At 31.8% G+C, this 230,686-nt stretch carries 202 protein-coding genes, 1 other RNA gene, 1 pseudogene, 4 riboswitches and 2 other annotated features (1 of these 210 running past the window's edge); of the genes and pseudogenes, 34 read left to right on the top strand and 170 right to left on the bottom strand.

Translation table 11 applies throughout. The annotated features are described in order from the left end of the window. Nucleotides 1–147: 147 nt before the first annotated feature. The 6 genes from BN2665_RS10375 to BN2665_RS10350 all read right to left on the bottom strand — a co-directional run bounded on the left by BN2665_RS10375 (nucleotide 148) and on the right by BN2665_RS10350 (nucleotide 5,535). Entirely contained in the window at nucleotides 148–1,845 is a 1,698-nt protein-coding gene (locus tag BN2665_RS10375) for a methyl-accepting chemotaxis protein (RefSeq protein WP_055667029.1), read from the bottom strand. A gap of 90 nt (nucleotides 1,846–1,935) precedes the next feature. Then, a complete protein-coding gene (locus BN2665_RS10370; protein WP_055667028.1) occupies nucleotides 1,936–2,316 on the bottom strand; it encodes a Na-translocating system protein MpsC family protein in 381 nt (126 codons plus the stop codon). Between the two features lie 277 nt (nucleotides 2,317–2,593). Next, a complete protein-coding gene (locus BN2665_RS10365; RefSeq protein WP_055667027.1) occupies nucleotides 2,594–3,388 on the bottom strand; it encodes an ABC transporter permease subunit in 795 nt (264 codons plus the stop codon). Continuing rightward, complete coding sequence (locus BN2665_RS10360) at nucleotides 3,385–4,290, bottom strand: ABC transporter ATP-binding protein (RefSeq protein ID WP_055667026.1); 906 nt, start codon at nucleotides 4,288–4,290, stop codon at nucleotides 3,385–3,387. Before BN2665_RS10360 ends, BN2665_RS10365 begins: the two co-directional genes overlap by 4 nt. Before the next feature lie 152 nt (nucleotides 4,291–4,442). Continuing rightward, on the bottom strand, nucleotides 4,443–4,949 hold the full coding sequence (locus tag BN2665_RS10355) for a restriction endonuclease (RefSeq protein WP_055667025.1): 507 nt from the start codon (nucleotides 4,947–4,949) through the stop codon (nucleotides 4,443–4,445). Beyond that, nucleotides 4,942–5,535: a restriction endonuclease gene (locus tag BN2665_RS10350; protein ID WP_055667024.1), complete on the bottom strand. Its 594-nt coding sequence runs from the start codon at nucleotides 5,533–5,535 to the stop codon at nucleotides 4,942–4,944. Before BN2665_RS10350 ends, BN2665_RS10355 begins: the two co-directional genes overlap by 8 nt. A 142-nt stretch (nucleotides 5,536–5,677) precedes the next feature. Between BN2665_RS10350 and BN2665_RS10345 the strand changes: the two genes are divergently transcribed. After that, a complete protein-coding gene (locus tag BN2665_RS10345; RefSeq protein WP_055667023.1) occupies nucleotides 5,678–5,887 on the top strand; it encodes a YccF domain-containing protein in 210 nt (69 codons plus the stop codon). Nucleotides 5,888–5,922: 35 nt separating this feature from the next. Then, complete coding sequence (locus tag BN2665_RS10340) at nucleotides 5,923–6,831, top strand: TPM domain-containing protein (protein ID WP_055667022.1); 909 nt, start codon at nucleotides 5,923–5,925, stop codon at nucleotides 6,829–6,831. A 103-nt stretch (nucleotides 6,832–6,934) separates the two neighbouring features. On the opposite strand, the gene BN2665_RS10335 is transcribed toward BN2665_RS10340, so the two are convergent. The 18 genes and pseudogenes from BN2665_RS10335 to BN2665_RS10250 all read right to left on the bottom strand — a co-directional run bounded on the left by BN2665_RS10335 (nucleotide 6,935) and on the right by BN2665_RS10250 (nucleotide 26,791). Next, nucleotides 6,935–7,438, bottom strand: a complete 504-nt coding sequence (locus BN2665_RS10335) for a GyrI-like domain-containing protein (RefSeq protein ID WP_055667021.1) — start codon at nucleotides 7,436–7,438, stop codon at nucleotides 6,935–6,937. 24 nt (nucleotides 7,439–7,462) lie between these two features. Then, nucleotides 7,463–8,056, bottom strand: coding sequence for a signal peptidase I (lepB, locus tag BN2665_RS10330; protein ID WP_055667020.1), 594 nt, complete (start codon nucleotides 8,054–8,056; stop codon nucleotides 7,463–7,465). A gap of 648 nt (nucleotides 8,057–8,704) precedes the next feature. Then, nucleotides 8,705–9,826 carry a DUF4179 domain-containing protein gene (locus BN2665_RS10325; RefSeq protein WP_055667019.1) on the bottom strand — a complete coding sequence of 374 codons (1,122 nt, stop codon included), beginning with the start codon at nucleotides 9,824–9,826 and terminating at the stop codon, nucleotides 8,705–8,707. 1 nt (nucleotide 9,827) lies between these two features. After that, a complete protein-coding gene (locus BN2665_RS10320) occupies nucleotides 9,828–10,346 on the bottom strand; it encodes a sigma-70 family RNA polymerase sigma factor (protein WP_055667018.1) in 519 nt (172 codons plus the stop codon). Between the two features lie 289 nt (nucleotides 10,347–10,635). Beyond that, a complete protein-coding gene (locus BN2665_RS10315; RefSeq protein ID WP_055667017.1) occupies nucleotides 10,636–10,998 on the bottom strand; it encodes a hypothetical protein in 363 nt (120 codons plus the stop codon). Nucleotides 10,999–11,034: 36 nt separating this feature from the next. After that, entirely contained in the window at nucleotides 11,035–11,628 is a 594-nt protein-coding gene (locus BN2665_RS10310) for a hypothetical protein (RefSeq protein ID WP_055667016.1), read from the bottom strand. A 204-nt stretch (nucleotides 11,629–11,832) separates the two neighbouring features. Continuing rightward, entirely contained in the window at nucleotides 11,833–12,162 is a 330-nt protein-coding gene (locus BN2665_RS10305; protein WP_055667015.1) for a tRNA-binding protein, read from the bottom strand. A gap of 150 nt (nucleotides 12,163–12,312) precedes the next feature. After that, nucleotides 12,313–12,888, bottom strand: coding sequence for a TetR/AcrR family transcriptional regulator (locus tag BN2665_RS10300; RefSeq protein ID WP_055667014.1), 576 nt, complete (start codon nucleotides 12,886–12,888; stop codon nucleotides 12,313–12,315). 17 nt (nucleotides 12,889–12,905) lie between these two features. Next, nucleotides 12,906–13,496: pseudogene (locus tag BN2665_RS10295) on the bottom strand (MBL fold metallo-hydrolase); the annotation flags it as partial. Nucleotides 13,497–13,734: 238 nt separating this feature from the next. Beyond that, nucleotides 13,735–15,051, bottom strand: a complete 1,317-nt coding sequence (locus BN2665_RS10290) for a histidine--tRNA ligase (protein WP_242865930.1) — start codon at nucleotides 15,049–15,051, stop codon at nucleotides 13,735–13,737. Between the two features lie 483 nt (nucleotides 15,052–15,534). Further along, nucleotides 15,535–16,839 (bottom strand): ABC transporter substrate-binding protein, encoded by a 1,305-nt coding sequence (locus tag BN2665_RS10285; protein WP_055667013.1) that lies wholly within the window; start codon nucleotides 16,837–16,839, stop codon nucleotides 15,535–15,537. Nucleotides 16,840–17,116: 277 nt separating this feature from the next. Beyond that, nucleotides 17,117–18,943 carry a sensor histidine kinase gene (locus BN2665_RS10280; protein ID WP_055667012.1) on the bottom strand — a complete coding sequence of 609 codons (1,827 nt, stop codon included), beginning with the start codon at nucleotides 18,941–18,943 and terminating at the stop codon, nucleotides 17,117–17,119. Between the two features lie 41 nt (nucleotides 18,944–18,984). Next, nucleotides 18,985–20,571, bottom strand: coding sequence for a response regulator transcription factor (locus BN2665_RS10275; protein ID WP_055667011.1), 1,587 nt, complete (start codon nucleotides 20,569–20,571; stop codon nucleotides 18,985–18,987). A gap of 277 nt (nucleotides 20,572–20,848) precedes the next feature. Then, nucleotides 20,849–23,074, bottom strand: a complete 2,226-nt coding sequence (locus tag BN2665_RS10270) for a glycoside hydrolase family 65 protein (protein ID WP_055667010.1) — start codon at nucleotides 23,072–23,074, stop codon at nucleotides 20,849–20,851. Between the two features lie 17 nt (nucleotides 23,075–23,091). Beyond that, nucleotides 23,092–23,913, bottom strand: a complete 822-nt coding sequence (locus BN2665_RS10265) for a carbohydrate ABC transporter permease (protein WP_082435871.1) — start codon at nucleotides 23,911–23,913, stop codon at nucleotides 23,092–23,094. A 16-nt stretch (nucleotides 23,914–23,929) separates the two neighbouring features. Then, nucleotides 23,930–24,796: a carbohydrate ABC transporter permease gene (locus BN2665_RS10260; protein WP_055667009.1), complete on the bottom strand. Its 867-nt coding sequence runs from the start codon at nucleotides 24,794–24,796 to the stop codon at nucleotides 23,930–23,932. Between the two features lie 305 nt (nucleotides 24,797–25,101). Continuing rightward, nucleotides 25,102–25,890 (bottom strand): class I SAM-dependent methyltransferase, encoded by a 789-nt coding sequence (locus BN2665_RS10255; protein WP_055667008.1) that lies wholly within the window; start codon nucleotides 25,888–25,890, stop codon nucleotides 25,102–25,104. 586 nt (nucleotides 25,891–26,476) lie between these two features. Then, complete coding sequence (locus BN2665_RS10250; protein WP_055667007.1) at nucleotides 26,477–26,791, bottom strand: DUF3795 domain-containing protein; 315 nt, start codon at nucleotides 26,789–26,791, stop codon at nucleotides 26,477–26,479. A 249-nt stretch (nucleotides 26,792–27,040) separates the two neighbouring features. Here BN2665_RS10250 and BN2665_RS10245 point away from each other — a divergent pair, with 249 nt between their 5' ends. Next, the gene (locus tag BN2665_RS10245; protein WP_055667006.1) at nucleotides 27,041–27,316 is read left to right on the top strand and encodes a YmaF family protein; all 276 of its coding nucleotides are present in this window, start codon (nucleotides 27,041–27,043) and stop codon (nucleotides 27,314–27,316) included. A gap of 84 nt (nucleotides 27,317–27,400) precedes the next feature. Here the strand turns inward: BN2665_RS10245 and BN2665_RS10240 are convergent, their stop codons facing one another. The 5 genes from BN2665_RS10240 to BN2665_RS10220 form a co-directional block, all read right to left on the bottom strand. Then, a complete protein-coding gene (locus BN2665_RS10240) occupies nucleotides 27,401–28,330 on the bottom strand; it encodes a DUF2935 domain-containing protein (protein WP_055667005.1) in 930 nt (309 codons plus the stop codon). Nucleotides 28,331–28,418: 88 nt separating this feature from the next. Then, nucleotides 28,419–29,327: an aminoglycoside phosphotransferase family protein gene (locus BN2665_RS10235; protein WP_055667129.1), complete on the bottom strand. Its 909-nt coding sequence runs from the start codon at nucleotides 29,325–29,327 to the stop codon at nucleotides 28,419–28,421. A 300-nt stretch (nucleotides 29,328–29,627) separates the two neighbouring features. Next, complete coding sequence (gene def, locus BN2665_RS10230; protein ID WP_055667004.1) at nucleotides 29,628–30,080, bottom strand: peptide deformylase; 453 nt, start codon at nucleotides 30,078–30,080, stop codon at nucleotides 29,628–29,630. After that, nucleotides 30,081–30,317 (bottom strand): helix-turn-helix transcriptional regulator, encoded by a 237-nt coding sequence (locus BN2665_RS10225; RefSeq protein ID WP_055667003.1) that lies wholly within the window; start codon nucleotides 30,315–30,317, stop codon nucleotides 30,081–30,083. It lies immediately after the preceding gene. Between the two features lie 159 nt (nucleotides 30,318–30,476). Further along, on the bottom strand, nucleotides 30,477–31,544 hold the full coding sequence (locus tag BN2665_RS10220) for a mannose-1-phosphate guanylyltransferase (protein ID WP_055667002.1): 1,068 nt from the start codon (nucleotides 31,542–31,544) through the stop codon (nucleotides 30,477–30,479). A gap of 316 nt (nucleotides 31,545–31,860) precedes the next feature. On the opposite strand from BN2665_RS10220, the gene gltS reads away from it, so the two are divergent. Next, nucleotides 31,861–33,042, top strand: coding sequence for a sodium/glutamate symporter (gltS, locus tag BN2665_RS10215; protein WP_055667001.1), 1,182 nt, complete (start codon nucleotides 31,861–31,863; stop codon nucleotides 33,040–33,042). A gap of 74 nt (nucleotides 33,043–33,116) precedes the next feature. Next, nucleotides 33,117–33,680 (top strand): hypothetical protein, encoded by a 564-nt coding sequence (locus BN2665_RS10210; protein ID WP_055667000.1) that lies wholly within the window; start codon nucleotides 33,117–33,119, stop codon nucleotides 33,678–33,680. Between the two features lie 110 nt (nucleotides 33,681–33,790). Here BN2665_RS10210 and BN2665_RS10205 read toward each other — a convergent pair whose 3' ends face one another. The 3 genes from BN2665_RS10205 to thrS all read right to left on the bottom strand — a co-directional run bounded on the left by BN2665_RS10205 (nucleotide 33,791) and on the right by thrS (nucleotide 39,824). Further along, on the bottom strand, nucleotides 33,791–37,024 hold the full coding sequence (locus BN2665_RS10205; RefSeq protein WP_074042268.1) for a DEAD/DEAH box helicase: 3,234 nt from the start codon (nucleotides 37,022–37,024) through the stop codon (nucleotides 33,791–33,793). Nucleotides 37,025–37,151: 127 nt separating this feature from the next. Next, the gene (locus BN2665_RS10200; protein ID WP_055666999.1) at nucleotides 37,152–37,715 is read right to left on the bottom strand and encodes a DUF3867 domain-containing protein; all 564 of its coding nucleotides are present in this window, start codon (nucleotides 37,713–37,715) and stop codon (nucleotides 37,152–37,154) included. Nucleotides 37,716–37,886: 171 nt separating this feature from the next. Continuing rightward, nucleotides 37,887–39,824: a threonine--tRNA ligase gene (thrS, locus tag BN2665_RS10195; protein WP_055666998.1), complete on the bottom strand. Its 1,938-nt coding sequence runs from the start codon at nucleotides 39,822–39,824 to the stop codon at nucleotides 37,887–37,889. Between the two features lie 70 nt (nucleotides 39,825–39,894). Beyond that, nucleotides 39,895–40,107: a binding site (T-box leader), on the bottom strand. Nucleotides 40,108–40,232: 125 nt separating this feature from the next. On the opposite strand from thrS, the gene BN2665_RS10190 reads away from it, so the two are divergent. Further along, on the top strand, nucleotides 40,233–40,505 hold the full coding sequence (locus BN2665_RS10190; RefSeq protein WP_055666997.1) for an acylphosphatase: 273 nt from the start codon (nucleotides 40,233–40,235) through the stop codon (nucleotides 40,503–40,505). Nucleotides 40,506–40,574: 69 nt separating this feature from the next. Here the strand turns inward: BN2665_RS10190 and BN2665_RS10185 are convergent, their stop codons facing one another. Continuing rightward, nucleotides 40,575–41,138, bottom strand: a complete 564-nt coding sequence (locus tag BN2665_RS10185; protein ID WP_055666996.1) for a nitroreductase family protein — start codon at nucleotides 41,136–41,138, stop codon at nucleotides 40,575–40,577. Nucleotides 41,139–41,456: 318 nt separating this feature from the next. Here BN2665_RS10185 and BN2665_RS10180 point away from each other — a divergent pair, with 318 nt between their 5' ends. Further along, nucleotides 41,457–42,443: an HD-GYP domain-containing protein gene (locus tag BN2665_RS10180; protein ID WP_055666995.1), complete on the top strand. Its 987-nt coding sequence runs from the start codon at nucleotides 41,457–41,459 to the stop codon at nucleotides 42,441–42,443. Nucleotides 42,444–42,536: 93 nt separating this feature from the next. On the opposite strand, the gene BN2665_RS10175 is transcribed toward BN2665_RS10180, so the two are convergent. From BN2665_RS10175 to BN2665_RS10160, 4 genes are all read right to left on the bottom strand, one after another. After that, complete coding sequence (locus BN2665_RS10175; protein ID WP_055666994.1) at nucleotides 42,537–43,235, bottom strand: pirin family protein; 699 nt, start codon at nucleotides 43,233–43,235, stop codon at nucleotides 42,537–42,539. 64 nt (nucleotides 43,236–43,299) lie between these two features. After that, nucleotides 43,300–43,746, bottom strand: a complete 447-nt coding sequence (locus tag BN2665_RS10170) for a MarR family winged helix-turn-helix transcriptional regulator (RefSeq protein WP_055666993.1) — start codon at nucleotides 43,744–43,746, stop codon at nucleotides 43,300–43,302. 85 nt (nucleotides 43,747–43,831) lie between these two features. Continuing rightward, the gene (speD, locus tag BN2665_RS10165; protein ID WP_055666992.1) at nucleotides 43,832–44,674 is read right to left on the bottom strand and encodes an adenosylmethionine decarboxylase; all 843 of its coding nucleotides are present in this window, start codon (nucleotides 44,672–44,674) and stop codon (nucleotides 43,832–43,834) included. Between the two features lie 58 nt (nucleotides 44,675–44,732). Further along, nucleotides 44,733–45,599 carry a tRNA 2-thiocytidine biosynthesis TtcA family protein gene (locus BN2665_RS10160; protein WP_055666991.1) on the bottom strand — a complete coding sequence of 289 codons (867 nt, stop codon included), beginning with the start codon at nucleotides 45,597–45,599 and terminating at the stop codon, nucleotides 44,733–44,735. A gap of 148 nt (nucleotides 45,600–45,747) precedes the next feature. Continuing rightward, nucleotides 45,748–45,849: riboswitch (purine riboswitch) on the top strand. A 96-nt stretch (nucleotides 45,850–45,945) separates the two neighbouring features. Here BN2665_RS10160 and BN2665_RS10155 point away from each other — a divergent pair. Then, the gene (locus BN2665_RS10155; RefSeq protein WP_055666990.1) at nucleotides 45,946–47,361 is read left to right on the top strand and encodes an NCS2 family permease; all 1,416 of its coding nucleotides are present in this window, start codon (nucleotides 45,946–45,948) and stop codon (nucleotides 47,359–47,361) included. A gap of 40 nt (nucleotides 47,362–47,401) precedes the next feature. On the opposite strand, the gene BN2665_RS10150 is transcribed toward BN2665_RS10155, so the two are convergent. The 4 genes from BN2665_RS10150 to BN2665_RS10135 all read right to left on the bottom strand — a co-directional run bounded on the left by BN2665_RS10150 (nucleotide 47,402) and on the right by BN2665_RS10135 (nucleotide 55,089). Beyond that, nucleotides 47,402–51,655 carry an acyl-CoA dehydratase activase-related protein gene (locus tag BN2665_RS10150; protein WP_423229850.1) on the bottom strand — a complete coding sequence of 1,418 codons (4,254 nt, stop codon included), beginning with the start codon at nucleotides 51,653–51,655 and terminating at the stop codon, nucleotides 47,402–47,404. A gap of 128 nt (nucleotides 51,656–51,783) precedes the next feature. After that, nucleotides 51,784–53,229, bottom strand: coding sequence for an NAD(P)/FAD-dependent oxidoreductase (locus tag BN2665_RS10145; RefSeq protein WP_055666988.1), 1,446 nt, complete (start codon nucleotides 53,227–53,229; stop codon nucleotides 51,784–51,786). Between the two features lie 226 nt (nucleotides 53,230–53,455). Next, entirely contained in the window at nucleotides 53,456–54,739 is a 1,284-nt protein-coding gene (locus tag BN2665_RS10140) for a glycoside hydrolase family 18 protein (protein ID WP_055666987.1), read from the bottom strand. 122 nt (nucleotides 54,740–54,861) lie between these two features. After that, nucleotides 54,862–55,089, bottom strand: coding sequence for a DUF3892 domain-containing protein (locus BN2665_RS10135; RefSeq protein ID WP_055666986.1), 228 nt, complete (start codon nucleotides 55,087–55,089; stop codon nucleotides 54,862–54,864). A 194-nt stretch (nucleotides 55,090–55,283) separates the two neighbouring features. Here BN2665_RS10135 and BN2665_RS10130 point away from each other — a divergent pair, with 194 nt between their 5' ends. Together BN2665_RS10130 and BN2665_RS10125 are read left to right on the top strand one after the other, a co-directional pair. Further along, a complete protein-coding gene (locus BN2665_RS10130; RefSeq protein WP_055666985.1) occupies nucleotides 55,284–55,601 on the top strand; it encodes a hypothetical protein in 318 nt (105 codons plus the stop codon). Nucleotides 55,602–55,735: 134 nt separating this feature from the next. Next, nucleotides 55,736–56,827, top strand: a complete 1,092-nt coding sequence (locus BN2665_RS10125; protein WP_055666984.1) for a lactonase family protein — start codon at nucleotides 55,736–55,738, stop codon at nucleotides 56,825–56,827. Between the two features lie 162 nt (nucleotides 56,828–56,989). Here the strand turns inward: BN2665_RS10125 and BN2665_RS10120 are convergent, their stop codons facing one another. Both BN2665_RS10120 and BN2665_RS10115 read right to left on the bottom strand, forming a co-directional pair. Then, nucleotides 56,990–57,694, bottom strand: coding sequence for a L,D-transpeptidase family protein (locus BN2665_RS10120; RefSeq protein WP_055666983.1), 705 nt, complete (start codon nucleotides 57,692–57,694; stop codon nucleotides 56,990–56,992). 119 nt (nucleotides 57,695–57,813) lie between these two features. Beyond that, nucleotides 57,814–60,855 carry an endo-beta-N-acetylglucosaminidase gene (locus BN2665_RS10115; RefSeq protein ID WP_074042267.1) on the bottom strand — a complete coding sequence of 1,014 codons (3,042 nt, stop codon included), beginning with the start codon at nucleotides 60,853–60,855 and terminating at the stop codon, nucleotides 57,814–57,816. 367 nt (nucleotides 60,856–61,222) lie between these two features. Between BN2665_RS10115 and BN2665_RS10110 the strand changes: the two genes are divergently transcribed. Together BN2665_RS10110 and BN2665_RS10105 are read left to right on the top strand one after the other, a co-directional pair. Further along, complete coding sequence (locus BN2665_RS10110) at nucleotides 61,223–61,978, top strand: CsxC family protein (RefSeq protein WP_055666982.1); 756 nt, start codon at nucleotides 61,223–61,225, stop codon at nucleotides 61,976–61,978. A gap of 426 nt (nucleotides 61,979–62,404) precedes the next feature. Next, nucleotides 62,405–62,758 carry a YmaF family protein gene (locus tag BN2665_RS10105; protein WP_055666981.1) on the top strand — a complete coding sequence of 118 codons (354 nt, stop codon included), beginning with the start codon at nucleotides 62,405–62,407 and terminating at the stop codon, nucleotides 62,756–62,758. 98 nt (nucleotides 62,759–62,856) lie between these two features. Here the strand turns inward: BN2665_RS10105 and treR are convergent, their stop codons facing one another. The 26 genes from treR to BN2665_RS09975 form a co-directional block, all read right to left on the bottom strand. Then, complete coding sequence (gene treR, locus BN2665_RS10100) at nucleotides 62,857–63,570, bottom strand: trehalose operon repressor (protein WP_055666980.1); 714 nt, start codon at nucleotides 63,568–63,570, stop codon at nucleotides 62,857–62,859. 35 nt (nucleotides 63,571–63,605) lie between these two features. After that, complete coding sequence (treC, locus tag BN2665_RS10095; protein WP_055666979.1) at nucleotides 63,606–65,270, bottom strand: alpha,alpha-phosphotrehalase; 1,665 nt, start codon at nucleotides 65,268–65,270, stop codon at nucleotides 63,606–63,608. Between the two features lie 112 nt (nucleotides 65,271–65,382). Then, nucleotides 65,383–66,816: a PTS system trehalose-specific EIIBC component gene (gene treP / locus BN2665_RS10090; protein ID WP_055666978.1), complete on the bottom strand. Its 1,434-nt coding sequence runs from the start codon at nucleotides 66,814–66,816 to the stop codon at nucleotides 65,383–65,385. A gap of 370 nt (nucleotides 66,817–67,186) precedes the next feature. Then, on the bottom strand, nucleotides 67,187–68,302 hold the full coding sequence (locus BN2665_RS10085) for an amidase domain-containing protein (RefSeq protein WP_055666977.1): 1,116 nt from the start codon (nucleotides 68,300–68,302) through the stop codon (nucleotides 67,187–67,189). 29 nt (nucleotides 68,303–68,331) lie between these two features. After that, nucleotides 68,332–69,273 carry a M15 family metallopeptidase gene (locus BN2665_RS10080; RefSeq protein WP_055666976.1) on the bottom strand — a complete coding sequence of 314 codons (942 nt, stop codon included), beginning with the start codon at nucleotides 69,271–69,273 and terminating at the stop codon, nucleotides 68,332–68,334. 164 nt (nucleotides 69,274–69,437) lie between these two features. Further along, nucleotides 69,438–70,625: a CDP-glycerol glycerophosphotransferase family protein gene (locus tag BN2665_RS10075; RefSeq protein WP_055666975.1), complete on the bottom strand. Its 1,188-nt coding sequence runs from the start codon at nucleotides 70,623–70,625 to the stop codon at nucleotides 69,438–69,440. Between the two features lie 18 nt (nucleotides 70,626–70,643). Next, a complete protein-coding gene (locus tag BN2665_RS10070; RefSeq protein WP_055666974.1) occupies nucleotides 70,644–71,690 on the bottom strand; it encodes an alcohol dehydrogenase catalytic domain-containing protein in 1,047 nt (348 codons plus the stop codon). Next, nucleotides 71,690–72,400 (bottom strand): 2-C-methyl-D-erythritol 4-phosphate cytidylyltransferase, encoded by a 711-nt coding sequence (gene ispD, locus BN2665_RS10065; protein ID WP_055666973.1) that lies wholly within the window; start codon nucleotides 72,398–72,400, stop codon nucleotides 71,690–71,692. The genes BN2665_RS10070 and ispD overlap by 1 nt, the downstream gene beginning before the upstream one ends. Nucleotides 72,401–72,411: 11 nt before the next feature. Beyond that, complete coding sequence (locus BN2665_RS10060) at nucleotides 72,412–73,782, bottom strand: oligosaccharide flippase family protein (RefSeq protein WP_055666972.1); 1,371 nt, start codon at nucleotides 73,780–73,782, stop codon at nucleotides 72,412–72,414. Nucleotides 73,783–73,929: 147 nt separating this feature from the next. Beyond that, complete coding sequence (locus BN2665_RS10055; RefSeq protein WP_055666971.1) at nucleotides 73,930–74,832, bottom strand: ROK family protein; 903 nt, start codon at nucleotides 74,830–74,832, stop codon at nucleotides 73,930–73,932. Between the two features lie 35 nt (nucleotides 74,833–74,867). Further along, nucleotides 74,868–76,259, bottom strand: a complete 1,392-nt coding sequence (locus BN2665_RS10050) for a glycoside hydrolase family 1 protein (RefSeq protein WP_055666970.1) — start codon at nucleotides 76,257–76,259, stop codon at nucleotides 74,868–74,870. 130 nt (nucleotides 76,260–76,389) lie between these two features. Then, a complete protein-coding gene (gene chbG, locus BN2665_RS10045; RefSeq protein ID WP_055666969.1) occupies nucleotides 76,390–77,136 on the bottom strand; it encodes a chitin disaccharide deacetylase in 747 nt (248 codons plus the stop codon). A 3-nt stretch (nucleotides 77,137–77,139) separates the two neighbouring features. After that, the gene (locus tag BN2665_RS10040) at nucleotides 77,140–77,460 is read right to left on the bottom strand and encodes a hypothetical protein (RefSeq protein ID WP_055666968.1); all 321 of its coding nucleotides are present in this window, start codon (nucleotides 77,458–77,460) and stop codon (nucleotides 77,140–77,142) included. Next, on the bottom strand, nucleotides 77,457–77,777 hold the full coding sequence (locus BN2665_RS10035; protein ID WP_207643687.1) for a PTS lactose/cellobiose transporter subunit IIA: 321 nt from the start codon (nucleotides 77,775–77,777) through the stop codon (nucleotides 77,457–77,459). Before BN2665_RS10035 ends, BN2665_RS10040 begins: the two co-directional genes overlap by 4 nt. Before the next feature lie 96 nt (nucleotides 77,778–77,873). Continuing rightward, on the bottom strand, nucleotides 77,874–79,211 hold the full coding sequence (locus BN2665_RS10030; protein ID WP_055666967.1) for a 6-phospho-beta-glucosidase: 1,338 nt from the start codon (nucleotides 79,209–79,211) through the stop codon (nucleotides 77,874–77,876). A gap of 40 nt (nucleotides 79,212–79,251) precedes the next feature. Then, complete coding sequence (locus tag BN2665_RS10025; protein WP_055666966.1) at nucleotides 79,252–79,704, bottom strand: DUF3284 domain-containing protein; 453 nt, start codon at nucleotides 79,702–79,704, stop codon at nucleotides 79,252–79,254. A gap of 66 nt (nucleotides 79,705–79,770) precedes the next feature. After that, nucleotides 79,771–81,162 (bottom strand): PTS sugar transporter subunit IIC, encoded by a 1,392-nt coding sequence (locus BN2665_RS10020; protein WP_055666965.1) that lies wholly within the window; start codon nucleotides 81,160–81,162, stop codon nucleotides 79,771–79,773. A gap of 59 nt (nucleotides 81,163–81,221) precedes the next feature. Then, nucleotides 81,222–81,515, bottom strand: coding sequence for a PTS sugar transporter subunit IIB (locus tag BN2665_RS10015; RefSeq protein WP_055666964.1), 294 nt, complete (start codon nucleotides 81,513–81,515; stop codon nucleotides 81,222–81,224). Between the two features lie 192 nt (nucleotides 81,516–81,707). Then, a complete protein-coding gene (locus BN2665_RS10010; protein WP_055666963.1) occupies nucleotides 81,708–84,437 on the bottom strand; it encodes a sigma-54-dependent transcriptional regulator in 2,730 nt (909 codons plus the stop codon). 175 nt (nucleotides 84,438–84,612) lie between these two features. Next, complete coding sequence (locus tag BN2665_RS10005) at nucleotides 84,613–85,860, bottom strand: DUF438 domain-containing protein (protein ID WP_055666962.1); 1,248 nt, start codon at nucleotides 85,858–85,860, stop codon at nucleotides 84,613–84,615. 12 nt (nucleotides 85,861–85,872) lie between these two features. Next, entirely contained in the window at nucleotides 85,873–86,100 is a 228-nt protein-coding gene (locus tag BN2665_RS10000) for a DUF1858 domain-containing protein (RefSeq protein ID WP_055666961.1), read from the bottom strand. A 104-nt stretch (nucleotides 86,101–86,204) separates the two neighbouring features. Beyond that, a complete protein-coding gene (locus BN2665_RS09995) occupies nucleotides 86,205–87,296 on the bottom strand; it encodes a GerAB/ArcD/ProY family transporter (protein ID WP_055666960.1) in 1,092 nt (363 codons plus the stop codon). A gap of 12 nt (nucleotides 87,297–87,308) precedes the next feature. Next, complete coding sequence (locus tag BN2665_RS09990) at nucleotides 87,309–87,521, bottom strand: hypothetical protein (RefSeq protein WP_055666959.1); 213 nt, start codon at nucleotides 87,519–87,521, stop codon at nucleotides 87,309–87,311. Between the two features lies 1 nt (nucleotide 87,522). Continuing rightward, a complete protein-coding gene (locus BN2665_RS09985) occupies nucleotides 87,523–88,689 on the bottom strand; it encodes a Ger(x)C family spore germination protein (RefSeq protein WP_055666958.1) in 1,167 nt (388 codons plus the stop codon). A 6-nt stretch (nucleotides 88,690–88,695) separates the two neighbouring features. After that, a complete protein-coding gene (locus BN2665_RS09980) occupies nucleotides 88,696–90,204 on the bottom strand; it encodes a spore germination protein (RefSeq protein WP_055666957.1) in 1,509 nt (502 codons plus the stop codon). Between the two features lie 175 nt (nucleotides 90,205–90,379). Beyond that, nucleotides 90,380–90,889, bottom strand: a complete 510-nt coding sequence (locus tag BN2665_RS09975) for a GNAT family N-acetyltransferase (protein ID WP_055666956.1) — start codon at nucleotides 90,887–90,889, stop codon at nucleotides 90,380–90,382. Nucleotides 90,890–91,407: 518 nt separating this feature from the next. Here BN2665_RS09975 and BN2665_RS09970 point away from each other — a divergent pair. Then, nucleotides 91,408–91,998: a hypothetical protein gene (locus BN2665_RS09970; RefSeq protein WP_055666955.1), complete on the top strand. Its 591-nt coding sequence runs from the start codon at nucleotides 91,408–91,410 to the stop codon at nucleotides 91,996–91,998. 31 nt (nucleotides 91,999–92,029) lie between these two features. Here the strand turns inward: BN2665_RS09970 and BN2665_RS09965 are convergent, their stop codons facing one another. The 10 genes from BN2665_RS09965 to BN2665_RS09920 form a co-directional block, all read right to left on the bottom strand. Continuing rightward, complete coding sequence (locus tag BN2665_RS09965) at nucleotides 92,030–93,538, bottom strand: DUF1846 domain-containing protein (protein WP_055666954.1); 1,509 nt, start codon at nucleotides 93,536–93,538, stop codon at nucleotides 92,030–92,032. 207 nt (nucleotides 93,539–93,745) lie between these two features. Continuing rightward, nucleotides 93,746–94,072, bottom strand: a complete 327-nt coding sequence (locus tag BN2665_RS09960) for a DUF1904 domain-containing protein (protein ID WP_055666953.1) — start codon at nucleotides 94,070–94,072, stop codon at nucleotides 93,746–93,748. 53 nt (nucleotides 94,073–94,125) lie between these two features. Further along, nucleotides 94,126–97,254, bottom strand: a complete 3,129-nt coding sequence (locus tag BN2665_RS09955) for a DEAD/DEAH box helicase (protein ID WP_074042265.1) — start codon at nucleotides 97,252–97,254, stop codon at nucleotides 94,126–94,128. 37 nt (nucleotides 97,255–97,291) lie between these two features. Next, nucleotides 97,292–99,247 carry a GTP-binding protein gene (locus tag BN2665_RS09950; RefSeq protein WP_055666952.1) on the bottom strand — a complete coding sequence of 652 codons (1,956 nt, stop codon included), beginning with the start codon at nucleotides 99,245–99,247 and terminating at the stop codon, nucleotides 97,292–97,294. Nucleotides 99,248–99,457: 210 nt separating this feature from the next. Beyond that, on the bottom strand, nucleotides 99,458–100,552 hold the full coding sequence (locus BN2665_RS09945; protein WP_055666951.1) for an ABC transporter permease: 1,095 nt from the start codon (nucleotides 100,550–100,552) through the stop codon (nucleotides 99,458–99,460). Nucleotides 100,553–100,554: 2 nt separating this feature from the next. After that, on the bottom strand, nucleotides 100,555–101,709 hold the full coding sequence (locus BN2665_RS09940) for an ABC transporter permease (RefSeq protein WP_055666950.1): 1,155 nt from the start codon (nucleotides 101,707–101,709) through the stop codon (nucleotides 100,555–100,557). Between the two features lie 11 nt (nucleotides 101,710–101,720). Further along, nucleotides 101,721–102,659, bottom strand: coding sequence for an ABC transporter ATP-binding protein (locus BN2665_RS09935; protein ID WP_055666949.1), 939 nt, complete (start codon nucleotides 102,657–102,659; stop codon nucleotides 101,721–101,723). Between the two features lie 115 nt (nucleotides 102,660–102,774). Next, complete coding sequence (locus tag BN2665_RS09930) at nucleotides 102,775–103,431, bottom strand: response regulator transcription factor (RefSeq protein ID WP_055666948.1); 657 nt, start codon at nucleotides 103,429–103,431, stop codon at nucleotides 102,775–102,777. Beyond that, nucleotides 103,403–104,602, bottom strand: a complete 1,200-nt coding sequence (locus BN2665_RS09925; RefSeq protein WP_055666947.1) for a sensor histidine kinase — start codon at nucleotides 104,600–104,602, stop codon at nucleotides 103,403–103,405. Before BN2665_RS09925 ends, BN2665_RS09930 begins: the two co-directional genes overlap by 29 nt. A gap of 174 nt (nucleotides 104,603–104,776) precedes the next feature. Then, nucleotides 104,777–105,427: a BAR domain-containing protein gene (locus tag BN2665_RS09920; protein ID WP_055666946.1), complete on the bottom strand. Its 651-nt coding sequence runs from the start codon at nucleotides 105,425–105,427 to the stop codon at nucleotides 104,777–104,779. Nucleotides 105,428–105,783: 356 nt separating this feature from the next. Between BN2665_RS09920 and BN2665_RS09915 the strand changes: the two genes are divergently transcribed. The 6 genes from BN2665_RS09915 (at nucleotide 105,784) to BN2665_RS09890 (ending at nucleotide 111,105) form a co-directional block, all read left to right on the top strand. Next, nucleotides 105,784–106,011: a hypothetical protein gene (locus BN2665_RS09915; RefSeq protein ID WP_055666945.1), complete on the top strand. Its 228-nt coding sequence runs from the start codon at nucleotides 105,784–105,786 to the stop codon at nucleotides 106,009–106,011. 212 nt (nucleotides 106,012–106,223) lie between these two features. Next, nucleotides 106,224–106,988, top strand: a complete 765-nt coding sequence (locus BN2665_RS09910; RefSeq protein ID WP_055666944.1) for a glucose-1-phosphate cytidylyltransferase — start codon at nucleotides 106,224–106,226, stop codon at nucleotides 106,986–106,988. Then, a complete protein-coding gene (locus BN2665_RS09905; protein ID WP_207643686.1) occupies nucleotides 106,973–107,968 on the top strand; it encodes a GDP-mannose 4,6-dehydratase in 996 nt (331 codons plus the stop codon). The genes BN2665_RS09910 and BN2665_RS09905 overlap by 16 nt, the downstream gene beginning before the upstream one ends. Nucleotides 107,969–108,002: 34 nt before the next feature. After that, on the top strand, nucleotides 108,003–108,935 hold the full coding sequence (locus BN2665_RS09900) for a putative nucleotide-diphospho-sugar transferase (RefSeq protein ID WP_055666943.1): 933 nt from the start codon (nucleotides 108,003–108,005) through the stop codon (nucleotides 108,933–108,935). Between the two features lie 26 nt (nucleotides 108,936–108,961). After that, a complete protein-coding gene (locus BN2665_RS09895; protein WP_055666942.1) occupies nucleotides 108,962–110,140 on the top strand; it encodes a glycosyltransferase family 2 protein in 1,179 nt (392 codons plus the stop codon). 29 nt (nucleotides 110,141–110,169) lie between these two features. Next, entirely contained in the window at nucleotides 110,170–111,105 is a 936-nt protein-coding gene (locus tag BN2665_RS09890) for a putative nucleotide-diphospho-sugar transferase (protein WP_055666941.1), read from the top strand. A gap of 78 nt (nucleotides 111,106–111,183) precedes the next feature. On the opposite strand, the gene BN2665_RS09885 is transcribed toward BN2665_RS09890, so the two are convergent. After that, nucleotides 111,184–111,993 carry a DUF2935 domain-containing protein gene (locus BN2665_RS09885; protein ID WP_055666940.1) on the bottom strand — a complete coding sequence of 270 codons (810 nt, stop codon included), beginning with the start codon at nucleotides 111,991–111,993 and terminating at the stop codon, nucleotides 111,184–111,186. 156 nt (nucleotides 111,994–112,149) lie between these two features. Between BN2665_RS09885 and BN2665_RS09880 the strand changes: the two genes are divergently transcribed. Further along, a complete protein-coding gene (locus BN2665_RS09880; protein ID WP_055666939.1) occupies nucleotides 112,150–113,286 on the top strand; it encodes a zinc-dependent alcohol dehydrogenase in 1,137 nt (378 codons plus the stop codon). Nucleotides 113,287–113,354: 68 nt separating this feature from the next. Here BN2665_RS09880 and BN2665_RS09875 read toward each other — a convergent pair whose 3' ends face one another. Then, complete coding sequence (locus BN2665_RS09875) at nucleotides 113,355–113,903, bottom strand: spore coat protein (RefSeq protein WP_055666938.1); 549 nt, start codon at nucleotides 113,901–113,903, stop codon at nucleotides 113,355–113,357. A 268-nt stretch (nucleotides 113,904–114,171) separates the two neighbouring features. On the opposite strand from BN2665_RS09875, the gene BN2665_RS09870 reads away from it, so the two are divergent. Then, nucleotides 114,172–114,843, top strand: coding sequence for a cysteine hydrolase family protein (locus BN2665_RS09870; RefSeq protein ID WP_055666937.1), 672 nt, complete (start codon nucleotides 114,172–114,174; stop codon nucleotides 114,841–114,843). A gap of 65 nt (nucleotides 114,844–114,908) precedes the next feature. Here BN2665_RS09870 and BN2665_RS09865 read toward each other — a convergent pair whose 3' ends face one another. The 10 genes from BN2665_RS09865 to mvk form a co-directional block, all read right to left on the bottom strand. Beyond that, entirely contained in the window at nucleotides 114,909–116,072 is a 1,164-nt protein-coding gene (locus BN2665_RS09865; RefSeq protein WP_055666936.1) for a chloride channel protein, read from the bottom strand. 356 nt (nucleotides 116,073–116,428) lie between these two features. Beyond that, nucleotides 116,429–117,535, bottom strand: coding sequence for an alpha/beta hydrolase (locus tag BN2665_RS09860; protein ID WP_055666935.1), 1,107 nt, complete (start codon nucleotides 117,533–117,535; stop codon nucleotides 116,429–116,431). A gap of 32 nt (nucleotides 117,536–117,567) precedes the next feature. Continuing rightward, on the bottom strand, nucleotides 117,568–117,792 hold the full coding sequence (locus BN2665_RS26245; protein ID WP_341452627.1) for an ROK family protein: 225 nt from the start codon (nucleotides 117,790–117,792) through the stop codon (nucleotides 117,568–117,570). 193 nt (nucleotides 117,793–117,985) lie between these two features. Continuing rightward, complete coding sequence (locus tag BN2665_RS09855; RefSeq protein ID WP_055666934.1) at nucleotides 117,986–118,168, bottom strand: hypothetical protein; 183 nt, start codon at nucleotides 118,166–118,168, stop codon at nucleotides 117,986–117,988. A gap of 136 nt (nucleotides 118,169–118,304) precedes the next feature. Then, nucleotides 118,305–119,477, bottom strand: a complete 1,173-nt coding sequence (locus BN2665_RS26975) for an SEC-C metal-binding domain-containing protein (RefSeq protein WP_055666933.1) — start codon at nucleotides 119,475–119,477, stop codon at nucleotides 118,305–118,307. Nucleotides 119,478–119,750: 273 nt separating this feature from the next. Further along, nucleotides 119,751–120,902: a phosphomevalonate kinase gene (locus BN2665_RS09845; RefSeq protein ID WP_055666932.1), complete on the bottom strand. Its 1,152-nt coding sequence runs from the start codon at nucleotides 120,900–120,902 to the stop codon at nucleotides 119,751–119,753. Nucleotides 120,903–120,970: 68 nt separating this feature from the next. Further along, on the bottom strand, nucleotides 120,971–122,329 hold the full coding sequence (locus BN2665_RS09840) for a tripartite tricarboxylate transporter permease (protein WP_055666931.1): 1,359 nt from the start codon (nucleotides 122,327–122,329) through the stop codon (nucleotides 120,971–120,973). Between the two features lies 1 nt (nucleotide 122,330). Then, on the bottom strand, nucleotides 122,331–122,603 hold the full coding sequence (locus BN2665_RS09835; RefSeq protein WP_055666930.1) for a hypothetical protein: 273 nt from the start codon (nucleotides 122,601–122,603) through the stop codon (nucleotides 122,331–122,333). Nucleotides 122,604–122,661: 58 nt separating this feature from the next. After that, a complete protein-coding gene (gene mvaD, locus BN2665_RS09830) occupies nucleotides 122,662–123,639 on the bottom strand; it encodes a diphosphomevalonate decarboxylase (protein ID WP_055666929.1) in 978 nt (325 codons plus the stop codon). A 147-nt stretch (nucleotides 123,640–123,786) separates the two neighbouring features. Further along, nucleotides 123,787–124,752: a mevalonate kinase gene (mvk, locus tag BN2665_RS09825; RefSeq protein WP_055666928.1), complete on the bottom strand. Its 966-nt coding sequence runs from the start codon at nucleotides 124,750–124,752 to the stop codon at nucleotides 123,787–123,789. A gap of 384 nt (nucleotides 124,753–125,136) precedes the next feature. Between mvk and BN2665_RS09820 the strand changes: the two genes are divergently transcribed. From BN2665_RS09820 to BN2665_RS09810, 3 genes are all read left to right on the top strand, one after another. Beyond that, nucleotides 125,137–125,529: a hypothetical protein gene (locus tag BN2665_RS09820; RefSeq protein ID WP_242865929.1), complete on the top strand. Its 393-nt coding sequence runs from the start codon at nucleotides 125,137–125,139 to the stop codon at nucleotides 125,527–125,529. Nucleotides 125,530–125,796: 267 nt separating this feature from the next. Then, nucleotides 125,797–127,614 (top strand): ABC transporter ATP-binding protein, encoded by a 1,818-nt coding sequence (locus BN2665_RS09815; protein ID WP_055666927.1) that lies wholly within the window; start codon nucleotides 125,797–125,799, stop codon nucleotides 127,612–127,614. Nucleotides 127,615–127,617: 3 nt separating this feature from the next. Further along, nucleotides 127,618–129,414, top strand: coding sequence for an ABC transporter ATP-binding protein (locus tag BN2665_RS09810; protein ID WP_055666926.1), 1,797 nt, complete (start codon nucleotides 127,618–127,620; stop codon nucleotides 129,412–129,414). Between the two features lie 64 nt (nucleotides 129,415–129,478). Here the strand turns inward: BN2665_RS09810 and BN2665_RS09805 are convergent, their stop codons facing one another. From BN2665_RS09805 to BN2665_RS26235, 3 genes are all read right to left on the bottom strand, one after another. Continuing rightward, the gene (locus BN2665_RS09805; protein WP_055666925.1) at nucleotides 129,479–129,769 is read right to left on the bottom strand and encodes a hypothetical protein; all 291 of its coding nucleotides are present in this window, start codon (nucleotides 129,767–129,769) and stop codon (nucleotides 129,479–129,481) included. Nucleotides 129,770–130,028: 259 nt separating this feature from the next. Next, on the bottom strand, nucleotides 130,029–131,102 hold the full coding sequence (locus BN2665_RS09800) for a hypothetical protein (protein WP_055666924.1): 1,074 nt from the start codon (nucleotides 131,100–131,102) through the stop codon (nucleotides 130,029–130,031). A 112-nt stretch (nucleotides 131,103–131,214) separates the two neighbouring features. Continuing rightward, complete coding sequence (locus tag BN2665_RS26235; protein WP_242865928.1) at nucleotides 131,215–131,370, bottom strand: hypothetical protein; 156 nt, start codon at nucleotides 131,368–131,370, stop codon at nucleotides 131,215–131,217. A gap of 557 nt (nucleotides 131,371–131,927) precedes the next feature. On the opposite strand from BN2665_RS26235, the gene BN2665_RS09795 reads away from it, so the two are divergent. Further along, a complete protein-coding gene (locus BN2665_RS09795; RefSeq protein WP_055666923.1) occupies nucleotides 131,928–133,622 on the top strand; it encodes a flavin monoamine oxidase family protein in 1,695 nt (564 codons plus the stop codon). Nucleotides 133,623–134,018: 396 nt separating this feature from the next. Here the strand turns inward: BN2665_RS09795 and BN2665_RS09790 are convergent, their stop codons facing one another. From BN2665_RS09790 to BN2665_RS09700, 18 genes are all read right to left on the bottom strand, one after another. Next, on the bottom strand, nucleotides 134,019–135,821 hold the full coding sequence (locus BN2665_RS09790) for a GmrSD restriction endonuclease domain-containing protein (RefSeq protein ID WP_055666922.1): 1,803 nt from the start codon (nucleotides 135,819–135,821) through the stop codon (nucleotides 134,019–134,021). Nucleotides 135,822–135,827: 6 nt separating this feature from the next. Further along, entirely contained in the window at nucleotides 135,828–136,061 is a 234-nt protein-coding gene (locus BN2665_RS09785) for a hypothetical protein (RefSeq protein ID WP_055666921.1), read from the bottom strand. Nucleotides 136,062–136,063: 2 nt separating this feature from the next. Continuing rightward, the gene (locus BN2665_RS09780; RefSeq protein WP_055666920.1) at nucleotides 136,064–137,599 is read right to left on the bottom strand and encodes a DUF262 domain-containing protein; all 1,536 of its coding nucleotides are present in this window, start codon (nucleotides 137,597–137,599) and stop codon (nucleotides 136,064–136,066) included. 142 nt (nucleotides 137,600–137,741) lie between these two features. Then, nucleotides 137,742–138,782, bottom strand: coding sequence for a hypothetical protein (locus BN2665_RS09775; RefSeq protein ID WP_055666919.1), 1,041 nt, complete (start codon nucleotides 138,780–138,782; stop codon nucleotides 137,742–137,744). 12 nt (nucleotides 138,783–138,794) lie between these two features. Next, on the bottom strand, nucleotides 138,795–139,037 hold the full coding sequence (locus BN2665_RS09770) for a YkgJ family cysteine cluster protein (RefSeq protein WP_242865927.1): 243 nt from the start codon (nucleotides 139,035–139,037) through the stop codon (nucleotides 138,795–138,797). 5 nt (nucleotides 139,038–139,042) lie between these two features. Then, the gene (locus tag BN2665_RS09765) at nucleotides 139,043–140,632 is read right to left on the bottom strand and encodes a hypothetical protein (protein ID WP_055666917.1); all 1,590 of its coding nucleotides are present in this window, start codon (nucleotides 140,630–140,632) and stop codon (nucleotides 139,043–139,045) included. A 1-nt stretch (nucleotide 140,633) separates the two neighbouring features. Continuing rightward, nucleotides 140,634–141,584 (bottom strand): helix-turn-helix transcriptional regulator, encoded by a 951-nt coding sequence (locus BN2665_RS09760; RefSeq protein ID WP_082435866.1) that lies wholly within the window; start codon nucleotides 141,582–141,584, stop codon nucleotides 140,634–140,636. A 73-nt stretch (nucleotides 141,585–141,657) separates the two neighbouring features. Next, nucleotides 141,658–141,945: a helix-turn-helix transcriptional regulator gene (locus tag BN2665_RS09755; RefSeq protein ID WP_055666915.1), complete on the bottom strand. Its 288-nt coding sequence runs from the start codon at nucleotides 141,943–141,945 to the stop codon at nucleotides 141,658–141,660. Nucleotides 141,946–142,660: 715 nt separating this feature from the next. Further along, entirely contained in the window at nucleotides 142,661–145,777 is a 3,117-nt protein-coding gene (locus tag BN2665_RS09750) for a hypothetical protein (protein ID WP_055666914.1), read from the bottom strand. Then, nucleotides 145,771–146,805 (bottom strand): restriction endonuclease-related protein, encoded by a 1,035-nt coding sequence (locus BN2665_RS09745; RefSeq protein ID WP_055666913.1) that lies wholly within the window; start codon nucleotides 146,803–146,805, stop codon nucleotides 145,771–145,773. Before BN2665_RS09745 ends, BN2665_RS09750 begins: the two co-directional genes overlap by 7 nt. A gap of 12 nt (nucleotides 146,806–146,817) precedes the next feature. After that, nucleotides 146,818–149,205: a hypothetical protein gene (locus BN2665_RS09740; protein ID WP_055666912.1), complete on the bottom strand. Its 2,388-nt coding sequence runs from the start codon at nucleotides 149,203–149,205 to the stop codon at nucleotides 146,818–146,820. Between the two features lie 126 nt (nucleotides 149,206–149,331). After that, entirely contained in the window at nucleotides 149,332–150,123 is a 792-nt protein-coding gene (locus BN2665_RS09735) for an ImmA/IrrE family metallo-endopeptidase (protein WP_055666911.1), read from the bottom strand. Nucleotides 150,124–150,130: 7 nt separating this feature from the next. Further along, nucleotides 150,131–150,574 (bottom strand): helix-turn-helix domain-containing protein, encoded by a 444-nt coding sequence (locus BN2665_RS09730; RefSeq protein WP_055666910.1) that lies wholly within the window; start codon nucleotides 150,572–150,574, stop codon nucleotides 150,131–150,133. 2 nt (nucleotides 150,575–150,576) lie between these two features. Then, nucleotides 150,577–150,909, bottom strand: a complete 333-nt coding sequence (locus tag BN2665_RS09725; RefSeq protein ID WP_055666909.1) for a DUF4258 domain-containing protein — start codon at nucleotides 150,907–150,909, stop codon at nucleotides 150,577–150,579. A gap of 150 nt (nucleotides 150,910–151,059) precedes the next feature. Further along, the gene (locus tag BN2665_RS09720) at nucleotides 151,060–151,578 is read right to left on the bottom strand and encodes a hypothetical protein (protein WP_055666908.1); all 519 of its coding nucleotides are present in this window, start codon (nucleotides 151,576–151,578) and stop codon (nucleotides 151,060–151,062) included. Nucleotides 151,579–151,633: 55 nt separating this feature from the next. Then, on the bottom strand, nucleotides 151,634–152,332 hold the full coding sequence (locus BN2665_RS09715; RefSeq protein WP_055666907.1) for a 5-methylcytosine restriction system specificity protein McrC: 699 nt from the start codon (nucleotides 152,330–152,332) through the stop codon (nucleotides 151,634–151,636). 49 nt (nucleotides 152,333–152,381) lie between these two features. Next, nucleotides 152,382–153,556 (bottom strand): IS3 family transposase gene (locus BN2665_RS09710; RefSeq protein ID WP_154674922.1). Its coding sequence is split into 2 segments (ribosomal slippage): nucleotides 152,382–153,289 and nucleotides 153,289–153,556, totalling 1,176 coding nucleotides; the frame shifts between segments, so codons are not numbered across the junction. A gap of 55 nt (nucleotides 153,557–153,611) precedes the next feature. Continuing rightward, on the bottom strand, nucleotides 153,612–153,794 hold the full coding sequence (locus tag BN2665_RS09700; RefSeq protein ID WP_055666904.1) for a hypothetical protein: 183 nt from the start codon (nucleotides 153,792–153,794) through the stop codon (nucleotides 153,612–153,614). 402 nt (nucleotides 153,795–154,196) lie between these two features. Between BN2665_RS09700 and BN2665_RS09695 the strand changes: the two genes are divergently transcribed. Continuing rightward, nucleotides 154,197–154,784, top strand: coding sequence for a hypothetical protein (locus tag BN2665_RS09695; protein WP_055666903.1), 588 nt, complete (start codon nucleotides 154,197–154,199; stop codon nucleotides 154,782–154,784). Between the two features lie 702 nt (nucleotides 154,785–155,486). On the opposite strand, the gene BN2665_RS09690 is transcribed toward BN2665_RS09695, so the two are convergent. The 33 genes from BN2665_RS09690 to BN2665_RS09525 all read right to left on the bottom strand — a co-directional run bounded on the left by BN2665_RS09690 (nucleotide 155,487) and on the right by BN2665_RS09525 (nucleotide 196,145). Beyond that, nucleotides 155,487–156,455, bottom strand: coding sequence for a tyrosine-type recombinase/integrase (locus tag BN2665_RS09690; RefSeq protein ID WP_082435864.1), 969 nt, complete (start codon nucleotides 156,453–156,455; stop codon nucleotides 155,487–155,489). Nucleotides 156,456–156,570: 115 nt separating this feature from the next. After that, nucleotides 156,571–156,924, bottom strand: a transfer-messenger RNA (tmRNA) gene (ssrA, locus tag BN2665_RS26230). Between the two features lie 422 nt (nucleotides 156,925–157,346). Continuing rightward, complete coding sequence (locus BN2665_RS09685) at nucleotides 157,347–158,741, bottom strand: hypothetical protein (protein WP_055666901.1); 1,395 nt, start codon at nucleotides 158,739–158,741, stop codon at nucleotides 157,347–157,349. Nucleotides 158,742–159,114: 373 nt separating this feature from the next. After that, nucleotides 159,115–159,585, bottom strand: a complete 471-nt coding sequence (gene smpB, locus BN2665_RS09680; RefSeq protein WP_278335886.1) for an SsrA-binding protein SmpB — start codon at nucleotides 159,583–159,585, stop codon at nucleotides 159,115–159,117. A gap of 109 nt (nucleotides 159,586–159,694) precedes the next feature. Continuing rightward, nucleotides 159,695–161,908, bottom strand: a complete 2,214-nt coding sequence (rnr, locus tag BN2665_RS09675; protein WP_055666899.1) for a ribonuclease R — start codon at nucleotides 161,906–161,908, stop codon at nucleotides 159,695–159,697. A gap of 231 nt (nucleotides 161,909–162,139) precedes the next feature. Continuing rightward, the gene (locus BN2665_RS09670) at nucleotides 162,140–164,158 is read right to left on the bottom strand and encodes a sodium-translocating pyrophosphatase (protein WP_055666898.1); all 2,019 of its coding nucleotides are present in this window, start codon (nucleotides 164,156–164,158) and stop codon (nucleotides 162,140–162,142) included. 165 nt (nucleotides 164,159–164,323) lie between these two features. After that, entirely contained in the window at nucleotides 164,324–164,554 is a 231-nt protein-coding gene (gene secG, locus BN2665_RS09665; RefSeq protein ID WP_055666897.1) for a preprotein translocase subunit SecG, read from the bottom strand. Nucleotides 164,555–164,695: 141 nt separating this feature from the next. Further along, complete coding sequence (gene eno, locus BN2665_RS09660; protein ID WP_055666896.1) at nucleotides 164,696–165,994, bottom strand: phosphopyruvate hydratase; 1,299 nt, start codon at nucleotides 165,992–165,994, stop codon at nucleotides 164,696–164,698. A gap of 353 nt (nucleotides 165,995–166,347) precedes the next feature. Beyond that, on the bottom strand, nucleotides 166,348–167,880 hold the full coding sequence (gene gpmI / locus BN2665_RS09655; RefSeq protein ID WP_055666895.1) for a 2,3-bisphosphoglycerate-independent phosphoglycerate mutase: 1,533 nt from the start codon (nucleotides 167,878–167,880) through the stop codon (nucleotides 166,348–166,350). A gap of 321 nt (nucleotides 167,881–168,201) precedes the next feature. After that, nucleotides 168,202–168,948, bottom strand: a complete 747-nt coding sequence (gene tpiA, locus BN2665_RS09650; RefSeq protein WP_055666894.1) for a triose-phosphate isomerase — start codon at nucleotides 168,946–168,948, stop codon at nucleotides 168,202–168,204. A 30-nt stretch (nucleotides 168,949–168,978) separates the two neighbouring features. Then, entirely contained in the window at nucleotides 168,979–170,172 is a 1,194-nt protein-coding gene (locus BN2665_RS09645) for a phosphoglycerate kinase (RefSeq protein ID WP_055666893.1), read from the bottom strand. 184 nt (nucleotides 170,173–170,356) lie between these two features. Further along, nucleotides 170,357–171,370 carry a type I glyceraldehyde-3-phosphate dehydrogenase gene (gene gap / locus BN2665_RS09640; RefSeq protein WP_055666892.1) on the bottom strand — a complete coding sequence of 338 codons (1,014 nt, stop codon included), beginning with the start codon at nucleotides 171,368–171,370 and terminating at the stop codon, nucleotides 170,357–170,359. An 87-nt stretch (nucleotides 171,371–171,457) separates the two neighbouring features. Continuing rightward, on the bottom strand, nucleotides 171,458–172,492 hold the full coding sequence (locus BN2665_RS09635) for a sugar-binding transcriptional regulator (RefSeq protein WP_055666891.1): 1,035 nt from the start codon (nucleotides 172,490–172,492) through the stop codon (nucleotides 171,458–171,460). 202 nt (nucleotides 172,493–172,694) lie between these two features. Then, on the bottom strand, nucleotides 172,695–174,059 hold the full coding sequence (rpoN, locus tag BN2665_RS09630) for an RNA polymerase factor sigma-54 (RefSeq protein ID WP_195892688.1): 1,365 nt from the start codon (nucleotides 174,057–174,059) through the stop codon (nucleotides 172,695–172,697). Between the two features lie 366 nt (nucleotides 174,060–174,425). Further along, entirely contained in the window at nucleotides 174,426–175,355 is a 930-nt protein-coding gene (locus BN2665_RS09625) for an ABC transporter permease (RefSeq protein WP_055666889.1), read from the bottom strand. Further along, nucleotides 175,348–176,442 carry an ABC transporter permease gene (locus BN2665_RS09620; protein WP_055666888.1) on the bottom strand — a complete coding sequence of 365 codons (1,095 nt, stop codon included), beginning with the start codon at nucleotides 176,440–176,442 and terminating at the stop codon, nucleotides 175,348–175,350. Before BN2665_RS09620 ends, BN2665_RS09625 begins: the two co-directional genes overlap by 8 nt. Nucleotides 176,443–176,445: 3 nt before the next feature. After that, nucleotides 176,446–177,975: an ABC transporter ATP-binding protein gene (locus BN2665_RS09615; RefSeq protein ID WP_055666887.1), complete on the bottom strand. Its 1,530-nt coding sequence runs from the start codon at nucleotides 177,973–177,975 to the stop codon at nucleotides 176,446–176,448. A gap of 62 nt (nucleotides 177,976–178,037) precedes the next feature. After that, nucleotides 178,038–179,147: a BMP family lipoprotein gene (locus BN2665_RS09610; RefSeq protein ID WP_055666886.1), complete on the bottom strand. Its 1,110-nt coding sequence runs from the start codon at nucleotides 179,145–179,147 to the stop codon at nucleotides 178,038–178,040. Nucleotides 179,148–179,502: 355 nt separating this feature from the next. After that, nucleotides 179,503–180,663, bottom strand: coding sequence for a glycine/sarcosine/betaine reductase complex component C subunit alpha (grdD, locus tag BN2665_RS09605; RefSeq protein WP_055666885.1), 1,161 nt, complete (start codon nucleotides 180,661–180,663; stop codon nucleotides 179,503–179,505). Nucleotides 180,664–180,677: 14 nt separating this feature from the next. Beyond that, nucleotides 180,678–182,216, bottom strand: a complete 1,539-nt coding sequence (gene grdC / locus BN2665_RS09600) for a glycine/sarcosine/betaine reductase complex component C subunit beta (RefSeq protein WP_055666884.1) — start codon at nucleotides 182,214–182,216, stop codon at nucleotides 180,678–180,680. A gap of 173 nt (nucleotides 182,217–182,389) precedes the next feature. After that, nucleotides 182,390–183,694 (bottom strand): glycine reductase complex selenoprotein B, encoded by a 1,305-nt coding sequence (gene grdB / locus BN2665_RS09590; protein WP_082435863.1) that lies wholly within the window; start codon nucleotides 183,692–183,694, stop codon nucleotides 182,390–182,392. Between the two features lie 41 nt (nucleotides 183,695–183,735). After that, complete coding sequence (grdA, locus tag BN2665_RS09585; protein ID WP_082435862.1) at nucleotides 183,736–184,203, bottom strand: glycine/sarcosine/betaine reductase complex selenoprotein A; 468 nt, start codon at nucleotides 184,201–184,203, stop codon at nucleotides 183,736–183,738. A gap of 89 nt (nucleotides 184,204–184,292) precedes the next feature. Next, nucleotides 184,293–185,579, bottom strand: a complete 1,287-nt coding sequence (locus BN2665_RS09575) for a glycine/sarcosine/betaine reductase component B subunit (RefSeq protein ID WP_055666879.1) — start codon at nucleotides 185,577–185,579, stop codon at nucleotides 184,293–184,295. 68 nt (nucleotides 185,580–185,647) lie between these two features. Next, complete coding sequence (locus tag BN2665_RS09570; protein WP_055666878.1) at nucleotides 185,648–185,980, bottom strand: thioredoxin family protein; 333 nt, start codon at nucleotides 185,978–185,980, stop codon at nucleotides 185,648–185,650. A 49-nt stretch (nucleotides 185,981–186,029) separates the two neighbouring features. Next, nucleotides 186,030–186,953: a thioredoxin-disulfide reductase gene (trxB, locus tag BN2665_RS09565; protein ID WP_055666877.1), complete on the bottom strand. Its 924-nt coding sequence runs from the start codon at nucleotides 186,951–186,953 to the stop codon at nucleotides 186,030–186,032. A 57-nt stretch (nucleotides 186,954–187,010) separates the two neighbouring features. After that, nucleotides 187,011–187,388, bottom strand: coding sequence for a GrdX family protein (locus BN2665_RS09560; protein ID WP_055666876.1), 378 nt, complete (start codon nucleotides 187,386–187,388; stop codon nucleotides 187,011–187,013). 65 nt (nucleotides 187,389–187,453) lie between these two features. Continuing rightward, nucleotides 187,454–187,506: riboswitch (glycine riboswitch) on the bottom strand. A gap of 3 nt (nucleotides 187,507–187,509) precedes the next feature. Beyond that, nucleotides 187,510–187,611, bottom strand: a riboswitch (glycine riboswitch). A 202-nt stretch (nucleotides 187,612–187,813) separates the two neighbouring features. Continuing rightward, nucleotides 187,814–188,650, bottom strand: coding sequence for a DegV family protein (locus BN2665_RS09555; RefSeq protein WP_055666875.1), 837 nt, complete (start codon nucleotides 188,648–188,650; stop codon nucleotides 187,814–187,816). A 15-nt stretch (nucleotides 188,651–188,665) separates the two neighbouring features. Beyond that, on the bottom strand, nucleotides 188,666–189,133 hold the full coding sequence (gene trmL, locus BN2665_RS09550) for a tRNA (uridine(34)/cytosine(34)/5-carboxymethylaminomethyluridine(34)-2'-O)-methyltransferase TrmL (protein WP_154674910.1): 468 nt from the start codon (nucleotides 189,131–189,133) through the stop codon (nucleotides 188,666–188,668). A 113-nt stretch (nucleotides 189,134–189,246) separates the two neighbouring features. After that, nucleotides 189,247–190,077: a Cof-type HAD-IIB family hydrolase gene (locus BN2665_RS09545; RefSeq protein ID WP_055666874.1), complete on the bottom strand. Its 831-nt coding sequence runs from the start codon at nucleotides 190,075–190,077 to the stop codon at nucleotides 189,247–189,249. Nucleotides 190,078–190,202: 125 nt separating this feature from the next. Continuing rightward, nucleotides 190,203–192,395, bottom strand: coding sequence for a transglutaminase-like domain-containing protein (locus tag BN2665_RS09540; protein WP_055666873.1), 2,193 nt, complete (start codon nucleotides 192,393–192,395; stop codon nucleotides 190,203–190,205). Between the two features lie 32 nt (nucleotides 192,396–192,427). Further along, nucleotides 192,428–193,615, bottom strand: coding sequence for a DUF58 domain-containing protein (locus tag BN2665_RS09535; protein WP_055666872.1), 1,188 nt, complete (start codon nucleotides 193,613–193,615; stop codon nucleotides 192,428–192,430). After that, on the bottom strand, nucleotides 193,608–194,555 hold the full coding sequence (locus tag BN2665_RS09530) for an AAA family ATPase (RefSeq protein ID WP_055666871.1): 948 nt from the start codon (nucleotides 194,553–194,555) through the stop codon (nucleotides 193,608–193,610). The genes BN2665_RS09535 and BN2665_RS09530 overlap by 8 nt, the downstream gene beginning before the upstream one ends. 180 nt (nucleotides 194,556–194,735) lie before the next feature. Further along, nucleotides 194,736–196,145 carry a VanW family protein gene (locus BN2665_RS09525; RefSeq protein ID WP_055666870.1) on the bottom strand — a complete coding sequence of 470 codons (1,410 nt, stop codon included), beginning with the start codon at nucleotides 196,143–196,145 and terminating at the stop codon, nucleotides 194,736–194,738. Between the two features lie 249 nt (nucleotides 196,146–196,394). On the opposite strand from BN2665_RS09525, the gene BN2665_RS09520 reads away from it, so the two are divergent. Continuing rightward, nucleotides 196,395–197,444, top strand: coding sequence for a M42 family metallopeptidase (locus BN2665_RS09520; RefSeq protein WP_055666869.1), 1,050 nt, complete (start codon nucleotides 196,395–196,397; stop codon nucleotides 197,442–197,444). A 274-nt stretch (nucleotides 197,445–197,718) separates the two neighbouring features. On the opposite strand, the gene BN2665_RS09515 is transcribed toward BN2665_RS09520, so the two are convergent. The 6 genes from BN2665_RS09515 to nth form a co-directional block, all read right to left on the bottom strand. Further along, nucleotides 197,719–198,624 carry a D-alanine--D-alanine ligase gene (locus tag BN2665_RS09515; RefSeq protein ID WP_055666868.1) on the bottom strand — a complete coding sequence of 302 codons (906 nt, stop codon included), beginning with the start codon at nucleotides 198,622–198,624 and terminating at the stop codon, nucleotides 197,719–197,721. Nucleotides 198,625–198,842: 218 nt separating this feature from the next. Then, nucleotides 198,843–200,447, bottom strand: a complete 1,605-nt coding sequence (locus BN2665_RS09510) for a sensor histidine kinase (protein WP_055666867.1) — start codon at nucleotides 200,445–200,447, stop codon at nucleotides 198,843–198,845. Next, the gene (locus tag BN2665_RS09505) at nucleotides 200,437–201,144 is read right to left on the bottom strand and encodes a response regulator transcription factor (RefSeq protein ID WP_055666866.1); all 708 of its coding nucleotides are present in this window, start codon (nucleotides 201,142–201,144) and stop codon (nucleotides 200,437–200,439) included. Before BN2665_RS09505 ends, BN2665_RS09510 begins: the two co-directional genes overlap by 11 nt. Next, the gene (locus BN2665_RS09500) at nucleotides 201,090–201,773 is read right to left on the bottom strand and encodes a phosphatase PAP2 family protein (RefSeq protein ID WP_082435861.1); all 684 of its coding nucleotides are present in this window, start codon (nucleotides 201,771–201,773) and stop codon (nucleotides 201,090–201,092) included. Before BN2665_RS09500 ends, BN2665_RS09505 begins: the two co-directional genes overlap by 55 nt. A gap of 184 nt (nucleotides 201,774–201,957) precedes the next feature. Beyond that, nucleotides 201,958–204,351 (bottom strand): ATP-binding protein, encoded by a 2,394-nt coding sequence (locus BN2665_RS09495; protein WP_055666865.1) that lies wholly within the window; start codon nucleotides 204,349–204,351, stop codon nucleotides 201,958–201,960. Nucleotides 204,352–204,517: 166 nt separating this feature from the next. Beyond that, nucleotides 204,518–205,150 (bottom strand): endonuclease III, encoded by a 633-nt coding sequence (gene nth / locus BN2665_RS09490; RefSeq protein ID WP_055666864.1) that lies wholly within the window; start codon nucleotides 205,148–205,150, stop codon nucleotides 204,518–204,520. A 380-nt stretch (nucleotides 205,151–205,530) separates the two neighbouring features. On the opposite strand from nth, the gene BN2665_RS09485 reads away from it, so the two are divergent. Together BN2665_RS09485 and BN2665_RS27730 are read left to right on the top strand one after the other, a co-directional pair. Further along, on the top strand, nucleotides 205,531–206,658 hold the full coding sequence (locus BN2665_RS09485) for a sodium ion-translocating decarboxylase subunit beta (RefSeq protein WP_055666863.1): 1,128 nt from the start codon (nucleotides 205,531–205,533) through the stop codon (nucleotides 206,656–206,658). A 17-nt stretch (nucleotides 206,659–206,675) separates the two neighbouring features. Then, nucleotides 206,676–206,807 carry an OadG-related small transporter subunit gene (locus BN2665_RS27730; protein WP_278335871.1) on the top strand — a complete coding sequence of 44 codons (132 nt, stop codon included), beginning with the start codon at nucleotides 206,676–206,678 and terminating at the stop codon, nucleotides 206,805–206,807. 285 nt (nucleotides 206,808–207,092) lie between these two features. Here BN2665_RS27730 and BN2665_RS09480 read toward each other — a convergent pair whose 3' ends face one another. The 6 genes from BN2665_RS09480 to BN2665_RS09455 form a co-directional block, all read right to left on the bottom strand. Next, on the bottom strand, nucleotides 207,093–207,794 hold the full coding sequence (locus BN2665_RS09480) for a lysophospholipid acyltransferase family protein (RefSeq protein ID WP_055666862.1): 702 nt from the start codon (nucleotides 207,792–207,794) through the stop codon (nucleotides 207,093–207,095). 57 nt (nucleotides 207,795–207,851) lie between these two features. Then, nucleotides 207,852–208,868, bottom strand: a complete 1,017-nt coding sequence (queG, locus tag BN2665_RS09475; protein ID WP_055666861.1) for a tRNA epoxyqueuosine(34) reductase QueG — start codon at nucleotides 208,866–208,868, stop codon at nucleotides 207,852–207,854. 30 nt (nucleotides 208,869–208,898) lie between these two features. Beyond that, entirely contained in the window at nucleotides 208,899–209,486 is a 588-nt protein-coding gene (epsC, locus tag BN2665_RS09470; RefSeq protein ID WP_055666860.1) for a serine O-acetyltransferase EpsC, read from the bottom strand. A gap of 32 nt (nucleotides 209,487–209,518) precedes the next feature. Further along, on the bottom strand, nucleotides 209,519–210,430 hold the full coding sequence (cysK, locus tag BN2665_RS09465; RefSeq protein WP_055666859.1) for a cysteine synthase A: 912 nt from the start codon (nucleotides 210,428–210,430) through the stop codon (nucleotides 209,519–209,521). 110 nt (nucleotides 210,431–210,540) lie between these two features. Further along, nucleotides 210,541–210,780, bottom strand: a binding site (T-box leader). 105 nt (nucleotides 210,781–210,885) lie between these two features. After that, nucleotides 210,886–211,593, bottom strand: a complete 708-nt coding sequence (gene sleB / locus BN2665_RS09460) for a spore cortex-lytic enzyme (protein WP_055666858.1) — start codon at nucleotides 211,591–211,593, stop codon at nucleotides 210,886–210,888. A 280-nt stretch (nucleotides 211,594–211,873) separates the two neighbouring features. After that, a complete protein-coding gene (locus BN2665_RS09455; RefSeq protein ID WP_055666857.1) occupies nucleotides 211,874–213,139 on the bottom strand; it encodes a magnesium transporter in 1,266 nt (421 codons plus the stop codon). Between the two features lie 185 nt (nucleotides 213,140–213,324). Next, a riboswitch (M-box (ykoK) riboswitch) is annotated at nucleotides 213,325–213,489 on the bottom strand. A gap of 411 nt (nucleotides 213,490–213,900) precedes the next feature. Between BN2665_RS09455 and BN2665_RS09450 the strand changes: the two genes are divergently transcribed. Next, the gene (locus BN2665_RS09450; protein ID WP_154674921.1) at nucleotides 213,901–215,766 is read left to right on the top strand and encodes a YgiQ family radical SAM protein; all 1,866 of its coding nucleotides are present in this window, start codon (nucleotides 213,901–213,903) and stop codon (nucleotides 215,764–215,766) included. A 134-nt stretch (nucleotides 215,767–215,900) separates the two neighbouring features. Here the strand turns inward: BN2665_RS09450 and BN2665_RS09445 are convergent, their stop codons facing one another. The 5 genes from BN2665_RS09445 to BN2665_RS09425 form a co-directional block, all read right to left on the bottom strand. Next, on the bottom strand, nucleotides 215,901–217,046 hold the full coding sequence (locus BN2665_RS09445; RefSeq protein ID WP_055666855.1) for a toxic anion resistance protein: 1,146 nt from the start codon (nucleotides 217,044–217,046) through the stop codon (nucleotides 215,901–215,903). 22 nt (nucleotides 217,047–217,068) lie between these two features. Beyond that, complete coding sequence (locus BN2665_RS09440; RefSeq protein ID WP_055666854.1) at nucleotides 217,069–218,268, bottom strand: 5-bromo-4-chloroindolyl phosphate hydrolysis family protein; 1,200 nt, start codon at nucleotides 218,266–218,268, stop codon at nucleotides 217,069–217,071. 230 nt (nucleotides 218,269–218,498) lie between these two features. Further along, nucleotides 218,499–219,152, bottom strand: coding sequence for a hypothetical protein (locus tag BN2665_RS09435; protein WP_055666853.1), 654 nt, complete (start codon nucleotides 219,150–219,152; stop codon nucleotides 218,499–218,501). Nucleotides 219,153–219,200: 48 nt separating this feature from the next. Then, nucleotides 219,201–220,082: a YegS/Rv2252/BmrU family lipid kinase gene (locus tag BN2665_RS09430; RefSeq protein WP_055666852.1), complete on the bottom strand. Its 882-nt coding sequence runs from the start codon at nucleotides 220,080–220,082 to the stop codon at nucleotides 219,201–219,203. Nucleotides 220,083–220,356: 274 nt separating this feature from the next. Next, a complete protein-coding gene (locus BN2665_RS09425; protein WP_055666851.1) occupies nucleotides 220,357–220,785 on the bottom strand; it encodes a CBS domain-containing protein in 429 nt (142 codons plus the stop codon). A 191-nt stretch (nucleotides 220,786–220,976) separates the two neighbouring features. On the opposite strand from BN2665_RS09425, the gene pssA reads away from it, so the two are divergent. Continuing rightward, nucleotides 220,977–221,486, top strand: a complete 510-nt coding sequence (gene pssA / locus BN2665_RS09420; RefSeq protein WP_055666850.1) for a CDP-diacylglycerol--serine O-phosphatidyltransferase — start codon at nucleotides 220,977–220,979, stop codon at nucleotides 221,484–221,486. Nucleotides 221,487–221,495: 9 nt separating this feature from the next. Here pssA and BN2665_RS09415 read toward each other — a convergent pair whose 3' ends face one another. From BN2665_RS09415 to BN2665_RS09385, 7 genes are all read right to left on the bottom strand, one after another. Then, nucleotides 221,496–221,834, bottom strand: a complete 339-nt coding sequence (locus tag BN2665_RS09415; protein ID WP_055666849.1) for a hypothetical protein — start codon at nucleotides 221,832–221,834, stop codon at nucleotides 221,496–221,498. Nucleotides 221,835–221,962: 128 nt separating this feature from the next. Next, the gene (gene cax / locus BN2665_RS09410; RefSeq protein WP_055666848.1) at nucleotides 221,963–223,015 is read right to left on the bottom strand and encodes a calcium/proton exchanger; all 1,053 of its coding nucleotides are present in this window, start codon (nucleotides 223,013–223,015) and stop codon (nucleotides 221,963–221,965) included. A 6-nt stretch (nucleotides 223,016–223,021) separates the two neighbouring features. Next, on the bottom strand, nucleotides 223,022–223,225 hold the full coding sequence (locus tag BN2665_RS09405; protein ID WP_055666847.1) for a hypothetical protein: 204 nt from the start codon (nucleotides 223,223–223,225) through the stop codon (nucleotides 223,022–223,024). Between the two features lie 11 nt (nucleotides 223,226–223,236). Beyond that, nucleotides 223,237–223,776 carry a rubrerythrin family protein gene (locus BN2665_RS09400; RefSeq protein WP_055666846.1) on the bottom strand — a complete coding sequence of 180 codons (540 nt, stop codon included), beginning with the start codon at nucleotides 223,774–223,776 and terminating at the stop codon, nucleotides 223,237–223,239. A 134-nt stretch (nucleotides 223,777–223,910) separates the two neighbouring features. After that, on the bottom strand, nucleotides 223,911–224,786 hold the full coding sequence (gene sdaAA / locus BN2665_RS09395; RefSeq protein WP_055666845.1) for an L-serine ammonia-lyase, iron-sulfur-dependent, subunit alpha: 876 nt from the start codon (nucleotides 224,784–224,786) through the stop codon (nucleotides 223,911–223,913). 3 nt (nucleotides 224,787–224,789) lie between these two features. After that, nucleotides 224,790–225,470, bottom strand: coding sequence for an L-serine ammonia-lyase, iron-sulfur-dependent subunit beta (gene sdaAB, locus BN2665_RS09390; RefSeq protein ID WP_055666844.1), 681 nt, complete (start codon nucleotides 225,468–225,470; stop codon nucleotides 224,790–224,792). Nucleotides 225,471–225,560: 90 nt separating this feature from the next. After that, the gene (locus BN2665_RS09385; RefSeq protein ID WP_055666843.1) at nucleotides 225,561–227,216 is read right to left on the bottom strand and encodes a nucleoside kinase; all 1,656 of its coding nucleotides are present in this window, start codon (nucleotides 227,214–227,216) and stop codon (nucleotides 225,561–225,563) included. A gap of 219 nt (nucleotides 227,217–227,435) precedes the next feature. On the opposite strand from BN2665_RS09385, the gene BN2665_RS09380 reads away from it, so the two are divergent. The 3 genes from BN2665_RS09380 (at nucleotide 227,436) to fba (ending at nucleotide 229,673) form a co-directional block, all read left to right on the top strand. After that, nucleotides 227,436–228,122: a DUF421 domain-containing protein gene (locus BN2665_RS09380; protein ID WP_055666842.1), complete on the top strand. Its 687-nt coding sequence runs from the start codon at nucleotides 227,436–227,438 to the stop codon at nucleotides 228,120–228,122. Between the two features lie 28 nt (nucleotides 228,123–228,150). Beyond that, nucleotides 228,151–228,531 (top strand): DUF4363 family protein, encoded by a 381-nt coding sequence (locus tag BN2665_RS09375; RefSeq protein ID WP_074042261.1) that lies wholly within the window; start codon nucleotides 228,151–228,153, stop codon nucleotides 228,529–228,531. Between the two features lie 209 nt (nucleotides 228,532–228,740). Beyond that, nucleotides 228,741–229,673, top strand: coding sequence for a class II fructose-1,6-bisphosphate aldolase (fba, locus tag BN2665_RS09370; protein ID WP_055666841.1), 933 nt, complete (start codon nucleotides 228,741–228,743; stop codon nucleotides 229,671–229,673). A 39-nt stretch (nucleotides 229,674–229,712) separates the two neighbouring features. Here fba and BN2665_RS09365 read toward each other — a convergent pair whose 3' ends face one another. After that, nucleotides 229,713–230,686, bottom strand: partial view of a nucleoid-associated protein gene (locus BN2665_RS09365; RefSeq protein WP_055666840.1) — the 3' portion only. The gene runs 64 nt beyond the window's last position; only the last 974 of its 1,038 coding nucleotides appear in the window; the start codon falls outside the window, past its right edge; it ends in the stop codon at nucleotides 229,713–229,715.

The raw sequence follows: 230,686 nt of genomic DNA, 5'->3' as shown, positions 1-230,686 counted from the left end.
CTGCTAGCACTTGCTTTCCTGATATATTCACCTTAATACCATGACCTGAAACCTCTTCATAGCCTTCAATTATACTATTGTCAAGTTCATCATCATAAGCTTTTACTATAGAAGTATCTATAGGATGATATGTTTCACAATTTTTTATTATATCTTAAACTTATTAACAGATTTAATCATTTCCTCAGTTATTTCATGCATCTTCTGAGAAGCTGAGGATACTTCTTCACTAGCAGAGTTCATTTCTTCTGATGATGCAGATACCTCTTCTGTAGATGCTGCTATTTGTTGGTGAGAAGAGGATATATTGTTCATCTTCCACAGTATATCATTGTTTTCAGAATTAATTTTCTCTATAAATCTATTGACTCCCTCAATTTTAGGTATAATTTCATTTATAGAAATAATTATTTTTTCAAAATTACTTAAAGATCCATTTATAGTAGATAGTTGTGTATTCATACCTACACTAAGATTTTCAGTATCTTTTATCATATAATCACTTTCTTTAGATATTTCTATTATTAAGTCCCCTATATTCTTTGATGAAACCTTAGTTTCCTCTGCCAGTTTTCTTATTTCCTCAGCAACTACATTAAAGCCTCTTCCAACCTCTCCCGCTCTTGCAGCTTCAATTGATGCATTTAATGCTAAGAGATTAGTCTGATCAGCAATGCCATTTATTACAGCGCTTATTTCATTTACTTCTTTAATTTTATTGCTTAATCCAAATATCCTTCTATAGTATTGTTCAAAAGCTTCATTAATACCTTTTATATTATCAATTAGTTTTTTCATTTCCCTATTACTTTCTAGAGATACTGCACTGATATCCTTAGAGCTACTATGAACATTATTTATATCCTTAGTTATATTAGATAAATTTTCATTTAGTATATTTATCATATGAGCTATGTTACTAAGCTCACCTGATTGTGTTCCAGTATTTTGTGCTATATCATGCATAGCTATAGATACATTTTCTGAAGAAACGGACATCTCTTCGGAAATAGAAGAAAGATTCTGCGCTTGCTCCTCAATATTCCTAGAAAAATGCTTTATATCATTTAAGGATTCTTTTATAGAAATCTGCATATATTTTAAAGCTTTGTATAATACCCCCACCTCATCTCTTCTATGGTTATAGCTGTCTTTGATTTCTTTAGAAAAATCACCGTTAGACATATTCTCTAATTCATCCACAGCTTTTGTTAAAGGTGATGTAATGCCTTTAACTATTCTTATAGTTACTAATACTAGCACTAATGCTAATGCAGAAGCTATTAAAACTATATTTCTCATTAAGTCGTTTATCCTGGAAATCATGTCTGATTTATTTATTCCCATAACCACTATGCCAACAAATTTGTTTTTTTCATCCATTAGTGGTGAATATATTATTTGAAATTTTTCTCCATTTACATTAGTCTCCTCAATATGAGTGGAGTTTTCTTTTTTTACCATATCTAAAAAACTATCAGACACCTTTGCTCCTACAGCTCTTTTCCCATCAGTCATAACTGTAGTAGATATTCTTGTATCATTAAGCAGTATTGAAAATTCATTTCCTGTTTTATCTTTTATACTATCTACTATATCAATATTATCATTTATAAGCTTACTTCCTTTATAAAGCTTTCCGTCTTTTACATTCCACGCTCCACTATATTTAACCTCTATATATTCTTTAGCTAAGTTCATATTGGAAGTTAGTTGCATTAATAAATTGTTTTTAAACATAGAATTTATTTGAGCATAACTCAAAACTATCAATATTATTGTTAATAGTATTATGCTGCTTAAAGACATTAAAAGCATTTTAGTTCTTATCTTTAAATTTTTCATTTTTCTTACCCCTTTATTTCTAAATAAAATAGCAAAAAATAAAAACCTACATTAATTATGTTAATATAACATAAATTTAATGCAGGTTCGCTAAGAGTTGAAAGAGCTCTTTCCCTCTTCACTTAACCTATTTAGTATTCTAAATTGCACTTGCTTAGTATCTTTTGGTAAGTCTACATTTGATTTATCAAATTCTATTTTGTACCCCAATATTCTCTCTATATTATATATAATCTCATCCTTTACCATGTTATTAAATCTTGTCCAAACTTTATTTAAGTCCTCCTCATTTTCAGGATTTCTTAGCAAAATTTTTTCTGTAGGGGTTAAAAATCCTATAATAGTGACTTCTAAACAATCTTCTTTTACCTTTGCTTTTATTTGCCTCTCCCTTTTACCTAACCACTCCTTCAATTGTTTTGCCAAGTATCTTTCAATATCAATCTCTACTTGTCTAAAACTATTCCCCATGATATTCCCCCAATAAAACCATAAATTATAAAATTATCCAATATTACCGATATAAATTATATCATATAGATTTAACTAAATGAATATTTTTAATAAGATTTACAATACTTTTTTTCTTTGTACAAGTCATTTTACAAAATATTATTTACAATTAAATATTCGTATGAAATTCATAAAAATAGATATTATATGGTATCTATTAGATACCATAGGTCAAACAAAATGAAATAACTAATCGAATATACAAGTATACCGACTAGTTATTTTTCAAAATTCCTTAAATTAATTTTTCCGCTGTAAAATTTTTAGATACCCTTTTAATTAAGAAATAATCACTTAAAAATAATACAGCGCCTATAATAAATATTATAATATCATTAAGCAAAAATAACCCTGTCATTTGTCCTACCAATAGTAATATAACAGGTAAAACCAATACTCCGCTTAGTTGTTGAGCTTCTTGAAAAGTCTTAGATTTTGCTGAAATTAATATGGTAAAGGTTAGGGCAAATATGCATAATGCTGGTGAAAGCCAAAATATCAATATAAGCCACTTAACATTAGGAAATATCAAGCTATGAAAAATCCACAATCCTCCTAGATTCATTACTATACCGAAAAGTACGAAGGCTACTAAGGTTACCACATAGGAAGGTATAAATACTCCCAGTATTTTAGCTCTAGCAAGCTGTTCCATGGTTACAGGAGTATATAGCAAAGTTTCCATAGTTTTATGCTCTTTTTCTCCTACCACGGCGCTGGAGCCTAGTATACTGGACATCATTATAGGTATTATTAAGAAAAAGCCTGGAAACAAAAACTCCATAGCTGCGGTAATTATTAGCTGCTCTTCGCTTAAAGCCTTGTAGCTTTCTGGAAGTCTATCTAATATCATACTCAATCCATTAATAGCATTTATGCCTTTGGGAGCAAATTTAGCAATAATCAATAAAGTAGCAGGTATAATCACCATCATTAATAGGGGTACTATTATCATGGGTATCATTATTTGTTTTGAAGAGGTTATCTCCTTTATGTCTTTTTTCATCAATGCTTTTTGTATTCTATTCATTTTTTATCACCTCTCATATAAGCAAAGTAAAGTTCTTCTAAATCACAATTAATTTGAGCAGCCTCATATACCTTTCCCCCCCGATTTAACACGTTATAAATTATATCCGATACCTCATTATCAGTTTTTATAATCTTTTTAAATTCTCCTTGTCCAATTTTTTCAAAGCCTAAATCTAAAGGTATGCTTTCTCCTCTCAATTTTAGATAAGTTCCAATACCCTTTCCTTGAATTAACTCTTGAAAGGTTCCAAAGCCCAACATATTACCCTTATTTATAAAGCCATACAAGGTGCAAATATCTTCTGCATATTTTAGTTGATGAGTACATAAAAATACGGTTACTTCCTTTTCCTTAGCCAGCTTTTTAATAAGTCTAGTAACATTTACAGCATTCTCAGGGTCTAACCCTGAGGTAGGTTCATCTAAAAATAGTACTTTAGGATTATGGATTAAAGCTATAGCTAAAGATACTCTTTTTCTCATACCAGTGCTATAATTTCCAACCTTCTTATCCTTAGCCTCATATAACTCCAAGTCCTTTAATAAAGCTTCACATCTCTTTCTTAACTCTCTCGCTTCTATTTCATGCATACTTCCAAAAAACATTAAGTTCTCTTCTGCGGATAGTCCTTCATAACAAGCTGCGGTCTCTGTCATCACACCACATACCTTATGAATATCTACAATATTGTTTTTAACCTCTTTATCTAATATTTTTATGTTTCCTGAGGTGGGCGATAATATCCCATTTAAAACTCTTACAGTGGTGGTTTTTCCAGACCCATTAGGTCCAAGGAAACCAAATATTTCTCCCCTAGGTATACTAAAGCTAATATTGTTTAAAGCTTTTTCGCTGCTATTATAAGATTTTGTTAAATTAATAATATCTATTGCATTCATTTTGCATCCTCCCCTTTTTCATCAATGTAACGTAGCATATAATAAAAAGGTTCATAATAAAGCAAAGTTTATTTAAAAAAATATCCTTGAACTTAAGAAGAATTACAAACTTTAACCTTAAGCTACTTCTTCCCAGTTCTAGGACATTTTATTTATGCATACTCTATATTAAATTTTTCCCTTTCAAATATATCTATAGAATATTCCTTTGGTAAAGCTTTTATATAGCTATAGGCTTCTTTTGTTACATAACCAGTAGTTATTATTAAAGATTTTTTTAATGCTTTACTTTCCATTAAAGCTAACAACCTTTTTATATGTTCTATATCAACTCTTTCTTTCATATTTCTACTGGAGCTATATTTAATACAATTTATATAGATCTTTGAGTCATCTTTTATACATATAAAATCTCTATTTCCGTCCCCACTTTGGTGATATTCACTAAATTCATAATTATAATTTTTATATAAATAATTAATGCACCATCTTCTAAATTCTTCTCCCGTTAAATTGTGCAATTCATCTATGAGCATTATATTAGCGTTTCTTTCCTTTAGTAGTTGAAGCAGTTTAATCATGTTATCTACCAATTTAAAAATAGAAGGTACCATTATAATAAAGGTTATAAAAGCTATAAATCTAAGAAAATTATACATATTCTAGCACATCCTTATATTCCGTTTCTCTTATTTCTCTTACACCTTCTAGGAAGGTATAACCATCTATAGCCTCTATATAATATCTTTTACTGTTTGAATTTAAAATACTAATAAACTCCAAGGCTTCCTTTGAAAAATCACTATTAGTTATAACTATTCCTTTTTTAACTCCATCTTGTATCATTCTTCCCAAAAAATTTTCTAATTCTTCTCTATCAATTTCTTCCCAAGCATCATCGGAATAAATATCTTCTTTGCTTTCTTTTATATTTTTTAAAATACATCTTATATAAGTTAACCCTCCATACTCATTGCCTATAATGTCTACTCCACCTTTACTTTGTTCTGACAAAAGAGTAGTATTTTTAATTCCCTTAGAAACATTAATGTACTCCCTGCAAAGGTCTTCAAACTCATTAATATTACATTCCGCTATATCCTTTCTGGAAAGAATACCGTATTTTAACCTTTTATTTTTTATTTCTATCTTTACATTTTTTATTATGTATATAAGCATCCTATTTAAAAGCTTTATAAAAAATCCTATAACCATTAATAATAATAATAATTTTACTAATTCCATATAACTCACCTCATAAATAAATATTTCCATATTTACAGGAGATTATTCCTATAAATAAATTTCACTATATACTTAACCATATTTATACATATATAATATATATAATACTAGTGATTATGATAAACTTAAGGAGGTATATAGTATGTCCACTTTAGGTAATATTATTTGGATAATTTTTGGCGGCCTTGTAGGAAATATTTTATGGATTATATTTTTAGGTTGGGAGCTAGCCTTAGCTAATCTATTTTCAGCTTTAATATTCGCTATAACTATAGTGGGAATTCCTTTTGCTGTTCAAAGCTTAAAACTAGCTAAGCTGTCTTTAATGCCTTTTGGCAAAGAGATTATTTAAAGCTAAAAAACACATGATTCAAGGAAGTGATAATAATGAGATTGACTTATAAAAAAACTCAATGCTTTAAAGTCTTAACTCTAATGCTTTGCTTTATAGTCCTATTTCAAAGTTATGTTAAGGCCAAACCTAATAATTTATTACCAAAGCCTAGTGAAAATATATATGTACAAGATACTTCTCAAGTTATAGATGAGGATACAAAACTAAAATTAAAAGAACTAGCAAATAACGCCTATAGTGAAGGACTATGTCAGATAGTAACCGTAACCATTCCTAGCTTAAATAATGAAAACCTAGAGCAGTATTCTACCTCCTTATTTAATGAATGGGGTATAGGGGACAAAGAAAAGAATAATGGCATATTATTATTAATTGTTACTAAGGATAGAAAAATCAGATTAGAAATTGGTAAAGGAATAAATCACATAATCACTGATAAAAAGGCTGGAGAAATAATTGAGGGCGCCAAGAACTATCTAAAGAATGATTCATTTAATGAAGGAGCTCTCTATATATACAATCATAGTATCGAAACCTTACTTAATATTTCTAATAAAAATAATAATACTTCCTCAGCTAATCCTCCTATTATATATAATAAAACTACAGATCCAACTACCTCTAATGGCATTAAAATTTTTAGCTTCCTATTTATCATAATAGTAGTTTCTTTAGTATTAAGACATGCATTAAAATCTCAAAATAATAATAGCTATAATAAATCAAATAATAACTACTCTAAACCCTTTGATCAAGAATATGATGACTCTATAGAACGTAATGGCGATGAAACCTCTAAATATTATGCTTTAGGGCTATTGCACCAAAACCTTAATGAAGATGATAATAAATTCAATAATAGCATCAATGAAAGTTATAACGATTTTAATAGCTTTGGTGGAGGATCATCAGACGGCGGAGGTTCTTCTTCAGATTTTTAAATAAGCCGTCTATTGATTTGGATATTTTATTGCTAATAAAAAGGAGGTTAGCTAGACTATCCCCCTTTTTAACATTTATATGTATTTATACATTATAAATTTTTTAAACTACTGACATATAAAGATCTATAATTTTATAATCTTTATTAGCACAGAAACGTTCATCATACCATTCCATTTCTAAGCCCACATTCCAATCTGGCTTTAAATTTAACTTTTTTATTTCATTCTCTGTAAACTCATGAGCCATCATATAAATATCTGGCTCAGTGCCTTTTATAGTAGCCACTGCAACTTTACATTCAGGAATTTCATAGCTAACCATATCGGATGGTACATCAGCATTAATATCAGCTATAATACCAACTACATAGGAAAAAGTATTAGTTTTAAAGCAAAACTTTCCCATCCATCCTACAAGTGCATTTTTATATAACCTATCTTTATGCTCTTCTAGTGCTTTAATAGTTCCATCTTCATGGCATTTACCCCAAAGGGCAGGTATTGGGTTTCCCTCAGGATGTCCACATTTACAAAGCACCTCTTTACCTATAACCTTAACTCTTCCTAAGTTTATGGTTTTAAAATCCATTAACTCTGCTGACATATTGTTACACCATCCTTTTATAAATTATTTTAATATAGATATATTATTTAAGGGCCATACCCTTAACTTAGCCTTGCCTTCTACCTTCTTTAAGTCAACAAAACCAAAGGTTCTACTGTCTTCACTTACTTGTCTATTGTCACCTAATACAAAAAGCTTTCCTTCTGGCACCACCGCCGGTAGTGTAAACTCCCTTTTTGATGTATTACCTTTTACATAGACTTCCTTGAGCTTTTCATCATTTACATAAATATAGCCATCTTTTATATCTATTTTATCTCCTGGAATTCCTATTACTCTTTTTACAAGACGCTCATAGCTGTCATCTGCTCTAAGCAAATCCTTAAGATAAATATTTATCTCGTCTAAAAAGTTTTCCTTTAAATGACTTTTTAAGAATACTATAATATCTCCTCTTTTAGGAGTGCTAAAATTATAGCTTATTTTATCAATGACCATCTTTTGCCCTTCATGCAAAGTATTCTCCATTGAGGATTGATGTACTTGAACCATGGCAAATACCTTAGTGTTAATCAATAATACTAAAATAAAAGCTCCTGCTATGGGTGATATCCAACTCATTATTTCTTTTAAAATAGTTTTTTTCTTATCTACCATAATCTCCTCCAAATGTTAGCAATATTTTAATCACAATATAATTTTGATACTTTATATAATTATTGACTACATTTTACCATAACAAGTATTAAAAGCAAATCTCTTATGTTATTTTTAATTTTAATTTTTCATAAAACTACCAGTATATAATAAAATAATGGGGGTAATATAATAGCATAGGGTACGTAACGATTGAGCTAAGATGAATATATGCTTCGTTAGAGAGGTATATATTCATTGACCAAAGATTATATATAGGTTTAAATAAGCTTATATATAATCATGGGGAAGATTTTATATTGTAGGGAAAAGCTTTAATATAGTTGATTATATCTATTATATTAAGGTTCCAACTTATAATATAAAGTCGAGCTAAGATTATACGTTGTATTGAAGTGGTTATATATAGCCTACCGGTTATATATAGCTATGAAGATATTATGTATAGTTGAAGAAACCATTATTATAGGTAATGAACTGCTTGGTTATAGTCGTGAGATTATGGCTTGGTAATACATGTTATCTATAGTGGTGCAACTTAGGTCGTTACGTGCTCTTTTTATTTAAGTACTTATATTTATAATAAATAAAAATTAGTGACTGCAAATAGATTAATATAAAAATCTAATACAGTCACTATATTTTTTATTATTTCAGCTCTATTTCAATAGCTTGTTGTTTTAATTCCTTATTATAATTACTGTCCATGCTATATTTGCTAGCATAGGGTACAATTTTAAGTTTAACTATGCTATCCTCTAATTTTACAAATCTATGATAGCTTTCTCCCAATATCTTTTCATCAACAGACCTGTTTCTATGATGAATGCTTACGGGGTCAACTTTATTTCCTTTTTCATCATACAAAGCATAGTCTACCTCTATAATATTATTTCCCTTTCTTTCTTTATCAACGCACTCACTAGTTGAATTTATGCTAGTAGATATAGGTGTAATGGTAATATTCTTTATAGTAACTGAGCCATTATCGGGCAGGCTTAAGGTTTTATTAATGGCTATTCTTCTAGTACTGCTCATAAGCTTTTCTTTGCTTGCATTAAATATAAATTCCCACTTACCATTCCAAATCTCATCCTGCGGAGAATATCCGTGGCGCTTTTCAAATACAATTTTTATCTCTACATTATCATCCATATTTGCAGTGTCTACATCTTTGCTCTCAATATACCGCCTAGTATGTTTATCTACATCCATATGACTACCACCGCTTCCTATTCTTACTTCTTTACCATTTATATAAAGCCTGGTATAAGGGAAGCTTGTCTTTGAAAAATCTACTTTATCCTGGGTTACAGTATAAGCCATAAGCAACTGATTCTCATCTAATACCACTTCATTAAGGGATATAGTAATGCCATTATAGCTAACACTTTGTTCAATAACAGTTTTGTATGAATCTATATCTGAATTTTTATAATTAGTAAAATCCTTAATAGCATTGCTGCTATTACTTGTTATTTTTTCTACTGCTGCATTAATAAATTGCTTTATTGGATTATCCTTTGCATATATATTTACACTAAAGGCTGTAACCATAAGAGCAAGGGTTATTATAGCAACTCTAACTATTTTCCTAATGCCAGGCCATTTATTACTCCTTATTGTGCTGATATTTGATCCCTGGTAACTTTCCTGCTGCTCTAACTTAAAAAGGGTATCATCTATTCCCTGAGATATAGCACTTGGTACCTCTATATCCTCATTATTTAAGAGAAGTTTTTTTATTTCTATATCCAAATCCTTATTCAATTTACATAACCTCACTTTCTTTAACTGTTAAAAAAAGCTTTAATTTTTCTCTGGCTCTGGCCAACCTTGATTTCACAGTGCCTTCAGGAATATTCAGGCTTTCAGCTATATCTTTTATACTCATATCTTCAAAATAATAAAGTATTACCAACAGTTTCAAGGATTCCTCCAACTTATTTACAGCATCCTTTACTTCTATTACTTCTGTATTGTAACTATAGGAATCCTCACTTTGATATTCTGAAAATAATATTATCCTTTTCTTTTTATATAGCATCTCATTACATTTATTAATCAAAATCTTTATTAGCCAAGTTTTAAAATATTCCTCATGCAGAAGACTGCTCATACTTTTAAAAGCCTGTAAAATAGCCTCTTGAATGCAGTCGAGGGCATCATCATTATTTTTAGTCATGGCAATAGCTACTCTATAGAGATCTTTTTCATAACTCTTAATAAGCATTGAAAAAGCTTTCCTGTCCCCTTCCTTACACTTACTAACAAGTTCTACGTCCTCCATACTCTCTCTCCTAACCTATAAACAGCATGCTATTTATTTATTGAATTCATATATTAGATAGATTGACTTAAGGATTGGTTCTGATTAGATCAGAAAATTTACTTATATATAACTAAACCTATAAAGCTGAATTGCTTGTTTACCGTAAATCCTAACAATTTTAGGAGGCTTGACATATTCTATGCATGTATTTAAACTTTCATCCCTTATTACTAACCCCTTAGCCTTCATAGCATTAATTAAACTAGTTTTCCTACTATGGGGAAATACAATATAGACAATGCTTTCTTTATGCTGCTTTAATAATTCTTTTATGAATTTTTTGTGCATAGTGAGCTATGGAGGGAGTAACTAAACAAGCTGTATAACCTTTACACAATTGCGCTAACTTAACAGTAGTTTCAAAGGAAAAAAAATATTGCATATATTCTAGGTTTTGATCTAATTTTATATATGATTCCACATTATTATAAGAGAGTTCTACATATGGAAATCTCAGTTTATTTCTATGTGCGAAAAGTCTATCTATTCCATTGTCCCCCATTAAGGATAGTATATTTCTTTTCTGCTTGTCCACATTAATGGCCTTTCCCTTTTTGATAAATTTTAACCATACAATAACATTAGCATGTCTGTAAATCCCTGTATACACATTATAAGTCTCATATTCTAGTTGTAACCCAAGTTCTTATATTAAAGTCCAAGATTTTAACACCCAACCTGGTTTAGAAAGTATTAAGAGTATACCTTCCTTTTTCAATATATTACTAGCTTTTATTAATAACTTTTCAAATATCTCATATTCAATTCCAGTTTCAAGATAAAATCTACTTACTGGTTCTTTTATTTTTATTTCAGCTATATTAATAAATCCTGATATTACTATGTCAAAACATTCATTGTCATACTCTATATTTTCTACATTCACATTAAAAAATCTTGGTTTTGTGTGTACATATTTCTTTAAAAGTTCATCAATGCTTTTCCACCTTCTTTCCATAGCTAATACAATATTTCCTACAGTTTCGTCTGAATTTATTTTATTTGATATTAATTGCTGAGGTGTATAAACATAGGATATTGCCCATGTAATACTATCTACTTCTGAACACATAACAAAAACCTTATCCGTACTCTTAATACATCCTAAATTAACAAGTGTCACTGCATTATATATTCCAAAAGCCTCTGAAATTAATATATTGTTTTCTTCAGCTTCAGAAATTAATTCTGCAGCACTAATAATATCCTCTGTTGTAGCAAAAATCTCCTTACCCTCCATTAGTAATTCCTCCTTAAAAATAATTTTTAAGGCCTAATCCATTGATTTTTGGATATAGAACAAAAAAACTACAAGAAAGCATAACTTTCTTGTAGTCTAAAAATCGATAATTTACTTTTCACCTGTAAGTAAGCATAGTTATTATAGGTTTACTGTATCATCCATAAAAACACCTTAATAAGGTATAAAATTTTATTCTATATATTAACCTAGTTTATCGCCTTTTTTAACAGATTGTTCTGGCTGAATCAGTACTACTCCCTGATCAGCATAGATCCCTAATACCAATACTTCTGACATAAAATCAGCAATTTGTCTTGGTGCAAAGTTTACTACTCCTAATACTTGTTTTCCTACGAGTTCCTCCATTTTGTAGCATTCAGTAATTTGCGCGCTGGATTTCTTTACTCCAATCTCCTCTCCAAAATCAACCCATAGTTTATAGGCAGGTTTTTTTGCCTTTTCAAAAAACTCTACTTTTGTAATTTCTCCTACTCTGATATCCAATTTCATAAAATCTTCAAAAGTTGCCATATTGTATCCTCCTCTATAATTTCTCTTATTTCTTATCAGCCCCTTATAGATAAACAACTTCAACTATTAACTTATACATGCGCCATAATGGCTTGAAGATGCCATTTTGGAACATGTATAAGTTAAGTTTACGTAATGTTTATCTATATATCACTTTTCATTTTTCAAAGTATGAACTCCTGATATATATGCATTTATCATCAGTTCTAAGCTCTTATCATGGTCAAGAGGCATACCAAATCCACCTTTTTGCTCAAGGGAAGCAAACCCATGAAGTATGCTTCTAAGTCCTCTTGTAGCATGCAAAGCCTCTTCATCCTTCAAGTCATAAGCTCTAAGAACTCGTACGCAAAGTTCAACCACCTTCTCGCCAGCTTTTTGAAAATCTACATCTGAAGGATCTGGTATAAAAATTGTAGCTTCATAAAGACCTGGATGACTACGTGCAAATTCAACATAGGCTTTTGCTATGGCAGCCACAGCTTCATCTCCAGCTCTCCCCACTGCTGCATGCATTAAGTGCTCATAAAGACTTTCTATGCCATATATAGCAAGTTCTTTTCTTAAGTCATTAAGTCCATCTATATGATTATATAAGGAAGGTGTTCGAACAGCCAATCTTTTAGCAAGTACAGCCATGGTTAGGGCTTCGATGCCTTCCTTATCTGCAATCTCTGCTGCTACTTCTAATATGGTATTTAAGTTTAAATTATTTCTAGGTGACATATATATCTCCTTCTTATCTATTGATTTATTATTCTGTTTAAGACTTTTTCTGGTTCCTTCATCATATTACCATGCCCAGCGGCAATAAGCCAAGGCTTAAGTTCCTTAATTTTTAGGGCACTTTCAATAGCTAATTTCTTATTCCAAGTAGCCATAGCTGGAAATGGAAACAGAATACGAATCTGTCCTGCTACCGCTGCTCCCCCTCTTGTCTGCAAGGCATCTCCCACTATTAAGATATTACTTCTAGTATCTAGGTAACACATAGAGCCAGGAGTATGACCAGGACATGAAATTGCAAGTAGCGCTCCTACCTTGTCTCCATCTTTAAGAAGTACATCTGGTTTTGTCTTTATATTCTTAGGGACTCCACCTTTAATAGGCAAATTCTCCTCCTCCTTGTCTAGCGAGCAATCACCTTTTAATAATTTAGCATCTCTATGAGAAATATATACTGTTGCATTTGGAAGCATTTCCTTTAGCTTATCTAGAGCTCCTACATGATCATCATGAGCATGAGTCAACACAATCCTTGTAATAGGTTTGCCTATATCTTTTGAAGCTTGCAAAATCCCCTTCCAGCTGAATGGCACTGCAGCATCCACTAAAGTTAAAGAATCTTCTTACTCTACTAAATAGCAATTAACAGGAAAAAGTGCTGGCATAAAGGTTAGTTGGTAAACTGTTTTTTCTTTAATTATTCTCAATAATATCATCCCCTTTATAACAAAACTAATTATATTAATTTTAAATTTATTATCTATAGTTTTATTATAACTAATCATATTAGTTTTTGCAATATTAATATTATCTTTCCTCCTATAGTTTAAAACCATACTTTAGGCATCAAACTTTCTTTTTTAGTGCCAACTTTCCTTTTAACTGGCAGGCTATTTGATCTATCGTAACCTCAGTTTCCTTTCCCTCCTCCATATTTTTGATCTTAACTTTTCCAATTTTTATTTCATCTTCACCTATTATTATTACAAAAGGGATGCCTTGTTTTCCTGCACATTCAAGACTTTTTCTTAATTTTCTACTATTCATTTCTATATCCGCCGAAATTCCCTGTCTTCTTAACATTGTTAATATATTAAGTGCTTCTGCATGGGTACCAATTGGTATAATATACGCTTGCACTGGTGATTCTTGTATTTTCATTTCTTTATATAATAATGCTGCATAGATTACATCAAGACCAAAGGTTATACCAACTGCAGGATACTCAAGCCCATTATTCAAAAATGCTCCTATGATTTTATCATATCTACCACCTGCCCCTAAGCTTGAAGTTATACTTCCATCCCTTAGAAATACTTCAAAAACTGTACCTGTATATATTTCAAGACCTCTAGCAAGCCAAGGTGAAAATTTACAATTGTCTTTTATCCCTGCTGATTGAAGGTAATATACTAGTTCATCCAATTCATTTACCCCTTGCTCTATGAGCTCATTCTTAGGATTTATTCTCAGCATTGCAAGTAATTCTTCCTTATCCATATTTAAGAATGAAAATAATATATTTATTTCTTCATTGCTTATACCTTTTTCAATTAATTCTAATCTAACACCGGCTTCACCTATCTTTTCAAGCTTATCCAAACTCAATATAACAGTTCCTTCCAAATCTTCACTTAATCCTGTAGCTCTTATAATTCCGGAAAGAAGCTTTCTATTATTGAAAGAAATATAAACATCCAGTCCCAACATTTTATATATGTCATTTGCCATGATCATTAATTCCGCTTCCGCCATAATTGATTTTACTCCTACAATATCCACATCACATTGAATAAACTCACGGCTACGCCCAATTTTTACAGGTCCATTCCTGAATACTTTACCTATTTCATATCTTTTAAAAGGCAACTTTAAGTCAAGATTCATTCCAACCACACGAGCAAGAGGAACTGTTAAATCATATCTTAAACCTATATCTCTTTGCCCTTGGTCCTTAAACTTATAGATTTCCTTTAATATTTCATCTCCTCCAGCATACTTTGATGCCAGTACGTCATATTGACATATAATAGGGGTTTCAATTGGTTGATATCCATAAACTTCGAATACCCCTTGAAGTTTTCTAATAATCTCATTTCTTATCCTCTGCTCATTTTGTAAAAAATCTCTAGTCCCTTTTAGGTTTCTTAATTCCATTGACATTCTAAATTCCTCCTTAAATTAATAATTGTTATTTTAAACGACAAAAGAGCTCTACAAGCATTTAATAAAATACCTGTAGAGCTCTTTTAATCTATTGACCGCCACAGGTACAAGCACTAATAGCACTTGTACCTGTGATATAAAATCAAGGTTACAAGTGCGTCCTGTGATGGTGATGAAGTTTTTTAGTTATATTATAGATTTTAAACATTTCCTTCACCTCAAAGTTTTTGTTATATATTAGCATTATTATATATGTATGTCAATATATCGCTTTTACTATTTTGAAATTCTATTCTGCCTTCTTCTGAAAATTGAATTCCTTCTTTAACTGCAAATGATAAACTATTCATTAATATCATTCCTATCATGTAAAAATATAAAACAAAAAGACTGCGAATAAATGCGTGTTCATTCACAGCCTTTTCTCAAATTAATTAAATATGTCCAATAGTTACCAATTTACTTTTTAATTTAATGCTACTACTTACTCTTAGCCGCAGCTTCTGTCATTTTTGCAGCCATCTTCTCTGGTGTTATATTTCCAAAAGCAAGCTCTGGGAATAATTTTGCAAATACATCTATAACAGTAGGATTTGCAGTATTATTAAAATTTGAGTATCTATATTTAGCGTCAGCACTAAGTTTTATTAAATCTACTATAAGTGGATTATTCTTTTTATATTCATCGCTCATTTCTACATTAGCTGTAAGTGGTAAAGCTCCACCTTTTTCAAGCATAACCTTTTGAGCATAAGCTCCAGTTTTAAATTTTAAGAATTTCATAGCAGCATCCATCTTCGCTTTATCAGTGGTGCATACCATATATCCTATTTCATATTGTGAAATTACACCATCTCCTGGATAAAGGGCTACTCCTACTCTCTCTGCCAAGCCTGGTTTTGATTTGTCTTTATCTGAAAAGTCTGGAGTCATCCAAGGACCATTAGCTATAATAGCTGCTTTTTCTTGAGAGAAATTATTTGCTGCGTTTGAGTATATAGCTCCTATAGCATCCTTGGTAGTGTAGTCCTTAAGCATCTTTTGCATCATAGTAAGACCCTTAATTACAGCTGGATTATTATAATCGCTTGGTTTCATAGTATTCATAAACTTATTTCCAGCTTCTCCATCAGTACCAACTATGGATGCAAATATAAGATCTGATGTCCATGCATTTTCTCCAGTCATTAATGCTAGAGGTGTAAAGCCTTTGCTCTTAAGCTTTTCATTATTAGCCATAAATTCGTCCCAAGTTTTTGCTGGTGTAATTCCTGCTTTTTGGAACATATCTTTGTTGTAGAAATATCCTATAAGCTGACGAGCATTAGCTATGGAGTATAGCTTTCCATCTCTCATATTAGCTTTGATAGCCTCATCACCAATTTCAGCCTTGTATTTTGAGTCCTCATTAACATAAGAAAGTAAATCTACAGCTTGACCATTTTTAATAGCTAGGTCTATTATTCCATCCTTACCTTCTACTATATCTGGTAATTGTTTTGATGCTGCCAAGACCTTCATTTTTTCTACATAAGCCTGGTCACTTGGTAATTCTTCAACTACTAGTTCAATTTCATCACCATATTGCTTCTTAAATGCATCAATGATTTCTTTTTCCGCTGCAGCAGAAGCATGTGAACCAACTCTATAGGTTGGATAGGTTATTTTTACTTTTTCCTTCTTTCCTGAAGTTTGCTCCGCAGGCTTTGAGCACGCCGTTAATCCAGACATTATAACTCCAGTAAGTACTAAAGATAATATTTTTTTATATCCTTTTCCTTTCATTCGCTATTCCCCCTTAACGTTTTGTTATTCATCACAATCTTATTGTAAACCTTTTAATAAACACCTTGAATGTAAAATATATACCTGTTGTTGTATTAATTTTGCTTTTTTACATAAGAATATTATTATTCTAAGCTACTTTTATATATTTCTTTTAATATTTTTTCTTTTCTTGTGTTTTTTAGAGATATCTTAGTTTAGGTATCTCCAAAAATATAAATAAAAGAAATGTATGAAAGGTAGTTTTTATAAATCAGCCTTTCATACATCCATATTTTTATTCTTCCTCATCTAAAGGTATTATAACTTTAATATTGGTACCCTCATTTATATGGCTCTCAATAACTAATCCATAATTTAGGCCATAAATTAGTTTTAATCTTTGATCCGTATTTTTTAACCCAATCTTATCCCTTTTTATATTGCGCTTTGTAACATCATCATGGGTTTCATTTATGACCTTGTTAACATCAAAGCCAATACCATTATCAATTATCTCCACACAAAGTTCATTATTACTCTTATATACATTAACAGTAACAAGGAACTTGTCTATTTGATTTTCTAAACCATGAACAATAGCATTTTCAACTATAGGCTCTACAGTAAGCTTTGGTATATATAGATTAAGCATTTCCTCTTCTTCTATGTTAATCTTATACTCTAGTCGCTCCTCAAACCTTACCCTCTGAAGATATAAATAAAATTCCACATACTCTAATTCTTGCCTTAATTGTATTTTTGCCGTTGAATTAGTGTAAATTCCAGCTCTTAGTAGTGTGGTAAGGGCATTTACCATTTTATATATACTTTCATCCTGACACATTTTTGCCTTCATTTGAATAGTAAGCAGCACATTAAAAAGAAAATGAGGATTCATTTGATATTGCAAAAATTTTATATTCATTTCTTTTATTAAAAGCTGCTTCTCATAGGTTTCTTTTATAAGATAATTTAATTCATCCGTCATAGAGTTAACCGCAGTACTGAGCTCGTCTAAGGATACATCGTTATATATGGGCATTTTAGTATCATATTTTTTATTTTTAATATTATTAATACACACTAGTAAGTCCTTAATAAATTTTGTTGAATTCATCATAAGTATAACTACAATACTAGTTAATACAATCATTAGAAGTATGGAAAAGAGAATATAGTAATTCATGCTTTCAAAGATCTTTTTAACTATATTTTCTCTAGGCACTGTCATAACAAGAGTTAATCCGTTGCTTTCAATCACTTTATAACCTGCAATATAGTCCTTATCCTCTATACTAATCTCATTGATTTTTGTTAAATCCACGTTTTTGATTATCTTATCATTAATCTTTTTACCTAACATGGTTTTATCGTTACTAGATAAAATTATACCCTCTTTATCATAAATATATATATTAGCTTTGTTATACATCATGAGCTCTTCAAATTTATCTGCTATAAGCTGTTCATTAGTGGCCACAAGAAAGGTGATAGTTTCGTTGTAATTATAGGGACTACGCAAACGCCTCACATGATATATATTGTTATCATATATTGTAGGTGGTACATCAAATACATAGTCCTGAGCTCTTCCCTTAACATCATTAAACACCCTATCAGAATTAATTTTAAATTTTTCAATGGGCATTTCCTTAGTAAATATATAACTTATGCCTTTATCGTTTACATAGGTAGCTACTGTAGATATGAGCTTTAAATTCCAAGCATTGTTAAATAAAAGGCTTCTCCTAAGCTCATCATCAAATATGGTTTGTTTTGCATATACATTCTCATTGTCCTCATAGAAGTATTTTGGATCCGCAATCCACTCTTTTACAGTACTGCTAGAGGTTAGCCCTAAGGTTGTATACTTAATTACATTAAAAGAATCGTTCAAATTTTTAGAAGTATTGTTTATCATTAATGATATATTAGAGTAGGTACTTTCTAACATATTATTATACATTCTAGCATACATAAAAGTTCCAAAGATAGTTAATGACATAATGGTGCTAGCAAAGATATATATAATTATTTTATTTCTTACAGACATATCTTTTAAATGAGGTATTATATTCATCATCCTTCTAAATATATATTTATATTTATAGTCTTTCTTCACAGTAATCACATCCAAGATTATATTTTCAATAAACCTTATTCTTATTTTGACTTGTACTCCTTTGGACTACAGCCACAATATTTTGTAAAAACATGAGTAAAATAAGCTGGGTCCTCTATACCAACTTCACTGCCAACCTCGGACACCTTTGCTGAAGGCCGTTTTAATAGTTTTTTTGCCACTTCGATCCTATACCTGTTTAATGCATCAATTAGAGTATCTCCCGTTTCTTTTTTGTAAAGCCTGCTTAGATAGCTGCCATTAACATGTAAATAGCCTGCTATGGTATTTAAGCTTATATTCTTACTATAATTTTGCCTAATGTACTTATTTACTTCTCGTACTAATAAGCTTTTACTATTCTCGTTATTCTTCGCTATCTCTAAAATGTATTCTATTATAAAGGAGCTTACTTCAAATAGACTTTGTAAAGATTTGCTTTCATTAATTTTTTGATAAATTATAGTTTCTTGATCCTTTAAGTTATGCTGAATGATATTATAGTTTTCAAAGGCGCTCAAGCAAGATGAAAATAAAATTATCATCTTTGTTTTAGCTTGTTCTAAGGATAAACCACTATCCATAAAACTATCGAATATTATGATTAACTCTTTTGTTATTTCTTCTAGATCACCATTGTTAATCAGTTCTTTAATAGCTTCGAGATCTTCAACACTATTACCACTACTTATATCATGCTCTTTTGCCTCATCTGCATAAACATTGATCCTTCCATTATTTGAATAGACCTTAGAAAGAGCTTTTAAGGCTTGCTTATAGGCTTTTGAAAGATTCTGGATATCTTCATGCTTTTCACTTATAGCAAATTTAATGCTATAATTAGTGAATTGCTTAATCATATTATTAACCTCTTTACATAGACTAACAATGCTAGGTATTTGTATATCGATTGTATTACAATATAAAATTATTATCCCTAGATTTTTCTCCATTTTTATAATGCTATACTCATAATCTTTAAAAGCCATGTTTATAAAATTATATATAACCTTTACATCTTTATGCTCATTACTATTATTGCTATTAAAAAAGCTATGAAGAACATTGCTTTCATAAGCTATTACATAGTAAACCTTGTCATTGAGATCGTACTCTTTCAGCTTTTCTCCTATTTCTTCTTTATCAATTATGGTATCCTTAGCTAAATCCATTAAAAACTTATACCTGAGATTTTCCTGCTTTTCATTAATTATGATTTTTAGCGTTTCTATATTGTTTTCCTTCTGTCTTTGTTCTAAAATAATTTTCTTAACTTTTTCTATAGCTAAGGGTAATTCATCTATAAACTCTGTTTTAACCACATATTCAGATACATTATGTTTAATGGCCAGCTGAGCATTAGTAAAATCAGAATAAGCCGTAAGCAAAATAACCTTTGTCTTCTGCTTATTAAGCTTTACATATTCCGCCACCTCCAAGCCATTCATACCAGGCATCTTTATATCGCATATTACTATATCTACTTCATTACCTTTTAAATATTCCACGGCCTCTAATCCATTGGCACAGTCTTTTATTACCTCACAGTTCATACCATTCCAATCCATAAGAGATATTATACCATTTCTTATATGTCGTTCATCGTCCACAATTAATACTTTAAACAATTACAAGCCTCCTTTTAAATCTACTACAACGTTTACCATTTTAAGCTCTTTTAGCTTGTACATTTGCTTCGACTTATGTTATAAAGATTACTACTTTTATAGCAAAACCTCCTACAGCAAATATTATACTATAGGAGATTATTTTTTTATATCTATATTCTATTATAGGGAAACAACTTCAACTAATAACTTACACATACACCATAATGGCTTAAAGATGCCATTTTGTAACATGTATAAGTTAAGTCTACGTAGTGTTTCCCTATATTACAAGCTGCTAAAGCTCATAAATCTCGGTTTTATCTTTCATAACTTCAATCTTATAGGTTTTTCCTCTCCACATTAACTTAAGCTCTACTTTTGTCCATTCTTTAGGTAAGTTTGCTTTGGTACTTTTAACCTGAGCTTCATTCATAGCCGTATCTATTCCTGCTATACCAGTCATCATAAGCTGCCATAGGCATCCACAGTTTGCTATGTGTATTCCTTCTTCTGCTCCACCTAAATTTTCATTGAAATCAAGGTCAAAAGCATAGGAAGTAAATTTATCTAAATGCTCTTTATTTCCTATCCAAGAAGCTACTATAGCATGATTTACCGGGGATAATGAGGAATCATGAGTAGTTATAGGCTCATAGTGTTCATAGGTATTTGTAATCTGTTCAGTAGTAAATTCCTTTTTAAACAACATAGCTAAAGCTAAAGCATCTGCTTGCTTTAAGCATTTTGAACGATATAACTTTTCTTGAGTCGCAAAGAATCCAAAAGGTCTTGTTTTATCCTTCCATAAGCCTTTAATATCTATATCAGCATATTGTTCAAAGTCTTCACTTTGTAATATATAATTCTTTTCCTTATTCATTGGAATAGGTAATTTCTCTGCTATTTCTGAAAAAAGCTCCAACTCCTGCTTTGATATAGAAAGCTTATTCCAAAGCTTTTCATAAGCTGCACTATCTTTATTTTTCATAATTTCTAAGCTTTCAATAGCCTTTTCTAGGTTTAGCTTTACCATTCTGTTAGTAAAGGAATTGTTTCGAGTCATGGCAGAATACTCATCCGGTCCCATTACATTGATCAGGTCAAAGCCGTCTGCCTTGTTCTTATCCACTCTATCACACCAAAATCTTGCTGTTTCTATAAGAATTTCAGCTCCATAGTTAAGTAAAAAATCATAATCCTTTGTGGCAGAAAAATAATGCCATATTCCATAAGCTATATCTGCTGTGATATGCACTTCATTATCAGCGTACTCCCATAAAGAACACTGCTCATCTCCTCTTATAGCAGATTGCCAAGGATATCTAGCTCCTTTGCAATTATACCTTTCAGCATTCTCTTTAGCTCCCTCTAGAGTGTTATATCTATACAACAGCAAGCTTCTGGCTGCCTTAGGATTGGTATAGATATAAAATGGTAATAAAAATATTTCAGTATCCCAAAAGTATCTTCCGTAATAGGCCTCTCCTGCAAAGCCCTTGGCGCAGATTGCCATTCTTGAATCTTCTTCATTATTGCTCCTTAAAAGATGATATATAGAAAATCTCATAGAAAGCTGATCTCTATGATTTCCTTCTATTTTAACATCGCTTATATCCCATTTCTCATACCAGATATTCCTATGTTCTTCATAAAGCTCTTCAAAGGATAGATTTGAGGATTTTATTAGATTCAATCCTCTTCCTTTTAAATCTCCTGGTTCTAAGTCCCTATCAGTAAGTATCACTGAATGTTTTTCAAAAACATAGCTTTCACCGGCCTTGATAAGCTTCTCACCTTTATAGCTAATGTTTTTTTCATATTTAACTATATCAAAATCTATATCACTACATCTAAGAGTACATAACTCCATAACGCTGTTACCCATATCAGTTTTACAAGTTAAGGATATAATATCTGATATTGCACTAGTAGTCATTTCCGTAAAATGATTATAGCCATTAGTGGTGACATTTCCATCTATACCAGCTTCTACATATAGCCTAGCACTACCCTCTAGCACCTCTGCTTCTATGCGCTGAACAAATAGATGTTTTTGCTTCATGCTGGCAAATCTTTCATAGGTGAATTTTATTTTACAGCTGCCATCTTTAGGCATCCATATAAATTCTCTTATAATAGTTCCATCCTTTAAATTAAGCTTTCTTTTATAGTGAGCTATATTTGATAACTCCATATCAAGGTTCTCATCCCCAATACTAAAGGAAAAACCCATAAAGTAGGGTAGGTTTATAATTACCTCATTAAGCGCAGGATGACTTCCCATTATGGTAGGTACATAAGTGCCCCACTTTGATATAGGGTTCCTTTGTATTTCCGTTGTAACGCTTTTAAAGCTTCTTTCATAGATATCTCCCTGAGAAGCTCCCTTAAGGCCTTCCTCAAAGCTTGCCCTCACATCCAAGTATCCATTTCCTTGGCAAAAGGCTCCTTCGTAATATTTACTTTTATCAATATTAAAACTCTCTTCTGTTATTATCCAATTATTAAAATCCTTATTCATAGTTAATCCTCCTATGTTTACCCCTTTACTGAACCTGCTGCTAAACCAGATACAACCTGCTCCTGAAGAGCTACATATACTAATATACTCGGTATAGTTACTAGAACCACCGCAGCAAACATAGCACCATAATCACTAGCAAAGGCACTCTTAAAGTAATACAATGCTAGGGGCAAAGTTCTTTTGTCATTACCCGTGGTTAGTGTCAGAGCAAATTGGAATTCATTCCAAGATAGTAAAAATTGTAATACCCCAGCAGTGGCAAAGGCTGGCTTGGCTATAGGCAAAATAATGCCTGCAAAGGTCTTGAAAAATCCAGCACCATCTAAATAAGCTGACTCTTCAAGCTCCTTTGGTATAGTAAGAAAATAACTCATCATAATAAACAAAGTAGTAGGAAGTCCAAAACCAGCATATACGATGATAAGACCTAGCAAACTATCATATAACCCTGCTTTGTTTACTGTGATATAAAGAGGTTGAAGAAGAGCTGCACTTGGAATTAACAAGGCTAAAGAAAACATAATCTTAAAAAATTTCTTCCCTCTAAAGTTATGCCTAGCTATAACATAAGCTGCCATGCTAACAGCGATAAGATTTAAGGCTGTACTTCCTATAGCTACAATAATACTGTTAACATAAAATTTAGCAAGGGGAGCTATTTTAAAGGCTGTAGAATAATTAGAAAACTTAAAGCCATTGGCAAAGCCCCTAGTCGATGATAGTATATCTGCATTTCCCTTAAAAGAAGATAGCAGTACCCATATAAAAGGTCCAATAGATAAACCTATAATAGCAATTAAAAATATACCTATAAATGTTTTAGTTATATACTTCATTAATTTCACCACCCTGTTAATATGATTCTCCCGTTTTATAGATTTTGCTTATAAGTCCTACAGATATCAGTCCCAATATAATTAAATACACTCCTCCAGTATTAGCAAGACTAAAATTATTTTCCTTTAAAGCTGTTTGGTAGATAAACATTGGTAAATTCAAAGTCTTATTTCCTGGTCCCCCAGAGGTAGTCATCATTATAATATCTAGCTTTTGCAGCATACTAGTTGCAGAAAGTATAGTTGCAGTTCCGATAATATTTCTTAATAATGGCAGGGTTATTAATCTAATGATCTGAAACTCTGTGGCTCCATCTACCTTGGCTGCTTCATAGACATCTTCTGAAATAGCTGCCATTTCAGCTAACACAAGTATTGCTACCACCGCTGCAAAAGGTAACCAAGTTATAGTTACTGTAAAAAATGAAGTTTTAGGGTCCATAAACCAGTTTTGAGAAAAATCTGTAAAACCTAAGGCTCTTATAAGGTTATTCACTGCTCCAAATTGAGGATTAAATATGCATAGGAAAAGCAATCCTAGAGCAGCACTAGATATGATATTAGGTATCATAAACGCAGTTCTTGCAAATTTAAAGTACCATTTCTTTCTTGAAAGTATTATGGCAAATATCACTCCTATGCCCACATGAACAGTGGATTGTAATAGAATCCATATAATTGTATTTATAAGGCTTTTAATAAAATCTGCATTCTTGAAAAGTTCTATATAGTTCTTTAATCCTACAAAATTAATTTTTGATCCTATGCTCCAATCGGTAAAGGAAGTTACCACCAGTACTCCAATTGAAAAAGCATATACAAATATGAATATAAGGGTTGCAGGAATTAAAAATGCTGCTATCCATTTCTTATTGTTATTCATAAAGCCACTCCCTCTATAATAAATTCAAATTTATTGTAAACCTTTTAACCTTTACTTTGAATGTAAAATATGTACCTATTATTGTATTAATTTTGCTTATTTGATTAATGGCACTTTTCTTAAAAAATATATAATAAAATTCTTATAATATTTTTTCTTTTCTTGTAATATTTCTACTTTTTCTAAGATAAAGCTAAAACACCTAGGGTCATACGTAACCTCTAGGTGTTTTTAATATCCTTATTAAACCGTAATATTAAGAATGCGTATACTTATTTTTTACCTTACAATCTTGAATTTACATATTAAGCTTCGACTTTATTTCCTTTAGATGCTACTAAGGTAAACTCTCCTGGAATATTTTTATGAGAATCAAATCTTGGACCTTCAACCAGCTTTTCAACAATAAACCCTGCTGCTGCAAAAGAGCTTATAATTTCACCCATAGTCCAATACCTCAAAAGACACTTAGGGAATTCCTTCTGCTCATCATCCGTGAAAAATCTTTCATAAGCTACTCCCTCAGGCTTTAATTCATCCTCAAAATAATTCCCTGTTATCTCTAAGTCATTATCATCAAAAACATCTCTAGATTTAAATATTTTCCTAATAGGATGAAAATCATTTAAAACTAGTTTGCCCCCTGCTTTTAGAAGTGCATATGTTTTCTTTGAAAACTCATTTAAATCTAAAAAGTAATGCAGTATTCCGCCTTCTAGATAAGCAATATCAAAGCTATTATGAATTTCATCAATATTTAATTCTAAAAAATCTGATAGGATATAGGTTAAATTTACACCTGCTTCTTTAGCAACTTCCAGAGCATATTTCTTGTTTTCTTCAGAAATATCTACAATAGTCACATCAGCACCAAGTATGGCTAATGGAACTGCCTTCTTCCCACAGGAACCGAGTAGGTTAGCTATTTTCTTTTCCTTTACATCCCCGAGAAACTCCATATGTCTGCGTAAATATGTCTCAGGATGTTTTATCATATCTTTAGCAACTTTATTAGACACTCCTAGATTACTTGTCCAAAATTCATAGGCTCTATAAGACCAGGCTTCTTTATTTGCTATACTTTGTTCATTCATTACATTCGCACCTCTCCTTGAATATTTATTGGGCTTTTCTTAAGAAATCAGAAAATTATTAAAGAAATCAATATTTCTATCAGTGCCGTAATTACTGTACTGATATCTTGTCTCAGAATAAGAATAGAAGTAAAGGCATTGATGCAGCTATGAAACAAAATACAAATAAACACACTGTTTGTAATTCTTTTAATTATGGCTAAAGAAAAAGATGCCCCCAATACAGAAATAGCAAAATACCCAAAGTGAGCTGTGGATTGATAAGTACCTTGAATAAACCATAGAGGAAGGTGCCAAAATGCCTAAATCACAGCAGTTACAATATTTGCAGTGAGAAAATCTAATTTTTTTCTAATTCTGGCTGTAAAATCCCTCGCCACCCGATTTCTTCAAAGCCTCCACCAACCATCATTGGCACAATGTATAAGAACCCTATAAGGCAACTAATAGTCCCCTCCGTGGATTTCATAGCTATGAGCGCAATAAAATGCAACAAAAACAGAAGTATAATAAAACTCAAAGAATAGGGCTTTTTAATAGAAAAGGTAAATTTAAGAATAATTCAATTATAATAAATTAAATTGTATTATTCCTTATCTGATTTTAGTGTTCTTAGCCTTAGATAAGTTTCTTTATCACTTGCCCAATTCTTCAAATTAATTAATCTTTCTCCGTTATCACCATGTTCTCCATTATTAAAAGCCTCTTGTAATTTTCCACAGGGCAAGTTTGAACAATGTCCGCAGTGATTATATTCCTTATCAATAGAGCATTTCGCAATAGAGCATTCTCCCCAAAATGGTTTCCCTTGACAGGCTTGACAGCCTAGACAATTTGTTTTTTCTTTCCACTCACATGCTCCACAGTAAGTACCGCACCTTCCAATCATTTGTTTATCCATAATATACCTCGCCCTCTCAATTTTAAAAATATATAATTATTAAGTTCTCACTAATGCTCGTGCTTTAGAATATAATTAGTGAATCATATAGAAATTATAACATAATTGTATAATAACGGGATATATAAAATAACTTTTAGATAATATATAAGTATCACGTTTCTTGCTTCTCAGAACTATTTACATTCACAAAAATGCTAAAGTCTAACATATTATATTAAATAGAAGCAATATTACAAGGAGAATAAAATGTACCATACTCATAACTATTCAGGAAAAACCTCATTTAACCATGGTCACAGTCATGAATATGATGGTGAGACTTCTGCCGCTCCCTCTGGAATCCCTCATATTCACTATATAGTTGGATATACTGATTATGCATATGGACATAGTCACTATTATTCACTTCAGACAAGTCCTGACTACGAGGCACCGGGAGGCCATATTCATTATATCTCAGGCGTAACTTATATAACTGCAGACCATTACCATTTTATAAAAGATAAAACTAGTGTTGACTAAATTATTAAAAATACAGTAGTCTTCATAAGTCTAAATAATTATGGCTGTTCTTACATTATATTAAAAACAGCCATTCATTAACTACTATATATTTATTTTTTTAAAACCCTTTAATATTCTTATATAATGATTTGCTTCCCTAACTACATGATCTCCAAGAAGGGGGAAAGCGATAGATCTAATTGTACACTGTATAAGACCTTCCGTGCCTTGCTTTTTAAAATCTCTAATTCCAACAGTATTTATAAGGCTCTTATCTGTTACTGATGGTAATAGTCCCAAATTTTTAGATAAGTTTTTGGCTTCTTCCGTAAGCTCATCGAACTTTTTCCCAAAATCATTTGCAGTATCAAAGAGCTTCTCTTCAGTGGGATCTAACAGTCCTCTGATAAATTTTGAGTGTTCAGCCATAATCTTGTTCCAGAAGGTCTCTTGATAAACAACTTCTCTAGCTATGTCGAACTCCTCTTTTTTCTGCAGCTTTCTAAGCATTCTTAAATAGAATTTAGCTTCTCTTAAAATATGATCGATAAGTAATGGATAGTTTGTTGTAAACATTCTGCAGGACAATACATTCTGAAGTAAATTACTCTTAAAACTTGCAATTTGCTGTGCAGCCATAATGGCTCTATTATTTAGATCTTCAACCATTCTTACAGTACGCATAGTAATTGGTCTTGGGCTAGCCGTAGATAATCCTGCTTCCATTCTAGTTATATTAGAATCAATGCAAATACTAGTATAGAATTCAGTTTTTCTTTCTGAATCTAAGGTTAAATCAGTTACAAGTTCTCCTGAATTTGTAACTTCTGGACTGATTATACCCTCAGATATCCTAATGGTTTCTACTAACAGCTGGCTAAACATATTCTTTAGCATTTCTGCTTGCTCAATGAAGAGTTGATCTCTTTCAGTAAAGCCTGCCTCTAAAAATATAGAGTGCTCTTTTGCTATTCTCATAAAAAATAAGTTTAACTCTAAGGATTGTCTTACAAATTCACTGTTTGATATCATCTCAAACCCCACTATATTTAATTACCGTACCATAATATGCATAACAGGATTAATTTGCTACTATAAATAAAAAAATTAATTTATGATTCTATATTGTTTCTGCGAAAGCAACATTTTTTATAAGTATCGGATATTCCTCAGGGGGTGAGCCGTCTTCTACACTCCAGCATACACTCATCGCAGTTTCCACATAAAGGCATTGCTTTAATATGTAACTTGGAATATTAAGTCTTTTTTCTAAGAAGCATATTATATAGTTTATTTTCTTATATGATTCCTTAGTTATTTCTTCATCAAATTCATTTAATATAAAACGTGCAACATCAAATATCGGGTCACCTATTACACCTTTAGGATCTATAATTATATACTCTCCATCATTACCAAGTAAAATATTATCATGGTGAAAGTCGCCATGGAGCAGCATTTTTTGTGAATACAAAGTAGAAACCGATAAACATATATCTTTTGCTTTTCTCATATACAAATATAACTCTTCACAATCTTGTCTCTTCCTCATATATTCTGTTATCCTACAGACCCACCCTGTATAAGTTGGATATATATCTGCTTTAATGGGCGCTATATGCAAGCCTTTATATAGGGAACAAAATACGGACAGTCTCTTATCAAGAGAACTCTCATCCCTTAAAGGACTTCCCGGCTGAACACATTCTTCAAGCATGACGCCCTTTTCAATATCAGCATCAAAAACTCTACAAAATCCTCTACCTTTATATTCACACAAAGTATTAAATTCTGTAAATATCTCTTTAAACGAAGGATTGCCTATTTTGAGCACTACGCTTCCAAAGTTTTCTGAATAGCATTTAAAAATTAAGTTTGAAGAATATGAAGGAATGAATTGAAAAGAGGTTAAAGCCCATTTATCAGCATATACTTCAATATCTCTTAAAACCTTTTCATAAAATTCTTTACCAAAGCGATTAATTATACTTTCGATTTCATTTTTCCTGAAGGAATAATGCTTGTTCATATTTATCATTTACCTCCACATTATATAAAGTAATCTTTAGTTCACATTTAATTACAAAGACATATTAACTATATTTTGATATTATTCAAATATTCAATGTTTACAAAACATTACACAAAAATTATAACATAACTGTATAATAAAGGTACACGTAAAATTACTAATTTCAATTTAAAAACACCTATAGGCAATCAAATTTCCTCTAGGTGTTTTCTTATGGCTAATTATTAAAACTTTGACAATATAAATTATTTCCTATTAATTGGTAATGCAATGATATTATAAGAATACTAAATAATGTTACTTTATATATTCGGTAACTAAATCGGTAAAAAGTATACCTTCTAAATGATCTATTTCATGACAGAAGCACTTCGCTAAATCTCCTGTACCTATTAGCATAATTTCTTCTCCATTTTCATCTAATGCTTGAACTGTTACCTTTTCAGGTCTCATTAATTTTCCCCATGTATTAGGAATACTCAAACACCCTTCTATAACTTCCTGACTTCCCTCTTCTTTAATTATCTTTGGATTAACTAATTTTATAAGTCCTTGTCCCATGTCTATTACAACTAATCGTTTTAATATACCTATTTGTGGAGCTGCTAATCCTCCACCATTTTCTGTATTGTACATGGTATCTGCCATATCATTTAGTATTTGCCTTATTTTATCATCTACTTTTTCAACTGTTCTGCTCTTTTTTCTTAGTATTTCATCACCATAAATTCTAATTTGCCTTAAAGCCATCTAAATCCCTCCTCTACTCTGCTGTGCCCTGGATTTTCTTTCACTCTCTTCAAAGAGAAAAACCTCTTCTATAGAACGCTGAAATATTTTGCAAATATCATAAGCTAACCATATGGATGGTTCAAACTTTTCTGTTTCAATAGCATTAATTGCTTGTCTTGAAACACCCACCAGTTTTCCTAATTGTTCTTGTGTTAATCCAAGAGATTCACGAAATTCTTTTATCTTATTTTTCACTAGTATCCACCTCTGTAATGTTAACCTTACATCACAAATATAACAATATATTTACAACATGTCAAGTTAACCTTACTTAATTAGAAATGAATAAACACACCAATATATAAAGCACCTATAGGCAATTGACTTTACCTATAGGTGTTTTCTTAAAGCTCATTATAAAAACTTTAATAGCTTTGAATCTTCCTTTAATTCATTAAATAGATGTTTTACTTCTTGGTCTTTGGTTTTGTCCATTATCAATAAAACATCTCCTGCATCCACTATTATCAAATCCTTTATTCCAAATCCTATTATTAAGGAATCTTTACTAAATACAGAGCAATTTTCACTTTGCTCTAAGAATACATTATCAGACACACTATTTCCTCGGAAATTTTTTAAGAATCTTTTTAAGGCTGAAAAACTGCCTATATCATCCCAAAGAAATTCAGACTTTATTACATAAGCCTTTCTTGTTTTTTGCATAATGCCAAAATCCACAGAAATACCATCTATAATATTATATTGCTCTCTTATAACCTCAGACTCATTTTCATCCCCAAGACTCTGATATATCTGCATCAAGCTTTTATACATCTTGGGTAAATACTTTTCCATCTCCCTTAAGAATACGTCAGCTCTCCATACGAACATGCCGCTGTTCCATAAATAGGTGCCCTTAAGCAAAAAATCCTTTGCTACTTCAACATTAGGTTTTTCAGTAAATCTATCTACTCTAAAGGTTGCAATACCCATGTTGATTCTTTGTCCCATTTCAATATATCCATAGCCAGTTTCTGGCCAAATAGGATTAACACCTATGGTTACAAGACCTCTTCTTTTTTCTGCTATTTCTACAGCTTGCTCTAAGGTATCTAAAAATTCTTTTTCTCCTTCAATAAAATGATCTGAAGGTAAAACTATCATAACAGCATCCTTATCTTTTTTTAAAAGTTTAACTGCTGAAAGACCTATACAGGTGGCAGTTTCCTTATTAGCAGGCTCTGCAAATATATTTTCTTTATTGATTTCAGGTAACTCTTGTTGTATTTTATCCAAGTACTCTTCATTGGTAACGATATAGATGTTCTCTTTACTGATAATAGGTTTTACTCTATCCACAGTATTTCTCAAAAAACTTTTATTATTAACTACTTTAAGGAATTGCTTTGGATTATTTGATCTAGATAGCGGGTATAGTCTTGTTCCTTTCCCTCCTGCTAAGATGAGTGCATATAACACCAGTACTCACTCCATATATTGCTATGTTTTATAATATGACATAGATTTATTTATTGTGAAAAAGTTTATCAATATTCATTGTAAGTTTTTGTGAACTATCACCGAGAAAGAGAATAGAGATTTTATTCTTAACTTTTAAAGAATATGAAAGTTATAAAACGAATATTGCATTTTAAATCTCTTTTTTATTTTCTTATCCTCAAAAACACCTGTCTATAATATGTTTTTCTTTTCTTCCTTTTATATCCCTTTGATTTTTTGCAAGTTTTATCATATAATCTTGCTTATATTTTGAAAACTGAAAGGTGGATACCCTATGAATGTGAAATTGGATATGATTCAAACCGTAGCATTAGCAATTATAGTTTACTATTTAGGTCTATGGGTTAAAGGAAAAGTAGCATTATTAGAACAATTCTGTATACCTGCTCCTGTAGTTGGAGGATTAATTTTTGCAATCTTAAATTTATTTCTTAGGCAAAATAATATTCTAATACTAACCTTAGATACCACTCTTCAAAATCCTTTTATGCTAGTGTTTTTTACATCCATAGGCTTGGGAGCTAGTTTAAAATTAATAAGAAAGGGAGGACTTCAAGTTGTAACATTTTTTATAGCAGCTTTACTATTAGTGATTTTGCAGAATGCCTTAGGTATTATTATGTCAAAACTTCTTAATGTAAGTCCTCTTTTAGGTCTTATTGCAGGTTCTATAACCATGACTGGCGGTCATGGCACTGGTGCCACCTGGGGAGCTTTATTTGAAAAAAGCTTAGGATTTCACGGTGCTACCACTGCTGCCATGGCAGCAGCTACTTTTGGATTAGTATCAGGTAGTTTAATTGGCGGCCCTATAGGTAGGACTCTTATTAATAAATATAAATTAATTTCAAAATCTGGAGAATTTATTATACATTCTAAGGAAGATGAAAATATTATAAATTATAGCGAATTATTTAGAACCTTTTCTATAATAGTAATCTCTATAGCTTTGGGGTCTATGTTAGAAATATTGTTTAAAAAATTAGTTCTAACTCTTCCCTCTTATATAAACGCTATGATAATTGCAGCTATAATTTTAAATCTAGGAGAGAATACTGGGAAGTGGCATATAAATATTAAATGCGTAGATATTTTAGGTAACATAGGACTGAATATATTTTTATCCATGGCTCTAATCAACCTACAACTATGGCAATTAAAAGATATAGCTGGTCCCATGTTGATAATATTACTGGCTCAAACTATATTGATGATTCTTTTTGCTTATTTTATAACCTTTAAGCTTATGGGGAAGGATTATGATGCAGCAGTTATAGCTTCAGGACATTGCGGCTTTGGCATGGGGGCCACCCCCAATGGCATAGCTAATATGGAGGCAATCACAGAAAAATTTGGGTTAGCTCCTAAAGCTTTCTTTATTCTTCCTATTGTGGGAGCATTTTTAATCGATTTTGCTAATTCCATTGTAATAACCATAATAGTAAATCTTTTATAATCACATAAAAGTAACAAGATTTTAGAAATTGTATATACTATAATTGTGTATAAATATATGCGGAGGAATATCAATTGGAATTTGAACCTAATAGCTTAAATGCTAAGGAAGAATATGAAGACAAGTATGCGGATAGTGAAGAAATATTTGAAGATGATGAGGAGCTTTATGAGCCTTTTAGAGGGGATGAACCTTATTTTCCTTATATGTATTATATGAATCCTATGGATTATGAATATCCTATGGATTATGGCTATCCTGAGGATACTAGATATTTTTACAGACAAAATCCTCCTGTTAGCGGCGGCTGCCCAATAACTATCACACTAGAAAGGTGCAATCCTAACCAAAGAAGATGCACTGTAGTTATAAGGGTTTCTGGTGTAGTAGTTGTAAGAATGCCTGTAAGACTTGAAAATGGCTGCACCCCAGCAAGAGGAGAAGCAATTTTACCTGGTTCACCAAATATCAGAGTAGGAGTAGAAGGACAGATTTGCGTAGATACACGCAGAAGAGAAATATGCTTCAGAGGTACGGCATTTAGAAGAAGGAGAGTTTCGGTAGGCTGTCCTATGAACTGTAGATGGACATGGAGAAGACAAAATCTTTGTAGAGTAACAAGGTGTAGAAGATACTAGATATGTTAAAAAGTAACTAGTCAATACTCAATACTCTTTAAAAACACCCTATTATTCATAACCTCATGAATAATAGGGTGTTTTTTTATATTAAAGTTTATCTCAAATAACTATATTTCAAAAAGTTCTTTTACTTCTTCTATATTCATACTGGATATAAAGCTTTCTGCTAATGCCTCTTCTCCCATGACCTGATTTATTATCTCTTTTTTCTTCTGCTGAAGCTTAAATATTTTTTCTTCAATAGTTCCTTTAGCTATAAGCTTTATCACCTCTACGGTTTTGTTTTGCCCTATTCTATGTGCTCTATCCGTAGCTTGATCTTCCACTGCTGGATTCCACCAAGGGTCAAAATGTATAACCACATCCGCCCCTGTAAGATTTAACCCAGCCCCTCCAGCTTTTAAGGATATTAAAAACACTTTAGTATGATCTTCATTAAACTTTTTAACCAGGGCCAATCTTTCTTCTGCCTTTACAGCTCCATCTAGATACATATATTGAATGTTTCTTCCCATTAGTTCCCTAGCTATATTTTGTAGTACACTGGTAAATTGAGAAAAAAGAAGTATCTTATGATTTTCTTCTATGCAATTTTCTAATACTTCATATAGGGAATTTAATTTGCCACTTTCTCCATTATAATCTGTTATAAAGGTAGAAGGATCACAGCATATTTGCCTCAATCTAGTTAAAGCACTTAATATTTTAAACTTACTTTTATTTAAACCTTTCTGCTCTATTTCTAAGTCTATTTCATCTTTAAGAGAGTTAACATACGCCATATAGAGCTTCTTTTGTTCTTCAGTCATATCCACTACTATTTTATGTTCTATTTTTTCTGGAAGCTCTTTTATTACATCCTTCTTTAACCTTCTTAATATAAATGGCTTAACCTTTTTATTTAGCTCCTCCATGGCTACAGACTCCTTGTGCTTTAATATAGGTATTTCATATTTCGAGGAAAACTTGTTATGGCTTAGTAAGTACCCAGGCATTATAAAATCGAAGATGGACCATAACTCTGAAAGAGAATTTTCTATAGGGGTCCCCGTTAGGGCAAACTTGTTTTTTGCTTTTATGCTTTTAACACATTGAGCATTTTGTGAGCTGGCATTTTTTATCTGCTGAGCTTCATCCAAAATACAATATTTAAATTCTAGGCTTTCATAAGTTTCTATATCTCTCCTTAATAAAGGATAGGAGGTTATAACCACATCTACTTGCTCTATAGATTTTATAAGTTCTTCTCTCTCATCCTTACTTCCTGAAAGAACTAGTACCTTCATCTCGGGAGAGAATTTATCAAATTCTTCTTTCCAATTATACACCAAAGAAGTAGGACATACTACCAAGGAAGGCTTACCTCCTACCTCTGAGCTTAGAAAAGCTATGGTTTGAAGGGTTTTACCAAGTCCCATTTCATCTGCTAATATTCCTCCAAAGCCATAATAAGCTAGAGTCTTAAACCATTTATACCCAATAACTTGATAATTTCTAAGTATTCCCTCCAAATTATAAGGTATATTATAATCCGCCTCTTCCATTTCCTTAACCCCTGACACCAAGGACTTAAAAGCTTTATCCTTATTTATTATAAAAGCACTTCTATTACTCAATATCCTATCCACATATATAGAATTATATTTTGGTAACACTATTTTGTCTTTTTCTAACTCTTCTTCTTTTATATCTAAATACTCTAACAGGTTATTTACACTTTTAAGACTTTCTTCCTCTAATAGCACAAAACCAATATTCTTTAATTTATAGTATTTTTTCTTCTCTCTTAGAGCCTTGAATATATTCTTTAATTCCTCTTTTTCTACTCCTTCAATAGAAAAAGAAAATTCTAGCATATCCTGATCATTTAGTCTTACCTTAGATTTATAAGAAGATGAACTATATATCTTCATATTTTTAAAGTTCTCTGAATAAAGCACCTCTCCAAAGCCTTGTAGCTTTTCAATTCCTTCATATATAAAATCAATTATTTTTTCTTCATCCCTTAGGACTAAGGAATATCCACTCTCTTCAAAGCCCTGTGCTTTAAGTAAGCTTATACCTTGGTTCTCTAAGTCAATATTTCTTATTAATATGCCCTTCTCACTGTCCAGAGCTTCCTTTTTAAATGGATTTATGTCTAAATCTCCATAATTGAATATAATATCTACTCCTAGACCTTCTCCTACTTTATCTAAGTAAAATCTTATATTTAATTCTTCTTCATAAAAATCTTCCCCTAGAGACTCTTCTACCGCTATATTGCCTATGTATTTTAGCTTAGGAAGTATATAAGATGCAAAATTTATCTTATCCTTTTCTTCTATGGTTATATAGGATTTTTTATTACTCTGCATAATCTCTATGAGAGGCACATAAAACTCTTTATTTTTGGGATTCATCTTATATATATTGCCTTCATAAAAAAAGAAATTTCCTTCACCATTTATTGCATAGGGTACTTTATTTTCATTGAAGGCTAGCTTAATATTATCTGCTTCCTTTTGCAATACAAAATCCACATAGAGCTCCTCTTCCTTTATAGCTATCTTTGAATATTCACCTATGGGTAAGGATATGTCAATTCTTTTATTAGCTATTAATTTTATAAATCTTTCTAACTGCTTACTTACTATATATAACCTTTTTCCAGCTACTAACCTATTAGCTCCAGAGGCATATGCATAGCTTGGTAATAATGTTTCACTTATTTCTAAAAGCTCTACAAAAAAATCTGCTATATTTCTATCCTCTTCCGTGAATTCATAAAGATTAAAATCTAATATAAAATTTTTTCCAAATTGAAGACTTTTCTTATACACATAGCTATCAATAAACTCCTTCATACTCTTTACTGTATAGGTTTTATCTTCTCCAATTCTTAATTCCACATAATTTTCTATATACTCATGAGGATCATAAAAAAGCTTTAACTCTAAGTTCACTTTTTTCTTTTCGCTAGGACTAATACTATTTTGACTTTTATATACTTCTATTAAATTGTCTATGTCGCTAGGATTATAAATTTCTGTTTCATTAATGTATTTTAAATAGACTGCTATTATATGCTTACATATATTCTTTTTATTGTCTTGATAATCAGGACAAGTACAACTGCTTTCTAGCAGTTCATAATTTTTTAAAAACAATCTAACTAAATACTCATTATAACTGGAGGAATCAACTAAAGCTTCTACAAATTCCCCATCTTCATCGTCCGCATTTTTATATTTGCTCTTTTTTAAATCTAATACATATCCTCCTTTATAACATTCAAGTCCTTTTTTATAAATCAGATCATGGCAATTAGATTTTATATTTCCTTCCTTTATAAAACTCATTTACTTATACCTCATATAATCATTTAAAAAAAGATTCCAAAACAAATTGGAATCTTTTTAGGCACCGTAAAAATAAATAGTCAAAGCTGCCAATAGGCCGACTAGTTATTTTCTCAAGATACCTTAATTAGTACTCATATATTTTTTCGTTTTCACAAATAGATATCTTTAATTGTTTATCTTTAATCACCTTTTTATAGGAGCATAAAAACTCATTTAACTCATTATCTTGAAGATTTATTTTTCCTTTGCTTTTTAAAATTACATTTTCTTCATGTAGTATTATTTCTACATCATTGGCTGTATTTTTTATAGAATAGGCAGTAACCATCTTAGAGCCTATTCTATCTTTATACTTCTCTTGAAAGCTTAAAGATTTTCTAATTTCTTCATAATTAAGATTAGAATTTAATGCAGGCATATCTATACCCATGGCCTTCATTTGGTTTTCTATATCCTCCATATTAAAGCCATATCTCTTCATTATTTCCTTCTGTATGTTTAAAAATTTCTCTTGAGAAATATTATTCTCATCCATATACTCTTTTATTTTTGTTGTAAAATCCGCCATAGTTATTTGTCCTTGAGCTAGAGAATAATAAAGACTATACATATATTGTTCAAGCTTATCCACATCTTTTTCTCTTGCTTTGTTTTTTAGCTCATTAAAGTCCACAATTCTTTCATCCATTATTATACCTCCAATTATTATTAAATACTAACTCTCTAACCTTATATTTAAAATAAATATTGTATTTATACTATTAAATCTATTTTACCACAAAATAAATTTGTAAAATTAAAATATTTGTAAATAAAACTTCAAAAAAATTAAGGGAGCTTCATTTGCTCCCTTTTAGTTCTATCTTTCTTTTGCTTCTACTTCTTTTTTAATTCTTTCAATGAAGACCTCTAAAGCCATAGCTCCCTCTTCACCATTCTTTCTGCTTCTTACAGCCACTTCTTTATTTTCAGCCTCTTTTTCTCCTACTACTAGGATATAAGGTATTCTTTCCATTCTAGCTTCACGGATTTTGTAGCCTATCTTTTCAGCTCTGTAATCAGCCTCTACTCTTATACCATTAAGTCTAAACTTTCTTACTACCTCTTCGGTGTAGTCATGATATTTTTCTGAAATAGGTAGAACCTTAACTTGAACTGGCGCTAACCAAGTTGGAAGAGCTCCTGCGTATTTTTCAATAAGCATTGCTAAAGTTCTTTCATAGCAGCCTATAGAAGATCTATGGACTATATATGGATATTTCTTTTGTCCATCCTTATCTACATAAACCATACCAAATCTTTCAGCTAGGGCAAAGTCTATTTGAACTGTGATTATAGTATCTTCTTTTCCATGAACATTTTTAAATTGAATATCTAACTTAGGTCCATAGAAGGCAGCTTCTCCATCTGCTTCTTTATATTCTATATTTAAATGATCCAGCATTTTTCTCATCTTATCTTGAGTATCTTCCCAAGCCTTAGCATTGTCAATATATTTTTCCTTGTTGTTTGGATCCCATTTTGAGAATCTATAAGTTACGTCTTCTTCTATACCTAACACAGTCATTAAATATTTTATTAGGTCTACGGCTTCTCTAAACTCATCTTCTAATTGTTCAGGAGTGCAAACAATATGACCATCGGAAAGAGTAAATTGTCTTACACGGATTAATCCATGCATTTCCCCTGAAGATTCATTTCTAAATAATGAAGAAGTTTCGCCATATCTTATTGGAAGATCTCTATAGCTGTGTTGATCTGAATTATATATCATATATTGGAAAGGGCAAGTCATTGGCCTTAAAGCCATTACTTCCTCATCCTTCTCTGGGTCTCCTAGTATAAACATTCCATCTCTATAGTGATCCCAGTGACCAGAGATTTTATATAAATCACTCTTAGCCATGGATGGAGTCTTTGTTAATACATAGCCCCTTCTCTCTTCCTCATCTTCCACAAATCTTTGAAGTATTTGTAAAACCTTAGCTCCCTTTGGCATTATTAATGGAAGTCCTTGACCTACTGCTTCATTAGTTGTAAATAGACCTAATTCTCTTCCTAACTTATTATGATCTCTTTTCTTCGCTTCTTCTAATCTCTCTAAATGAGCATCTAAATCAGATTTCTTTGTAAAGGCAGTTCCGTAAACACGAGTTAGCATCTTATTCTTTTCGCTGCCTCTCCAATAAGCTCCTGTAGCTGACATAAGCTTAACTGCTTTTACTACCTTAGTAGATATTAAATGTGGTCCTGCACATAGGTCTACAAAGTCTCCTTGCTTATAGAAGGATACTGTTTCTCCTTCTGGTAAATCCTCAATTAGTTCTACCTTGTATAGCTCTTCTTTCTCCTTCATCAAGGCTAGAGCTTCTTCCCTTGGCAATTCAAATCTTTCAATAGCCAAGTCCTCTTTAGCTATCTTTCTCATCTCTTCTTCAATATGATCTAAATCCTCCTGTGAAAAAGGCTTTTCTACATCGAAATCATAGTAAAATCCATCCTCTATAGCTGGTCCTATGGCTAATTTTGTATTAGGGAATACTCTTTTAACAGCTTGAGCTAACATGTGAGCCGCTGTATGTCTAAAAGCTTTCTTTCCCTCTTCATCCTCAAAAGTTAATATGCTTAAGTTGCAGTCTTCTTTTACTACAAATCTTAAATCCTCTACCTCACCATTTATTAATCCTGCAGTAGCCACTCTTGCTAACCCTTCACTTATATCTTTAGCTATATCTATTATAGCCTTTGGTTCATTATACTCTTTTATTGATCCATCTTTTAAAGTAATCTTAAACATCTTTAAATCTCCTTTCTTGTATCCTAATAATTTCATATAAAAAATAAAAAACTCTCGTCTCTTTTCATTGAAAAGGGACGAGAGTATAATTCTCCCGCGGTTCCACCCAAATTTATCTACTAAAAAATAGTAAACCTCTTAATAAAAATTATAACGGAATTACCGGGCTTTATTAAAGCCACTCTGAGGTGGTGTTCAGCTGCTTTCCTTTAAGAATACTTTCAGCTATTGTACTCTCTCTCTGTAAAATTCCACAACCTACTCTTCTCATCATTGCATTACAAATATATTGTTTTTATATCATTATATCACTTAGTTTTATACTGTCAATATATTATAATATAAAGATAATAAAAATTATTTAATGTATAATGTGTACATTAAAAATAACTCTGGGAGGTTATAATGATGTTAAGATATTATATGAGAGTTTTCGGAAGGGTCCAAGGTGTAGGCTTTAGATATTTTGTTCAATACACCGCAAGCTTGCTTAATTTAACTGGTTGGGTAAGAAATCTTGATGACGACTCTGTAGATATGGAGGTTCAAGGTCAAGAAGAAGTACTTAATGCCTTTATTAATAAAATTAGAAAAGGCAATGGCTTTTCTAGCGTAGAAGATTTTTCTATACATAAGCTCCCTCTAGTAGATGAAGAAAAAAACTTTAAAATTAAATATTAGGGTAAATATGTAATGCACAGTTAAGAATAAGCGCTTCTCAATTGTGCATTACAAAATATATATTTTATATTACTTTATATAGCTAATAATATTTTCTTTTCTTACTGGCACTTCAACTATACTTTCATTCCTATATCCTAATGCAATGGCATGATAAGGTTTAAAACCCTTAGGTATACATAATAGTTCTTTATATTTTTCTATTTTATCAGAATTAAAAAGTAAGGCTATAAATCCAATCCAACAAGAACCAATACCTAAGGATTCTGCTGCGATTAACATATTTTCCGTAGCCGCTGCACAATCTATTTGAGATACTGCTATCTTCTCATCTCCAGATACTATTATAATGGTAGGGGCATTATAAAAGACATGAAAATTTTCACCATTTTTTAAGTATCCTTTTAAACTTTCGCTACATCCACTTTTAGCCAAGTCCATAAGTTCTTCATTTAGCATATCTATCATTTGTTTGTTTTGAATAACAGTAAAATGCCAAGGTTGTTGATTTTGTAAACTCGGCGCATACATACCTGCTTCGATTATAGAATTTAATTCTTCTTGTTTTATCTGTCTATCATAAAAAGACCTTATGCTTCTTCTACTTTTTATAATACCTATTGTTTGGTTCATTGGCTACCCCCTCAGCAAGGATTGTTAAATATTTATCATTTCCTTTAAATAAGATTATACCACTATAAGGCATCCGATTCAAACTTATATTTTGAATAAAAATATAGTTACTAAATCATAGTTATTTAATTTATTCTTTAATTATAATTACTTTATCAAAATAATTTCAAGACGATTTTTTTGCACTTCGCAATACTTTTTTGCAACTTAAGGTAAAAAAATATAATAATTTGTCTTAAAATATGTTATATTTAAAAGTATAGTCTAAATATATAATTCTTTTAAACTTTTTATTAAAATTCACAGAGGGGATGCTACATGAAACTAACAATTGTAAGTGATAATGTGATTGGAAGCCAACTTGCTGTTCCTATATACAACGGTGATGGAATATTGGCTATAAATAGTGGTATGAATATAACAGATAAAGTTGTAAATTATATAAAACGTCTTGGGATTAATACTATATACATCCATGATGGTTTTGATGAAATAACACTTCAAGATGTTATAGACTCTGGTATTAGATTAAGTTTGCTAAAAACCTTAAAAGCAGAGTTCAGTTCTATAAAAACAAAAAAATGGATTAATGAATCTGTTATTAGCCGAGTGGTTGAAAATATAATTAGCAATGTAAATCTCTCTGAAAATGCTTTTCTTTATAACAATATAGGACATACAGATGATGAAATAACACTAGTTAACCACAGTATAGATGTTGCAATATTATCTATAATAGTGGGCGCCAATAGCGGCTATGATCAAAAAAAGCTTTTTAGCCTTGGGGTAGGTGCTCTCTTACATGATATAGGTAAGTTATTCGCCTCTGGAGAAGATCATACATCAGTAGGTTATAAGTTAGCTAAATCCAATGTGTTTTTTACTCCTACCATGTGTGTTCCTATCTTGCAGCATCATGAAAATAAAGATGGTTCAGGCTTTCCTGAAAAAATTTATGAAGATAAGATTTATGAGTTCTCAAAGATCGTCAGTATATGCAATGAATACATAATGCAATCTAACAGCCATAAAGGTTTACTGCCTCATGAAATAATGGAACATATAACTACTGAAGCAACTAAGCGATTTGATTTTGAAATCTTCAAGAAATTTAATCATTCTATACACTGCTATCCTAATGGTCTCACCATAGAGTTAAATAATGGTTTGAAGGGAATTGTTATAATGCAAAATAAAAACTTTCCTTTAAGACCTATCATAATGATAAATAAAAATGATAATGAAAGAGCATATATTAACTTAATGGATATTCTTACTTTATTTATTAGCAAGGTAATAATATGAAAAATACCCTTCAGTCAGTGAAGTGTAAGGATTCTTACTCACCTCTGTTCTGAAGGGCATTTTATTTAACTATATTTTTAAGCAGAAGCCGCTTTATCCTCTCTTCATCTCCAATAAAAGTATATGACAATTACTCTTAGCTTTTATCATTAAATCCTCTTCTATTGCTTCCATAGCATCTTTGGCGTTTAAGGCTATACCATTTATTTCACTTTCTCCTTCAATGTTTACTAGATAAGCCTGCCTTCCCTTACCTATATTAAACTCAAGGTTTTTACCTTCTTCCAATTCAGTTACATAAATATTGACATCACTATTGATTTTAATAGCTGCACTACCTTCTTTACTTGAAACCATGTGGAGCCATTGGTTTTTCCTTGCCGCTTCTTCAAAATTAAAGTCACCATAGGTGGGCTCATAATTCTTCTTATCTGGCAATATCCATATCTGAAGAAGTCTCAATATATCCTCACCTGAGTTATATTCACTATGATATACTCCTGTACCTGCACTCATGTACTGTATGTTTCCTCTTGTTATTTTATTTGAGTATCCCATGCTATCTTTATGAGATAACTCTCCATTCACAACATAGGATATTATCTCCATGTTGTTATGAGGATGAGTAGGAAATCCTTCTCCTTGCAAAATTAAGTCATCATTTATTACTCTCAATACTCCAAAATGCATATTATCTGGATTAAAGTATTCTGCAAAAGAAAAATGAAAAGTACTTTTTAGCCACCCCAGATTTGATTTTCCCATTTTATTAGAATCTATTCTTTTTAACATTACTATCTCTCCTTTATCTCTAATTAGTGATATTAAATTTATAAATACTGCCTTATAAAGGCAGTTATCTTTTTTCTCCTATGCTCTTACCTAGTTTCTTAGATAATTCAATCATTTTAATCTTATCCTCATCTGTTAGTACATGGAACATTTCTTCCAAATTCTTTAAATGCATTGGAAAAATTTTTTCTATTAATTCCCTTCCTTTCATTGTAATATTAATAAGAGAAACCCTCTTATCCATTGGATCCTTTTGTTTTGTTATATATCCTTCCTTTACCAAATTCTCAATTACCACAGTTACATTTCCACTAGTGGACAATATCTTCTTTATTATATCATTTATACATAACTCTCCTTTATGATATAAAACCTCTAACACTGCAAACTGTCCAAGAGTTAGTCCATTCTGTGTGATAACAGAGGCTTGAGCTTTATTTATTTCCGTCATAGCTCTTGATAAGGTAATTAAAAGCTTTAAATTTAAATCATTTAAATATCCATAACTCATATTTTTAATATATCACTAATTAGTGATATTGTCAATAAAAAAAGGCACTGCTTTTAAATTGTTGTGGAGCAGCGTCTTTCTTATATTATATACTAGGCACATTAATGCCATAAAATATTTCAGTCATTTCTCTGTCCAACTTTTTTATTATATCTGTCTTTTCTTCTAAGGATAAATCCTCTTCTTGAATTTCAAATAAATAATTATTTAAATTTATATCTTTAACCTTCATTTTAGTATGAAAGATATTTGATTGATATATATTCATATCAATTAAATTATATCGATCTACGGTTTCTGTGGATATAAAGTTTTGTATGGAATTAATCTCATGATCTATAAAATGCTTATGTCCATCAATGTCTCTTGTAAAACCTCTCACTCTATAGTCAATGGTAATTATATCTGAGTCAAAGCTATCTATTAAATAATTAAGAGCTTTTAAGGGAGATATTTCTCCACAGGTGGACACATCTATATCTACTCTAAAGGTACTTATATTATTTTGGGGATGACTTTCTGGATAAGTATGCACAGTTACATGACTCTTATCTAGATGACCAACTATGTTTTCTCTAATTGGGGTTAGCATCCCACGATTGCATGAAGGATCTAATACATATAAAGGGACTTCCTCTTCTGAAATTAGCAAGGTTACACTAGCTCCTTGGGGATCATAGTCTTGCTTTGCAATATTCAAAACACTAGCTCCAATCATTTCAGTAACATTTTTTAAAATATTAGTTAACCTGTCAGAATTATATTGTTCATCAATATATTCTATATACTTTCTACGATCCTCTTCACTTTTAGTGTAGCAGATATCGTAAATATTAAAACTAAGAGATTTTGTTAAATTATTAAATCCATATAATTTTAATTTATCTTTTCCAACCTCTGCCAATTTAATTCCCCATTTCTTCAACATTATATTTCCTTTTAAATTATATAACTTAAGCGCTTATTGTCAAGATATTATTCTCGATTTATTCCTCATCATAAAAATCTAAATAAGAATAGCTCTTTCCATCCTTTTGCCATCCTAGTATAGATTCCATACCTACATTTTCTGCAGCTCTAAATATAGATTTATCCACATCATTAAAATTAACCTTTAGCTGCTTTATTAACTCTTTAATTTCGTATCTCTTATTACCTATTTTTTTAGCCGCTACCATGCATGCACAATTTAATGGCCATATGCCACTATTTTGAGTGAATTTTTGTATATATTGCTCTTCTACATAGTATAAAGGACGAATTAGTTCTATACCTTCAAAATTTGAAGCCTTAAGCTTAGGCAGCATAGTTTTAAAATTGCCAGCATAAAGAACATTTAAAAGAGTGGTTTCTATTACATCATTAAAATGATGTCCTAAGGCAAGTTTATTGCAGCCTAGTTCTCTAGCCTTAGAGTACAAGGCTCCTCTTCTCATTCTTGCACACATATAACAAGGATAGTCCTTTGCTATATTATCTACTACATTAAAAATTCCAGACTCGAAAATCTTTATAGGAATATTTAAATAGTTACAATTATCTATTAAAAGTTCTTTTACGCTTTGATGATATCCAGGGTCCATAACTATAAACTCTAGGTCAAATTGAAAGTGTCCATGTCTTTTAAGCTCTTGAAAAAGTTTAGCCATTACTAGACTGTCTTTCCCCCCCGAAATTGCTACTGCTACCTTATCTCCTTCTTCAACTAATTTATAATCCTTTATAGCTTTTATAAACTTAGACCATATATGTTTTCTATATTTTTTAATCAAACTTCTTTCTACTTCTTCAAGTGGTTTTCTTTCATTAAAAGGCACCAATATTTCACAACCATTTCCTGCAACTCCACTCATAATTAACACCTCGCTTTTCCTAAGATATTATAGCATGTTTAATTATTTTTGTCTTTAACTATGTTAATACGAATGTTTTGTAAAAAATCAATAAAAATGTTCACTTTTATTATTGACTTATTTGTACATTTAGTATAACATCAATTATGTAATAATTAATCTAATTACTCATATATGTTCGATAATATGGTTCGAATGTTTCTACGAGACTACCGCAAATTGTCTCTCTATGAGTGAAAACAACACCTAAAGATATTTAGGGGGTGTATGTTATCACTGATAAGGCGGTAACATACACCTTATTTTTTTATCTTAATTATTTTTATTTTAAGAGGGGGTTCACTCTATGTTGGACAAGTTTTTTAAATTAAAAGAAAGTAATACAAATGTAAGAACGGAAATTGTAGCTGGTATTACTACCTTTATAACCATGGCTTATATTATATTTGTTAATCCAAGTATGTTAAGCATGGCTGGAATGAATAGCAAAGGCTTATTTGGCGGAGAAGTGGCCAAAGCTGGTCTATCCGTTGGAAATGACCAAATTATTGGTGCCATTTTTGTTGCCACAGTTTTATCTGCCATCATAGCTACACTTATTATGGGATTGTTCGCTAATGCTCCTTTTGCTCAAGCTGCTGGTATGGGAATGAATGCTTTCTTTACCTTCTATGTAGTATTAACTTGTAAAATATCTTGGCAAGGTGCTTTAGCTGCAGTATTTATATGCGGTATCATAAATATTATAATTACTTTAACTAAAATAAGAATATCAATAATAAATGCTATACCAGATAGCTTAAAGAAGGCTACCGGCGCAGGAATAGGACTTTTCATAGCCTTAATAGGTATGAAGGAAGCAGGCTTTGTAGTTGGTTCTCAAGAAACTTTAGTGACTTTTGGTAATGTTAATAATCCTGCTACATTACTAGCTTTCATTGGTCTTGTAGTTACTGTAGTGTTAATGATCAGAAAGGTTAAAGGAGCTATTTTAATAGGAATAGTTACCACTACAGCGCTTGGAGTTATTGCTCAAACAGGTTTAGGCTATAAATTAAACATATTCTTGCCTGAAAGCTTTAACATCATCAGTGCACCACCAAGTCTAGCTCCAACTTTTATGAAGTTAAGCTTTAAGGACTTATTCTCAGCTAACGTAGGCTTTGTTTCAATAATAACTATAATAATATCCTTTAGCTTAGTAGATACCTTTGATACTATAGGAACCTTTATAGGTACTACTACTAAAACAAATATTTTTGACGATAAACCTATAGGAAAAGGAAGATTTCCAAGAAAGTTAGATAGAGCTTTATTTGCTGATGCTACTGCTACCTCCATAGGCGCTTTATTAGGAACAAGTAATGTTACTACTTACGTAGAAAGCCTTGCTGGTATAAGTGAAGGCGGAAGAACAGGCTTAACTTCAGTAGTTACTGCTATTTGTTTCTTCCTAACACTATTTATCGCTCCACTTATAGGTATAGTTCCAGCCTTTGCTACTGCTCCAGCTTTAATAATAGTTGGAATTTTGATGATGGGATCTATAATGGGTATTGACTTTGACAACTTTGAAGAAGCAGTCCCAGCCTTCTTTACACTGGCAATAATGCCATTTACTTATAGCATTGCTAATGGTATAGCTGTAGGCTTCATATTCTACACATTAATCAAGCTATTTAAGGGAAGAGGTAAAGAAGTTCATCCAATAATGTACATCTTCACAGCACTATTTATAATAAAGTTTGTAATGCAAGTATAGCTAATAATGTGGCAAGGTAAATGTCCCCTTGCCACAGTTTTTATTTTACAGCGTTTATTTCATTTTCAAATTTTTTAAAAGCTGAGGAAAGCATTAGTTTAATTCTATTAATCTGATTAACCTCGGATATGCCAGCATCATAGTCTAAAGCAAGTATATTTACTTCAGGGTTTTGCCTTTTTAATTCTTTTATTGCACCTCTGCCTGTTATATGATTGGGTAAACATGCAAAAGGCTGAATACATAATATATCCTTCACTCCATGATCTATTAAACTCATCATTTTAGCAGTTAATAACCAACCTTCTCCTGTTTGATTTCCCACAGAAACTACCTTCTCTGCTTTCTTAGCTAATTTTGCTATATGAGTAGGTGCCTCAAATCTTTCACTATAGGTTAGGAAACTCTTCAAGTGACTTCTATATACTTCTAAAATATCAGTAGCTACTTTGCTGGTTATCTTATCTTTAAAGCTAGCATCTAGTTTTTCATAGCTAAAATCATTATCGAAGGCACAGTATAAGAAAAAGTCTAAAAAATCGGGCAATACTACCTCTACTCCTTGATCTTCTAAAAATCTTACAAGATAATTATTAGAAACAGGATGATATTCTGAAAAAATTTCTCCAACTACTCCTATTCTAGGTTTTTTAATATCCAATATTTCTATGCTATCAAAATCATCAACTATAGCTTTTATTGTCTTTTTAAAATTATTAGGGCTAAGCATATCTAAGCTATTTTTACAGCTTTCCGCCCACTTTTCATATAATTTATTCGTAGCTCCCGAATTTTTCTCGTAAGGCCTTACTCTGTGAACCAAGCGCATTAAAAGATCGCCATAAATAATTCCCATCATAGCTCTATGTATTAGGCTTAAGGACATTTTAAAGCCCGGGTTTTTTTCAATACCGCTAAAATTAATAGAAATTACAGGAATGTTATCATAGCCTGCTTCAGCTAGGGCCTTCCTCAGTATAGCTACATAGTTGCTGGCTCTACAGCCTCCACAGGTTTGGAACATGAGCATTGATACATTATTAATATCATACTTACCGGATTTCAATGCATCTATAAGTTGCCCAACAATAATAACCGCAGGATAGCAAGCATCATTATTTACGTACTTTAATCCCTCTTCAATCATTGCTCTATTCATAGTAGGTAATACTTCTACATTATATCCACAAGAATTAAATGCTTTCTCCACAAATTGAAAATGTATTGGAGATAACTGTGGGGCTAGAATTGTATGACTTCTTTTCATGGTTTTAGTAAAGGCTATCCTATTATAGCTCTCTATTATATTTTCCATTTTTATAGACTTAAGATTCTTCTCCTCTTCATCTAAAGTACCTTTTAAAGAACGTAATCTTATCTTGGCTGCCCCTAAGTTGCTTATCTCGTCAATCTTTATTACAGTACAGTTTTTATTGCTGGCTTTTAAAATTTCTTCCACCTGTTCTATGGCAATAGGATCTAAGCCGCAGCCAAAAGAGTTTAACTCCACTATCTCTAAATTATTTTCTTTAGCTACAAAGCTAGCAGCCTTATATAATCTTGAATAGTAAACCCATTGATCTAAAACTCTTAAAGGCCGTCTTACCTTTCCTAAATGAGCTATGGAATCCTCAGTTAATACTGCCATGCCTAAGCTGGTAATAATATTAGGTATTCCGTGATTTATACCCGGATCTATATGATAGGGTCTCCCTCCTAAAACAATTCCTCTTTTATTATTTTCTCTTAAATACTCTAGTACCTCCTCCCCTTTTTTCTTTATAAGTTTCTTTACTTCCGCTTCGCGTTGCCAAGCTTTCTCCAAGGCTCCAATAATTTCTTTTTTGCTAATATTAAACCCTGAAAATTCTTCATACAATCTTTGTATTAATCGTCTTTTACTATTTAAAGGAAGAAAAGGATTCATGTATTTTATATTATTTAATTTTAATGCATCTATGTTATTTTTAATAACTTCAGCATAGGAGGTTACCATTGGACAATTATAATTATTATTCGCTTCACTATCCTCTTTAATCTCATAGGGAATACAGGGATAAAATATAAAATCCACTTTTCTATTTATAAGCCACATAATATGACCGTGGACCAATTTTGCAGGATAACATACAGACTCTGAAGGGATGGTCTCTAATCCTAGCTCATATAATTTTTTTGATGATATGGGTGATAGTTCTACCCTAAAGCCTAACTCCTTGAAAAAGGCTTCCCAAAAAGGAAAATTTTCGTATATATTTAGCACCCTTGGAATACCCACTACTCCTCTATAGGCTTCCTCTATTTTTAAAGGCTTATAATCAAATATGATTTTCAATTTATACTCATAAAGGTTTGGAAGGTGATTTTTATCAGCTTTTTCATCCCCTAAAGCCTTTTCGCAGCGATTTCCTGCTATAAATACCTTTTCAGACCCAAATTCATTTATGGTGAGTAAGCAATTGTTCTCACATTTTCCACACCTTTTAAAATTTGTTTTCAAATTTATTGAATTAAGCTCATCTAAGTCCACCATTTTAGATTTACTGCCTTTAATATAATTATCTCGTGCAATTATAGCAGCTCCAAAAGCTCCCATAAGTCCAGCTATATCAGGTCTTATAACCTTCTTTCCTGTAATAAGCTCAAAACATCTAAGCACAGCATCATTATAAAATGTACCACCTTGAACCACTATATTCTGTCCTATTTCTTCTAAGTTCTTAATTTTGATTACTTTGTATAATGCATTTTTTATAATAGAGTAAGATAAGCCTGCGGATATATCCGATACCTCCGCCCCTTCTTTTTGCGCTTGTTTAACTCTTGAATTCATAAATACAGTACAGCGAGTGCCTAAATCCACTGGGTTTCTAGAAGTTAAAGCCTCCCTTGAAAAATCTGCTATATCCATATTTAAGGATTTTGCAAGGCTTTCTATAAAGGAGCCACAACCTGAGGAACAAGCCTCATTGAGTATAATTGACTCTAAAAATCCATTTCTAAGCTTTAGGCATTTCATATCCTGTCCGCCAATATCTAATATGTAATCTACCTCGGGAAGAAAATGCTTAGCTCCCTTATAATGTGCTAAGGTTTCAACCTGACCTATATCTATATTTAAAGCAGACTTTATTAGAGCCTCTCCATAGCCTATAACACAGGAATTAGCTATATAAACCTTCTCAGGTAGTACTTTAAATAAGGCTTTTAAGCTTTCAAGTACCGAACTTAAGGTATTACCTTCATTATTCTTATAGTGTGAATATAATAACTCGCCTTTAGAGCTTATAACAGCTATTTTTGTGGTAGTAGAGCCTGCATCAATGCCTAAATAAGCACCACCCTCATAATCCTTAAGCTCTTTTCTTTCTACTTTATGAATTCCATGAGCTTCTTTAAAATTTTTTAATTCATCTTCGTTTTTAAATAGAGGGGAAAGCCTTTCTACCTCATGTTCTTCATTATATTTATCATGGTTTATTTTATTTATAATGTCACTAAAGTATACTTCTTCCTCTTTCCTGGATAGCATTGCAGCTCCTACGGCTACATAAAGCTGAGATTGTTCTGGAAATATAGCCTCTCCTTCCCCTAGTTTAAGAGTCTCAGTAAATCTCTTGCCCAGCTCAGATAAAAAGTATAGGGGACCTCCTAAAAACACCACCTTACCCTTTATGCTCTTTCCACAAGCTAAACCGCTGATAGTTTGATTAACAATAGCTTGTAAAATAGATACTGCTATGTCTTCCTTCCTGGCTCCTTCATTGATAAGAGGTTGTATATCAGTTTTTGCAAACACCCCACAGCGAGCTGCCACAGGATATATTATTTTATAATCTTTAGCCAAATTGTTTAACCCTTCAGCATCTGTTTGCAGCAGAGTTGCCATCTGGTCTATAAAAGCCCCAGTACCTCCAGCACAAGTTCCATTCATGCGCTGCTCCATACCTTCTTTAAAAAAGGTAATTTTTGCGTCTTCTCCACCTAATTCAATGGCTACATCTATCTCTGGTAAAAACTCCTCAATAGCAGCAGTACAAGCTATTACTTCCTGCTGAAATGGTAGGTTAAGCCATTTAGATACTAATAAGCCACCAGAACCAGTAGTGGTTATGGTTATTTTACTCTCTCCTAAAAAGTTATAGGCTTCTTCTATAGATTTTTTTATAGTACTTTTTATATCAGAAAAATGCCTTTTATAGCTACTATAAATAATCTTATTATCATCATCTAATATCACAACTTTTAGGGTGGTAGAGCCTACATCCAACCCCACATTATATTTTATGTTCAAAAAATTCATCTCCTTGAATACATTTTATTGGAATTCTATAGAATATTTTTGACATATTTAAAGGATTAAATACCTAATATTTAAAATAAATAAAACTAGGGTTGATATTTCCCTAGTTTTACTTATAATCATTTATTTAATTTTCTTATGGTATTAATATCTACTCTTATAGGAGGTGCTGAGGCATTCTTTCCCCTTACGCTAATGTCCTCTAGCGGTATGTTCATTTCTCTAGAAATTATTTTCTTTACCCTTTCCCTGCAAAAATTACCTTGACAGATACCCATCCCTGCCCTAGTTCTTCTTTTTATAGCATCCGTAGATTTTATTGGAATTCCTCTATGCAAAGCATCTATTATTTCACTCTCGGTGACTTTTTCACATCTGCATATGATATTTTTTGATGGATCTTCATGATCTACTTTTCCGTCAAAATCATTAGATTTCTTTACAATTATACCTTTCCTTTTCGGATTGAAGTTTTCTTTTTCAACTAGGTTTAATCCTGAATGCTTTAGTATCCCTATAACTCTTTCTGCTATAGCTGGTGAGGAAGTAAGACCTGGAGAGTCTATTCCCGCTGCATTTATAAATCTCTTTACGGCACTTTCTTCGATTATAAAGTCATCGCTATTGCTTATGGCTCTTATACCTGAAAAGGTAGTTATGGACTTTTTAATCTCAAAATCTGATATGGATTTTCTTGCAGTTTCTATGATATATTCAAGACTTTCTATGGTAGTAGCTACATCCGCTCTATCATCTATTTCTTCTGCATTAGGTCCTATCATAAAATTCCCATGATAGGTGGTGGTTACGAGAATTCCCTTTCCCTTTGCAGTGGGCACTTGGAAAACTACTGTATTTACAAGATGAGCCTGGTTCTTTCCTAAAAGCACGTATTGACCTCTTCTTGGTAGTATTTTAAAATTATCTGCTCCCACCATAGCAGCAACCTTGTCGCTATACAACCCCGCTGCATTAATTACATATTTGCTTTCTATGTTTTCGTTAGTGGTTTCTATTATAAAGTATTCATCTTTAGTTTTAATGGATAAAACCTCACTGTTAAGTCTTAGATTAAGCCCATTATCTACAGCATTTTCTACCAAAGCTATGGCATATTCATAGGGAGATGCTACTCCGACGCTTTTACTATATAGAGCTACTTTAACTTCTTTATTTATATGTGGTTCTATCTCTCTTATTCTATCTTCATATATTATTTCTAAGTCATCACAGCCTATGGTTAAACCATTATTATAGAGCTCTCTTATTTTCTTTTCATCTTCTTCATTAAAGCCTATGACCAAAGCTCCCGGCCTTCTATAGCCAAAATTAAGCTCTCTCTCTAAAGCTTCAAACATTTTGTTTCCTTTAGCACAGAGTTCACCTTTTAAAGTACCGTGTTTAGCGGCATAACCTCCATGTATTATTCCACTATTAGCTTTTGATGCACCAGTACCTACATCTTCTTCCTTTTCGATTAGGCAAATGCTTAGTTTATATCTGGATAATTCTCTAGCTATAGCTGCTCCTACTACTCCAGCTCCAATGATAGTAATATCATACATAAAACCACATCCTTATAAAATAATAATAATATTACTTAATTCTACCTCATGCCTACAATTCCTTTTATATACCGTAAAATATTTATTTTTTAACTACAAATATCCAGGCTATAGAATCTTATTATATATAGCTTAAAAGCAAAGTTTAAGGTTAAATATTTAACCTCACTTTGCTTTAAGGCTTCCTTTTATGAAGTACTTCCCCTTAGGAAATGCTTCTCATTTTTTATTTGTTTTTCTTAATGTAAAACATGTTATCTAATACTGGCCAATTCTGTGGGAAAGGTTGAGCTAGTACCCAATAGCTAACTCCTTTAAGTCCATACTCCTTTACTAATTTATACTTAGCTTCCACACTTCTTGCATCTTCAAACCATACTACGTGCTGATTCTTATTCTGATCTATATAATTATAATAAGGCGATTGAGCTTTCTCATCATACTTTATCTCAGCTCCATATTTGCCTGCTCTATTAATAGCCTCTTGGTTTCCTATGCTCTGAGCAAATTCTCCTCCAGGTGTGTAAGGTAATGTCCAGTCATAGCCGTAAAGAGGTACTCCCATCATAATCTTTTTAGGAGGAATAACGGACACTGCATAATTAATAACTTTTCTAACCTCATTAATTGGTGCCACAGCCATAGGCGGACCTCCAGACCAACCCCATTCGTAGGTCATGATTATAACAAAATCCACAATTTCCCCATGAGCCTTATAATCGTGAGCTCCATGCCAAGCTCCACTGGTGACATCATAGGTTTTTGGTGCTAAAGCAGTGGCTACTAAATATCTTGGATGGAGACGCTGTACTAATTTTCTTAAGAAATTATTGTATTTCTCCCTATCCTCAGGAGGTATCCTTTCAAAATCTACTATCACTCCATCATAGCCTTTACTTTGAATTAAATTATATATATTATTAATTAAAGTCTGCTGAAGATTTTCACTGTTTAAAATATTGCTTATAAGCTTTGTATCAAAGTTAGCTCCTGATATATTAGTTACAGATAGCATGGGGGATACACCATTAGCCTTTGCAGTTTGTATTATAAATTCGTCATTTAAGGGTGTTAGGTTTCCCTCTGGAGTAACATGATGGCTGAAGGGAGTTATATAGGTTAAATACTTAATAGCTTCATCTAATGATCTTTTTTCTTTTTCTTGAGTAGAGGGTTGAATAAAGGCATTAACTTCTATTTCTCCGTATAAATTTGCACTCTCAGGTATTCTTATTATCATCCCTGGATAAATGGCTTCTGGATTAGTAATTCCGTTTAATCTCAAAATACTATCAACGGAAACTCCAAACTTTCTTGCAATGGACCAAATACTATCTCCTGGCATAACTCTATAGGCGGTTTCTTGTGTAGGAATTATAAGAGTTTGCCCTACTACTAAATTAGGTGAATCCTCAATCTTATTAGCAGTAACTATACTCTGAGGAGTAACTCCAAAGCGCTTAGCTATAGACCAAACAGAATCTCCTGGTTTAACAATATAAATTCTCACTTCCAATCTCCTTTTATGAAATTCTTTCCACTATTTAATATATTCACTGAACTCTTTACTGTTCAACTTATACAAAAAAATTCACCCTTTATATCATATAAAGAGTGAATTCTAAACATAGCTTAGAAGCTTGGTAGGTTATCTAAATTATCCTCATCAGTTCCATTGGGATTGCTTCTTAAAAATTCTCTTCCATTTTTAGCTGTACCTACATTTACTCCAGATATTTGATCATTTTTCACCATAGCTATCGCTTCTTTTATGCGATGCACTTCTCCATTTTCAAGCTGCACATCAGTTATATCTCCATCCCCATTCTTTTTTACCTTTACAATCTTATGCTTATCCATTTATTACTCAGCTCCTTTCATAGTCTCTATGAAGATTTTCTATTGAGTAATATTAGTATGCGTAAACTCAAAAATTTTATTCAAAGCACTACTAAGATATTTAGAAAAGTTAATAAGGTTTAAAAGTATTACATATTAGAAATAATAATAATAATAATTAAATACAATTTTTATTTATGAAAGGATATTTTAAAATGAATGTAAACAAAGAAAATACTTTAGTATGCCATAATTGTAATAGTTCAGATTTTCAAATTAAGTGTCAAGCTACCTATGTATACACCTACGAAATTAAATATGTAGATGATAATAGTATTACTACTGAAAATGGCACTCTCCCCTATCTGTTTAATAATAGGGAAAAGATCAACGAAAAAGACTATGTTTTATGCAAAAAATGTGGATCAACTTATCCTTGTTCCTTAAACAAAGGTAAAGACGAAATTAATCTAACAATTCTGCAAAGAGCCCTTCGTTCTGATTATCAAGAAACACCAGAACTTTGGGGATAGTTTTAGTAAATTTATGCTAAATATTTATCTATAGTGGCAAGCTTTGACTTTAAACTAAAAACAATATTTATTCTTCCATAATATGCTATATGGTATAATTAATATAAAAGTTATAAGTGTTTATGGAGGTTTTTATGATTAATAACTCAAAGAATAAACATATTGCTTATGTAGGAACCTATACTGATAATGGCAGTAGAGGCATATATGGTTTTTCCATTGATAGTTCAAAGGGGACTGTTGAAGACTTAGGATTATTAGCAGAGCTTCAACACCCTACTTATTTAACTATAGCTAGTAACAACAAGCATCTCTATTCAGTTATAAAAAAACAGCATTCCCTTGGAGATTCCCTAGGTGGAGCAGCGGCCTTTTCCATCGATAGCCAAAGTGGTAAACTTAGCCTTTTGAACTATGAAGTGGCTTCGGGTAAACCACCTTGTCATATAAGAGCTGATAGGTGTAACAAATATTTATTTACTGCTAACTATCATGAGGGAAGAGTTATGGTTCATCCAATTAATCTAGATGGTAGCTTATGTCCCTCTTCTTCTGTCATAATCCATGAAGGATTTGGTAAGCATAAAGAAAGACAAGAAAAGCCTCATGTTCATTATGTCACATTGACAACTGATGAAAAACATCTTTGCGCTGTAGATTTAGGTATAGATAAAGTTATGCTCTATGATTTTAATTCAGAGGATGGTACATTATCTCCTTCAAATATTCCTTTTATACAGGTTAAACCTGGCTCGGGCCCAAGGCATATGACCTTTAGTCATGATGGTAAATTTGCTTATGTCATAAATGAACTCTCTTCAGATATTTTAGTGTTGGAGTATGATAATAAAGACCTATGCTTTAAGGAAATACAATATATTTCTGCATTACCTAAGGGATATGATGGAATTAGCTATGGAGCTGCTATTCATATAACTCCAAATGATGAGTATTTATATGCTTCAAATCGTGGACACGATAGCTTGGCAATATTTAAAATTAATAAAACTACCGGAGGGCTTCAATTTCTTTGTCATTGCTCTACTTTAGGTAATTTTCCTAGAGATTTTGTTATAGATCCTACTGGAAATTTTGTTTTTGTTGCCAATCAAAATTCTAACACAGTTATTCCTTTTGCCATAGTAAAGGAATCTAACAGGCTAGAACAAGTCAGTGAAGCTATAAAAATACCTAGCCCTGTTTGTATAAAAATATTAAGCTTATAATCAAAATAATGCTTTAGGCATCTAAAAAATAACTATGTAGTATGCTCGTATATTTCGCGTAATGCTATGTCTGCTGCTAATTATCTCACTACTAATAATAACTTTGTACTTGTCTTACACAAAATATACATCACATCTTTAAATAGTTATTTTTATGATGCCTTACTCAAAAGGCTTTATTTCTAGTGCATTATAAAATTCTTTATCAATATAGTGAGTTAAACTTAATTTATTATACTTTCTAAATTTTATTACTTCGGCTTTCATATCCTCGCCATATACCCCGTCCAATCTCCCTGAGTAAAATCCTCTATCTTGCATTCTTCTTTGAACTTCATAAACATCTGCGCCTCTGTCTCCTGGTATTAATGTCCTAAATATATTTGTATCTAAACCGTATGCTCCGCCGTATATTATTACTTTAGTTCCAACTCCCACAAATTTGTATAATTGCTCCACGTCCTCGTTTAACATTCTAATACATCCAAGAGAGATAGTGCCTCCAATAGATAAAGGCTTATTGGTGCCATGTATTCCATACTGTCCCCAAGGTACATTCATACCCATCCATCTTGTTCCGAAGCCTCCGCCCCACCCAGCTGCTTTATCAACAATAGTCCAAGTGCCTATAGGTGATGGAGTACTAGGTTTTCCACCAGCTATGGGATAGGTTTTATGAATTTTTTTAGTAAAATCGTTTATTAAGTATAGTTTATGCTCATTTAAATCTACCACAACAGTATAGGAATCCTTACCTTTTTTAGGTAGATTCTCTTCTATTTCCTTCATATCCTTTGCATAAGCTAGGGATGAAAAACTTATTAATATAAATAAAACAAGTATAAATACAAAATAAGGACGCTTCACATAAACATCTCCTATTCTTTTTTATATTTTCAAAATCCTATTTTATTATTCTTCTCCTATGATATTTTTATTCTTAAATTTTAAAAAGAAGCCCCCTTATGAAGGCTTCTTCTCTAAAATTATTTATTTTTTTTAAATATAGATACTAAAGATGTGTTAAATCTTAAAATTACCCCAACAGCCAATGTTATCAATCCCATTATAGTCAAAGTTGAAAAATTTATAATAGATCCAGTCTTAACCAAGCTATCTGGCAATATATTGTTTGCAGCATTGCCATTGCCATTACCATTTTCAGGTTTACTCCCATTATCTATATTCCCACTATTACCGCCATCTATAACTATTTTATCCGTTTCTAACCCTTTAATTTCAAAGCCATATATTCTTGTTGCAGTATCCCCACCTTGAGTGGCCTTATCTATCATCAACCTTATATATTGAGCCTTTGTAACTGGCACTGGATGTGTTGTTGTACCAGCAGTATTATCTTTTACAGTCACAGCATCTGTCCAATTTTCTCCATCCTCACTTACTTGAATTCTATAAGCTCTAGTATTCATTGGAGCCCCTTCTCCACCTGCTTCAGCATGCTTAATTGTAAATTCAGTTATAACATAAGTGGAGCTTAAATTTACTTTTAACCAATGAGGTCCATCTCCTACAGCACACCATTTAGTATTATCCTTATTGTCTAAGGCAAATTGAGGAGCTTCCTTTTCATTTACAAAACTGCTAGCTGTGATGATAGTCTTCTTTTCCTCCTCACTTTTTGCATTATTAAACTTATTAAAAGCTAATATATTGGCTAAATCTTTTATACCTTCCTCAGCTGATTTAGCTACTGTTATGAAGTTCTTTTTAATAACTTCATCTTCTCCAGAGGTATTTTTAGCTATTAATGTAACAGTATAAATACCTTGTTTTAGATATTTAACTACAGGATTCATTTCTGTACTTGTTTCTATATTAGCTCCTTCAAACTTCCATAAAACCTCTTCTGTTACTTCTGAGGAAATGTTTGTAACCCTAACTTCTTCACCAGGTGCTATAAAATTTGTAGAAGTTTTAAAATCAGCTTTTGGCTTAGGATAAGAAGGCCACTGAAAAGTAACTCTTGATGCTTCACCATGTTTATAATTCTTACTCAAAGGAATTATTTCTAAAGCAGTAGTATTTTCTTTGTCAATTCTTCTCATCTCTTGTACATAATAGGCATTATTAGCCGTAGCTCCTAACAATTCCTTACTTCCATCTGGTTTAATTCTATAGATTTCATATTGCTGCACATCTCCGTCTATTTTATCCCATGATAACCTTACATCAGTATAAATTCCATCTCTAAAATCAGTTTCTTGTACCTTTAAATTTGATACTAAACCTAATGCTTTATCATTACTATTATTTCTAACTGAAATTTGTCCTACATTTGCTTCATAATTTGCTATATTGTTCTTTTCCTTAAAGGAGAGAGATATTGAACTTAAGGTCTTTCCAGCAAAGTTCTTTAAAGATATAGCCTTAGTATTCCATTCAGTATTCATGGTATTTCCTAAATCTAAATACTCCGTAGTCTCTTGTTCCTTAAAGTTCAGCGCCACTTTTACGCTACTATTTAAAATATTAGTCTTATAAGTTAGAGATACTTCAGTATTATCACTAATTAGCAACTGAGTTTTATAAAGCTTTAACATAGTTTCTTCGTTAGCTTTTAAATCTCCTGTTATCTTTAAAGAGCTACCACCATAATAAGCTGTAGAATAGTCTATATCTGGCTTTAATGTATTTCCTCCGCTATTATTTATTACCCATCTCCAAGTAGGCATTATATCCTGTAAACTTCTATTATTCCACTCATTATTTTTTACAATTTTTCCATCTACAGCGTAGAACTTACCATTTCCCATATTAAAATTAGTGGTGAATGGCAGTGAGGTAATCGTTGCTTTCTCTACCACGTAGTTTGCTATACCTTTCCAATTATGTTCAGTATTAGTGTACCTTGGATCTCCGCTTTCTCCAACCCATAGCCTAGACTCCTTCTTTAAGTACTCCTCCGTAGTTTTAGCAGAAAAGAAAGTCCAGCTTGGACAATATAGTCCCAAGGAGGTATATGCATCATTTCCATTGTTATTAGGGAACAATACATCCCATTTCACACTAGTCTCATATCCCTTTTCCTGTACGTCTACTCCTGCATAAAGATCAAAACAGCTTCTTCCCATTTGTGTGGCAAGATCCCTTGATTTTTTAAGCTCTGTACCATCTGTATAATAAATAGTAGCTTTATCTCTCTTATACCACCCTTTATTGTTCCACCAAAAGTTTAAGAACATGCCATCAGATACCTTTTTATCCTTTTCTCCAAAGAAATTCTTATTTTCTTCATTAAGCATATTTTGCCAATCAACATAGCCTTCATCTATCATGGCATCATACCATATGATTTGCATTCCTGATGGCTTATGCTTCTGTAAATAAGCTAAAAATTCCTTCATTAAAGTAGCATCTTCTTTTGTTAGAGTCTTTTTATCGGTTATATATCGAGTACCTGTTTCTTGATTTATAAACCATCCATCAAAATTATAATATTTTGCTACTTCAATAAGTTTATCAGCTACCGGGAAATTGCCTTTTTCATCTTTAACCAAGAAGTCTCTTAACCATTCATCTTTTCCCCCATAAACATAAGGAGGAAAAAAAACTGTTCCTAATACTGGAACACCATTTTTATGGGCTGAATCTATAACATCCGCACTAGGTGGAACTATTAGACCTTCTCCAGAAGAACCTCCCCAATAAATTAAAGTGTCAACATATTGCCAATAGCTAAAAGTATGAACATCAAATTTATTTGAGCCCTGTGAAGGAACACCTGAAGTACTTGGATTCATTATTTGAAGAGCCATAACTTTAGGTTTATCACTAGCATTTGAATTCATTTTATCACTATTAAAACGATTGCTTAAGCCTATTGAAGCTCTATTAAAAATAGCATCCTTATCTTTAGTTGGTGTCCACTGTAGAATTTGCTTTGGAAACCAATAGGATGAATGGGGCTGAGCCGCTAAAGCTCTTATAGGGTTTAGTATACTCATACATACCATAAAGGCAGCTGAAAATATTAAAATCTTTCCCTTATGTTTAATTGTAATTTTCATATTTACCTCCATTAAAATTTAATAACTAATAAGGATATCCTTTGAAAACGTAAACATTTATTTGGTACAACTAACCATTTATGCTATGAGTATATTATACATAAGTATAGGAATATAAAAGCACATGAAAAATTATAGTTTTAATGGATTTTTTTCATACATCTATAGGCTTTATAACTCAACTGTTAACTTATACATGCACATAATGTCTTGAAGATTGCCATTTTAGAACATGCTCTGCATTCATTATCCAACATTTTTATGCAAACAAAGAAAAAAATGTTTTAAGATGTAACATATTGTCGGTTTATTGAATAGTATATATTAGGCTAGAGAATGAAAGCCATAAATCAAAGGAGGAATTAAAATGTTTGAAGATAAATCTGATTTCTGTGAAGATAGACCTAGGTTTTGTGGAGAAGTACACGCTGAAACACTTTCTATGTGCGAGGGTGAAAATGTAACTCCAATGGGAATAAGCGGACCTGTTGTATCTAAAATTCCTGTGGTTTTAGCCGAGAAAGAAATTCAAATAGATATAGAAGCTTCTATAGAGTTAAAAGAAAAGTTCTTTGAAATTAAGAGAATTAAAAAAGATATATTCTTAACTCAATGCAGATTACTTCCAACAGCTGGTCGTAGAGATCCTGTTACTGGAAGATTAATATCTGGAAAATTATTCATAGAAGGCTTTGTTCTAAAAAATATAGAATTCGCCACTGCTGATTGCTCACATGACCATGTGGTAAGCGGAGATATTAAGCATACTACAGCTAAAATACCATTCCGTTGCGTTACAGAAGTATTCTTTGTTACTCAACCACAAGTTACTCGTAGAATTAATTCTGTAGAGACTAACTTTTTCTGTGAAAGAGAGCACGACTGTAAACATTGTAAAGATGAAGAAATAGGAAGAGATCTTTGTGAAACCGATAGAGAAGAAACAGTTTTCTTCGACGAAAAACCATTCTGCGAATTAGTTTCAGCAAGATTTATTGAAGCGGATATTAATAGAGAGCCTGAGCACAAAGATGGAACAAGAGTTTTTGAAAAATTAGTTGAAAAATTAGTAGTATTCCTAACAGTTAAAGTTCTTCAAAAACAACAAGTTAGAGTTCGTTAATACCTTTAAAAAGAGCATAACCTGAGGTTGATGTTAGCCTCAGGAGAGCTCTTTTCTTTTTTATAATACATACTTGCATTAAAATTCTTCCATTATGTCTTGATGAGAATATATAGAACTTTTGCAATGTATATCAAAATTGTATAATTACTAAAATATAAAAAAAGGGCAACTTTCGCTGCCCCTAAAAAATATACTGAGAAGAAGAAAAGTGGATTCAATATAACTAAATCATGCGTGCTCTAGTTATATATTATATATTATGACAATACTTACTGTTTTGCTACATTTTTTTAAATTACTTTTTATTATAATAACTTTTGCAACAAATTTCCCTGTAATGCTCTGGAACCTTTTCGCCATTTTCTTCATATTATATACAAGAAAGTATAAATTACTTTCTATATTTTAAGGAGGTTAGTAAGTATGTATACTAATGAAGAATCAATCACTTCCAATTCGACGAGCATACCCCCTCATGTTCACGAGTTTGAACAAAGTACTAAATTAGCCGAATTAGGTGCGGACAGGCATAACCATAGAGTTGCTGGAGTTACAAGTGAATTTATTCCAGTAGGCGGTGGTAGACATGTCCATGTTATACTCTCTAATACAGACTCATTAGATCACCATCACGAAATAGGAGTAGTTACTGGACCAGATATTCCTATCCCTAACACTAATAAGCATGTTCACCTTGTGCAGGGAGGAACTACCTTTGATGATGGACATCTTCATGATTTTCTTTTTACTACGCAAATTAACAGCCCTTTAGTATAAGTAACTTTTAAATTCACCGAGAGAAGTTTTTATAACTTCTCTCTTAAATATATATTCTATAAAAAACAACCCTTGAATTTACAAAGGTTGTTAGATGTTTAATAGCTTCTTCGAGCGAAATCCACAAATCTAAATTTATCCGGTCTATGCCTAGACTCAGTATATTGAAATAAGCTTGTATCATTAAGATAGGTGTAGCTCTTTACTACCACAATCATATTATAATTTTCACAATCCAAGTACTTTTTATCTTCCTCTGTGCATTGCTGCACAGTTATCTCCTTTTTTGCAAAACTAATTCTAAGTCCTAACTCCTTTTCAATATACTCGTATATGGAATCCTTACATATTTCCTCTGTTAAGACCGGGACAAATTCCTTATTAAAAAAATCTTTATCTAATATGATTTTTTTTCCATCAATTTTCCTAACTCTTATGACCTTCCAAGCTTCAGCTTCATCATTTAAATTCAGTTGAGCTTTTAGAAATTTGTCAGGGTTAACACATTCAAGCTCTTGAACTATAGTTTCTGATTTTACTCCCATATTTTGAGTTAATTCTTTAAAGCTAGTTATGCCTGAAACCGGAAAATTAAATTTATTAATATCAAGTATAAGTGAACCTTTTCCTTTAATTTTATGAATATGCCCACTATCCTCTAATAGATTTAAAGACTTTCTTATAGTATCTCGAGACACATTGTATTGCTCCATTAATTCATTTTCTGAAGGCAGCTTTGTATTTGATGGATAAAAGCCATTTTCAATTTTGGTTAAAATTTCATTATAAATAGTTAAGTATTTACTGTTCATCACATATCACCGTAAATATATTAACATCTTAATAGTTATTTTTCAAGATAATAAACTACCGACTCATAGGATCTTAACTTTATTATATTAGATATCTCAGAAGAATCTTCATAATTAGAAATTAATATTTTACTATTATATTCACTAAGCTTTAAGCTCTTCGGCAGCTCAAAAACAGCTTCTTTTTCATAGAAATTATTAATAACTATCAGCTTCTCATTATTTAACTCTCTTTCATAGGCAAATACACTTTCATGGTCCTCCATCATTGGTTTAAAAATACCTTCTGAAATTATATTAAGCTCTTTTCTTAATTGTATTAACTTTTTATAATGATAAAATATAGAATCCTTATCCCCTAGTTGCTGCTTTGCATTAATATATTTATAATTTTTGCTTAAGGGTATCCAAGGTATCCCTTCTGTAAATCCGCCATTATTATCCTCACTCCATTGCATAGGCGTTCTAGAGTTATCTCTGGATTTTGATTGCAAAATTTTAATTATTTCTTCTTCTGCTTTTCCTTGCTCCTTTAAAATATTGTAGTAATTTATAGATTCAATATCTTTATATAAGCCTATATGCTCAAAATAAGGATTAGTCATGCCTAATTCCTCTCCTTGATAGATATAAGGGGTTCCTCTAAGCATGTGTACGGTAGTAGCTAGCATTTTAGCCGACTCCTTAATATATTTAGTGTCATTTCCAAATCGTGATACTATACGGGGTTGATCGTGATTGCACCAGAATACTGCACTCCATCCCTCCCCTTCTTGAATGCCTAACTGCCAAGAAGTGATTATTTCTTTTAACATTTTAAAATCGAAATCCATCAAGGTCCACTTATCCCCCTCTTTATAATCCACCTTTAAATGATGAAAATTAAACACCATAGATAACTCCTTTTCTTCTGGTTTTGAATACTTAACACAATGGTCTATGGTGGTAGAGGACATTTCTCCTACAGTGATAATATCATCATACTTTCCAAAAGTATCTCTATTAAGCTCCTTTAAATATTCATGTACATGGGGTCCGTCTGTATAGAAACGGCGTCCATCGCCTTCATTATCATTCTCATATTTCTCTGGTTTTGAAATTAAATTAACTACATCCAGTCTAAAACCTTTTACTCCCTTATTAATCCAAAATTCAACGATTTTAAAAATTTCTTTTCTAACCTCTTCATTTTCCCAATTCAAGTCTGCTTGAGTTACATCAAATAGATGTAAATAATATGCCTTTAATTCTTCCACATACTCCCAAGCTGGGCCTCCAAATTTTGAGCTCCAATTAGTAGGACTCTCTCTGTCTATATCTTCTTTAAATATATAGTATTTTTTATATTTTTCTTCATTTCTAATAGCTTTTTTAAACCAAGGGTGTTCTGTAGAGGTATGATTAAATACCATATCTAGCATAATATCTATTCCAAGCTTCCTAGCTTCAGAAACCATTTCCTCAAAGTCTTCCATTGTTCCAAAAACGGGATCTATATTACAATAATCGGCTACATCATAGCCGTTATCTCTTTGAGGAGAAATATAAAATGGCGTTAACCATATATAATCTACACCCAATAACTTTAAGTAGTCTAGTCTTTTAGTCACTCCTTTTAAATCACCAATACCATCTCCATTAGCATCATTAAACGACTTAGGATATATTTGATAGACTACACTTTTTCTAAAGTTCTTCATAACCAATCTGCTCCTTTTAATTAAAGCACAATTCACATTTTATTGTGAATTGTGCATTATGAACTATGAATTAAAATTCCATGAATTATTAATATAAAGTACTAATTTAATATTAAGCGTCTACAGTCTCTGATTTCTTAACTGCAATTTTTCTCTTAGAAAATACAATTGTTAATGTGAAAGGCACTACTATAGCAGTTATCATAGCTAAAGCAAAGGTTAACATATGCTGAGGCTTTATTGATAGTATACCTGGTAATCCTCCAACACCTATGGAGTTGGCCATAACCCCTGAACCTACTGATATTATTGCTGCAACAGAAGAACCTATCATGGCAGCTAGGAATGGATATATATACTTCAAATTAATACCAAACATAGCTGGCTCTGTAACTCCTAAATAGCAGGAAATAGCTGCTGGAATGGATACTTGTTTTTCTTCTTCATTCTTTCTGTTCAAATATATTATGGCTAAAACTGCAGAACCCTGAGCTATATTAGATAAAGCAATCATAGGCCATAAATTTGTTCCGCCTAGTTCACTCATAAGTTGTAAGTCTATAGCATTAGTCATATGATGTAACCCTGTAATTACTAGAGGAGCATAAGCAAAACCAAAAATTGCTGCAAATAGCCATCCTAAGGTTGATGTAAGTCCTGAGTATACAACATTTGATATCACTGAACCAATTTTCCATCCTAAAGGTCCTAAGATAGTGTGCGCTATGAGTACTGTTGGTATCAGAGCAAAGAATGGAACTATAATCATGGAAATATAAGAAGGAACTATATCTCTTAATTTTTTTTCTAAAATTGCTAACACAAAGCCTGCTAATATTGCTGGTATAACTTGCGCTTGATAACCTATCATCTTAATTTGAGCGAACCCAAAATTCCAAACTGGTATCTCCTTTGCTCCAGCTACAGCATAAGCATTTAATAATTGCGGTGAGACTAAAGTGAGGCCTAATACAATACCTAGTATTTGAGTAGTACCCATTTTTTTAGATATAGACCAAGTTATGCCCACTGGCAGGAAGAAGAATATGGCTTCTCCAATTAACCATAAAAAATGATGAACTCCTGACCAAAACTGAGAAACTTCCGTTAAAGCCTTTGTCCCATTTTCAAGCATCTTGATGTCTCCAATAATATTACGGAAGCCTAGTATTAAACCTCCAACCACTATAGCTGGAATAAGTGGAGTAAAAATATCTGCTAAATGAGAGATAAGTCTTTGCAATAAATTCATATTCTGTCTTGCGGTGACCTTTGCAGCGTCTTTGCTTACCCCTTCAACACCTGATTTTTCAACAAATTCATTATAAAAAGTCTGTACTTCATTACCTATTATGACCTGAAATTGTCCTGCTTGAGTAAAAGTGCCTTTTACAGCCTTTATGCTCTCTATTTTCTTAATATCTGCCTTAGCGTTATCATTTAGTACAAAGCGCATACGCGTAGCACAATGTGATACCGCAGCAATATTTTCCTTTCCTCCTATAAACTCTAGTAATTGCTGAGTTTCATTTGAAAATTTACCCATATTTAATATCCTCCCGTATCATTTTTTATAAAACCTTTTAAATATAATGATACCTGCTTCATTTAAACTTTAACTGTAATATAATAACTATTTTTCTTAAACAATTTTATAATTATAATGCCTATTCATATTCTAGTAAACATTTTCATTTTTACAACTTATACGTACAAGTTATCTATAAGTAAATCATAACTTGTACGTACAGGTTTGTCAATATGATTTTTATTATTTATATTAATTTATTTTATTGAATGCATTTTAATGTTAAAAATTTAATAAAATAAAGATTCTTTAACTAGTGAGAATTTTAATTGTTAGCTATAAGCCCTCCTCTCTAATTAAAGAATCTTTGATTTTTAAAAAATATTCTTTAATAATGTACACGCACTAACCAAAATCTTATATTTTTATCACTCCAGCCAAGATCCCAAGGGACTCTATTTCTATCGCTATTATGACAAGTAACTAGAGAGTATCCTCTTGAATCAGCTCCGCTTACTACAGAAATATGAGTTATATCTCCCTTCTTTTCATAAGCCACAAAATCCCCTGGCAAAAGCTTATAGGAAGCTTTATACACTTTTTCGTAGCTTCCGTAGGCGATTACCGATGCCCTACCGCTATAAATCATATATTCTTTAAAACCATCGGCATTTAACCAAGCTCTTGTAGCTCCGCTGCCATCATAATTCCAATCTGAATTTTTTTTAAACTTTCCTCCCTCAAATAGTATCTGGGAGGCGAAATTTGCACAATCTCCGCCTTGGGGATTATAATCTCTATAGTTCTTATTATACTTAAATCCATATTTTTCTTCACTGGCAGCTCCACAATATTGCTCAGCATATTCTATGGCCTTTATTCTTCTTTGATTCAGTTTTGAAAAATCTCTTTGCTTCTGTGATAAAATATACTCCTTCATAGAATCCACCTTTAAATTACTTAAATCCAAGGAATCTGCAAAGGGATCCTTATACCATTCCTTAGTAATGATCCATTCACCTTCTCTATTTACAATGTTTAATACATGATAGGTGCCCATTCTAGAGCTATTTATATTATCAGGTTCATCTTCATAAATATATTTATACTCTGTAGAGCATATTAAATTAACTGAAAACTTATCCTCCTTTCCTTTAATGCTTTTAATTACCACCTTAGGTATTATGTCTATGAACTTAATACCCTGCTTCTCTTCCCAATTACGAATATATTTTACTTTTCTTTGCTCATGTTCATAAGCCCATATCCCATAATTAGTATTTTTATCATAGATGGATTCAATAAGCTCTAAATCCTCACTTAAAATGGCTTTGTTTCTCTTTAAAAAAATCTCTTCAATTGCCTTTGTAACCTCTTCTTTAGAGCTCTCTGCAAAAGAAGAGGCTAATGAAAATTTGTTATCATATATTAATAGAAATATATTACTCAGTACTATAAGTTTTATTATGAATAATTTTAATTTCTTTCTTTGATGAAAATTCATACTATGAATACTCCTTTACCAACAAAATATTACTCAATTATAAGTTTATTATTCCCTATTAATAAAACTGTACTATCGATTTTTTCAATATTTCTCTTTACATTTTCATCCTCTATAGGTAATGTGTCATACCACTTTCCACTATTTTTTTCGCCGCTGCCAAAGTATCTAGACTTTAAAATAATTTCAGGTCTATATTCAAAATGTAATATATCAAAATGATTCCACTTCCCTCCCCAAACAAATCCATTCTTCTCAAATATTTCTACCAATTCTTTTGGATAAGATTCTAGTCTCTTTTGCCCTTGCTCTTTAGAAGCCCATTTCCAATAGTCTCTGCTGTCTCTCACTAAATCAATTGCTATACCGAAGGCATGAGGACTCAATCTATTAGTACCTGCTATATATCTATAGTTAAAAGTTCCGCTACAGGGAAACGCAAAGGAATTAATGCTAGGTTTCTTCTGAATTAGGGCCATGACTTCATTCATAGAGGCTTTGAGAGCCTCCGCAGCTCTATTCTCCCCATTAAACTGATAGTAGCCATATCCAACTTTTACTTGTTTTAACTTAGCTTCAACTTGTGATTTTGACTGTCCATAAATCTCGGTTAAAATACCATATATTCTAGCCCTGCCAGGATCAAAATTTGTATTCATTATTTTAGATATGGGTGAAAGAGGATAAATTTGCTCCATCATATCTTGTATATCAGGATTAGCTAACTTTTCTTCATGGCCTTTTGCTTTTTTATCATCATATAGTATCTTTCTACCAGATTTCATAATAATATATACTCTGCCATCCTCAGTACATTGTAAATCCTTAATATATTCTGGATAAGCCATCATTAAACAAAATAAATCCTGCTTCATAGTTATTTTATAAGTATTTATATCTGAAGCTTTAGCAATAGACCTTCCACTTATTAAAACTAAAACTACTATAAAAATAAGCTTAATTTTTCTCATAGTTTTTTCACCTCTTTACTAACCTGAGCTATTTTAAAAATATTTTTATTTGCTTTTCTTTTTATATGCTTACCAATATAACGATATTGTATGTATAGTAAAGCTTAGACACAAAAAACACTATCAAAATTTTTGATAGTGTTCTTATGATTCATATATTAAGCTTATAGAAGCTCTAAAACCAATTTTCCAACCCGTTCTGTTGAGTTCCCATCAGCATTATCATGATAAAAATATAATGACTTTTTTCTTATTTTTTCATATTTATCTACCCCTGAACCCAACTCTTCTAGATAATTAACTATTTGATCTAAGGAACTAACCTTTGGTCCTGGAGTATGCAAATCATTATAATAATCTATTACTAAACCTCTATGTTTCACGTAATCTTCAGTATCCATATCTAGATATATTATAGGCCTATTAGTTAAAAGGTAATCTACATAGATTGAACTAAAATCCGTGATAAGAATATCTGTAATGCACAGTATCTCTTGGGTGTCACTCCATATATCCGCTCCTACAAATTTAAAAGTATTAGGATATTCATTAGTTATATCCATGATCTTATCTCTGAAATTACTATCTCTTAAGCAATGATGGTGAGGTCTTAGAAGCAATACATAATTACCTTCTCTTAAATAAAGTTCAAATTTTTCCGTTTCCTTCTTATCAAAAAACCAATAATCATTAAAATCCGAACCCTCTGGTTTCTCTCTCCAGGTTGGTGCATAAAGTATCACCTTTTCATTCCTCTTTAGTCCAAAATTCTCTACTAATTTTTTTGTACAAATTTTCATTTTTGTACTATCTATAAGCATATCATTTCTCGGAAGCCCCAGTGGAAGATATTCAGGATATTTATCATCAATTTGAAGCTTTTCTTTTGGAAAGAAGTATTCATTGTCCCTTTTGCTTAAACATATAATATAATCAATGTTTCTTAGTTGCTTTTGAACTTGTTTTATCTGCCTACTATAAACATAGTCAGTAGGATTTTGCTTTGTTCCAAAGCCATGAAATACTTGAACGATGATTGGATTTATATACATGGTAGAAATAGGCGGAAGATTAGTTGTGATTATCATCTTTAACCTAGCACAAGTTAAGGCACATTTTAAACTAAGAGAATAAACTGCTCTAATGCCATTTTTATTAAGTTCCTTTACCAGCCTTTTGTCATTTAAAATCCATACTAAGGAATAGTCAGTTTTTCCCTTTATATATTCATATAAGTATTTAGCATTATCCCTATATAGATCACTATGAAATAGCACTATATCTTTTTTAGGCGTTAACTTATATAATATAGCTATAAAAACCCCAAATAACTTCTTTACTATATCTAACAAATCTAAACTCTCCTTTATTTATAAAATAAAGCTGATTACTCTCTTTCCCAGTTTTTTATTAGAAGCCTCAAACTCAAAGGCATCATAAAAATCATTAATGTTTTTTACTTCGTACTCTTCTAAAATCAAATTTGAAATCCTATTTTTAAAATTTTCATCCTTTAGGGTTAAAATTGAATTTTTAAAATCCTTAATATTACTTCTAGTTACTCCCATAATCTCTAAACCTTTTTCCAATACTATCCTTGTATTTATCTCGATATCGTCATCAGGCACCCCTGCAAGAACAATTTTCCCTCCTGGAAGAACATTATGCAGTATCTCTTCCACCGCTCCTTGAACTCCTTTTCCGCCTACACATTCAAAGGCTATATCTATTTTTACATTCTTCAGTTCTTCACTGCCTCTTAAAAAATACTGTTCCGCCGGAAATCTATATAATTTTTCTTCATTTTTTCCAATGCACACCACTTTGACCTTCTTGGTGGCTTTCAATGTACATGCTAATATATATCCTAGTATACCATCTCCCCAGATGCCTATGATGTCATCCTCTTCTATTTCTATTCTCCTAATCATAGCATGAGCTACGGAAATCAACTCAGAAAACACTGCAATATTTGAGGTTAATTCTTCAGGTACATAAACTAGATTGGATACAGGATAGCTTAAAAATTCTCTTGAAAAACCATTAAAATTACTTGATGCAAAGCGAGCATCAGGACAATAGTTTTCTCCAAGTTTTTTGTTTTGGCACACTTTATATTTACACTGGCTTTTTTCACAATTTAAAGTTAAGTTAGGTACTAAAACCACTCTATCCCCTGATTTAAAGGTTGATGTAGGATCATTTAACACTATTCCTACCGCCTCATGCAGCAGATTCATAGGATACTTTAATCCTAAGAGCCTTTTATCCCTTTGCCCAAGATAATATCTTATATCCGCTTTACAGATTGAAGCTTTCTCAATTTTAATTATTGCTTCATCCTCATTACACTCTACATCTTCTATAAATAAATCTAACCTTTTAGGTGCTACAATCTTAAAACTTCTTCCAAGCATTACACCATCTCCAGTTTACCTATTTTAATTACGGATTTTAACAGCAACAGATCTTCTGCTTTTGTTATTTTGAAATTTAGACTATCACCATTTACCATATGAACGGGATGACCTGTTTTTAACACCAATTGACAATCATCCGTAGCTTCCTTTATATCCTTCTGCTTTGAATATTCATGAGCTTCTTTAATAATAGAAAACCTAAAGCTTTGAGGGGTTTGCCCTAAATAAAGCTCATTTCTTTTTGGTACGCTATGAATAACTTTTGTATCTTCACTTTTGATTATAGTATCCGTAGCTGGTATTACTGTATCTGCCGCACCATACCTCTTAGCAACATCTATATTTTCACTAATTATCCTATGAGAAACCAGTGGTCTTGCTGAATCATGTATAACTATAATATCCTCACTCTCTATTTCTTTTTCAATTAATTTTAATCCATTGTATACTGACTCCTGTCTAGCTTCTCCTCCATCTACTATCCACTTTACCTTATTGATATCATATTTTCTAATCCAAATTTTCAAATCCTCCTGCCATTCTTTAAGACACGCTACTATAATATAATCAATTTCCCTATGCCTATCAAAGCATTCCAAGGTATGTATTATAAGTGGTTTACCGTATATATCAATAAACTGCTTAGGTTGATCTGTATTTCCCATTCTACTACCTTTTCCACCTGCTAAAATTAATGCAATATTCATTAACAGTCCTCCTACCAATTTAATTTTTTCATTAAATATAACTTTATTCCTTCCACTTCTTTCCTATAAAGCAATAATTCTGCTACAAGCAATGTAAATAGATATATGATAAATCCTATAAAATGCTTTATTCCTAAATATCTTAATAAGCTAAAAACACTAATGTAAAAAGCAATCATAAATATTTCTCTCTTATAAATCTCTATGCCTTTAAAGTCCTTAGCCCCATATAAGTACCATGCCGCAAAAGAAATTAAAGTGGCATAAGCAATCATGGTGGAATTCTTAATAACTAAAGTAAAGAAGCTATTTAGCATAAAAGCAATAATAAACATTTTAACTGCTACTACTAAATATTTTTTACCTTGCTTAGAAGCTTTGTATAAATTAGAGTACAATACATTAGTCAATGCTATAAAGGGCAGGCTTAATATCAATATCCCCATAACCTCCATAGAACCAGAATATTTGCTAAGAAATTTATCCGTTATAAGCTCTAATACAAAGTATCCTGAAGTACATAATATAGAAATTAATAGTAAACAATCTTTTGCTTTTCTTCTTATTTCAAAATTATTAATATTTCTTGATATATAGGGATAAAACAAGATTCCTATGGAAGTAATTAAAACAATAAATAAGTTTAACATGGATACAGCGTAGGAATAACTAGCAAATTCATAAGATGAAAAATAAGCTTTTATAAACCATCTGTCTAGAGAAAAGAATAAAGAGCATAGTGTATTTCCTAGCATCACCGTTATACCTATAGCACATATCTGTTTAATCTCCTTAAAAGATATAGCTTTTCCCTTTTTATATGATTTACAAAATATATAACTAAATATTATTGTCGCTGTAACATAGCTAAATATCTGCATAAAAATATATAGTTTAGGTGACCTATATATAAAAGCCACGATGAGCGTTGCCAACAAATTCATCACGTTTATAATGGCTTGTATAGAAGAATAATAATCGAATTCTCCTATAGCCCTATAATATAGCCTAATAAATAGAGTCACTTGAAAGGGTAAGATATAATAGGAAAAATATATAAAAGCTTTGTCCTTAATAATTAAGCTTGATATTAATATTAAAACTATTACCACAATCAATTGAGACTTTAAAATAAAGTTGTAATAGCCTTTTATTTTTTCTTTATCTACTTCCTCCCTACACTTTCCACCAAGGAGTATATATATGCCATCTGAAAAGCCAAAGTGGAATACCCCAGCATAGGTTGCATATAAAGAAAAGGTCTTTAAAAATGAATAGCCTTCTATATCTAAGGCCTTAGGTATCAAAAACCCACTCATTACTCCAACTAATATTCCAAATACATCTACAAATAAAACCTTTGATACTTTTTTCAAATTCATTTAGCTGCTCTCCTATAATCTTATGGGCATGATAAAAGCATATTTAATTTTAATGATGATAATATGGCAGGAAGGTTAATAAATTGTAAACAAATTTACAAAAGGGACTGCTTTCCAAGCAGTCCCTTTTGGTATTTAAATTATAGGCTAAAAGATGTTAGTAAAATTATACACAGCCCCCAATATATTGGCATCATTAGAAAAAGCACATTTTTCTACTTTAGGATAGATTTTAGCTATAGGTATATTGCTAATCATAGCATCTAATTTTTCATTTATTCTATCTACAAGGTCTTCTCTCTCACTTATAGCTCCACCTATTACAATCATCTCTGGGTCATAAATATATTGCAAGTTATATATACCCATGGCCAAATAGTGAAAGAATAAATCAATACCTTTTATACAAGCTTCATCTTTATTTTCTTCAGCTAGCTTAAAAACCATTTCTCCATTTAATTCCTCTGGAGAAATTCCTTTTAACCTGGCCACAGTCTTAACTAGAGCATGGGTAGATGCAGTTTCACTCCAATTTTTATATATACCCTTTTCAAAATCTTTTTCCATTATCATAAAACCAAACTCTCCTCCGAAAAGGTGTTTGCCCATATGAAGCTTCCTGTCTTTTATAACTGCACCACCTATACCCGTACCACAAACTACGAATAATACGTCCTTTGCCTCCTTAGCTACCCCTCTCCACACTTCTGCCAAAGCAGCACAATTCGCATCATTTTCCATAGAAACCCAATATCCAGTTATATTCTCTATTAATTTCCTTATATTAGGACCATGAATGTAAGGTATGGCAGAGGCCCCCTCTATTATTCCCCTAGCGTCATCTACTGCTCCTGGGCAACTCATTGCTATACCTTCTATATGATACATTTTTTCAAACTTCTTTGTTGCTTCCCCTATGATATCCAGTAATTCCTCTAGGCCGCTTTTAGGTGTAGGCCTTTTACCTTTTGCTATTATGACAGCTTCGCTATTCACTAGAGCATATTTTATGTTTGTCCCTCCTAAATCAAAAGCCATATAATATTTCATATAATATCCCACCCTTTTTTTTATTTACCCTTTATTTAAACTCCGTTATTTTTTGATACTTCCATCATCCAATATCCAGATTTTTTTATGGTCTTATTTTGGGTATCTAAATCTAAAGAAATATAACCATATCTATTCTTGTAAGCATTACACCAAGACCAGCAATCTATAGGAGTCCAAAGATGATATCCAAAGCAATTAGCACCTTCTTCTATAGCTTTATGAAGATATTCTAAATGTTCTTTTATGAAGTCTATTCTATAATCATCTTCTATAATTCCTTCAGAATTTCTAAATCTCTCTTCTCCTTCTACTCCCATTCCATTTTCAGAAATATACCAAGGAATATTATCATAATTATCTCTTAAATTAATAGCTATATCATAGATGCCCTTAGGATATATCTCCCAACCTCTATATATGTTCATTCGTCTACCAGGCATCTCATAATTATCAAAGTATTTATCTGGCATCCAAGGCTGTGAAGTATCTACAGTACTTTCCTTAGCTTTTATCCGTCTAGGTTGATAATAATTAACTCCCACAAAATCTACCCTATTGTTTTTAATTATATCTATCTCCTCTTGAGTACCCTGCCAAATTACCTGTTCTTCCTTTAATAGCTCTGTAAGCCCCTTAGGGAACTCTCCTCTAACTGCGGGATCCAAAAATAGCCTATTAAAAAACATATCTGCTATAAAGGAGGCCTTTTCATCCTCCTCAGAATTTGACCTAGCATAAGATGGTGTCAAATTCACTACAATACCAATCTTTCCACCCTTACTATAGCCCTTATCCTTAAATATCTTTATAGCTTTTGCAGAAGATAGATTAATATTAAAGGCTGCTTGCACTGCTTTTTTGCCATCAATAATTTTAGGATAATGGAACTGATAAAGATATTGACCTTCCACTATTACTATAGGCTCATTAAAAGTAATCCAGTGTTTAACCCTATCTGAAAATAGTTCAAAGCACTTTTCTGCAAAACCTGCATATAAATCCGTTACAAATTTTGACTCCCAGCCGCCATATTTGTCATAAAGCTCTATAGGTAAATCAAAATGATGCAAGCAAATTATAGGAATAATATTGTTTTTTAAACATTCATCAATAACCTTGTTATAGAACTCAGCTCCATCTTTGTTCACTTCCAAAGTCTCAAAATCTTTTATAAGTCTGGTCCACTGAATAGAGGTTCTAAAGGAGTTTAATCCTAGCTGTTTTATAAGCTTTATGTCTTCCTCATAGCTATTATAAAAATTAGATGTTATGCTGGGTCCTACTCCATTAAAAAATACTTCTGGCTCTATTTCAAACCAATAGTCAAATACATTTTTATTCTTCTTATTAAAGCTTCCCTCACATTGAGGACCAGAAGTAGCTGCTCCCCACCAAAAATTTTCCGGAAATTTTTTCTCCACCATTTTTTAATACCTCCAATAACCTTTTTGAAGCTCCTTTATGGCCTTATATAAAAAAAGCAGCTATGCTGCCTTTTTAATGTCCGTAGAATTACTTCCCTCTATAATTACCTGTGAATATTTAAAATAAACATTACAAATCCTTAAATCCTATTAATTGAACTTCACTTCTATTTATAAAATCTTTAATTTCACTTGAAGTTAAAATGTGGAACTCTTTTTCTCTAAAAGAATTATAAGATGAAATGCTTAATACCTCTTCATCTACATAAGCTGGGTGAGTCATTATTTCAAAAGAATCTACATCTCTGTATTTAGATATTAAATCCACCAAATAATCATAACTCACATTTGAAGCATAGAAATCAGAAGAAAAAGCCTCCGTGGTTTTTACTTCTCTAATACTATAGTACTTCTTATGCTCTGCGCTAGCACATCTTAGAGGCAATTCATACTCCTTTGCTATATCAATTACTATATCTAATATTTCCTTTTCAAAAGCGAAGAAATGATGATGCCCGTCTATATGAGTTGGGTTAAGTCCAGTAGATAAAAACTTTTCCATCTGAGCATTAAGCTCTCTTTTTACTTCTTCGTATTCATAGCTATGAGCTTTACCTAATCTAATAAAATTCCCCTTATCATCAACCAGTGATGACACTTGCTCTACTGGAAGAATAGGTTTTCCCCAAGTTAATGTCAAATGAACTCCGATATTATAGATTCCTCTATTTTTTGCTTCTCTTATGGCTTCCTCAAAGTATAATCCATTAGGCATAGCTGTGGTTTCTGTCACTATACCTTTTTCCATGGAATCTAATATGCCTAAGGAAATTCCTTTAGTTAGACCAAAATCGTCTGCATTTATTATAAGCTTCAATTATTACACTTCCTTCTTTATAAAAGGTTCTAATATACGCATTAAATTCTCCATCCTTTTAAGTCCGAAATCTACGGGCTTCATTGAAAAATTCTCAATGCCTCTCTTACTAAGCTCCTCTTTTATCTTTTTTTCAACTAAAATAACCTCTGGAGAAATTAATACAAGAGCTATGTTTTCCTTTTCTAATACATCTAAATAAGCTTTTTCATCGGCAAAGAACCATTGTACTGGAATATTATTGCTCTCCGTATGGTCTAAGAGCACTCTCTTAAATGCAGCTGCTTGTCCAGTTTCCCTGCAAACAACTAAAAACTTTTTCATTTTTCGCTCATCCTTTCATATAAATGAATAAACTCCTTAGCTAAATCTTTCATCAAAAATGAATCCATAAAGTGATCCTGTGAGTGAATTAAAAGTACTGATATGTCGTTCTTTTCCCCCTGAGCTTCCTTTTGTATTAATCCAAATTGAACTTTATGAACATTCTCTAGTTCCGTTTCTGCTTCTTCTAGCTTTTTATATGCCTCTTCAAATTCCCCTGCTTTTGCATGATTTATGGCTTGAAAGGACAAAGCTTTTGCATTTCCCGCAGATAAAATTAATTTAAATGCGGTTTCTTGGTAATCTATTTCACTCATTTTAATCCTCCTATATAACATCACATTAAACTTAAATTAAATTATATGAATTAGCTACTAAATTAAGCTTATACTAATCTTAAAATATTACAACTACTATTTATAAAAATTTGGTAAATATTCTTTGTGCGCTTCTAGCATTTCATCCAAAAGTCTATGCCCTTCAAAATCATTTGCTATTAAAGGATTTGTTACCATAGCTAATAAAGCTTTTTCATAACTGCCTTCTACCGCAGCCTCTGCTCCAAGTATTTCAAACTGCTTTATTTGACTTATCAAACCTTTAATTTGTATCGGAAACTCATTAATAAATTTATAAGGTATTGGACCATCCTTAGTAATTTTTGCAGTTACTTCAATTATATACTCATCGGGAAAATCTTTTACAGTTCCATTATTAAAGGTATTTACTACCTGTAAATCTCCCTTGTCATTATAAATTGAGGATATCAAATTACAAGCTGCATCAGAGTAATAAGCTCCTCCTCTTTTTTCTAATTGTTTAGGCTTCTCTTTTAAGTTTGTATCTTTATATAACTCAAATAATTCCTTCTCAGTTTCAATTACTTCTTCAGCCCTTGTTTTTCCTTTTGCAAACTTCTCAAGCTCATCCTTTAGCATATCCTTAGTTTTATAGTAATATTTATGATAAGGACATGGCATTAATTTAAAGGATTTTATAAACTCAGCATCCCACTCCATAGCAGTGATATTTTTCATATTGATGCTTTGTGAGTTTTCAATATATTTATTCATAACCTCTTGGGTTTTGTTTTCACCATCAATCCATATATTAAATCCATAAACCATATGATTTAATCCAGCAAAGTCAATTCTTACTCTACTTTTATCTATGCTTAAAATAGATGCTACTCCATTTTCCATTCCTATAGGTACATTACATAGACCTAAAAATTTTCTATGTTTAGAATACCTTGCTAAAGCTTCTGTAACCATTCCTGCTGGGTTTGTAAAATTAATTAACCATGCATTTGGGCAGAGCTCCTGCATTTCATTAGCAATGTCTAATATTACAGGTATAGTTCTTAACCCTTTAAAAAGGCCACCTGCACCATTAGTCTCCTGTCCCATAAAGCCATGAGATAGAGGAATCCTTTCATCCTTGGCCCTAGCAGCCAAAAGCCCTACTCTTAATTGAGTAGTGACGAAATCCGCATTTCTTAAAGCTTCTCTTCTATTTAGAGTAAGATGAATATCTATGGGAACTCCGGCTTTTTCTACCATTCTCTTAGCCAAGTTTCCTACTATTTCTAGCTTTTCCTTACCTGCCTCAACATCCACTAACCATAATTCCCTTACAGGCAGTTCCTTATATCTTTTTATTATACCTTCTACAAACTCTGGGGTATAAGATGAACCACCGCCTATTGTTGCTATCTTTAATCCCTTTTTTAAATCTTGATTTTCTAACATCCTATCAACTCCTTATTAAATCATCCTATCTTCCAGACTATTAATTTACTCTTTGAACCTTATTTAAGTCGCCCTCTATTTGGTTCTTTAAAGTATTTATCAAATGATTAAACCTTTTTTTAACCCTTCCTCTAAAAAAGATACTAGCAACTACTACATTTATGATATTAGCAATACCTGTGGAATACTGTGATTCGGTTAGTACAAGCTTTGTCTTGTTGCCTTCTAAAGCAAAAAATTCGTACCTAGATTTATATGTGGTGCTATTATGGGAACTAGTTATTTCATAAACCTCGTTATTTTTGTAGTCCGTTATCTCTATTAACATTGTTGCAGTCTTTAAGGAATAGGCTCCAACTTTTCTCTCTACGGAAACTCCTATAGGTTTATTTTCATTAAATTTTGGGAAATCTCTCTTAGCTGTTAATTTAAATACTTTAAAAATTTCTTTTGCAGGATAATCCAGTACAGTTTGATTTTTATAAGTAGCCATATAAACACCTCAAATTATTTACTATTTATAAAACAGGGGGATAGATTCCCCCCATTAAATTTTACATTATCTGCTAACGTTCTGTCCAGCTTCCTCTATGGTTACATCTTTATTAGATACTATAACAAAAGGAGCATAAATCACTATAGAAAGAAGTAATGTAGCTGCTGCTAAAATTGTAGCCGTTATGCTTCCTCCTGTTGCTAAGAAAGCAGAAATTACTGGAGGAGTTGTCCATGGCACAGCTAAGTATATTCTTCCTGCAAAAGGAATTGGTCCTGTAAATAACCAAGCAATAAATATAGTTAGCGGTGGAACTATAACAAAAGGTACGAACATAATTGGATTTAAAACTATTGGTAAGCCATATATAACTGGTTCATTTATCTGGAATATACCAGGTGCTGTGGCAAGCTTTGCAAGTTCCTTATGTTCTTGCCTCTTGGAGAATAGATATATGGCTATAATTAAGCCTAATGTAGCCCCCGAACCACCATGCATACCATATACATCTAAGAAGTTTCTTGTGATAACATTTGGTAAAGCAGTATGATGTATTGTAGCCGCCTCAAAGTTTGCTGTAGCCGCTGGTCCATACATAGTATTAAGAATTGGATCTACAATATTTAGACCATGTAGTCCGAAGAACCATAACACTTGTGATATAATAATTAATAATATTAATGTAAATGGTGACTGTCCTAAGTTAACAAGCGGCGCTTGTATAGCTTTTTCTATAGCATCTTTTAATGGAATATTTACAAAGTTCAAGAAAATTACAGAGATAATACCGAATACTAACATAACTATAGCACCTGGGATTACTGCTGAGAAGGCTTTAGAAACTGCTGGCGGCACTTGCTCAGGCATTTTTATTATCCAACCTTTTTTAATTACAAGTCTATATATTTCTGTGGCAAGCATAGCTGCTATAAGTCCAGTAAATACCGCTGAAGAGTTAAAAGATGTCCAAGATAATAATCCCCAACCTTCTACGAACTCTACGCCAGCCTTTTGTGCAAGTTCTGGAGCTAAGGTGATTTTTGCTGTTTGAGGTAATAAAGTCAAATAAGACACTGTAGCAATTACCCCTGCTGATAATCCATCAACTCCGTAGTTCTTTGCAAGATTGTAAGATATAGTAAACACGGAGAATATAACTCCTAAGGCTAGAGTTCCCCACCATATTTGTCCCATAACTGGGATTATATATTTATCTAATACTGGTTGTATGGAGTCTTTATACCAACCCATTTTTATTAACTCTTTACCTATTAAAGAGTCTGGCCTAAATAAAACATTATTGAATAAGGTTACTATGGCCCCCATCATAGTCATAGGTAAAATTGCTATAAAACCATCTCTCATAGCGGCTAAGTGTTTTTGTCTACCAATAACTGAAGCTATAGGTAAGAAATGCTTTTCAAGCCAAGCCGCAAACTTATCTAAAAGTCCCATTTAAAAATCCCTCCTATAAATTTATAATAATGAAGTTATTATTTCCGCCCCATTAACCATTAAAGTTCTAGTGCTTGTTTTAAAACCCCTGCTCCGTCTACCTTACCGTAAGCCTTCATGTCTATTACCGCTACTGGCTTATCCTTTACTAAACTGCTAACCTCATCCTTCATAAATCTTACCTGAGGTCCTAAAAGAATTACATCTGGCTTTTCAAGCTCATTTTTAAAGCCTGCGGTACCTACTGCCCAAATCTCTACTTCGATACCCTGTTCTGCTGCAGCCTTTTCCATTTTAGTTACTAATAAAGAAGTAGACATACCCGCAGAACATATAAGCATTATTTTTTTCATATTTGTACACCCCCTTTGTAATTTATATAAAGCAACTCTCGTGCCAAAAATATAAAAGCAGAGAAAATCAATTCTCTGCTTAATCAGTATCTTTTAATATATACACATTTAAAGATTATTAGCGTAAAAAACTGAATATTTTAGCTATCTGTAATAAATCACCTATACACATTTTCGCAATACATATACACATTAGTTTCTAATCTCTAATACATTTCTTAAAATAAAGCACACTTCATCGATATTTATTTCTACATTAATTTTTTTAGTTAGAATATTCATATATTCTTTTAGCTTTATTACATCCTCTTCATAATCTCTAAGAATCTTATCTCTTACTTCACATATGGGACTTTCTGATCCATTACTTAACCTTTTCATAGTGCATATTAAATGTAGTACTAGTCCCGTACCTATTTCTTCATGAATATAATATCCCAAATCATTTTGAATAAAATCTATAGTAGATAAACATATTTCCTTATATAAATCTAAGTCTATGGTTTTATCCAGTTCCTGTATATAATTCTCTATGACCTCAACATAATTATTTCTATGATCATCTCTTATATAGTTTTGTATAACTCTTATTCCTTTTCCTGAAAATAATTGCGATACAGAAACAAAAGGTATTCCATAGATATCGGGATTAAAGGTTCCTACAATAGCTATAATCTTTTTATCTTTTGCTAGCTTATTAACCGTAGAATAGAACTCTTTTATATCATTAACATTTAAAGGCACTACCTGTATATTATTATCCTGTAAAGAAATTTTATTCTCTAACATTTGCTTTATGGCAATGGCACTGCCTTCCCCTGTAGTGCAGACAGTTATTATAACTTTATCTTTCTTAACCAAGAAATTTTCAGATAAACTTTGCAGTGAAGAATTAAAGAAATTAGAATGGCTTTCATTAACCGCATACCATATTTCATCAATATCCTTTTCAATAAGAGATTTTCTAGCGCATTCGATGACTGTAATAGTAGAAGCCATCTCAATAACCTTTATTCTTATGGAGGTTTCCTCTTCAATAAGCTTTCCAAACATTTTTAAAGAACCCATATCAACTAGAAGAAGCACTCCAGCTCCTCTATGGTTTTTTACTATAAGCTCCTTTAATTCCTGATAGGCATCTTTTGCATTTTTATCCAAATTCATATCGTAAGCATATATATTATATGCCCCTACTAGTTTCTGTGCTACTTCCATCATGGAAGATGCCGTATGTCTTCCATGCATAGCCACCACCACTATAGGATGAGTAATTTCTTCTAAATCTGAATCCTTACCTAAAGTTAGAAACATAGATATGAATCCCACCTCATCTACTGGAAGCTTTATAATAAATTGTTTCTCTAATTTAGTAGCAAAGTTTAGTGACAACACATATTCTTCTTTATATTCTTCAATTATCTTTTTTAAATTATGGTTTATAATTTTTTTCCCAGTCCTTATTCTTTCAATACTTGAGCTTATATGGAGACATAAACCATAAAAAGTTTTATTAGGAAATACTCTTCCAAGCTTTGCCCCTGCATAGGTTAAAAATTCCTCTACTAAATCTATTATAGATTTGTCTACTATCTTAGATAGCTCTTCCTTATTTACTCCTCTCTCTGGACTCCCTATCAATTCCTTAAAATAGTTTTCTATTTCTAAGGACATCAATACATTTATATCCTCTTCATCTACGCCTCTCTCTTGCAATTCTTGAATTCTATCCTCTATATCTTCATAAAAATTATCGGGCAGCTTAGCTTTTCCGCCTTCCAATATTTCTTCAACACCACTAGCACTAAAGGATAGGCGCTTACTTCCATTAACTATTTTATCTATATACTCATTATAGTTTTTATAAAGGATCAACCCTTGCTTTACGTGGGAAGCAAAATCAGTACTATGAAGACGTATATTTCTTTCTTTTTTTGATATACACTTTAAAAATGCATTGGCGCATCCTAATTGAATATCACTTTTAAGCTGACCCACATTGCCGGAGCAATTATATAAAAGCAAGCACCTTAAACTATTAGGTGAAACTATTATCTCTCTTCCAATTCTTGCAGATTCTATTTTTAAGAATTCGCACACTAATTCATATCGTTCTTCAAAGGTTCTATCTCTTAAAGGAGGTATGGTTATATTTATGGGTATTCTCCTGGTAAAGGTGGCAAGAAGACTTGTATCTACGTCTTCTGTGGTAGCACAGATTATTAGTACGTTGCTTTTCTTTACATTATCTACATCTCCTAAAGAAGTAAATTCTCCCTTATCCATTAAATAAAACAGCATTTCTTGTCCTTCTGGAGGAAGCCTGTGCACCTCATCTAAAAATAGTATTCCATTATTAGCTTTTTCTACTACCCCAATTCTATCCTTGTCTGCACCAGTAAAAGCACCCTTTTTAGAACCAAATAAATGAGCCAATAAAAGTTGAGGATTATTGGCATAATCTGCACAGTTAAAAGAAATGAAAGGGGCGCTAGAAGATAAAACTCCATTTTCAATAGCAAATCTATGCATCAGCTCCGCAAACATAGTTTTTCCAACTCCAGTTTCACCAAGAAGAAGAGTATATAACCCACGAGGAGGATATAATATGGAGGCTTTTGCCTGTTGAATAGATTTTTTCAAGCTCTTATCTGCTCCAATTATATTATCAAAGTTTACACTAAATTTAGACTCCTTCTTATTGAAATTTATGCTATATAGTACTGGCTTCCCCTTTATCTTAATAAGCATGCCTTCTAAATAAAGTTCATTGAGGATCTTGCTCACATTGGCTCTTTTAATATCAAGCTTATTAGCTATTTCATTGGTGTCACAGCCAATGGCTTTATCATTATCCTTCAGCTGCTTTTCGCATTGCTCTTCAATATACTTAAGTACCTCTTCTTTATTAGTACTCCTTTTCATGATTTCACCTCAACTCCAATTTAATATGATATTAATAAATATTATACAGAAATTTGGATATGATAAAAAGGGTGTATCATGTAATTTATGATTCACCCTTTTTTATTCAATATAGCTTTTTCATGTAAATTTAAATTTCTATGAAAGGCTATTTTCAAATGAACATACAAAGTCGTTAATCTGATAGTAATCTCTTTTCTCCTGTTATTTCTTGTATAGGCTTAATATTTTGAGTTACTTCTAAGGTTCCTAAATATTCATCTTGTTCATCTCTTACAGCAAAGTATCTTATATATACATACATGCCTTTTATATTAATCCAAAAATCTTCACTACTTTTCTTCCCGGTTTTAAAGTCCTCAAGCATTTTATTTACTACATGAACACTGGCTGGTGGATGACAATTTTGCACAGTACGACCTATTACTGATTTAGTTCTTGGAAATATTCTTTCTTCTGATTGTGAAAAATATTTAACTACATCCTCTTTATCAATAAAGGTAATATCAAAAGGAAGAGTATTTAGTATATTACTTAACTCCTGAATTTTTAAAACACCAGTATCAAATTTTACATATCCATCTTTAATATTTTTTGTTTCAATTTTTGCTTTTTCCTCTACTGCTACTCTGGATGGCTTCCATTTTTCATCAGGGCTCACTATACAATAGCCTATTTCTTCGCTGTCCTCGGCTATTTTTACCCACTCATCCTCTGTCAACAAATCTATAAGCATTGGAAGCATTATATTCTCTTCTTTAAAAATCATTTCAAGGATCTTAGTTGTAACTTCTTCCGACTTAGTCTCTAGCTCATCATAGTTTATATCCTTATTCTGTAGTAAGGACTTAAAAACTTTTATCTCTTGACGAATTTCATCATCCACGCCCCACATAACCTTTGGTGGAGCATCTATTCCATACTTCTCCATGTAGGGAAAGAGTATATTTTCCTTCCTGCTGTAGTGTTTTTCTATATCTGATAATAAATTCAAGTCCTCTATTAAGCTATATTTTATGGCTTCAACTCTATGATCAATATAGGCTTTAGTCTTAGGAATAATATTATTTTTTATTAAATCCTCAATAGCAAAATTTTCTTCTTTAATCACTCTTATAGGATGTCCTATTTTTTCTTCTTCCTTTAGCTCTTTATGAATTTCTTCTATGGACCCTTTAAATACTTCAGCATGTACATCACATAATCTTTGAATTTCTTCAACAGGCATTCCATCTTTGATTAAAGAGGCTTCCATTTGAGAAATTTCATTAGCCGATACTCCGCTTATAAGCTTTTCAAATTGCTCTTTTACCTCCTTAGCTGATTTTCCATTATGCAGCTGCATTATAATGTCCTTTAGTATGCCTTGTCTTTTTTCATTATTTTCATTATTTAACTCTCTGTTATTTATTAATTCACTCATAGCGCTTCCTCCTTATTCTACTATTTCAAATCCATTTTCTTTAAACATTTCTTTAATTTTATCTATATTAATATTTTTCATGATAGCTGCTTTGGGTATAGTCATTACTCTTCCTGCAGTGTTTAACATCACAGAATTTGATATGCTTTCGAAGCCTAAACTCTTTAAAATATCTTTTATTTCAGGAAAACTTGTGCATAATTCATATACACTATTTTTAAATGAAATTTTCTTTATCATATTGCTCCCTCCTAGCTTTATTACTATATCTAAATATAATAAAAAACCTTTATATATTAACTATAAAGGTTTTCTAAAATTAAATATGTGATTGAAATCAAATTTCAATTGCTTTTATAAATTAAATGGTTTTTTCTAATATTTGCTACTATATAAATCAAAAGAGGAATTACGATTTCAAAGGGAAGAGCATAATATTTGTAAAATTGAGCAGTCCATGACATCATCTCCATGACATTTTTATATATTATATTAGAAAAATTAAACATTATAAGCATAACAGGCAGTGCTATGCTGGTATAATCCTCTACCTTAAATACCTTTGAAACACCAATAGATGCTGCATACAAGCATATGGTGATTTTAATAAGTCCAAATATATTAAAATTTAATCCCCCTATTATCTCAAGCCTCTGAATAAAATCTCCTATTCTTATTCTGCTTAAGGCTGCATAGGAAGGAAAATACAAGGATAAATATAAATTTTCCCCTAGTACACATATTTCATAAAAGTTAGTAATCAACATAAAGAATCCACCTAGAATTAGTCCATTGAAATAAACACTTTTTATATGTTTAGAATTATTAATGGTAGATAGTATACAAAGAAATATAACGCATTCTCCGAAGGGAAAGGCAAGTGCAGACCATGCTCCCACCATAACTGGATATACTCCTTTCCCCATTATGGGCAATATATTGTTAATATCTAGCTTTGGCGTTAATAATGCAGCTAAAATAAGTATAGTAATTAAAGTAAATATAGACGCAAATAAAGAAAATCGCCCTATAACCTCCACGCCTTTTTTCACCATGTAAGCAGCTATAAGAGCTGGTACAATCATTATTATACTTTTAGGAGTTTCGGGCATAGTAAGCACATTCATAAACTCACCAAAATCTCTTAAAGTTAAGGAACCTAAATGTATAAAATAAAAAATATATATTAAATTTATACAATTACCCAATTTTACTCCTAACACTTTTTGATTTATTTCAAAAAAGGTTTTTTCAGGATATAGCTTATTTATGCTTGCATAAAGACTAAATAGTATAAATGAAAGCAATATAGCTATTATAATAGAAATCCATAAATTCCTTCCTCCTTCTGGAGCTATAGGTAGTACTATTCCCCCATCTAGTATAAAGGCGGCAATGAGAAAAATTCCTTGCTTTTTAGATATTACTTCTTTCATAGCTTAATACACTTATTCTCCTATCATAAATAATATTAGTCTTTTTATCCACTGTGCTGGACTTGGAATATTTACTTTTAATGAAAATAGTATATTTAAGAAAAAGGCTAAAAAAAATAAAACGCAATACAATAAAGGTTTTCCTTTTTTATACTTTCTAAGAATAGGATATCCATCAAGTGTAAATAAAATCATATAAAGAAAAACTATAGCTACTATCTCCACATTATTTCCCTCTTTCTAAGGTACTTGGGGACTTGCCTGTACTATCTATGTTTACTTTTACATTTACCTTTATAGGTAGAGCACTAAACTCTTCTGACCAGTTCTCTTTTATATTATCCCAAAATTTTGGTGCCTTTATTTCTACTGCTTTTCCAAAACCAAATATATCAGCTTTATACTCTTGTTGAACCTTTTTAACAACCTTTAAAATTCTATCTGCTATTTCTCTCTGGCTAAAGTCTATTATGGTATTTATTTCTTTTTCAGTTAAAAAGTTCATTTTAGTATTTACTTCTCCAATAGCAGCATCGATTTTTACATCTATACTTATTTTAATTTTTCCTTCATCTATATCTGCTTTTATCTTAGATTTAGATTTGTTAATCTCTAAAGTTATAGTTGGTGGAATTGTCTGTTCTTTTTTTAAACAAATTGGAAGAGCTATAACCGGATTTTCTACTTTATTTCTTATTAATAATGAATATAGAGTTTCATTAGCATTAAGATTTCCTATGTATTTTCCCTTAAGAAAAACAGCAGAACCTTGAATTTTAATATCTACTTCATCGTCATCATAAATTCTCAGTATTGGTAGCATAGGTTCAATAGTTTCTTTTATATCATCGCTAGTGAATTCAATTAATTGCAGCTCTGGAAATAGACCATTATATTTCTGTGTTTTTATAGAGTCACTTAATCTAAAGTCTCTTAGGTTTTGAAGTTTAGCTTCTAACCGTACCATTTCCTCCGCTGAAATACCTTCTGCTATATAAACATTGCAATCCTGCCTAACTTCAGCATCTCTATTAAAGAAGTCTAGAGCATGTAATATATTTTCTGAAGCTACTTTTTCACTTACAATTACTGATTTTAAATGACTCCAATATGTCTTTTTACCAAATAATACTGCAGATTTTCTTATAGCTTCGAATATGCTTTTGCACTCTACGGTAACAACCTCTGGTATTATGTTAACTCCCTTCTCAGACGGTTTAGCATTGCTTACCTTTATAGTAATCTTATATTTTTCATTACTAGAATCATAATCAATTCCTACGGTGGTAACTAATACTCTTTCATTTACTTCATTATAGCTCCAGCAGCCAATACAATTTAACATGAATAGGCATATTAATAAAGTTGAAACATACTTTTTAAGCTTTGTCACATAGTGTCACCTCTTAAATACACTTCTCTTATGATTTCTTTGTCTTATGAAATTTTTTGCAGCTATAATTCTTGGTCTATACTTCATATGCCACCAAGGAACAGTTATTATCGTATCCTGTATATCATACCTGTTAAAGGTGGATAATCCCAAAGTATAAGGTACTCCAAAGGAACGTAAGGAGAGAATGTATATAGTTAAAATTGAAATAGAAAATATGAAGCCATATAGTCCTAAAAAAGATGCAAAAACTAAATTAATGACCCTAATAAAGATTATTGGACCTCCAATAGAAGGGAGCAAAAAGCTAGCGGTTCCAGTTATTGCAGTTATAATAATAATTGGTGCGCTAATAAACCTAGCAGATACTGCGGCTTCACCAAGTACTAGGGCTCCTACAATACTAACGGTCTGGCTAGTATTAGATGGAAGTCTTCTACTAGCTTCTATGATGAGTTCAAATATAAAAAGCATAAGTATAAGCTCTACTATAGTGGGAAGAGGTACCGAGTCTCTTGATGCAATTATACTTACTAATAGAGAATAGGGAATCAATTCTTGATGATAGGTTACCATGGATAAATATATGGCCGGTGTACAAGTAGTAAATATAAAGGCCAAATATCTTAAAATTCTATAAAAACTAGCTGAAGAAAACTCTTTATAATAATCTTCATTGGATTGAAAGTTTTCTAGGAACAGAAAGGGTAAAGTTAGTACATCAGGGCTGCCATCACTGATCAAGGCAATTCTACCTTCTAACAGCTTGGCGCTTACTATATCAGGTCTATCTGTATATCCAGTGGTATTAAAAATTGAAAGTGGAGCATCTGTAATAAGCTCCTCTATATAATGTGAATCTAGGATACCATCAATATCTATGGAGCCTATTCTGTGCTCTAATTCTATTAATATTTTTTCAGAAGCTAAGTTTTCCATATAGATTATACATATCTTTGTTTTAGTTTGAACTCCTAAAGTTCTATACTTAATCTTTAGATTGGAACTATGAATTCTTTGTTGGATTAAAGCAATATTTGTTTCCATAGACTCCGTAAAGCCTTCTTTAGGACCTCTTGTAACTTTGTTTGACTCTGGCTCACTAATAGTTCTTTCTCTTATAAGCTCAGAAGATATGGATATTGCTTCAATACATCCTTCTAAAAGCAGTACTGCGTGGCCATTTAATATATCATTGGTGCATACATCGCTATCCCTAAATTTATTATTATCGCAAGTAAAAACTATTTTATCTAATATATAGTCAATCCTAGTTTCAGGAGGAATTTCGTTACCTAATTTAGCTAACATAATAGGCTTTAGTATGTTTTCTAATATGCTTTTGATATCACATAAATTTTTTGAGAAAATTACGCAAAATTTAATACTATTCTCCGCAGCACTTTGAAAATTTTTGTAAATAATAGATTCATTATCATTAAAAATAGATTTTATTATATCTATATTTTCATTAATATCACTTGTTAATTTTATATTGTTAGTTTTGTTACTCATATATATCATCTCTTCGCATTAATATGTAAAATATATTGGTTAATCTTCTTTTATTGTATTCTATTAACTGAATTTTATTCATTTTCGCACTATACAAGTATTCCTAAAATCTTTTAATCACATAAATAATAAAGAGTCACATCCTTCTGAGGTGACTCCTTTTTACTACATATAATTAAGCAGCTAGCTTTAAAAATTCTTTCATAGAAAGAGAATATTGAGTTTCTTTTACTAATTCCTTATCTTCTTGAAAACCTAATTTTTTAAAAGCTCTAATAGAACGCTGATTTTTAAAATTAATCTTTGCAATTACTTCATCTACTCTCCATTCAAAAAACGCTTGTTTTAGCCCTTGAAAAATTGCACTAGAGCCAAATCCCTTCCCCCACTTTTCTTTATCTCCAATTACTACTACCATTTCTGCTCCCTTTCCCTTGGGAACAAGCCTTAAAAATCCAATGGGTTCCTTCTCATCTGTAGTTAACATATAAAAGCTTCCATCTTGATTAAATAAGTGTGTAAGAATAGGCATATTAACTCTGTATATTACTTGCTTAATGCTATTACCAACATTCTGTCTTTCATTTAAGTATTCTGTTACTTCATTATCCTCTAGCCAGTCAATAATTTTCCAAGCATCAGATTTGAAAACTTCTTGCCGTAATTGCACGTTGTTAGACTTCATTAGTACAATCCTCCCTAAAAATAATAAAGGCCTATTATGGACATATAATTCGCCCAACAATAGGTCTTTCCAATCTCATGGAAATAATACCATGATAACTCATTTAAGTCAAAGGATGTAAATGAGGTTTAAATGGCTTTACTGAAGTTTAACTGACAAAACTGACCGAAAGGGAAGGATTACTTCATAAATCTCCATATTCGGATTTTGCTTTAACTATAAATCAAGTTTACGTAATGTTTATCTATAAGATAAACAACTTCAACTAAATTTATACATGCCTCAAAATGCCGTGAAAATTGGCATTTGGGAACAAGTATAAATTAAGTTTACGTAATGTTTATCTATAAGTCAAACATGGAAAGCAAGTATAAATAGCTTTAGGGGAGTTTAAATCCTATTCCTTATTAAAAGTAAAGTATTCCTTTAAAAATCTTACACTTTGTGATATTATGAATAATAATGTATGATAGATAATTTCTTGAAAATATAAATTCAAAGTCATTTGGGGGAATAGTATGAAAAAGTTTAAATTAAAGTTTAATATTGAAAAGATGCTGGTTATCAGCTTTTTAATTTCTTTTATCATATGTCTATTTTTAGCTTATAATGTAAAGAGCAATACTACTCTAATGGTGGAAAACGCCGTACTAAGAAAAAGTTACTATAGCTATAATTTAGCTTATAATACTGTAATAGAATTACCGGAAGGAAAGAAAAAAAACTCCTATTTAAAAAAATTGAATGCCATAAAAGGTGATGTATTTACCCGTGAGGTTAAAGAAGCAAACTCTCTTATTGAGGACATGGTTAAAACAAATAGCGGTAAGATTTATGATTATGCTATGAGAAAATTCAGCGAAATTAATCTAAAGCCTGATGATAGAAGCTATTTTTATTCAGAATTATCTAGATTAGCAAAAACACATATATGGACTCCTGATTATTTAGAAGCTGTAAATGCAGTATCAGATGCCTGGGTTGATATGACTGAAACAAATGTTAAAAAAGCAGAAGAGAAGGTTTTAAAAGTTGAGCTGCAAGTTAATAAAGATTATTTAACTGAAGAAATTGCAAAGATTAAAAAGAAGATTAAAGAAAAGCAATAGTATAAGAAAAAAGCGACGAAGGTCGCTTTTTTTATATATTATAATAAAGGCTTTCTGTTGGATATTCTGGATCACAGGTTATATCTATACCAAGCTTTCTGAAGGTTTGCTCATCACTTCTGCTTAAAATCGTAGTTGAGTGAGCTTGGCATCCTTTTAGCATTACTAGTTTTTCTAAAGCAACTTGAGCAGTAGGATTTGTAGCAGCGCATATACTTAGCGCAATCAATATTTCTTCACAATCTAAAGCCGTACTTTTACTACCTAAGGTTTTTAACTTCAGATTTATGATGGGCTCAAGAATAACTGGAGAAATAAGATGAATTTCATCAGATATATTAGCAAAATACTTAATGGCATTTAAAACTACAGCAGCAGTAGCATTCATTACATTTGAACTCTTACCAGTAAGTATTGTGCCATCATGAAGCTCTAGGGCTACAGCTGGACAAGCCTCATTTTTATTACTCAATTGCTTTAATTTAGCAGAATGCTCTCTTGCAGGTGTAACCACGCTTCTATCTTGTTGCTTTAAGTTAAGTTCCTCCATAATAAGCTTAATTCTTTGGAAAGTATCATTGTCGACATAACCTTTTTTATATTCACAGCTAGTCTTAAAATACCTTCTTATTATTTCTTGTTTAGATGCCTCTTTTATAACTTCATCATCTATAATACCAAATCCTACTCTATTAACGCCCATATCTGTAGGAGATTTATAAATGGATTCTGTTCCTGTTATTTTTTCAATAATCCTTTTAAGCACAGGGAACATTTCGATATCACGGTTATAGTTTACGGACATCTTATTATAAGCATCCAGATGGAAGGAATCAATCATATTCACATCCTTAAGGTCAACAGTAGCCGCTTCATAAGCTATGTTTAAAGGGTGCTTTAATGGAACATTCCATACAGGGAAGGTTTCAAATTTTGAATATCCTGCCACTTTTCCTCTTCTATACTCATGATAAAGCTGACTAAGGCAAGTAGCTAGCTTACCACTTCCTGGTCCTGGTGCTGTAACCACTACAATAGGTTTTGTAGTTTCAATATAAGGGTTAGCTCCATAGCCTTCGTCGCTTACTATTGTATCTACATCTGTAGGATATCCTTTGGTAGCTTTATGAGTATATACTTTTATACCTCTATTTTGAAGCTTATTTATAAAAACAGTGGTAGCTGGTTGTCCTTCATATCTAGTAATAACCACACTGTTTACTTCAAGCTCATAAGCTCTTAAATCATCAATAAGCCTTAAGACATCCATATCATAAGTAATGCCAAAATCACCTCTTATCTTATTTCTTTCTATATCTCCTGAATAAACACAAATAACTATTTCAACTTTTTCTTTAAGTTTATGCAGTAGTTTGATTTTTGCATTTTCATCAAAGCCGGGTAAAACTCTTTTGGCATGAAGGTCAAATAACAGCTTACCACCAAACTCTAGATACAGCTTGTCATAGTTGTTAACCCTTTCTAAAATGTATTTTGACTGCTCTTCTAAATACTTTTCATGATCAAATCCTATCTTCATATCTACGCCTCACTATGTTAAATTATTTTGTATGTTTACAAATAACATCATAAAACTTCTTTTTACAACTTTCTATTATTGCACACTTTTAAGTTAAAGTAAATAATATAAAAAAGTGCCCTTCAGTTAAATTTAAGGCTTAAAGGTTTCTTAACTTTAAGCTCTCTACTTTAGCTGAAGGGCATACTAATATGTATTAAGGCATCTCTAAAAGTGCTCCCCATTTTCGTAATATTTATTTTTTTCCAAATTCATAAATATTACATCTACTTCTTTATAACCCATGGCATTAACATGCTTTGTTATAACTTTTGCTGCCTCATCCTGAGTTTCTTGACCCCTATCAAACCAAGCTACTTCAACCACAGGGCTTCCTTTTACCAATTCACCATCCCTTACAAATATTGACTGGATTACTTCTAAGGTAAAATAGCTTCTTGGGCATTGTAATAACTGCTCTAATTCATCTATTAACTCTTTACTTGCAAAACGAAGCTTCTCTACTTCTATTCCTTTAAATTTTAATGCAGGCATCTTCTTGTCCTCCTAATAAATTACTTACATATATCTTATCATAAAATTTATCATTATCTATAAAAAAGTTCTAATAGTTCTTCTCTTGTTAATCTATTTAAAGTATTACTATATTTTAGTTCCCCAGTAATAATACTATCAATCAGTTCTTTTTTGTTTTCCTGTAAGGATACAATCTTCTCTTCTATAGTTCCTCTCGCAATAAGCTTTATTACCTCCACCACATTCCTTTGTCCAATTCTATGTGCTCTATCTGTAGCCTGATTTTCTACGGCCGGATTCCACCAAGGATCAAAATGAACTACTAAATTAGCAGAGGTTAGATTAAGTCCAGTACCCCCAGCCTTCAATGAAATTAAAAATACCTTTACCTTATTTCCACTATTAAATTCATTAACTAATCTAATTCTTTCTTTTGAATCTGTAGCCCCATCTAAATAGAAATATTCTATATTCTTTTGCTCTAAAGCCTTACCTATCTTTTTTAATGCAGAAGTAAATTGTGAAAATAGCAGTACCTTTCCATTAACTTCTATTTGATTTTCAACAAGTTCCAGAGCAACTTTAAGCTTTCCACTTCCACCGCTATACTCTTCATATATCAAAGAGGGATCTAAACATATCTGTCTAAGCTTTGTAAGATAAGAAAAAACCTCTATTTTGCCCTTAAGCTTATTTTTTATTTGATCTCTTACAGCCTTCATATAAGCCGCATATAAGGCTTTTTGAGCTGTAGTCATTTCAACAAAGATCTTTTTTTCTATTTTATCGGGTAGGTCTTCTATAACCTCTTTTTTTGTTCTTCTTAAAATAAAAGGCTTTATTAATAATTTAAGGTTCTCTAAATCTCTACCTCCATTATAAACAAACTTATTAAAAAATATCTCCTTGGAATATAAGTATCCAGGCATTATAAAATCAAATATAGACCACAGCTCTGTTAAATTATTTTCCATGGGAGTTCCCGTCAACGCAAATTTAATCTTTGCCTTAATCTCTTTAACTAACCTTGTAATTTGAGCCATGGAATTTTTTATATTCTGAGCTTCATCTATAATACAATAATCAAACTCAATGTGCTTATATTCCTCTACATTATTTTTCAAGGTACCATAAGTAGTTAAGAGTATATCATATTCTTTTAAATTGTTTATTATTAACTTTTGCTTTGATTTATCACCATGTAGAATTCCTACCTTTAATTCAGGAGCAAACTTTGCTATTTCCTCTTGCCAGTTATAAATTAAGGAAGTAGGAGTAATTATTAAAGATTTTGATTCTTTCTCCGATGCAATAAAAGCTATGGTTTCAACGGTTTTCCCAAGACCCATTTCATCAGCTAGTATCCCACCAAAGCCTAAAGCACTTAAATTCTTAAACCACTTAAATGCCCTAACTTGATATTCTCTAAGGGTTACCTTTAAACCTTTAGGTAACATTATTTCTTCGTTATTTATATCTTTTAGCTTTTGTTCAATGCCCTCTAATAAATCATCAATGCTTTTATTAAGTCCTGAATTTTTTAAAGTTTCCACCATGAATAAAGCTTTATTTTTTTCTATATTTATATGAGTGTCTTCTATACCTTCTTTAATATTCATCATTTCTATTAAATTAAACAGGTTTTTTATCCCCTGATCCTCTAAATCAATAAAGCTATTATCCTTAGTCTTGTAAAATTTCTCCTTAGACCTAAAGCTTTCAAAGGCGCTATTTAGTTCCCTAAGATCTAGGTCACCAATGCTATAATTCATTTTAAAATATCCCATTTCTTCATATATATCTATCTCTATGGAATGGGAATTATATATTTTTATATCTTTAATACCCTTACCTAATATAACCTTTCCCAAAGACCTTATCCCACCTGAACTGCTATTTAGAACATTGAATAGATCCTCGTCCTCTCCGATAAATATAAACTTATCACTTTTTCTAATAAATCTATAAGTTTCTAGCTTCATAATAAGCTTTTCTTCCCTATTATAGTCTCTCTCTGGTAATTGGCTAGTGATAGAATGTTCTAATATATTAATTTTTTTATTATTGTAAATAACATATACATCACCATAAATCTTAGAATTTTCTTTAAAAATTAAAATTTCCATGGTTAATGAAGGGCATATGAAACTTTTCAATTCATCAGAAATAGTAATGTTATTTGAAATAGTAGTTATCATAGAAAGAATTTTTTTGTAAACTTCTGGAGTTCTAGGGTATAGCACTTCATTGTTATATTTAAACTTTTCATATAGCTTTCCGTAGTTTTCTACTTGCTTATCACTGGGTAAGTAAATTATATTGTTAAAAAAGTATACACTCTTACAATCATTCAAAGGCTGAGGCAATTTTTTATAGGTTATTAATGCAATTTCATCATTTTTATCTTTTAAAGTAAAGCTAAGAGCCAAATCCTTTATATGAATAGATGTTTTATACTCTATATCATTATACTTAAAATTAACTTTTCTCTCTCCCATACACTCTAAAAGCCCTCTTAAATCCTTTGAAGGAATAACTAGACTCCTAGTTACATTATAAATATCTTTTTCATTTTTAATATATTCTTTAATATAATCAATTACTCTCATATCCTCAGCTTTAATAAAGTTCTCTTTAGGATTATAACTAAATTGTTCATTAAAAAATACAGTTTCCTTTTTTTCTATACTATTTATAAAACTTTTCAAATCTTTAATCAAATGCTTATGTTCTTTTCCTAACCTAAACTCAAACTCATAATTAATAAAATCTTTCCAAGACCTGCTGATAATCTTTATATCCAGTTCTAATTGTACTTTTTCTTTTCTTTCCCTAAGCTTTTTATTTGTATCCTCATTAGAATTCCTAATTCTTTCTTCATACAAATTTAAAAAATTATATGCCGTAGCTGTTATATGCTCACAAAGAAATAGATTCTTATGTATAGAAAGTTCATTAAAGTTGTCACAATTACAGCTTACCGCTGCTAATTTTTTATTTACCATATCAACGGTTAGATGGGTTCTAAATTCTGATTCCCCTATAGGCATTTTAACTCTTCCATAAATGTGATAAGTATTATCTACTTTTTTACCACTTACATTAAAAACTAATCCTCTCTTTAATATTTTTTCTCCTTCTTTCCTCATAAACATAGAAGAAGGTTTGAAAATTATCTGTTCTAATTCCTTTAAATTCATCTTTTCACCTCCACTCCTTATAACTCTCACACACTGCTTACTTCAAACAATGCATATGCAGCTCCGCTTCTTCTCCCTTTACTAAAAAGGATTGACCCTTTGAGCAGAAGATGGAAGTAGAAGTGTAACTTATATCCGCATTCTTATCGTAGCCTATTCTTTTAATAACTTCCTCCTCATTATGACATGCATCATAACCATCAAAGATAAAATTAATTTTTCCTCTTCCTTTTGTAGTTGAAACAAATTCCATACTATAATCCATAAAATTAGCTACAGGTCCTCTTCCTGTTATAATAACTTTATTCTCAAAGGTCTCTGGAGCATTAAAAGCTCCTTTTAGCCTTTGTATGTCTGATATGATTTTGCCCATATACTCTAGTTCTGCTTCTATTTTAAAACTATAATAAGGCTCCAAAAGTATATTTTTAGCCTTTTCCAGCCCTTGTCTTAAAGCTCTGAAGGTGGCCTCTCTAAAATCTCCTCCACTGGTATGCTTATTATGTGCTCTTCCATTTAATAGAGTAATCTTTAAGTCGGTAATGCTAGAGCCTGTTAGAATGCCATGATGCTCTTTTTCAAAAATATGAGTGCGAACCAAATTTTGACTTCCTAAGGTCAAATGATCCGTATGGCATAAGCTCTCAAAAGTGATGCCGCTATTTCTTTCTCCTGGCTCTAATTTAAGATGCACCTCTGCATAATGTCCTAGAGGCTCAAAATGTCCATAACCCTCTACCGAATCTATAATAGTTTCTTTATAAAGAATTTCACAAGGACCAAACTCCACCTGTAAATTAAATCTCTCTGCTACCAATTGCTTGAGAATTTCTAACTGAATGATTCCCATGATATGAACTTGTATTTCTTGAAGAGATTCATGCCAAATTATGTTCAGTGCTGGGTCTTCTGCTTCTAAAATCTTAAAATATTTCAGAACATCTTTTACATTTATACTATTTTCAAATATGACTTTTGATTTTAGCGTCGGAACCATTTCGTAGTTAGCCTTTTCCTTTAAGATTCCCACTCCCTGCCCTATTGTAACATTACTCAATCCTGTAACAGCAAAAATCTCACCGGCAGAAACCTTATCTACAGTTTTGAATTTATCTCCATTATATATTCTAATCTGGCTGACCTTTTCATAGATTCTATTTTCATTATTTCCTATTTCTATCTCTTCCCTGACTCTTAGAGTACCACTAAGAGCCTTTATATAAGTGATTCTGTTTCCTGAAGCATCATGACGTATTTTATATACTCTCCCTCTAAACTCTTTTTTATCACTATATTCTGTATAGGTTAATAGTTCTAATATTTCTAAAAACTCCTCTATACCAATATCTTGTAAAGCTGAACCACTAAGACAAGGAAATATTTTATTTTCTTTAATCAACTCTGTCATAGCCTTCAACCATAAATCTTTTTCATAGCCCTGTTCTAAGTATTTTTCAAAGAGAACCTCATCTTGCTCTGCAACAAATTCTATAAGTTCCTCTTTCATTTCCTCTCTACTAAAAGAATCCTTAATAAAACAAGCCTCTTTAGTTAAATTCAATTTAATTTCTTTAAAGACCCTTTCTTCATCAGCACCAATTCTATCAATTTTATTTATAAAGAAAAAGGTTGGAATATGATATTTTCTAAGAAGATTCCATAGGGTTTCTGTGTGACCTTGGACTCCTTCTACTGCGCTTATTATGAGAATAGCATAGTCCATGACTTGAATGGCTCTCTCCATCTCCGTAGAAAAATCTACGTGTCCTGGAGTATCTACTAAATAATAAGTAGAAGTATTATAATCAAAAATAGCTTGTTCTGAAAATACCGTTATTCCTCTTTCTTTCTCTATATTGTGATTATCTAAAAAAGAGTTTTTGTGATCTACTCTTCCTCTATTTTTAATACTTCTTGTATGATAAAGTACTTGCTCAGAAAATGTGGTCTTCCCTGCATCCACATGAGCTAATATCCCAATAGTTTTATTCATTTTGCACCTCATAAATATATACGTATATAGCTTATTATAATTTAAGAAGCAGTTTAACTCTAGTATTTTTATAGAGTTAGACATCGTAAAAAATAACTAATCAAAGATGCAAAATAGACGAGCAGACTGACTAGTTATTTTTTGAGATGCCTTAACATAAGACATCATAAAAAGACCAGCAAAATTGCGGGTCTTTTATTCTAAAAAGTTTTATAGTTTTTTAGCAAAGCTTGAGTATCTAATGCTACCAGCACTAAAGAAAACCAATGCTATGAGTATTAATACAAGCACATTAGGAAATAAGATGGAATTTTCTATACTGCCCATAGCCCAATAAAAGGGTGTAAATTTACTTAAGGTGACTATTATTCCTGGTACTTTACTGGAGGTTTCTCCTGCCATGCCTCCTACATATAAGAAAAACATAATCATAGATATTAAGGTTATAACTATAGTAGCCACTCCCTGATCTTTGAACATTCTGCTGATCATAACTCCTAAGCTTATAGATACCATGCTCATTAATGAAATATTTAAAACCAATATACCAAAATTCTCAAATTGAAACTTAAAAAATATTTTCATGACTAGGAATGAAGCTGTATACATAACTACTTGTACAAGGAGCATGGAAAGATAAATACTTCCCATTATCTCATAGCCTTTATTATTTGTAGATAGAAATCTCTCTAGTATTTTTTCTTTTCTTAATTTTAATAAATCTACGGTAATATTTGAAGAAAAGCTAACTAAGAAAAACATTATTAATATTATAGGCGTAAAGCCCTCTGAAGTCATTAATCCCTGTTTTAAGTTATATTGAAGCTTAATAATATTCTTATCTATTTCTTTCTCATCCTTTATTATACTATTGCTTTTTAAAAGATTAACCTTTAAGAGTTCATTTAACTTTTGCTCTATTTGTGCTTCAAATATTTGCGTACTGTTTCCTTCTTCAAGCTTATATGCATTAATTCTGGGCTTTACATTTTTATTTATCTCCTCAGTAAAACTCTCAGGAATTTCATATAGAGCTATTATGCTATAGTTTTTCACCTCTTCTAGAGCCTTCTCTTTATTATAATAAACACTATTTACCTCTAAATCCTCTATTAATCCTGCTCCTAAATTACCTTTGTCTAAATTTACCACAGCCACCTTTATATTTAATCCTTTTTTAATATCTCCGGTAACAAAATTTGCCATAGCTACACAGACTATAGGAAGGATAAACATAATCGCAATATTCTTATAATCCTTAAAATATTTTTTGCAATTTATCAATATCATTCTAATAAACTTCATACTTATTCCTCCCATTTAATCTTTACTTTTAAAATACTTATAGCATAGGCACCTATAGAGATTAAAATCATAATAGACAAATATTTGATTATACTTTGAAAGGAGTTAAAAAGTATACAGTTCTTATAAGCCTGAGTAAGCACATTACCTGGAGCAAATCTTGTTAAAAGGGCAAAAACTTTATTAGTTATATCCTTTATAGGAATAAATGCCCCACCAAATATAATTTCAAAGTACATAGATAATATGATTATAATATTAGAATTTTGTTTTCCTAAGAAGGCAATCATCAAGCCAGCCAAAGAGGTCACTAAAAGGCTTTGAGCTGCTAATATAGCTATTATATTCATAGGGTTTGTACCTTTAAAGGCTAACCCTGCTATCCTAAAGGTTGCCACATATATAAGTCCATATATAAAGCTTGAAAGAAAGAATATTAATAAATCTAAATTAAAGAAAGTTTCCTTAGTAATAGGAGTAGACATTAATCTTTTAAAGCTCCCATTTTCCTTATCTAAATGATATCCCCCAACACAACCCATGATCATCATGAAAAGCATATAGCTCATCATGGATGCAGCCTGATTTTCAAAAGAAGATAAGGTTCGTTCCCCTTGTATTATATTAGTTTTTAAAGCACTCTTAGCCCCTAAGCTATTTATGCTATTAGTTACTTCATTAAATAATTTTTCCTTATCCTTTAGAGTCATTTCATTTATTTTATTTGAAATTATCAAAGATTCTGTTAAGCTTTCACCATATTGATTTATAATTATTCTTACTATAGCTTCATTAGTCCTAGACACTCGCTTCTTTTCATCTACCTTTATGTCCATATCCTTAAGGTTAATTAAATTATCTTCATATCCTTTGGGTATGGTAATTACATAATCTCCTTTTTCAGATATATTAAATAAGTCTTTTATACCTTCAGCCTGAAATAATTCCTTAAAACCTTGGGAGCTTTTGCTCTTATCTTCATCTACAATAGTAAGATTAATCTTGTCTAAGCTTACTTCTGGTCTAAAAGTATCCTTTTGGAAATATCCCATAACTAAGGATAATAGCAATGGAAATATAGCATATACTAGCAATAACTGCTTCCACTGAGCTCTCATTGCTTTAAAGGTAACTTTTATAGTTGCTTTTATTCTCATTGTTATCCCTCCTAATCTCTAAGCTTCTTCCCTGTAAGCGAAAGGAAAACTTCCTCTAAGGAGGCTTCTTCTACAGCAAAACTCTTTATTTTCTTCTTTTTATCAATGGATAGGAGCATCAGCTTTTCTAAATTAAACTTCTCTTCATCTATAAATATAGAAACTATCCCCTCTTTTATAAAACAATCCTTAACCCCTGGCAATTCTTTTATTCTAAGGATGAATTCTTCATTAACATCTTCTAAACTAAGCTTAATTGTGCCATGAATGCTAGCCATAGCTTTAATTGTTGATTTAGAACCTGAGGCAATCTCCTTACCTAAATCTAATATGAATATGCTGTTGCATAGCTGTTCAACTTCTTCCATATAATGTGAAGTATATATAATGGTAGTATTATTTTCTTTGTTGATCTTCTTTATAAACTCAAAAATATAGTTTCTCGATTGTGGATCAACTCCTACAGTAGGCTCATCAAGTATAAGCACCTTAGGTCTATGCATTATAGCTACGGCTAAGTTTAATCTTCTCTTCATTCCTCCAGAGAATTTTTTTATCTTTTCCTTTTTTCTATCACTTAACCCTGTAACCTGAAGAGCTTCTTCAATTCTTTCCTTTAATAGCTTCCCACCGAGGCCATAGAAAGCTCCAAAGTATTCAAGATTGTCATAAGCAGATAGTTCCTCCATAAGTGCCAATTCCTGTGGCACTAATCCCAGTAATCCTTTGGCTTTCAATGGCTCTTTTGAGATGGAGTATCCTCCAATAGAAGCCTCTCCACTATTGGCTTTAAGCAATCCTGTGATTATATTTATTAGAGTTGACTTACCTGCCCCATTGGGTCCTATGAGTCCAAAGATATCCCCTTTCTTTATTTCAAAAGATATATTATCTAAAACCAATTTATCATCAAATCTCTTAGTAACATTTTTTACAATTACACTAGCCATAAAAAATACCCCCTAAATTCTTCTAATTACATTGTAGAAAAATTCTGGGGGTATTGCTAGTCCTAAGAGTAACTACCAAAGTTACTTAAGTCACTAGTTATTTTTTGAATATACATTAATCTGCTATATTGTTTTTAAAGGCGAATATAGTAAGCTGAGTTCTATCTCTAAGAGAAAGCTTACTTAATATATTGCTTATGTTATTTTTTATAGTTCCCTCTGATAGATAAAGCTTTTCTCCTATTTCCTTGTTGGATAAACCATTAGCTATCTCTTTAATTATGCTTATCTCTTTATCATTTAAACTATAATTACTTTTTACTTCCTCTAGATTATTCTTATTATTATATTTTATATTTTCACTGATTATCTTAGAAGCTACTTCAGGATTAACTACCACATTTCCTTTAAAGGAGCTCTTTATTCCCTCATAGATGAGCTCACAGTCACTATCCTTTAGGAGATACCCTGAAGCTCCGCATTTTAAAGCTTCATGAATATATTCCACATCATTAAAGGTGGTTAATATTAAAACCTTAATTTTACTAAACTCCTCCTTAATAAGCTTTGTTCCAAGTACCCCATCGCACTTAGGCATTCTTATATCCATGAGTATCACATCTGGTTCATTTTTTCTGCAGGCTCTTAAAGCCTCTTCTCCGTTAGCTGCTACATCTATAATTTCAATGTCCTCAAAGGTTTCAAGCATGATTTTAAGACCTGTTCTTACTAATTTGTCATCATCAACTAATATGATCTTTATTTTCTCCATTATTATCCCCCTGCGAATGAATCTTAAGCTTTTCTTTTTTATCTAGCTCTAGCTTTACTAAAAAACCCTGTTCCAATTTAGTGTTGTACTCAAAAATACCACCTATTTCAGTGACCCTTTCTCTCATACTCTTAAGCCCCATGCCCTCTACTAAACCTTTTGCTCCTACCCCATTATCCTTTAAGGTAACTACTAATTTGTATTCAGTGAAGGCCATAAATATTTGAATGGAAGTAGCTTTACCATGTCTTAAGCTATTAGCTAAAAACTCTTGAATTATTCTATATATTACAAAGGCCTGATCAGAATTTAAAGGCCACTTTTCCTTGGTAAAGGCTAATCTTACATCCATCCCTGTTAGTTTCTTAAAGCTATTTATAAGCTCCTCAATTATCAGTATTCCTTCAAATTCTTCAAATTCCTTAGGTTTTATTTCTCTAACAGCACTCCTGATATCCTTAAGACTGTTCTGTGCAAATTTTTTTAGCTCCCTAGTCAATTCTTTTGTGACTTCAGGACTTTTTCCTAAGGTTCTTTCAATAGCCCCTAGCTGGATTACTATGGCGGAAAGAGCATGTCCAACACTATCATGTATTTCTCTTGATATTCTATTTCTTTCCCTTAACAATGTAAGTTCTTCTATGGAGCTAGCATAAACCTCCAAATCCCTGTTTGCCTTTACTAACTTTTCCTCTGAAATCCTAAGTTTATCATAGAGCTCTTGAGCTTGAAGTTTTTTGTCATTCTCATCCTTTATAAAATATAATATAGCTATAATAACTCCTAAGATCCCTAAGGTAACAAATTTAAACTCTAAACTTTCATTATAAGAAAGATACACTCCTATAAAAGCTATCACTATATTAAAAAAGCTCTGCATAAACCTATCAAATAATATATTGCTATCTATAGCTGATAAAATTAGATAGATGATGAGGTACCCACCAATCCACTTATAGCTTATAGTAATAAATATTAATTCTATGCCAAAAGATATGATCTTTTGGTAGTTCTTTTCCAAAGAAAAAAATCTAAGCTGATTGTTTATGATAAAAATAAATATGAATATTATCATGACACTATTTATATTTTCATTTTTTAATATGATACCTGCAATAATTAGAAGAAGGGTATAATACCTAAGAAAAGTAAGCAACTTTTTATTCCACATAATTCCTCCAAAGTATATAAGATAATATTATTATATCAGTACAAGATAACTTTACCATAACTAGCTGCATCTTACTTTATAAAAAAATAAACTCACCACCTTAAGTGATGAGTTTATTTTTTAAGAAAACCCGGGTGAATTTAATATTTCTTCTTTTATATTATCTAATTTAAACTATAATCCTATAGCTATAGCAGCAATTCCTGCACCAAATTCTTTCATATCTTCTGCCAGCCAAATCTTTTCCTGTACTTTAAATTTGAAGGTTTTTTCTTTAGTGCCTTCTGCTGGTTTTACATTTTTATATGCTTCTACTAGATTCTTAATATATTGCTCTGTTAGTTTATTTAAAGCATCTTTTTCATCTTTAAGTTGCAATTTTTCAACCTGTTTAACTGCGTCGTCAGCAGCCTTTTCATCTAGAGCAACTTCATCAATATATTTTGATTTTAATTTTACCTCTGCAGTAGTATCAGTTTTAGAAACAACCTCTGCAGTAGCAGATAATCCTTTTAAAGCTTCAGAACGAACTTTATATAATTCTTCAACTTGATCATCCTTAATTGTTAATCCTCCAGCTTTAAATTGATCTTTTATCTTTTTAATAGTAGCATCCTTTTGAATCTTTTTTGTTTCATCGGCCATATCTTTATTTATAGAAATTTTTGATAAGCCACTTTGATCTCCCTTTATATAAAAATCAAATAAAATTTGTGCAGTCTCATCAGGACCTATTTTGGGCTTAGAGCTGCATCCAATTAATACTGTTGGAATCAATAATAAACTCATTAATATTAATAATAAACTTCTTTTTACTTTTTTCATATTTAACCCCCGCACTCTAAAAAATCTTTCACCCAAGGATAAATATAGTTTTATATTTATATTTTGTCAATACTACACAAATTTTGTATTTATATCGCTATTTTTAAAATTATTAAAAAATCAATTATATTTATCAATATTGTTAATTTTTATACAAAATGATACGAAATTATCTAATTTCTTTTAATAATTTTTACATATTAAAATATTTATTGTAATTATCATATATAAACAAAACCCCTTTTCTCTTTTCAATAAACCTATAACATAATACATTGTTTTGTCATATAATATGTTAGCAATGTCTTAAAATAAGATTCTTATAAAATATGTTAACGTTATTATAGAAGGTGAAGGTGAGTACATTGAAAATTAAAATATTCAACGGAAATGATATAAGTGAAATAGAAAGTGCAGTTAATGAATTCATAATAGACAAGTTTGTAATTAGCATACAACAATGTACCTTCATAGATAAACGAACTACTTTAATAATTACAGTGCTGTATGATGATACTTTCAACTGCGGTTATGTAAAATCAAAACTAGATAAAGAAATTCTGAATAAAATAAACTCGGTATAACAGTGATGGCTGTGAGCTATTGAAGCTCTTTTTTTTATTTACTCACACTTAATTTAGGAAAAGGACAATAAAAAATTAAATTATGTTATTTTCAATAGCTTTCCTTTTAACAATATATCTCAGATTATGTAGCAAAAGCACTTTCTTCGACATATATTATATTATATGTGTGTTTTATAACTAATAGATTAATTTAAGTTGGAGGAATTAATATGAAGGTTGTTATTCTATGTGGTGGAAAAAGTACGAGAATGAACGAATTAACAAAAGATATTCCCAAGCCACTGGTAGAAGTAGGAGAAAAACCCATGCTATGGCATATAATGAAATTGTATAAACATTATGGTTTTGATGACTTCATTCTACTATTGGGCTACAAGGGTGAAAAGATAAAAGAATATTTTCTGAACTATGAATGGAAAAACCATAGTTTTAAAATAGATGATCATTCAAATGGTATTGAGCTATTAGAAAAGTCTGAAAAATGGAAAATAACCTTTCTCGATACAGGTATAGATACAATGACTGGCGGAAGATTAAAATTAGCTCAGCCCTATATTGGTGACGAAACTTTTATGTTGACCTATGGAGATGGACTATCAGATATAAATTTATCAAAGCTTTTAGATTTTCATAAAAGTAAAGGTACTATTGCTACAGTAACAGGCATCTATAAAAAAAGTCAATATGGTACCCTTACAGTTAATGACGGTATTGCTAAATCCTTTGAAGAGAAAAAGCAAACTAAGGAACTTATAAACGGTGGTTTCTTCATAATGAATCCTGGTGTGTTTAATTATTTAACTGATGATACAAGCTGTGTATTAGAACAGCAGCCATTAATTAATTTGGCAAAGGATCAGGAGCTAGCTGTATATATACATGAAGGATTTTGGACTGCAATGGATACCGCAAAGGATATCTTAGAAGTAAATGAAATGTGGAAACAAGGAAACTATTTATGGAAGGTATGGTGAGATACATGACGTCATTTTGGAAGGAAAGAAATGTTTTTATTACTGGTTGTACTGGTTTTTTAGGAAGTTATATGTCAAAAAAATTAGTTGAGCTTGGGGCAAATGTAACTGGATTAGTCAGAGACACTATACCAAAATCAAACCTTTATGTTGGAGATCATTATAAAAAAATGAATATTGTGCAGGGTTCTCTAGAGGATTATGATCTTATAGAAAGAGCACTAGGTGAATATGAAATTGATACTGTATTTCACTTGGCAGCACAGGCTATTGTAGGTGTAGCAAACAGGAATCCTATGTCAACCTTTAAAGCTAATATATTAGGCACCTGTAATATACTAGAATGTTGCAGAAAAAGTCCATTAGTTAAGAGAGTTGTCATTGCCTCAAGTGATAAAGCTTATGGTGATCAAATAACTCTTCCCTATGATGAAGATATGCCCCTTAAAGGAACTCACCCCTATGATGTTTCAAAAAGCTGTACTGATTTAATAGCACAGTCATATTTTCATACTTATAAGCTTCCCGTGTGTATAACAAGATGCGGAAACTTATATGGTGGAGGAGATTTAAATTTTAATAGAATCATTCCACAGACTATTAGAAGTGTTATTAATAATAAGAGACCTATAATTCGCAGTGACGGAACTTTTATACGTGACTATTTTTATGTAGAGGATGCATCTAATGCTTATTTACTTTTAGCAGAAAAACTAGAAGCTATGAATCTAGCTGGGGAGGCCTTTAACTTCAGTAATGAAATACAGTTAACAGTTTTAGACCTAGTAGAAAAAATATTAATAGCTATGGATAGCAGTTTAGAACCTTTAGTGCTAAATGAAGGAAGTAACGAAATAAAGCATCAATATCTATCTGCAAAAAAAGCAAGGGAGATTTTAGGTTGGAAGCCTTGCTACACCATTGATGAAGGACTAAGAAAAACTATAGATTGGTATAAAGAGTTTTTAAAGAATTCTTGAAAAATACTTTAAATAAAAAGTGAGGTTGATATAGATGATTAGCGGGTTTTGTACAATTTTATCAAAGGGACGATTATACCAAGCTATAGCTCTATTCATATCTTTATATGAAGTTATGGATGATGATCATCCAATGTTTGTACTTTGTATGGATGAAGAGACTTACAACCTTTTGTATAGAATGAATTTAAAGAACATCATAATAACTCATATAAAAGATTTGCAAGATGAAGGTTTACAATCCTTAAGGCAAAGGCGTAAATTAAACGAATTCTGCTGGACTTTAAAGCCTATCTTTATAGAGAGCTTATTGACCAAATACCCTTCATTAGAAAGAATAACTTATGTGGATTCGGATTTATTTTTTTTCAGTGACCCTAGTATAATATTTAAAAATCAACCTCACTGTTCAATTTTACTATCTAACGCCGAGGTTTTTGTACCAGCCTTTACCCCTGAATTCACTAGTTTTATTCAGGATTTAACTGGGAAATATAACTCTGGGTTTATAAGCTTTAAAAATGACACCATGGGCTTGCAATGTTTAAAATGGTGGAAGGACAAATGTATTGAAAAATGTAGTGACAATGCACAAATCGGAAGTTTTGGAGACCAAAAATACTTGGATTTCATGTCCTCATTATTTCACAATGTTTGCGATATCATAACTCCAGGAGTAAATATAGGTCACTGGAATTATGCTAAACACAGATTTTATCTATTAAACGAAAAGTGGTTTATTGATGAGTCAGAGCTTATATGCTATCATTTTAGCGGTTTTAGAATAATAAGTAAGAATGAAATAATACAAATATATGAACCTGAAGGAATAGACCTTCCCTTAATATATCTAATTTATAGGTATATTATTATAAATATTATTTCTTCAATAGAAACAATAGAACCAACCTTCAACGGCTTTGCCACGGAAGAAGATATGACTAAAGGCAATGTAAAACTTGAATAATACTGCAGATGGAGAGTGAATTAAATATGAAAGCAAGCATTATTATACCTTCCTATAATTCAAGTGAAAGATTATACTTGAATTTAGTATCCCTTAAATACCAAGACTATCCCCATGAAGATTTTGAGGTAATTGTAATCGATAATGGTTCTTCTGATGATACAGAAACAATGCTGTCAAACTTTGAAGCGGATTTTGCACTTAAAAGGATACACATAAATGAAAACAGGGGCATTGCTCGAGGTAGAAACAAGGGAATACTAGAAGCTTCAGGAGATATACTGATTTTTCATGACAGTGATATGATTGCTGCAAAAGATTTTGTAAGAAGGCACATTGAAGCACATCATAAAGAAAACATTGTAGTCTGCGGATTACCCTGGCTAAGAATTTACAGTTATTTCTATAAAGTTTTTGCCTCTTATGAAATGTATAACTTTTCGAGACATATATATAAATACAACTTAGAAACAGACTACTGGCTAAAGGATAAATACAAGCTCATCACTGAGCAGCAGATTAAGGATGGAAGCTTCTTAAATCTAGCTTTTGATCTAGATATGGACTTTATTACTTCTTTAAAAGAAACCATGGCAATATTCGGTGAAGACTTAAAGGGCTACAATTTACCTTGGAGATTTTTTATTACAAATAATGCTTCCGTAGATAGAAAGCAAGTTATAGAGGTAGGCTCCTTTGATGAAAACATTGTAAGATACGGCTTTGAAGATTACGACCTAGGTATAAGACTTTATAAGACAGGGGGTGAATTTAAGCTTTCACATGATATTATCAGTGTACACCAGGAACATCCCAAAAATGCAACTCCTAATGATGTTAAAGAAAATGTAAATTACATGTGCGAAAAATACAATAATATTTATTATATTGATATGATTCTTTTATGCTTAAGTTATTCTGTACCTGTAGATTATCAAAGTATAAATAGTGTTATGTCAGATATTAACCGTATGCACATCCTAGGCAACTATAATGATATATTGAGTATCTTCCTTGAAATACTGCAAACAGCTATAAAAATTTCTTTCAAACATGATATAGACGCTAAATCAACTATGCTTCCATATATATGTAAAAACTATTATATAATTAAAAAGCAACTAAAGGAATTACAGGAAGAATACCAAATGTTCCATTTTACAAATATGTTTTCTGGTTTAATGAAGAGCATTTTTAATATGTAAAAATAAACAGATGAATAAGAGGTGATATTATGGCTAGATATCATTTTACTTCAGTAGTTTCAAAGGATCATTTATTTAGAATGATTGCAATGTATAGCTCACTAAAAATCCATTGCAGCAATTTTCAACTTTTTATTTTATGTATGGACAAAGAGATATATGAGATTTTATCAAAAATTAATTTTGAATATATAAAGGTTTTTAATCTGAACCAGGTGGAAGACGATGAATTATTGAAAGCAAAATCAAACAGGAGTTTCCACGAATACTGCTGGACATCAAAAGCCTCATTCCTCCACTATGTTTTGAAAAATTATCCTTCTGCCACTTATTACGCTCATCTTGATGCGGACCTATTTTTCTATTCAAATCCTTCACTGATATTTGAAGAAAATCCTAACGCATCACTTTATCTTACTCATCACCGCAATTCAAAAGCCTTTGAATTTACTTATGATTTGACAGGTACCTACAATACAGGCTTTGTTGGTTGCAGAAATGATAGCACTGCATTAGCTGCCATAAGTCATTGGAAGGAAAGGTGTCTTCAGCGTTGCTCCATGGCTATTGATGTAGAAAATAAAACCTTTGGCGATCAGCGTTACGTAGAGGATTGGCCTGATAATTTTAAAAATGTCCATATCGTTAATTCCTTAGGAGCAAATGCTGCATTATGGAATATTCAAGATTATAGAGTTAGCTTACAGGGAGGTAAGATTTATGTAAATCATAATCCTCTAGTATTTTTCCATTTTTCAGGCTTAAGCATAATAAGTCCAAGAGAATTCAATCTGTGCTGGTACTATGCTATAGAGGACCCAATTACTTTAAACTTCATTTATATCCCCTATGTATCTGTACTAGGTGAAGCAATTAAAGAAATGTTAAAAAACTTTCCTTGGTTTAATTATGGATTTGTAAGAAGAGAGAATACGTCTAATGCTCATTACTTTATTCTAAGGTAATAAAGAATAGACTTTATATAAAAAAGTAAGGTAAGCAAAAAACTGCTTACCCTTTTCTATTTTATTGATTTCTTTTGATTATGTTTCAACTCTAGGTTTTGTTGGATCACAGCCAGGATTTTTGGTATTAGAAACCATTGAAAGCTTTGTTAGGTAATAGCATTCTTCTCTAAACATATGATCCAATATTAAAGGATAGAGTGTACCAAGAGCTTTCTTTTCTATAATAGCCTCCTCTAGCTCCTTTAAGAACTTTTTAAAGCCATCCATTGTTTCATCGGCATCTGTATTAAATTTTCTTAGTGCAGGAAAATCACAAAGTCCCGTTCTTGTAAATCCATTATACTCTATAACACTTAGGTACAAGTCGTTGAACATTTTTGCATATTCCCTGCTCTTCTTAATTAATTTCTTCTGCGTTGAATCTAAGCTATTAGCTATGGTAGAGGCATGTCCTGCTCCATCAGGTAGCCAAAGCAAATGAAGGTGAATATCTCTAGCAACAGGTATATTCCCCATTATCAAAGCATTTAAAATAAAGATATATTCATCTAGTTCGTTAAGCATATGATTTATGAAGGTTGGCGGTAGTGAAATGTTGATTTTTTCCTCAAGCTGCTTAGTGAGAATGGATAACTTAAACTCTCTAATTTTCATTGCAGCATTATAAGCCTCACAATTTAAATCCGCAAGCTCTTCTGTAGAAATTGGTCTACGAGTCTTCTCTAGTAAAGTATCAAAGAGTTTAATGAATTCATTAGCTTCATGAATGAAAGGCTTTTCCTTGGGTGAAAGTGCATTTAAGATAAATCTAGAGTGGTCTCCTAAAATCTGTAGCCAAAAACTGTTCTCAAAAAGTGCTATTTCTTTAATAGTATTAGTCTTCAATGGAATCCTCCAAAACAATTCTCACTTTAGTATTCTATGCTGATGGTATAAATATTGACACCTGCATCTAAATAGATTTTCATGAATTCATTTATATTGAAGCCAACTTATGGTCATAATAAATACGTATCATATAACTAAAGTAGGTGATAGGCATTGAAAGCGATAGTTTACGAAGGTATAAGAAATGTTAAAGTTAGAAATGTAGAAGATCCAAAAATTCAAAAGAATGACGATATAATCGTTAAAGTAACCTCTACCGCCATCTGTGGCTCTGATCTTCATTTAATTCATGGCTTTGTTCCTAACCTACCTAGGGGTTTTATACTAGGCCATGAAACTATGGGAATAGTAGAAGAAGTAGGTAAAGAAGTTACCAAAGTGAAGAAGGGTGATAGAGTTGTTGTCCCCTTTCCTGTTTCTTGCGGTCACTGTTGGTATTGTGAACATGACCTATGGAGTCAATGCGACAATTCTAATGCTAATGGTGAAACCGGAGGGCTACTTGGCTACAGTGACACCTTTGGTGGATACGATGGCGGCCAAGCACAATTTTTAAGAGTTCCTTATGGCAATGTAGGCCCTAAAGTTGTACCCGAGGGATTATCTGATGAACAAGTACTGTTTTTAACTGATATTTTACCTACCTCTCTTTGGGGAGTAGATATGGCTGAAGTAAAGCCTGGAGACACTGTGGTAGTTTTAGGTTGCGGCCCTGTAGGATTGCTAGCTCAAAAATGGGCTATATATAAAGGAGCAAAGAGGGTAATTGCTGTAGATTGTATAGATTATAGATTAGAGCATGCAAAGAAATATAACCAAGTAGAAACAGTGAATTTTCAACAATATGATAATACTGGAGAATATCTAAAGGAAATAACCAGCGGAGGAGCGGATTCCGTAATAGATTGCGTTGGTATGGATGGAAAAATGTCTACTATAGAGAAAATAGAAAGTGTATTAAAGCTTCAGGGAGGTTCGAAATCCGCTATTGAAATCTCAACACAGGCAGTAAGAAAATGCGGTACTGTGGTGTTAGTAGGAGTTTATGGCGCTAGATATAACGGGTTTCCTTTGGGAGATTTTTTCTCTAGAAATATTACCTTAAAAATGGGCCAATGTCCAGCCAATTCTTATATTGATCCTATTTTAAAGTTAATTAGTACTGGTAAATTTGATGCAACAGATATAATAACTCATAAGCTCTCCATAGATAAAGGGGAGCATGCATACAGAATTTTTGATAGCAAGGATGATAATTGCATAAAAGTGATATTAAAGCCCCAAACCTAAATATAAAATTCTTATTAAAATCAATAAAGACACTATCCATATTACTTTATGATAGTGTCTTTTCAATATTATTTTACTTCATTATATATAGAAGCTATAACATTTGTTTCATTTTCAGGTGCAGGTGATAAAGGATAATAACCCTTCTTTACCATCCATTGCCACACATCATAAGCATGATTACAGCTCATTGTAAAAGCATCCTTTAAAAATTGTCTTATCTCTGGGTTACTAGCTTCCATTGCACTCCATGCATATTCTCTTCCTGCTCTTTTTAAAGTTAGTAAATAAGCAGTAGCTATTTCTCTATCATTCAATTTTTGTAAACTTGTACCTGGAGTAATTGGTGGAAATTCATTAACTGGTGACTTAGTAAAATCTTTAAGAGCCACGTTTAAATTAGGAATGTTAAGCTTTTGATTTGCTCCTGTAGCATTCTTTACATATTGAACCTTCATATTATAATCCTGAACATGTGCTGGAAAATGCATGTCTATCATTGTTTTTAGCTCTTGATCTTGTGCCATGTTTTTAAACAAAGCCATATTAGTGATAGAATTCACACAGCTTACTATCAATTCATGTAAATCATGTAATTCATGGGTCGCAAGTTGCATAATAATCTCCTCCAAAACATATTTTATATTAATGTAACACTATAATTAATGTTCCTCTAAAATGCAACTTCTATTCTAAAATGCTATTTTTTAATTTGTTAATTATATCTTTTATTAAGGTTAATCATACTATACCCTTATATAAAAATTCTACACTATTTATATATACTTCACATGATAGCGCTGAATACAATATTAAATTTACGATCACCTTCTCTTGCCCATTACATAATATATAATCATATAAAGACATATTAGGAGGATTAATGTGATATATTTTTGTCCTATTCATGGTCAATGGTTTGAATGCTTCAGTACCGGAAATCCTAAATATAATGGACACTTGTCCTTTAGCCATACGAGGGCTGAGACAACAGATCAAACCATTATCGATAAATGGAATACAGTACCTATCCCTCCTGCCCCTGAATTGAAATCAGTAGCAGTTGACCCAAAAACTAGCGCTCTATTAATATTAGATATGGAGAACTCTATCTGCAAAAGCCCTCGCTGTATAGGCTCTATTCCTAATATTTATAATTTATTGACTAAAGCACGAAAAAATCAAATGTTAGTTGTCTATAGCCTTATACCTAGCGGAAATCCTGAGGATATCTTCAAACAGTTAGCTCCTTTACCCAAAGATCCTATCGTAAAATCAAATGTAGATAAATTCTATAAAACCAATTTAGAAGAAATATTGCAGGCAAAGGGCATTAAAACTGTTATAATTACTGGCTATGCCGCCAATGGTGCAGTGCTTCATACGGCGACTAGTGCGGCCTTCCGTGGCTTCAATGTTATTGTTCCTGTTGACTCCATGTCCGCCAATAATCTTTACCCTGAACAATACACTGCATGGCATATGCTTAATAGTCCTGGAACTAGAAATCGGGCAGTAATAACGAAAGTTAATTTAATCAGATTCTCACCATCATAAAAAAATATTAGAAGAAGCTAAAAACCCCCGACATTTTTTAGGTCGAGGGTTTTAATTATATAGTTCTATAAGTTTAGAGATGTTTTATATATAAATTTATTAATTATAAAATTTATTGAGAAAGATGATACTATGGCAAAAATCCAATATGTCATAGGTAAGAATAAAAATATTAAAACTATAGCTATAATAGGTTTTCTAAGCACTACTGTAATTACTCCAGTTGCAGTAATAGCTACAACATAAGTTGGATCAACCTTCAATATACCACTAAGAGCAAATGCTATACAAAAGGAAGTAAATATTATAGGAAATATTTGTCCCCCTACCCATCGAAAATTAATAGATATTTTAGTAGCTAACATTTTCAAAAAAGCAATAAGCAATAAGTATGGAATTCCAAGTTCACCAACATTATTAATAACTTCCCTTAAAGCATGCTCTCCTGAAAAAAGTGTAAGAGGAAAATAAGCTCCTAAAAATGCTAAAATAAATCCGCCAATTATGGCAGCCATAAATGGATTTAAATTTATTTTAGTTTTTTTGCAAATACATTCTATTATATGTCCCATATAATTAAAAGATAGACCTATTATTATCGACAGAATTAAAATAGGTATAAAAAGCAACAAATCCTTATTAGAAATATGATTTGAGGCCAATTTAAAAATAAAACTCTCTTTATGTATTAAATTATTTAAAAATTTTATAATAAAATAAGCAGATAAGACTGTACAGCTATATGTAAAATAATTTAATATTTTTTTAAAAATAGGCTGTACCTTATAAATTGAATTTTTGTCATAAGAAAATAAACTAAAAATAGGCACCTGAAAAATAGCAGTAAGCACAGCACTGGTAGATGCTTCTATAAATTCCTCTTTTAATTCAGGATTTGAATTTTTAATTTTTACACTTAAAAAAGTTGAAAGCATAGCTACCATTCCAAAGAGGCCAGCTTCAGGACCTATACTTCCTCCAAAAATTAGCGGTAGAAAAGCGCATATAATATATTTAGGTAGAGGTTTATAATCAATAGTTTTTGTAACCTTGTATTCGTGAAGTATTTCTTCCATTTCTTTTGGATAAAGCCCTAAAAACTTTTGACAAAAACCTATTATTAGTCCTCCTACTATACATAGAATTATAGTCATTATAAAATCGCTTACTTTTATAATATAAGGCAGCTCCTGCCACAAAAAATTACTTGATAGATTTATAAGAGACATAAATGACCAACAAAAAATACCAACAACAGTACCCATAATGAAACCGAAAAATACAATATTTTTTACAATAGATTTAATAATAGACACCACCTTTATGAAACATTACATTGATTATAATAGTATAACTTATTTTAAATATCAATATAACTGTGTAAATATTTGTTGATTTATGGCGAATATTGATTTTTCAAACTTGCTTCACCTGTAATTATTTTAAAGTAAGTTTTTTTGCTCAACAACATAAGCCATTCTTTTCTTCCTAACCTAGTTGGCAAGTGCTTACATTGTTTAAGAAAAGGCAAAATCTACTATATTTCTATGGTGGATGCAAATCATACCTTTTAAAGTCCACCATTTTATCTACTGTACCTTAAAATGAAATTTCCCATTTCAATTGCACAATCTTCACTTTGTGGATAAACTCCTACATTGTCTCCGTAAGCATGCCCTAATCCTTTATACAATACTGTTTTTGTTTCAACACCTGCCTTAGTAAGCTTTGCTGCATATGCTAAACATTCTACTTTTAGAAAATCATGTTCTCCAACTGTAATAAATGTTGGAGGAAGTCCTTTTGGCTCTCGAATATATGGGCTTAGATATTCATTTTTAATATCGGTAGTACCTAAAATCTCTCCTAAACCTCCTGATAATCCTTCGAACATTCCTAGAATCATTTCTATACCTGCTTTATATTTTGGAGCAATTTCATATTCATCTCTACTCCATTTAAAGAACTCATCTTCAACCTTTGCCATATTTAGAGTAGGATAAAGCAATAATTGACCTTTTACCATACCTAATCCCTGCTCCATATCTTTTGTAGTACAGTACTGAGTTAAATTTCCACCAGCACTATCTCCTGCTACAAAGATATTATTTTTATTACCACCAAGACTTTCCGTATTATCATAAATCCATTTTAATACTGAATAACAGTCTTCATGCCCTGTTGGATATGGATTTTCAGGACATAAACGATAGTCAACTGATATCGCTAAAATATCTGTCTTTTCAACAATTAATTTTACTAATTCTTCAACAACATCAGGTGAACCACCAAAGAATCCACCTCCATGAATATAATAAAGAATTGGTGCATTTTCCTTTACAGTTTCAGATTTGTAAATACGTACTGGTATTTTATATCCATCTGTAGCTTTTACAGTTCCATGAATGATATCAATCTTCTTTTCAACCATTGGATTACTCTTAATTTCACAAAACATCTTTCTTAATTTACCAATTGATTTTGGAGAAATATCCATTTTCAATAAACTTTTAGGCATAAATTTCATCAAAATTATTTGCTTTTTCATATCCTTGTAAAGACGTGGATCCATTGCCCCTCTCTCATCACTATCAGGTAGCTTCTTTACTAAAACTTCCGCGCCTTTAATGTTAACTATTCCTTGTCTCTCTATGATTTTATCTAATAATTCTTGTGAATATTTTCTGCTCATTCTTTTATTTCTCCCTTTTAATATTTCATGTTTTATTCTTCTGGAAATTGTAGATAATAATTATATAAAGCTCCAATCAGATTAGAATCATTAAAATATTTACATGTATCTACTATGGCATGTGGAATATCAAATAGGATTGTTGCATATATTTTTTGTAAATTTTCTCTAATTTTTTTCACTAAAATTGCTTGTTTAGAAATACCTCCACCAATTAAAATTTTCTCAGGATCTAAGATGCATTGTAAATTGTATATTTACATTGTATAATAATGCACCTGGAGCATAAATACGTCCAGTTGATGAATCAATATTACCCCTCCCTTCTTAATTCTATACATAAATCGTTTTTATAATATTGTAAAATTAAACGCGCACTTTGTTTTTAACTAAATATGCGCGTTCCCTTTCCTTATTTAAAGGTTATCATTTTTTATTTAATTATTGTTGTTATTTTTTGTCCATTTTAATGTTATTTTTTAATTTTTTAACAAATGTCATTTCTATACTTCTATGCCAATGAGGTGGTATATAGAACTGTTTTTTCATATCGAAATTCTCTTCACCAAAGTATCCCACCAAGGCAGGTAGATTTTGATTTAAATTTACTTTTTCATATATAACATTATTCATAGCAACCTCCACTTTACTACTAACATAGTATCCAATGCCTCTGCATCCCCTTATTATTATCCATTGGCTAAAGCTATCAAAATGGCATGTTAGTTGTGTATAGTCCTATTAAGCATAATAATATACTGCATATTAACTACTTTTCGGATGTTCCACAACACTTCTTGTACTTTTTTCCACTTCCGCATGGGCAAGTTTCATTTCTTCCTATCTTATTTTGATTAGCTATAGGTAGCGTTGACTTAAAAATATTATTTGTTCTACTCTTTTCTTTTTCCAAATCTTTTAGCCAGCTGCTCATTTCTTCAAACTCCACATTATTAGCTATAGCGTTATATATTAAATCTTCTCTTAAATCTCTATTATCCTCATCGTATCCTTCTTTTAATATCATCTCCTTAATTGGTTCAATAGCTTGCTTTGAGAACAGCTTGCATAAATTAGCAGCCAATTCTGTTTTTATAGAAAGGTCTTCTTCCTGCATAAATAATTCTTCATTAATTTTTTCGCTGTATTCTGTCTTTATTATTGTAAGTACTCCTGAAGCAAATAATTTATATTCCCACGTATTATTTTTAAAATTTTGATATATTTCCTCTACTACTTTATCACTTCCTATTTTACCTAAGCCTTTCATCGCTTCTTCATTAATTAAATCTCCCTCACTACCTAATTTAGGAATAAGCAGCGATATCGCCTTTTCTTCTTTTAATTCACCAAACAAATAGGCTAAATATCCTTCATAGTATCCATCATATTCATCTTCTACCCCATTTTGTTTAAAGTCTTTTAATAGCTTATCTATCGGTATATCTTTCCTCATGCTTAGTTCATATGCTATGTTTTTACCATATTTAAAATCAAACTCATTAATATACTTATTATTATTTTTTTCAGAAAACTTCTTAAGTTCTTCTAACAATTCATTAGTAGTTTTATTATGTACTATAATCCTTTGCTTAAATGAATTTTTCATTAATTTTATTGCTGTATTTAATTGTTTTTCATACTTTTCTAATAAACTTATTTCTGCATTAATAAGTATTTTCTCATAAAGATCATAATTAGAATTTTTTCTTGAAAGTTTATTTAATATGGTTATAAAATTTTCTTCATTAATATATAAGTTGGAAAGATATATTAATACCTTTCTTTCATCAAAAGAATTTAGTTTTTCTATAACCTCTAAAGCTAAACCTAAAACTTCTTCATCTTTACTAAAGCTCTCACTGAAATATTCTAATGCATATTTACATAGGTCAAAATTTGAATGGTGTATTAAACTTTTTATTTTATCTTGTGATAACATATTAATTCTCCTCCTAATTTATCTCTTCAGAAATAACACTATCTTATATTTCATATTTCTTGATTATACTCATCATAGATTTCTTTACTTGATGACTTTTTCCTCTTTTTCATTTTCATTGCCCTTTAAACACATGTTTCAATTTTTTCCTTTAATTATATCATATTTTAGCTCTATTAATTATTTAAGACCACATTGAACTTTACTCCAACGTGGTCTTTACAATCAATATAATATCTATGTTTTTATTAATCTTATGACATTTAATATCTTTTAACCTTTGTTTGTATTCCTGACATTGCCTTCATAATTCACAGCTATCTTCTCTATAGAAACTCCTGTATTAGATACAGTTAAATTTAAAGGAGTAATATCAGCCTCTTTCCATGCATTATGTAGCTCTTCCATTGAAGCACTATCCTTTAAAAAAGCAATACCACAATCTCCGCCTCCTGCTCCCGATGATTTACCGCTTCCAAAGGTTTCAGCAATAGAACATAGAGTTTTTAACTTATCAGTCTCAATGGTGATACCAGCCTCTTCACCTAGTTTCAATAGAGCTTTGCGGTTTTGTGCAACACTATTAATAGACTCCGTATAGTCTCTTGCTTCAAAGCTTTGTATCAATGCTTCTACTGCAATAGAGCTTTCACTTAAAAATTCCTTGTAAGCTTCTATATTTTGATGACGAAAATGTTGAAAACTCCTAATCATCGGTGCTGTTGCTGCTGTTTTTTTTGTCCATCCCACCGCTAACTGAAGCAAGGGTGGAGGGGTTAATGGTCTAATAGAGAGGTTTGGCCAAGGTTTCTCTATGACAGATCTAAGTTTCATCCCTTGCTCTAATTGATTTAATAGCCATTTCCCATCAAAGGCAGAATACTCAATCCATCCTCCATAAACAGCAGCAGCCACATCGGCTCCGGAACCATTTTCTTGAGTTTTTAAATGAGCAATGGCTGATAGTTTAAAAATTTCTTCAAGAGCAGGAGGTTCTTTTACTTCTCTACTTAGCTGCAGCATAGCTGAAATAACTGCCACCACCACGGCAGCACTTGAACCAAGTCCATATTTTTTACCCGTTAAGGGATCATCAAGATCACTTCTAATCTCTAACTGAAAGGGATGCAATATCACTGACTTCTCTTGTAAAAACTGCTTCACCACAGAGATGGAATTTTTAATAAAGCCTAATGACGAATCATCTACACTAAATTGCACCTTTCCATCCCTTATTTCCCATGTGATATCCTCTGATCCCCTTTGCGAAAGGGAAGGCTTATTTTGCTTGCAAGGCTTTATATGAACTGTTACATAACGATTTATCCCAATGACCACAGCCTTTTGCTTTGGCTCGAGCACAGCATACTCTCCTGCAATCATGAGTTTTCCTGGTGTTTTTACCTTATAGCTTGAGTAAGTCATATTTATTCCTCCCTTCAAATTATTAGGCTATTTTAAAAGTAATGCTCAAAACTTATAACATATTTTCTCTACTGACCTGCTAGTATTTTAGTAATCCATGGCGCAGAATACAAAATCATAAATTGTACACCATAATTAACTCCTAAGCGATGTAATACACCGGCTACAATACCAATTAGTAATACTCCAGCAACATTAACTAATCCCGCATCCATAAAAGCAAGTAACAATACCAAGCTAAAGAACAAGCCTAGCATTGCTTCATGTGGTATTTTTTTGAATACAAAGGTACATATTTGCTGTGAGTACTTTACCGTAACATAGTATGTAAAAGCCGCAGCAACAGCTGCCCCGATTACAGTTGCTATAACAAAATCTGAGCTAGTTAATATATGGTGTATATTATGCTGTAGCGTAAATACCGGAGGAGCATTAAATAATGGATTTGCCGGTCCAAGTGCCATTGGAGATAATGGTATTCCAAGAGCAATAAGAGGAATTAATGTTCCTGAAAAATAAGTTGCCTGTGCTAATGCTTCCATGCAGGATACAGCAAGAGAAGCTTTTTCCACAGGGTCTTTTGTGCCACTAGCAAACAACTCCCCTAAGAAGGTAGTAAGCCCAACAGGACTTAAAATAAAGGTAACTGTTCCAATAAGCGAAGCCAGTGCACTATACCCAACCTCCTTTTTGGTTAAGATTTTAAATGGATTGGGAAATTTTTTAATTTCTTCTGTACTTCTTAAATGAATTATATTCTTGTCAAATCTTTTAAGGCTGTCTCTCTTCTCTTTATTTAATAGTTCAAATAGAGTTAATATAACAGGCCCTATTGTAATTGCTAAAAAGAATGATGTAAATACATTAGTTCCTTTTGGCACAGCTCCAATACCCCAATAAAGATATCTAAGACCTTGAATAAGTATAGCAAAAGGTAGTATTACAGCAAGAGAAATCCACTTATTTTTACTCATTAAAGCTAGCAATATGGCTCCAATGAAAAATACTGGATCTCCATATTGCTTAATAACATTTGCAAAAGGTACTAAAGCCTTAGCTAAAAATAAACTAACAGGTATTGAAATCATAGTACCAACAATTGCACCTGAGGCAATCTTTCTAATACTAGTATCTGTTAATCCATTCTTTTTTAGTACCATTGCATGTTCTACCATAGGAGTAGACATAACACCGGCAGGAATTCCTGCTATTGATATAGGCACAGCATCTATCAATTTACTTGCAACAATAGCTGATATAAAGAAGGACAGGATTACAACAGGCTGTAATCCTGATAAAACCAACACTAATGTAATAGGTGCAATAGTTGCAGTTTCATCAGCTCCTGGAGCAGCTCCAATCACTGTATACATTACCGCTGCAATAGCAGAAGCAAGAATCATCTGTAAAATCAAAGTAATACTCATGTTAATCCTCCTGATTAGTTTCTATAAATATTCTTTTAGGTTTAATAATAATACTACATATTACAAATCCTATTATTGCTCCTAATAAACCAAATAATAGAGGCTTTGGAGGCTTATTTGGTGCTACAATATATCCACCAAATGCAGTAGCACTACATATAACAAGTGCTATAACCAAATCCTTAATACGTACTACATCCTCCCAGACCTCTATATTCTTTTTACAATCCTTTCCTTTAGGTGATTCATTTAATTTTGCATTTTCACTATTCATTAATCTAACTCCTATTGTTGAAATTGTTTTATTATATATTTAATAGATTTTATTTATTTCAAGATAAATACGTAACTCCTGAACCCGGATGACATGTAATAACGCTTTGAACAGCAGGCAAAGTTAATAGAGACTCGTACACGGATTGTTCATCTGAAGGTAAACAAAGCACTTTCACATTTGCACCTGCATCTATGGTAAAATAAGCGAGAATACCTGATAACCTAAGTTTTTGTATGTGGTGCATTATCTCCATGGTTCCGCTTTGCCAATACAAAATGGGCGGTTCAGCTCCAAGCATGGTAGCATGCATCTTTAGAGAATTGGCTTCCACTACCTTTCCTAGCTTTTCAAAATCTTTGGACTTTATAGCCTCTTTTGCAGTTTCAAAATCCTTTTGAACAGTATGAAGCCACCCATCATAAAAGGGTGATGTGTCCACAGTTCGCTTCATACCTTCTCTGCTGGATACCTTTTTTTCTTCTGAAGCTACTAAAACCGAAAGTATACTAATATTCCAATCCTCTTCAGGCAAAAGCTGATTTGCAAAGGAATCACTTCCATCTGACTCTATGCCCTTTTGCCATTCTACATACCCACCATAAATAGAACGGCAGGCAGATCCTGAGCCTTGACGAGCAAGTATGGATAGTTCCTTTTTGCTTAACTCCAAATTTGCCGCCTTTGCTGCCGCAGCTGCTAATGCAGCAAAGCCTGAGGCTGAAGAAGCAAATCCCGCTGCTGTAGGTACTTTATTTTCAGAGGTAACCACTGCTGGTAAGTGAATACCAGCTAAGTTCCTTATATGATTAAGAAATTGCGATACCTTATTGAACTCCCTTTCACTTGCTGGACGGTTATTTAAGAAAAAAGCATCTTTAGCAAGCTCCTTACAAAATTCAACAGTGGTTATGGTGTAAAATCCATCAAGGGTAATAGACAGACTGCTATTCATAGGCAAAAACAAGGTATCATCCCGCTTTCCCCAATATTTAATCAATGCAATATTGGTATTTGCTTTTGCTGTAGCTTGCATTTAGTTATCCTCCTTTTATTTCTAAGAAACATAGAAAATATTATTAGTATTTTGCTTTTTATTTTTGCTATTTATGCTTTTCAGCTAATTTATAAATCCATCAGTTAAATCTTTCTATTCACCAACATTGCTGATTACACTATTATTTTACAAGATGGAGCTTTCATTAAAATCACCCTCTGTTGAAAAATACCAGGCTTTAAAAGCACCTGATTTTAATAATTCCTCTGCTATTACCTTGGCATGCTCCCTACTATTAGCAAGAGCTATCATACAACCTCCAAGACCGCTTCCAGTCAATTTAGCCCCTAATGCCCCTTTATTCCTTGCAGCTTCAACCAATACATTGAGAACATCATCACTGACACCTAGAGTCATAAGCTCTTCCTGATTACGATCAAGTAACTTTCCAAGGGTAAGCATATCTTCATGCAAAAGAGCCTCCTTGGCCTCCTCTGCAATCCTCCCTATTTCATCCAATGATTTCTGTACTTTTTCCGGATTTAAACCATATCTATTTCTCACATTCTCAACGGCGGTACGGGTATCACCTTTTCGACCAGTATCCCCAACCACCATGTATAAAGGCTTACCTACCTCAAGAGGAATTGCCTCTTTCCCCTTTTCAAACCATATAGGACATTCACTGGCTTCGGCAGCCATATCAATTCCGCTGGGGCTTCCATGAGCATAGGTTTCAGCAATTTGAACAAAATAAAACAATTCCTTTTGCGAAAGCTTTTGTTCGTAGAAGGCAAACAAGCTTCTTACAATGGCCATAGCCACTGCAGAACTAGAGCCTAATCCCCTTCCTAATGGGATAGATGAATGGATTTCAATGGATAAACCCTCAAAAGGTTCACTTAAATAATGTAATGTTTTTTTAATACACTCTGAGATTCCTTTCATTTCAACTGGCATGTTGTTAATGGAACCCTTATAAATATCAGATTCAAACATAATAGTTCCATAGGACTTTTGAATCCTAGAACTTACCTTTAAGGAGAACGGCATAGCAATGGCAGGTTTCCCGTAAACAACTGCATGTTCACCAACTAAAATCAACTTGCTATGCGCATCACCAACAGCTATTTTATTAGAAATTGTATTCATATATATCTATCCTTCTGTTCTTTCATAAACTATTTTTAATTTAAACCAATATCTATCAATAATAATAATCGATTAATAATTCATTGTCAAATGATGTTTATTCTCATCATAACTATAATTTTCTTCACTAATTATTCTATATCTCTCATAATTTAAATGTTCCTAAGATATAATCCTCCGCATATATTGACATTGAGATTGTTTTAGAAACAGGTGATTAACATTAGGCTAAATATAGATATAAATATAAAAGATTTAGAATTTATAGGCAAAGGTACCCAAGGTAAGGTATATCGAATAGACTTCCAAAAGTGCATAAAAGTTTTTAAAAGAAAAAAAGAGTGCAAGGAGGAACTAAAAACTTTATTAATGGCTTAAGGAGATATGAATTTTCCTATACTTTATGAATACGGTGCAAACTACATCGTAAGGGAATATATTAATGGTATTGAATTAAACGAATACTTATCAAAGCAAAAATTGACTCCTCAACTCTCAAAGAAACTCATAGAACTATATGAGGCTATGATTAAGGTTGGCTATTTGAGGCAAGATGCAGCAATATTTCATATCTTCGTAATGCCTTCTGGTGAGCTTAAGCTTATAGATACTGCTAAGGCTATGAAAAAAAAATCAACAATTCCCAATTTACTTATTAGCGGTTTAGAGGATATTGGATACAAAGAAGATTTTTTTAATTTTTTAAAAAGTAATAGACCAGATCTCTACATTCAATGGATAAATTACTCGAAGAAAAAGTATAAAAAGGTATATTGAAAGCTTGATTACTGAAATACCTGCTCCTTTATTTTCAATGCTTCCTTTTGTTCATTAATAAGCATAGTAGCTTTATTGATATTTGACACAGTTAGGCTGTTTTCTCTATGGCACTATTTATTATACCTGTTATTTCCTTATATAGGTGTAATATTCGTAAGCGGAAAAAGTAGTTTTACCTCTCCGCTTTATTCTTGTAATTATAAGGTAATATATGATAAACTAGGATAACTGAGATAATATTTACAATACAGGGTGGGGAGAATAATGAAGGATACAAAGAAGAAATCTACACTTACAATTTTGGACAACCTTAGTTTTACTCTTAAATATATTTGGAAATGGGACAAATCAGTTATTTTAGTTTGTGCTTTAAATTCTATTGTAATCGCTATAGCACCTTTTATTTGGATTGTTACACCTAAACTGCTTATTGATGAGCTTTTAAATGGTAAGCGCGTAAATAATATTGCAATAATACTTGGTGTTACCTTTATTATTGCTGCTGTGGTTAACTATTTTAAAGCATATTTTGTTGGTGCATATAGAATGAAAATGAGTAATATAAGATTTAATTTCATTGATCTTGTCCATGAAAAGGCAATGGGCATGGATTTTAAGCATACGGAGGATCCAAAGGTATTAAATGATATTCACCAAGCCTGGAAGACTGTTAGAAATCCCTATGAAGGCATAGGCGGAATTTTACAAAAATTATTTACTATATTGGGTTACCTTCTCAGCTTTATTGGATATATGAGTATAGTTGTAACCTTAAATCCATTAATACTCCTATATCTACTTGTTAATGTTATTATTGTTTACTATGTGAATGTTAAAATTAATAACTACGAAAAAAGCCAAGAGCCTTTACGGTCAGATTTCGGACGAAAAAGTAATTACGCGAACTCAACAATGTCGGATTTTAAATACGGTAAGGATATTCGAATTTATAATATGAAAAATCTTTTAGCTGAAAAAAAGAAAGCTTTTGATAGACAAAGGCTTGAGGTAAGCAAAAGCATTGAAAAAAATCGCTTTAAACTTTCTCTAATAGATTCATTATTTTTCTTAGTTCGGGAAGGAATTGTTTATACTTATTTAGTTTCCCAGATTTTAATGAGTAAATTGACCATAGGAAACTTTTCTATGTATTCAATAACTATTGCAGGTTTTTCTAGTTGCATGGAAAATTTAATGAAAGACTTTGCTCATATAAAATATTGTTGCTTATATGTTAGCGATTTAAGAGATTTTTTAGATATTAAAGATGATGAAGATGCGAAAAAAGAAGAAGAAATACCCTTAGAAAAACCCTATGAAATTAGGTTTGAAAATGTGTCTTTTAAATATCCTAATTCGGATCGTTTCATATATAAAAATTTGTCTTTTAAAATAAATGCGGGAAAAAAGCTTGCTATTGTGGGTGTAAATGGGGCTGGAAAAACTACCTTAGTGAAACTCATCTCAAGATTGTATAAACCAACGGAGGGGGAGATTTTGCTAAACGGTATTAACATTTGGAAGTTTGATGCAAGAGAGTATTATAGAATTCTTTCTGTTGTTTTTCAAAACATAAATGTATTTGCCTTTACTGTAGCTGAAAATATTGCTCTTTCCTGCGAAAAATTAGATGAGAACTATATTTATGAAGTTGCCAAAAAGGCAGGTATTAAGGATAAAATTGATTCTTTAGAAAATGGCCTTAATACGAATATGTTAAAAATTATTGATGACAATGGCATTGAGTTTTCAGGCGGAGAATATCAAAAGCTTGCTATAGCAAGAGCCCTTTATAAGAATGGAGATATTGTAATTTTGGACGAACCTACAGCGGCTTTAGATCCAATTTCTGAAGAAAATATATATAAAGGCTTTAATGAATTAATTGGAAATAGGACAGCTATCTATATATCTCATAGACTATCCAGCACACGTTTTTGTGATGAAATTGCATTTTTTGAAGATGGCCAAATTGAGGAATATGGCAGTCATGAAGAGCTTTTGGCTAAAGGCGGAAAATATGCTAATATGTTTAGTATTCAAGCACAATATTATAAAGAAGAAGTAGCTGTGGGGGTGTAAAGGATGATAAAATTAAACACTGAGGGAGTAAAAAAGGATATAGATGTATTATTTTATTTTTTAAAGTTGAGTAATAAGATATCTAAGAGCTATATTCCTATTTTAATACTTTCATCATTATTTAAATCAATAGCACCCTTTTTAACCATTATTATACCCAAGTATATAATTGATGAACTTTTAAATAAGCAGCGTATAGAAGTATTTATAATGCTCATATCCATATTAGTTATAGGTAATTTTATAATGAGTATTGTAAATAAATTTTTTGAGTCTTTAGTGAAAATTAAAAATGAAGAGATAATGTATGAGTTTGATAGTGTTATAGCTGAAAAAATAGTTGATATGGATTTTGAAAACACTGAAAATCCAGAAGTCTTAGATTTAAAAGAAAGAGCGTTGTTTGTTATTTATAATTATGGTTCCATATATTTCCTCATAGATAACTTTACAAAATTAATAACTCAAATAATAAGCTTGATAGGCTTTGTAGCTATTATATCTATGTTAAATCCTCTTATTATTTTGCTGATTTTGGCTATAATTGCTCTAAACTCAAAGATATATGATAAAGCTCAAAAACTAGAGTTTAAATCTAACCAGGCTTCTATACCAAATAATCGTGCCTTTGGCTATTTCGGAACGCTGACAGCGGATTTTTCCTTAGGCAAGGACATCAGACTTTATAATATGGCCCCCTTAATATTATCAAAATCCAAAAAATTTACAACAAGGATCTTAGAACTCGGTTCCAAATTATATCCCACACAAGGTAAGTATTCTGGAGTTACAAATATAAATTTGCAACTTCAAGTTGTTATAGTTTACGGATATTTGTGCTATAAAGTAATTTTTAGTGACTTAAGCATTGGTAATTTCACTCTGTATGCTAGTGCAGCTAGCGGGTTTACTGCAGCTTTATCCTCAATTATTAACGCATTTATTGAAATTAGACAGTATTGCGGACACCTACAATTGTATAGAGATTTCGAAAATATTGTTTCGCAAAATACAAAGGGAGATAAAAGTATAGAAGATATAGAAAGCCATGAGATAGAATTTAAAAATGTTTCTTTTAGATATCCTCGCAGTAAGGATTATGCATTAAAAAACGTATCTATTAAAATACATTCAGGAGAAAGACTCTCTGTGGTAGGTCGTAATGGTGCAGGTAAAACAACCTTTATAAAATTGCTTACAAGGCTTTACGAACCTAGCGAAGGAGAAGTGCTTCTTGATGGCAAAAATATCAATGAATATGATTATAAGGAATATATTAAATTACTCTCCGTTGTATTTCAAGACTTTAAGCTTTTAGCTTTCTCAATAAAAGAGAATATTGCATTAAATAGCAGTGGTGATAATAGTGAGAAAGAGATTATTAACATTTTAAACCAAGCTGGATTAGAGGAAGACTTTAAGAAATTACCTAAGGGAATATTTACCTCTATTTATAAAAATTTCGATAAAGAAGGCATAGAGTTTTCAGGAGGACAGTCTCAAAAACTTGCCATTGCACGGGCAATTTATAAGAATGCGCCTATAATTGTTCTAGATGAACCTACAGCAGCCTTAGATCCTATTTCTGAATATGAAATTTATAAGAAATTTGATGAATTAGTAGAAAAGAAAACAGCAGTTTATATATCCCATAGGCTTTCAAGCTGTAAGTTCTGTGATAAAATTGCTGTATTCCATGATGGAGGAATAGTTCAGTATGGTAGCCATGATGAATTAATTCAAGAGGAGGAGCAGCATTATGCTAAAATGTATAATGCCCAGGCAAAGTATTATGTATAATAAAGACTTATAAAAATATAACCGCATTGCTTTGCTGGTAACAAAGCAATGCAAACTTTATTTTTTAAATTTTATTTCCCTTTACCTTGAACCCACCGTGTTTAGTACTTACAGTTCCTTTTAAAACACCATTTTCAATAACACAATCTGCTGTATAAGCAAAGGTCATAAAAGCTATCTTTAACTTTCCACTGAATGTAAGTTTGCTACCTTTTATTTGTCCACCTGTAAAAGGATTTTTCTTATTTTTTGCGATAATAGTGCCACTTGCATTATCGCCATTAACCTTAAGTTCTAGTATACCCTTCTCTTCTCCCATAGGTGTTTCTAGAGTTATGCTATATTTTCCTTCCAAATTAAAGCTCCTTTTAATTAATTCACTATATATTATATTTCTCTCTTTGCAAAATGATTATTCTTATCACGAAATTATTAAAGTCTAAAGTTCATTTAAACCTTAGACTTCATATATCACTTTACAAGCTCTATCTATATACTTCTTTTACGTATTCTTCATTATATAATAGCATATGTTTCATGACACAATTTAATTATTAGTAAAGTAAAATCCAAATTCTAAAGCTACTTCAAATATATTAGTAGATATTAATAGTCTACTCTATATATTCTATTAGCTCTTCAAAGACTGCCCTTGTACCCTTACCCCAGTTTTTATCCTCAGCATATTTTCTTCCTACCCACAAAAAAGGATCTTCATCTTTTGGCCTATTTTGAGATAAATTAATTACAGTTCTAGAGGCTATCCTAGCGGCATCATTTATATCCGTGTTATACTCCATCCAGCTATGAAATACATTAAAGGGATTATTGGCTATTTTATTAGCATTCTTATGACTTTTAGGCACAAAACTTTGCTCCTGGCCAGTTATAGAAAAAAGTACAATAGGATTTAAATTGAACTCTTCTGATACAGAAACTATAGTAGAGAAATATGGTTCTTCAGCTAAAAGAGATTCTCGCTTATTTAAAAATTCTTTTAGCTTTTCTTTATTTATTTCTTTATATCTCATATATTCTGGAAGGTGTAAATTGGGATGTTTAATTGAAGTGTTTTCTTTTTTATCTGACTCAATAACATAATTCTCTACTTTACTTTGCTTCTGCCATTTAAAATATCCCCCTCTGCCTACATAATATAAAGGTATAATAAAAATAGCCATAAGGGTTATGCATAAAGCTTTTTTAAAGTTTTTCCTATAAGATAAAGGGGCTTTTATGCTGACTTCATTTTCAAAATTCAACTCTTCTTCTACAATAACATTTGAATCTATTTCTTTAAATCCTAAGGTTTCCAAATGCATGCTGATATCTTCACTTGTGATTTGGAGCTTTGCATTTAAATATATTAAGTCTGTTAGCTCATTTATAAAGTCCTTAATTATCTTTTCCTCTACTATGCAAGCTTCATAAATATCGCAAAGGGTAATTGAAATTTTATCCTTATCAAAGGTATTTTTTATTACATTATCTTTTACAGATCCCTTCAAATCTTCCGGTAATCCTTCCAATTTGTTATAGATAATTTTATCAATAGCATCTAAAAGTATTATTTCATTTTCTGCTTCATGATTTTCAGGATATTTTTTATGAATATAATTCTTAATGTTTGCAATGTCACTTTTATTTAAAACTTTTATTTTATCTAATTCACTTAAAACACTTTTCATAAAATTCACTTCAATAACTATATTTTCAATCTTGATTATTTATCGTCTACATTGTAAAAAACTTTATAATACTGAGAAAAATCCATGCAATAACTGCATAGGCTTTATAAGCTTACTCAATGTTAAAGCAATATTCTGGAATATCACAAACACATCCCAGCCTTTCCATCTCTCTTCCCATAGGTGGTACAATATCAAATAAAGAATTATAATCTGGAATTACTGTTCTCATCGAAGCAACAATTACTTCTGGCAATTCTCGATGCACTTCGCCCAGCTACCAAGACGGTTGAATTTAGAAGGAACTATATGGTTATTAATTTTAATTCAAATGAAGGTCAAGTAAAGTCAATTGTTTTAGCTCCAGAAACCGATAGCGATAATAATTTTATTAACTAGCAGTTGGAGCATTTAACGCAATTTAGTTTTAATTCTATCAATATCACTTTTCTTAGCGAGAAATCTTCTATTATGATCACTAAGGTCACCAAATGTTTTTATTTTTGGTATACTTTGAGCAGCATTTCTACTTATGTCCGTGCGACTTCTGTTCTACTATTATTGGTTGTATAGTAAACCTACAAACAAATGGATTTTCATCCATTATAATAACTTCGCAAATTTTAAAATCAAGCCATGGAAATATACTATAAAATTTAAATCTTGCACCAAATATTTCAATCTCTTCTTTGAAATACTAATTCAAATTCTCCATCATTAGAATAATTTAATTTTTTAATTAAAGTAGTTACCTAAAGTGTAATATTATGATGGTTTAGCAATTATAATTATTATAGAACTACTTAATGAGGAGTATGTTTTTTTATGACAATGCATGAATTTCCCGTTAACCCATCTAATCCTACTGATTCACAAAGACATGAAATGCTTAAAAATGCTTTAATTGAAGCTGAAAGAATAGAGGACTATGAAAACATAATTAAACTGTTAAGCCCTCCACCGGACATTATACATTACTCATCGCCTGGGGAATTTAAAGGTGTAAAGATAGGTATAATTGGTGGCGGTCTTGCTGGGCTTTCAGCTGCATTTGAGCTTAGAAAGCTTGGAGCCAATATAACTATTTTTGAAGCTTCAGAAGATAGAATTGGAGGAAGAGTGTATACCTATTATTTTGATAAGGAACGAAAATTCTATGGCGAAATGGGACCTTTAAGAATCCCCATATCCCATGAAACAACATGGTTTTATATTAATAAATTTAAACTTAACACTAATCCTTTCGTGCAAGTAAATCCCAATGCCTTTGTTTATGTTCATGATACAAGAGTAAGAAACGACCTGGAAGGTAGGAATATTAAAGAAAAGATTTATCCAAAATACAATTTAACCCCACAAGAGAGAAATACACTCTGGCCAAAATTGTATGACTATGCTATTAATTATCCTTTAAAAAGGCTACCACCTCATATAAGAACTGAGATTTTAAGAATACTTCCCGCATATTCACCTGGATATGCCCAACTGATTAACATGAACTTTCGTCAAGTTTTTGAAATCTTAGGTTTAAGCCAAGATGCAATAAACTTAATTTCAAGTATTGATCCTCTAACTGGATCAATGCTATATATGGGCTATGCAGAACTATTACAGGACACGTACCCGCTTGATTTTTCTGCTTTATATCAGATTGATGGTGGAATGTCTAACCTACCACTCTCATTTTATAAATCATTGGTATCAAAACACCCTGCAGAATACAATAATATACCGGATTCCTTACTTGGAGAAATAATATTTAAATCAGGGCATTTCATAAATGGTATTTATCAATCTCATAATAGTAATGAAGTGATATTGAGATATATAAACAATCAGACTTCTCAAAATTTAACTGAAGCCTTTGATTATGTAGTCTGTACTATCCCATTCTCCACTTTAAGAGAGGTAGATATTAAGCCTTTTTTTAGTAATAGAAAAATGCAAGCAATAAGAGAGCTAAATTATATTGATGCACAGAGAACCCTTCTGTTATGTAATAAACGCTTCTGGGAAGAAGATACTGAATATGGAGGAATAATTGGTGGAATTTCCTATACTGATTTGCCAATTCAATCTACTATTTATCCTTCTGATCATGCTTTATACAAAGGCCCTGCAAATAAACCTGGTGTGCTCGTGGCGTCATACAATTTCGGTCTTGATTCTACAAGGCTTGGAGCTATAAATGACAAGAGACGTATAGAAATAATTAAACAGAATGTTGAAGATGTACATGGACTTCCAAAAGGATATTTGAAATCAGTAGTTTCAGAATATAAAACTGTTCATTGGAATTCACAAGAATGGGCTAGAGGAGCTATTGCAATGACTTTACCTGAGCAGAAAAATATTTTTTTGTACAATATTTTAAAACCAGAATACAATAATAAAATATTCTTTGCGGGTGAGCATGCTTCAGTTACTCATGGTTGGATGCAAGGAGCACTTTTTAGTGGAAAATTAGCTGCTAATATGCTTGCATATAATATTAAAAACACAGAAACTTTAACAACATGATGTAAGTGACATAAACTTGCTATATAATTGGTGGAGCTACCCTCACTTTTCAAAAAACACAACCGCCTGTAAGTGACTATTTAAGTCACCTACAGGCGGTTGTGGATATGTATGGTGGAGGCGAACCGTATCGTATGAAATGTACAAAATCTATTGAGGATTACAGACATAATTAACTTTGTGGGAGTTTAATTGCTCCCACTCTACTTTGAATATTTTCCTTTCCATATGCTAATATGGCTTAGATAGATGTCACAACCTATTTTGAGTGGATGAGTAATGTATTTTATACATATTCTACATTGCTCAGTTCTTGGGATAGCTCTATAAAGCTTTTTTAGTTTTTTGTTTCTCGGAAATATATCCAAATAGTTAAGTATTTTTACAATCAAACAATTAATTAGTAGCAGATATGCCTTCTATATATTTTACTACCTCACCAATTGGATAATCCGTTTTTGTTTCAAACATAATAGTGCCCTTTTCATCTTTAATAATAAACTTCTTATTTTTGAAACGTATATAAGATCCCTTGGCACATAAGTAACGATCTTCCCAAGTACCTAAATAACCCTCAAATGTTGATTCTAATCCTTTATGCTTTAACAACTGATGCAATGCATCCAAAAACACATCATAATTATAACCATTTGAAGATTTATTAGGTATCATAATCAAATCACCATCAACTTCACGCAATCGTAAATGAGAAGTGCTCATCCTCTTGAATGAATTATAAAATTTGATAAAACAATATCTCCAGTCATTTTCGAAGACATTTGCATTCTTAACAATATTTTTCAATTGTGATCTGATATCATCAGTTAGATTTATTGAATCAAGTAGTTTCTTAACAATTTCACCATGGTTAGAAAATAACTTTTTCAAACTTGGTGTGCTAGCACCTTCATTGGGATCATCAACGCACAATGTTTTGTATGCTCCTACTGGTAGAGTATAGTCCCCATACGTAAGCAATGCTTGTCGTAGCAAATGCCCGTGTTTAGGTTTTGCTTCATCAAATAATGCAGATATCTTATCCCAGTATTGGACAAAAGTTTTCATATCATATTTCCCTTGGCTATTCTTCGCATAATACAACGCAGAGCGTATTTGTCCACTAAAATATGGATGTTGTTCTGCTTTATAAATCTCCTCCGCAAATTCATTGCTATCATTAATTATACGTGCCTTAAGTTGTTCTTCTGTTATTTGATCTTGCGAGAAACCTGTAATTGCCCCATCTTTTGAAAAATAACTTAGTAAATCATCCCATTTCTCTGCAAGTTTATTTACCCCATTAATAGCATTTCTGTATAGAATTGAGCTATCAATCGTGGAATTCAGGGTTAAATTTTTGATAATTCTCACCCATTGTGCTAATGAACCGTTATCAATACCTTTTGCCATATACAAATATGTAGTCACAGCATGGAACAGAACCCTGTCTTGATAAGTACGTTTTTCTGCCAAAGCATTGAAAACAAGGCGTTGCATTGATTTACACTCATGATTATTACTAAGGAAATTAAGCGTATAAAACGCAGTTTTATATATTTCCTCATCAATCTTTTCATAATCAAGCGTGTTAGACCAGTTGGTGTCAGTTGAGCAAATTTCCTTATTCATAAGAAGTACTCCAAAAAACATCAAGAAAGTCTGGTCAAAGTTTTCTTTGCAATTTGACCAAAATAAATCAGTCCATTTACTATCAAAAGATTGCTCAAATTTATCAGTAAAATTAAGTTGAAGCTTCTGAAGTCTGCCAATTAATCGTGCTTTGAAGTTTTCAAACGATGTAAGAGGCTTTCCTCGTGCATTGAGTTTAATGTATAAACTATCCTCCATGCCTAAATCTTTCATTTCTAAAAAATTAAAAACAACTGGTTTATATTCATAATTAGTGAGCCTTTGATCAAGGTTTTCTACATCACAAAAAACATTCTTTATGTCATCAAGCATTATAAGTATAGATTGTATTGTTGGATCATACTTCCATACTGAAACAAACCACTCTGATTCTTCGATTTCTTTGGAAGGCGGTAGATCAGACGTAAAAACAACTAAGCGGTTTTCGGTCAGTTTTTCTAAAAAATCTCGTGAACTCTTGCGAGTTTCATAAGTTAACTTGTGCAGAAGTTTTGTTTTATTTTCATCTTTGCAAAAAGCATAAAGATGCAAAAGAAAAAGTGTTGTCAATCGCTGCTATCCATCTAAAGGTATAAATTTATCATCTTCTGCCTTGCCATATACAAAATTCAGATCAAGAGGTGGTGTTTCGCCCATAATTGCTGATTTCATATCTTTTAAAAGATTAAAGCGAACCAAATTGGCATGGTCATCTGTTCTTCCTTGTGCATAATCACGTTGTACAACTGGTACTTCCACTTTATATTCTTCAAGTAATTCGAACAATGTGTCAATAGTTTTTTTACTCATTTTCAAAACCTCCCCTTAAAAAAGGATTCAAGTGTATCATTCATTGCATCAATATAGTCCTTCTTGTCTTCAGTCTCCCAAATATCCATATTACTTAGATTTTTTGAATACACCTTTAGAAAAATGTTTTTTGTACATAAAGGCACAAAAAGTCCTTTTGACTCACGCTCGATTATAACTTTTCGTTTTTCTATGAAAGGTGCATTTTGATAACTACGATTTGTTTGTGCATCAAGTAACGTTAAGTTTCCTATATTGTCATCTGCTTCAGCTGTTTCATCTGCTGTAGCATGAATATGCTCAATGTCCCACTTTATTTTGTCAGCTGTTTCTCCTTTATATATGTCAAAAGGAAAGCGGTACTGCTTTTCGCTTTTACAAACCAATGTTGCAATGTTGAATAGAAGAAGTAGCTTGCGAATTTTCCGACGGTCATTTGAGTTATCATAAGAAATATCAGTCAGATTATACTTGCCCGTTACCTCTTTCGTCTTTTCAAGAAGACCTTTCATAACAGCACTTTTGCGCTTCCCCCGTGTAAGTTCAAATATCTCAGAAATCTTTACACCTGATGATATAAGGTAGCCTATTATATGGTACTTATTCAAATCAGAATACAAATCACGAAATTCAGAGTACAACTTTTCTACTTCTCCCCATAACACCTTCACAAATTCCTCTTTGTTAGAATCAGAATTTAACATTTCCAAAAAAACTAAAAAAGAAAAGTAATTTTGATCAGTAGATATAGGTTTAGATAACTTTGCATTTTTTTCCTTTGCCAATAACTCAAATAACATATCAATTCTTGTACCACTTTGTTCTTTTTCATTAAGGAAATACCAGAACGAATCGTCTCGCAATCCCTGCTCTATTCTATCCCATGCAACTGAAATTTCGGTTTGTCTCTTGTTTATATCCATGCTAAAGTTGTCCTTATTCAGTAACAAAGCTTTTATTAGTTCCGCATTCGTAAGCGGTATTTTCCCTAAGTTTACCTTTGTAAACAAAGTTATCGGATCGCTTTCAGAAGGTATCTCATACCAAATAAAAAATACATTCTTTCTTATTTTTGTATTTAACTCTTGAATAGCAACAGACTTGTCTGGCTGATTATCAAACCAATTATCTATTTTTTCATAAGCAGATGCTATATGATAAAAATCAATATTTCCATCTTTGTCCAAATGACTATCATCAGATAAAGATTTTAAGAAATTTGCACTATCGCTCCTTGTAGCGTATTCCAACTCAAACGGCGGAACTGCTGAACGAATTTCCTGAGAAGCAATTTTCATAAATATATACATAGTCGTAAGGCGTTGTTGCCCATCAACTACTTCAAATGAACCATCATCACGACGCTTAACAATCAGTGGCTGAATACAGTAACATTTTCCTCCTTCAGTAGAAAATTCATTGATGTCATCAAGCAGTGCAGTTACCTCATGTTCTGTCCAGCGGTATCCACGCTGATATGATGGGACGAAAAAACGATGATCTTTAAGCTCCCCGATTGTTTTAGTTACAATTGCCATACACAATCCCCCTCGTAAAAGTAATTTATTATATCTATGTTATATTGCTTATTTTTATCTGAACACCGTTTGATAAAATAAGAGCTTGCTAACCAAGTTATCGTTAGTTACGAGTTATATAATATTAGTTTTAAGAAAGTTTTTAGAACTCTCCTGCCAACCCTCTTTTGCTAAGAAATATTTCTGAATCTGATATTGATTTATTAACTACCTCAGTATTTACTCTATTTGGCTCAATTTCATTTCCAGATACTAAAACAAGCTGAACTTTACCCATATTGAAAAGCAAATTTACAAGCAAAGCAGTGTTTTCCGTAATAAGCCTTTCTTCATCTGAGAAAGTATTCCAATCTGTTTTTCTCTTTACCTCAACAATATCGGTAAGTTTATTCAGATGACTTATATAAACTCTGTTAACTGTTGAAATTGCCTTGTCGAATTTTATTGCTGTACTGCTCAACTCTTTCATGTATGAGCATATTTTATCTATTTCTCTTTCTGCTTTTTTCATTTGTGACCATGCTTCATCTGCTTTATCAGAAAGTGAAGATCCGGTTATGTTAAAAATAACTCCTCCAACCAGAAGACCAACTCCTAATGTAGCGGCACCAAGTATTGTTGTTCCAAGTGCTATTCCTCCACCGCCTGCAGCAATTGCGCCTCCACCTATTGCTGCTAGAGCTGCATTCGTTGCTGCTGCACCACTTAGAGATGCAATTGCTGTACTTGTTGAAGCTGTACCAAGAGCCATAACTGCAGCTGTTGTTGCTCCTGCTGCTGCAAAACCTCCCGCTGTACCAACTGCTGCTCCTCCAATACCTCCGAGCAGTATCCCTGCACCAACCGAAACTTTTTTAAGTTCTTCTGCATTGTATTCAGGAATATTCACCCCGTCTTTATTGTATGTTTTAAACTGTGGTTTACCTTGAATTTTCTCAAAAACCTTAGCAAATTTTTCAAAACTATTAAGTATCTCAAGTTCCTTCTTACCTAAATTATCCATATCAGTACTTGTGATTTTACTTTGTTGTTCAAAATGAGCTATGTTTTTTTTGTGTCGAGAATCTGCAGACTTCATGGTATCATTTGCTTCTTTCATCTTTGCAGCACCTTGGACACCGCTTGCAACACCTGCAACACCTGCAATTGCAGCACATATTCCCAAAATTAATGGTAATGGCATAATATCATCTCCCTATAGTTGATTTTTTAATTTGATACAAAATTCATAATTAAGTTTATAGTACCCTTCAAGAGTCATAGTATTTTTAAAAAAAGCATCGTAACTCTCATCTACCCGACACAAAAGTGGCCGATTTTCATAAATGCTACACAGATTCCCATCTAAATGCTTACAAACACCGTTTCCACTGTGAAGTTCTGCATAAATGGGTGACTTATCCAAATTTCTGCAACATTCTCCACATTTATCACACATAAACATTATTCAAATACCAATACAGCATTTTTGTTGCTCATAAAGCTGTCAAAATCACCTTCCCACGGAATTTTAACACCAATTGCATCTAGTGCACTTTTAAGCATTATATTAAGTTCTTTTTCACTTTTCGCATTTTCAATTTTGAGAGCAAGAGAGTAGTACATTGCTGTTTCTTCACTAAATTTTTTAATATCAATTTTCATAAGCTCTGCTGCATATTTTTCAAAATAGGCAGCTTGCTGATAAAAATAATTCACTTCTGTACTTACAGTGTGTAGATTATTGAGTACATGAACTAATTTATTCATAACCTCACTCCTATCAAAGAAGTAAAGCATTGTGCAACTCATAATACCAGTGACAAGAGTTCCACAAAATGTCTGAACTATATCTCCTATAACAGGAATTACTCCGATAGCAGTCTTTCCAACAGCTTCACTGACAATACTACCAACAACAACACTTGCACCTGTAGCAAGAATTTTTACTACAGCACGCATTCTTTCACCAAAAGGTAGATTATCTGGGTTAATAAACAGTATCTTTGCTGCCTGAACAATAGAAGCATAAGTTTGTCGTATTATCTTTATAGCATTTTTTGATGTTGTGAAAAAAATATTACAAAGCGTTGTTGTAAGACTTGAAAGTGCTCCTGCAACTGCACCTTCTTGAAACTTAGCGAGCACTTCTTTATATTTTTCTTTAGCGTTTGCAAAACCTCGTTTAATGCCATTGCCGATTGCAGAAAGCAACTCTCCAAAATCAAATTGGTCTTTTACATTCATAAACTCATCTTTAACAGCAAACCACACTTCCATGAATACAAAGCCAAGTGCCTGCCGAAGACCCATCTTTACACTTACATTACCCGCTGCAAATGCTACATCTTTGGCAAACTTTGGACTTGTGTAATATGCTTTTGCCAATTTAGCTTCATACATCGACTTTGATTTATTATAATGTTTCATCATCTTTGCTTTAACTTCTGGGGAAAGTTCTGGATGCTTTTCAATGTAATCCGGAATTTCCATATCTTGCATTGAAGCGTTTAAACTTTTATTTGTAAATTGTAAATTTTCACGTGAGTTAGCTAAATCCTTACCATCAAGTCCTGAAAGTACACGTCCTCTATCTTCATGAACACTCTTTGCAGATATGACATGATCTAATTCTGCATTTATCTTTGGATTAGCGCCTTTACTTTTCCCTAAAAAATGCAAGTCTTCACCAGTATAAGCATCCTCAACACGCTTATTAAATTGGTGGTAGTTATCCCTCGCTTCTTTTTTTATTGTTTGATAATTAGTGCCTTTATGATAGTCAGCGCTATTATACTCCCCCCTGTTGTCATAAGCTTTTTGATTCACTTGATTCTTGTAAGTCATTTGCTCGTCTTTGCCAATTTGACGGACATTGTGTATAGTGTCCACATCTCCACCATGGCGATCTTTCACAAGAAAATCTAGTCCGAAAGAAGTTATTATACTTTCAATAATAACGCTTTCATACTGCTTAAAAATACTAGTCATAATATTATCATCTGGTTCCGGAGAAAAATCCGAACCAGTAGCAAGAAAGTAACAGTTATTCATTTTAACACTCCTTTGCTTCAAAATCATTAGTTAATATTTCTACTTTGTCACCTTGGCTTCTGAGCCACATATCGATGCCATCGCCGTATACCTCAACCTTTATAGTGTATTTCCCATGCCTCTCAGATAAAACCTCTGCTGTAGGAAGCTTGTCTAACACGGATTCAACAGATAGACCTCTGTACTCAAAGGTCACTCTCCGTAGTTCACCCGAATACATAAATTGAACCCTTTTCCTAAATTCACCATCATTAAACTTATCTTTATATGGAATATTAAAATACTGCTTTGTACCATTTAAATCTGTTATTCTATCAATTCGGAATACTGTAGGAAAGTCCTTACTTCCATCTGCCATGTAAGCTATAAGATAAAAATAATATTCAGAAAACATTATTGCTACCGGTTTAACTAAACGCTCATTCACACCACCATCTTGTCTTGTATATGTAAACCTTGTTAACTCACTATTTGTTATAAGCTGTGACAGTTCCCATAGTATAGAAAACAAATGCTTCCCATGTTGTAACGGCACATAATGATGTTGCTCATTTCTTATCATATCTTCAATTTTTTTACGGTCATTAGGTACTACTTGAGTTAATAACTTACTGATAAGACTATTTAATTCTTCTTTACAGAAAGCTCGACTCTCCAAAAGAATCTTACATAAAGCTATTACTTCTTCATTAGTCAACCACTCCCGTTCAAAACGAACAAGATAGTAGCCCTTTTTTACTTTATCATATTTTATTGCAACCTCACTCTCTGCAAAGTGAACTTCAGCAATATATGCACGAAGATCGTCAATATCTCTTTGAATAGTTTTTGGAGTAACTCCAAAATATTCAGCCAGTTGTGCCTTTTCTATAATTTCCCCTTTGTTAAGACGTTCATATATACTCAGCAATCTAAAACCCTTATTTCCATTATAATCTATACCTAAATTCAATCTGTCACCTCCTAGGCATCTTAATATCATTATATATATGAAGATGGACACATAATGGGGTTTTAAAAAATTCTTATTTTAATTTCAATTCACAATTTAATTCATCTGTATATATCTCTAATATATTAAGAAGTTTGTCCGTTTCAGGATTTTTAATAAAGATCAATAGCAAGCTTAAAAAAGTATTCCAAGATAACTTAGTTTTCTTGTTTTCTACCTGCATAATAGTGTGTCTTGAAACACCAATTAAATTAGCTAATTGTACTTGTGTTAAGCCTAACTTTGTTCGAAGCATTGCTAAATTATCTGCCATATTTGCTATAACTTTTTCTCTCACTAACTCTGCATTATTGTTTTCCAAAATAACGTCACCTCTTTTATGGAAACTCTACCATATAAATGTATCACAAAATTTTACATTTTACTATTACTACAGACAAAATGTTGAAAATAATGACTTAAAATATAAAAAAAGCACCAACCAGAGAATATTTTCTCCAAAGTTGGTACTTATAATAATTCTTTATTCTTTGCAGCTACACCTAAGTCTCTACCCTTTTGATAACACATCACAAAATAATAGATTTCTTACCGCGGTTGTTCCAATGAACTCTACAATATATATCTCCACACTCCCATCAAAAAATCAATCAGTGAGAATGGATTTCTACATCTAAAGTTTCTTTTTTCCTTCTATTATGAGCTGTATTTCTTATGTTTAGTTCTTCCTTAACCTGCAAGATCCTTTTGAAAATTATAGCCTCATAGCTATTTTCAACATAGTGCTATACCCTGTGTCAAATTTGACACACCCCTTACCTATTACTATTCTCATATATTAGTTAAAGCGCTATCTCAATAACGTAAGGATTTTATGGTTTGATCAAGAATAACATGTTCATTATCATAATAAAACGCCCAGCTTCTTTTATAAATTTAAAAGGTTATAGAGCTTAATTTATCTCAAAGCTTGGGTTTTCATTTAAGTATTACAGGCGCTTATACATAAGAGTATAACATAATAATCTTATTATATATTCACCTTATTTCAATTTCTCATTTCTATCTATGCAATATTAACTCGTAGTTATTAAACCATCCTTCAAATCATTATACAAATGATTTGCTAATTCATCACCTCTATTAAGCATTTCTTGCCATGCTATGAATAGGGAAGTATTTTTATCATCTATTATTTTTGTTATATCTTCTTTAATACTTTGTTCTGCTGTCAATGGATAAAATGAAGCATCTACAATGTGAACAGTAACGTTAGTCCCGCCTCTTTGGCCTCTTCCTGATAATTGCTTCAGCTGAACTAATGTATTTCCCGCTATAGAGTCTTTTATATATTGAGGAGCTCTTCTAAAACCCTTAAAATGTCTTAACTCCTTGTGCAGCTTATACATGTTTCTTTTAATCTCTCTATATGATGATCCAATGGATGATTTATTTAACTCCTTATGAAAATAACTTGTTGATTCTAAAATATCATTTGGTGAAGGCAAGGCCCTGTTCATAATTATAATGTCTCTGAAATATGATTCGCCTTTGTCATTTACTACATTAAATCCACGCTCTATTATTATATTTACTGCAATAAATATGTCAGCTTCACAGGCCCTCTTTTCTATATCCAACTTTGTTATATGAATATTAGGATCGTAGTCACCCATGAGCTCATGATAAAGTATCTTTGCATTATGTCCTACTTTTATCAACTCTTCTCCAATAGCTTTTGCATTAGCGTAGGAAGAAGTGGATATCAGTATACCAGTATTTATATCTTTAGATCTTTTTGCAATTAAGTTTTTATTAATCTCTTGAGTTAGATTTTTCAAAGCATTGATCTGATTATCTATTTCAACTCCTGATACAGAGATTGGTGTATCACCTTTATAAAATATATGACACTTGACATTTACTTTTCTATAATCACTTCCCTCTCTTTTTAAGAGATGAGTTACTGGATATTTTAAGTTATACTTAGATGATTCTGTTCCAGCTGAAGTAGCTGATGTTAATATTGTAAATGGTTGTTGAAAATTATATATTCTAGCTACCGCCCTAGGATTCTCAAATAAAATCTCCCTGCCTATCCCGCTATAACTATTTTTAATTAACTTAGTACCATTTTTATCAATATTTATTCTAAAACCATCAGCATCTCTTATTAAAGCTTTAGGCGCCAACAGATGGTTCTGTGCATTTGTTGAAATACTTATATAATTATGATCGTTTGCCAAACTATCTAAAACTGGTTTTATTAGATCATATATCCTATTTAGGTAGTTGTCTATCGAGCTTAATAATAATATAAATGTAAGCATTTCATTTCTTTTGGCCGTTCCTACTTTTCTCTTTTTCTTAAAATTAACCTTTATTTTACCGGTATCTATATCATTACCATCAATTAAATTGTTTAATTCTTCTTCTGATAGCTCCAAATTACTTACTTCTTTTCTATACCTATCAAAAATCTCATTAAAAGTACTATCTATTTCAATATCACTATCTTCATATATGGTTAATAAATAATTTATATATTTTGAACGTATACTCTCGATTCTATAAGTAAGCAAAGCATAAAATCTATTATTATACTGCGCTATATCTAATTCTTTGCTACCATTATCAGCTACAATAGAGGAAATATATTCTTCACTCCAATCGTCAATTAACTGTCTAATAGTGAAATTTTTACCTCCATATTCTTTTCGTACTAATCCGCTTCCCTCATCAGCCAAAAATAACATATGTAATAAATCTATCTCTCTATCATAGTTATTTACAATAGTCTTAAATCTTCTTACATAATCATCAGTTACAATATTCTTTCTAGTTATTGCATTATAAAGAATTTTTAAAAATCCTTCTAAGTGTTGCTTATTGCTTCTTTCTATAGTATCTAATGAATATACTTCTGTTGAAGAAATCAATCTGTCATCACCTATTGTCTGTAGCTTATCAGCTTCATCAAATAATATTACATCAGCCCAAATACTTAAAATTTCATACATGCTTCTTCGATATTTATCTACTTTTGCAGCCGCTATTGAATCAATCAGATTAAATGGAGTGGTTATAACTACTTGTGTCTTTGGCAATCTCTTGTACATATTATAAAAGCCACATTGTTCTTTCTTATCACAATTCTTACATTCCAAATATTCAATGTTATAACAGGTGTAATCTATATTTGAAAATAAGTCTGGATATTTCATTATCAGTTCAGGTATAGACTTTCCTTCCTGTGTACTAATGAATTTATTAATGTGCTTGCTTCTTTCTTTTCCCATTATAATTGTAGTATCTAGCCCCAAATCATCCAACTTTAGTTTAGTATTTATACTATTGGGAGCATGCGTGTCTGTTACATATAGAATCTTCAATCCTTGTGAAACCAATTTCTTAATATAAATATCAAATAGAACAGATTTACCATCACCTGTTTTGCCTGCTATATGCAATAAATGTGGTAATGGCTTATTCACTTCTTTTAACCCTATTAATTTGTAATTATCGGGGTAGTGCTTACCCATAGAATTAACAAAGTCATTGTTTATTGATTTCAAGCTTTCTTTAACTTTCTCATAAACATCATAAGATTTCTTTTCTTTTATTCTGCATTCTAAGTACTCTGTTAAAATATGCTCCTCATTATCTCCTTCCATAGGGATAAGTCTTATATATTGTGGATCAGTAAGAACAGCATTATATTTTTCTAATCTATCTTTAAAACCAGAAAAACTATCATTAAAATAAATTTTAGCTTCCTTGTTCTTTAATAAATCTTGATCTGCTTTAAACATTTGTATTATCTTTGTATTATGATTCTTCTGAATAAAATAGAAATGTGTTAGCAGTGCTCGCTTATTCCATTCATCTTCATGGCTAGCTAAAAAAGTATGTGCTTGTATTATAAATCTATCTTTTTTAATATCTATATCTATAAAATTGCAATGAACTCCTGAAAATAATACTAACATCTCATCTATAGTAAAATGCCTTTCGTATACCTTGTATGCTGTAAACATTAATAATTCAGAATATAAAAACAGCTTTATCTTAGTATCTTGTTGCCTGTTTTTTCCACTTAGCTTCATAGGATGTTTTACTATATCTCCAAATGCATTTTCATACTCATCTTCATACTTTTTACTACATAGTCGAGTAAAGTTCATTCTTAACATAAATTCTTACCTTCCCCTGCAACTCTTTTTAATTTATTTAATAAATCTTTAATATTATATAATCTACTACCACCAGCTCTTAACAAATGCCCTATGAACTCCATCTGTTCCTTATAATACAAATCAGGAACTACAATCCATCTATTACGATATTTATCTTTTAAAGTCTTATTATTAGTCAATTCACTATATAAATTTTCAGCATAATTATAGGCTTTCATATCTAAATATATTTGTTTGACATATATATTAACTAATATATCTCCATCTTTTTCTATTTCGGGAAATATAGTAGCGTCAAATCCTGATTTCAAAAGAGCATTGAAAACCTCGTATTCAAATCTTCCTGGATTGATTATTGAGTAGAAAATCTCAGGCTTTACTATTAAAGTACCTCTATTAAATATGTTATCTTCGTATTTAGGATTGCACAGTCTATGTATTACCATATCAGAATCTATATTCTTTACATAACCACAACAGCTGCACACTTTAAACTCTTTCTTAATCTTTAATATATCGTAACAATCTCTTACATATTCGATGGCAAGGTTTCTATATAAAACCGGTATTGATTTCTTTGAATTAATAAAAATATATTTTATTTCATCGGCGCTTTCAATAATTGGATTTTCAATAATATACGTACGCGTTATCCTGTAAAGTTCTTCAGCCGCCTGCTTGTCTATATTCCACAACTCAAAACACTTCTGCCTAAATTTTTCAAACCTTATATCATCCTGACGTCCTTGGCTTGTAAGTCTTATGTGCCATTCATCCCAATAGGAATTTAAAGTTCCATCTGAATCTAGTAATGAAATATCTTTATCAATCTTATCAACATATTCACAAACGGGAATGTTTATTAGATTGTTTATAAAATCAACTATATTTTTACTCGGCAAATATTTGTACATTAATTTATAGTAATAATTTAAATCCTTGTACTCATCAATTCCTGTTTTATCGTTTTTAATATGGTTTATTATTTTTAAAAGATCTTCATGCCTAATCTTTTTTAAATCCACTTAATTCACCACCTATACAATAGTATCTTCTGGATTAGTATACGGATTATCTTTAATATTTTTCTCTAATCCTAATATATAATCTGTTGTAATACATCTATTTAGATGGGAGTGTCTTGTTAATGATAGTCTTAACTTGTGTACTAAGTTGCACAAATTCTGATTTTCCTTGTCATTATGCGTTATTATCTTGTAAGCAATTCTATCTTGATATTGAATTTTTGCTCCAATAGAAACCTTATTATGGGAGTTGGTCCATCTTCTTATTTTTGATGCCTCTACTGTAACCTGGCATTGCCCTTTATCTCCAATAGAAATATAAGTTCCTTCCTTTACTTTATAAACGCCTGTCCCTAAAGTAATTTTTCCTTCATTAGTTTGCACTATTTCTTGATGTCCTAATAAATCTGTTGTTATTAGATCCCTACAATTCTGCTTTATTTCTTCAATTATATTTTGATTCAAATAATGTAATACAGAGTTATATTGTGTTTCTCCACCCTCTAATATTACTAAAACTTCTCGTGATTCATCTTTTATATCTTTAAGTAAGCAATTAACTGCAATATCATCAACTTGTCCCACTTCTTGTAATCTAGAATTTAAATTGGGTAGATATTTATAAATATCAGTAATATGCATATATTCATTAGTTATTGCTGGTATTTTCACTTCTATGTTATTGTTGTCTAATCTACAAATAAAATTTATTTTATCAGCTTTGTGAAGTGTATATATTACTTCATTTTCCAATATAGTTTGATTAGCATTTCCAAATCCAATATCATTAAACAAGTCTCTTAAAGAACTGCATATCTTATTATCATTGATTCCTTCATTTCCATTAATAAATTGATTTATGATTCCTCTACTGTCTAGTGCATTTCTTATAATTTTTTTAGCATCTACTTTACCCATATTTTCTAAATCAATAAATGCTAACGTAAGTTTTGTTTCATCAAGGTCACCTATATCCTCTAATAGCTTTTCTGACCTTATATCTGCAGTTTCATTATCACTTTTTATTTCAATTCCCTTTGTTGATACCACTTTTCTTATTTGTAGGTTAACAATTTTACCATCTGACAACTCTAGAGAATATGATCCATTTGCATTAATAGTCATTCCAGCATTATCCTGTATTAACTTTCCACTCTCTACAACATCCTTAGTATATTCATATAACATTGATTCAGAAGGTTGTATTATCAATAAGTCTATATCCGTCTTTGGGCTTCTATAAATTGTATTTGAAAGTATAATTTTATCACTATTATTTAATGCTCCAGCTCCTTGTCTCCCTACTTTTAGTTCATCAACTACTGGAAGCGGTTCTAATCCTTCAATATTTTCAAGTATATAGTTGTAAATATCCAATTTATCTGATCCAGGTACCCCAGGATTTAATTTACTTTTTCCTCCCATTTTAGTACTGTAAATTAAATATATGTCTTCTTTATCCTCAGACTCTATATGTGTTTTTACATCATCAAATGAAATACCCTTATATTTTTTAATATACTCATATAGCTTCCAATCCTCTGATATTAGTTGTACTTCTTTGTTTGATGTGCCTTTCTTTTCACCGTACTTTACTCTAGGAGAATAATATATACTTCCATCAAAAATCAGTGTAGAATAGGATTTAGCTGTCCCATCCTTTAGTGCATTAACTTTATTATAAGTTACTACTCTTTTTACACCTATCATAGGATATATGTATATATCACCATCTTCAATTTCTATATTAGGAATAATGTAAAAAGTCATTTTCTCATTTTTACCATTCAAATCAATGTCTATAATTTCGGATATAAGCAAATGTCCAATTTGTCTACTATAGGATGGAAATAACTGTATCTTACTGCCATCTTTTAAATATTTTTCATCTTCACTTGTACCTATATAAATAGACTTTCTATCTAAAGCTTTTATAAACAGCATCTTTACCAAAGACAAATTTTCTAATAGAAATTCATAATCAACAGTACCTGCATACTTTGGTTCAACTCTTATATCCTTGATGTTAATTTCACTATTATAATTTAAAAGATCTGCTTTATACTTTTCTAAAAACTCTTCAATATTGTTAGCCAATAAATATATCGTTTTATTTACATTTTCTTCCTCTAGTGATTCATGGCAATAGAATTCGATAACATCTTTATCATAATCAGTTTCCTTTAAAGCCATATATGCTGGATTAATAGCATTTAAAATATATGGTAATTTTAGTACATTATTTGCACGCCATTCTTCTTTCAATACTTCCTTAGAGAACGATTTAATTAAGCTTATTAATGGAACTAATTCTTCATTGCATATAAATTTTTTAAAACTATTCTTTTCTAAAAATTGACTAGTTACTTTAAATCCTAGTCTATTTAATTGTTTACCCATTATTTCCTCCCACTTTACCCATAATATGTATAGAAAATTTATATATAAAAACCACGTCATTGATTATTTTCTAACGTGGTCAAATTATATAATTGAATAACTATTATTAAGTTTATTTGAAAGTAATCACATATCAAAAAATGCATCCATATAATCAGCATGATTAGCAACTCTTAGCAGTGTAAATACCCTACTAAAATTAGGTTGATATAATGATTCCTCTACTATTTCAAAATCATGGCTATTCTCCTGTAGCCATACATCACAACTTAAAATTCTTTTTACTGTTTCATTACTATATCTGTTATGAAGAAGTTCTTTTGCTGCTGAACCTCTTATAATACCTGGCTTTAAATTCAAATCAAAACTTGATGACTTTGCTTGAACTATCTTTCTTCCATTACTGTAATATATCAAAGCTATAATCTTGTCATCGCTATTTGATATTACCTTTCTTGTCATAGCTCCTAATGACACATTAAATTCCTGAGCTAACTCCTTTATTAATTCCATTGAAATTGCTTTTCCAGAAATTCTAGATAGTAATTTATCTGTTGGTATCAATAGTTCTGATGCAAAAACATCTGCTTGATTTTCTTCTAAGTTATCAGAACTAAAATCTCCAATATTAGTGCAAGTACACATATTCCTACTATGCCAAGGAATAAAAAAATGACCTACTTCATGAGCTATAGAAAATCTCTGTCTTGGTATATATAAAATCTTTCTATCATTTATTATTATGTTCTTTTTTCCTTGAGATACAATCAAAAGAGCTTCGGCAGAACTTATATTTTCATAATTGACCTTTAAATCATAGGCTTCACATACTTTAAAAATATCTACAGGAGGAGTTAAATTTAATGATGAAAGAATATCCTGAGCATAAAGCTCAGGACTATTTTCATATAAATACATTCTTAAGCTATAGATATTTAGATATTATCTCAGCATCTTTTTCATTTAACTCCCCTGTTTTACCTCTTGCTGCAATGCCGTATGCTTCTTCTCCACCCATAAATGATTCTATATCTTTTCTCAGAAATCTCCATTCTCTTCCGAATTTATGGGCTTTTAGTCTGCCATCTCTTATCATATTGTATATTGTTTGGTTGCTAACTCTTAGTAAGTCTGCTACTTCAGTTAAATTTAAGATATCAGGTTTTTGCTCTTCATCCACATCAACTAAGCTTTTACTTAACTTTTGCAGCATAATAGCATCTTTACCTTCGATTGTAACCTCACCACATTGTGGACATACATATGCGTTAACACCATCTACAGTTAACTTATAAGATCCCCATCCAGTATTTATCGATGTGGTCTTTTTCTCCATGTCACTGTTACAGATATAACATTTCTTACTCATAATTAATATTTCCCCCTTCTCTTCAGGACATTATCAATACACTCCCAAGCCTCATCTTTTGTCCTGCATACAGTAATAATTAAAGGAGTCTCTAAGGCTGCAACAACAGTATATACTTCTGGACTTTTATCCGTTGCCTCCTGAAATAAAACTTTAATATCATTTGTTCTCTTATCAGTTTGAAACTCTATAGTCTTTCCTTTTATAATGCATTCCAACACTTTGTCAATATCGATTTCACGTTCTGACATTCTTTCAAAAGCATGATCAGTAACATCAAAATCTCCCTCACTGACTCTTTTGCGGATCATCTTTTCAGCTAATTGTTCTAACATGAATTATTACCTCTTCTTATATATAATATACACCTTAACGCGTTTTTTTACAATAAAATATTATAAATTACTATAAATTATTATAAAATATTATAAAATACATATAATAACTCAACTATAACTATTATTCTTCAGCGCCAACATCAACTCTTATTTTCCTTCAACCCACTTAATCATAAAACTCCAATCACTTACCTGTCCGTTATCATTAAGGATTTCAAGATATACTCCATCGCCTTTTCCTACTTGCCATATAGCTTGTGCAGAATTACCATTTTCAGAAATACCCGCATTTTTAACGTATTTAAAAAATTCTTCCTTACCAGCTCCGAAAGTTTCTGCTACATATGCAACTAAATATATATCAATCACACTTGCACCAAAATCAGACGGTCTTCTTGACAAAATATGCTCTCTTATAATACCCTTCCATGCATAATGCGGAGAAGTCATTATCCTATTTTTTATCTCTTCAATCCGGTATGCTTTATAACTTCTTTTCTCCCACTGTTTGAGCTGAGCAAAATCCCCACTGATTTGTAAAAGCTTTTGAAGCATATTCTCTAAATTACATACTGTTGGTATTACCTTTGCATGAATACTCCTACCTCTTAAATTACCTGGTAATTTGTATCCATTAGGTTTTGTCGAAATCATTCCACATTCCATTCTTTTGCTATACCATCCTCTCAACAATATTATTAAAAATATCCTGAATAAAACTTTATATTACTTCTGCTATTTCTTTCAATCGTCTATAAATATCTTCCCATTTTGTGTTAAGATTCAATGTCTTCACGTATATTTTTTGTCCCTGAATACTATAAACAAAGTCAAGTTCAGTGTCTACAACCGGATAAATAAGCATTCCAGCTTTTTCTCCGGTAAAAGTACTGTTATTAATATAGGTATAAATTTGATATAGATTTCCTGATATGAGCTTTTTCGTATCCCCTACATTGCTGATTTGTAGTGCATTGATATAATACTTTGCATCAATAATCAATTGTCTTTCTTTATTTTGTAGTACAATATCAGTTCTCATTATAGGCAGAAAACCTTCACCAACATGCTCAAAGTCCTCATCCTTTTGCCATTGAAAGATCGGAGAATAGACTAATATTGATGATAGTTCCTTTTTATAAAAATTAAGTATAAACTTCTCATATAGAGCAGCCATCCTATTATCTCTAATAAAATCTTTAAATATCGTTTCTCCCTTTTGGGACGTAACAATTACTTCATCAAAAATAAGCTCACAAATATCTACAATCAACTTATAAAAACGATTATTCCTATGATAGGCGATACGTGAAAAATGTGATTTCTGAAGTCTTATAACATCTATTTCCTGAAAATATCTATTAACATGGATAAGCTGATTTTTTATCTGTTTGCCCTTTCCCCAATAAAATAGACACACTAAACTCGTTATATCTCATTTTCTCGTAGAATAACTAGTTATTTCATTTTTAAGCTGCAGTTACTTTTTTATTTGCTCTATTATAAAACTCATCTGGAGTTAAATAGCCATTAGAAGCATGGATTCTCTGTCTGTTATAAAATATCTGAACATATTCAAAAACAGCTGCTCTAGCTTCATCACGGGTTTTAAAGTGCTTTCCATAGAGCCATTCGCACTTAAGTTTACCCCAAAAGGACTCCATAGGAGCGTTGTCCCAGCAGTTACCTTTGCGTGACATGCTACATATAAATCCATACTTTTTTATAAGATTTTGATAGTCATAAGAACAGTACTGAGACCCTCTATCAGAGTGTAAAATGACGCCGTTAGGCTTTCCAGCGCGTTGATAAGCATCATTTAAGGCATTAATTACTAGTTCTTTAGTCATTCTTTCACTCATTGATAATCCAACAATCTTCTGTCCACATAAATCCATAACCCCAGCTATGTATAGCCAGCCCTCATCTGTCCACAGGTAGGTTATATCGCTAACCATTTTTACATTAGGTTTGTCTACAGAGAAACCGCGATTAAGGATATTTTCTGCAACTGGAAGCTTATGATTAGATTTAGTGGTTGCCCTAAATTTCTTAGAAACCCTTGATCTTATACCATTCTCACTCATTAGTCGTTCTACTCTTTTATGGTTAATAGGCTTAGGTTCTTCTTTATTTATAATTTGAGTAATCTTAATAGACCCAAAAACCTTGCCGCTTTTATTGTGGATAGTTTGGATTTTTCTTAATAGACTTCTATTTTCTATTTCTCTTTTACTTTGAGGTCTTTTATCCCATGCATAGTAACTGCTTCTAGAAACACAGAGGACTTCACACAGCTTCGCTATACGATATTTATTGCAGTTAGCTTTGATAAATTCAAACCTTTTTACTTTAGGTTCTTGGCGAAGAAAGCTGCCGCTTTTTTTAGTATCTCAATTTCCTCTTTAAGCTCTCGATTCTCTCTTTCTAGCTTTCTGAGTTTTTCATCTTCAGGACTTAAATTACCACTACCAGGGAAAGGAGCATTAGTAGATTGTTTATATTTTTTTACCCACCCTTGAAGTGTTGTAGGTTTTATCCCTAGATCTGCTGCTACCTTTGAAACGGGTTCCTTAGTTCTCTCTATTCTCTTTACTGCTTCTAATTTAAATTCTGCACTATAATGGTTATTCATTAAAATCATTCCCTTCACTTTTAGTATAACACGAGTTCCTCGTGTCTACCAAAGTGGGTAAGGGTCAAACATCGTCATTAGAATCACATTTAATTGTTGAGTACATAGTTTCTCCATACAACGGATGCCCTTCTTTTATTTCACGCTTTGCTTCTTCTATAAAATATTTATTTGTATTGGATATGATAGACCAATTAAAGTCTTCACCATATTTTCTCGCTAATTCATCAAACAAATCTTCAAACATTATAAAACAACCTCTTAAAAAATTTTGGTTAATTAAATAGTGGTTTAATTTGAATTTTATTCTCTAAAAATCTGCAATTATAACCTAATCCCATTATATAGTATATGGTTAATTTGAGAAACAAGTAATATTCATTTCAACAATATTCTTATGTATTGTTTATTAAGTCTTATTCGTTAGTGATTATCAAAACTCCTAGCTTAATAATCAACATACATAATTTTGATATCCACCATTAAAAGATATTTTCCGTGTCCCTTAATACTCACTCAAATCGATAAAGTAATATAGCACATTAAAAATACATCTGAATGAATGATATCCCAATGTGGTGATTTATCTTGTTATGTTATTAGGAAGGTTTTTAAACCCTTCACTAATCAAAAGAGGGATTTGATTAAAATGGAATTAATAAAAGAAAATCAATGCAATAGGTATTTACAATTAGTTAGATTAAAAACCGAAAGAGAATTATCAAAAGGAAGTAAGTTTGATGAACAAGATGCAGAAAGCTTCATTATCAGTTACGGAATTTGCGATATTATGAGATTTAACTATGGTAACAAAGGTGACAACTTCGATAGGTATATGAACGAGAGTATCAAAATGGATTTCTTAGATTTCATCCGTAAGGAATATAAAGTAGCCAAAAGAATTGAATTTAGTTTAGATGAAGAGGTTGAAGGTGATAAGGCTTTGAAGTATGAGGATATTTATAACGTAGGGGAAAGTGGTAACATTATAGATTTAGTGGATAATATCCTGATGTCCATAGAGGATTCCGTTTCATTGGGAGAGTTTAATTTAATAACTCAAATAGTGGAAGGTTTAGCCTACACAAAAGATTCTGTTAAAGTTAACGGGACTATTAACATTAGAAAATTATCCAAGGAAATTAGTATTAGTGAGAAAGTAATTAAAAGCAAATTAGCAAAGTTAAAAGTACTATTAGAAAAAGATAAAAAGCTTTTTTATAATTTTGTAAAATAGGTGGAAAAGGTAACTTTTTTCATTTTAAGTTCCGATTATATCTATGAGAGGACAATTTAATAATACAAGTTGGTTTTAATAATAAATAGGAAAAGATAATAAATAATAACCTCGAGTGAAATGAGAGGTAAGCTTAATACAAACTTGGTATTGAAATACAAACCTAGTATTTAGCTAGGCTTTAAATAAACTCTAAGCCACTCGTTAGAACTCGTATCTTAAATATATTTTAGGATTTATTTATCTTTCTAAAAGAATAGCCATCCTTAACAGATTAAGGAGTAACGGAGAATTGAAAAAGAATACAAATAAGAGTTTACAATAAGATTTGTTAGACTATCAGAAATAAAATAAATTTTAAATAGTAAGCTTACACGCAATGTTAAATCCAAAGCAATATGAGAAAAAGAAAGAGATTGACATCTATGGAACTGTTTATTAAAAAGGGTGGGGGATGTTTAAATTCTTCCCTTTAGTGCCGTTGGTATCAGTGTATGGAAAATTTACGGATTTGTATTTAAGAAATGTCCTATTTTTACCTCTTCAAAATTAACCTAGTCCCCCTCTGGAACGAGTATTTGCAATGGTTTTATAAGTGTCACTATAAGTCGCAAAAACTCCATTTCATATAGTAACAGCAATAGTAAAAAAGTGGTGAGGAAATAAAATCCTTAACCACTCTTTTTTATGTCTTTTATTGTATTATAAATCAGATAAAGTATCTTTTTGTATAGCCTTGTGTAAATCATTTATGCTGTTATGGTAGTATGCCATGGTTATTTCTAAAGAAGAATGTCCTGCTATTCTACAGACATCTAACGGATTACTGCCATTCTTTATCATGTTGGTTAATGCTGTATGCCTCAACTTATGGGGAGAGGTACTTTTATCCAAGCCTGCCTTCTTTCCGTACTCTATTAGTTGACTCTTAATATGGGATAAAGCTACCTTACTGTGTGATACACTCGATAAAAACAAATACTCACTGTTAACACTATCAGCAATTTCCACTAGCTTTTTTACATATGGTTGTAGCTTGTTATTCAGTGGTACAATCCTTTGTGTTCTATTCTTTGCAGTTTCTCCGTTTATGATGATATACTTATCCTTTAGATTCACATCTTTAACCTTTATATTTACAGTTTCATTTACCCTTGTACCTACGGATAACATGAGAAGTATAATAACATAATCCCTTAATCCTGCGTATGAAGTCATGTTAATTGCCTTAAGTAACTTCTTTATATCGGTTTGGGTTAAAGGTTGTTTCTCATTCTTAACTTCCCTAACCTTTTTTATTCTCTCATTAATTCTATCTTTAACAAATCCTTCATCTTCTAAAAACGCTAGATATACCTTTAAATAGCGTATTCTGATATTGGTAGTGTTAGGACTTACCTTCTCCAACATAAACGAAATATACCCTCTTATCAGCGTTATATCGTATCGAATTGTGGTGTCCGAGTAGTACTCATTGATGTAATTATTCATGTAAAGAAAAGCCCTGTCATAATCGTATAAAGTCCTTGCAGAGAGGTTTTGCGACCTCTTATAGATGATAAAATCTTTCTGTTTTTCAATAAAGTCCTGTACGGAGAAATATTCTGCTGTTACCTCCTTATCAAACCCAATCGGAGTAACATTTTTTGTTAATTGTAGTCTTTTAGCCATTTTAACACCTCAAATAAAAAAGATTACAGGTATCGGACACAGAAGAATTTCTTCCGAATCGAACTTGTAATCTTAATCGTTAAAATGCTGTAAACCATTGGTAATACTATGTAGGTGGTGGAGGCGAGGGGTGTCGAACCCCTGTCCGAAAGCCAATATGCTTAAGCATCTCCGAGTGCAGTCCTTAGTTTTACATTCCCTCTCTCTGACGCTTAAGGACAAGCTTCAGATTTCAGTAGCTTCATAAATTCCGTTTCTAGGTCAAAGCTTTCCTAGACTCGGTTCACCGCTGTCGACGCCCTATCCTAAGCCGCGGTACTCAAAGGTAGAACGTAGCAGACTAAGCTGCTAATGCAAAATTATCTTCTGCGTTTACATTTAATCCCATAGTTTTTTAAGGCGGGCCCACAGGTTCCCTCCACTCGCTTCCTAAACACACCGTACCCCCGTCGAAACCAAGTACGCCCCCCTGTTATATTAAACAGAAGATGTATGTTTGTGTTCGTTAATTTTATCAAAGAACTTCAATTCTGTCAATGATTTATTAACTCACCTGACAATCCTTATGATACACCATGCGGAACTAATTTTCAATAGGATTTTTCCCTCTCAATAATCAAGTTTTATAAAATTATATACTTACTTCCTCTAATATATCATTAAACCATATATGGGTTTGGGTAATGCACAATTCACAGTGCACAATTAAGGATAGTTTTCTCAGTGAAACTGAGAGAACTTAAATAATCTAAAATTATTTCGATTTTTTTCGTTCAGAGAAAAAAATCTTCCTAAATCGTGCATTGTGCTCTGTACATTGTGAATTGATAAAGTGCATTGTTAAAGTTAATTATTGAGTTTAATTTATAGAACTTTATTTACAAAGCTCTTTTAGATAAGGAACATAGCCACAATAGTAGTAACAATCAAACCTATAACCACTGGCTTCAGATTCTTTCTTGCTAATTCAAAGGGGTCCACTCCACATATAGCTGCGGCAGGAATTACAGCCCAAGGAACTATGGTTCCGCCGCCAACCCAAATACCAGCTATTTGTCCTAAAGCGGTTAAGGTTGCTACTCCTCCACCTAGAGCTGTGGAGAACAATTTTGCTATGGAGCCTACTAAGGATATACCTGAGAAGCCTGAACCATCTAAGCCTGTTATGGCACCTACCACTGTCAAAGCACCAGAAGCTACTACGGAATTTACCGGTACTATGTGAGCTAAGGCTACTCCTAAGTCATTTACTATACCATGAGATCCCTGTGGCAATATTTTTCCGAATATATCTATTAAAGCCGAGTCTCCTAAATAAAAGAAAGCTGCTATAGGAATAACCACTCCAAAAATTCTGAAGCCAAATTGTAAGCCCTCAACCATATGAGAGGTTACTTTGTCTAAGGCTTCTATTTTATATGCTAATAAAGCTACTATTAATAGTATAATTGTCGCCGTACCTCCAATTAGAGCCGTAGCATCTCCCCCTTGAAGCTTAAATAAATACATTAATACAATATCTGCTACAAACATGATTAGTATTAATAGGGCTAATAGCTTTCTTACTTTACTGGTAAAGGGATATGCCTTCTTAACTTCTTCACCCTTTGCTATTTCAGCCTTTAATCCCTTTTTATAAACTCCAGCTTTTATTTCTTTTCTTAAAAAGTAAAAAGCTGTAATTATAGTAACAAGCCCCATAACTATAGTCAATGGAATACTAGCTGAAATAACCTGTGACACCTCTAGTCCTGCTGCATCTGCTGTTAATTTAGGTGCTGCTTGAATGATATAATCGCTTGATAAGGCTATTCCATGCCCAAATAAATTCATAGCTATAGCAACACCTATGGCAGGAAGGCCCACCTTTACGGCAATAGGTAAAAACAAGGCTCCCATTAAAGCTGTAGCTGGTGATGGCCAGAAAAACCAAGAAACTAGCATCATAACTATACCTATAGTCCAGTAAGCCATACTATAGGACTTTATAACCTTTTTAAAAGGAGAAACTATTTCTTCATTGATGCCAGTGTTCATTAACACACTGCTCATGGCAGTTATCACTGATATTATGAAAATAGTGGGCATCAGTTCCTTTGTAGCATATACAAAGCTATTAAATATACCCATTAGAGATTTATATATAGAGGAAGTACCTAATAGTCCCAAAATAAATACACCTACTATACAAATAAGAGCGGTATCCTTTTTCATAATCATAGCTGCTATAATTATGAGTATGAATAATAAATAAACATAGTGCAATGAGGTTAATACTATTTCCATGTTATCCCTCCTGTATTCCTATTCCGCACATAACAATTATCAATTGTTATGCTCCACGTTAATTTTTGTAATATAAATTATGCTTACACTGATAACATGGTGAATGAAACTAAGCTATGGTGAAAAATTAACTAGTTACCTATTTAAAGCAGTTATTAATTATTTTTGGACATAATAAAATTCCTTATTGATATAAAAATCACATCAATAAGGAATTTATATAGGAGGCTGTGAAAAAAGGTGTTCTATAGGTTTCCCTACACCGCGCGTGGAGCCCCACGAGCGGCCCGTGAAAAAGAAACACCTATGTTTTTCACATCCTCCTATAGATTCACAATTCTGTATTGTTCATGGTAAATTGTGCATTAATAAACTATCTGTATTTTTCTTTCATCTGTCTTTCTATATCTCTCATATGAGCTTTTTCAAGCATAGCGTCTCTCTTATCGTAGTTCTTCTTACCCTTTGCTACTCCTATGCTCACTTTAACCCTTCCTTGCTTTAAGTATAGAGATAATGGTACTAAGGTATACCCTTCTTGAGCGGTCTTTCCTGCTAATTTATCTATTTCCAATCTGTGTAGCAAGAGTTTTCTATCTCTCAAAGGATCCACATTGAATACATTTCCTTTTTCATAAGGGCTAATATGCATATTTCTAACAAATATTTCTCCATTTTTTATTTCTGCGTAACTATCCTTTAAGTTTGCTTTTCCAGATCTTATAGATTTTACTTCAGTTCCAACTAAGACTATGCCTGCTTCATAAGCCTCTTCTATGAAATAATCATGTCTTGCTTTTCTATTTTCTGCCAGGACTTTATTTGATGTGGATTTCGCCATAATAACACCTACTTCTAACTATAATTGATATAATTATATCACAAAACTCACGCATCTCAAAAAAATAACTAGTCAATGTACTCTTATATTCGACTAGTTATTTTTAAGATGCCTAATGTATTGGCGTAAATTCCTCTTTTAATCCTTCAACTTCTTCACTTTCCGTAGTAATCATAGAAGCATCCATGGGCTCTTCTTTTTCTTCCTCATTCAATTCCTCTACTATATCAAAATAAATATCATGGGTATCTATTTCTACTCTAGCTACTTTAATTTTGATAGTTTCTCCTAGTCTATATATCTTCTTTGTTCTTTCTCCCATCAAGGTTAAGTGTCTTTCATCATAAACATAATAGTCATCATCTAAATTGCTTATATGAACTAGACCCTCAATTGTATTGGGTAATTCTACAAAGAAGCCAAAATTAGTAACAGAGGATATAATTCCTTCGAATTCTTCTCCTATTCTTTCTTTCATGTATTCAGCTTTCTTTAGATCATCTACTTCTCTTTCTGCATCCTCTGCTAATCTTTCCATTTCAGAGGATTGCTTTGAAGCATATTCCACAGCCTTTACTAATTTTTTATTTCTTTCATCATCAATTTGACCATTTATAAATTCTTTAATAATTCTATGAATCATTAAGTCTGGATATCTTCTTATGGGTGAAGTGAAATGGCAATAGTATCTGGCGGCTAATCCAAAGTGGCCTACACATTCAGGAGAATATTTTGCTTGCATCATAGATCTTAGTAGCAAAGTACTTACTACGGTTTCCTCTTTTTTACCTTCTACCTTTTCTAATATCTCTTGAAGCATTCTCGGATGAACGTCATTAGCCCATTTTAATGTATAGCCTAGGTTATATATAAATTCACTAAAGTGAGCTAATTTTTCTTCATCAGGATTTTCGTGAATTCTATATACAAAAGGCATGTTTGCCCAATACATATATTCTGCTACGGTTTCATTACAAACTAGCATAAACTCTTCTATAATTCTATTAGCTATAGCTCTTTCATAAGGCTTTATATCAATAGGCTTACCCATCTTATCTAATATTATTTTGCATTCTTCAAAGTTAAAGTCTATAGCTCCTCTGCCCATCCTTTTCTTATGAAGTATATTGCAAAGCTCTTCCATAGCTTTAAAGTCTTCATATAGATATTCATACCTCTTTATAAGCTCTTCATCCTTATCCCTCAGTATTTTAGTCACATCGGTATAAGTCATTCTTTCACTGGTTTTGATTATGCTCTCTAGTAATTCATGCTCTAGCACCTTACCAGACTTATCTATAACCATGAAACAGGTTAGAGCTAATCTATCTACCTTAGGATTTAAGGAGCATATGCCATTAGATAGCTTCTTAGGAAGCATAGGTATTACTCTGTCTATTAAATATACAGAAGTTCCTCTATTTAAGGCTTCTTTATCTAAAGGATTTCTCTCCTTTACATAATGGGACACGTCCGCTATATGTACTCCTAATTTATAATTACCATTAGGCAGCTTTTCAATGGATACAGCATCATCTAAATCCTTTGCATCTTCACCATCTATGGTTACCATTCTCACATTTCTTAAATCTTTTCTTCTTACATATTCATTATTTGTTATTTCTTCTGGTATGTTTTCAGCAAAAGATTCTACCTTTTCTGGGAACTCTTCTGGAAGACCATGCTTCTTTATTATGGTGAGAATATCGATTCCCTTATCCCCTTTTTTGCCTAGGACTTCAATTATCCTACCTTCTGGGTTTCTTCTTGCCTCTGGCCATTCTGTTATTTCAACAATAACCACATCATCAGTTTTTGCTCCATTTTTTTCTGTTTTAGAAACAAATATATCATATTGAATCCTTTTGTCCTCAGGTACTACAAAGCCAAAGTTTTTACTGTTTTCATAAACTCCAATGATGGTCTTATTGGCTCTCTCTAATATTCTAATGATTTCTCCTTCTCTTTTCTTGCCATTTACATCTTCTTTTACAACCTTGGCTATAACCTTATCTCCATTCATGGCACCGTTTATAAAGGAGCTGGGTATGAATATGTCTTTACTTTCATCCTCTGGTATAACAAATCCAAAGCCCTTTTGATGCACCTGAAGCTTTCCTGTAATCAGACCCATCTTCTCTGGCAATCCAAATTTATCAGCCTTGGTTCTTAAAATAATACCTTCCTTTTCCATAGCTTTTAAGGTCTTTTTGAAGTCCTTATACTCTTCTTTATTTATATCAAAAACTTGAGCCAGCTCTTGAATGTCCATAGGTTTATATGCTTGCTCTCTCATAAAGCTTAATAAAGCTTGTTTAATGTTCATAAAATCACTCCTATCTATTTTGAACATAGGGATAATTTAACTATACCATGTACATTTTATTTTTAATATATTTTTCCCTTGTTTCAATTAAAAAATTACTTAATTTCTAAATAATTTATATCAAAAAATAATTACTTCTTTATTGGATTAGTTATTTATTTTTAGATTTAAAATAAGTTTTCAAAAACAAACCTGAAGGCATGGAATCCTTCAGGTCTTAACCTTACAAAATTATTTTATTAAATTCAGCAATATACCGCCAAATTTAAGTATAATAGGTGCAAATACTAGAGAAACAATGGTCATAAGTTTAATCAATATATTCATAGATGGTCCTGAAGTATCCTTAAAAGGGTCCCCTACGGTATCCCCTACTACAGCTGCCTTATGAGAATAGCTTCCCTTTCCTCCGTGTTCTCCGCTTTCAATATATTTCTTTGCATTATCCCAAGCTCCTCCAGAATTAGCCATAAGAATAGCCACTAAAACTCCAGTAGCTACAGATCCTCCTATTAGTCCTCCTAGCGCTTCTGCTCCAAGTAATATGCCTACCGCCAAGGGAATCACTATGGCAAGCACTCCTGGCAATATCATTTCTTTAAGGGCTGAGGCTGTAGAAATCTCAACACATCTTGCATAATCGGGATTATTTTTACCTTCCATCAATCCAGGAATCTCTTTAAATTGCCTTCTAACCTCTTCCACCATCTCATTGGCGGCCTTACCTACGGACTCCATAGTTAAAGCTCCAAACAAAAATGGAAGCATAGCTCCAATTAGTATGCCCACTAAGGTAGCCGGATTCAATAAATCTATGGTGGTTAGTTTTACTGCTTGCGCATAGGATGCAAATAAGGCTAGAGCTGTTAAGGCTGCAGAACCTATAGCAAAGCCCTTACCAATGGCTGCAGTGGTGTTTCCCACAGAGTCTAATTTATCAGTTATCTCCCTAACAGTATGAGGAAGATGAGACATTTCAGCAATACCACCTGCATTGTCTGCAATAGGACCATAAGCATCTACAGCTACAGTAAGCCCAGTTATGGATAACATTCCTACCGCAGATAAAGCTATACCATATAGACCCATATTAGCATTCTTAGCACCACCCATAGCATAATAAGATACTAGTATACCTACTACAATAAGAACTATAGGCCATACCGTAGATTTCATCCCCACAGCTAATCCTGATATTATGGTAGTAGCTGGGCCTGTCTTAGATTGCTTTGATACTGTTTTTACGGATTCATAATCCGCTGAAGTATATATTTCAGTTATTTTTCCAATTAAAATTCCAACCACTAGACCAATGGCTATGGCAATAAAGGTCTTAAAATCACCAAAAATAATATAACTGAGCATTGCCGCAGATATTATTACTATTATTCCTCCAATATAAGTTCCTGAATTTAGCGCTCTTTGAGGACTGGAATCTTTGCTGCTCCTTGCCACTAAAGCTCCTATAATAGAAGCAATGATTCCCACACCAGATAGAAGCATAGGATAGACTACACCTCTGCCATCGCTATACACTAATACTCCTAAAGTAATAGCAGATATTATGGAACCTACATAGGATTCAAATAAATCCGCCCCCATACCAGCTACATCTCCTACATTATCTCCCACATTGTCAGCTATGACAGCTGGATTTCTTGGATCATCTTCAGGAATTCCTGCCTCTACCTTTCCTACTAAATCAGCTCCTACATCAGCAGCTTTTGTATATATGCCGCCGCCTACTCTAGCGAATAGTGCTATAGAGCTAGCCCCTAGACCAAAACCTGTTAGATAGATGGTATTACCATTAAAGACTATAAATAGAACGCTTAACCCTAGAAGTCCTAGACCTACTACGCACATTCCCATAACCGCTCCGCCAGAAAAGGCTATTTTTAGAGCTTGGCTCTGTCCATGTCTTGCCCCTTCCGCCGTTTTTACATTGGCTTTTGTCGCAACTCTCATGCCAAAGTACCCTGCCAAAATAGAGAATACCGCCCCACATATAAAGCATATAGCGCTTTGATAATTTATAAAAATACTTATAATTGCGGCTACGATGATAATAAAAATAGTCAAATATTTGTACTCTCGATTTAAAAAAGCCATAGCCCCTTGATGAATGTACCCTGAAATTTCCTTCATCCTTTCGTTCCCATCACTTTGCTTAGAAATTCCATTAGCTAAATAATAAGCAAAGATAAGTGCCATCACTCCACTTAAAGCTGAATAAATATACGTCTGCATACACATAACCTCCCTTTTATATTTTAAAATTATTGCCCTAAGACATAATTTTATACCCCCAAAATATAAAAAAAGCTGCCTTTATCATAGTTCGCTATATTTATGGCAACTCACAAAATAGCATGAAAGGCAAGCATGTAGAAGTTTCTATTACGTATTCTATTACTATTTAACTATGTTTAATGCTATAGTAGTTATAGCAAATAATATAGCAGAAACCACTGTAACTCTTGCTAGCATGGCTTCTTTTGTTCTAGATTTATTCTTGCTAAAAAATGTTTCAGAATTTCCTGTGATAAAGCCTTTAATACCATCGGCTTTACTTGGTTGTAGCAAAACCACTACAATAATAACAGCAGCTAATATAAATTCAAATCCCAATAAAACATTGCGCATTTCCCGTACCTCCTGATATAGCACATATATTGTACAATTTATTATTTTATCACATTATATCAAACTTTACAACTTTTGTGAACAGATTTTAAAAATATAAGACTGCCTTCAAAAGGCAGCCTTACATTATATACACTAAAATTATTTATTTTTTATATTGTAGAAAGCCTCTAAGCCTCTATACTCAGCCATATCAACAAGCTCTTCTTCTATTCTTAATAATTGATTGTATTTAGCTACTCTTTCGCTTCTTGCAGGTGCTCCAGTTTTTATTTGTCCTGCATTTACAGCTACCACTAGATCTGCTATAGTTGTATCTTCAGTCTCTCCTGATCTATGAGAAACTACTGCAGTGTAACCGGCTCTTTGAGCTGTTTCTATAGCATTTAAAGTCTCTGTTAGAGTTCCTATTTGGTTTAACTTTATAAGGATTGAATTTGCAACGCCTCTTTCAATACCCATCTTTAATCTCTTAGTATTTGTAACGAATAAATCATCACCTACTAACTGAATCTTATGACCTAACTTTTCAGTGATATACTTCCAACCTTCCCAATCTTCTTCAGCCATACCATCTTCTATGGATATAATTGGGTATCTATTTACTAAGTCCACATAGAAATTAGCCATTTCTTCAGGAGATAATATCTTGCCTTCTCCCTTTAAATTATATTTTCCATTTTCATATAGTTCTGAAGATGCCGGGTCTAGAGCTATATACATATCTTCACCAGGAGCATATCCTGCTTTTTCTATAGCTTCAATGATTACTTGAATAGCTTCTTCATTAGATTTTAGGTTTGGTGCAAATCCACCTTCATCGCCAACTCCAGTTTCATAGCCCTTTGATTTTAAAATGCTCTTTAGTGCATGATATACTTCAGCACACATTCTTAAAGCTTCAGTAAAGTTTGGTGCTCCCACAGGCATTATCATGAACTCTTGAAGATCCACATTATTATCTGCGTGCTTTCCTCCGTTGATTATATTCATCATTGGAACTGGAAGAACCTTAGCATTAACTCCACCTATGTATTGATATAGCGGAAGTCCTAAATAATTAGAAGCAGCCTTAGCGCAAGCAAGAGAAACTCCAAGCATTGCGTTAGCTCCTAACTTACCTTTATTTTCTGTACCATCTAATTCTATCATTGTTTTATCGATTAAAACTTGATCGAATATGTTAATTCCTATTAATTCTGGAGCTATAACATCATTTACATTGTCTACAGCTTTTAAAACGCCTTTTCCATTGTACTTATCTTTATCTCCATCTCTTAATTCCACAGCTTCGAATATACCAGTGGAAGCTCCTGAAGGTACTGAGGCTCTTCCTACAGTTCCATCTTCCAAGGTTACTTCAACCTCTACTGTAGGGAAACATCTTGAATCTAGTACCTGTCTTGCATACACGTCTACAATTTCAACATAATTTTTCATAAAATTACCTCCTTATGTTGGTTATACCTTTTATTATAAACCATAATTTTAATAAATAATCTAATACCTATAACAATATTATTATTTGTTTAAATATATCATATAATACATAATTTTTAATTAAGTACATGTTATATTTATATGAAGTATATTCCTATCAAAGTCAAACTTAGATTCATTACCAAGTTTATGATAAAATCTTCATCTTTATTATACAACCATTTGATATATAATTTCAAGAGGTAACAATAATCAATAAATATATTTAAATTTTTAGAATTTTACTACAATATAATGAGCTGATATATTTTACATATCAGCTCATTAATAAGACTTTTTTATAGTCCTAATTTCTATTTAACTATTAAGGTTTTTCCTGTCATCTCAGCTGGTATATCTAAGCCCATGACTTCTAACATTGTTGGAGCTATATCTGATAATCTTCCGCCAGCTCTCAGTGATTTAGCATTGTTAGCTACATATAAGAATGGTACTGGATCTGAAGTATGAGCAGTCATAGGATCTCCTGTGGAATAGTCAATCATTTGCTCTGCATTGCCATGGTCTGCTGTTATAAATACTGCTCCATCCTTTTCTAAAATCTTATCTACTACCTTGCCCATGCATTCATCTACTGCTTCTATAGCCTTCTTAGCTGCTTCAAATACACCGGTATGTCCAACCATATCAGGATTTGCGTAGTTTACTATAATCATATCATACTGGTCGCTATCAATTCTATTTAACAATTCTTCTGTTAGCTCATAAGCACTCATTTCAGGTTTTAAATCATAGGTGGCTACCTTTGGAGAAGGTATTAATGCTCTATCTTCCCCTTCATTCGGAGCTTCAACTCCGCCATTAAAGAAGAAGGTTACATGAGCATATTTTTCTGTTTCAGCTATTCTTAACTGTTTCTTACCTAAGTTGCTAACATATTCTCCTAGAGTGTTGCTGTAGCTTTCTGGAGTATAGGCTACATATACATTTTCTATGGTTTTATCATATTGAGTCATGCAAACATAAGTTAAATTCAATGTCTCTCTTTGGAAACCATCAAAGACTTTGTCATTTATAGCTCTAGTAATTTCTCTTGCTCTATCTGGTCTAAAATTAAAGAATACTACTGAATCATTATTTTTTATAGTTCCTACTGGTCTTCCATCCTCTGATATTACGGTTGGAAGCACAAATTCATCAGTTTTGTTGTCATGATAGGACTTCTCCATACACTCAACTCCACTGTTTGCTGTTTCACCTTGGCCTAATACCATAGCATTATAAGCTAATTGAACTCTTTCCCAACGCTTATCTCTATCCATTGCATAGTATCTTCCACATACTGTAGCTAGTCTCCCGCAACCTAGTTCTTTCATGTAGTTTTCAATGTCTCCTACAAAGTCTTTTCCTGAACTAGGAGGAACGTCTCTACCATCAGTGAAGGCATGCACATAAACCTTTGTTAATCCTTTATTTTTAGCCATTTGTAATAAAGCCTTTAAATGATCAATGTGTGAGTGAACTCCACCATCAGATAATAGTCCTAAAAAATGTATTGAAGAATTGTTTTCTAGAGCCTTATCCATAGCAATATTTAAAGCTTTATTGTTAAAGAAATTACCTTCCTCTACTTCTTTTGTTATTCTTGTCAGTTCTTGATATATAATTCTTCCTGCGCCTATATTAAGATGTCCAACTTCTGAATTACCCATTTGCCCTCTTGGAAGACCTACATCTAATCCACTGGCATTTAACTCTGTATGTGGGTAATTATTAAAATATCTATCATAATTTGGTTTTTTTGCTGCTAATACAGCATTTCCATCTACTTTATCAGTTAACCCAAATCCGTCTAATATCATTAACATTATAGGTTTTTTCACCATAATTCTCCTCCATATTGTTAAAAATCATATCTAAAGTACATACATTATATTTAAACTTATAAATATAGCATATTTATAAAATTACAATGTATATATTAATCTTTAGTATTTCATTATACTATTTTTAGAAATACATTACAATAATAATAGATAGATATTATTATTTAATACATCCTATCTAAACGTTGTAATATAGTTTAAGCTATTGTAATCTTCTTTTATATGTATTAGAAACAAGTTCAACTATTAACTTATAAATGCATAAAGAAAATTACCTTATTAAAGTATTTTCTTTATGCATAATAATATCCTATATAACTTCTAGTAGTTTACTATAGCAGCAAAATCTGAAGCTATTAAGCTTGCTCCACCAACTAAAGCTCCGTCAATATCAGACATAGCCATTTGCTCTTTTATTGTGGATGGCTTTACAGATCCGCCATATTGTATTCTAACCTTATCAGCTACTGTTTTTCCGTATAATGCTTCTACTACGCTTCTTATAGCTGCAATAGTTTCATTTGCTTGTTCAGAAGTAGCAGTTTTTCCTGTTCCTATAGCCCAAATTGGCTCATAAGCTATAACTAATTTTTCTACTTGCTCTGCAGTTAATCCCATAAGGTCTAGCTTAACTTGCATTCCTATAACTTCATTAGTTATGTTGGCTTCTCTTTCTTCTAAGGATTCTCCTACACATAATATTGGAACTATATTATGTGCAAAAGCTGCCTTTAACTTTTTGTTTACTGTAGCATCTGTTTCATTAAAGTATTGTCTTCTTTCACTATGTCCTATGATTACATAATCAACTCCCATAGCTTCTAGCATGCCAGGAGCTACTTCCCCTGTAAAAGCACCTTTTTCTTCAAAGTACATGTTTTGTGCTCCAACCTTTACATTAGTTCCTTTTGCAGCTTTTACCACTGCATCTAATGCTATAAATGGAACGCAAACTACTACGTCGCAAGTTGCATCTTTTACTAATGATTTTAATTCTTCTATAGTTTTAACTGCTTCATCTACAGTGTAATGCATTTTCCAGTTTCCTGCTATTATAGCCTTTCTCATCTAAAACACCCCTCTTTTTATAAAAAACTATTATTTATTGTTAAGTGCTGATATCCCTGGTAAGTCTTTTCCTTCTAAAAATTCTAAGGAAGCTCCACCACCAGTAGAAATATGAGTCATCTTATCTCCAAAGCCTAAAATATTAACAGCGGCAGCAGAATCTCCTCCACCTATTACTGTAGTTGCATCTGATTCAGCCATAGCTTTAGCAACTTCTATAGTTCCCTTTGCAAAGTTTTCGAATTCAAAAACTCCCATTGGTCCATTCCAAATAACTGTTTTAGCTTCTCTTACAGCATCTGCATATAATTTTGCAGTCTTTGGTCCGATATCTAGTCCCATGTGTCCTTCTGGTATGTTTTGATCTTCTGTTACTACTGGAGTAGCTTCAGCAGAGAATTTATCTCCTACTATATTATCTACCGGTAATAATAGTTTTACTCCCTTAGCTGCTGCTTTTTCCATCATTTCCTTAGCATAATCAACCTTATCAGCCTCTAATAAAGATGTTCCTATTTCAAAACCTTGAGCTTTTAGGAAAGTATAAGCCATACCTCCACCAATTATTAAAGTATCTACTTTTTCAAGTAAGTTGTTTATAACATTGATCTTATCAGATACCTTAGCTCCTCCAAGTATTGCTACGAAAGGTCTAACTGGAGTTTCAACCACATCTCCTAAGAATTTTAATTCTTTTTGAATTAGATAACCACATACAGCTGTATCAACAAAACTAGTTACTCCTACTGTGGAGCAGTGTGCTCTATGTGCTGTACCAAAAGCATCATTTACATATACATCTGCTATAGATGCTAAATCCTTTGAGAAGCTTTCTTCATTTTTGCCTTCTTCTGGTCTAAATCTAGTATTTTCAAGAAGAACTACATCTCCTTCTTTCATTTCAGCTACTGCCTTTTTAGCATTTTCTCCAACTACATTATCATCAGCTGCAAATACTACTTCTTTACCTAGCATCTCGCTTAATCTCTTTGCTACAGGTGCTAAAGTTTTTGATGGATCTGGACCTTTAGCTTTTCCTAAGTGAGAGCAAAGAATAACTTTAGCTCCATTTTCCATTAAGTATTTTATAGTTGGCATTGCTCCAACTAATCTGTTTTCATCTGTTATAACACCATCTTTTAGTGGAACATTAAAGTCACATCTAACTAAAACTCTTTTACCTTTTACTTGTATATCTTCTATAGTTTTTTTATTAAATTTCATTATATACACCTCTATGCTAAAAATTTTTTAATCACAATTATATATACATCGCAAAAATTCTAATACCTTCTGATGAACATATAATGTAATAGCTTTTATGCAATATATATTAGCAAAAAAGGTCTGGCCTTATAGCCCAAACTACAAAACCAGACCCTATAACATTCTTAATTATTCAGCTAAATTATTTAGCATCAACTTCTGCCATATAGCATACTAAATCTATTAATTTATTTGAATAACCCCATTCATTATCATACCAAGAAACTAATTTAACGAAGTTTTGGTTTAATGATATACCAGCATCTGCATCAAATATAGAAGTTCTCTTGTCATGGATGAAGTCAGTTGATACTACTGCATCTTCAGTGTATCCTAATATCCCTTTTAATTCATTTTCTGAAGCTTCTTTAACTGCAGCTTTGATTTCTTCATAAGTAGCTCCTTTTTCTAATCTGCAAGTTAAGTCTACAACAGATACATCTATAGTTGGTACTCTAAATGACATACCAGTTAATTTTCCGTTTAATTCTGGAATAACCTTACCTACTGCCTTAGCAGCTCCAGTTGAAGAAGGTATTATATTGGCAGCAGCTGCTCTTCCACCTCTCCAGTCTTTGTTTGAAGGACCATCAACAGTTTTTTGAGTAGCTGTTGTGGAGTGAACTGTAGTCATTAAACCTTCAACTATTCCAAATTTCTCATGAATAACTTTTGCTAAAGGTGCTAAACAGTTAGTTGTGCAAGATGCATTTGAAACTACTGTCATATCTTTAGTGTATTTGCTGTTGTTAACTCCCATAACAAACATTGGAGCATCAGCAGATGGAGCTGATATAGCAACCTTCTTAGCGCCACCTTTAAAGTGAGCTGAAGCTTTATCTATAGTTGTGAAAACTCCTGTACATTCGCAAACATATTCTGCTCCGCAAGAAGCCCAGTTGATGTTTGCAGGATCTTTTTCTGCAAATATTTTTATATTTTGTCCATTAACTACTAATTCATTAGTTTCTTTGTTTATAGAAACTTCTCCTTGGAACTTTCCATGCACTGAATCGTAGGTTAACATATATACCATATAATCTAAATCGATAAATGGATCGTTAATTCCTTTTACCTCTACTGCTGGATTTTCAAGAGCTGCTCTAAAAGCTAAACGTCCTATTCTACCAAAACCGTTAATTCCAATTTTAACCATTTGAAATTACCTCCTAAATAATTATTTATATAAAATATTTAAAAAATATTTTTACACAGTATTTATTTTCCTAGTGCAAAGCTAGTTTTATTCATCTTTTTTTATTATCTCTAATATTTTTCTAGCAGCACCCTCATCAGTTATGAGTATTCCCTTTGAATTGTTTAATTCTGTAGCAACTATAGCTTCTGCTTTGCTTTTGCCTCCCGCTACCGCTATTTGAATATCTATCCTTCTAGCATCATCTGCATTTATCAATACAGAAGATGAAGAGTATACTACTTCACCATCTTTGGCAAAATAGCATCCAAAAGCCTCTCCTAGAGCTCCCTTAGCTATAAGTTTTGAAACCTTTTCTTCGTTCATGCCTCTTTTAATAGACATTTCGTCAGCTCTTCCTATACCGTATATGAGTATATGAGCTTTCTTTATACTTTCAACCACTTCTTTTATATCTTTTTCATTTAATACGGTTTCTAGAGCTATATCGCTAAGATTGTCTGGTAAATGAAGCATTTTATAATATCCATTTACTTTTTTAGAAAGATTAGCAGCTAAGGTATTGGCCTGAGTCTCAACATTTCTTCCCATGCCGCCTCTAGCTGGCACCACTAAAATATTTTGCAAACTGCTCAGCCTAGGTAAACTATCTATGGCCTCTTTAATAGTACTTCCTCCAGTTAAAGCTATTATGTCACTGTCCTTTATTATATTTTTCATATAATTTGCTGCGGCTCGTCCTAGCTCCTTAATAACTGTTTTATCTTCTTCTATATCACCGGGAACTACTATTACATTTTTAAGACGGAGAGTTTTCTTAATAGACTTTTCTATCTCTGATAAGCCTTTTATATCATGAATAAAATTTTTCAGCTTATCTATTATTAATTCTCCTTCACTAGTAACTGTCATTCCTGGAGTGTTAATGCTTATTAAATTTTGTGCTTTTAAGAAATTGATTTCTGTTCTGACTACTCTTTCCCCCATATCCAGTTGGTTAGCAAGTATTCTTCGTCCTATGGGTTGATTATAGTATATGGTTCTTAATATATTATATCTCTTTTCTAAAAGTTCAATTAATTCTGGAACAATCTTTTGTTGTAATTTTAGTATTTCTTCCAAGAATAACACTCCTTTGGTCGCTCAGTGTCCCAGCTGAAATTTTTGTGTCCCACAATTATTATTATAAAGTATTTCTTAAAATTTTTAAATAGGGTTTTATAAAAAAATATTAATAAAATGTTAAATTATATCTATAAATTATCATTAACTGGAATATTTTTATAAAACCTGTTGAAGTTCAACAGGTTTTGCTTGCATGATTTTAAAATCTTTTTCTTTTACTGGAGCTTTTTATTCCTAGTTCCTCTCTATATTTTGCTACAGTTCTTCTAGAAATATTCATGTTCATATTATTAAGTTCATCACATATAGCTTGATCTGATAAAGGCTTTGTTTTATCTTCTTCTTCAATCAATTTTTTTATTTGATTTTTTATATTTCTTACAGATATATCTTCGCCTTGCTCATTATTGTATCCTACTGTAAATAAATCCTTAATCTTAATGGTTCCCCTGCTGGTATAGATATATTTATCTCTTATAGCTCTACTTATAGTAGACTCATGCATCCCTAAGTTATCTGCTATTTCCTTTAGAGTCATAGGCTTTAGATATTCTTCTCCATATTCAAAATAATCCTTTTGAAGCTCTAAAATCTTTTCTAAGACTTTATAAATTGTACTTTTTCTATGCTCTACGCTTTTTATTAAAAACATGGCACTATTTATTCTGTCTTTAACATATTCTACTGCAAATTTATCTTTTTCATTGTTAATTATATCTTTATATACGGAGTTTATAGAAAGTTTTGGTAACAAACTATCATTCATTATTATATGATATACTCCATCTATCTTTCTAATATAAGCATCAGGCACTATATATTTTACTTCATCCCCAGTAAAAAAACCTCTTGATGGTTTAGGCTCTAGGGATTTTATTATGTCTCCATAATGCTGAACATCCTTTAAAGATATATTTAAGTCTTTAGCTATCACATTATACTTATTATCTGCCAGATTCTCTATATGCTCTTCAATGATTTTATATATGACCTCATCTTCTACACCTTTTTTTCTAAGCTGTATCTTTAAACATTCTTTAATATCTCTAGCTCCTATTCCATCTGGTTCTAGACTCTGAACTATGATCAAAGCTTTTTCTCCTAGCTCCTTATTACACTTTATTTCTTTACATATTTCCTCTAGAGTAGTATCTAAGTAACCTCTATTATCTATATTTTCAATAATATAATCACATATGGATTTTAAGTAATCATTTTCATTGAGCTCGCCTATTTGCTCGTGTAAACATTCCTTAAGGGATTTACTATTTGAAATAAAATTGAAAGGAGAAACCTCATCTTCATCATAGTTTCCATAGCTTTGAGAGCCATAATTATCAAATTCAAAATATTTTATAAGCTCTTTATAATCTATTCTATCTTTAAACTTATCTGTTTCACTATTTTCCTCATACTTAGCTTCTAAAACAGGATTCTCTTGAAATTCTTTCTCCATATATTCTTGCAATTCGAAGCTGGACATCTGCAATAGCTTTACAGATAACTGCATTTGCTGTGTCATTATTAACTTCTGCTCTTGGGTTAGATTAAGTGTAAAATCCATCTTCATAGTTTCTCTTCTCCTATCCTGTTTGAATAGTTTTATCTTTAAGGCATCTATAGATATCCAAGTTCATCACTAAACATGATGCCTCATATGTTATTATATCGTGAATAGTTTTAACTCACAAGTATCTTGGCCTATATGTGAATCTCTACTGACTTAGTATGCCCTAAATTTTTAAGCAATACAAAAGCGAAGGGTTTGTCAATTCACAATGCACAATGCACAATGCACAATTGAGGATACTTTTTCTTAGCAATGCTAAGAAAAAGTTATAATTTAAATTATTTTTTCTTTTAGAAAAAATAATCACCTTAATTGTGAATTGTGAACTGTGAATTGTGCATTAATCAAGCCTTCGCTTTTTTATCTTTCGCCTTTTCTATATGGTACACCATCTGCTGCTGGTGCTTGAGTTTTTCCAACAAAACCTGCAAGTACAAGCATTGTTAAAAGATAAGGGAATGCTTCATAGAACTCTCCTGGTATTCTCCAGCCAAAGCCCTTTGCATATAGCTGTAAGGATTCTGCAAATCCAAATAGCATACATGCAAGCATTGCATTTTTAGGCTTCCAGTTACCGAAGATCATAGCTGCTAGGGCTATAAAACCTCTACCACTTACCATGTTTTCTCTATAAAGATTCATTATACCTATGGATAGAGTAGCTCCACCTAGTCCACCTAAAACTCCTGATATTATTACAGATAAATATCTTATACCATATACGCTTATTCCTAAGGTATCTGCTGCCTTTGGATGTTCTCCTACAGCTCTTATTCTTAAGCCTAATGGTGTTTTATATAGTACATAGTGAGATACAAATACCAATATTAGGGCTATCCATACAAACCAGTTTAACTCTGCTAAGAATTTTCCTATTACCGGTATCTTGCTAAAGAATTCTACTGGATAAGGTAATGCTGTTACTGTATTTGTTTGTGAAGGTGTTCCAAAAACCTTGAATACTAGGTAGCTTATAAAAGCTGCTGAGAATACATTGATAGCTACCCCTGATACTACTTGATCCGCTTGTAGGTGTATACTCAAGTATGCGTGAAGGGCTGCGAAAGCTGCTCCTCCAGCCATAGCAAATATCACACCCATCCATGGGTTTCCAGTTACATGAGATCCTAATACTGCAAAGAAAGCTCCTGCAATCATTATACCTTCTAAGGCTATGTTAACAACTCCAGATTTTTCAGAGAAAACTCCACCTAAGGATGCAAATATAAGAGGAGTTGCTAGTCTTAATGTAGCTGTGACTAATCCTAAAATCAATACTGAACTACTCATTTACTGTAGCCTCCTTTTTTCTTTTTTCTCCAATTAGCTTAAATATATATCCTGCTGCTATAAATAGTATTACTATACCTTGAATGATGTAGGATATAGTTTTTGGTATTCCGAAAAGCATCAAGGTTCCTGAGCTTAGGTTTAATGCTCCAAATAATATAGCTGAGAATATTACTCCAATTGGATTGCTCTTTGCCACTAAGGCTACAGATATTCCATCCATTCCGTAGTTAGGGAATCCAAATAACTGCATGTTTTGATGTTGAACTCCTGCTATATGAATAGCTCCACCAAGACCTGCTATAGCTCCTGATATAGCCATGGCTAAAATTATGTTTTTCTTTATGTCTATTCCGCCATATTCTGCTGCACTTGGGTTTATACCTACTGCACGAATCTCATATCCTATAGTGGTTTTCCAAAGTAATATATAAACTAATATTATTACTATTATTCCTCCAATATAAGTTCCTGAATTTAGTCTATTGGTCTCTCCTAAAAATCTTGTAAGCATTGCGCTTTCTTGTATTGGATAAGTACTAGCTGAACTTGGTTTGTGGAAGGGTCCCATAGTAAAGTAGTTTGATAAACTCATAGCAATAAAGTTCATCATTATGGTGTTAACAACTTCGTTAGTACCTAGTTTAGCTTTTAAATATCCTGGTATTGCTGCCCATAAGGCTCCTCCAAGGGTTCCACCTGCCATTATTATAATTATATGCAATGGTTTTGGTATTCCTGGTATAAGTCCTAATAAAGCAGCGGAAAGCATTCCTATTATAAACTGTCCTTCTACCCCTATATTAAACAATCCTGTTTTAAAGGCTACGGCATGAGCTAATCCTGTAAATATAAGAGGAGTTGCAAATACAAAGGTTTCTATTAATTGTCTGCTGCTGCCAAAACTTCCTTGCCATATGGAAGAGAAAAGTGTTTCAGCAGAAGAGATAAATCCACTATCTAATGCCCACATAACAAAGAATATGGATATAAAAAGTGCTACTACAATTGATAATATGGACATAGAAAATTCTTTAATTACATTATTAAAGGATTTGCTAGCTATTTTAACATTATTTTTTTTCATGATTTACTCCTCCCCTCCTTGTTTTTTCAGCTTTCCTCCAGCCATTAGTATTCCAAGCTTTTGCTCTGTAGCATCTTTAGCGTCTAATACATCAACTATTTGTCCATCATATATTACAGCTATTCTATCTGCTAAGGATAAAACTTCATCTAGCTCTAGAGAAACTAGAAGCACTGCTCTATTATTATCTCTTTCTTCTACTAATCTTCTATGGATATACTCTATAGCTCCAACGTCAAGTCCTCTTGTAGGTTGAGCTGCTATAATAAGCTCTGGATTCTTTTCTATTTCTCTTGCTACTATCATCTTTTGTTGATTCCCTCCAGATAATGCGGATGCAGCTACATCTTCATTAGGTGTTCTTACGTCATAGCTTTTTATTAATCTTTTAGCATATTCCTTAACTTCACCATAGTTCATCATTATTCCTTTAGCAAAAGGCTCTTTATAGTGATAGCCAAGGATTGCATTTTCTGCTAAGGAGTACTTTAATACTAGTCCTCTCTTATGCCTATCTTCTGGAATATGTCCTAGTCCTGACTCTATGGCTTCTCTAGGAGTTCTTCCTGTTATATCATGACCATTAAGTTCTATCTTTCCACCTATTGGTTTTCTAAGACCTGCTATAGCCTCTACCAGCTCTGTTTGACCATTACCATCTACTCCCGCTATAGCTAATATCTCTCCAGCCTTCACCTCTAAACTTACTCCCTTTACCGCTGGCAGCTTGCGGTGATCTAATACCTGTAAATTATTCAAACTCAAAATCGCTTTCCCAATTTTAGCCTGATTTTTTTCTACTTTAAGATTAACTTTTCTACCTACCATCATCTCTGCTAATTCATCTATATTGGTTTCTTTGGTTCTAACTATATCTATAACCTTACCTCTTCTTATAATGGTTACTCTATCACTCATTTTCATAACTTCTTTTAATTTATGAGTTATTAGAATTATAGATTTTCCTTCTTTAACTAAATTTCTTAGGATTACTCCTAGTTCATCTATCTCTTGAGGAGTTAATACTGCAGTAGGCTCATCCAATATTAATATATCTGCTCCTCTATATAGAGCTTTTAATATCTCAACCTTTTGCTGTTGTCCTACTGTCATGTCTTCTATTATAGCTTTAGGGTCTATATTAAAACCGTACTTTTTTGAAAGCTCTTCTGTATCCTTTATAGCTTTACCTATGTCAAGATTCATACCTTTTTTAGGTTCTTGTCCAAGAATCATATTTTGTGCTACTGAAAAATTATGAACAAGCATAAAGTGCTGATGCACCATTCCTATTCCTAATTTTATTGCTTCTTTTGGGTTTTTTATCATGGCCTTTTGTCCATGAACGAAAATATCTCCAGCCTCTTGCTGATACAATCCGTATAAAATATTCATTAATGTGGTTTTTCCTGCTCCGTTCTCACCTAGCAGTACATGTATCTCACCTTGCTCCAGCTCAAAATTCACGTCATCATTAGCTATAACCCCAGGGAAAATCTTTTTTATTCCCTTCATCTCCACAACCTTTACCATATTTCCTCCTCCTAACTTTTAAAAAAGACTAGATGCTTAGGACATCTAGCCTGATTATATAATTATTTTAATTCAGGAGCTTTAAATTTTAATAACTCATCACGAGTTCCTGGAACTACTATCTTGCCATCCTTTATGTCTGTTTCAGCTTTTTTGCTTAAGTCTACAAATGCTTTATCTACAGATTTGTGGATAGTTGGTGCTATACCAACAGCGCCTTCTTTAATTCCAAGATTTTTAGTTGTTCCACCGTCAAATTTTCCATCTTTTAAGTTCTTTATAACATCATAAACAGCAACCCCAACCTTCTTTTCCATAGAGAAAAGGATTTGGTCTTTGTAAGCCTTTCCATTTTCAGTAGCTGCTTGGTCTGAGTCAACACCTATAGCGAATTTGTTCATGTCTTTTGCAGCCTTGAATACTCCAAGTCCTGCTCCGCCAGCTGCGTGGTATATTATATCAACTCCACCATTATATAAAGCTTTTGCTGCTTCATAACCTTTTCCTGAGTCATCAAAAGAGTCTACATATTTAGCATTTACTCCTGGTGTTTTAGCATCCTTTGGCATTAAAAGCTTTCCTGCTTCTGGATTAACAGACATAACTCCAGCTACGAAACCAGACTCAAATCTGTTTATAACTTCTCCTTCTTTTCCGCCTACGAAACCTATTTTGTTAGTTTTAGTCATCTTACCAGCAATAACTCCTGCTAAGAAAGAACCTTCATGCTCTTTAAATAATACAGATATTGTATTTTTATTAGGAACAACACCATCAACTATTAAGAATTTCTTGTCTGTAGTTTGAGCGGAAACATTCTTCATGCTTGTCTCCATCATAAATCCACAACCTACAACTAAGTCCGCTGTAGTAGCCATAGTCTTTAAGTTTGGCTCATAAACGTCTTGAGTCTTTGACTCTATGGAGTTTATTTGTTGAATTCCTAAATCTGTAACGGCTTTCTTAATTCCTTCATTAGCTGATTGGTTAAAGGAAGCATCGTTAACTCCGCCTTGGTCAGTAACTAAACCAACTTTTACTTTTGCTGTTGCAGCTGGTTTGTCTCCTCCTGTTGCTGGAGTCTTTGGCTCCTCTTTCTTAGTACAACCTGTGAAAATTGTAGCTACTAGTGCTACTGAAGCTATGGTAGCTATTAATCTCTTCTTATTCATTTTTTCCCCTCCTAATATTTTAGGTTATAATATATATGCACTATAAATTCTATAAATGCTTCTTCATTTCCTTCTTTTTTGTAAAAGTTTTTTTAACTTTTTATAAACTTTACCCTTTTTAATTCACATTTTAATCTATCTATGTATTTTTAAAAAATTAGACAAATTAAAATGTGGAAACGTTTTTATAGAATGAATATTGCTTAATTATTATAGCATCTTAATATAAAAAATGGAATACTTTATGAAATAAATTTTGTAAAAGCATACAAAAACCTGGTACCAAAATTGTAAATGATACCAGGTTTCATTATTAGGCAGCTTTACTACACTAATTAATTTTTCTTAAGTTGTCTTATGCCTTAAATCCAGCTTTTATTAAAGCTTCATTAGCCTTCTCGCCCTCTTCTTCATTAACAAGAACTATAGGTCCTGTACAGCCCATACCACTTTCTGAGTATATACCTTCTTTCCATAATGCTTTACAAGCATCTTCTAGCTCAAGAATATCTATACCAGCTATAGCATAGGTAACCACTTTCTTAGGTGGCATTTTTACTTCTTCCTTTGAGGTATTAGCTTTTTCTTTAGTATTTTTAGAAATTATCTCTTTTAATCCAGCTTTATTAGCCTGTTTAAATTCTTCTCTAGCTAAGTCTAAAAGTTTATTTTTTGCACATACCGCACAATATTTTAGAGCTTCACATATAAGTGGTGCCCCAGAGGCTCTAGAAACTATGTTTATTAGCTTATCATAATTTTCCCCTACTCCTGGTCCATAACCTGCTCCTATAGTTTCATAGTTTCCTCCTGTAGAGAAGGATGAAAATATTTTTATTAATAGGTTTCCTGTTAATGAATCACATACCATTACATCTGGAGTTCCTGCAAGAAGATCATTACCTCTCATTACTGAGCCTCCATCTGCTCTTAAAGATTCACAAAACTCAAAATTATATCCACTAGATTTAAGTTCATTCAAAATTCGTTCTACTTGTCTAGCTCCATCAATATTTAGAATTCCTACCTTAGGATTTTTTATTCCTAGGGCTTTAGCTACAGAAATTCCGGATATAGCATTTATAACCATACCTTCTACTCTATTAGTGGAAGTAGTTCCTGTGGTAGTAGAAATTATTAAATCTCTGCCTTTTGCAGGGGTAATTACCCTTCCTATTGTAGATACACCTATAGGGAAATCAAAATGTTGAGTTACACATCCATCTATTTTTCCTTGCTCTAGAAGCTCTACCATCTTTTTATGTCCTTCTTCTGCAGTATTAGCTTCTACTATAGTGAAATCACCTTCTACCTTTGGTCCTATTAAAACCACTTCAAAATCTTCATACTTATTTTTAGCAAGCTCAGCAGCTTTAACCATTTCTTCCACGCCATGCTCACTACCAAGGATAGTTAATCCAATTCTCACTTTCTTTTTGAAGCTTCCACTTTTTACTCCTTCAGCTATGTCATTAAAAACCTCAGCTATCATTGATTTTACATCATTTTCAATCATATCACTCACGCTCCTTAATTATTCATTAAGTAAGCTGCAAAATCTTTCATTGCATCTGCTACCATTGCTTTTACTTCTTCTTTAGATATACCACCATTATTTTCTGCTTTGCTTCCACTATTTTTCTCAACAACTATAGAAACTCCATCAAATAGATTTGTCATTCTTCCTAGAAATAGGCTACCTTTTCCAACTACCATGAAATTATTCATTTTTCCATTTAACATATGCTCTCTAGCATGACCAACTATTGGCACTCCTGATGGAATGTGACCTTGAGTTGGCGCATATCCTGGATATCCATGTTTAGTTACAAAAGCAGGTAAATCTTTTCTATCTAACTGACCTTTCTTAACTGCTAAAGCTCCTATCATCTTATAGTTTTGAGTTGGAACGTCTCCTGCTCCTGCTGGCTCAGTAATATCTGGAGTTTGCATTTCTGGAGCATATTTATCTATATCAGTAATTTTTAATCCTGCTTTATCAAGAGGTTCTAAAACTAAAGCTTCTAAAACTGCTTGTGGTGAAGCTCCATGTCCTATAGTATGTCTTCCAACAATATCTGTTCTTAATACTGGATTTACTCCATCATTTTCTGTTAATAATATAGCAAAACCGCCTAAGCAATCCTCTAATACTGGAAGTCCCTTCTTTATATGGTCTCTTCCATTCATACCTAGCTTAGCTGTAGCTCCTCCGCCAACTATAGCCACTTTCTTATAAACTCCTGACTTAATTAGTGCTGCAGCAGTTATTAATGCATGAGTTGGTCCAGCGCAGAACCCTCTCATATCTGATCCTGTAGCTCCAGTAAAGCCAGCTACTTCTCCTATAGATTTAGCTATATTTCCTCCACCTCTTTGGTTCATATCTCCTATAGCTTCTTCTGAACATTCTATAATATATTCAATTTCATCAGCCTTTACTTCTCCATTATTAACTAAGTGCATTAAAGCTAATACTCCTGAAGCCTTTACTGCTAAATTTTCTAATATTACATGAGAAGATAAATTTTTATCGAACTCATGAGCTCTCTTAACACAGCCTACTAAAGTTTCTCCTTCATATAAGCCTTCAGCTATTCCATTTTGTACAAGTTTTTCTATATCAGCTATGTCAAAGCCCTCTTTTATAGCTTCAACCTTACTATTTAAAACTGGATGAGCAGAGAATTTTTCTTTCACTCTAGCTGTCAATTCTTTTTCGAGTAGAACTAAATCAAAAACGTCTGAAATTTTCATTAATCCATAAAATTCATCCTGCGGCATTATTTCTCCAAATTTTCCAAATCTATTTGCATTTTCTATAGGCTCACCATGCCAAGGTCTTTTTCTTTCTGCTAATTCTTCTGGAGTCATATTTCCTATATAAGTTTGGTTAGGAGCATAAGCTACTACATCCTCAAAGCTTCTTAAATTATTTCTTATAACCTTTAAATACTCTGAATCAGGATTTGTTTCCCTTTCTAATGTTTGAGTAGTTCCATTATGTATTATCATATCTGGGGTATTAACTAAAACATAAGAAGCTCTTTTTATTACTGGAAAATCCATTTTAAAACCTCCTTGAAATTATCTTAAAAATATTTAATTAACAATTAAAGATTAAAGCAATCATAGTTTTACTATTTAATCCTTAGTTCTTAATTATTTAATAAAGGAGAATGACCAAAAGATCATTCTCCTAATGGATCTTTTATTGATATTAAAGGGAATTTTTCAATTTTCTATGCTTCAAAAACCTTTTGTCCTTCTACAGGAGTTTCAAGTGCTCTTAAAGCTCTTTCTACTAATTTGTATCTTAATTCATATTCATCCTTATGATCCAATGTAGGATTTCCTAATGGATAAGGAATAGCTACTGTTGGAACTATTCTGTTAGCTCCTACTGTTAAGGATATAGGTACTACTGTACACATATGAACTACTGGTAGCCCAGCTCTTTCTATTTCCTTTACTAACGTTGCTCCGCAACGTGTACAGGTTCCTCAAGTAGAGGTAAGTATAACTGCAGTTACACCGTCTGCTATTAACTTTTTAGCTATTTCTTCTCCAAATTTCTTAGAAGAAGCAACAGCTGTTCCGTTTCCTACTGTAGTATAGAAATATCTATGAAGAGAACCAATCTTCCCTTCCTTCTCCATTTGTCTTAAAGCGTCTACTGGTAATACTCTATCTGAGTCAGTATTAGCATAAGTTGGATCATAACCACCATGAGCTGTTTCATAAGTTTCAGAGGTTAAGTCCATAACACCTTCTATATCGTACTCACCGTATTTTGACGCACTGGAGGATTCTATATGATCTGGGTTTCCCTTGGGAACTATACCACCTGAGGTAACTAAAGCAATTTTTGCTTTTGATATGTCCTCTACTGCTGGGTTTGGCTCTACTCTATCAAAAACTGGCATTTTGAATTCTGTAACAAACTCTTCGCCTTTTAATTTTTTTACTAGCATATCTACTGCTCTTTTTGAACCTCTTTCGCTAGCAAAATAATTTTTTCTTATACCTCTTTCAATGTATTCCTCTTCACTAGGTCCTAATATCTCTTCCTTCTTAGCTAATTTTAAAGCTAATTTTGCTATCTTAGGAAGAGCATCCTTCATACCTACTGCACTATTCTTAGTTTCTACTATGTACAAGTGCTTTTTAAACATATCTGCACCAGGATTTTCTATATACATAGCAGTTAATACTGGTATATTAAGCTTTTCTTCAACTTCCTTAGCTATGGTACCACAAGCTACCCCATATCTTCCTGCGTTGAAGGCTGGCCCAGCTATAAATAAATCTGGATTGTACTTTTTCACCATTTCTATTATCTGTGCTTTAGCTTCTTCTGTATTTTCATTAAAGTATGAGTCTCCACAGATTACTGTTGCCACTATTTGGCCTTCTCCTTTTAATAATCCATTTAGCCCCATACCTGGTCCTACAAATCCTTCTCTTACTTCCGGTGTGATATCAGCCTTTTCTTCTCCACCTATACCGGCATAGAATTGGTTTATATAATGAACTACTCTAATCAACTTTGTTCCCCCTTTCTCGGAGTTATTAGATAATTTAATTGTTATTTATATTGACAATATTGATCTCTTACATTCTTAACTTCAGCTATTATAGCATCTACATCAAGAACCATTTCCATCATTCCACATTGCTCGTCATAAACGCCTGGATCACACTCATCCTTTATTTCTGGCTCTACAACGTGATACACGCCTAGACCTAAAGCAATACCTGCTAATGGTCCTGCATAAGTTGGATCTCCTGCTGTTACAGTTTCTGCTGAAAGTCCTGAAGCCTCTGCTTCAGCTCCTCCGATAACTATTACTACATTTTCTGGACCATACTTTTCTGTAAGGTCTTTAACTCTTTGTTGGATCTCCAGATCCATAGCACCTGCGGCTGTTCAAACAAAGCATTCTGTTGAAGCAAATACTACTTCTGCACCAGCGGATTTAACACAAGCTTCAATGGCTGGTCCTGGTATACCGTCTCTATCGCCAATAGCTATGACTTTTTTTCCTTCTAACATACAATCCATCCTCTCACTGTTTCTATATTCTTTCTTTTTCTAAAATTTAAAATATAAAAATCTTATAGGTTATTCTGAAAATTTATAGTTTAATATCCTTTTGCACTTAAATAATTAAATCCTACTTCTGAAGTTGCTCCAGTGATTACTTGAATTTCAGCATTTATGGAACCATCTTCTCTTAAGCTTCCCATGTATCCACCAGCTATAACATTAGCTACTTCTGGATGTCCAATTACTTTTTTCATTGGAGGAAGTGTGATTACTTCATTAGCGTTTCCACCTGTAACTACTGCATCTCCCTTTGGAGTTGAGTCTGCTAAGGATTGAGAGCTTCCATCTTGACCTGCATATTCGTCTGTAACAAGTACTGTTTTTATTCCTTTTTCACTTATCTTATTACAGTTCATAACTAGGTCTGCATCTGGATTTCCAAAGCCTTCTTCAGAAATTATAACAGCATCTGCTCCAAGGAACTCAACTAATTTCGCTGTCATATTTGAAGATCTTTCTTTATCAGCTAAGTAAACATTTTCATTGGTTATAACACAGCCTAAGAAATTATAGTCTTTACCATGTCTTTCATATAAATCTTCAATTATTGGGTGATTCATATGAACATAACTTGGGTTTTTATCGCAAGCTGAAACACAGTTTCCACTTACTATAGCACCATCAAAAACTTCAGTTGGATATATAAATGTAGGAATTATCTTCTTAGCATCTACACCATAAACATAAGTGTCATGTAACAAACCTTGAGTTTGTAGCATGTATACATAAACCACCTTAGGAAGCTCTGGATATTGATTAACTTGCTGCATTAATGGTAAAGTCTCAAATACCTTTACTTCATCAGGTTCTATGTTTTTTCCTACCTTACCTAAATAAGTAGCTGCTTTAAAGCCTACTAATCTTACAGCTTCTTCATGGTCGTGTTGCAGAATACCTTCTTTAGGTTCGCATATGATAACTAGGTTATTAGTTTTTGAGAATGGTGTGTATTTTGCACCTTCTCCTGTCATGTCTATAATACCTTCTTGGAAGCCTACAATCTTACCAGTAGTAACCACTGCAGCTCCCTTTAAAACATGAGTCCTTCCTGAACCAACAGTATCTACCTTGTTGATAAATCCAGGGAATATTCCTCCCTTTCCTTCAACCTTTACTCTTGGCTCAATTACGTCCTTAACTGGTATTATTCTTACTTCTTCTCCTGGTCTAGCGATATCAAAGTCTATGCTTTCGATTCTCTCATCACCAGATACTTCTTTTAATAATTCTTCCTTGTTCACATAAAGAACACCCTTTTCAACCTTTGTATCAGGTCCAAATTGAATATCCTTTATAAATATTTTCCCAATCTCAAGACGCAAAGCGTTCACCTCCTAAATATTATATATAATCTAGAGTGCCTTTTAGGCAAACTCTAGATATTATCATTTTATAAAGTGTCGTAAGTCTCTTTTATAAAGTTTTCTACATCATCCAAAGTACTTATTTTATCTGGAGTTATAGTAGCTAACTTTTCACCATTTTTGTATATTATCATAGTAGGAAGACCCAATACTCTTTGAGCAATAGCTAATCTTCTTGCAGTGCTTATATTTAAGCTAGCAAATTTAATCTTATCGCCATATTTTTCTTCTAATCCATGAACTCCAGGCATAAGTTCTTTACATATTTCACATTTATCTCCCCAGAAATCAACAAAAACAGGTTTTTCAGTGTATTGAAGCACTTCTGCTTCGAAATTATCCTTATCTAATTCTAACATTTCAAAATACCTCCTAAATTTATATTAAATAAAATATAATTATTTATCATTAAAAATGTTCTTCTATATATTTTTCTGCAGTAGTAGCCGCAATTGCTCCATCCGCTGATGCTGTTATTACTTGTCTTAAGGATTTTTCTCTTATATCTCCTGCAGCAAATACTCCTGGTACATCACATCTCATATCTTCGTCTGTTATAATATCTCCCCTATCATTCATTTTTATTTTTCCTTTAAATAAATCTGATATTGGAAGATATCCAACGAATACAAAGCATCCATCCACTTTAAGTTCGCTTATTTCCCCACTCTTTACATTTTTAAGTACTAAACCTTCTAATATTTCTTCTCCCTTAGCCTCTTCTACCACTGTATCTAGTATAAACTTTATTTTCGGATTATTTTGAGCCTTTTCAAGAGAAGTTTTTGCAGCTCTAAAGCCATCTCTTCTATGTATAATAGTAACATTCTCAGCAAACTTAGTTAGATATATGGCTTCATCTATAGCAGAATCTCCTCCGCCTAAAACCGCTACATCTAATTCTGTAAAGAAATCTGCATCGCAAGTAGCGCAATAGGAAACTCCTCTTCCTCTAAGCTCTAACTCATTTTTAAATCCAGCTAGTCTTGGATATGCACCTGTTGCTATAATTATAGTTTTTGCTTCATAGGTCTCTTTCTTGCAAACTACCTTTTTTATTTTTCCATCTAGTTCTACTTCTAAAACCTCATCTTTTACAAATTTAGTTCCGAATTCTTCCGCTTGCTTTTTCATTCTTTCAATTAGTCCAGGTCCTGTACAATCTTCTATGGAACCAGGATAATTCTCTAACTCTTCTGTAGTAGCAGTTTGTCCTCCAAATTTTCCTCTTTCAATTAAAATAGTATCCATTTTTGATCTTGCTGCATATAATCCTGCTGAAAGTCCTGCTGGTCCTCCACCAATTATTATGGTGTCATAAATATGTGACATATAAAGTCCTCCTCGTATATAATTATTTAATTAATTACATTATATCCAATAAAGCTTTTAATTAATAGCATGATATATTAAATCAAAGTCAATAAGTTGAAAATCTTGTAGAATAGACTCATTCCAATTAGGAATATTAAAATCCTTTATAAACTTCTCTGTAGTAATGATAGCGTTTTCAACAATATTTAAAGAATCAAAATCTAAGCCCGAATACTTTTGCTTAGTTATTAGCACTGTTCTATAGGGCGTTTCGTTTGGTTTAATACTGCTCATAAGAGGATGAGTAAGTAACTTATGCCCTAAATGTATGCGATCCCTAACTTCACTGAATACTTCTAAGGTGCTTCCTTCTATGTATTTTACCAAATAGTTTGTCTTAAACCTTTCCAAACTCATGGGATTATTAGTTATAACCATAAATTGTTCTATCATGTTTAATAATCCTTTCATTTTATTGCAAACAAAAAAGACAGGAATAAAAGCCCTATGCCTTTATTCTCTGTCTTGTAACCTGAGAGATTTACTCCTTCGGTGCTTGCGCTTTCCAGAGTTGTGTCCTTTTTCGGTACTTTTGCCTGAGAGCTTCATAATATATGGGCTATATTACTTATTCCTTCGGCTATTGCAAGTAGCAATCATCTCCCGTAAAATTCATCCACAGCTATTTGTTATATTTTTCACTTTTATTATATTATAAATAATGAATTTTTTCCATCATTATTTTGATTATTGCTATTTGTTTTATAAATAGCAATAATCAAAAAATCTAATAATACTCTAAATAAATAACTATTCACCTGTCTAACTAGCTATTTTTATTAGCATTGTAATACATACAAAAATATATAATTCCGATATTATTTCTCGATATAAAACACTCCACAAGCCCTAGGCCCAGAATGGGTTCCTACTACGCAGCCTACTTCTGCCTCTATGAAATCTACCCCTTTTTCCTTTAATGCATCTCTTAAAGTATCTAATATATCTTCGCTAGCCGCATTTAGAAGTATAAAAGGTTCTTTGTTATCATAAGGATTGTTATCTACATGTTCTAAAATGCTCTTTAGGGCCTTTTTACTTCCTCTTACTTTCTCTAACACTACCATTTCGCCTTCCTGTACAGCTAATATAGGCTTTATACCAAGAATATTACCTACAAAACCTGCTGTTTTAGAGAGCCTTCCGCCCTTTACAAGATGCTCTAGCTCTGTAAAAGCCAATGAGCTTTTTACTTTAGGAATAGCACTGATTATTTCTTTCTCTATGTCCTTTAATCCTTTTCCTTCTTCTATGAGCCTAGCAGCTTTAAGCACTAATACCCCTAAACCTGAAGTAACATTCCTACTGTCAATTATTGAGATATTATCCCTTTCTAATAATTCCTTGGCTATACAAGCTGACTGAAAGGTTCCGCTCATATTAGATGATAAATGAATAGAAATTATATCATAACCTTCATCTAAATATTTTTTATAGCAATCTTGAAATCTTTGAGGATTTATTTGAGAAGTGCTTGGAAAAACTCCTTCAGTTTTTATTTTGCTAAGCAATTTATTAAAATTGATGTCTACTCCATCATAATAACTCTCTTCCCCAAAATTAACTATTAGAGGAAGAACCTCTATATTATATTTTTCAATAATAGTACTGGGTAAATCTGCCGTACTATCCGTTATTAATTTTATCTTAGTCATTTCCTCCATTCCCCTTTACTTCATATTTGGAAATCCGCTTTGCCTTAAAGCTTCATAGGCTATAATAGAAACAGTATTTGACAAATTTAAGGATCTAGTACTTGTTTCAAGCATAGGTATTCTAATACATCTATCAGGATCGCTATCTCTTATGTAATCTGGAAGTCCACTGGACTCTCTTCCAAAGATAATAAAATCTCCAGCCTTAAAATTAACCTGATGATAAAAATGCTTTCCCTTTGTGGTAGAAAAGTAAAAAGTACCTTCTTTATATTTTTCTCTTAAAGCTTCATAGCTTTCATGAATCTCCATATCTAAATATTGCCAATAATCTAATCCTGCTCTTTTAAGATGTTTTTCATCTAGACTAAAGCCTAAAGGTTTTATAAGGTGTAGCTTAGAATTAGTTAACACACAAGTTCTTGCTATGTTTCCTGTATTTTGTGGAATTTCTGGTTGAAATAATACTATATTTAAATTCACTACTATTACCTCCATAGTTTTCAAATATATTAATAATATTAAACTATTAACAAGCCTAAGTAAAGTCATATAATTTAGTGCTTTTAGGTACGAGAGAATTTATATATTTATTTTTATTTAGATCCTAGAATAAATTTTTCAATTACTTTTGCTACGCCATCACAATCATTAGTTTCCGTAATAAATTGAGCTATAGCCTTTACCTCTTCCTCAGCATTTCCCATAGCTACCCCAAGTCCAGCATACTCTATCATAGAAATGTCATTTTCATTATCTCCAACGCAGATTATTTCTTCAGGGGTTAACCCATAAAATCCAGCTAATAACTCTACTCCTCTACCCTTAGAAACTCCCTTTGCCATAATTTCAAAATTATTTGAGTAGGAGCTTACTACCTCTATACCTCCCAAACATAACAATTCCTCTTTCGCCTTCTTCACCTTCTCTATATCGTCATCTACTCCAATGCATTTTACAATATCCTCTTCATTGTCCCTAAAGACTTTATCCCACTCATTAACTATGTTAATAGCTATCTGACAATTAGGAGGCAAATATTTATTAAGTTCTGAGTATATTTTAGAGGAATGCACTAAATCACCAGAAAATATAGAATTTGGTGTATGAAAATGAGGACATATATCATATTTTCCCAATATATTTACAATTTTTTTACAATTATTATATCCTAAATTAGATTTATATATGACTTTATCTCTATCTTTTTCTCTTATAAAGGCCCCATTAGCAGAAATTACTGGTGCTTTTACTCCTATTAAATCTGCATAATAATAAGCGGAGTTAAACATTCTCCCTGTACTAACAGCAATCTTCACTCCTTTTTCATGAGCTAGTTCAATGGCGCGTTTAGTCCTTTCCGTAATTTTTTTATCACTAGTTAATAATGTACCATCCATATCTGTACACAACAATTTATACTGCATTTGTTCTCCTCCTGTTATCCATTGTATATGAAATTTTATTTTATATTTTTTATCTCTTCCAAAAACATTATACCAAATAAACATAAAAATAGGATAGTTTAACTACCCTATTTTTAAAACATATATTAAATAATATATCTCCTTAAATAATATACAAATGTATTTTTAGTCCCCTTTATATATCCTTCTAGATATTTATATATATAAGCCTTATCCACATCAGAATCTTTATATCCACCATAGTATTCTCTATATACCTGGTTAACTAAAGGCTTAAGCTCTTTTCTCAATTCTTCTGTCGGAAGATTAGCTATAAACTCCATATCAGTTTCAAAGGATGACTTTACTATTCCTACAGTTTTTAGTCTTCTTAGAGCATATTTATATAGCGGAATTATACTATTTGATTTTATAATTTTATTTTTTTGGAGAATCAATATACCATTTCTTATAATAAGGTATAGAATTATTAATAAAATAGCTCCATATATTAAAATACTCTGAATATCAATATAGGTTTTATTGGTCTCTTGATTTGAAGTTTCTTCTTCCTGAGGTTTTCTATTTTTTTGTTTAGGATCTATATTTTCATTGTCATTTATAATAGTTGATTCTCCAGATGGATTTTGGATGCTTTGTTCTCTAATCTCTGTAGGTGTAGGTGAGCAATCTGCTATAGACCAAACCTCCTGATCACTATCTAAACACACTTCTGTCCATGCATGTGCATCCTCGTTAGTTACAGTGTAAAAACCATCCGCCTCTGCTTTAGGCGGCATTTTAAACCCTTCAACATACCTGGCAGGTATTCCTGTTATTCTTAACATTATAGTAGTAGCTGTAGCAAAATATACACAATAACCCTTCTTTTCATTAAATAAAAAATAATCAACAAAATCTGCATCCGTTGGTACATTTGAAACTTCTAGAGAATAAGAGTAATTTTTACTTAAGTAATTTTTTATCCTTTCAACCTTTTCAAGGTCATTTTGTGCTCCATCCACAATTTTATACACAAGTTCCTTAGTTCTATCGGTTACGCTATCAGGGATTTGAGTATACTTACTATAAAAGGCTCCAGTGTATTTGTTTCGACCTCTAGTTATTATTTGTTGATTTATTGCAAGATCAATGCTTTTTTCATCATAGAATTCTATTTGATAAGGATTTTCTACAGGTTTATCATTTAAGTATACACCGTTTTCTGAGTTATTGTATACATTTCCTCCTTGTAGTGATATGGAAAAAGCATTAATTGGGACAAACATGGTGTATATGTTTAGCTTATCGGGGTGGATATACATCGACTTCTTACCTACTCTCATATATTCTCCCCTATTTCTTATAATATTGCTAATATTGCTATTTTCATAGGTTACAGCGGTATTTCTCCATGAGTTTCCCGTATATATATCTTTAACAGAACCTTTTAAATGGTAAGCCTCTGTTGAATCTACCCTAAAGGCAGTGGCTGAGCTTAAGGTTATCTTCCCCCCTAGTTTTTTTTCGCTATCACTATAACCCGAAAAAGATAGTTTATATTGATTAGAATTTTTACCTTTAGAGGTGCTCCCTTGTTCATTAGGATTTACAGAAAATCTATTTGTAAACTTATCAGTTATTAGCTTTCCATACTTTCCTTCATACTCTTGAGGCAAGAACAATATAATACCAGAGATAATAATCGCTATAACTATTATCTGGCTTATAATACTTCCGTTCTCAATACTCAATTTTATGCCACTTTTACTTAATTTTTTGAGATAATTATCATTGTCATTTAAAGCATAGGTAATTATACTCAATACAACGAATTTAGTTAAACCTTGTTTAACTCCATCAGTATAACCTAGATACCACAAAAACACTAGAATTGATATATTAATGAATACTATTATATTTAAAAGACCTTTGGAATCTAGAAATAGAGTTAAAATACTTATTATAGGTATCATTATCATAAAGATATTTTCAAATAGATAAAAACTATTATTTCTTCCTTTAACTAAATTCGTGTTTATTACATCTATGTTTTCTATAATACCTTTAACAAAAAAATTATTTATGAAGTCCTTAGAATAGAAACTATAGGCACTTAGGGCTATTATTACTATTAAAGTAAAAATAAATTTGTGCTTGGGTTTTAACAAAATAATTTGATAAAACCAATAAATTATTAGAGCTATAAAGAACCAAAAAGTAACTAATGCATAATTAAAATCTTGAATGTCATAACATACTCTCATAACTCCTAAAATAAATAGCATATTTAAATATATAAAAAGTATGTGTAGCTTTTTATTTTTAAACCAATTCAAATATTATCACCTATCTTCCTTAAGGCTTTTTATTAGGCCTCAGCAGCGTTCTCTCTTTCTTCTATGCACCTAATTAGTTCACAAATATTTATACATTCTACTCCAATCTTATTTAGAAACTCTGAATTTTTAATGTCCTCAGAGGTTTTATTGGTATAAAATACAATTATTTTATATCCTACATCCTGCATATTCATAAGAGAGTTAGTCAAGGCATCAGATATTTTCCCTGTTATAATAGCTACTCCGCTCAAGCTTGATAATTTATTTCTATGAGAATTAATAAATCTTAAGAAGCTAAAGTCTCCATCACTCTTTTGAGTTAAAAAAAGTTCCTGTAAATTTTGGAGATCTTCCTTATTCTCTACATCATATTCTATAAATCCATTACAATTTATAAAAAGCTTGGACTTAATATCTCTTGATACTGCAAAGTTTACTAAGGAAGAACAAAAATCCACCATTTTTTCTTCAAGAATACCTTCTCTGTCCATATTATAATTAGATTTATTCATATCTAAGAATATATTTAATTCTTGGCCAGATACTGTTTCAAAATTTCTTACAAACAATTCATTAAGTTTCGCACTAACCTTCCAATTTATTCTTTTTAAATTATCTCCATCTCTATATTTTCTCATATCCTTAACAGAATACATGTCCTCTATACTGCTTTTAGTAGAGGTGGCATTTTTAAAAATATCTGCACTTTTTAATATGGATTTTTCTAATTCATAGATTTTTGGATATACCTTTACAAAAGTATTTTTCTTAATACTTTTATTTACTGTAAAAATGCAAAACAGATCCCTTATAGATACTGACATACTTCCTATATCATATATACCTCTGTTTTTAAAATTAATATTATATTTTAGATTTTTCGTTTCATCAAACTTTAGGCTAATAAGCTCTCCAATGAACTTAGGATTAAATAATGAAATAATATTATTTTTAATAACTACATAGGGTGAGGGAATTATGCTCCTATTATTGGCCAAAATAGAAATAGGAGCTATATCTCCGCAAATATATACTCTTTCCTCCATGCGGATGTCTATACCAATACTTATAGATAGAATAAATATGGTAAAAATTGAAAAAATCAAGGTTATAAAAAGAGCATAAAATATAGTATAGGGTAAGTTCCCACCCTGTATATATGCAAATATATAGGCTAGAATTGTTAAAACCACAAATCTAATGTTAACTCTAATCATTTGTCATCACCTTTGGAACTGGTACATTTTTAACTATATCAGATATTATGCTTTCTTTTTCATAGCTATTGGCTCTCGCCAAAGAAGATAGCGTAATCCTATGACCTAGAACTAATTCAGCATTTTCCTTCACATCCTCTGGTAAAACATAATCTCTTCCATTTATTAATGCAGTAGCTTGAGAAACTCTTAGTAAGGCTAATGCTGCTCTAGTACTAATACCTAAGTTTATATAATTACTCTTCCTAGAAGCATTCGCAATTTCAACAATATATTCATTTATAGCCTTTGCTACTTTAACTTTTCTAACAGACTCTTGTAAAAATAAAATATCCTCTATGGTAATTACGGCGCTAATTTCGCTTAATGGATTCTTTTCTCTATATACTTCTAATATTTTTGCTTCACTTTCCTTTGAAGGATGACCGATAGCTACTTTCATCATAAACCTATCTAATTGAGCTTCTGGCAAAGTAAAGGTTCCCTCATATTCAATAGGATTTTGAGTGGCTAGAACAAAAAAGGGTTCCTCTAGCTTATAGGTATTATTTCCTTCAGAAACCTGATGCTCTTCCATAACCTCTAATAAGGCTGATTGAGTTTTAGGTGATGTTCTATTTATTTCATCTGCAAGGACTATATTAGCAAAAATAGGCCCTTTTTTAAATTCGAACTGCATATCTCTTTGATTATATATAGAAATTCCTGTTATATCTGAAGGTAACAGATCTGGAGTGAACTGAATTCTGCTGTAGGATAAATTCATAGATTTAGCCAAAGCTTTTACTAAAGTAGTCTTACCTACGCCCGGTACGTCTTCTATAAGAATATGTCCTTTACCTATAATACCCTTTATAATATTAATTATCTCTTTTCTTTTACCTATAATAACCTTTTCTACGTTATCCACTATTGATTCAATTAATTTTGTTTCTCTCATATTTTGCACATTGCAATATTTAATTATTGCGTCCCCTTTCTTTCCAATAATCTAAATTTTCTAGAATTTATTATATCATATATTTGGAAATTAAAAAAATCATTTTATTACATAACTTTATAAAAAATAGAGCTTTTATAAAAAGCTCTATTTTAAACATCTCCAAAAACAATTAATTTCTTAAGGTTGCTTTGGTGGTAGAGGATTTTGAGGTGGTGTTTCAGCTTTTTTTGTTCCCTTTTTAATTATACCCTCTACAGGTAAATAATAATCATTAGATAAAGTCTCTGTACTAATTAATTTTTCGCCTTCATAGGTCTTTCTATATACCTTAACCTTATATCCATTTACAGCATTTTTTTCAACTACTGTTTGTCCCTCTGGTAAATTTGGATCATCCACTGTCTTCACATTAGCAGGAATAGTTTGATAAACTTCTGGAATTATTTGATAACTTCTGTTGTTTATATTTCCACTACCGTAAATATTAAAATATACTACTCTATTTTGAGTAATTCCCTCTATATATATAGGAAAGTCAAAGGTGTTTTTAAACTTATAATCTAGTGCGCCAAATACTACAGTAGCATCCAAACCTAAACCTAAGTAACTGGTTTGCAATGAGTGATTTATCCTCTCCACTGATTTAAGTCCTGTTCTCAGTACTGCTTGATATAAAGTACTGGAAACTTGACATATGCCTCCGCCTAAGCCTGATTCAACCTTATTGCCTACTATAACCGGTGCATCCTTATACCCCTTCTCTACTGTTCTCTCACCCACTACATCATTGTAACTAAAGGTTTCACCTGGCATAAGAACTTTTCCGTTGATTGCCTTTGTAGCTAATTCTACATTATAAGCTCTCTCCCAATTAGAGCTAGCATAATTAGTTGAAAAAGTAGCAATCTTTGCATTAATAGTCCTTAATTTATCTGCAGTAACACTAGCTTCTACTGCTTTTATAGGTGCATCAATTACTGTCTGTTGCTTAATATCTCCATTAATGCTATCTAAAATTTTCTTTTCTAAGGCCTCTTCATCTAATTTATAGCCTTTTATATCATTGGTAATGTCAAACTTGCCATTGTTGCTTTTGATAGTAGCATTAACAGGCTCTTTATTTATATTTTTAGCTATGCTAGCTATAAATTCCTTTATATACTTAGGATCATAATCAAATTTAAGAATGAGTTCTTTTCCAAAGGAATTTTTTATATTTTTGTATTTAGAAAGCATATTCTGCTCTTTTCCATAAGCAATAGCTTCTTTTGCTACCTCGTCAATATTATATTTGGAATTAAGCTTGCTATAATCCATGTTATAGCTTTTGTTATTTTGATTTACTGATAACTGCTTCTTTAATATGGCGTCACCATATTTATCTTTTAAAATACTTTTAATCTGCTCTTCATTCTTACCACCTAAGTCTAAGCCTTCTATTTTAACTCCAGGATAGGCTAAATTATCCCATTTGGAGGTTTCCTTATATATATACATCATATACGCGGATGTAGCCACAGCAATGATAGTTAGAATTGAGGCTAAAAGTATTATAGGAAATTTTTTCTTTAACCTTCTTTTTCGCATCTTAATCTCCTTTCCTCTATGATAATATTATAATATAAAAGCTTAATAAAAACTAAGATTTTTCTCACTTATTTTATGTAATAAACTACAAAAATAAGTCCAATATATACTATACAACTATTAAACAAAATTTAAAAGCTGTCTCATAAAATTTTTCTCTAATTATATATACGTATATATTTCAAATTTGTTTAAAAAAACTTTTCAGTATGTTAAAATTTACATATAAAAATTAAGGAGGATATTTATATGAATAACAAAACACACCATAAAAATAGGTTAAAATATTATTTGGAAAAAATATTAACCATACCTAGTCCCACAGGCTTTACTAATGATATAATGAACTATATTAAAACTGAACTAGATAACTTAAAGGCAACCTTTACTATAACCAACAAAGGAGCTATAATTGTTACCATAAAAGGCTCTGAGGATGATTACCAAAGAACCTTTTCTGCTCATGTGGACACCCTAGGCGCCATGGTTAAAGAGATTAAATCCAATGGAGCCTTATCCTTGACTCCTATAGGCGGATATATGATGACCTCCATAGATGGTGAGAATTGTATTGTTGAAACTCTAGAGGGTACAAAATATACTGGTACCATTCAAACCATAAAACCCTCAGTTCATATAAGTGGTGATGAAGCAAGGGAGCTTAAGAGAACACCTCAAAATATGGAGGTTATTCTTGACGAAAGAGTTAACTCAAAAGCCGATGTCGAAAATCTAGGAATAAATGTAGGTGATTTTATATGCTTAGATACCAGAACTATATTTACAGAGAAAGAGTATATTAAGAGCAGATATCTAGATGATAAAGCTAGCGTAGCTATACTGCTATATGCTATTGAGTATATGCTAGAAAATAAGGTAACTTTACCTTATACCACTAATTTTTTTATAAGTAATTATGAAGAAGTAGGTCATGGTGCTAAGGCTTCCATACCAGAAAACACAAAAGAATTTATTGCTGTAGATATGGGCGCTCCTGGTCCTGGTCAAAACTCTTCTGAATACTCTGTTTGTATCTGTGCCAAAGATTCCTCTGGACCTTATGATTATGACTTAAGAAAATCTTTAATAGAAACTTGCAAAGAGCATGATATTGATTATAAGATAGACATCTACCCCTTCTACGGTTCAGATGCCTCTGCTGCTCTAGGTGCTGGTTGGGATGTAAAAGCCGGTTTAATAGGACCTGGCGTCTTTGCTTCTCATGCTTATGAAAGAACTCATATGGATGCTCTATTGGCTACTTTAAATTTAGTAATACAGTATTCTTTGAAAAAATAACACTCTTAATAAAAGTTGCAGCACAACCTTTATTTAATTCACAATGCACAGTGCACAATTCACAATGAAGGAAATCTTTTCTCCACTAACGTTACGAAAAAATTCAGAATTTATGAAGCGTGGCTAATGCTTAGCCACAGCTTTTAAAATTTGCAAAGCCGCTTTGAAAATATAATATAAGATTTTTCGTAGAGCAACGGAGAAAAATCCTCATTAATTGTGAATTGTGCATTGTGAAATGTGCATTAAAAAAGCGACCTACGTCGCTTTTTTCCTATACTCTATTTTCCTTTAAAGAATATTCAATTATTAAATCTAACAATTTAGAAAAGCTTATATTAACCCCTGCAGCACTTTTAGGTAATAAACTATTCCTAGTCATGCCTGGTAAGGTATTTACCTCTAATATATAGGGAACTCCTTCTTTTACAATCATATCCACTCTTGCATATACGCTACACTTCAGTGCCTTCCAGCATTTTAATGCCATAGCCTCCACCTCTTTATGGAGCTCTTCTTTCAATTCTATGATAAACTCATCTGCACCACCATCTGCATATTTAGAGGTATAATCGAAAAAGCTTGACTTTGGCTTTATAGCTAGTACAGGAAGCATTTGTCCATTTAATATAGGACAAGTTATTTCATCTCCCTTTATATATTCCTCTATCATTACCTCTGAATCATACTTAAGAGCTTCTTCTACAGACCTAGCCATCTCTTCTAAGGAAAAAACTATGTTAGTAGCTACGCTGGATCCTCCATTATTGGGTTTTACTACTAAAGGATAATTCAATTCCTTAATATTTTCCTCTGCTAAATCTTCAGTGGACTTTACTATAATCCAATTAGCTGTCCTTATATTTTCAGCTTTTAATACTTTCTTAGTTATATCTTTGTCCATACATATAGCACTGCTCAAAGAGCCACATCCGGAATAAGGTATGTTTAAAGTTTGCAGTATGGATTGAATAGTACCATCCTCTCCAAATTTACCATGTAAAGCTAATAGTGCAAAATCTATCTCTCTTACCTTTTCAATTACATCCTCTTTGCTGTTTAGTATTATAGGAAAAACCTCATATTTATCCTTATTTAAATTAGCTACCATCTCTTCACCAGTTTTTAATGAAATTTCTCGCTCTGAAGAAATCCCCCCCATTAATACTCCTATTTTCATCATACTTACCTCCATATAGACCGAATATAATAATTATTACTATATAACTTAGTATAGTGTGAATCTTATAAAACGTTAAAAATATATTCATACAAGTCTTAATTATATCACTTATATTGTACTTTTTAAAATACCAGATCAAAATTTATTCATTGTTTACATTTGGACATCGTAAAAAAATGCATGAAGGATTTACACCTTCATGCATGAAATAACTTTTAAGCTTCTATGTTTAAGCTTACATAAAACCTAATATCATTTTCAATACATTCTGCCCAAATTGATCCTCCATGAAGCTCTACTATATTTTTAGCTATAGCTAGTCCAAGTCCACTACCACCACTAGAAGTATTTCTGGCTTCATCTAATCTATAGAATCTTTCAAAGAGTTTATGAATCTTTTCGGAACTTATATTATCACCTTTATTTTCTACACATATTACAGCTTTATTATGCTCCTTTTCCAAAAACACCTTTATATTTCCAGGTTTATAGCTATATTTTATTGCATTAGTTAAAAGATTTTCAAGTACTCTTAACATTTTACCCGGATCAACACTTACATATATTCTCTCTTCTGTTAGCTCCTTAATTATATTCAGTGAATTTTCTTCACATATGGGTATCATTTCATCAATGAGCTGTTCTATAAATTCCTTTAGATTTACTTGAGCTTTATATAGCTTTACTCCTTCATTACTTAATTTTGTATATTCAAACAAATCTTCTATGAGCACCTTTAGTTTCTCAGCTTTATTAAAAGCAATATTTAAATAATCCTGCATCTGTTCCTCTGTTTCATACTTGCCTTCTTTAACTAAGCCTATATAGCCCATAACGGAAGTTAAAGGAGTTCTTAAGTCATGAGATACATTGGTTACTAATTCATTCTTAGTTTTTTCTGCTCTTCTTTCGTTTTCTATTTTATTTTCTATTTCCTCAGCCATGTGATTAATGTTCCATGCTAATTCATTTAATTCGTCCTTCCCCTTATTTTTTATACGATAATCTAGTTTTCCTTTCGCTATTTCAGCTACTCCTTCTGATATCTCTTCAATATATCTCATCTTTTTATTAGTGACAAAGATAAAGCCAGCTATAAAGGCTGCTACAGCTATAACTAAGGCTAAAAAATCGTTTCTGCTTCTATAGTTAGTATATACTATATTGGGCTCAGGAATATCCTTTACTATTAAATAGGTTCTAATATCCTTTAATTTTAAAGGATAAAATATCACTATCTCTTTTCTTACATCACTTCGTCCTTGATAATTATCATACCAATCTGTAGCTTTAAAATTAGAGGCATTTTTTATAAGATTATATATATCAATTTGAGTCTCTGCTACGCTAGAGGTCTTGTATATTATTTTTCCTTCTAAATCAGTTATTATTAACTTTAACTCGCTATTATAAACACCATACCTTTGAAGTAATTTATCAATAGCTTCTTTATTTGTACTTTCAATCTCCCCATTGCTTAGCTCTCTTAATAGTGAATCTGTAATACGATTAATATCTGAAACACCATTACTATAATCTATTTGGGGTACCTTTTGATCCCTTGAAAAATAATTACTGCTTATTCCAAAAACCATCACAGCAAAAAAGAAGCATACTCCAAAGGTTATGATTAGTTCAAACCTTATGCTTTCTTTCACTTTTTCCTTAACAAAATCTAAAAACCTTAGCATAGGATCCATAAAGCTTAATAAAGGTTTAAAAATAGTTCTAAAAAGTCTTCTAATTAGTCCAGGCTGTTTTTGAGGCTTCTTTTGTTTTTTACTTTTATTAATTATCTTAAGATCTGTTTTATTTTTCAATCTTATATCCCACTCCCCATACAGTCTTTATGAATCTAGGTTTTCTAGGATCTTCCTCTATCTTTTCTCTTATCTTTCTTATATGCACCATAACTGTATTATCTGATTGAATAAATTCTTCCTTCCACACCTTTTCATAAATTTTTTCTATACTAAATACTATTCCCCTATTTCTTCCTAGCAATTCTAGAATATCAAACTCCATAGGTGTTAGTTTTATAGGCTTTCCATCTAGAAAAACCTCATGATTTTCTGTATTCATCATTAAATCCTCTATCTCTATAATAGAAGTCTTATCTAAATTAGGTATAGGAGAACTATTATTTAACTTAATATATCTTCTAAGCTGAGACTTAACCCTTGCTATAAGTTCCAATGGATTAAAAGGCTTTGTAAGATAATCATCAGCTCCAGTGGTAAGCCCCATTATTTTATCCATATCCTCTGACTTAGCAGATAGCATAATTATAGGTGTATTTCTCTCTTCCCTTATTTTTAAACAAGCTTGCATTCCATCTAACTTTGGCATCATGATATCTAAGATTATAAGATGCACTTCATTATCTTCGAGAATTTCCAAAGCTTTTAATCCGTCTTCTGCCTTTAAAGTGTTATAACCTTCATTTTTTAAATATATATCAATTAAATCTCTAATTTCTTTTTCATCGTCAACGATAAGTATAGTTTCTTTATCCATGAAATTAATTTTTCCTCCTCAACTTTCCTAAATGCATAAAACATAATTAAACTTAATAGTAACCCACCAAATACATCCATAACAACATGTTGCTTAACATATAAGGTGGATGCTATAATGGCCGTACCAATAATTGGCCAAGTTATTTTTATATACTTATTAGTGTTCTTACTACTTAACATTGATAAAATGATCAAACCCGTAGTAAATACATGAATACTGGGAAAACAATTATAAGGTAAATCTGCCTTATAAGTCATGGCAACTATTTTTGTAAATATATCTGTTTCCATTAACTCTGGTCTTACTACTGTAGTCTGAAAAACTATATATATGGCATAACAAACAAGCACTCCTAGATCTAAACCAAGGAGAGTTCTGTAATATTCATCTCTATTCTTCAAAATTAAATATACTATGCTAAATATTATAAAAGGATACCATATATTATAAGGAATTATAAAATACTTTATAAAAGGCGTATTCCTATCAAAAGGTGTTACTAAACTGTGAACTCTCCCTAAATTAGGCTTATTAACAAGGCCATATAATAACACTATAAAAAGGTAGCTTACCATTGCCATAGCATGCTTCCAATTATCTTTTACTATACTCTTTACATTTTCCAATAATATCGCCTCCCATTATATATTATAATACACTTTAAATCTTAATAATACTCTACAATAAATCTTAAAAAAAACTTAACTTTTAATATTTATTTCCAATAGCAAAAATGCATTTCCACATAGTAACATTAAGTTACCACTGAAACGCATTTTGAGATACCTTACTTAAAGCAAGGTTTTTCAATCAATAATTTATATCATATATATCTGAAAACTCAATACTTATTCTCTCTATATGAGATTGCTTAATTTCATTTACATCATATAAAACATCATCTTCCACACATCTACAGGGTAGCTCTATTACAAAGTTGCTTCCTAGTCCTACTTCACTTTCTACCTTAACACTACCTCCATGAAGCTCTACTAAAGATTTTACTAAGGATAATCCTATTCCACTTCCTTCATGGTCTCTTGCCAAAGACTTATCTACCTGCCTAAACCTCTCAAAAATAACATCCAATTTTTCCTTTGGAATACCTCTACCACTATCCTTTACTGAGATATAAAGATTATCTTCTTCTCCATTAAGTATGGAAACATATATGCTGCCCTTTTCCTGAGTAAATTTTACAGCATTAGATAATAAATTCATAACTATTCTCTCAATTTTATCTGGATCACAGGCCATAACTTTTTCTTCTATATCTGTATCAAAAATTATGTTTATGCCTTTATTTTCAGCATAGTCTACTACAGACATAGTAATATCTTCCACAATCTTTATTATATCATGATTTCCCAATTGAAGCTTTAGATAACCAGAATCAATTTTTGTAATATCTATTAAGTTGCTAACAAGCCTAAGTAATCTATAACAATTTTGTTTCATAATTTTATTATATCTGTTAATATGTGAAAAAGTTTTATCATTAAAAGAATACATTTCTACCACTTGAAGTGCTGAGAATATTACATTAATCGGAGTTCTTAGCTCGTGAGATATGTTAGCAAAAAATTCAGTTTTAATTCTATCATATTCCATAGTTTCCGCTAGCTTTCTCTTATCCGTAATATCCCTACTGCTCACAATGCCTCCATTAATTTCACCAGTATCATCAAGCAGAACCCCTATAATTGATTCTACCCATATATATTCATTATTAAATATTTTTAGTCTATACTCTACACGCTCACTGATACCACTATTTTTTACACGTCTATACACCTCATCTACTAAATTTAAATCCTCTGGATGAATTATTTCATAAACATGTTTTCCTCTAAACTCCTTATAGTTACGCTTGGAAAGATTACAGTAGGAACTACTTATATATTCAATAATTCCATCTCTATCTACTTTACAAATTATATCTATCATATTATCTGTTATTTCTCTTAATTTTTTTTCACTCTTTTTTAATTTTTCTTCTATTTTATTGCTTTCAGAAACATCTTCACTTATTATAACATAGTTATCCTCTTTTAGCTTTTCAGAAATCAATTTAAATACTGAGCATTTATATACCGAGTTCTCGTTTTCATTTAAGGGTATGTCAACTCTGCCAGACCAAGAGTTAGAGTTTTTTAAGCTATTCTTAATATTATCATGATGAACATCTACCTTTGAATTATTATATACCTCTGAAAGGCTTTTTCCTACATAGTGTTGGTTCCTGTTAATCAGAGTATTCTTAAAAGAGGGATTCATATATTGAAATTTTCCACTTTCGTCTAAAAAGGCTATCATGTTAGGGCTCTCTTCAACTACTCTATAAAATTTATTTAATTTTCCCTGTAATTTATTGCACTGTTCTATTCTTAAATTTACTTTTCTTATTTCACTCACAAATTGGATGCTTATTCCCAAAATAGGCATGACATTACCTAGCATATCGCTTATAGAAGAAACTACAAAGCTAATATCATAATATGCTTTAGAAAATAATAAATATATCTGTCCAAAAAAAATAAATATAAGGCTAGCTAATAACATTGATGAGAATATATCTTTTTTTTTCTTAAGAGTTGAAAATATAAAATACATGGAAGAAATAAATAAAGAGAAAATTGATATAGTTATACTTAAATTATACATGGTTTTGCTATATCCAAAAAATTTAGTTAGAAACATGCCACAAAGGGTAGTAAATATTATTGAAAGAAAAATATGGACTAATAAGGTTACTCTTTTTTTTATTATTCTACTTAATTTATTACTATAAAAACAAGCTAAGAATAATACTAATGAGAGTAAAACTTTGTTTAAGATATGACTGGTTCTTACGTAATCAATCATAAAAGTTGTACTAACTCCTTTATGTCTTAATATGCGAATTATCACTCTTGCAAATTCATCACTGGCAGAGATAAAATAAATTAATGCAATTATAATATAAAACTCTTCTTTGGTAGCTAGAAAATACATTAAGCAAGTAAATGCAGCAATATAAGCCACTATAGAGCTAGAGAACTGAATGGCAGTGTAGAATTCTTTATAGTAAGCAGTTTTTGAATGTATGATATAAGGTATTATACTTAAGCAAATTATAAAAATAAAAGAATAAAGCATTGCATTATTAGAATTACAATATTTATACGTAAATATTTTATTTTTATTTAAATTGTATAACTGCATAAAAACTACCCTTTCCCTATTATTTTTTACTTATTTCGATATAAATACTATTCTTTACCATTTACATATTTCCTCTATTTTTTTATCGCAAATTCTGATAGCAAAAAATAAAAAGCATCATGAAATTTTAAAATTCATAATGCCTTTTACAAAAAATATAATATTTTTACCTTAATAACTCTTTATAATAATTACAATAACCTCTTATTATACATCTTTCACATTCTGGCTTTCTAGCAGTACAACATCTTCTTCCATGAAAAATCAATAAATGATGTGCCAAGGACCACTCTTTTTTTGCAATATTCTTTCTTAACTGCTCCTCTGTATCTTCTACCTTATCGGCCTTAGCCAAGCCTATTCTGTTAGACACTCTAAAAACATGTGTATCTACAGCAATAGCTGGTACACCAAAGGCATTAGAAAGCACCACATTGGCTGTTTTTCTTCCAGCACCCGCAAGAGAAGTTATGCCTTCCATGGTATTAGGTACCTCTCCTTTATAATTTTCTTTTAACTGCCTACACATTAATAAAATATTTTTTGCTTTATTTCTATATAGTCCAATTTTTTTAATCCTATTTTCTAGCTCTTCTTGAGAAAGCCTTAAAAAATCGTCCACCGTAGGATATTCTTTAAATAACTCCTCTGTAACCTCATTAACCTTTTTGTCCGTAGTCTGAGCTGACAATATAGTAGCTACTAACAATTGAAAGGGGGTACCATAGTCTAATTCACATTTAGCATCAGGGTACTCTTTTTTTAAAAGTTCTAATATTTCCTTCACATTTTTCTTCATACTAACCATCCTTTGAATGTATAATTTCATTTGTTAATATTTTTTGACATTTTTACTTTATTATAATAAAATATAGTATGTGAGATTATTTAATTCATTATTAATATAATTACTCAATAATAACCATTATCTTAATTATAACATTATTCTTCATAATGTTAAGGGGGAGTAACTACAATAGATATTATAATATTCTATTGTGAATAAAGCCAACAATCGGCTCTAAGCCTGGTTTATTCTTAAAAAGTGAGACCTTTAGCATAGTTAAACTATGCTAAAGGTCTTTTTAAATGACTCAGACTTAAAAGTGTTTATTAATGATGTAAATTGTATAAATTATAAGTATGCAATTTACACTTAAATATTAAGGAGGGTAATTTATGGATATCTTACTTCAAGGAATCAATGCCTTAATTAGCAATCCCAAATTGATAGTAATGTGGGTTATTGGAGGAGTTTTAATCTATTTAGCTATAGCTAAGGACTTTGAACCTGCTTTACTTTTACCTATGGGCTTTGGTGCCATATTAGTAAACATACCTATGTCTGGTGCCATAACTCAAATGATCGATGGAACTCCAGTAGAAGGTATTATTGATTTATTATTTAATGCTGGTATTAACACTGAACTATTTCCATTACTAATATTCATAGGTATAGGAGCAATGATAGATTTTGGTCCCATACTTCAAAATCCTTTTATGATATTATTTGGTGCTGCTGCTCAATTTGGTATTTTTATCACTATTGCTCTAGCTGCTTTAGCTGGCTTCACATTAAAAGAAGCTGCATCCATAGGTATCATAGGAGCTGCCGATGGACCTACTTCAATATTTGTAGCTGGTAGGTTTGCACCAGATTTATTAGGTCCCATATCTGTAGCAGCCTATTCTTACATGGCATTAGTGCCTGTAATCCAGCCACTAGCAATAAAGCTAGTAACTACAAAAAAAGAGCGTATGATAAGAATGACCTATAAAGCAGAAAACGTATCTAAAACTACAAAAATAATATTCCCTATTGCTATCACAGTAATTGCAGGAATAATAGCACCGAATGCCGTTCCTCTAATCGGATTTTTAATGTTTGGTAACCTATTGAGAGAATGTGGAGTTTTAGATAGACTTTCTAATTCAGCCCAAAACGAATTGGTTAATATTGTAACTATACTTTTGGGAATAACTATAGCTACAAAAATGCAAGCGGATAAATTCTTAACATTACAGACAGGACTAATTATTCTAATGGGATTATTTGCATTCATCTTTGATACCATAGGCGGAGTAATTTTTGCAAAGATTATAAATATGTTTAGAAAAGAAAAAATTAATCCAATGATTGGTGCTGCTGGCATTTCAGCCTTTCCTATGTCAGCTAGAGTAATTCAAAAAATGGCTCAAAAGGAAGACCCTCAAAACTTTGTGTTAATGTATGCCGTTGGGGCCAACGTAGCAGGTCAAATTGCTTCAGTAATAGCTGGTGGTTTAATATTAATGCTAGTTAAATAGCAGAGGAGGTACATATAATGAGTCAATGGGATGTTTTTTATAATACTCTTACCCTTATGTGGCAAGGAATGTTAGGAATATTTGTGGTTATTCTTATTATATATATTATGATAAAAACACTACTAAAAGTGTTTCCTACAAAAAAGTAAAAATGAACATATAGGAAAAAGACGACGAAAGTCGTCTTTTTGAATTCACAATGCACAATTGAGTAGGATTTTTCTCCGTTACCCTGCTAAAAATCTATAATTATATTTTTAGCAGCTTGCCACCATAAAAAGCCGTGGCTAAGCATTAGCCACGCTTCATAAATTTCTAATTTTTTTTACAGTGCCAGCGGAGAAAAATTACCTTCATTGTGAATTATGCACTGTGAATTGTGCATTAAAAAAAGGCTAAAAAATAGCCTTTTAATAAAAACTGCGTGGCAACTTTTATTTATAAACCCCTCTATATTCCTCTGGTAACAATATCGCTATATGCTTCATCAAAACATTTAAACTTCTATCATCATAAGCATGCCTATCTTCACCATTGAGTTTTTCTGGTAAGCTTACAGGCCTTCCTATGTTTACATTGACCTTTGCATAAGTAAACTTTTCTCCAGACATATTACCATCTTTATTAATGGGAAGTAGCTTTTCAGTACCCCACATACCTATAGGTATAATACTTGCCTTGGTTAGCCTAGCAATAAGTAAAATTCCTTTTTTTCCTTCAATCATACTACCTACTCTGCTTCTTGTTCCTTCTGGAAATATAACTACATTATTTCCTTCTTTTATGCTACTAACTACCTTAGTTATGGCTTCCTTATCTGCCGAATTTGGTTTTATTGTTATAGTTTTTACTATATTTATTCCGATATTAGTAACAGGATCATTAGAAAGCTTAATCCCTGCTACAAAGGTAACATCTTGTTCCTTTAAAATTCTATTTAAAACCAACCCATCAGAATTACTTAAATGATTGCAAATAAATATTACAGGCTTCTTTATATTTCTTAAATTCTCTTCCCCAGTTATAGAAATGTCAGCATATTTATCTATATATTTGTTTACCAATTTTTTTGATATATATTTTACTAACCCTTTAGGCATATAAGTTATAAGCTTTGCCATTTTAGATGATATCATTTGCCTCAACCTTTCCAAATAAAAAAATATATGGTATAACTTTATCTACACCATATATTATAATTTGAAATAATTTAAAAGTCTATTATAATAATCTATGACATAAGGGGATTTTACATGAGTAATATCTATATTTTCTATATCTCCTAAGTTAAAAGCTCTAATTAGCGCATTTCTCTGCAAAAGAGCTTTTCCTCTCCATGCTGATGCGGTAATTGCATACCTTTCTTTAAAGATTTTATTATCCATAGATAGAATCTCTTCTAAATCTAAATTCTCCATATGATCAAAGGGAGTAAATTCTTTTATATTAGAAAGCTCAGCTTTAATATTATATGGACAAATTTTTTGACAGCTGTCACAACCAAAAATCCTTCCATCAATAAGTGAAAACCATTTATCCTCTATTTGCTTTTTTTGAGTTATATAGGATAGGCATATATTATTATTCCTTTTCTCTTCATTAATAGCCTTAGTCGGACACTCTCTCATACATATATTACAGTTTCCACACCCTTTATATAAATTAATAGAATCTAAGCTTTTTTCTTTATCTTCGTATTCTTCTAGCTCTAACTCTAGGTCAGTAATAATTTCTCCTAAAAATACATAAGATCCATACTTTGAGGTTATTAACATGTTATTCTTTCCTATAAAGCCTATATTGGCTAAATAAGCTATATATCTCTCTGGAAGAGTATTATTATCCACAAGAGCTAAAGCTTTACCTCCTAAATTTTTCTCTATATAATCACATATTCTATTTAGGTATTCCCTCACTACTGTATGATAATCCTTTCCTTGGGTATATGCTGAAAATCCTTGAGAATTTTTAAAATCAGATTTATACAGATAGGGGAAGGCTATAGATATTATAGTCTTTCCCTCTTTCATATAATGTTTAGGATTTATTCTTAATTCTATAGATTCCTCTTCAAACTCATTTTCAAGGTGATTATTCTTTCTATATTGATAAAAGGTTCTTAACTCATGAAAGTTCCTGCACCTAATAAAGCCTAAGGTATCTAAGCCCAAAGATTCACAATAACTAATTATTTTTTCTTTATATTTCATAAAGCTCATCCTTCTTAAATATGCTTATTTTTAAATTATCATATCATTATAAATTGCCTTTTTTCTTCCCATATAATCTTTAATCTCTATTATGGTTTTACTAGATATTTTTTCTATTATCCTAGCAGGTATTCCTACTGCTGTAGCATAAGATGGTACATCTTTTAGCACCACTGAATTAGCTCCTATCTTAACATTATTACCTATATAAATAGGTCCTAACACCTTTGCCCCACTACCAATTATAACATTATCTCCTATGGTAGGGTGTCTTTTTCCTTTTTCTTTACCTGTACCACCTAAAGTTACTCCATGATATATAGTTACATTATCTCCTACCTCTGCGGTTTCACCAATAACTACTCCCATACCATGGTCAATAAATAATCCCCTACCAATTTTAGCCCCTGGATGTATTTCAATACCAGTTAGAAATCTACCTAGCTGAGAAATGAGCCTAGCTACGAAAAATAATTTTTTATTATACAATTTATGAGCTATCCTGTATAGTATCAACGCATGAACTGATGGATATAAAAGAAGAACCTCCACTTCACTTTTTGCTGCGGGATCATTGTTTAAAATGTTTCTAAGATCATATCTAAGATTATTTAGCATATTATCACTTCCTAAAGCATTATATGAGTATTTTACTCATAAAGTCCCATGGACATATATTTTTCTCCGCCATCTGGTGCCACTGTTACTATAGTTTTTCCTTTACCTAGCTCTTTAGCTAATTTAAGGGCAACATGAACATTAGCTCCAGAGGATATTCCAATTAGCATTCCTTCTTCTCTAGCAACCAATCTAGCAGCTTCAAAGGCTTCCTCGTCAGTAACCTGAAGTATTTCATCAACTACATCTTTGTTATAGATATCAGGAATAAAACCCGCTCCTATACCTTGAATCTTATGCGGTCCTGGTTGACCTCCTGACAATACTGGCGATTTAGAAGGTTCTACACCTACAACTCTAATTTCACCTTTTATTTCCTTTAAATTTTTACCTACTCCCGAGATAGTTCCTCCTGTACCTACACCTGCCACAAACACATCAATTTCTGGCAGATCTTTAATTATCTCTTTAGCAGTAGTTGCATAGTGCTTTTCTGGATTTGCTATATTTAAAAACTGTTGAGGCATAAAGTAGTTTTTTCCACTAGCCACAATTTCTTCTGCCTTAGCTATAGCTCCCTTCATACCTTTTGCTCCCTCTGTTAATACTAGTTCTGCTCCATAGGCTTTTATAATATTTCTTCTCTCTATACTCATAGTTTCTGGCATTACAATTATTACTTTATACCCTTTTAACCTTCCAATCATAGCCAAAGCTATACCGGTATTTCCACTGGTTGGTTCTACTATTACATCACCGGATTTTAATAATCCTAAATTTTCAGCTTTTTCTATCATACCTAAAGCCGCTCTATCTTTAACACTACCTGCAGGATTGAATTTTTCAAGCTTAACATATACCTGTGCCATATTTTCATCAGTCAAATTGTTTAGTTTTAGCATTGGAGTTCCTCCAACCATTTCTAACGCATTATTAAATATCATTACAACTACCTCCTATTTTTTAAGTATTTTATAATATAAATTTAATATTTCAAAAGCCGGCCCTTTGAAAATATTTATTTTTGTATACAAAAAAGCCTCGTCTCAATAATGTTAGAGACGAAGCTACTATTAGCTACTCCGCGGTTCCACTCTAATTAGATATAGAATCTCACTTTTCGAACACATAATCATGCTCTATCACTATAACGGGTGAACCCGGATAGCCTTACTAATAATTTCAGACTTCTACTCCAAAGGGCACTTCATATAAATTCCTGGTAGGAAGCTCTCAGCTTACTTCCCTCTCTGTAACCTTCCTCTATATTACTTTCCTTCTTCAATGTATTTCTGAGTGAATTACTATGAATTATATTATTATTATATTACTAATATGATTTTTGTCAACCTCTGTTTACAAAATCTTAACTAATAAAAATTATTGAAAACCTATACAATTATTTGCAAAATCTATGTTTACCTATAACCTTTATAAGGGGCCTTGACCATATCCATTGATTTGTGGTCTTTTCTGGATTGTAATAAAAGACTGCTCCACCAGATGGATCCCATCCATTTAATGCATCTCTTGCTGCATTTATAGAGCTTTGTAGTATTTCAGCGTTTATTTGGCCATCCACTATAGCCGTGAAGGCTCCGGGTTGATATATTACACCTGCTATAGTAGAAGGAAATCTAGGATCTCTTGTTCTATTCATTACAACAGCACCTACAGCTACTTGCCCCTCGTAAGGTTCCCCTCTCGCCTCCCCATTTATAAGCCTAGCTAATAGCATTACCTCTTGGTTATTCTGAACCTTGCCATTATTACTATTACTATTACTTTGGCTAGCTATACCTAAAGCAGCTAAAGTTCTGTCACCTGCTATTCCATCTACTACTAATCCATTTTTACCTTGAAATTTTTTTACAGCTGCGGTGGTTCTAGATCCATATATTCCATCTATATCTGCTGTGTAATATCCCCATCTTTTCAATCTTGTTTGTATTTCTCTAACCGTATCTCCTGTGGAACCAAACTTATATGCAACAGCATCTACTCTTTCATTCTTGTTAGGCATTATAATAGAGCTAATTACAAAAGCCATAAGAATAGCTAAAACATATATACAAATATATCTAGTTTTAAAAGTCCTTTTAAGCATATGTATCCTCCTTTCTTATAAATATATTTTGCATCAAAAAAATAAAATAATACATAAGCCATAGTGAAACATTGCTGAAACTTAAGTTATGCATGTTCCAAAATCATGGTTTCAAGTGATTATGAGACATGCATAAATTTATAGCCGGAGTTGTTTCACTATAGCTTTGCTTATAATCCTTTAAATAATAAATATCCCTTTTCTCACTAGACATTTCTAATAAGAAAAGGGATACGCTTCTTATAGTCACTTTCCATTTATTAAATTCTCCTAAAAATTCTCAACTAACTTTTTTAAACTTTTTCTTCCAAGTTGGAAGCAAGAATTCATCTACAATGTCATGAAGTATTACTATGCCACATAGTTTCTCTTCATTGTCTACCACAGCCATGGATAACAAGTCATATTTAGTAGCTAATTCTATAGTTTCTTCAATATCTGCCTCTACATTTACTTTTATTAAGTTAGTGGTCATTATATCTTTTAGTTTTACATCATTTTTATTCATTATAAGATCTCTTAAGGAAACTACTCCTTGAAGTCTTTCCTCTTCATCTATAATATAAATACTATACATAACTTCATCATCAGGGTCTATCTCTCTTAATAGCTCTATAGTTTCTCCTACGGTAATGTTGATGTTAAAGGCTATAAAGTCTTTATTCATAAGACTTCCAACCATCTCTTCCTTATAGCCCATAAGCTCCTTTACTTCCTCAGCATCTTCTTTTTCCATACTCATCAATATTTTTTCTAAGGTTTCTTCATCTACTTCTTCTAGCATATCAGCAATTTCGTCATTAGGCATATTATCTAATACTTCAGCAGCCTTTGTTTCACTTAGGGTTTGAATTATGCTAGCTTGAACTTCTGGCTCTATTTCTTCCAAGGTATCTGCTGCTAAATTTTCATCTAAACTCTCAAAAATTTTATTTCTATATTTAGAATCCATTTCTTCTAAAATATCTGCTAGATCTGCTGGATGTAATGTTGAAAGCTTTTGATAAGGTACTGATAACTTAAGATTATCATTTATCATTTCTAAGGATTGTACATCATCCCACATTACTATACTATCACTAGTATCTTTTTTTACTAATTTAAATATAGCTCTTACTAAAGGCTCAACAGCGTACCTTCTACATAGAGCTAGCATACCTTTATCTACTGCTACTACTCTTATTTCTCCAGCTATTTCTGCTAGCCTTAAATCATTAACTCTTACCACTTTTTTACCATTTATATCTACTATCTCTTTATCTAAAAGATTTTTAGACAATAAATACGAATAGGTTCGTGGCAAGATATCCTTTACCCCTTTTACCTTTACTATGATTCTTCCATTGTCATCTTTATAAAAGTCAATATTTCTAAATTCATAATTAAAGGTTTCACCATTTCTTTTAATTTTATAACCTATAACTCTTGGGTAACCTTCTTCTGTGGTTACATAGATATCCTTTAGTTTTCCTATGCAGTCTCCAAATTCATCATATACCTTCTTGCAGAGTATGCTGCTATAAAATACCACTGTTAATTTTTTCATAACCATTCCTCCTTAATCACTACTGTAGGATGAAGGAATAGTTTTATAGGCATGAAAATTAAAGCTACCCCTTAGCCCCTACAGTGCTATTCAGTTTTGACCTACTACTATGAGGGCCAGCCTCCATTATAAATTCACCACCTACAAAAAAATTAAAAGCCCTTTTAAGGCTCTAAAAATCAACTAAAAATAATCTCGTTGAGTTTTAGCACTACACAGCTTTAGATTTAAAATCCAGCTACATTAAGTAAAACCTTAATTCGATAATACCTGTTGACCCATTGGCATCTCTCGATGTTTCCGGGCAGTAGCGTATATCTGTGTAGGAGCCTCACCTAACCATTACTTAGTGTTTAAAATATTATATCTACAATATAATTATATTACATAGTCTCTAAAATGCAACTATATTTACTAAAAATCTTTAAAAAACCTTAAAAACTTGTCTTATTACAACTTAAAGCCTTTATTCTTTAATATTCTCTATGTAAGTGTAATTTTCTTAATTTTTTGACCATATATCAATATAGGAAAATAACTTAAACCATTAGACTATACATACATCATAATGGCTTAAAGATGTCACTTTGGAACGTGTATAAGTTAAGCTTTCGTAGTGTTTCCCTATACTTCACAATTAACAGTGCATTGTACATTGAATAAATGCCTTTGGATATGATAATATAAAATGAAAACTACAACAAAAGTAAATGCTATATGATAGAAAATAATTTAGAATGGAGAATAAACTCAATATGAAAATGTCTAACACTTTTTTACCCATATGCAAGACTGATTTAAAAGAAAGAAATATAGATGAATTAGATTTTATAATAGTTACTGGAGATGCCTATGTAGACCATCCCTCCTTCGGTACTGCTATTATTGGAAGAGTTCTAGAGGCAGAAGGCTTTAAGATAGGTATAATTCCACAACCTGATTGGAATAATGCAGAGTCCTTTAAAACCCTTGGAAAACCTAAATACGGATTTCTAGTTAACTCAGGAAATATTGACTCCATGGTAAATCATTATACTACTGCTAAAAAGAAGAGAAGCAATGACCTATATTCCCCTGGAGGTGAGGGAAACCATAGACCAGATAGAGCTGTAATAGTATATTGTAATAGGCTGAGAGAAGCTTATAAAGATGTGCCCATAATTATAGGAGGAATAGAAGCTAGCTTAAGGAGGTTTGCTCATTATGATTATTGGGATGATAAGGTTAGAAGAAGCATACTATTTGATTCAAAAGCTGACTTACTCATTTATGGTATGGGTGAAAGAACTATAACTCAAATAGCTAATCTTCTAAAATACGGTATGGATATTAAAAAAGTTACTGAGGTTAGGGGTACCGCCTATATATCTAAGGATACAGACCATGTCAAAGACTATATAGAAGTTCCTTCTTTCGAAGAAGCCGCTAAGGATAAAAAAGCTTATGCAGAAAGCTTTAAATTAGAATTCTATGAACAAGATCCCATTAGAGGCAAAGCTCTAGTGCAAAAGCATGGTGATAGATATTTAGTACAAAACCCTCCTCAATTACCTCTTACTACTGAGGAAATGGACGCTTCTTATAATTTGCCCTATACTAGAACCTATCACCCAATATATGAAAAAAAAGGCGGCATACCAGCTATAAATGAAGTCAAATTCTCTATCACCAGCCATAGGGGCTGTTATGGTTCTTGCTCCTTCTGTGCCTTAACCTTTCATCAGGGTAGAATTATTCAAAATCGTAGCCAAGAATCTATAGTTGATGAAGCAAGATTACTAACTACCCTTAGGGATTTCAAAGGATATATACATGATATAGGGGGACCTACAGCAAATTTTAGACATAAATCCTGTAAACTTCAAGAAAAGCACGGTACTTGTAAAAATAAACAGTGCCTATTTCCCACTCCTTGCAAAAACTTAATTGTAAGTCATAAAGAATATCTTGATCTGCTAAGAAAGGTCAGAGCTCTTCCAGGAATTAAAAAAGTATTTATCCGTTCTGGAATAAGATATGATTATCTAATATATGATAAAAATACAGATTTTTTTGAAGAACTCTGTAAACATCATATAAGCGGCCAACTAAAGGTAGCTCCTGAACATGTTAATGACAGAGTTTTAAAGCAAATGGGAAAACCTACAAAAGAAGTCTATAATAGATTTGTTAAAAAATACTTTGAAATAAATAAAAAAATAAATAAGAACCAGTATCTTGTACCTTATTTAATGTCTAGCCATCCAGGTAGCGATTTAAATTCAGCTATTGAACTTGCACAATATGTAAAAGAAATGGGATATACCCCAGAACAAGTTCAAGATTTCTATCCTACTCCTGGCAGTTTATCTACTACTATTTATTATACCGGGATAAATCCTTTAACTGGTGAAAAAGTCTATGTTCCTAGAAGTCAAAAAGAAAAAAATATGCAGAGAGCTCTTCTTCAATTCTCGGCAAAAGAAAATTATGCTCTAGTTAAAGAAGCTCTTATTAAGGCTAACAGAACTGATCTTATAGGAAATGATAAAAGATGCTTAATAAAGAATTCAATGTCTTCACCGAAAAACCAAAAACCCTTGAAAGGTTCTAGTGAAAAACATAGAATTCCTTCTAGAAAGAAATAACTATAAAGTTTTGACATATGAAATCAACATTATAAAAAAATTATTAATACCCCTGTTATATTAATTCATAACAGGGGTATACATTGATAAGACAAGCTTTTAATTGTAAAATATATTTTTATTACTTTTCTTTTTTATCCTCTTAAAGTAAGAAGCTTCTTTTTTAATTCTTCTTCAATCTGGTTTAATTCCACTTCAGCCGCTTTACGCTTTTGTCTTCCTTCTGTTTGTATACGCATTACTTCATCAAGAGTTGATATTAAGGATTGATTTGTTATTCTTAATGTCTCAACATCCACAATTCCCCTCTCAGATTCTTTTGCTGTCTCTATGGTTGACATTTTTAAAGTTTCAGCATTCTTACGCAAAAGTTGATTGGTCATATCTGAAACTTCACGTTGTGCTCTAGCTGCCTGAGTAGAGTGAGCAATCCCAAGGGCCAATACCATCTGACTTTTCCAAAGAGGAATGGTATTCACAATTGTAGATTGAATTTTTTCGGACATTAAGGTGTCATTATTTTGTACCAAGCGAATCTGCGGAGCCATTTGAATAGATATCATTCTTGTTAGCTCTAAATCATGAATTTTCTTTTCAAATCTATCACATAATGCTGAAAAATCATTAGCAGCCTGAGCATCTTCTGGTAATCCACTTAAACGAGCTTTTTCAGCTAATGCTGGTAATTCCTCTGACTGCAATTTTACAAGTTTCTTTTTTCCTGCCAAAATATACATAGAGAGCTCTTTAAAATAAACCTTGTTAAGCTCATACATCTTATCAAGTACAGCAACATCCTTCAAAAGCTGCACTTGATGATTTTCTAGCGCAGTACAAATTTTATTTATATTTAATTCCACCTTATCATACTTGGCTTTCATCACAGTTAGTTTATTTACACTTTTCTTGAAAAAACCAAAAAAACCTTCCTTTTCTTCTGTAGCATCAAAATTCTTTAGTTCTAGTACCACTGAAGAAAGCATTCCCCCTATTTCTCCCAAATCCTTAGTTTTTACACTATTTAAGGCTGATTCAGAAAAATCGGCTATTTTCTTTTGAGAACCCACCCCATACTGAAGAATCATATTGGAATTAGTTATATCAATCTTCCCTACAAACTCATCCACCATCTTTTTTTCCGCATCTGTTAAATAACTATCATCTAGTGCTGGAACCTCTTCTTTGGTTTCCTTCACCTCAAGGATAGTAGACTTTTCTTCAAAGGGCTCAAAAGTCAATGTAGGCACCTGATTTATATCATCCTTAAATTCGTTATTCATTATATAATCCTCCTTTTTAATTTTACTTCTTAAAGTCTTTTTCAGTTAAGCCTTCTTGTGAAAGCATGGTTTCTAGTACAGAAATATCTGTAGAGATATCAAAAGCCATATCATGAAACAGGCTATCTAATAAATTTTCAAAAGCAGTATTTATTGTATCTAAGGTATCTTGTATTTCATTTTTTGCCGTCATTATATTTTCTCCCTGAACCGGTTGAGCATCAAGCTCTCTATAGCTATTCACTAATTTTAGTGTGATAGGAAGATAATAACTCATAAGCTTGCTAAGCTCTGGAAGCTGCTCCGGATGCTTCTCCACATAGTTAAATATTTTTTCCGTAACTTGTTCTAATCTATCTAATTTTTTAGAAATTTCTTCTCCTGGTATAGCATCATTAGCCTCTCTAATTTTCATTATATATCTTTTACCATCCTCTATTGCCCCTTTTAATTCTTTTGAAGACGGATCCTGTGTCTTTTCTTCTTCCACCTTTGAGCTGCTTAATTCGTCCTCCCTACGCTTATTAAATCCTTCCTGAGACCTTAAATAATGTTCGTACACCTCATAGTTTAACATTAGGTAAGTTCCATCATTATCAATATGCCCCTCTGGGAACATGTCTAAATTAATCATCTTTCTTAAATCTTTCGCTACAAATTTCTCCGTTTCTCCAATATGGGAAGCCAATTCCTTAATAGAGCAGTAAGTACGACCTTTAAGTTGTCTTACATATTTTTTAAAACGTCTTACTCTCTTTCTTAGCTTTACTCCTCTTAAAGCCATGAGGGTGCTAAAGAGAAAAAATGCAGATAGAACCCCAAAACTAATACCATTAAATCTGGAATAAGTTTTTGAAGCAAGGCTGAGAATACTATTAGCTATCAAAGAAGCTCCAAATAGGCCGGTACCTATAAAGCCAAATACCATAAATAATATTCCTGAGACACTTCCAGCTGGCTTCTTAGTAATCTGAGTCTGCTCTTTATTATCATTTTTCACCACTTGATGAGTATGTGCCTCTTCCTGCTTATAATTTATTCGTTCATTTCTCTCCTTAGTATCATTATATTTTACTTTAATGTTTTTTCTCACTTCATTTACGGTGCTTTCTGCAGTGTATTTAATCTCTTTCTTAAGCTTAGTAAAATCCCTAGAATTTAACGCATCTTGAACGATCGACCAAATTTCATCTCCTAAATTCGAAAAATCCCTCTTGTCCATGTTTTAATTCCTCCAAATTATACTCTTATAACTATTAGTAAAATTATATCCATAGTATTTATAATTAAAAGATTATATTTTAATCTATAATAATTCACTATATATTATAATCAAAAAATAACAATTTATAAAGCTATTTATGAGTTGATATTTTTATATTTACACGTAAAAAAGCTATATCATAATAATTTTAAAAATCACTATGATATAGCTATGGTGGTAATATTAATTTATTTAACTTTCTTAAAAGTACCTAATCCATAATTCAAGGTTAGAAGAGCAAAAATCTCACCAAAGATCCTTTGATCCAATAAGCTTATACCTAGCAGATACATAAAGGTTTCACTAATTAATATTATACTGGTTATTAAAATCATAAATAATCCTTTAGAATTAGAATTAGGGTTTCCTAGGGTAAATATAGTTATACTCATTATTACAACTATTATTGCAGCATATGCTAAATAAATATAAGCTTCATTGCTAAATCTAGAAACATATAAATAATGCCTATTCAGTTTAAAAACTGTTTTAAAGCTTAAAATTGTGTATATATAGAAAATAGTTAATAAAGCTAATACTATAAAGTTATAATTAAAGCTAAATTTTTCATTTCTAAAGAAAATGTAATAGCAGCCTACAAGAATTAGAGGTACCGTCACTAGATCAGTATGAAGTGCAGGCTGTATATAGTATATATAATTTAAATTCTGAATAGCAAAAAGCACCCCTAAAGATATATATCTTAATATTAGGATTATTATTATTATATAATTAAATAATTTTATTTTATAAGGCGACTCTTTGCTATTAAGGAGCCACGCTCTTCTCCCTAAAAATATCATAAGTAACAATAAGAATAGATACAAATATATTTTTATCATACTTCTTTACTCCAGAATTATTGCTACTTATATTTATTATTTAAAATACTATTTTATTCCTAGTATTTTTATTCCACCTTTTATGCATTGGATGTTTAAAGGAAAATCTGGTCCCCTTTCCCCATCAATATCTGTAACTATATCTTCACAGCACTCAATATGTATATTGTCAGACTTAAAATAAATTAAACCTGTTTGATCATCTAGATGTTCTCCTTTTAATATTCTTATAAACAGTCCAATTAAATCTTTAAGCATTACCGCTTTTATTAGTATAACATCAAGCATACCATCTTCAGCGGATGCTTTATAAGCTAACTTAAAGTTTCCAGCAGTTTGTCCATTAAACACTAGCATTAAATACATTTCTCCATCAAAATTCATCTCTTTTGAGTCAATTTTTATCTTAAGTTTCCTAAAATTAGGAAGTTGCTCTAACCCCTTCAAATAATAGGCCAGCTTTCCTATAGTATTTTTTAAATTAACATCTGTTTTCTGAGAAACATCTGTAAAAAGGCCTGCACTAGCTACATTTATAAAATACTTATCATTTATTCTTCCAATATCTATATCTTTAGGCTCACTTCTTAAAATTTGGTAGCAAGCTTCTTCTACATCTTGAGGCATGCCTATAAATTTTGCAAAATCATTAGCAGTTCCTACAGGCAGAATAGCTAAGGGAAGATCTATATCATTCTGTTTCATATAATTTACTACAGTATCTACAGTACCGTCTCCACCTGCAACTATGACATAGCTATAGGTATCATCTATATCCTCAAAGGCTCTATCTATCTCTATATCAAAGCTTATTCTATGAGGTACTACTATATATCCTTCCTTTTGATGGGTTTTTATGACAGTATCAATATCACTTATTATTGCATTTTCTCCCGAAAAGGGATTATAAATAAATTTTACTTTCTTCATAATTAACCTCCCGTTAATTATATAAATAATATTTCCCAAATTACTGTAAAATGTACACTGTAAATTATATCATCTAAATATTCCACTGTCGAGTTTAGAAGGACGCTATTATATATTTTTAAATAAGAAACCTCAAAGTTTTCATCCCTTATCCAAGGTTTTCTTATTATTTTTAAGAAAACCGAAAAACAACCTCTATACATATAATCTTTCTAAATAATATTAAAGTAAATACTTTATTTTAAAAAATAAGAAGTTGTTTTTCGGATATGTGCTAAATATTAGGGCTACAAGGTTCGGATATCTCTTTTAGAGTTTCATTGGCCTCTGATTTTGCTCTAGGCTCTACTGCTAAATCTCCTAGCGAAACTATACCAACCATCGTATTTTCTTCTACTACAGGCAATCTTCTAATCTGTCTTTCTCCCATTATTCTAGTAGCATCCTCTACATTCATGTCTGGTCTTCCTATCACTGGATTTGATGTCATTACTTCTCTGACACTAACACTCTTTGGAGACTTACCTTCTGATATTGTTCTTAAAACTATATCTCTGTCAGTGATTATTCCTATAACATTATTATTATCACATACTGGTAAAGCACCTATATCATGTTCTTTCATAAGCTGTGCTGCACGTTCAACAGAATCTTTAGGTTCTAGAGAAGCAACGTTTTGGGTCATAATATCTTTAACTTTCATTTTAATCACCTCCATATTTAGCTTTCCCAGATGCAATGTAATTATTAGAGGCTTTAATAAAAAAATTAAAAATAATTAAGAATAATAAAATTTAGTTAAATAATATGCCTAAACCCCTTATCTAATTATGTAAAATGAGTTATAATTATTTGAGGCATTTATTTTTTTATATTATTAGGAGTGATTCATCAATGAAAAAAAGTTCAATTCCAAATATTTTTACATTTGCAAACCTATCCTTCGGATTATTATCTATACTCATGACTTTTCATGATAACTATAAATTTGCATGTATATTTATATTAATTGCAGGACTTATTGACAGATATGACGGTACCATAGCCAGATATCTTAAAGTCTCTAGTGACTTAGGTAAGGAGCTAGATTCTCTAGCAGATTTGGTTTCTTTTGGCGTAGCACCTTCTGTTTTAGTATATACATTATATAATTTTATAAACTTAGGAACCATTGGATATGCTTTGGTACTAATATTCCCTATATGCGGAGCTTATAGACTTGCCAGATATAATGCTTGTAATTTTGAAGGGGTTTTTATGGGTATACCTATAACCGTAGCTGGTAGCTTTATGGCCTTATTTTCTTTGTTAACCCTCAAAAATACTTCAAAAGCTCTTCCTATCATTTTTATAATTTCTCTATCTTATTTAATGATAAGCAAGGTAAAATTTAAAAAAATATAGAAATGAGGCTTATTTAGAAGCCTCATTTAATTTTAATTCCTCATCTATCTCTGTTTGTATATATTTTGCTTGAAACTTAGTTTGAATAAACTCCGACTTCAGCTTACAATATTGCAAATAACTATATTCACAAACCTCTAAGGCATCTATTACATCATCTATGAGTTCTCCAACCTCATCCACTCTCTTTAGGGCATCTTTAACATCGCTTCTCTTAGCTAGTGCAATACCGTTTAATTCATTGGCTCCACCAACTAGAAGTCTATAGGAATTCACAAGCTTTGTTAATAAATCTGCTAAATTACATATATCCGTATAATGTGTTTCAATAATTTTTCTATGTCCCAATAGCCCTCACCCTATTACCCTTTACTATCATAATAATTATATTATACATAAACAGTTTCTATTCTAAAATTATAATGAACAAGTTTAACTATTAAATAATATATTATCTAAGTATTCCTTTTGTTTCCCTATACATAGTAGTAAGCTATGGTGATCATTAAATATATAGCAATAAGTATGGCTCCCTCTAACCAATAGGTCTTTCCATCAACAAAAACTATAAAAGACATACCTATAGCCACAGCACTGATTATTATTTGAAAAACCGTAAATAAAAAAGTCATAGGAATACCTATAATAAAAGAATATATTATAAATAAGGGTGTAACAAATAATGATATTTGTATACTGGAACCTATGGCTATTTCTAGGCTCATATTTATCTTATTCTTTACAGCACACATTATAGCAGATATATTCTCACCTATATTTCCTAGAAGAGGTATAAGCATGATACCTATAAAGCTTTGAGACAATTTAAACTGAATAACTAATATGCTTATGCTATTTATTAGTTTTTCGCTAGATATAAATAGTACAATAGAAATTAAAATTATTTGTGCAACAATGTAGCCAAGCTCCTTATAATTCTTATTTAATTGTTTCTCTTTCTCTTCACTAACAATAAACAAATTACTATGGGTAAATAAAGAGAAAATTAAACCAAGCAAGTATATTAGTATTAGTACTATAGCTACCTTTAAACTTATAGAAATGATCTTTTCTGTTCCTATACTAGCATACCTATTTAGAGATGCCATAACTACCATAGCAGACATAGCCAATAGAAGCATATTAAAATTTGTACGTGCTATGGTTTTATTGAATTCCTGTTCTTTATATTTTATTCCTCCTAAAAAAATAGAAATGCCTAATACTAGTAGCATATTATTTACTATTGATCCTATTAAAGCTGATTTTACCATAGGTATTAATCCATACTTTATGGACCATAATCCCATCATTAATTCAGGCATATTTCCCAAGGTAGCTGCTAATAGCCCCCCTTTTTTTTCTCCTATATAGTCCGATGCTTTTGAAGTAAAATCCCCCAGCAGTACAGCAAGGGGAATTACAGATAACGAGTATATTATGGTATTAAACAATATATTTTTAGTGTTTATAAATAAACTTATAATTGTCACTAGAAATAAAATATACTTTTTATTTATTTTAAACATAAGTATCTATTCTTTCAAAAACTCTTTAACAAACTCTTCATCTAATTCTTCAAACACATCTTGGACTTTCGCTTTAGGAGGTGCGAAAACATCTATATCTTCTTGTATTTCTCTATAATGATCATTAAAATCTTCTTCTCTTTGATTAAAGTCAAAATCATCCTTTACTATAACAGGAAATACGTAATATCTAGGGTATACTATTTGCATGAAAATCCCCCCTACTCATACGCATCACAATATAATTTAAAATAAGCTCTAGGGAATTTACATAAAGGACAAATCATGGGAGCATCTTTTCCTTCATGGATATATCCGCAATTCATACATTTCCATAAGGAATCCTTATCATCCTTAAACATAGTTCCTGTTACAATTCTTTCATATAATTCATTAAACCTTATCTCATGGCTTTCCTCTACTTCTGATAGCTCCTTATAAAAATCAGCGATTTCTGTAAAACCCTCTTCTCTTGCAACTTTCTCATACTTCTTATATATTATTTTGCTTTCAGCAGCCTCTCCCATGGAAGCATCCTTCAGGTTTTCTGCTGTGGACTTTACTAATCCTAAATATCTTCTAAAGACTTCTCTCCCGTGAGCCATTTCATTTCCAGCAGTCTCTACAAATATCTGAGCTACATATTCGTAGCCTTCAGTTCGAGCCTTTTCAGCATAAAAATCATATTTATCTCGAGCCCTTGCTTCCCCGGCAAAAGTTCTTAATAGATTTTTTTCTGTTTCACTCCCCTTTAAATTCATCAGTCAATGTCCTCCATGAATACTCTTCTTTATTAAAATATTCATAAAGCTGAAAAAATGTTACATTCAGACATAGTAAAAAATAACTAGTCAAAGCTATAAATACAATGACTAGTTATTTTTAGATAGATGCTTTATTTGCCTAGGATCTCTTCCTTAAGCTTTAATCCAGTAGCAGTTATAGCCAGGCCTCCCATGGCAGTTTCTCTTAATTCACAAGGCATGGACTTTCCAACCTTATACATAGCCCATACTGTATCATCAAAAGGTATTTTACTCTTAACGCCACTCATTACTAGGTCTGCTGTAGTTAAGGCACTTACTGCTCCTGAGGCATTTCTCTTTGCACAAGGTACCTCAACTAAGCCAGCTATAGGATCACAAACCAAGCCTAATATATTCTTTATTACTATAGCACCTGCATGCAGGCTCATTTCAGGTGTTCCACCCATCATTTCTACTACTGCTCCAGCTCCCATAGCTGCTGCAGAACCACACTCTGCTTGGCAGCCACCCTCTGCCCCAGATAAAGTAGCATTATGAGCTATAATCATACCTATGGCAGAGGCTGCAAATAAAGCTTGTACCATTTCTTCGCTAGTTTTATTCAGTTTTTCCCCAGCAGTAATTATAACGGAGGGTAATATTCCGCAGGATCCTGCTGTAGGTGATGCTACAATCCGCCCCATAGAAGCATTTACTTCTGAACAAGAAATGGCTCTGGCCATAGCCTTTACCATAGTATCTCCCGTTAAGCTTTTTCCTTCTTTTAAATAATTATATATTTTCACAGCATCTCCACCAATTAAACCACTTACAGATTTAATCTCATTGTGTAATCCATACTCCGCTGCTTCTTGCATTACTTCAAGATTCTTTTTCATTTTGTTTACTATTTCTTTTCTTGACCTACCGGTTTCTAATTCTTCAAATCTAACTGCATATTCACTTATAGATATTCTGTGTTTCTCACATATATTTAACAATTCTCTTCCAGTACTTGCAAACACTTCTTATGCTCCTTCCATTACAGGGTTTATAATTCTTATGCTTGAAATATATCCTACTGATTTAATCTTTTCTATTATATCCTCTGGTACTGGGTTATCCGTTTCAAAAATCATAGTGGCCTGATATCCCTTTGTACTTCTAAACACTTTCATAAAAGCTATATTTATATCTCTATCGTACATTATAGCCGTTACTTTGGAAACCACTCCAGGCACATCCCTATGCTTAATTATAAGAGTTGGATATTCTCCTGTAAATTCAATAGCATCTCCATCTACTTCATTTATTACTATATTTCCTCCACCTATAGAAGATCCCATAACCTCTACTATTCTTCCATCCACTCTTGTTATTAAGAATTTTACTGTATTAGGATGAACATCTCCTAGATCTGCTTCTTTAAACTCTATTTCTAACCCCTTGCCTTTAGCTATCTCTAAGGAATCTCTCAGTCTTTCATCCCAAGGATCCATACCTAATATACCTGCTACTAAAGCTCTATCTGTACCATGTCCTCTATAGGTCTTTCCAAAAGAGCCATGTAGTAAAAACTGAACCTTAGTAATCACATTACCTGCTATAATACCTGCAATTTTACCTAGCCTTGCAGCACCTGCCGTGTGAGAACTAGAAGGTCCTATCATTATAGGACCTAATATATCAAATACTCCAAATTTCTTCATTGCTTTATCCCCTTTGTTTAAGGCATCTCTAAGAAATAACTAGTCAGTCTACTCGCATCTTTGGCTGATTATTTTTTACCATGCCTAATTTTAGTATTTATAAAAACAACTGCCGCCAATAAACTCTCTTAAAATAGAATTATCTGGAACCATATCCTTATCTACTTCCTTAAAAAAGTTTAAAAAGCTTTTAAGCCTCCAAGCTTCATAATAAGAGGGACTATCTGGCTTTATCTTCCCTAACTCCTCTAAAGCATAATTCTTAAGTACGCATAACTCATAAACTAAAGTGGAGTTAAACATTACATCTGCTTCTTCTTGAAAAACAAATATATTTCTTTCTTCTCCTCTACGTATAGAAGGCCACATGTTTAGAGTAGTTTCTCCCCCATAGCCTCTTGATAAGAAGTCTCTAACTATCCTTCTTATCATCCTTACATCTGTAGTAGCAATTCTATTATGATTATCTAGGTTCAATTGAGTTAATGCACTTATATATATCTTAAATTTATTGTGAGCTGGAATAGTAGAAGTGAGTCTATCATTTAAGCCATGAATTCCTTCTATTATCAGCACACCATTTTGAGGCATTTTTATTTTATTTCCTAGCCACTCCCTCTTTCCTATCCTAAAATTAAAGGTAGGTATTTCAACCTCATGGCCCAAAAGCAGCTCATTTAAATGCTTGTTAAACAACACTATATCTAATGCCTCAATAGCTTCAAAATCATACTCTCCATTTTCATCCTTAGGTGTTTCTTCTCTATTTACAAAATAATCATCTAAGGATATAGGAATTGGAATTAATCCGTTAACTCTCAGCTGAATACCAAGCCTTCTAGCAAAAGTAGTTTTTCCGGAAGAAGAAGGCCCCGCAATTAAAACAATTTTAACCTCATTCCTATCATGAATCATATCAGATATATAAGCTATCTTTTTTTCATGTAAAGCTTCAGCCACTCTTATCAGTTCAAAGATGTTTCCGCTATCAACTTTATCATTTAAAGATCCTACATCTCCTACCTCCAATATATTTAACCACTGTTCCGTTTCATAGAATACCTTAGCTAACTTTTTATGCTCAACAAATGGTGGTATATTCTTCGGATTTTTTTCATCAGGAAATCTTAAAATAAATCCTGGATCATAAAACATCAAATCAAAGCTCTTAAGTACTCCTGTAGAATAGGCCATAGGCCCATAAAAGTAATCATATCTGCCTTCTAACTCGTATAATTTTACAGTATCATTATTTACATGAGTGAGCAACTTAACCTTATCGTCCATTCCATAATCTGAGAATATACCAATAGCCTCTTCCTTGCTCACCGATATCTTCCTAATAGGAATATCCTTATCTATTATTTCTCTCATTTTTTCTTTAATATGAATTATATCTTCAGCATCTAAAGATTTTTCTTTATGTATCTCTCCAAAGATGCCTTTGCTTAAGGAATGCTCAATGGTGATTTTAGACTCAGGATATAAATCATATACCGCCTTTATGAGAGCAAACTGCAGAGTTCTTGCATAGGTTTTTATCCCTATAGTTGTGTTTATAGAAACTAACTCAAATTCTCCCTCTTGCTCTATAGTATTAGTTAATTCATAATACTTTTTATCCTTCTTTACTAATACAACAGGCATATCCTCCTCTAGCCTATAATCCTTTACAACCTCATAAAAAGTTGTTCCTTTTTGAGCACATATTTTATTATTAGATAAATTTAAACATATCTGAGCCATACAATCAACCTCTTTTCTTAATTATATTTCTCTTTAAATGTAATATTATTATACTTCATATTACAAAAAAAGTGTTAAAGCATATAAAGAATTTAATTTAGTATATGGATATCAAAAATCTTACTCATAATTTTGCGGATTTTAGAAAACCTATATTATAGATATTTCGCAATATAATCATAGATGATTAATTACAATTTTCTAAGAGGAGGAATTTTTATGTTTATAGTTTTAATCAGAACTGCCCTTTTATACGGATTAGTAGTTGTAATAATGAGACTTATGGGAAAAAGGCAGATTGGTGAACTACAACCCTTTGAGCTTGTAATAGCCATAATGATTTCAGACCTTGCTTCACTCCCTATGCAAGATACAAGAATTCCATTGCTTCACGGGATCATTCCAATTATTACCATGCTAATGCTTCAAATATTATTGTCAGAAATTCAACTAAAAAGTGAAAAAGTTAGAAAAATCATAGATGGAACTCCTAGTATATTAATAAGACGAGGAAAAATAAATATAAAACAATTGAAAAACCAAAGGATGAGCATAAATGATCTTATGGTGGGGCTTAGATTACAAGGTTATCTTAATATAGATGACGTGGAATACGCAATCCTAGAAACTGATGGGCAAATATCCATAATTCCTAAGGAGCCCTACAGTCCTTTAGTAAAACAAGATTTAAACATAAACTCTAAACAAAGCGAACTACCTATCTGCGTTATAATGGATGGGAAAATTAATAATAGAAATCTTGACGAAGCTAATAAGACCATGTCTTGGCTAAAAAACAGAATGGAAGAAAATAATATATCTGATGAGAAAGAGGTTTTTATAGCCTTCACAAATTCTAGAGGGGATTTCATCTTCCAACTCAAGGATAATGTTAAAACCTCTTAATATAAGTATGTAAGAAAGGATTAAAATTATGAAAAATGTTATAATATCTATATGTATATTTATTGTAATGCTAATAGCAATATTTTTTTCTTTAAACTATTTGACTAAAACCTGTGATAATCTTATGACACAATGTGATGAATTAGAAGATATAATAAGCAAAGAAACTTGGGATAATAGTTATGAAAAATCTATGAATCTGCTTAAAGACTTACAAGATAAGCATAATATATTGTCAATGTTTATTCATCATCAAGAAATTGATAATATGACCAACGAATTGTATAAGTTTACTCAATATGTTAAGGGTAAGAATAAAGATGAAGCTTTAGCTAGCATTCATGTAGTAAAATTTTATATAGAACATATAGAGGATCTTCAAAAGGTAACCATACAAAATATTTTTTAATGCTAATAGATAGTTTTAAAAAACATTTAAATAATTTATAATTTAAGTATAGAAAATATGAGGCATTTGTTTTATAATATAAATGATGAAATAAGTCCCACTGGGACGAATGCAGTCCCTTATTCGTATATATCTTATAGATAAGCTGACTTTTAGTGTTGTTTATCTTTATAGGACTTATAATAATAATTTTGAAAGGTGGTTATCACATGGCATTAGTTACTACTAAAGAGATGTTTAAAAAGGCTTACGAAGGTGGTTATGCTATAGGAGCTTTTAACATCAACGATATGGAAATAATACAAGGTGTTGTTAACGGAGCAAAAGCAAAAAATTCTGCTGTAATTCTTCAATGTTCTACAGGTGCTTTAAAATATGCTGGCCCAAAATACTTAAAGGCTATGGTAGATGCAGCTGTTGAAGAAACAGGTATTGATATAGCATTACATTTAGATCACGGTCCAGATTTAGCAGCTGTTAAATTAGCTATAGAAGCTGGATTTACTTCAGTAATGTTTGATGGTTCTCACCACGACTATGAAGAAAATGTTAGATTAACAAAGGAAGTTGTAGAATACGCTCATGCTCATGGCGTGGTTGTAGAAGCTGAGCTTGGTGTATTAGCTGGAGTTGAAGATGATGTAGTTGCAGCTGAGCACATATACACTGACCCAGAACAAGCAGTTGATTTTGTTAAAAGAACAGGTTGCGATTCTTTAGCTATAGCTATAGGAACTTCACACGGAGCTTTTAAATTTCCTCCAAGCTTTAAACCACAATTAAGATTCGATATACTTGAAAAAATTCAAGAAAAATTACCTGGTTTCCCAATAGTTCTTCATGGAGCTTCAGCTGTTGATCCAGAAGCTGTTGCTACTTGCAACCAATATGGCGGAGCAATAAAAGATGCAAAGGGAATCCCTGTAGATATGTTAAGAAAAGCTTCTTCCATGGCTGTATGTAAGATAAACATGGATACAGACTTAAGATTAGCAATGACTGCAGCTATAAGAAAAGTATTTGGAGATACTCCAGCAGAGTTTGACCCAAGAAAATACTTAGGCGCTGGAAAAGCTGCTATTCAAAACGTTGTTGAATACAAAATAGAAAATGTTTTAGGCTCTGTAGATAGCTTAAAATAATATAACATTAAAGGGATTTGTGAAAACAAATCCCTTTGATTATTTCTCCATATAATTCATTACATGTTTAATTATCATATTTATACTGCCATCACCATTTCTATGAATTTCAAACCTATTGATATCGTGGTAAGCTTCTTCATTGAGGTAAACGTCAATATCCTTATCAATCTTTAATCTGATCCTTTTTAACTTCTTCTCTACCCATTCCTTATCTATAGATACATTACTATCTAACCCTTGAGCAGAAACAAATTGAACAAAGTTTTCTTTTGCCTGAGGTTCTTCTTTAAATAAGTCTTGGGACAATTCATTGATATCTATGAGCTCTTCCTCTTTAAGCTTTTGTTTTATGGTGGTTCTTATGACCTCTGCCTTATCTGCATCTTCCTTTATATTTTTTCTTGTCCAAGTTTCTGCAGCTTTTAAAAAGTTTTTAGTCATATCTCTTTCGTTAGATATTATGGTACAGCCTAAAAAATTATTTATAAAATAATTAGAGCCATAGTCTTCCGCTTCCTTAGACTTATTTTGCTTATCTATAACCATTAGATTAAAAGTCTGTTCTGCTCTTATGGGCTTTATGAATGCACACTTTTGAATCTTTTGACTGCTGCTTGGCAGCCCTGCTAATTGAGGTACTATATTTATGCCCATTTTATCCTCTGTAAAGTCAATTTTATGAGTAAAATTCTTTACATAATCCATTTTTAATATACCTAGCATCGGTCCATGCTCCGTGGAAATAGAAACTATAATTAAGTCGCAGGAAGAAATGTTTACATTAGTCTTCATATGAATAAATAGCTGTCTAGCTAGTTCCTTCGATACCTCTAAAAGGTCATTTTCTCCATTTAAGTATTCTTGGGATATTTCTTTTACAATATTTCTACCTTCATTAAACACAGCATATTTAAGCTCCTCATCTTTTAAGAGCCTTTCTAAATGTTTTAATAAAAAAGTATAAATATCCTCACTTAAATCCAGTTTAAATTCATTTAATAATGGTTCGT

The organism is Desnuesiella massiliensis (assembly GCF_001403615.1).
Taxonomy (GTDB): domain Bacteria; phylum Bacillota; class Clostridia; order Clostridiales; family Clostridiaceae; genus Desnuesiella; species Desnuesiella massiliensis.
This window is presented reverse-complemented; position numbering and strand designations above follow the sequence as displayed.

What these genes read in the sequence shown, in the direction of transcription:
- BN2665_RS10375 (WP_055667029.1), bottom strand. Translation starts at nt 1,845, where the DNA reads ATGAAAAATTTAAAGATAAGAACTAAAATGCTTTTAATGTCTTTAAGC.
- BN2665_RS10370 (WP_055667028.1), bottom strand. Translation starts at nt 2,316, where the DNA reads ATGGGGAATAGTTTTAGACAAGTAGAGATTGATATTGAAAGATACTTG.
- BN2665_RS10365 (WP_055667027.1), bottom strand. Translation starts at nt 3,388, where the DNA reads ATGAATAGAATACAAAAAGCATTGATGAAAAAAGACATAAAGGAGATA.
- BN2665_RS10360 (WP_055667026.1), bottom strand. Translation starts at nt 4,290, where the DNA reads ATGAATGCAATAGATATTATTAATTTAACAAAATCTTATAATAGCAGC.
- BN2665_RS10355 (WP_055667025.1), bottom strand. Translation starts at nt 4,949, where the DNA reads ATGTATAATTTTCTTAGATTTATAGCTTTTATAACCTTTATTATAATG.
- BN2665_RS10350 (WP_055667024.1), bottom strand. Translation starts at nt 5,535, where the DNA reads ATGGAATTAGTAAAATTATTATTATTATTAATGGTTATAGGATTTTTT.
- BN2665_RS10345 (WP_055667023.1), top strand. Translation starts at nt 5,678, where the DNA reads ATGTCCACTTTAGGTAATATTATTTGGATAATTTTTGGCGGCCTTGTA.
- BN2665_RS10340 (WP_055667022.1), top strand. Translation starts at nt 5,923, where the DNA reads ATGAGATTGACTTATAAAAAAACTCAATGCTTTAAAGTCTTAACTCTA.
- BN2665_RS10335 (WP_055667021.1), bottom strand. Translation starts at nt 7,438, where the DNA reads ATGTCAGCAGAGTTAATGGATTTTAAAACCATAAACTTAGGAAGAGTT.
- lepB (WP_055667020.1), bottom strand. Translation starts at nt 8,056, where the DNA reads ATGGTAGATAAGAAAAAAACTATTTTAAAAGAAATAATGAGTTGGATA.
- BN2665_RS10320 (WP_055667018.1), bottom strand. Translation starts at nt 10,346, where the DNA reads ATGGAGGACGTAGAACTTGTTAGTAAGTGTAAGGAAGGGGACAGGAAA.
- BN2665_RS10310 (WP_055667016.1), bottom strand. Translation starts at nt 11,628, where the DNA reads ATGGAGGGTAAGGAGATTTTTGCTACAACAGAGGATATTATTAGTGCT.
- BN2665_RS10305 (WP_055667015.1), bottom strand. Translation starts at nt 12,162, where the DNA reads ATGGCAACTTTTGAAGATTTTATGAAATTGGATATCAGAGTAGGAGAA.
- BN2665_RS10300 (WP_055667014.1), bottom strand. Translation starts at nt 12,888, where the DNA reads ATGTCACCTAGAAATAATTTAAACTTAAATACCATATTAGAAGTAGCA.
- BN2665_RS10290 (WP_242865930.1), bottom strand. Translation starts at nt 15,051, where the DNA reads ATGTCAATGGAATTAAGAAACCTAAAAGGGACTAGAGATTTTTTACAA.
- BN2665_RS10285 (WP_055667013.1), bottom strand. Translation starts at nt 16,839, where the DNA reads ATGAAAGGAAAAGGATATAAAAAAATATTATCTTTAGTACTTACTGGA.
- BN2665_RS10270 (WP_055667010.1), bottom strand. Translation starts at nt 23,074, where the DNA reads ATGAATAAGGATTTTAATAATTGGATAATAACAGAAGAGAGTTTTAAT.
- BN2665_RS10265 (WP_082435871.1), bottom strand. Translation starts at nt 23,913, where the DNA reads ATGAAGTATATAACTAAAACATTTATAGGTATATTTTTAATTGCTATT.
- BN2665_RS10260 (WP_055667009.1), bottom strand. Translation starts at nt 24,796, where the DNA reads ATGAATAACAATAAGAAATGGATAGCAGCATTTTTAATTCCTGCAACC.
- BN2665_RS10255 (WP_055667008.1), bottom strand. Translation starts at nt 25,890, where the DNA reads ATGAATGAACAAAGTATAGCAAATAAAGAAGCCTGGTCTTATAGAGCC.
- BN2665_RS10250 (WP_055667007.1), bottom strand. Translation starts at nt 26,791, where the DNA reads ATGGATAAACAAATGATTGGAAGGTGCGGTACTTACTGTGGAGCATGT.
- BN2665_RS10245 (WP_055667006.1), top strand. Translation starts at nt 27,041, where the DNA reads ATGTACCATACTCATAACTATTCAGGAAAAACCTCATTTAACCATGGT.
- BN2665_RS10240 (WP_055667005.1), bottom strand. Translation starts at nt 28,330, where the DNA reads ATGATATCAAACAGTGAATTTGTAAGACAATCCTTAGAGTTAAACTTA.
- BN2665_RS10235 (WP_055667129.1), bottom strand. Translation starts at nt 29,327, where the DNA reads ATGAACAAGCATTATTCCTTCAGGAAAAATGAAATCGAAAGTATAATT.
- def (WP_055667004.1), bottom strand. Translation starts at nt 30,080, where the DNA reads ATGGCTTTAAGGCAAATTAGAATTTATGGTGATGAAATACTAAGAAAA.
- gltS (WP_055667001.1), top strand. Translation starts at nt 31,861, where the DNA reads ATGAATGTGAAATTGGATATGATTCAAACCGTAGCATTAGCAATTATA.
- BN2665_RS10205 (WP_074042268.1), bottom strand. Translation starts at nt 37,024, where the DNA reads ATGAGTTTTATAAAGGAAGGAAATATAAAATCTAATTGCCATGATCTG.
- BN2665_RS10200 (WP_055666999.1), bottom strand. Translation starts at nt 37,715, where the DNA reads ATGGATGAAAGAATTGTGGACTTTAATGAGCTAAAAAACAAAGCAAGA.
- thrS (WP_055666998.1), bottom strand. Translation starts at nt 39,824, where the DNA reads ATGTTTAAGATTACTTTAAAAGATGGATCAATAAAAGAGTATAATGAA.
- BN2665_RS10190 (WP_055666997.1), top strand. Translation starts at nt 40,233, where the DNA reads ATGTTAAGATATTATATGAGAGTTTTCGGAAGGGTCCAAGGTGTAGGC.
- BN2665_RS10185 (WP_055666996.1), bottom strand. Translation starts at nt 41,138, where the DNA reads ATGAACCAAACAATAGGTATTATAAAAAGTAGAAGAAGCATAAGGTCT.
- BN2665_RS10180 (WP_055666995.1), top strand. Translation starts at nt 41,457, where the DNA reads ATGAAACTAACAATTGTAAGTGATAATGTGATTGGAAGCCAACTTGCT.
- BN2665_RS10175 (WP_055666994.1), bottom strand. Translation starts at nt 43,235, where the DNA reads ATGTTAAAAAGAATAGATTCTAATAAAATGGGAAAATCAAATCTGGGG.
- BN2665_RS10170 (WP_055666993.1), bottom strand. Translation starts at nt 43,746, where the DNA reads ATGAGTTATGGATATTTAAATGATTTAAATTTAAAGCTTTTAATTACC.
- speD (WP_055666992.1), bottom strand. Translation starts at nt 44,674, where the DNA reads ATGTTGAAGAAATGGGGAATTAAATTGGCAGAGGTTGGAAAAGATAAA.
- BN2665_RS10160 (WP_055666991.1), bottom strand. Translation starts at nt 45,599, where the DNA reads ATGAGTGGAGTTGCAGGAAATGGTTGTGAAATATTGGTGCCTTTTAAT.
- BN2665_RS10155 (WP_055666990.1), top strand. Translation starts at nt 45,946, where the DNA reads ATGTTGGACAAGTTTTTTAAATTAAAAGAAAGTAATACAAATGTAAGA.
- BN2665_RS10145 (WP_055666988.1), bottom strand. Translation starts at nt 53,229, where the DNA reads ATGTATGATATTACTATCATTGGAGCTGGAGTAGTAGGAGCAGCTATA.
- BN2665_RS10135 (WP_055666986.1), bottom strand. Translation starts at nt 55,089, where the DNA reads ATGGATAAGCATAAGATTGTAAAGGTAAAAAAGAATGGGGATGGAGAT.
- BN2665_RS10130 (WP_055666985.1), top strand. Translation starts at nt 55,284, where the DNA reads ATGAATGTAAACAAAGAAAATACTTTAGTATGCCATAATTGTAATAGT.
- BN2665_RS10125 (WP_055666984.1), top strand. Translation starts at nt 55,736, where the DNA reads ATGATTAATAACTCAAAGAATAAACATATTGCTTATGTAGGAACCTAT.
- BN2665_RS10115 (WP_074042267.1), bottom strand. Translation starts at nt 60,855, where the DNA reads ATGAAAATTACAATTAAACATAAGGGAAAGATTTTAATATTTTCAGCT.
- BN2665_RS10110 (WP_055666982.1), top strand. Translation starts at nt 61,223, where the DNA reads ATGTTTGAAGATAAATCTGATTTCTGTGAAGATAGACCTAGGTTTTGT.
- BN2665_RS10105 (WP_055666981.1), top strand. Translation starts at nt 62,405, where the DNA reads ATGTATACTAATGAAGAATCAATCACTTCCAATTCGACGAGCATACCC.
- treR (WP_055666980.1), bottom strand. Translation starts at nt 63,570, where the DNA reads ATGAACAGTAAATACTTAACTATTTATAATGAAATTTTAACCAAAATT.
- treC (WP_055666979.1), bottom strand. Translation starts at nt 65,270, where the DNA reads ATGAAGAACTTTAGAAAAAGTGTAGTCTATCAAATATATCCTAAGTCG.
- treP (WP_055666978.1), bottom strand. Translation starts at nt 66,816, where the DNA reads ATGGGTAAATTTTCAAATGAAACTCAGCAATTACTAGAGTTTATAGGA.
- BN2665_RS10085 (WP_055666977.1), bottom strand. Translation starts at nt 68,302, where the DNA reads ATGAATTTTCATCAAAGAAAGAAATTAAAATTATTCATAATAAAACTT.
- BN2665_RS10080 (WP_055666976.1), bottom strand. Translation starts at nt 69,273, where the DNA reads ATGAGAAAAATTAAGCTTATTTTTATAGTAGTTTTAGTTTTAATAAGT.
- BN2665_RS10070 (WP_055666974.1), bottom strand. Translation starts at nt 71,690, where the DNA reads ATGCTTGGAAGAAGTTTTAAGATTGTAGCACCTAAAAGGTTAGATTTA.
- ispD (WP_055666973.1), bottom strand. Translation starts at nt 72,400, where the DNA reads ATGAATATTGCATTAATTTTAGCAGGTGGAAAAGGTAGTAGAATGGGA.
- BN2665_RS10060 (WP_055666972.1), bottom strand. Translation starts at nt 73,782, where the DNA reads ATGAATTTGAAAAAAGTATCAAAGGTTTTATTTGTAGATGTATTTGGA.
- BN2665_RS10055 (WP_055666971.1), bottom strand. Translation starts at nt 74,832, where the DNA reads ATGAAATATTATATGGCTTTTGATTTAGGAGGGACAAACATAAAATAT.
- BN2665_RS10050 (WP_055666970.1), bottom strand. Translation starts at nt 76,259, where the DNA reads ATGGTGGAGAAAAAATTTCCGGAAAATTTTTGGTGGGGAGCAGCTACT.
- BN2665_RS10040 (WP_055666968.1), bottom strand. Translation starts at nt 77,460, where the DNA reads ATGAAAAAGTTTTTAGTTGTTTGCAGGGAAACTGGACAAGCAGCTGCA.
- BN2665_RS10035 (WP_207643687.1), bottom strand. Translation starts at nt 77,777, where the DNA reads ATGAGTGAAATAGATTACCAAGAAACCGCATTTAAATTAATTTTATCT.
- BN2665_RS10030 (WP_055666967.1), bottom strand. Translation starts at nt 79,211, where the DNA reads ATGTTAGAAAATCAAGATTTAAAAAAGGGATTAAAGATAGCAACAATA.
- BN2665_RS10025 (WP_055666966.1), bottom strand. Translation starts at nt 79,704, where the DNA reads ATGGCTACTTATAAAAATCAAACTGTACTGGATTATCCTGCAAAAGAA.
- BN2665_RS10020 (WP_055666965.1), bottom strand. Translation starts at nt 81,162, where the DNA reads ATGGGACTTTTAGATAAGTTTGCGGCTTGGCTTGAAAAGCATTTCTTA.
- BN2665_RS10015 (WP_055666964.1), bottom strand. Translation starts at nt 81,515, where the DNA reads ATGAAAAAAATAATGCTTATATGTTCTGCGGGTATGTCTACTTCTTTA.
- BN2665_RS10010 (WP_055666963.1), bottom strand. Translation starts at nt 84,437, where the DNA reads ATGAAAAGGAGTACTAATAAAGAAGAGGTACTTAAGTATATTGAAGAG.
- BN2665_RS10005 (WP_055666962.1), bottom strand. Translation starts at nt 85,860, where the DNA reads ATGAGTGAATTAATAAATAACAGAGAGTTAAATAATGAAAATAATGAA.
- BN2665_RS10000 (WP_055666961.1), bottom strand. Translation starts at nt 86,100, where the DNA reads ATGATAAAGAAAATTTCATTTAAAAATAGTGTATATGAATTATGCACA.
- BN2665_RS09995 (WP_055666960.1), bottom strand. Translation starts at nt 87,296, where the DNA reads ATGAAAGAAGTAATATCTAAAAAGCAAGGAATTTTTCTCATTGCCGCC.
- BN2665_RS09980 (WP_055666957.1), bottom strand. Translation starts at nt 90,204, where the DNA reads ATGAGTAACAAAACTAACAATATAAAATTAACAAGTGATATTAATGAA.
- BN2665_RS09975 (WP_055666956.1), bottom strand. Translation starts at nt 90,889, where the DNA reads ATGAAGTCTAACAACGTGCAATTACGGCAAGAAGTTTTCAAATCTGAT.
- BN2665_RS09970 (WP_055666955.1), top strand. Translation starts at nt 91,408, where the DNA reads ATGAAAAAGTTTAAATTAAAGTTTAATATTGAAAAGATGCTGGTTATC.
- BN2665_RS09965 (WP_055666954.1), bottom strand. Translation starts at nt 93,538, where the DNA reads ATGAAGATAGGATTTGATCATGAAAAGTATTTAGAAGAGCAGTCAAAA.
- BN2665_RS09960 (WP_055666953.1), bottom strand. Translation starts at nt 94,072, where the DNA reads ATGCCTGCATTAAAATTTAAAGGAATAGAAGTAGAGAAGCTTCGTTTT.
- BN2665_RS09955 (WP_074042265.1), bottom strand. Translation starts at nt 97,254, where the DNA reads ATGAATTTAAAGGAATTAGAACAGATAATTTTCAAACCTTCTTCTATG.
- BN2665_RS09950 (WP_055666952.1), bottom strand. Translation starts at nt 99,247, where the DNA reads ATGAATAAAACTATTGGGATATTAGCTCATGTGGATGCAGGGAAGACC.
- BN2665_RS09945 (WP_055666951.1), bottom strand. Translation starts at nt 100,552, where the DNA reads ATGAAGTTTATTAGAATGATATTGATAAATTGCAAAAAATATTTTAAG.
- BN2665_RS09940 (WP_055666950.1), bottom strand. Translation starts at nt 101,709, where the DNA reads ATGAGAATAAAAGCAACTATAAAAGTTACCTTTAAAGCAATGAGAGCT.
- BN2665_RS09935 (WP_055666949.1), bottom strand. Translation starts at nt 102,659, where the DNA reads ATGGCTAGTGTAATTGTAAAAAATGTTACTAAGAGATTTGATGATAAA.
- BN2665_RS09930 (WP_055666948.1), bottom strand. Translation starts at nt 103,431, where the DNA reads ATGGAGAAAATAAAGATCATATTAGTTGATGATGACAAATTAGTAAGA.
- BN2665_RS09925 (WP_055666947.1), bottom strand. Translation starts at nt 104,602, where the DNA reads ATGTGGAATAAAAAGTTGCTTACTTTTCTTAGGTATTATACCCTTCTT.
- BN2665_RS09920 (WP_055666946.1), bottom strand. Translation starts at nt 105,427, where the DNA reads ATGAAAAAAGTAAAAAGAAGTTTATTATTAATATTAATGAGTTTATTA.
- BN2665_RS09910 (WP_055666944.1), top strand. Translation starts at nt 106,224, where the DNA reads ATGAAGGTTGTTATTCTATGTGGTGGAAAAAGTACGAGAATGAACGAA.
- BN2665_RS09905 (WP_207643686.1), top strand. Translation starts at nt 106,973, where the DNA reads ATGGAAGGTATGGTGAGATACATGACGTCATTTTGGAAGGAAAGAAAT.
- BN2665_RS09900 (WP_055666943.1), top strand. Translation starts at nt 108,003, where the DNA reads ATGATTAGCGGGTTTTGTACAATTTTATCAAAGGGACGATTATACCAA.
- BN2665_RS09895 (WP_055666942.1), top strand. Translation starts at nt 108,962, where the DNA reads ATGAAAGCAAGCATTATTATACCTTCCTATAATTCAAGTGAAAGATTA.
- BN2665_RS09890 (WP_055666941.1), top strand. Translation starts at nt 110,170, where the DNA reads ATGGCTAGATATCATTTTACTTCAGTAGTTTCAAAGGATCATTTATTT.
- BN2665_RS09875 (WP_055666938.1), bottom strand. Translation starts at nt 113,903, where the DNA reads ATGCAACTTGCGACCCATGAATTACATGATTTACATGAATTGATAGTA.
- BN2665_RS09865 (WP_055666936.1), bottom strand. Translation starts at nt 116,072, where the DNA reads ATGTCTCTTATAAATCTATCAAGTAATTTTTTGTGGCAGGAGCTGCCT.
- BN2665_RS09860 (WP_055666935.1), bottom strand. Translation starts at nt 117,535, where the DNA reads ATGAGCAGAAAATATTCACAAGAATTATTAGATAAAATCATAGAGAGA.
- BN2665_RS09855 (WP_055666934.1), bottom strand. Translation starts at nt 118,168, where the DNA reads ATGAATAATGTTATATATGAAAAAGTAAATTTAAATCAAAATCTACCT.
- BN2665_RS26975 (WP_055666933.1), bottom strand. Translation starts at nt 119,477, where the DNA reads ATGTTATCACAAGATAAAATAAAAAGTTTAATACACCATTCAAATTTT.
- BN2665_RS09845 (WP_055666932.1), bottom strand. Translation starts at nt 120,902, where the DNA reads ATGACTTACTCAAGCTATAAGGTAAAAACACCAGGAAAACTCATGATT.
- BN2665_RS09840 (WP_055666931.1), bottom strand. Translation starts at nt 122,329, where the DNA reads ATGAGTATTACTTTGATTTTACAGATGATTCTTGCTTCTGCTATTGCA.
- BN2665_RS09835 (WP_055666930.1), bottom strand. Translation starts at nt 122,603, where the DNA reads ATGAATAGTGAAAATGCAAAATTAAATGAATCACCTAAAGGAAAGGAT.
- mvaD (WP_055666929.1), bottom strand. Translation starts at nt 123,639, where the DNA reads ATGCAAGCTACAGCAAAAGCAAATACCAATATTGCATTGATTAAATAT.
- mvk (WP_055666928.1), bottom strand. Translation starts at nt 124,752, where the DNA reads ATGAATACAATTTCTAATAAAATAGCTGTTGGTGATGCGCATAGCAAG.
- BN2665_RS09820 (WP_242865929.1), top strand. Translation starts at nt 125,137, where the DNA reads ATGAATTTTCCTATACTTTATGAATACGGTGCAAACTACATCGTAAGG.
- BN2665_RS09815 (WP_055666927.1), top strand. Translation starts at nt 125,797, where the DNA reads ATGAAGGATACAAAGAAGAAATCTACACTTACAATTTTGGACAACCTT.
- BN2665_RS09810 (WP_055666926.1), top strand. Translation starts at nt 127,618, where the DNA reads ATGATAAAATTAAACACTGAGGGAGTAAAAAAGGATATAGATGTATTA.
- BN2665_RS09800 (WP_055666924.1), bottom strand. Translation starts at nt 131,102, where the DNA reads ATGAAAAGTGTTTTAAGTGAATTAGATAAAATAAAAGTTTTAAATAAA.
- BN2665_RS09795 (WP_055666923.1), top strand. Translation starts at nt 131,928, where the DNA reads ATGACAATGCATGAATTTCCCGTTAACCCATCTAATCCTACTGATTCA.
- BN2665_RS09785 (WP_055666921.1), bottom strand. Translation starts at nt 136,061, where the DNA reads ATGAGTAAAAAAACTATTGACACATTGTTCGAATTACTTGAAGAATAT.
- BN2665_RS09780 (WP_055666920.1), bottom strand. Translation starts at nt 137,599, where the DNA reads ATGGCAATTGTAACTAAAACAATCGGGGAGCTTAAAGATCATCGTTTT.
- BN2665_RS09775 (WP_055666919.1), bottom strand. Translation starts at nt 138,782, where the DNA reads ATGCCATTACCATTAATTTTGGGAATATGTGCTGCAATTGCAGGTGTT.
- BN2665_RS09770 (WP_242865927.1), bottom strand. Translation starts at nt 139,037, where the DNA reads ATGTGTGATAAATGTGGAGAATGTTGCAGAAATTTGGATAAGTCACCC.
- BN2665_RS09765 (WP_055666917.1), bottom strand. Translation starts at nt 140,632, where the DNA reads ATGAATAACTGTTACTTTCTTGCTACTGGTTCGGATTTTTCTCCGGAA.
- BN2665_RS09750 (WP_055666914.1), bottom strand. Translation starts at nt 145,777, where the DNA reads ATGTTAAGAATGAACTTTACTCGACTATGTAGTAAAAAGTATGAAGAT.
- BN2665_RS09740 (WP_055666912.1), bottom strand. Translation starts at nt 149,205, where the DNA reads ATGGGTAAACAATTAAATAGACTAGGATTTAAAGTAACTAGTCAATTT.
- BN2665_RS09735 (WP_055666911.1), bottom strand. Translation starts at nt 150,123, where the DNA reads ATGTATTTATATGAAAATAGTCCTGAGCTTTATGCTCAGGATATTCTT.
- BN2665_RS09730 (WP_055666910.1), bottom strand. Translation starts at nt 150,574, where the DNA reads ATGAGTAAGAAATGTTATATCTGTAACAGTGACATGGAGAAAAAGACC.
- BN2665_RS09725 (WP_055666909.1), bottom strand. Translation starts at nt 150,909, where the DNA reads ATGTTAGAACAATTAGCTGAAAAGATGATCCGCAAAAGAGTCAGTGAG.
- BN2665_RS09720 (WP_055666908.1), bottom strand. Translation starts at nt 151,578, where the DNA reads ATGGAATGTGGAATGATTTCGACAAAACCTAATGGATACAAATTACCA.
- BN2665_RS09700 (WP_055666904.1), bottom strand. Translation starts at nt 153,794, where the DNA reads ATGTTTGAAGATTTGTTTGATGAATTAGCGAGAAAATATGGTGAAGAC.
- BN2665_RS09695 (WP_055666903.1), top strand. Translation starts at nt 154,197, where the DNA reads ATGGAATTAATAAAAGAAAATCAATGCAATAGGTATTTACAATTAGTT.
- BN2665_RS09690 (WP_082435864.1), bottom strand. Translation starts at nt 156,455, where the DNA reads ATGGCTAAAAGACTACAATTAACAAAAAATGTTACTCCGATTGGGTTT.
- BN2665_RS09685 (WP_055666901.1), bottom strand. Translation starts at nt 158,741, where the DNA reads ATGGAAATAGTATTAACCTCATTGCACTATGTTTATTTATTATTCATA.
- rnr (WP_055666899.1), bottom strand. Translation starts at nt 161,908, where the DNA reads ATGAACATTAAACAAGCTTTATTAAGCTTTATGAGAGAGCAAGCATAT.
- BN2665_RS09670 (WP_055666898.1), bottom strand. Translation starts at nt 164,158, where the DNA reads ATGCAGACGTATATTTATTCAGCTTTAAGTGGAGTGATGGCACTTATC.
- secG (WP_055666897.1), bottom strand. Translation starts at nt 164,554, where the DNA reads ATGCGCAATGTTTTATTGGGATTTGAATTTATATTAGCTGCTGTTATT.
- eno (WP_055666896.1), bottom strand. Translation starts at nt 165,994, where the DNA reads ATGAAAAATTATGTTGAAATTGTAGACGTGTATGCAAGACAGGTACTA.
- gpmI (WP_055666895.1), bottom strand. Translation starts at nt 167,880, where the DNA reads ATGGTGAAAAAACCTATAATGTTAATGATATTAGACGGATTTGGGTTA.
- tpiA (WP_055666894.1), bottom strand. Translation starts at nt 168,948, where the DNA reads ATGAGAAAGGCTATAATAGCAGGAAACTGGAAAATGCATTACACTGTA.
- BN2665_RS09645 (WP_055666893.1), bottom strand. Translation starts at nt 170,172, where the DNA reads ATGAAATTTAATAAAAAAACTATAGAAGATATACAAGTAAAAGGTAAA.
- gap (WP_055666892.1), bottom strand. Translation starts at nt 171,370, where the DNA reads ATGGTTAAAATTGGAATTAACGGTTTTGGTAGAATAGGACGTTTAGCT.
- rpoN (WP_195892688.1), bottom strand. Translation starts at nt 174,059, where the DNA reads ATGGATTTTACACTTAATCTAACCCAAGAGCAGAAGTTAATAATGACA.
- BN2665_RS09625 (WP_055666889.1), bottom strand. Translation starts at nt 175,355, where the DNA reads ATGAGTAGTTCAGTATTGATTTTAGGATTAGTCACAGCTACATTAAGA.
- BN2665_RS09620 (WP_055666888.1), bottom strand. Translation starts at nt 176,442, where the DNA reads ATGAAAAAAAATAATGTTAAAATAGCTAGCAAATCCTTTAATAATGTA.
- BN2665_RS09615 (WP_055666887.1), bottom strand. Translation starts at nt 177,975, where the DNA reads ATGGTAAAGGTTGTGGAGATGAAGGGAATAAAAAAGATTTTCCCTGGG.
- BN2665_RS09610 (WP_055666886.1), bottom strand. Translation starts at nt 179,147, where the DNA reads ATGAATAAGAAGAGATTAATAGCTACCATAGCTTCAGTAGCACTAGTA.
- grdD (WP_055666885.1), bottom strand. Translation starts at nt 180,663, where the DNA reads ATGATTGAAAATGATGTAAAATCAATGATAGCTGAGGTTTTTAATGAC.
- grdC (WP_055666884.1), bottom strand. Translation starts at nt 182,216, where the DNA reads ATGGATTTTCCAGTAATAAAAAGAGCTTCTTATGTTTTAGTTAATACC.
- BN2665_RS09570 (WP_055666878.1), bottom strand. Translation starts at nt 185,980, where the DNA reads ATGTTAGAATTAGATAAGGATAATTTCGAAGCAGAAGTGCTTCAATAC.
- trxB (WP_055666877.1), bottom strand. Translation starts at nt 186,953, where the DNA reads ATGTCACATATTTATGACACCATAATAATTGGTGGAGGACCAGCAGGA.
- BN2665_RS09560 (WP_055666876.1), bottom strand. Translation starts at nt 187,388, where the DNA reads ATGATAGAACAATTTATGGTTATAACTAATAATCCCATGAGTTTGGAA.
- BN2665_RS09555 (WP_055666875.1), bottom strand. Translation starts at nt 188,650, where the DNA reads ATGACTAAGATAAAATTAATAACGGATAGTACGGCAGATTTACCCAGT.
- BN2665_RS09545 (WP_055666874.1), bottom strand. Translation starts at nt 190,077, where the DNA reads ATGCAGTATAAATTGTTGTGTACAGATATGGATGGTACATTATTAACT.
- BN2665_RS09535 (WP_055666872.1), bottom strand. Translation starts at nt 193,615, where the DNA reads ATGATTAGAGTTAACATTAGATTTGTGGTTTTAACAATTCTAGCCTAT.
- BN2665_RS09530 (WP_055666871.1), bottom strand. Translation starts at nt 194,555, where the DNA reads ATGAGAGAAACAAAATTAATTGAATCAATAGTGGATAACGTAGAAAAG.
- BN2665_RS09525 (WP_055666870.1), bottom strand. Translation starts at nt 196,145, where the DNA reads ATGCGAAAAAGAAGGTTAAAGAAAAAATTTCCTATAATACTTTTAGCC.
- BN2665_RS09520 (WP_055666869.1), top strand. Translation starts at nt 196,395, where the DNA reads ATGAATAACAAAACACACCATAAAAATAGGTTAAAATATTATTTGGAA.
- BN2665_RS09515 (WP_055666868.1), bottom strand. Translation starts at nt 198,624, where the DNA reads ATGAAAATAGGAGTATTAATGGGGGGGATTTCTTCAGAGCGAGAAATT.
- BN2665_RS09505 (WP_055666866.1), bottom strand. Translation starts at nt 201,144, where the DNA reads ATGGATAAAGAAACTATACTTATCGTTGACGATGAAAAAGAAATTAGA.
- BN2665_RS09495 (WP_055666865.1), bottom strand. Translation starts at nt 204,351, where the DNA reads ATGCAGTTATACAATTTAAATAAAAATAAAATATTTACGTATAAATAT.
- nth (WP_055666864.1), bottom strand. Translation starts at nt 205,150, where the DNA reads ATGAAGAAAAATGTGAAGGAAATATTAGAACTTTTAAAAAAAGAGTAC.
- BN2665_RS09485 (WP_055666863.1), top strand. Translation starts at nt 205,531, where the DNA reads ATGGATATCTTACTTCAAGGAATCAATGCCTTAATTAGCAATCCCAAA.
- BN2665_RS27730 (WP_278335871.1), top strand. Translation starts at nt 206,676, where the DNA reads ATGAGTCAATGGGATGTTTTTTATAATACTCTTACCCTTATGTGGCAA.
- BN2665_RS09480 (WP_055666862.1), bottom strand. Translation starts at nt 207,794, where the DNA reads ATGATATCATCTAAAATGGCAAAGCTTATAACTTATATGCCTAAAGGG.
- queG (WP_055666861.1), bottom strand. Translation starts at nt 208,868, where the DNA reads ATGAAATATAAAGAAAAAATAATTAGTTATTGTGAATCTTTGGGCTTA.
- epsC (WP_055666860.1), bottom strand. Translation starts at nt 209,486, where the DNA reads ATGCTAAATAATCTTAGATATGATCTTAGAAACATTTTAAACAATGAT.
- cysK (WP_055666859.1), bottom strand. Translation starts at nt 210,430, where the DNA reads ATGATATTTAATAATGCGTTAGAAATGGTTGGAGGAACTCCAATGCTA.
- sleB (WP_055666858.1), bottom strand. Translation starts at nt 211,593, where the DNA reads ATGCTTAAAAGGACTTTTAAAACTAGATATATTTGTATATATGTTTTA.
- BN2665_RS09455 (WP_055666857.1), bottom strand. Translation starts at nt 213,139, where the DNA reads ATGAAAAAATTAACAGTGGTATTTTATAGCAGCATACTCTGCAAGAAG.
- BN2665_RS09450 (WP_154674921.1), top strand. Translation starts at nt 213,901, where the DNA reads ATGTCTAACACTTTTTTACCCATATGCAAGACTGATTTAAAAGAAAGA.
- BN2665_RS09445 (WP_055666855.1), bottom strand. Translation starts at nt 217,046, where the DNA reads ATGAATAACGAATTTAAGGATGATATAAATCAGGTGCCTACATTGACT.
- BN2665_RS09440 (WP_055666854.1), bottom strand. Translation starts at nt 218,268, where the DNA reads ATGGACAAGAGGGATTTTTCGAATTTAGGAGATGAAATTTGGTCGATC.
- BN2665_RS09435 (WP_055666853.1), bottom strand. Translation starts at nt 219,152, where the DNA reads ATGATAAAAATATATTTGTATCTATTCTTATTGTTACTTATGATATTT.
- BN2665_RS09430 (WP_055666852.1), bottom strand. Translation starts at nt 220,082, where the DNA reads ATGAAGAAAGTAAAATTTATTTATAATCCCTTTTCGGGAGAAAATGCA.
- BN2665_RS09425 (WP_055666851.1), bottom strand. Translation starts at nt 220,785, where the DNA reads ATGAAAGTTAAAGATATTATGACCCAAAACGTTGCTTCTCTAGAACCT.
- pssA (WP_055666850.1), top strand. Translation starts at nt 220,977, where the DNA reads ATGAAAAAAAGTTCAATTCCAAATATTTTTACATTTGCAAACCTATCC.
- cax (WP_055666848.1), bottom strand. Translation starts at nt 223,015, where the DNA reads ATGTTTAAAATAAATAAAAAGTATATTTTATTTCTAGTGACAATTATA.
- BN2665_RS09405 (WP_055666847.1), bottom strand. Translation starts at nt 223,225, where the DNA reads ATGCAAATAGTATACCCTAGATATTACGTATTTCCTGTTATAGTAAAG.
- BN2665_RS09400 (WP_055666846.1), bottom strand. Translation starts at nt 223,776, where the DNA reads ATGAATTTAAAGGGGAGTGAAACAGAAAAAAATCTATTAAGAACTTTT.
- sdaAB (WP_055666844.1), bottom strand. Translation starts at nt 225,470, where the DNA reads ATGAAGAAATTTGGAGTATTTGATATATTAGGTCCTATAATGATAGGA.
- BN2665_RS09385 (WP_055666843.1), bottom strand. Translation starts at nt 227,216, where the DNA reads ATGGCTCAGATATGTTTAAATTTATCTAATAATAAAATATGTGCTCAA.
- BN2665_RS09380 (WP_055666842.1), top strand. Translation starts at nt 227,436, where the DNA reads ATGTTTATAGTTTTAATCAGAACTGCCCTTTTATACGGATTAGTAGTT.
- BN2665_RS09375 (WP_074042261.1), top strand. Translation starts at nt 228,151, where the DNA reads ATGAAAAATGTTATAATATCTATATGTATATTTATTGTAATGCTAATA.
- fba (WP_055666841.1), top strand. Translation starts at nt 228,741, where the DNA reads ATGGCATTAGTTACTACTAAAGAGATGTTTAAAAAGGCTTACGAAGGT.